This is a genomic window from Flavobacterium sp. B183, from assembly GCF_023539155.1.
Classification (GTDB): Bacteria; Bacteroidota; Bacteroidia; order Flavobacteriales; family Flavobacteriaceae; genus Flavobacterium; species Flavobacterium tructae.
The window spans coordinates 4,035,713-4,266,398 of sequence record NZ_CP097434.1 but is presented as its reverse complement, the minus strand read 5'-3'; the positions used below and the strand labels follow the sequence as shown (position 1 = coordinate 4,266,398).

166 protein-coding genes are annotated in these 230,686 nt (G+C 36.1%); 101 read left to right on the top strand and 65 right to left on the bottom strand.

Going from position 1 to position 230,686, the window contains the following annotated elements:
* Window positions 1–93: 93 nt before the first annotated feature.
* Together M4I44_RS17610 and M4I44_RS17605 are read right to left on the bottom strand one after the other, a co-directional pair.
* Window positions 94–744, bottom strand: coding sequence for an alpha/beta hydrolase (locus M4I44_RS17610; protein WP_249967427.1), 651 nt, complete (start codon window positions 742–744; stop codon window positions 94–96).
* Between the two features lie 2 nt (window positions 745–746).
* The gene (locus M4I44_RS17605; RefSeq protein WP_249965577.1) at window positions 747–1,019 is read right to left on the bottom strand and encodes a hypothetical protein; all 273 of its coding nucleotides are present in this window, start codon (window positions 1,017–1,019) and stop codon (window positions 747–749) included.
* Between the two features lie 442 nt (window positions 1,020–1,461).
* On the opposite strand from M4I44_RS17605, the gene M4I44_RS17600 reads away from it, so the two are divergent.
* The 8 genes from M4I44_RS17600 to M4I44_RS17565 all read left to right on the top strand — a co-directional run bounded on the left by M4I44_RS17600 (window position 1,462) and on the right by M4I44_RS17565 (window position 11,271).
* Entirely contained in the window at window positions 1,462–2,931 is a 1,470-nt protein-coding gene (locus tag M4I44_RS17600) for an MFS transporter (protein WP_017495607.1), read from the top strand.
* Between the two features lie 111 nt (window positions 2,932–3,042).
* A complete protein-coding gene (gene kduI / locus M4I44_RS17595) occupies window positions 3,043–3,879 on the top strand; it encodes a 5-dehydro-4-deoxy-D-glucuronate isomerase (RefSeq protein WP_017495608.1) in 837 nt (278 codons plus the stop codon).
* Window positions 3,880–3,884: 5 nt separating this feature from the next.
* On the top strand, window positions 3,885–4,676 hold the full coding sequence (locus M4I44_RS17590) for a gluconate 5-dehydrogenase (protein WP_249965576.1): 792 nt from the start codon (window positions 3,885–3,887) through the stop codon (window positions 4,674–4,676).
* Between the two features lie 25 nt (window positions 4,677–4,701).
* Window positions 4,702–6,105, top strand: a complete 1,404-nt coding sequence (gene uxaC / locus M4I44_RS17585; RefSeq protein ID WP_249965575.1) for a glucuronate isomerase — start codon at window positions 4,702–4,704, stop codon at window positions 6,103–6,105.
* A 153-nt stretch (window positions 6,106–6,258) separates the two neighbouring features.
* On the top strand, window positions 6,259–7,281 hold the full coding sequence (locus M4I44_RS17580) for a sugar kinase (RefSeq protein WP_249965574.1): 1,023 nt from the start codon (window positions 6,259–6,261) through the stop codon (window positions 7,279–7,281).
* 11 nt (window positions 7,282–7,292) lie between these two features.
* Window positions 7,293–7,979, top strand: coding sequence for a bifunctional 4-hydroxy-2-oxoglutarate aldolase/2-dehydro-3-deoxy-phosphogluconate aldolase (locus M4I44_RS17575; RefSeq protein ID WP_249965573.1), 687 nt, complete (start codon window positions 7,293–7,295; stop codon window positions 7,977–7,979).
* A 200-nt stretch (window positions 7,980–8,179) separates the two neighbouring features.
* On the top strand, window positions 8,180–9,646 hold the full coding sequence (locus M4I44_RS17570; protein ID WP_249965572.1) for a tagaturonate reductase: 1,467 nt from the start codon (window positions 8,180–8,182) through the stop codon (window positions 9,644–9,646).
* Between the two features lie 2 nt (window positions 9,647–9,648).
* A complete protein-coding gene (locus M4I44_RS17565) occupies window positions 9,649–11,271 on the top strand; it encodes a UxaA family hydrolase (protein WP_249965571.1) in 1,623 nt (540 codons plus the stop codon).
* Between the two features lie 255 nt (window positions 11,272–11,526).
* Here the strand turns inward: M4I44_RS17565 and M4I44_RS17560 are convergent, their stop codons facing one another.
* Window positions 11,527–12,555, bottom strand: coding sequence for a LacI family DNA-binding transcriptional regulator (locus tag M4I44_RS17560; RefSeq protein WP_249965570.1), 1,029 nt, complete (start codon window positions 12,553–12,555; stop codon window positions 11,527–11,529).
* Window positions 12,556–12,838: 283 nt separating this feature from the next.
* On the opposite strand from M4I44_RS17560, the gene M4I44_RS17555 reads away from it, so the two are divergent.
* The 16 genes from M4I44_RS17555 (at window position 12,839) to M4I44_RS17485 (ending at window position 32,177) form a co-directional block, all read left to right on the top strand.
* A complete protein-coding gene (locus M4I44_RS17555) occupies window positions 12,839–14,260 on the top strand; it encodes a glycoside hydrolase family 28 protein (RefSeq protein ID WP_249965569.1) in 1,422 nt (473 codons plus the stop codon).
* 51 nt (window positions 14,261–14,311) lie between these two features.
* On the top strand, window positions 14,312–14,731 hold the full coding sequence (locus M4I44_RS17550; RefSeq protein ID WP_249965568.1) for a carboxypeptidase-like regulatory domain-containing protein: 420 nt from the start codon (window positions 14,312–14,314) through the stop codon (window positions 14,729–14,731).
* Entirely contained in the window at window positions 14,668–17,487 is a 2,820-nt protein-coding gene (locus tag M4I44_RS17545; protein WP_371923046.1) for a SusC/RagA family TonB-linked outer membrane protein, read from the top strand. Before M4I44_RS17550 ends, M4I44_RS17545 begins: the two co-directional genes overlap by 64 nt.
* Before the next feature lie 10 nt (window positions 17,488–17,497).
* Window positions 17,498–19,189 carry a RagB/SusD family nutrient uptake outer membrane protein gene (locus tag M4I44_RS17540; RefSeq protein WP_017495618.1) on the top strand — a complete coding sequence of 564 codons (1,692 nt, stop codon included), beginning with the start codon at window positions 17,498–17,500 and terminating at the stop codon, window positions 19,187–19,189.
* Between the two features lie 119 nt (window positions 19,190–19,308).
* Window positions 19,309–20,253, top strand: coding sequence for an alpha/beta hydrolase (locus M4I44_RS17535; protein WP_249965567.1), 945 nt, complete (start codon window positions 19,309–19,311; stop codon window positions 20,251–20,253).
* Between the two features lie 3 nt (window positions 20,254–20,256).
* On the top strand, window positions 20,257–21,222 hold the full coding sequence (locus tag M4I44_RS17530) for a DUF4861 family protein (protein ID WP_249965566.1): 966 nt from the start codon (window positions 20,257–20,259) through the stop codon (window positions 21,220–21,222).
* A gap of 224 nt (window positions 21,223–21,446) precedes the next feature.
* A complete protein-coding gene (locus M4I44_RS17525; protein WP_249965565.1) occupies window positions 21,447–22,649 on the top strand; it encodes a glycoside hydrolase family 105 protein in 1,203 nt (400 codons plus the stop codon).
* A 22-nt stretch (window positions 22,650–22,671) separates the two neighbouring features.
* Complete coding sequence (locus tag M4I44_RS17520; RefSeq protein WP_249965564.1) at window positions 22,672–23,892, top strand: glycoside hydrolase family 105 protein; 1,221 nt, start codon at window positions 22,672–22,674, stop codon at window positions 23,890–23,892.
* Between the two features lie 73 nt (window positions 23,893–23,965).
* Window positions 23,966–25,990 (top strand): pectate lyase, encoded by a 2,025-nt coding sequence (pelA, locus tag M4I44_RS17515; protein WP_249965563.1) that lies wholly within the window; start codon window positions 23,966–23,968, stop codon window positions 25,988–25,990.
* 56 nt (window positions 25,991–26,046) lie between these two features.
* Entirely contained in the window at window positions 26,047–27,396 is a 1,350-nt protein-coding gene (locus M4I44_RS17510) for a glycoside hydrolase family 28 protein (protein ID WP_249965562.1), read from the top strand.
* 59 nt (window positions 27,397–27,455) lie between these two features.
* The gene (locus M4I44_RS17505) at window positions 27,456–28,202 is read left to right on the top strand and encodes a rhamnogalacturonan acetylesterase (protein ID WP_249965561.1); all 747 of its coding nucleotides are present in this window, start codon (window positions 27,456–27,458) and stop codon (window positions 28,200–28,202) included.
* Window positions 28,203–28,407: 205 nt separating this feature from the next.
* The gene (locus tag M4I44_RS22635; protein WP_371922984.1) at window positions 28,408–28,941 is read left to right on the top strand and encodes a YcxB family protein; all 534 of its coding nucleotides are present in this window, start codon (window positions 28,408–28,410) and stop codon (window positions 28,939–28,941) included.
* Between the two features lie 445 nt (window positions 28,942–29,386).
* Window positions 29,387–29,563, top strand: a complete 177-nt coding sequence (locus tag M4I44_RS17500) for a histone H1-like protein Hc1 (RefSeq protein WP_017495627.1) — start codon at window positions 29,387–29,389, stop codon at window positions 29,561–29,563.
* Window positions 29,564–29,897: 334 nt separating this feature from the next.
* On the top strand, window positions 29,898–30,800 hold the full coding sequence (locus M4I44_RS17495) for a carbohydrate kinase family protein (protein WP_249965560.1): 903 nt from the start codon (window positions 29,898–29,900) through the stop codon (window positions 30,798–30,800).
* A gap of 353 nt (window positions 30,801–31,153) precedes the next feature.
* The gene (locus M4I44_RS17490; protein ID WP_249965559.1) at window positions 31,154–31,567 is read left to right on the top strand and encodes a hypothetical protein; all 414 of its coding nucleotides are present in this window, start codon (window positions 31,154–31,156) and stop codon (window positions 31,565–31,567) included.
* Window positions 31,568–31,790: 223 nt separating this feature from the next.
* Window positions 31,791–32,177: a helix-turn-helix domain-containing protein gene (locus M4I44_RS17485; RefSeq protein WP_017495631.1), complete on the top strand. Its 387-nt coding sequence runs from the start codon at window positions 31,791–31,793 to the stop codon at window positions 32,175–32,177.
* Window positions 32,178–32,239: 62 nt separating this feature from the next.
* On the opposite strand, the gene M4I44_RS17480 is transcribed toward M4I44_RS17485, so the two are convergent.
* The 6 genes from M4I44_RS17480 to M4I44_RS17460 all read right to left on the bottom strand — a co-directional run bounded on the left by M4I44_RS17480 (window position 32,240) and on the right by M4I44_RS17460 (window position 35,621).
* Window positions 32,240–32,572 carry a YegP family protein gene (locus tag M4I44_RS17480; RefSeq protein WP_017495632.1) on the bottom strand — a complete coding sequence of 111 codons (333 nt, stop codon included), beginning with the start codon at window positions 32,570–32,572 and terminating at the stop codon, window positions 32,240–32,242.
* 211 nt (window positions 32,573–32,783) lie between these two features.
* Entirely contained in the window at window positions 32,784–33,344 is a 561-nt protein-coding gene (locus M4I44_RS17475) for a DUF2911 domain-containing protein (protein WP_017495633.1), read from the bottom strand.
* Between the two features lie 125 nt (window positions 33,345–33,469).
* Entirely contained in the window at window positions 33,470–33,595 is a 126-nt protein-coding gene (locus M4I44_RS22630) for an SDR family oxidoreductase (RefSeq protein WP_371922983.1), read from the bottom strand.
* An 80-nt stretch (window positions 33,596–33,675) separates the two neighbouring features.
* Window positions 33,676–34,281 (bottom strand): SDR family NAD(P)-dependent oxidoreductase, encoded by a 606-nt coding sequence (locus tag M4I44_RS17470; RefSeq protein WP_371922982.1) that lies wholly within the window; start codon window positions 34,279–34,281, stop codon window positions 33,676–33,678.
* A 43-nt stretch (window positions 34,282–34,324) separates the two neighbouring features.
* Window positions 34,325–34,831: a YhcH/YjgK/YiaL family protein gene (locus tag M4I44_RS17465; protein WP_249965558.1), complete on the bottom strand. Its 507-nt coding sequence runs from the start codon at window positions 34,829–34,831 to the stop codon at window positions 34,325–34,327.
* Between the two features lie 415 nt (window positions 34,832–35,246).
* Entirely contained in the window at window positions 35,247–35,621 is a 375-nt protein-coding gene (locus M4I44_RS17460) for a YdeI family protein (RefSeq protein ID WP_249965557.1), read from the bottom strand.
* Between the two features lie 329 nt (window positions 35,622–35,950).
* On the opposite strand from M4I44_RS17460, the gene M4I44_RS17455 reads away from it, so the two are divergent.
* Entirely contained in the window at window positions 35,951–36,325 is a 375-nt protein-coding gene (locus tag M4I44_RS17455) for an STAS/SEC14 domain-containing protein (protein ID WP_017495637.1), read from the top strand.
* A gap of 125 nt (window positions 36,326–36,450) precedes the next feature.
* Here M4I44_RS17455 and M4I44_RS17450 read toward each other — a convergent pair whose 3' ends face one another.
* Window positions 36,451–36,720, bottom strand: coding sequence for a hypothetical protein (locus tag M4I44_RS17450; protein ID WP_017495638.1), 270 nt, complete (start codon window positions 36,718–36,720; stop codon window positions 36,451–36,453).
* Between the two features lie 514 nt (window positions 36,721–37,234).
* Window positions 37,235–38,152 carry a DsbA family protein gene (locus M4I44_RS17445; protein ID WP_249965556.1) on the bottom strand — a complete coding sequence of 306 codons (918 nt, stop codon included), beginning with the start codon at window positions 38,150–38,152 and terminating at the stop codon, window positions 37,235–37,237.
* A 164-nt stretch (window positions 38,153–38,316) separates the two neighbouring features.
* Between M4I44_RS17445 and M4I44_RS17440 the strand changes: the two genes are divergently transcribed.
* The 8 genes from M4I44_RS17440 to M4I44_RS17405 all read left to right on the top strand — a co-directional run bounded on the left by M4I44_RS17440 (window position 38,317) and on the right by M4I44_RS17405 (window position 44,506).
* Entirely contained in the window at window positions 38,317–38,634 is a 318-nt protein-coding gene (locus tag M4I44_RS17440) for a helix-turn-helix domain-containing protein (RefSeq protein WP_249965555.1), read from the top strand.
* A 61-nt stretch (window positions 38,635–38,695) separates the two neighbouring features.
* A complete protein-coding gene (locus M4I44_RS17435) occupies window positions 38,696–39,094 on the top strand; it encodes a hypothetical protein (RefSeq protein ID WP_035746313.1) in 399 nt (132 codons plus the stop codon).
* 90 nt (window positions 39,095–39,184) lie between these two features.
* A complete protein-coding gene (locus M4I44_RS17430) occupies window positions 39,185–39,658 on the top strand; it encodes a TlpA family protein disulfide reductase (protein WP_249965554.1) in 474 nt (157 codons plus the stop codon).
* Between the two features lie 3 nt (window positions 39,659–39,661).
* Window positions 39,662–40,276 (top strand): thioredoxin family protein, encoded by a 615-nt coding sequence (locus M4I44_RS17425; protein WP_230000708.1) that lies wholly within the window; start codon window positions 39,662–39,664, stop codon window positions 40,274–40,276.
* A gap of 305 nt (window positions 40,277–40,581) precedes the next feature.
* On the top strand, window positions 40,582–41,967 hold the full coding sequence (locus M4I44_RS17420; RefSeq protein ID WP_249965553.1) for a hypothetical protein: 1,386 nt from the start codon (window positions 40,582–40,584) through the stop codon (window positions 41,965–41,967).
* 3 nt (window positions 41,968–41,970) lie between these two features.
* Window positions 41,971–43,011, top strand: coding sequence for a hypothetical protein (locus M4I44_RS17415; RefSeq protein ID WP_249965552.1), 1,041 nt, complete (start codon window positions 41,971–41,973; stop codon window positions 43,009–43,011).
* A 5-nt stretch (window positions 43,012–43,016) separates the two neighbouring features.
* Window positions 43,017–44,075, top strand: a complete 1,059-nt coding sequence (locus M4I44_RS17410; RefSeq protein ID WP_249965551.1) for a hypothetical protein — start codon at window positions 43,017–43,019, stop codon at window positions 44,073–44,075.
* A gap of 5 nt (window positions 44,076–44,080) precedes the next feature.
* Complete coding sequence (locus M4I44_RS17405) at window positions 44,081–44,506, top strand: hypothetical protein (RefSeq protein WP_249965550.1); 426 nt, start codon at window positions 44,081–44,083, stop codon at window positions 44,504–44,506.
* Between the two features lie 152 nt (window positions 44,507–44,658).
* Here M4I44_RS17405 and M4I44_RS17400 read toward each other — a convergent pair whose 3' ends face one another.
* Both M4I44_RS17400 and M4I44_RS17395 read right to left on the bottom strand, forming a co-directional pair.
* Window positions 44,659–45,393 (bottom strand): AAA family ATPase, encoded by a 735-nt coding sequence (locus M4I44_RS17400; RefSeq protein WP_249965549.1) that lies wholly within the window; start codon window positions 45,391–45,393, stop codon window positions 44,659–44,661.
* A 30-nt stretch (window positions 45,394–45,423) separates the two neighbouring features.
* Window positions 45,424–46,155: a YggS family pyridoxal phosphate-dependent enzyme gene (locus M4I44_RS17395; protein WP_249965548.1), complete on the bottom strand. Its 732-nt coding sequence runs from the start codon at window positions 46,153–46,155 to the stop codon at window positions 45,424–45,426.
* Between the two features lie 182 nt (window positions 46,156–46,337).
* Between M4I44_RS17395 and M4I44_RS17390 the strand changes: the two genes are divergently transcribed.
* Both M4I44_RS17390 and M4I44_RS17385 read left to right on the top strand, forming a co-directional pair.
* Window positions 46,338–46,571 (top strand): hypothetical protein, encoded by a 234-nt coding sequence (locus M4I44_RS17390; RefSeq protein WP_017495648.1) that lies wholly within the window; start codon window positions 46,338–46,340, stop codon window positions 46,569–46,571.
* A gap of 37 nt (window positions 46,572–46,608) precedes the next feature.
* Entirely contained in the window at window positions 46,609–46,872 is a 264-nt protein-coding gene (locus M4I44_RS17385) for a DUF2024 family protein (protein ID WP_249965547.1), read from the top strand.
* Window positions 46,873–46,988: 116 nt separating this feature from the next.
* Here M4I44_RS17385 and M4I44_RS17380 read toward each other — a convergent pair whose 3' ends face one another.
* The 3 genes from M4I44_RS17380 to M4I44_RS17370 are packed head-to-tail and all read right to left on the bottom strand — an operon-like array spanning window position 46,989 to window position 49,081.
* On the bottom strand, window positions 46,989–47,282 hold the full coding sequence (locus tag M4I44_RS17380) for a DUF3861 domain-containing protein (protein ID WP_017495650.1): 294 nt from the start codon (window positions 47,280–47,282) through the stop codon (window positions 46,989–46,991).
* Between the two features lie 18 nt (window positions 47,283–47,300).
* Window positions 47,301–48,035, bottom strand: coding sequence for a LytTR family DNA-binding domain-containing protein (locus M4I44_RS17375; RefSeq protein WP_249965546.1), 735 nt, complete (start codon window positions 48,033–48,035; stop codon window positions 47,301–47,303).
* Window positions 48,032–49,081, bottom strand: coding sequence for a sensor histidine kinase (locus M4I44_RS17370; protein ID WP_249965545.1), 1,050 nt, complete (start codon window positions 49,079–49,081; stop codon window positions 48,032–48,034). Before M4I44_RS17370 ends, M4I44_RS17375 begins: the two co-directional genes overlap by 4 nt.
* A gap of 267 nt (window positions 49,082–49,348) precedes the next feature.
* On the opposite strand from M4I44_RS17370, the gene M4I44_RS17365 reads away from it, so the two are divergent.
* The 3 genes from M4I44_RS17365 to M4I44_RS17355 are packed head-to-tail and all read left to right on the top strand — an operon-like array spanning window position 49,349 to window position 55,114.
* Window positions 49,349–50,512: an efflux RND transporter periplasmic adaptor subunit gene (locus M4I44_RS17365; RefSeq protein WP_070908291.1), complete on the top strand. Its 1,164-nt coding sequence runs from the start codon at window positions 49,349–49,351 to the stop codon at window positions 50,510–50,512.
* 6 nt (window positions 50,513–50,518) lie between these two features.
* Window positions 50,519–53,689, top strand: a complete 3,171-nt coding sequence (locus M4I44_RS17360) for an efflux RND transporter permease subunit (RefSeq protein ID WP_249965544.1) — start codon at window positions 50,519–50,521, stop codon at window positions 53,687–53,689.
* Window positions 53,690–53,707: 18 nt separating this feature from the next.
* Entirely contained in the window at window positions 53,708–55,114 is a 1,407-nt protein-coding gene (locus M4I44_RS17355) for an efflux transporter outer membrane subunit (RefSeq protein ID WP_249965543.1), read from the top strand.
* Window positions 55,115–55,551: 437 nt separating this feature from the next.
* Here M4I44_RS17355 and M4I44_RS17350 read toward each other — a convergent pair whose 3' ends face one another.
* From M4I44_RS17350 to M4I44_RS17315, 8 genes are all read right to left on the bottom strand, one after another.
* A complete protein-coding gene (locus M4I44_RS17350; protein ID WP_249965542.1) occupies window positions 55,552–56,094 on the bottom strand; it encodes a hypothetical protein in 543 nt (180 codons plus the stop codon).
* Window positions 56,091–56,543, bottom strand: a complete 453-nt coding sequence (locus tag M4I44_RS17345) for an IS1-like element transposase (protein WP_233431395.1) — start codon at window positions 56,541–56,543, stop codon at window positions 56,091–56,093. The genes M4I44_RS17350 and M4I44_RS17345 overlap by 4 nt, the downstream gene beginning before the upstream one ends.
* A gap of 868 nt (window positions 56,544–57,411) precedes the next feature.
* A complete protein-coding gene (locus M4I44_RS17340; protein ID WP_249965541.1) occupies window positions 57,412–57,723 on the bottom strand; it encodes a hypothetical protein in 312 nt (103 codons plus the stop codon).
* On the bottom strand, window positions 57,723–59,012 hold the full coding sequence (locus tag M4I44_RS17335; RefSeq protein ID WP_249965540.1) for an RHS repeat domain-containing protein: 1,290 nt from the start codon (window positions 59,010–59,012) through the stop codon (window positions 57,723–57,725). The genes M4I44_RS17340 and M4I44_RS17335 overlap by 1 nt, the downstream gene beginning before the upstream one ends.
* Window positions 59,013–59,661: 649 nt before the next feature.
* The gene (locus M4I44_RS17330) at window positions 59,662–60,234 is read right to left on the bottom strand and encodes a hypothetical protein (RefSeq protein WP_249965539.1); all 573 of its coding nucleotides are present in this window, start codon (window positions 60,232–60,234) and stop codon (window positions 59,662–59,664) included.
* Entirely contained in the window at window positions 60,218–63,775 is a 3,558-nt protein-coding gene (locus tag M4I44_RS17325; RefSeq protein WP_249965538.1) for a DUF6443 domain-containing protein, read from the bottom strand. Before M4I44_RS17325 ends, M4I44_RS17330 begins: the two co-directional genes overlap by 17 nt.
* 132 nt (window positions 63,776–63,907) lie before the next feature.
* Window positions 63,908–68,137, bottom strand: a complete 4,230-nt coding sequence (locus M4I44_RS17320; RefSeq protein ID WP_249965537.1) for a DUF5977 domain-containing protein — start codon at window positions 68,135–68,137, stop codon at window positions 63,908–63,910.
* Window positions 68,138–68,818: 681 nt separating this feature from the next.
* Complete coding sequence (locus M4I44_RS17315) at window positions 68,819–70,504, bottom strand: glycoside hydrolase family 28 protein (protein ID WP_249965536.1); 1,686 nt, start codon at window positions 70,502–70,504, stop codon at window positions 68,819–68,821.
* A 397-nt stretch (window positions 70,505–70,901) separates the two neighbouring features.
* On the opposite strand from M4I44_RS17315, the gene M4I44_RS17310 reads away from it, so the two are divergent.
* Window positions 70,902–72,284, top strand: coding sequence for a hypothetical protein (locus M4I44_RS17310; protein WP_249965535.1), 1,383 nt, complete (start codon window positions 70,902–70,904; stop codon window positions 72,282–72,284).
* Window positions 72,285–72,404: 120 nt separating this feature from the next.
* Here the strand turns inward: M4I44_RS17310 and M4I44_RS17305 are convergent, their stop codons facing one another.
* Both M4I44_RS17305 and M4I44_RS17300 read right to left on the bottom strand, forming a co-directional pair.
* Entirely contained in the window at window positions 72,405–73,736 is a 1,332-nt protein-coding gene (locus M4I44_RS17305; protein ID WP_249965534.1) for a hypothetical protein, read from the bottom strand.
* A 27-nt stretch (window positions 73,737–73,763) separates the two neighbouring features.
* Window positions 73,764–76,169, bottom strand: coding sequence for a TonB-dependent receptor plug domain-containing protein (locus M4I44_RS17300; protein ID WP_249965533.1), 2,406 nt, complete (start codon window positions 76,167–76,169; stop codon window positions 73,764–73,766).
* Window positions 76,170–76,539: 370 nt separating this feature from the next.
* On the opposite strand from M4I44_RS17300, the gene M4I44_RS17295 reads away from it, so the two are divergent.
* Together M4I44_RS17295 and M4I44_RS17290 are read left to right on the top strand one after the other, a co-directional pair.
* Window positions 76,540–77,373, top strand: coding sequence for a helix-turn-helix domain-containing protein (locus M4I44_RS17295; RefSeq protein WP_249965532.1), 834 nt, complete (start codon window positions 76,540–76,542; stop codon window positions 77,371–77,373).
* 46 nt (window positions 77,374–77,419) lie between these two features.
* A complete protein-coding gene (locus tag M4I44_RS17290; RefSeq protein WP_249965531.1) occupies window positions 77,420–78,550 on the top strand; it encodes an NAD(P)/FAD-dependent oxidoreductase in 1,131 nt (376 codons plus the stop codon).
* Between the two features lie 262 nt (window positions 78,551–78,812).
* On the opposite strand, the gene M4I44_RS17285 is transcribed toward M4I44_RS17290, so the two are convergent.
* The 6 genes from M4I44_RS17285 to M4I44_RS17260 form a co-directional block, all read right to left on the bottom strand.
* On the bottom strand, window positions 78,813–79,826 hold the full coding sequence (locus M4I44_RS17285) for an FAD:protein FMN transferase (RefSeq protein ID WP_249965530.1): 1,014 nt from the start codon (window positions 79,824–79,826) through the stop codon (window positions 78,813–78,815).
* Window positions 79,827–79,872: 46 nt separating this feature from the next.
* Window positions 79,873–82,065: a PepSY domain-containing protein gene (locus M4I44_RS17280; protein WP_249965529.1), complete on the bottom strand. Its 2,193-nt coding sequence runs from the start codon at window positions 82,063–82,065 to the stop codon at window positions 79,873–79,875.
* A gap of 142 nt (window positions 82,066–82,207) precedes the next feature.
* Entirely contained in the window at window positions 82,208–82,687 is a 480-nt protein-coding gene (locus M4I44_RS17275) for a DUF2271 domain-containing protein (protein WP_017495664.1), read from the bottom strand.
* 115 nt (window positions 82,688–82,802) lie between these two features.
* Window positions 82,803–84,296, bottom strand: a complete 1,494-nt coding sequence (locus M4I44_RS17270) for an ankyrin repeat domain-containing protein (RefSeq protein WP_249965528.1) — start codon at window positions 84,294–84,296, stop codon at window positions 82,803–82,805.
* 319 nt (window positions 84,297–84,615) lie between these two features.
* The gene (locus M4I44_RS17265) at window positions 84,616–85,851 is read right to left on the bottom strand and encodes an MFS transporter (protein ID WP_017495666.1); all 1,236 of its coding nucleotides are present in this window, start codon (window positions 85,849–85,851) and stop codon (window positions 84,616–84,618) included.
* 43 nt (window positions 85,852–85,894) lie between these two features.
* Window positions 85,895–86,620, bottom strand: coding sequence for a FadR/GntR family transcriptional regulator (locus tag M4I44_RS17260; RefSeq protein ID WP_198288041.1), 726 nt, complete (start codon window positions 86,618–86,620; stop codon window positions 85,895–85,897).
* A 235-nt stretch (window positions 86,621–86,855) separates the two neighbouring features.
* Here M4I44_RS17260 and M4I44_RS17255 point away from each other — a divergent pair, with 235 nt between their 5' ends.
* From M4I44_RS17255 to M4I44_RS17220, 8 genes are all read left to right on the top strand, one after another.
* Complete coding sequence (locus M4I44_RS17255; protein WP_249965527.1) at window positions 86,856–88,082, top strand: PQQ-dependent sugar dehydrogenase; 1,227 nt, start codon at window positions 86,856–86,858, stop codon at window positions 88,080–88,082.
* 475 nt (window positions 88,083–88,557) lie between these two features.
* Complete coding sequence (gene metN / locus M4I44_RS17250; RefSeq protein ID WP_249965526.1) at window positions 88,558–89,589, top strand: methionine ABC transporter ATP-binding protein MetN; 1,032 nt, start codon at window positions 88,558–88,560, stop codon at window positions 89,587–89,589.
* A complete protein-coding gene (gene metI, locus M4I44_RS17245) occupies window positions 89,582–90,235 on the top strand; it encodes a methionine ABC transporter permease MetI (protein WP_202702794.1) in 654 nt (217 codons plus the stop codon). The genes metN and metI overlap by 8 nt, the downstream gene beginning before the upstream one ends.
* Before the next feature lie 282 nt (window positions 90,236–90,517).
* Window positions 90,518–91,336: a methionine ABC transporter substrate-binding lipoprotein MetQ gene (gene metQ / locus M4I44_RS17240; RefSeq protein ID WP_017495671.1), complete on the top strand. Its 819-nt coding sequence runs from the start codon at window positions 90,518–90,520 to the stop codon at window positions 91,334–91,336.
* A 392-nt stretch (window positions 91,337–91,728) separates the two neighbouring features.
* Window positions 91,729–96,024, top strand: a complete 4,296-nt coding sequence (locus M4I44_RS17235) for a DUF5977 domain-containing protein (RefSeq protein WP_249965525.1) — start codon at window positions 91,729–91,731, stop codon at window positions 96,022–96,024.
* A 119-nt stretch (window positions 96,025–96,143) separates the two neighbouring features.
* Window positions 96,144–99,668, top strand: coding sequence for a DUF6443 domain-containing protein (locus tag M4I44_RS17230; RefSeq protein ID WP_249965524.1), 3,525 nt, complete (start codon window positions 96,144–96,146; stop codon window positions 99,666–99,668).
* Window positions 99,646–100,158, top strand: a complete 513-nt coding sequence (locus M4I44_RS17225) for a hypothetical protein (RefSeq protein WP_249965523.1) — start codon at window positions 99,646–99,648, stop codon at window positions 100,156–100,158. Before M4I44_RS17230 ends, M4I44_RS17225 begins: the two co-directional genes overlap by 23 nt.
* Before the next feature lie 492 nt (window positions 100,159–100,650).
* Complete coding sequence (locus M4I44_RS17220; RefSeq protein WP_249965522.1) at window positions 100,651–101,367, top strand: DUF3667 domain-containing protein; 717 nt, start codon at window positions 100,651–100,653, stop codon at window positions 101,365–101,367.
* A gap of 91 nt (window positions 101,368–101,458) precedes the next feature.
* Here M4I44_RS17220 and M4I44_RS17215 read toward each other — a convergent pair whose 3' ends face one another.
* Both M4I44_RS17215 and M4I44_RS17210 read right to left on the bottom strand, forming a co-directional pair.
* Entirely contained in the window at window positions 101,459–102,790 is a 1,332-nt protein-coding gene (locus tag M4I44_RS17215; protein WP_249965521.1) for a PAS domain-containing sensor histidine kinase, read from the bottom strand.
* Window position 102,791: 1 nt separating this feature from the next.
* Entirely contained in the window at window positions 102,792–104,141 is a 1,350-nt protein-coding gene (locus tag M4I44_RS17210; RefSeq protein ID WP_249965520.1) for a sigma-54 dependent transcriptional regulator, read from the bottom strand.
* Window positions 104,142–104,421: 280 nt separating this feature from the next.
* Between M4I44_RS17210 and M4I44_RS17205 the strand changes: the two genes are divergently transcribed.
* The 12 genes from M4I44_RS17205 (at window position 104,422) to M4I44_RS17150 (ending at window position 123,123) form a co-directional block, all read left to right on the top strand.
* Window positions 104,422–105,135 carry an ABC transporter ATP-binding protein gene (locus M4I44_RS17205; protein ID WP_249965519.1) on the top strand — a complete coding sequence of 238 codons (714 nt, stop codon included), beginning with the start codon at window positions 104,422–104,424 and terminating at the stop codon, window positions 105,133–105,135.
* 3 nt (window positions 105,136–105,138) lie between these two features.
* Window positions 105,139–107,562: an ABC transporter permease gene (locus M4I44_RS17200; RefSeq protein WP_249965518.1), complete on the top strand. Its 2,424-nt coding sequence runs from the start codon at window positions 105,139–105,141 to the stop codon at window positions 107,560–107,562.
* A gap of 151 nt (window positions 107,563–107,713) precedes the next feature.
* Window positions 107,714–108,487 carry a polysaccharide deacetylase family protein gene (locus tag M4I44_RS17195; protein WP_249965517.1) on the top strand — a complete coding sequence of 258 codons (774 nt, stop codon included), beginning with the start codon at window positions 107,714–107,716 and terminating at the stop codon, window positions 108,485–108,487.
* Window positions 108,488–109,397: 910 nt separating this feature from the next.
* The gene (locus M4I44_RS17190; RefSeq protein ID WP_249965516.1) at window positions 109,398–110,993 is read left to right on the top strand and encodes a HAMP domain-containing sensor histidine kinase; all 1,596 of its coding nucleotides are present in this window, start codon (window positions 109,398–109,400) and stop codon (window positions 110,991–110,993) included.
* A 90-nt stretch (window positions 110,994–111,083) separates the two neighbouring features.
* Window positions 111,084–111,734 (top strand): response regulator transcription factor, encoded by a 651-nt coding sequence (locus tag M4I44_RS17185; RefSeq protein ID WP_026109902.1) that lies wholly within the window; start codon window positions 111,084–111,086, stop codon window positions 111,732–111,734.
* A gap of 443 nt (window positions 111,735–112,177) precedes the next feature.
* The gene (locus M4I44_RS17180) at window positions 112,178–113,692 is read left to right on the top strand and encodes a PAS domain-containing protein (protein ID WP_249965515.1); all 1,515 of its coding nucleotides are present in this window, start codon (window positions 112,178–112,180) and stop codon (window positions 113,690–113,692) included.
* Between the two features lie 59 nt (window positions 113,693–113,751).
* Window positions 113,752–114,111 carry a YegP family protein gene (locus M4I44_RS17175; RefSeq protein WP_017495681.1) on the top strand — a complete coding sequence of 120 codons (360 nt, stop codon included), beginning with the start codon at window positions 113,752–113,754 and terminating at the stop codon, window positions 114,109–114,111.
* 625 nt (window positions 114,112–114,736) lie between these two features.
* Complete coding sequence (locus tag M4I44_RS17170) at window positions 114,737–117,613, top strand: TonB-dependent receptor (RefSeq protein WP_249965514.1); 2,877 nt, start codon at window positions 114,737–114,739, stop codon at window positions 117,611–117,613.
* A 146-nt stretch (window positions 117,614–117,759) separates the two neighbouring features.
* The gene (locus tag M4I44_RS17165; RefSeq protein ID WP_249965513.1) at window positions 117,760–119,043 is read left to right on the top strand and encodes a DUF5690 family protein; all 1,284 of its coding nucleotides are present in this window, start codon (window positions 117,760–117,762) and stop codon (window positions 119,041–119,043) included.
* 214 nt (window positions 119,044–119,257) lie between these two features.
* The gene (locus M4I44_RS17160) at window positions 119,258–120,415 is read left to right on the top strand and encodes a TIGR03364 family FAD-dependent oxidoreductase (RefSeq protein ID WP_249965512.1); all 1,158 of its coding nucleotides are present in this window, start codon (window positions 119,258–119,260) and stop codon (window positions 120,413–120,415) included.
* Between the two features lie 152 nt (window positions 120,416–120,567).
* Entirely contained in the window at window positions 120,568–121,248 is a 681-nt protein-coding gene (locus M4I44_RS17155) for a phosphonatase-like hydrolase (RefSeq protein ID WP_070908327.1), read from the top strand.
* 192 nt (window positions 121,249–121,440) lie between these two features.
* Entirely contained in the window at window positions 121,441–123,123 is a 1,683-nt protein-coding gene (locus tag M4I44_RS17150; protein WP_249965511.1) for a DUF4983 domain-containing protein, read from the top strand.
* A 282-nt stretch (window positions 123,124–123,405) separates the two neighbouring features.
* Here M4I44_RS17150 and M4I44_RS17145 read toward each other — a convergent pair whose 3' ends face one another.
* The 3 genes from M4I44_RS17145 to M4I44_RS17135 form a co-directional block, all read right to left on the bottom strand.
* Complete coding sequence (locus M4I44_RS17145; RefSeq protein WP_249965510.1) at window positions 123,406–123,990, bottom strand: helix-turn-helix domain-containing protein; 585 nt, start codon at window positions 123,988–123,990, stop codon at window positions 123,406–123,408.
* 321 nt (window positions 123,991–124,311) lie between these two features.
* On the bottom strand, window positions 124,312–124,872 hold the full coding sequence (locus M4I44_RS17140) for a hypothetical protein (RefSeq protein WP_249965509.1): 561 nt from the start codon (window positions 124,870–124,872) through the stop codon (window positions 124,312–124,314).
* Window positions 124,873–125,084: 212 nt separating this feature from the next.
* Window positions 125,085–126,191, bottom strand: coding sequence for a PepSY domain-containing protein (locus M4I44_RS17135; protein ID WP_249965508.1), 1,107 nt, complete (start codon window positions 126,189–126,191; stop codon window positions 125,085–125,087).
* 456 nt (window positions 126,192–126,647) lie between these two features.
* Between M4I44_RS17135 and M4I44_RS22540 the strand changes: the two genes are divergently transcribed.
* Window positions 126,648–129,035, top strand: coding sequence for a TonB-dependent receptor domain-containing protein (locus M4I44_RS22540; protein ID WP_256472292.1), 2,388 nt, complete (start codon window positions 126,648–126,650; stop codon window positions 129,033–129,035).
* A 177-nt stretch (window positions 129,036–129,212) separates the two neighbouring features.
* On the opposite strand, the gene M4I44_RS17115 is transcribed toward M4I44_RS22540, so the two are convergent.
* From M4I44_RS17115 to M4I44_RS17080, 8 genes are all read right to left on the bottom strand, one after another.
* A complete protein-coding gene (locus M4I44_RS17115; protein WP_249965507.1) occupies window positions 129,213–130,601 on the bottom strand; it encodes an AMP-binding protein in 1,389 nt (462 codons plus the stop codon).
* Window positions 130,602–130,618: 17 nt separating this feature from the next.
* On the bottom strand, window positions 130,619–130,861 hold the full coding sequence (locus tag M4I44_RS17110) for an acyl carrier protein (RefSeq protein WP_017495693.1): 243 nt from the start codon (window positions 130,859–130,861) through the stop codon (window positions 130,619–130,621).
* A gap of 309 nt (window positions 130,862–131,170) precedes the next feature.
* The gene (locus tag M4I44_RS17105; RefSeq protein WP_249965506.1) at window positions 131,171–132,577 is read right to left on the bottom strand and encodes an MATE family efflux transporter; all 1,407 of its coding nucleotides are present in this window, start codon (window positions 132,575–132,577) and stop codon (window positions 131,171–131,173) included.
* Window positions 132,577–134,409, bottom strand: coding sequence for an IucA/IucC family siderophore biosynthesis protein (locus tag M4I44_RS17100; RefSeq protein ID WP_249965505.1), 1,833 nt, complete (start codon window positions 134,407–134,409; stop codon window positions 132,577–132,579). The genes M4I44_RS17105 and M4I44_RS17100 overlap by 1 nt, the downstream gene beginning before the upstream one ends.
* Window positions 134,410–134,431: 22 nt before the next feature.
* Window positions 134,432–135,784, bottom strand: coding sequence for a lysine N(6)-hydroxylase/L-ornithine N(5)-oxygenase family protein (locus tag M4I44_RS17095; protein WP_249965504.1), 1,353 nt, complete (start codon window positions 135,782–135,784; stop codon window positions 134,432–134,434).
* Window positions 135,785–135,801: 17 nt separating this feature from the next.
* Window positions 135,802–138,243, bottom strand: a complete 2,442-nt coding sequence (locus M4I44_RS17090; protein WP_249965503.1) for a GNAT family N-acetyltransferase — start codon at window positions 138,241–138,243, stop codon at window positions 135,802–135,804.
* Window positions 138,221–139,741: a decarboxylase gene (locus M4I44_RS17085; RefSeq protein ID WP_017495698.1), complete on the bottom strand. Its 1,521-nt coding sequence runs from the start codon at window positions 139,739–139,741 to the stop codon at window positions 138,221–138,223. Before M4I44_RS17085 ends, M4I44_RS17090 begins: the two co-directional genes overlap by 23 nt.
* Window positions 139,742–139,774: 33 nt before the next feature.
* A complete protein-coding gene (locus M4I44_RS17080; protein WP_017495699.1) occupies window positions 139,775–140,407 on the bottom strand; it encodes a nitroreductase in 633 nt (210 codons plus the stop codon).
* Between the two features lie 694 nt (window positions 140,408–141,101).
* On the opposite strand from M4I44_RS17080, the gene M4I44_RS17075 reads away from it, so the two are divergent.
* The 8 genes from M4I44_RS17075 to M4I44_RS17040 all read left to right on the top strand — a co-directional run bounded on the left by M4I44_RS17075 (window position 141,102) and on the right by M4I44_RS17040 (window position 153,179).
* Complete coding sequence (locus M4I44_RS17075) at window positions 141,102–141,479, top strand: hypothetical protein (RefSeq protein ID WP_017495700.1); 378 nt, start codon at window positions 141,102–141,104, stop codon at window positions 141,477–141,479.
* Window positions 141,480–141,562: 83 nt separating this feature from the next.
* On the top strand, window positions 141,563–145,942 hold the full coding sequence (locus tag M4I44_RS17070) for a CusA/CzcA family heavy metal efflux RND transporter (protein WP_249965502.1): 4,380 nt from the start codon (window positions 141,563–141,565) through the stop codon (window positions 145,940–145,942).
* A gap of 4 nt (window positions 145,943–145,946) precedes the next feature.
* Window positions 145,947–147,077 (top strand): efflux RND transporter periplasmic adaptor subunit, encoded by a 1,131-nt coding sequence (locus M4I44_RS17065; protein WP_249965501.1) that lies wholly within the window; start codon window positions 145,947–145,949, stop codon window positions 147,075–147,077.
* 177 nt (window positions 147,078–147,254) lie between these two features.
* The gene (locus M4I44_RS17060; protein ID WP_249965500.1) at window positions 147,255–149,243 is read left to right on the top strand and encodes a GAF domain-containing hybrid sensor histidine kinase/response regulator; all 1,989 of its coding nucleotides are present in this window, start codon (window positions 147,255–147,257) and stop codon (window positions 149,241–149,243) included.
* 87 nt (window positions 149,244–149,330) lie between these two features.
* Window positions 149,331–149,696: a response regulator transcription factor gene (locus tag M4I44_RS17055; protein ID WP_017495704.1), complete on the top strand. Its 366-nt coding sequence runs from the start codon at window positions 149,331–149,333 to the stop codon at window positions 149,694–149,696.
* Window positions 149,696–150,910 carry a YaiO family outer membrane beta-barrel protein gene (locus M4I44_RS17050; protein WP_249965499.1) on the top strand — a complete coding sequence of 405 codons (1,215 nt, stop codon included), beginning with the start codon at window positions 149,696–149,698 and terminating at the stop codon, window positions 150,908–150,910. Before M4I44_RS17055 ends, M4I44_RS17050 begins: the two co-directional genes overlap by 1 nt.
* A gap of 1 nt (window position 150,911) precedes the next feature.
* Window positions 150,912–151,733, top strand: a complete 822-nt coding sequence (locus M4I44_RS17045) for a hypothetical protein (protein ID WP_249965498.1) — start codon at window positions 150,912–150,914, stop codon at window positions 151,731–151,733.
* Between the two features lie 12 nt (window positions 151,734–151,745).
* On the top strand, window positions 151,746–153,179 hold the full coding sequence (locus M4I44_RS17040; protein WP_249965497.1) for a glycosyltransferase family 2 protein: 1,434 nt from the start codon (window positions 151,746–151,748) through the stop codon (window positions 153,177–153,179).
* Between the two features lie 229 nt (window positions 153,180–153,408).
* Here the strand turns inward: M4I44_RS17040 and M4I44_RS17035 are convergent, their stop codons facing one another.
* The 6 genes from M4I44_RS17035 to M4I44_RS17010 form a co-directional block, all read right to left on the bottom strand.
* Window positions 153,409–156,624, bottom strand: a complete 3,216-nt coding sequence (locus tag M4I44_RS17035; RefSeq protein ID WP_249965496.1) for a TonB-dependent receptor — start codon at window positions 156,622–156,624, stop codon at window positions 153,409–153,411.
* Window positions 156,625–156,918: 294 nt separating this feature from the next.
* Window positions 156,919–158,286 (bottom strand): ATP-binding protein, encoded by a 1,368-nt coding sequence (locus M4I44_RS17030; protein WP_249965495.1) that lies wholly within the window; start codon window positions 158,284–158,286, stop codon window positions 156,919–156,921.
* A 143-nt stretch (window positions 158,287–158,429) separates the two neighbouring features.
* Window positions 158,430–159,113, bottom strand: coding sequence for a response regulator transcription factor (locus M4I44_RS17025; protein ID WP_017495710.1), 684 nt, complete (start codon window positions 159,111–159,113; stop codon window positions 158,430–158,432).
* 30 nt (window positions 159,114–159,143) lie between these two features.
* Complete coding sequence (locus M4I44_RS17020; protein ID WP_249965494.1) at window positions 159,144–160,061, bottom strand: bestrophin family protein; 918 nt, start codon at window positions 160,059–160,061, stop codon at window positions 159,144–159,146.
* A gap of 368 nt (window positions 160,062–160,429) precedes the next feature.
* A complete protein-coding gene (locus M4I44_RS17015) occupies window positions 160,430–161,281 on the bottom strand; it encodes an outer membrane beta-barrel protein (RefSeq protein ID WP_017495713.1) in 852 nt (283 codons plus the stop codon).
* Between the two features lie 53 nt (window positions 161,282–161,334).
* Window positions 161,335–167,427 (bottom strand): T9SS type A sorting domain-containing protein, encoded by a 6,093-nt coding sequence (locus M4I44_RS17010; RefSeq protein WP_249965493.1) that lies wholly within the window; start codon window positions 167,425–167,427, stop codon window positions 161,335–161,337.
* Window positions 167,428–167,515: 88 nt separating this feature from the next.
* On the opposite strand from M4I44_RS17010, the gene M4I44_RS17005 reads away from it, so the two are divergent.
* Entirely contained in the window at window positions 167,516–168,535 is a 1,020-nt protein-coding gene (locus tag M4I44_RS17005) for a hypothetical protein (protein WP_017495715.1), read from the top strand.
* Window position 168,536: 1 nt separating this feature from the next.
* On the opposite strand, the gene M4I44_RS17000 is transcribed toward M4I44_RS17005, so the two are convergent.
* On the bottom strand, window positions 168,537–169,091 hold the full coding sequence (locus M4I44_RS17000) for a phage tail protein (RefSeq protein ID WP_017495716.1): 555 nt from the start codon (window positions 169,089–169,091) through the stop codon (window positions 168,537–168,539).
* A gap of 757 nt (window positions 169,092–169,848) precedes the next feature.
* On the opposite strand from M4I44_RS17000, the gene M4I44_RS16995 reads away from it, so the two are divergent.
* The 10 genes from M4I44_RS16995 (at window position 169,849) to M4I44_RS16950 (ending at window position 184,571) form a co-directional block, all read left to right on the top strand.
* Complete coding sequence (locus M4I44_RS16995) at window positions 169,849–170,406, top strand: RNA polymerase sigma-70 factor (RefSeq protein WP_070908352.1); 558 nt, start codon at window positions 169,849–169,851, stop codon at window positions 170,404–170,406.
* A gap of 220 nt (window positions 170,407–170,626) precedes the next feature.
* Window positions 170,627–171,547: a FecR family protein gene (locus M4I44_RS16990; protein ID WP_017495718.1), complete on the top strand. Its 921-nt coding sequence runs from the start codon at window positions 170,627–170,629 to the stop codon at window positions 171,545–171,547.
* 188 nt (window positions 171,548–171,735) lie between these two features.
* On the top strand, window positions 171,736–175,125 hold the full coding sequence (locus M4I44_RS16985; RefSeq protein ID WP_249965492.1) for a SusC/RagA family TonB-linked outer membrane protein: 3,390 nt from the start codon (window positions 171,736–171,738) through the stop codon (window positions 175,123–175,125).
* 20 nt (window positions 175,126–175,145) lie between these two features.
* Complete coding sequence (locus M4I44_RS16980; RefSeq protein WP_249965491.1) at window positions 175,146–176,681, top strand: RagB/SusD family nutrient uptake outer membrane protein; 1,536 nt, start codon at window positions 175,146–175,148, stop codon at window positions 176,679–176,681.
* A 156-nt stretch (window positions 176,682–176,837) separates the two neighbouring features.
* Window positions 176,838–178,664: an alkaline phosphatase gene (locus M4I44_RS16975; protein WP_249965490.1), complete on the top strand. Its 1,827-nt coding sequence runs from the start codon at window positions 176,838–176,840 to the stop codon at window positions 178,662–178,664.
* Between the two features lie 399 nt (window positions 178,665–179,063).
* Window positions 179,064–179,585 carry an RNA polymerase sigma factor gene (locus M4I44_RS16970; protein WP_017495722.1) on the top strand — a complete coding sequence of 174 codons (522 nt, stop codon included), beginning with the start codon at window positions 179,064–179,066 and terminating at the stop codon, window positions 179,583–179,585.
* Window positions 179,586–179,631: 46 nt separating this feature from the next.
* The gene (locus M4I44_RS16965; RefSeq protein WP_017495723.1) at window positions 179,632–179,841 is read left to right on the top strand and encodes a hypothetical protein; all 210 of its coding nucleotides are present in this window, start codon (window positions 179,632–179,634) and stop codon (window positions 179,839–179,841) included.
* A 12-nt stretch (window positions 179,842–179,853) separates the two neighbouring features.
* Window positions 179,854–180,696 carry a FecR family protein gene (locus M4I44_RS16960; protein WP_249965489.1) on the top strand — a complete coding sequence of 281 codons (843 nt, stop codon included), beginning with the start codon at window positions 179,854–179,856 and terminating at the stop codon, window positions 180,694–180,696.
* A 387-nt stretch (window positions 180,697–181,083) separates the two neighbouring features.
* Window positions 181,084–183,696, top strand: a complete 2,613-nt coding sequence (locus M4I44_RS16955; RefSeq protein WP_249965488.1) for a TonB-dependent receptor — start codon at window positions 181,084–181,086, stop codon at window positions 183,694–183,696.
* A gap of 5 nt (window positions 183,697–183,701) precedes the next feature.
* On the top strand, window positions 183,702–184,571 hold the full coding sequence (locus M4I44_RS16950) for a DUF4249 domain-containing protein (protein WP_249965487.1): 870 nt from the start codon (window positions 183,702–183,704) through the stop codon (window positions 184,569–184,571).
* A gap of 179 nt (window positions 184,572–184,750) precedes the next feature.
* Here the strand turns inward: M4I44_RS16950 and M4I44_RS16945 are convergent, their stop codons facing one another.
* Together M4I44_RS16945 and M4I44_RS16940 are read right to left on the bottom strand one after the other, a co-directional pair.
* On the bottom strand, window positions 184,751–185,179 hold the full coding sequence (locus M4I44_RS16945; RefSeq protein WP_202703069.1) for an META domain-containing protein: 429 nt from the start codon (window positions 185,177–185,179) through the stop codon (window positions 184,751–184,753).
* 177 nt (window positions 185,180–185,356) lie between these two features.
* On the bottom strand, window positions 185,357–186,142 hold the full coding sequence (locus M4I44_RS16940) for a hypothetical protein (protein WP_249965486.1): 786 nt from the start codon (window positions 186,140–186,142) through the stop codon (window positions 185,357–185,359).
* A gap of 493 nt (window positions 186,143–186,635) precedes the next feature.
* Here M4I44_RS16940 and M4I44_RS16935 point away from each other — a divergent pair, with 493 nt between their 5' ends.
* The 18 genes from M4I44_RS16935 (at window position 186,636) to M4I44_RS16855 (ending at window position 212,497) form a co-directional block, all read left to right on the top strand.
* The gene (locus M4I44_RS16935) at window positions 186,636–187,271 is read left to right on the top strand and encodes a hypothetical protein (RefSeq protein WP_089076175.1); all 636 of its coding nucleotides are present in this window, start codon (window positions 186,636–186,638) and stop codon (window positions 187,269–187,271) included.
* A gap of 217 nt (window positions 187,272–187,488) precedes the next feature.
* Window positions 187,489–187,938 (top strand): hypothetical protein, encoded by a 450-nt coding sequence (locus M4I44_RS16930; protein ID WP_017495730.1) that lies wholly within the window; start codon window positions 187,489–187,491, stop codon window positions 187,936–187,938.
* A 167-nt stretch (window positions 187,939–188,105) separates the two neighbouring features.
* Window positions 188,106–189,653 (top strand): peroxidase, FMP-type, encoded by a 1,548-nt coding sequence (locus M4I44_RS16925; RefSeq protein ID WP_249965485.1) that lies wholly within the window; start codon window positions 188,106–188,108, stop codon window positions 189,651–189,653.
* Between the two features lie 389 nt (window positions 189,654–190,042).
* Window positions 190,043–191,707 (top strand): T9SS type A sorting domain-containing protein, encoded by a 1,665-nt coding sequence (locus tag M4I44_RS16920; RefSeq protein ID WP_249965484.1) that lies wholly within the window; start codon window positions 190,043–190,045, stop codon window positions 191,705–191,707.
* A 13-nt stretch (window positions 191,708–191,720) separates the two neighbouring features.
* Window positions 191,721–196,406, top strand: a complete 4,686-nt coding sequence (locus M4I44_RS16915) for a DUF5977 domain-containing protein (protein ID WP_249965483.1) — start codon at window positions 191,721–191,723, stop codon at window positions 196,404–196,406.
* Window positions 196,407–196,585: 179 nt separating this feature from the next.
* Window positions 196,586–200,257, top strand: a complete 3,672-nt coding sequence (locus tag M4I44_RS16910; RefSeq protein WP_249965482.1) for a DUF6443 domain-containing protein — start codon at window positions 196,586–196,588, stop codon at window positions 200,255–200,257.
* Window positions 200,254–200,748, top strand: a complete 495-nt coding sequence (locus M4I44_RS16905) for a hypothetical protein (protein WP_017496787.1) — start codon at window positions 200,254–200,256, stop codon at window positions 200,746–200,748. Before M4I44_RS16910 ends, M4I44_RS16905 begins: the two co-directional genes overlap by 4 nt.
* A 502-nt stretch (window positions 200,749–201,250) precedes the next feature.
* The gene (locus M4I44_RS22535; protein WP_256472280.1) at window positions 201,251–201,382 is read left to right on the top strand and encodes a hypothetical protein; all 132 of its coding nucleotides are present in this window, start codon (window positions 201,251–201,253) and stop codon (window positions 201,380–201,382) included.
* A 9-nt stretch (window positions 201,383–201,391) separates the two neighbouring features.
* Window positions 201,392–202,450 (top strand): RHS repeat-associated core domain-containing protein, encoded by a 1,059-nt coding sequence (locus tag M4I44_RS16900; protein WP_249965481.1) that lies wholly within the window; start codon window positions 201,392–201,394, stop codon window positions 202,448–202,450.
* Window positions 202,451–202,456: 6 nt separating this feature from the next.
* Window positions 202,457–202,690: a hypothetical protein gene (locus M4I44_RS16895; protein WP_089076179.1), complete on the top strand. Its 234-nt coding sequence runs from the start codon at window positions 202,457–202,459 to the stop codon at window positions 202,688–202,690.
* A 376-nt stretch (window positions 202,691–203,066) separates the two neighbouring features.
* The gene (locus M4I44_RS22625) at window positions 203,067–204,146 is read left to right on the top strand and encodes an RHS repeat domain-containing protein (RefSeq protein ID WP_371922981.1); all 1,080 of its coding nucleotides are present in this window, start codon (window positions 203,067–203,069) and stop codon (window positions 204,144–204,146) included.
* A gap of 4 nt (window positions 204,147–204,150) precedes the next feature.
* Window positions 204,151–204,636: a hypothetical protein gene (locus M4I44_RS16885; RefSeq protein WP_249965480.1), complete on the top strand. Its 486-nt coding sequence runs from the start codon at window positions 204,151–204,153 to the stop codon at window positions 204,634–204,636.
* Between the two features lie 358 nt (window positions 204,637–204,994).
* Entirely contained in the window at window positions 204,995–206,926 is a 1,932-nt protein-coding gene (locus M4I44_RS16880; protein WP_371922980.1) for an RHS repeat domain-containing protein, read from the top strand.
* Window positions 206,923–207,297 carry a hypothetical protein gene (locus M4I44_RS16875; RefSeq protein WP_249965479.1) on the top strand — a complete coding sequence of 125 codons (375 nt, stop codon included), beginning with the start codon at window positions 206,923–206,925 and terminating at the stop codon, window positions 207,295–207,297. The genes M4I44_RS16880 and M4I44_RS16875 overlap by 4 nt, the downstream gene beginning before the upstream one ends.
* A gap of 408 nt (window positions 207,298–207,705) precedes the next feature.
* The gene (locus M4I44_RS16870) at window positions 207,706–208,365 is read left to right on the top strand and encodes an IS1 family transposase (protein WP_249965478.1); all 660 of its coding nucleotides are present in this window, start codon (window positions 207,706–207,708) and stop codon (window positions 208,363–208,365) included.
* 167 nt (window positions 208,366–208,532) lie between these two features.
* Entirely contained in the window at window positions 208,533–209,099 is a 567-nt protein-coding gene (locus tag M4I44_RS16865) for an AraC family transcriptional regulator (protein WP_026110024.1), read from the top strand.
* A gap of 84 nt (window positions 209,100–209,183) precedes the next feature.
* The gene (locus tag M4I44_RS16860) at window positions 209,184–211,604 is read left to right on the top strand and encodes a heavy metal translocating P-type ATPase (RefSeq protein WP_249965477.1); all 2,421 of its coding nucleotides are present in this window, start codon (window positions 209,184–209,186) and stop codon (window positions 211,602–211,604) included.
* A gap of 671 nt (window positions 211,605–212,275) precedes the next feature.
* On the top strand, window positions 212,276–212,497 hold the full coding sequence (locus tag M4I44_RS16855; protein ID WP_249965476.1) for a heavy-metal-associated domain-containing protein: 222 nt from the start codon (window positions 212,276–212,278) through the stop codon (window positions 212,495–212,497).
* Between the two features lie 414 nt (window positions 212,498–212,911).
* Here the strand turns inward: M4I44_RS16855 and M4I44_RS16850 are convergent, their stop codons facing one another.
* From M4I44_RS16850 to M4I44_RS16815, 8 genes are all read right to left on the bottom strand, one after another.
* Window positions 212,912–213,346, bottom strand: coding sequence for a hypothetical protein (locus M4I44_RS16850; protein ID WP_249965475.1), 435 nt, complete (start codon window positions 213,344–213,346; stop codon window positions 212,912–212,914).
* Between the two features lie 4 nt (window positions 213,347–213,350).
* On the bottom strand, window positions 213,351–214,439 hold the full coding sequence (locus M4I44_RS16845) for an efflux RND transporter periplasmic adaptor subunit (RefSeq protein ID WP_249965474.1): 1,089 nt from the start codon (window positions 214,437–214,439) through the stop codon (window positions 213,351–213,353).
* Between the two features lie 3 nt (window positions 214,440–214,442).
* Complete coding sequence (locus tag M4I44_RS16840; RefSeq protein WP_249965473.1) at window positions 214,443–217,589, bottom strand: efflux RND transporter permease subunit; 3,147 nt, start codon at window positions 217,587–217,589, stop codon at window positions 214,443–214,445.
* 10 nt (window positions 217,590–217,599) lie between these two features.
* Window positions 217,600–218,985 carry a TolC family protein gene (locus M4I44_RS16835; RefSeq protein WP_249965472.1) on the bottom strand — a complete coding sequence of 462 codons (1,386 nt, stop codon included), beginning with the start codon at window positions 218,983–218,985 and terminating at the stop codon, window positions 217,600–217,602.
* Between the two features lie 74 nt (window positions 218,986–219,059).
* Window positions 219,060–219,464 (bottom strand): hypothetical protein, encoded by a 405-nt coding sequence (locus M4I44_RS16830; RefSeq protein ID WP_249965471.1) that lies wholly within the window; start codon window positions 219,462–219,464, stop codon window positions 219,060–219,062.
* Window positions 219,465–219,599: 135 nt separating this feature from the next.
* Window positions 219,600–219,803 (bottom strand): helix-turn-helix transcriptional regulator, encoded by a 204-nt coding sequence (locus tag M4I44_RS16825; RefSeq protein ID WP_017496797.1) that lies wholly within the window; start codon window positions 219,801–219,803, stop codon window positions 219,600–219,602.
* Window positions 219,804–219,806: 3 nt separating this feature from the next.
* Window positions 219,807–220,361: a DUF2975 domain-containing protein gene (locus M4I44_RS16820; RefSeq protein WP_249965470.1), complete on the bottom strand. Its 555-nt coding sequence runs from the start codon at window positions 220,359–220,361 to the stop codon at window positions 219,807–219,809.
* 190 nt (window positions 220,362–220,551) lie between these two features.
* Window positions 220,552–221,226 (bottom strand): DUF4386 domain-containing protein, encoded by a 675-nt coding sequence (locus M4I44_RS16815; RefSeq protein WP_249965469.1) that lies wholly within the window; start codon window positions 221,224–221,226, stop codon window positions 220,552–220,554.
* Between the two features lie 137 nt (window positions 221,227–221,363).
* On the opposite strand from M4I44_RS16815, the gene M4I44_RS16810 reads away from it, so the two are divergent.
* Window positions 221,364–221,822 carry an RNA methyltransferase gene (locus tag M4I44_RS16810; protein WP_017496800.1) on the top strand — a complete coding sequence of 153 codons (459 nt, stop codon included), beginning with the start codon at window positions 221,364–221,366 and terminating at the stop codon, window positions 221,820–221,822.
* A gap of 106 nt (window positions 221,823–221,928) precedes the next feature.
* Window positions 221,929–224,250 carry a family 20 glycosylhydrolase gene (locus tag M4I44_RS16805; protein WP_249965468.1) on the top strand — a complete coding sequence of 774 codons (2,322 nt, stop codon included), beginning with the start codon at window positions 221,929–221,931 and terminating at the stop codon, window positions 224,248–224,250.
* Between the two features lie 182 nt (window positions 224,251–224,432).
* Here M4I44_RS16805 and M4I44_RS16800 read toward each other — a convergent pair whose 3' ends face one another.
* The 3 genes from M4I44_RS16800 to M4I44_RS16790 all read right to left on the bottom strand — a co-directional run bounded on the left by M4I44_RS16800 (window position 224,433) and on the right by M4I44_RS16790 (window position 230,684).
* The gene (locus M4I44_RS16800) at window positions 224,433–227,039 is read right to left on the bottom strand and encodes a hypothetical protein (RefSeq protein WP_249965467.1); all 2,607 of its coding nucleotides are present in this window, start codon (window positions 227,037–227,039) and stop codon (window positions 224,433–224,435) included.
* Window positions 227,032–229,758 carry a hypothetical protein gene (locus M4I44_RS16795; protein WP_249965466.1) on the bottom strand — a complete coding sequence of 909 codons (2,727 nt, stop codon included), beginning with the start codon at window positions 229,756–229,758 and terminating at the stop codon, window positions 227,032–227,034. The genes M4I44_RS16800 and M4I44_RS16795 overlap by 8 nt, the downstream gene beginning before the upstream one ends.
* A 518-nt stretch (window positions 229,759–230,276) precedes the next feature.
* Window positions 230,277–230,684, bottom strand: a complete 408-nt coding sequence (locus tag M4I44_RS16790) for a helix-turn-helix domain-containing protein (protein ID WP_249965465.1) — start codon at window positions 230,682–230,684, stop codon at window positions 230,277–230,279.
* Between the last annotated feature and the right edge of the window lie 2 nt (window positions 230,685–230,686).

Genomic DNA, 230,686 nt, shown 5'->3' with positions numbered 1-230,686 from the left:
GGATTACAAAAGAGTCTGATTTTTATAGGGTTTTTAGATTTGGTTATTGGGTTATCCGGATCTAAAGACCCTTTTTTTATTCTTTCTATACTATTATAGGTAGCCATTAATTTTAAGCCATTCTTCGCAATCTCGGGTCCAAAATTTACTAGTACTATTTACGCCCAACCCAAAACCATGACCTCCTTTTTCATAAAGATGTAATTCAGCTGAAACCCCGTTTCGTTTAAGCGCCAGATAGTAATTGATACTGTTCTCCGGTAAAACGGTTTTGTCGTCTGTGGCATGAATCAGGAAAGCGGGAGGCGTTTTTGAAGTAACTTTCTTTTCGTTAGAATAAAAATCACGTACTTCCTGTGAGGGATTATTCCCCAGTAAACTACTTTGCGAGCCTTTGTGTGTAATCTCATTTTGCATGGAGATTACCGGATAAATTAAAAGTGAAAAATCCGGACGTGCACTTGTTTTAGATTTTGAATCATAAGTTGCTTCATCGTAATGTGTTGCCAGCGTAGAAGCTAAATGCCCTCCGGCCGAGAAGCCAATAATCCCTATTTTGTTAACATCTATGCTGTACTTTATTGCATTTTGCCTTACGTGACGTATGGCTTCCTGTGCGTCTTGTAATGGTCCGTTCTTTTTGTCTTTCATGATTTGATCACTGGGTAATCTGTATTTGACAACAAAAGCTGCAATTCCCAAGCTATTAAGCCAGTTGGCGACTTTGGTGCCTTCTTTATCAATAGCTAAATGTTGATATCCTCCTCCCGGAAAAATAAGAACAGCAGTTTGATTGGGTTGCTTTGTTTAGGTAAAAAAACACTCAAAGTTGGAACGGTAACTAAACTTGTACTCTGCACTTTTCCGTTTATAAAAGATTCATTTTCCTTGTATTCCGTAGCTTTTATTTCATCGGGGATAGTATTCCAGAGCGGTATAATTTCATTTTGTGCATGTATAGTAGTGTGCATGAAGGTGAATAAAAATAAGGTTAGAAGTAATTCTTTTACATTTTTCATGAATTATGGTAATATTTAAATGGGTTGGAAAAGTGTTTTAAAACAAAGTTTTTTTGGATCAGTTTTACGCTTTTATAAAAATGTAACAAATGACTTTTACTTCACAAACCTGAAGATTACAGTGAATTGATCAAAAGTGAAAGTTTTTTGGACAATTTTGATAGATAAAACGGTTAAGTTTGTAAAAATATCTTTTAACAAATATATTACTTAAAATGTAATTTAAAGTATTTTTTTTGAGCGATCTGTTTAATTATGTGTTGAAATTAAATTTTTATATAATTTATTTGGAATATAAAGATTTAAAACTATATTTGTGCAATCGATTACATTTATTTAATTTTGTTGCATTTAATTCATAGGTATTGTAATTTTTATATCGTGTTTGAACAGCAGATTAAATGAGCCGGAAAACTATCAACTTTTATAATAAACCATTACCATGAACCAAACAGATGCAGTTATTATGACCCAATCCAAAAAATCTACAGGAAGTTATCGTTGGAGTATATGTGCCTTGCTTTTTTTTGCAACCACTATCAACTATTTAGACAGACAGGTACTTTCTTTAACGTGGAGCGATTTTATCGCGCCTGAGTTTCATTGGACTAATAATGACTACGGAAATATAACCGCCTTGTTTTCTATTTTTTACGCAGTTTCATTACTGTTTGCCGGTAGATTTGTGGATTGGATGGATACTAAACGAGGATTTCTGTGGGCCATTGGGATCTGGTCTTTTGGGGCTTGTCTTCATGCTTTTTGTGGTATTGCCACAGCCGGAATTATTAGTGGGAACTGGTTTGTAGGTTTCGAGGGCGCCAAGCAGGCAATTCACCTTGTAAAAGATACCGGACTGGTCATTAATGTAAGTGTTACGCTGTTCATCTTTGCACGTTTTGTTTTAGCAGTAGGTGAAGCAGGAAATTTTCCGGCAGCGATTAAAACGACCGCTGAATATTTTCCTAAAAAAGACAGAGCATTTTCTACCAGTATTTTCAATGCAGGTGCTACTGTTGGTGCTTTGGCAGCTCCTATATCTATTCCGTTTATCGCAGAATCTTTCGGATGGGAAATGGCCTTTATCATCATTGGTGCCTTAGGTTTTGTCTGGATGGGATTTTGGATTTTCATGTATGATAAGCCTGAAAACCACCCAAAAGTAAGTGCTGCAGAATTAGAGTATATACAACAAGATGATATTACAGACAGCAAATTAAAGGGGTATGTACCGGAAACCAAAGACAAAGTTTCTTTTGTCGATTGTTTTAAATACAAACAAACCTGGGCATTTGCTTTTGGTAAGTTTATGACTGATGGAGTATGGTGGTTTTTCTTATTCTGGACCCCGGCTTACTTAAGTTCAGTTTACGGTATGGATTCTACTGAGGCGGCACTTCCTTTATTCGTTTTATATATGATAACCTTGTTGTCAATTATTGGTGGCTGGCTGCCAACCTATTTTGTAGAGAAGAAAGGAATGAACCCCTATGAAGGCAGAATGAGAGCAATGCTAATTTTTGCATTCTTTCCCTTGTTGGCTCTGATTGCACAACCTTTAGGGTATATCAGTTATTGGATTCCCGTTGTTATTATTGGTATTGCAGGTGCAGCTCATCAATCATGGTCGGCTAATATTTTTACGACTGTAGGAGATATGTTTCCTAAAAAAGCAATTGCAACGATCACTGGTATTGGAGGTTTGGCCGGAGGCATTGGTTCTACTTTTATCAATAAAGGATCAGGAATGCTGTTTGATTATGCCAAAGAAAGCAATATGTCATTTATGGGTTTTCAAGGAATTGAAGCCGGATATTTTATCATTTTTTCTATTTGTGCCATTTGTTACCTGACAGGATGGTCTGTGATGAAAATGTTAGTACCTAAATACAGTCCGATTATCAATCTTTAAGGATTACAGATAACAAAAACAATTATAAAAAAAGAATAAATTTTACAATCAATTATGGTTTTTAAGGATAAAAATCTAATTTTGCGCAATCGATTACATTAATTTAAAATTATGACAAAATATAGTTCAAGATACGCGTCAAGCCCGGAAGCTGTAAAAAAATATGATACTCAGGAATTGAGAAACGAATTCTTAATTGACGATTTAATGCAGGAAGATGAGATTGTGTTAACCTATTCTCATTATGACAGATACATCGCAGGATCAGCAGTTCCGTTAAAGGATCTGACTTTGGAAAGTATTGACCCGTTGAAAGCAGGTTACTTTTTGGAAAGAAGAGAAATGGGAATTATCAACGTAGGTGGCAAAGGGACTGTGGTCGTTGAAGGAGTTTCTTTCGAATTAGCGTTTAAAGATGCTTTGTACATCGGAAGCGGTAATAAGGAAGTGATTTTTAAAAGTGATGATCCTAAGAATCCTGCAAAATATTATATCAATTCTGCTCCGGCACACAGAACATATCCAACCGTAAAAGTGAGTCTGGCAGAAGCAAACAAGCTGGAATTGGGAACTATGGAGACAGCCAATCACCGCACCGTAAATCAAATGATTATTGGAGGTGTTGTAACCACTTGTCAATTACAGATGGGAATGACGGAATTAAGACCCGGAAGTGTATGGAATACCATGCCGGCACACGTACACGATCGCAGAATGGAAGTTTATTTTTATTTGGATATTCCCGAAAATCAGGCCGTTTGTCATTTTATGGGACAGCCTCAGGAAACGAGACACATTTGGATGAACAATCATCAGGCGGTTATTTCACCACCGTGGTCGATTCATTCAGGATCGGGAACCAGTAATTATACTTTTATCTGGGGAATGGCGGGTGAGAATTTGGATTACGGAGATATGGATGTGTGTAAAATCACTGATTTAAGATAAAAAATATGGCAAACTCATTATTTGATATAAACGGAAAAGTTGCCCTGATTACAGGAAGTACACACGGACTGGGAATGGCAATGGCAAAAGGATTAGGAGAGGCGGGTGCGACAATTGTGGTAAACGGAAATTCTTCTCAACAAAAAATTGATGATGCCGTAGCGGAACTTCAAAAAGAGGGGATTCATGCAGTGGGCTATAAGTTTAATGTAACGGACGAAATGGAAGTTATTGCTGCAGTTCGGAAAATTGAAAATGAAGTGGGACCAATTGATATCCTGATTAACAATGCAGGGATTATTAAAAGAATTCCACTGATTGAAATGGAGGTAGCCGATTTTAAAGAGGTTATTGATATTGATTTGGTGAGTCCGTTTATTGTATCAAAGCATGTGGTAAGAGGGATGATTGAAAGAAGGCGAGGAAAAATAATCAATATTTGTTCGATGATGAGCGAGTTGGGCCGCAGTACAGTAGGAGCTTATGCTGCTGCGAAAGGCGGTTTGAAAATGCTGACCAAAAATATGGCTACCGAATGGGCCAAACATAATGTTCAGATTAACGGAATTGGTCCGGGGTATTTTGCTACCGAACAGACCAAACCTATTAGAGTGGACGGGCATCCTTTTAATGATTTTATCATTAGTAGAACACCGGCTGCAAAATGGGGAGAAGCAAGTGATCTGGCCGGAGCGGCTATATTTTTATCTTCAAAAGCAAGCGATTTTGTGAACGGCCACATTTTGTATGTTGATGGTGGAATCTTAGCAACAATCGGGAAGCCATCAAACGAATAATTATCTCAATTACATCAAAAAAATCATGAGTTCAAATACCTTCATAAACGATAATTTTTTACTTGAAAATAAATTTGCAGAAGAGCTGTATCATAATTATTCCAAAAATCAGCCGATCATCGATTATCACAATCATTTGAATCCTCAGTTTATTGCTGAAGATAAAATTTTTGAAAACATTACACAGGTGTGGATCAACGGAGATCACTACAAATGGCGTGCAATGCGTACCTTGGGAATCAACGAGCATTTTGTGACCGGAAACGCTCCTGACAAAGATAAATTCTTAAACTGGGCCAAAACGGTTCCATACACCATGCGTAATCCTTTGTATCATTGGACGCACTTAGAGCTGGCGCGTTATTTTGATATATATGATTTGCTGAATGAAAAATCGGCAGAGAAAATATACCAGGAAGCAACCGAGAAAATTAATTCTCCGGCCTACAGTACGCAAAATCTGCTTAAAAAAGTAAATGCTGAATTGGTTTGCACGACCGAAGATCCGATTGACAGTCTTGAGTTTCATCAAAAATTGGCAAAGAATCCAATTGGAACTAAAATGAGTACGGCCTTCAGACCTGATAAAGCGATCTTAATTTCCAATGATGGCTATAATGCCTATCTGGACAAGTTAGGGGAGGTGTTCGGAGTTACGATTCATACCTACGCTGATTTGTGCAGTGTATTGCGAAACCGAATTGAGTTCTTTAATCAAAACGGCTGTAAACTTAGTGATCATGGCTTAGACCAGATTTATTTCGAAGAATTTACAGAGAATGAAATTAATAGCATCTTCAAAAAGAAAAGAGAAAACAGAATTTTAACTCCCGAAGAGATTTTAAAATTTCAAAGTGCCGTATTGTTATTCTTGTCCGAGACGTATCATGAGTTTGGATGGGTACAGCAATTTCACCTTGGAGCTTTGCGAAACAATAATGCCCGCATGCACCGAATTTTAGGACCTGACACAGGTTGGGATTCTATTGGAGATTATCCGCAGGCACAAAAACTATCCGGCTTTTTAAATGCCTTGGACAGTAAAGATAAATTGACGAAAACGATAATTTATAACCTGAATCCGGCCGATAACGAAGTGATGGCAACCATGATTGGAAATTTTAATGACGGAAGTGTCAGAGGGAAAGTTCAGTTTGGATCGGGCTGGTGGTTTTTAGATCAGAAAGACGGAATGACAAAACAATTAAATGCTCTTTCAAATATGGGTTTAATCAGTTGTTTTGTGGGAATGTTGACAGACTCGAGAAGCTTTTTGTCTTTCCCGAGACATGAGTATTTCAGACGTATTTTATGTAATCTTTTAGGGGATGAAATCAAACGTGGAGAGCTTCCAAATGATATGGAGTGGATAGGGAAACTGGTTTCGGATATTTCCTATCATAATGCAAAAGAGTATTTTAAATTTTAAGTAAGAAGAGAGATTATAGAGCAAAGAATATAGAGGAAAGAGTTTGAGTATCTTTTTAATCAGTGTAAGCTGTGGCAAATAAAAGCATCAGGCTTAATTTTCTTAATATCTTAATGGTAAAAAAATCTTTTACTGGTAAAACAATAAAATTATATGAATAAAGTAGTTGCATTCGGGGAAATTATGTTGCGTCTTTCGACAGAAAGACACTTGCGATTTTCGCAGGCAAAAGCATTTGGAGCATCTTATGGCGGCGGTGAATTTAATGTTTGCGTGTCTTTGGCTAATTATGGTTTGAATGCCGAATTTGTAACAAGATTACCCGAAAATGAAATTGGTGCTTCGGCAGTAAAAGAAATGCGAAAAATGAATGTAACGTCCGGAAATGTAGTTTACGGAGGAGAGCGTTTAGGCATCTATTTTCTGGAAACCGGTGCCGGAACACGAGGCAGTAATGTGGTTTATGATCGTGCACACAGTTCGATGGCAACTATCGAAAAAGGAATGATTGACTGGGAGAAAGTGCTTGAGGGAGCCAATTGGTTTCACTGGAGCGGGATCACACCGGCAATCTCCCAAAGTGCCGCCGAAGCCTGTTTAGAAGCCGTTAAAGCAGCACATAAACTGGGAATTACAATTTCCTGCGATTTGAATTACCGATCAAAATTATGGCAATACGGAAAAACACCAAGTGATGTAATGCCGGAGCTGTTGCAATACAGCAATGTTATTTTAGGAGATATTGATACCGCTTATTTTATGTTGGGAATTCCGAAAGTCAATCCGAATTATCAGGATGAGAAATCGCTTCCGGTTTTGTACAGCAAATTGTTTGAGTTGATTCCGGGTTTAAAAATAGCAGCAACAACCCTTAGGTACTCCGTAAGTGCATCACATCAAAGAATAGGAGGGGTTTTATTTGATGGTAAAGCCATTTATCAGGCAGCCGTAAAAGAAGTGACTCCTGTTGTAGATCGTGTTGGAAGCGGGGATGCTTTCATGGGAGGTTTAATTTACGGATTACAGGAATATCAAAACAACAAGCAAAGAGCTTTAGATTTTGCTGTGGCTGCTTGTTGTTTAAAACATACCATTGCCGGAGATTATAATCTGGTAACCTTAAAAGAAGTTGAAAATATGATAGATGGTGATGCTACCGGATTAGTATCTAGATAATTGATTTAAATATGGCAAAATATTCAAGAATTGAAGTGGCTTTAATGATGAAAGAAAACGGAATGGTTCCGCTATTCTTTCATTCAGATATCGAAATAAGCAAGAAAGTATTAAAGGCCTGTTATGATGGAGGCGCAAGATTAATGGAGTTTACAAGCAGAGGAGATTTTGCCCATGAAGTTTTTGGAGCATTAAACAAGTATGCTTTAGCAGAATTACCGGGAATGATGCTTGGTGTTGGTTCTATTACTGATGCGGCTTCAGCATCTTTGTACATGAGTTTGGGAGCGAATTTTATTGTGACTCCGGTTTTTAGAGAAGATATTGCAATTGCCTGTAATCGTCGAAAAGTACTTTGGTCTCCGGGCTGCGGAACACTTACCGAAATCGCAAGAGCCGAAGAATTAGGATGTGAAATTGTAAAATTGTTTCCGGGTGATATTTACGGACCTGAATTTATCAAAGCAATAAAAGGCCCATGTCCGTGGACGAATATCATGCCAACAGGTGGAGTTTTGCCAACAGTTGATAGTCTGACTTCGTGGTTTAGTGCGGGAGCAACCTGCGTGGGAATTGGATCACAGTTAATTTCAAAAGAGATATTAGAGCAACAGGATTATGACGGATTAAAAACAAAAGTTAGTCAGGTTCTGGATATTATAAAAAGTATTAAAAAATATATAAGGGTAATCATATAGGTCCTTATTTAACATGCGTTTTTTTTAGATTTTAGAAATTGTAATTGAGCATTACGCTTGATAAATGAATCTTGTGAGTCCTCACAGCAAGGTTTGTTTTCCTTACACAAGTGTAATGTTTCTTTTACAGTGAGAGGAAATAATCAGAGATAAATAAGGTATTAAACGTGATTATTTATAACACTTTAAGAGAAAAAGTAATGGAAAAATTAAACAGAGTGAGCTCAGGGCTTTCAGAAAAACTTCCTATAAAAATAGTTCAATTTGGAGAAGGTAACTTTTTAAGAGCCTTTGTAGAATATGCTTTTCAAAAATTAAATCAGGAAGCTGATTTTAACGCAGGAATTGCCGTAGTACAGCCTATCGACAGAGGTTTGGTGAACATGATTAATGCTCAGGACGGATTGTATACTTTGTTCATGAAAGGAGTTAAAAAAGGAGAAGAGATTCAGGAGAAAGAACTGATTTCCAATATCGTAAAAGCAATTGATCCTTATGCGTCTTTTCAGGAGTATCTGGCTTTGGCCAGAGAAGAAGAATTGGCTTTTATCATTTCAAATACAACGGAAGCAGGTATAGAATATATCGAATCCGATCAGTTGAGTATGCAGCCCCCGGTTTCCTTTCCGGCTAAATTAACGGTGCTTTTATATGAAAGATTCAAGCATTTTAAAGGAGCGGCAGATAAAGCATTAACAATTATTCCTTGCGAATTAATCAATTACAATTCAGATACTTTAAAAGAAATTATTTTAAAATATTGTGCGGACTGGAAATTAGAAAATGAATTTGTTTTTTGGTTGACAGCTAGTTGTTCTTTTCATAATACATTAGTAGACAGAATTGTACCCGGTTATCCGAAAGACCAAATAGAAGAGTACAACAGTCAGTTGGATTATAAAGACGATTTGATTGTAAGTGCCGAAAGTTTCTTTTTGTGGGTAATTGAAGGAGATGATAAACTGAAAGCAAAACTTCCGTTTGAAAAAACAGCGCTGGATGTAAAAATCGTAGCCGACATGCAGCCGTATCGTACACGTAAAGTGAGAATTCTGAATGGAGCACATACCGCTATGGTTCCTTTCTCAATGCTTTATGGTAACGAGACCGTCAAAGAAACCGTTGACAATGCTTTTACCGGTGATTTTGTAAACAAAGCTGTTTTTGAAGAGATCAATGAAACGTTGAACATGGATAAGGCAGAATTGGCCAGTTTCTCTGAAGAAATTCTGGACCGTTTTAGAAACCCGTTTATCAAGCATTTGCTGTCTTCAATTGCATTAAACTCGATTTCAAAATTCAAAGTGCGCGTATTACCTAGTTTAACGGGATATGTGGATATTCATCAAAAACTTCCGGTTCATTTAACGTTTGCTTTTGCTGCTTTGATCCGTTTTTACAAAGGAAGTTGGAAGGGCGGGGTTTTACCAATTAATGATAGTGAGGATATTGTTTCTTTTTTCGAAAGTCTTTGGAAATCGGATGATTATGAAAAAATAGCACGATTGACTTTGCAGAATAAAAGCTTCTGGGACGAGGATTTAACGCTGGTACCGGGATTAACAAAAGGAATTACAGCCGCATTGGAAGAAATTGATGCAAACGGAATTGAAAATGGTTTTGCCAATTTTCAAAAACAAATAAATAATATAACTCAGAAAGTTTAGTTATGGCAACGCAAAAAAAATTAATAAAAGTTCACCCTACAGATAATGTAGCAGTAGCTTTGGTAAATCTTTCAGCAGGTGAGGTGATTGATTTTGAAGGTTCGGCTGTTACTGTTGAGAGTGATGTGAAGATGAAGCATAAAATCGCGATGGTTCCTTTTAATACAGGAGACAGGATTATTATGTATGGAGTTCTGGTAGGAAAGGCGAGTGCTAAAATTGAAAAAGGAGGTTTGCTTTCTACGGCTAATGTCAAACACGAAAGTGATAAAGTAACCGGAAAAACAGAAACGATTGGCTGGACAGCTCCTAATATTGAGAAGTGGAAAGACAGAACTTTCATGGGCTATCACAGAGAAGACGGACAAGTTGGAACCGAGAATGTATGGTTGTTTTTTCCGTTAGTATTTTGCGAAAACAGAAACATCGAAATTCTAAAAGATATTTTCGAAAAAGAATTAATGAAACCCAAAGAGAACGATTATCAGTTGTTACTTCGTTCTTTGGTGAAGTCAGAAACCGGTGGAGCCGGAAATGAAGCTGCTTCAAACGAGGCTAATTTATTCAACAACATCGAAGTAAAATTCATCACACATCAGGGTGGCTGTGGAGGTATTCGTCAGGATTCGCACAGTCTGGCTAAATTATTGGCGGGATATGTAAACAATCCAAACGTGGCTGGAGCAACTGTATTGAGTCTGGGATGTCAGAACCTGCAAATTCAGATCTTTAAAGATGCTTTAGATGCGATAAATCCAAACAGTAAAAAACCGGTTTTGATTTACGATCAACAGCAAATCGGGACAATCGAAGCCATGTTGAGTAGTGTGGTAAAAGATACGTTTGAAGCCATTAAAAAAGCAAACGAAGTACAAAGAACTCCGGCACCTTTATCCAAACTAAAAATAGGTTTAGAGTGTGGTGGATCTGATGGATTCTCCGGAATTTCGGCTAACCCGACTCTCGGAGTAACTTCAGATTTACTGGCTGCTTTAGGAGGAACTACCATTCTTTCGGAGTTTCCTGAATTGTGTGGAGTAGAGCAGGAATTAGTCAACCGTTGTGTAGAAGATGAAAGTGGAGAGCGCTTTTTAGAATTAATGAAATGGTATGAAAAAACCGTAGTAGATGCCGGTTCAGGTTTTGATATGAATCCTTCTCCGGGTAATATAAAAGACGGATTGATTACCGATGCCATGAAATCGGCAGGAGCCGCTAAAAAAGGAGGGACATCACCAATTACCGGTGTTTTTGATTATGGCGAATACATTTCGAAACCGGGATTAACGCTGCTTTGTACGCCTGGAAATGATGTCGAGTGTACAACGGCAATGGTAGGTTCGGGAGCTAATATGGTATTGTTTACCACTGGTTTAGGTACTCCGACAGGAAATCCGATTGCTCCTGTAGTGAAAATTTCTTCTAACACCGACCTGGCTAAAAAAATGTCCGATATTATTGATATTGATACTGGTGGTATTATCACCGGAGAAAAATCCATCGACGAAATGGCTGATGAAATGTTGGAGTTTATCATCGATGTTGCCAGCGGTACCATTAAAACCAAAGCAGCAATCTTAAACCAAAACGATTTTATTCCCTGGAAGAGAGGGGTTTCACTCTAGAAAAATAAAGCATTATATAAAAAAAACTCACTTAACAGTGAGTTTTTTTTGTTTGAACCATTAAGATATTAAGTTTCATTAAGTAGTATAGAAGTTTTACTTAACCTGTTGTGTGAAATTTGTTTTAACACATAGAAACATAGTCTTTGGAAGCTTAAAAAAGGCAAAAACTTAATCTGTCTTAATGTCTTAATGGTTTGAGGAAAAAAAAGGCAAAACTTAATTTGCCTTACTATCTTAATGGTAAAAAATAACTTAAAAGCTAGTTCTTGATGAAGATTTACGAATGTGTAATTCCGGAGCAAGAACTACCTTTTTTTCTATTTTAATCGTCTCCGTTTTGTCCACCTGTTCCAGAAAAACACGAGCAGACATTTTACCCATTTCAAGTGGAGACTGATCTACAGAAGTAATCGATAACTCCATAAATTTCGTGAAAGGTTCATTACTGAAACCCGCTACGCAAAATTCTTTAGGAATACTGACATTTCTTTCTTTTAGTTCCTGAATAGCGCCTAAAGCGGCAAAATCACTCGATGAAAATATAGCATCAGGAGGTGTTTCTAATTGAAGTAACGTCTCTACAGCCTGCTTTCCGTGATCAACAGTACTCTTTACAGGAATGACGTATTTTTCGTCAAAAGTTATTCCATTGTCTAATAAAGCCTGTTTGTACCCTAAAAATCGGTTTTTAAAGATTTCAAGCGACTGATCTCCTGATAGGTGGGCAATATTTCTACAGCCTTCATCAATTAAATGTTTAGTAGTTTGGTAACCGCCTCTAAAGTCATTTATGGTTACAGAACTGACTCCGTCAATATGTTTGCTTCTGTCGAAAAAGATAAGCGGAACATTTTTTTGCAAAACATATTGAAAAGCACCGTCGTTTTCTCCCGTTACATCGGTAACCGACATGATGATACCGTCAACCTGGGCATCTATTAAAGTATATAAGTTTTCGTTTTCTCTTTTCGGATTTTCGTGCGTCTGGCAAATAATTACCTGATAACCATGTGGATGAAGTTCTTCTTCTATTCCCCGAATAACCGAAGCGAAAAAGTTGCTGTCGATACGCGGAACTATAACGCCAATATTATTACTTCGGCCGCTTTTTAAGGCGAGCGCCAGCTTATTTTGCTTATAGTTCATTGAAGCCGCAGTTTTAATAACCAACTCGCGCGTGCTCTCTTTTATTTTCGGATTATTGTTTAATGCCCGCGAAACGGTAGCAGCGGTGATATTTAATTTTTCGGCAATATCGTAAATGGTTATCTTTTCGCTCATTAAAAATGGTTTTTCATATTTATCTCTGACAAAAATACATTTTTTTTTATAACGTTTTACATATTGTTATCGATTACCATAATTTATAATTAAAACGATTTCGATTCTACAATGATAATAAATTATCTAATTTTTTACATTAAGTGTAATTATATTCCGTAATAAAAATTAAATATATAATTAATTTTCAAATAAATTTGGTGCATTAAAACTATTTTTCTACTTTCGTGTAATCGATTACATAATTACACTGTTTTGTAAATCAATCCTAAAATAGAATAACATGATTACAGGGAAAGTTAGAATGTTTAAATCAGTTTTAATGGCAGCTACAACAGCTTTCACGATGCTGTCTTGTGGAAAGCAGGCTTTAACTGTTTCTGAATCTGATCCCTGGAAAAACAAAGATTTAATTGTAAAGAGTATCTCTAAAACCCGTTTTTTAGATAAGACCTATAATGTTAATGATTTTGGAGCAGTCGCTGATGGAAAAACATTAAACACACTGGCCTTTGAAAAAGCAATAAAAGCATGTGCTCAAAACGGCGGAGGAAAAGTGTTGATCCCTGATGGAAAATATGTAACAGGCGCCATACATTTAGAGAGTAATGTAAACCTGCATTTAGAGGATCATGCGGAAGTCCTTTTTAGCATCGATCCCAAAGAATATCCTATGGTTCATACCTCCTTTGAAGGAACAGAACTGATAAATTATTCGCCGCTTATTTACGCCAAAAACAAAACCAATATAGCCATTACCGGAAAAGGAACCCTAAACGGACAGGCAGATGCTACGAACTGGTGGATTTGGTCCGGTGGTAAAGATTACGGCTGGAAAAAAGGAATTCCTTCGCAGAATGATCCTCAAAATCGTGCTGTTTTGATCGATATGGCCGAAAATGGGGTTCCGATAAAAGAAAGAATTTTTGGTGAGGGGCGCTATCTGCGACCTAATTTTATTGAATTTTTTGAATGTAGTACCATTTTGGTTAAAGATGTTACCATTATAAATGCTCCCTTTTGGATTTTACATCCTTTAAAATCAAACAACATTATCATTGACGGAGTTACCGTAAACAGTCATGGTCCTAATAATGACGGTTGTGATCCTGAATATTCACAAAATGTACTTATCAAGAATTGTACTTTTAATACTGGTGACGATTGTATCGCGATCAAAGCAGGTCGCGATGGCGATGGACGACGAGTAGCAATTCCAAGCAAAAATATTATCGTTCAGAATTGTAAAATGATCGACGGTCATGGCGGAGTAGTTATTGGAAGTGAAATATCGGCCGGTGTCAATACTATTTTTGTAGAAGACTGCGTTATGGACAGTCCAAATTTGGATCGTGCCATCCGAATCAAGACCAATTCAAAAAGAGGCGGAGTCATTGAAAATGTATTCGTTCGAAACCTTGAAGTGGGTACTGTAAAAGAATGTGTTTTAAAATTAAATATGTTTTACAATGTTTACGGTTCACAAACCGGCAATTTTATTCCAACCATCAGAAATATCAGCTTGGAGAATATAAACGTCAAAAATGGAGGGAAATATGGAGTATGGGCAGAAGGCTATGAGCAATCTCCTGTAGAAAATATTACGCTTAAAAATGTTGTCATTCAAAAAGTAGATTCAGTGCATTTGCTTAAAAATGTAAAGAACATACAATTTATTAATACCTATATCAATGAAAAAAAGTAGAATAACTTACGAATTAAAAACTATCAATTAACCAAACCATTTTAAAAAACTATGAATACCAAACAACTATTAAAGAAAAAAATAAAATACAGTCTTGTATTTTTATTTTTCCTGAATTTTTTGTTGAGCAGCGCAACTTATGCGCAATCGACTATAGTGGAGGGGAAAATTACAGATGCTACGGGATTATCATTGCCTGGTGTAAACATTCAGGAAAAGGGAACTAAAAACGGCACCTCTACAGATTTTGAAGGAAGTTTTAAAATAAATGTCACCAGTAACAAAGCTATTTTAATTGTAAGCTACTTAGGCTTTCAGACACAGGAAGTGAGCATTGCAGGAAAATCGAAAGTGAATGTGAGTCTTGCTGAGCAATCGAACTCACTTAATGAAGTGGTGGTTGTAGGATACGGGTCTGTAAAAAAACAGATCTTACAGGTGCTGTTAACACCTTATCGGCAGCTAAAATAACCGAAAGAAACGTTACAAATCCAATGGAAGCCATTCAGGGAGGTATTGCAGGAGTTCAGGTAACTTCAAACAGCGGTCGTATTGGTGACGGTTTTAACGTTGTGATCAGAGGAACAAACTCGATCAATAAAGATGGTTCTGGACCGCTTTTTGTGGTTGATGGCGTACCTACTGATAATATTGACTTCCTGAATCCACAGGACATCGCTAGAATGGACGTATTGAAAGACGCCTCTTCTGCCGCAATTTATGGTTCCAGAGGAGGAAGCGGGGTTATTATTGTAACGACCAAAAGCGGAACAAGCGCTAAGTCTGGTGTTACCGTTACTTTTGACAGCTCTTACGGTAACAAAGAGGCTGTAAGATTACCAAAATTTATGAGCCCTGAAAAATGGTGGTATTACCATCAATCGGCATTTTTAGCAACTACTATTTCAGCAACCAATCCAACCTATAACGATATTGATGCTTCAGAATTGAATGCTGCTGTAGGACAGGCGGGTACAAACCCTGTGTTATTTCAGAGAGTGGCTAAGAATCAAAGCTACAACTGGCAGGATGCGGTTCTTAAAGGCGGAATGATGCAAAACAATTACTTAAATGTTTCCGGTCGTGCCGATAACGGACTGTCGTACAACATTGGTTTAGGAGCTCAAAAAGAAACCGGAGTGATTGACAATGAGGGAATCGACAAATACAATCTTAAAGCAGCTTTGAACCATAAGGTAAACGATAAAATTTCATTTGGAGTAAACCTAACCATTTCTAAAACCTCTGAACAGTTAGGAAGTCCAACAGCCATGCAGGAAGCGTTCAGACAAAATCCGTATACTTCTCCTTGGGCTATAGATGCAGCCGGTAACGAAATTGTGGGAACTTATGCGCAACAGCCGGGTACATTGAGATATCCTAACGGAAATTTAGCGATTAACAAAACAGGTTCTTACAATCCGCTTTTAGAAATTGCAAATTCAACAGATGAAATAGAAAGATTTACGACCATTGGTAATATTTTTGGAGAATATAAAATCAACAGTTGGTTATCGTTCAAATCTACTTTTTCAGCAGGAAAAATGGATGCCAGAGAAGGAAGATCATTTGGCGCTCAAACTGATTTTGGTCTTAAAAATAAAAGTTTACCATCAGGGGACGTAACGAATGTGAACAATTTCAATTATACGTGGGACAATCAGTTTAACATCAACTACACCTTAAATAAAGATCACGTTTTTAGCTTTTTAGGACTTCAGAGTTTTTATTCTAATGCTACCGAAACATATTTTGCAGCGTCAAGAGAAAATCCTTTCGAAACCAGTTTTTACAATTTGGGTTCAGGAGTTCAGTCTACCTACTCATTGACACCATCAAGCGGTACTATTGCCTTAATTCCTTCAGGAGTGTTTACTCCGTACTTTAAAAATACTTTAGAATCGTATGCAGCCCGTTTGAATTATGCATACAAAGGGCGCTATTTGTTAACTGCTTCGGTACGTTATGACGGTTCATCAGTTTTGGCCGAAAACAATAAATGGACTGCTTTTCCTTCTGTTGCTTTAGGATGGAATGTTCATGAGGAAGGATTTATGAAAAAATTAGATTTTGTTTCTAATTTCAAATTTAGAGGAAGCATTGGTTACACAGGAAACGATAACGTAAAACCATATTCAAGTTTAAGCGTTTTAAAAAATCCGACTTATTATGATTTTAATGGTACAATCGCAAATGGTTACACGGCTTCAAACTTAGGAAATACAAACCTGACCTGGGAAAAAACAAAAGAGGTGAATTTAGGTTTAGATTTCGGATTTGTTCACAATAGAATCTCGGGTAGTGTAGACGTTTACAATCGTGTGTCGAAAAAATTATTGTTTCAACAAGCTCTTCCGTTAGAAATCGGAGTACCAACTATTACTTCTAATGTAGGTTCTATCAGAAATAAAGGTATTGAGGTGGCGCTGGTTACTAAAAACATTCAAACTAAAAATGTTACCTGGGAGACCAGCTTCACTTTTACTAAAAACGTCAACAAACTGGAGTCTATTTACGGTCAGGATCAGGTAAGTGATGTTGGGAATAATTTATTTATCGGAGAGAATGTGCACTCTTATTACAACTATGTTTTTGATGGAGTATGGCAGGAGAGTGAGGCAGCACAAGCCCTTTCTTACGGTCAGAAACCGGGAGAAGCAAAAGTAAAAGATTTGAATAACGATGGAAAAATTGACGCCAATAACGACAGAGCTATTTTAGGAAACTACGATCCTAAATGGTCCGGAAGTTTCTCTACTACTTTAAAAGTAAAACAATTTGATTTGTCAATGTCGTTAATCACCAATCAGGGAATGACTGTCTTTAGTGGATTCCACGACAACTTTGCAGATGTTACCGACAGAGGGCGTCAAAAATTAGATCTTGGAGACTGGTATATTCCGGCTAATGGCGCAGGTATAGCGGCCCAGTACTCCAATACAAATCCGTTACCACGTGGAGCAGGAGTTTATTATGATACCAATAACGTAGCATTCTACAAAGACGCTTCATTTGTAAAAATTCAAAACATCGCTTTTGGGTATAGTTTTGATCAGGATTTAGTAAGCAAATTGAAAATTAAAAGTTTAAGACTTTATGTGAATGTGTTGAATCCTTTTGTATTTACCAATTACGAAGGATATGACCCTGAATGGGCAACTGCAGCATTAGCAGTGAATCGTGTTGCGACAAGGACCGTTCAGATGGGATTAAGTTTAAAATTTTAAATTAAGAAAAATGAAAAAAATAGTAGTAGTTATAGCAATACTGGCGACGACATTTAATTCGTGCTCCAATTTTATCGAAGAAGACAACCGCGCCTTTGGTTCGGCAGAACAATATTTTCTTACTGCTCCCGGGTTTGAGTCATTGGTCAACACCAATTATGCCACTCTAAAAGATATATACGGCGGTGATCCGTGGCTGTTTGAAGCAGGTACCGATATGTACTCTGAAGGAAGAAATCAGGAGCCGGAAGGATTGGCTAAATATTTAACTCTTTCTTCTTCGTCAGCCGGAGTAGATTTATTGTACAGAACTTGTTACATGGCCATTCAGCAAGCTAACAAAGGATTGTATTATTCAACCCTTACCGAAAAAGCAAGTACAGTAGATACAAGAGTAGGGGAACTGAAATTTTTAAGAGCAAATGCTTATTTCCTTTTGGTTCAGACTTACGGAGGCGTTCCGATTGTATTAGAGAATATTAATACTGCTATTACCTCTTTCGACAGAAATTCAGCAGAAGAAGTATACACACAAATTTTAAAAGACCTTAACGAAGCGCTTCCGGCAGTGGGCACAGGGGCTTATACAGGAAGAGTGAATAAAAGAGCCGTTCAGGATTTATTAGCAAAAGTATATTTGACTAAAGGTTACGAAACTTTTGGAACACCGGCAGATTTTACTACCGCAGCTTCTTTAGCAGATCAGGTAATTGCCGGACAAGGACTTAATGTATCTTTTGCGGATGTGGTAAAACCGGGGAACGAGATGAATGCCGAAACCATTTTCTCCGTTCAGTTTTCAGTAGCTTCGAATGCTACAGGAGTAACAGCGTTGGGAAGTTCACAAAACTACTGGTTTAGTTCGTACTTAGGCGCAGCAGCAGCAGGTAACCCATATCCAAACAGAAGTTACACACTTTGTCCTACAGTTTACGCATTATCATTGTATGAGCAGGGCGATAAACGTTGGGAAAATACCTTCATGACCGAAATCTACAGCCGATACTACGATTTTTATACCGTAACGGATAAAACGGCTTTGAAAATTACAGATTTTTACGAGCCACGCTGGTTTACTTTAGCTGACAGAGCTGCCTGGAATACCGCTAATGCTTCAAGAAAAGCCAATGCAGCAACTTTCAGATACCACAATTGGGGAACTTATTCTTCGGCTGCCGCTTCAGGTGGTGATTACAACCTGATTCCGGTTCGTAAATTCGACGATCCAAATGCACCATACAGCGGTGCCACCAGTGCCAACTACAACACTACACCGATCACCCCAGCAACCAACAGAAGCAGTACCCGTGATTTTATTGTAGCAAGGCTGGGAGAAACCTATCTGGTTGCCGCCGAAGCTTACTTTAAAGCAGGTCAGCCAGCGACAGCTTTAACACGTTTGAATGAAGTAAGAAGAAGAGCAGGAGGCGGAGTTGTAGGAGCAATTCCGGTAATGACGACTATTGATATCAATACCATATTAGACGAAAGAGGTAGAGAACTATTAGGAGAATACCACCGTTGGTTCGATTTGAAACGTACCGGTACATTGGTACAAAGAGCAGTTTTATACAATCCTAAAATCACCAATGCCAACGTATTTAACGGACAGAATGGTAATCTTAAAATTTTAAGACCAATACCACAGTCAGCATTAGATTTGAACAGAAGTAAAAATTACCCTCAAAACCCGGCTTATTAAAAAGGTTTTTATGATTAGTGGTTTTAAAAATTTTGAGGTTACGTTTTTTTGAGGAAGTTAAAAAGGGGCCTGATCCTGAATCAGGCTCCTTTCTTAACGAATAAATCAGATAAGTAAAAATGAAAAGAATAGGAATTGTTTTGTGGCTCTTTTCGAATATAGTTCTGGCGCAGAATCATAATACTGCAGATACTTCTTATACCGTAAATAGTACATATACTAAATTGATTAAGAAATATCCGTTTATAAAAATAGCAGAAGCGAAAAACAGGGCAAATGTGATTCAAATGGAGAATATAATCTATCACAAGAGTCAAAACAGAGCATTACATCTCGATGCCTATTGGAACAAAACTGAAAATACAAATCCGGGAGTAATTTTGATTCATGGAGGAGGCTGGAAATCGGGGAATAAAAATCAGATGCAGGTTTTGGGGCAGGAAATCAGTTCAAAAGGATATTCCTGTTTTGCCATAGAATACCAATTATCGCCCGAAGCAAAATATCCACAGGCGGTTTATGATATAAAAAATGCCATTAAGTTTATAAAAGAGAATGCGAAAGAATTTCATGTAGATCCAAACAAAATTGCCGTACTTGGATGCTCTTCAGGAGGTCAGATGGCAGCTTTGATTGGTACAACAAATAAAAATTCCGCTTTTGAAGATCCTGCGAACAAGAGTAGATTCTCAGCAAAAGTGAACGCAATAATTGATGTAGATGGAATTTTAGCGTTTAAGCATCCGGAATCGGAAGAAGGAGAAATGGCTGCTTTTTGGTTAAACGGCACTTATCAGGAAAAACGGGAGAACTGGGAAAAGGCATCGGCGTTAAACCATACCGATAAAAACACTCCGCCGACACTGTTCATCAACAGCAGTTTTGATCGGTTTCATGCAGGAAGAGAGGATATGATTGCAATTTTAAACCAAAATAAGATCTATAATGAGGTCAGAACCATAAAAGATTCACCGCATTCCTTTTGGTTTTTTCAGCCATGGTTTGAAGAAACGGTTCAATATACAACACAATTTTTAGACAGAATATTTAAACAATTACAGTAAAAAATGAAAACAAAAATCACAATAGCAACCTTACTTTTAGTCGGTATTACAGCGGTTAAGGCACAGAAATATGATATGAAAACCGCAAAAACGTATGCCGAAATTTCTGCTAAAACAGACGGAAAATGGGAAGCCCGTAAATATATCGGAGGAACTGTATTTAAAAATGTCGACAGACTGAAACTGGCACCGGAGCATACAGACCATTCTTTTGACATTCGTTACGAAGGACCAGGCTGGGAAAGTAATCGAATTGGATATCGTTTGTACTTAGACTGGCGAAATGCGATTGACATTTTCGGTAAAAAAACATCAGAAATTGTTTTGCCAAAAGTAGGTCAGGATAATTTTGATTCCTATCACGAGATGAGCGATTGGGGAGCCGATATTCTAAAAGCAGGAAAAGGAATCGGGATAGGATCCATAGATCGCTACTTAAACAATGAAAAATTGCATTTCTATGAAGTAGATTCAACTATTGCAACAGTAGTAAATAAAACCGATGAATCGGGGGTAAAAGTGCAATATTATGGATGGAAAACGGCTTCGGATAAAATTGATTTTACCTCAGTTTTGACCATTAAACCCAATGAACTGTACACGCAGCATACCATTCAGGCATCCAAAGAAATAAAAGGAATCTGTACCGGAATTGTAAAGCAGAAAAATACGGAGCTTCTTAAAAAAGAAAGCAAAAATAAAAAATGGGCTTATCTGGCCACGTATGGTCAGCAGTCATTAGTTCCGGACAAATTAGGAATGGCCATTTTTTATCAAATTAATACCATCGAAAATACTCCCGATACAGATTTAGATTATCTTTTAGTATTTAAGCCTACTACAAAAGCAACTTCTTTTTATTTTTTAGGCGCCTGGGAACAAGAGCCAAACGGAATTAAATCGAAAGAAGAGTTTGTGAAATATTTAGATCAAAAGTTGGAAGTATTGAACAAAAAGGGTAAGATGTAAAAGAGTAAAGAGTAAAGAGTAAAGAGTAAAGAGTAAAGAGTAAAGAGTAAAGAGTAAAGAGTAAAGAGTAAAGAGTACCAGAGATTAAGAGGATTAAAAAATCTGCATGATCTGCATGATCTGCGAGAGAAAAAATATTCGCAATTTAATACACAAGTTAACCTAATCCATTTTAATCTTTTTAATCTGTGGCAAAAAAGACCTACTGCCAGAATATTAGTTATATGCTTAAACCGACCTTTATAAAAATAAATTTGATTGTTTTACTGTTGATTTTCAGTACTAAAACAATGGCGCAGGCGACTGAAAATAGCGTCTTACCTGACAATTTAAAGTGGTCACAGAGAACAGCGCTTACAATTATAGATAAATATCCAAAAGCCTGGCAGATTGACGGAACTGAAAAGCCTAAATGGGATTATAAAATGGGATTTGTTTTATTTGCTTTTGAGAAATTATATCAGAAAACAAATGATAAAAAATATTTCAAATATATTAAAGAATATGCAGATGAACTGATTGATGCCAATGGAAAGATCGCTAAGTATGATAAGAACGAGTACAATATTGATTGTGCCAACCCGGGCAAACTGTTGTTCGGACTTTATGACGAAACTAAAGACAAACGGTATTTAGAAGTATTACAGGAGCTCCGGGATCAGTTAGAAAATCAGCCCAGAACCGCAAGTGGAGGATTTTGGCACAAGCAAATTTATCCCAATCAAATGTGGATTGATGGTTTGTACATGGCCGAGCCTTTTTACACCGAATACACGGTGAAATTTGAAAATGGGAAAGCTTTGAACGATATTGCCAAACAATTTGAATTGGCGCACGATTATTTGACAGATAAAAATACAGGCTTGGTTTATCAGGCTTGGGACGAGAGTAAGGAAATAGCTTGGGCAAATCCGCAAACAGGGACCTCGCCAACCATCTGGGGACGTGGTATAGGCTGGTACATGATGGCTTTGGTAGAAACATTGGAATATTATCCAAAAATACACCCCAAGTACAAAGTGCTGAAGGAATACCTGAATCAAATCGCCAAAACTGCCGTACAGCATAAAAGCACATCAGGTTTATGGTATCAGATTGCTGATAAGCCTGAAATAAATGGGAATTTTTTAGAAGCATCATCGTCAGCCATGATTATTTATGCTTTAGCAAAAGGAACAAATAAAGGATATTTGAATTCAGTCTATAAAAAGACAGCGCAAAAGTCATTTGAATCCTACGTAAAAGAATTTGTGATTACAGACGATCAGGGCCATATAGTGATTTCAAGGGGATCTTCGAATGTAGGTTTAGGAGGAAAACCATTTCGGGACGGATCAAATGAATATTACATCAAAAGTAAGGCAAAGGACAATAGTTCACCGGCTCTTGCGGCATTTTTGCTGAGCGCATTAGAATTAGATCAATAGTAGAATTTAAAATAAAGTATAAATGAGAAATAAGAATACAAATGGTTATTTTACAGCAATGACATTGGTTTGTCTGATGGTCTTTACAAGCTGTAAAGTGACTTCGCAGGAACCTTCAAACAAAGAAATTGTGATCGGAAAGGATTTAAAATGGTCTGATAAAATGGCTTTGACTTTAATGAAACGTCATCCCGAAAGTTATAGGATCGATGATTCAAAAACAGCAAAATGGGATTATGTTCATGGATTGGTTTTACATGCTATTGAAGAACTGAACAAAAAAAATCCTGATCCGAGATACGCAGCCTATGTAAAAAGCTATGCAGATGTTCTTGTTCAAAACGACGGAACGATTAAAACCTATGAACTGGACAAATACAATATTGACTTAATTGTACCAGGACGCTTGTTGTTTGATATTTACGCGACTACCAAAGAAGAAAAGTATTTAAAAGCGCTTCAGCTACTGCGCAAGCAGTTGACAGAGCAGCCAAGAACAGCCAGTGGTGGATTTTGGCACAAGCAAATTTATCCGAATCAAATGTGGTTGGACGGTTTGTACATGGGTGAACCATTTTACGCCCAATATACCGTTACCTTTGAAGGAGGAAAAAGTCTTGATGATGTTGCGAAACAATTTGAGTTAATTCAATTGCATGCAACAGACCCAAAAACAGGTTTGTTGTATCACGGTTGGGATGAGAGCAAACAAATGCCTTGGGCAAATAAGGATAACGGAACCTCTCCGAACTTTTGGTCAAGAGCTTTAGGCTGGTATGTAATGGCATTGGTTGATGTTTTGGATTATTTCCCTAAAAACCATCCGAAACAAAAAGAACTGGTAAAATACCTGAATACGGCTTCGGTTGCTTTGGCTAAATATCAGGACAAATCCGGTTTATGGTATCAGGTTACAGACAAAGGCGGGGCAGAAGGAAACTATCTTGAAGCTTCGGGATCGTCAATGTTTGCTTATGCTTTTGCAAAAGGAGCGAACAAGGGATATCTGCCTGCAAAATATAAAAGTTTGGCCAATAAAGCTTTTGACGGTTTAACCAAACAATTGATCAGGGTAGATGCTGATGGCGGAATCACACTTACGCAAGCCTGTCAGGTGGCAGGTTTGGGAGGGAATCCATATCGTGATGGATCGTATACCTATTATGTAAACGAAAAGAAAAAAGACAATGATCCTAAAGCAACCGGACCATTTATTCTAGCAGCTGTTGAATTAAACAGATAATATAGAACTAACCCGACAGGTTTTTAAAATATGTTGGTTTAATTGGATTAGAATAACAAAATAAAATTTTAAAATGATTAAGTTAAAAAATATTCTGTTGCTTTTTGGTATGGCTCTGAGTTTTGGTATTCAGGCACAGAACACCTATAAAAACTGGCCAGATATCATTCGGAAAAATGATGCAGCCTGGTTTGGTACCGATGAAGCCAAAAATATAGCAGAGAATGTACTGCTCTACCAAAGAGAGATAGGCGGGTGGCCCAAGAACATTCAGATGCAGAATGAATTAACGCCGGAGCAGAAAAAGGATTTACTGAAGCTTAAAAAAACAACTGCAGAAACGACTACAGACAATGGAGCAACGTGTCAGGAGATGCTTTTCATGTCTAAAATGTACGCGCAGGTAAAAGACGACCGATACAAAGAATCGTTTTTAAACGGATTGGATTATTTGTTAGAAGCCCAATATAAAAATGGGGGATGGCCTCAGTTTTACCCTTTAAAAAAAGGCTATTACACGCACATCACATACAATGATGATTCGATGGTGAATATCCTGAACATTATACGTCAGGTAAGCGAAGAAACCGATTATTTTAGTATAAAACCGTCTAAAGCAATTGTCGAAAAAGCGAAAGAATCTTTCCGAAAAGGAATAGATTGTATTTTAAAAACACAATACAAACAGAATGGTACTTTAACGGCCTGGTGCGCACAACATGATGAGGTTACTTTAGCACCTGCAAACGCAAGAGCATTCGAACTGGCATCGTTAAGCGGTTCTGAATCCGCAAAAATTGTATTGCTTTTAATGTCGATCGAAAAACCTTCTCCTGAAATTATTACAGCGGTACAAAGCGCAAAACTTTGGTTTGAAAAAACAAAAATCACCAACCTGGAAGAAAAGCGTGTTTTAAACGATGCCGGAAAAGTGATCGATAAAAAAATGATCGTAACGCAAAATGCAGCCCCAATCTGGGCGAGATTTATGGATCTTTCTACCAATGAGCCTTTCTTTTGTGATCGTGACGGAATCCGAAAAAAATCAATAGAGGAAATTGGTGCCGAAAGACGAAACGGCTATTCCTGGTATTCAGACTCACCCAAAGAAGTACTTAAAAAATACACCGCCTGGGCTGTAAAAAACGGAGTAAAAATAACGTCTAAAGAATCTTCAGATACCCAAAAAAGTAACCGGATTATCGTGGCTTTAGACGGTTCGGGAGATTTTACAAAAATTCAGGATGCCATAAATGCGTGCCCTTCTTTTCCTTATGAAAAGGTAACTGTTTTTGTGAAAAACGGAATTTACAAGGAGAAAATCCGTATTCCGGAATGGAACAGTCAAGTGGCTTTAATTGGTGAAAGCAAAGAAAATACCATCATTACTTTTGATGATAACTTCTCTAAGATTAACGTGGGGAGAAACAGCACTTTTCATACCTATACCCTTTTAGTGGAAGGCGATGATTTTTCGGCATCCAATTTAACGATTAAAAATGCTTCAGGTGATAACGGTCAGGCCATTGCACTGTCTATTGTAGCAAACAGAGTTCAGATTTCAAACTGTTTAATTCTCGGAAATCAGGATACGCTCTATTTGTCCGGAAAAGAAGCCAAACACTACATTAAAGACAGTTACATCGAAGGAACAACCGATTTTATTTTCGGAAGCGCAACGGCTCTATTTGAGAATTGCGAGATTCACAGTATCAAAAACTCCTATATTACTGCTGCTTCAACACCTGAAGGAACCGCTTTTGGATTTGTTTTTAAAAATTGCAAACTCACAGCAGAGCCGGCAGCAACAGCAGTTTATCTGGGCAGACCTTGGCGTATCTATGCCAAAACCGTTTATATGAACTGTGACTTGGGAAAGCATATCAGACCGGAAGGCTGGGAAAATTGGTCAAAACCCGAAGCGGAAAAAACGGCTTTTTATGCCGAATACAATTGTAAAGGTGAAGGAGCTCAAAATGCAAAAAGAGTGTCTTGGTCACATCAGCTTACAAAAAAAGAAGCTGAAAACTACAGCACAGAAAATATTCTAAAAGACTCAATTCCAAATTGGTATTCAGGTCATACAACTATAAAGTAGTAGGTAAAAGGCTTAGAACCTAAGAACCTTAGTAGCTCAGAACCTTAAAAAAAATCATGACTTTTAAGCACTTCATTTTTCTATTCCTTTCCTGGGCTTCTTTTGCTCAGAGCACTGAATTTCCATCGACAAAGGTTGACTCAATTGTCAATAGAATTCAGCTTCCCGTAATTCCTTCGTATCAAATTAATGTTATAAAGTTGGGAGCAAAGGGTGATTCCATTACCAATAACAAACCTTTCTTTGACAAAGCAATGGCTTTGTGTAAAAAGAATAAGGGTGGGACAATCATTGTTCCAAAAGGAATTTATAAAATCAATGGTCCGATTCATTTTGTGAGTAATGTCAATCTTAAATTAGAAAAAGGAGCAAAAATTAAATTCAGCGATACTCCGACAGATTATCTACCAATGGTTTTAACGAGTTGGGAAGGAACGATGTTGTACAATTACAGTCCGTTGATTTATGCTAATGAATGTTCGAATATAGCCATAACAGGAGAAGGAACGATAGACGGTAACGGAGGTAAAATCTGGAAAAGTTTTAAAGCAAAAGAAGGCGCCGGAAAAAACAGAAGTCGTGAAATGAACCATAGTAGTACACCTTTTGAGGATAGGAAATTTGGAGAAGGGTACTTTTTGCGTCCGCAGATGATTCAGTTTTTAAATTGTAAAAACATTTTGGTTGAAAATATTCATATTGAAAATTCTCCTTTTTGGTGTTTGCATTTATTGAAATCGCAAAGCATTACAGTGCGTGGTGTGCATTACAAATCATTGAATCATAATAACGATGGAATCGACCCCGAGTATGCAAAAGACGTTTTAATTGAAAATGTGACCTTTGATAATGGCGATGATAATATAGCCATAAAAGCCGGAAGAGATCATGAAGGAAGAGCTAATTCGGCTACTCCAAGCGAGAATATTGTCATTAGAAATTGCAAGTTTAAAGGACTTCATGGAGTAGTGATTGGGAGCGAAATGTCGGCGGGAGTTCAGAATGTATTCGTCGAAAATTGTGAAACGGCAGGCTATTTAAAACGAGGCATTTATTTGAAAACCAATGCTGACCGAGGCGGTTTCATCAGGAATGTTTTTGTGCGAAATATAAAACTGGATGAAGTCGAGGATTGTTTGTATATCACAGCCAATTATCACGGAGAAGGAAGCGACTTTCAATCTGAGATTTCAAATATTTCATTCTCGAATATTATCTGCAACAAGGCCACAGCATCCGGAATTGTAATTCAGGGGTTTCCGGATAAAAAAGTACGTAACATCTCGTTTAATGGTATCAATATCAAGTGGGCAAAGAATGCTATTTCAAGCGAAAATGCCAAAGATGTATTGCTCAACGAAGTAGTTATCGGAGAAAAAGCAACGGTGCCAACGGCAGCGAAATAGTTTTTTTTTAGAGGTTCTGAGTTGCTAAGATTTTTTTAAAAGAGTTAAATGTTAATCAAATGACTAAATATTATCTGCTAATTATCTGTTTATTTTCAGTGGCTTGTTTCGCTCAGAAAACAACACTTTATACTATTGGAGATTCTACAATGGCCAACAAAAAAGATCCCGAACGCAATCCGGAACACGGCTGGGCACAGGTTTTACAGCCTTTCTTTACCGAAAATATTATGGTTGAAAATAAAGCCGTAAACGGTCGCAGTACTAAAAGTTTTATCAATGAAAAACGATGGGATTCGATTTATAAAAAACTCAAAAAAGGAGATTACGTTTTCATCGAGTTTGGCCATAATGACGAAAAAATCGAAGATTCAACCCGATATACCAACCCTCACACAGGTTATCGGTATAACCTGATTAAGTTTGTAAAAGAGAGTAGAGAAAAAGGAGCAACACCTGTTTTATTGACTTCTATCGCGAGACGTAATTTTAATGATAAAGGAGTTTTAATACCCACACACGGTGATTATCCTTTAATAACCAGACTGGTGGCGCAAGAATTTAAAGTTCCTTTTATTGATCTTGAATATTTTACAGAAATATTAGAACAAACCTACGGCCCCGAAAAATCGAAACTGCTGCATTTGCATTTTAAAGTCGGTGAAAACTCCTATTACGATAAAGATAAAAATGATGATACCCATTTGTCATTAAAAGGAGCCACAGAAATTGCCAAAATTGTAATCAATCAAATTAAAGCAGCAACAGATCCTGTTCTGGCTGCATTAAAAAAAGGAATTAAATAAGAGACGTATGCAAAAAAGGTTCTCGTAGACAGCTTAATTTCATATTTGTCTTATTACGATAGTTTTATGGCTTATTGAGGTGCTTGAAAAAAAATGTTACAATTAAATTTGCTGCATACTTTATTACTTCTTCATTATTTTTTAAGAAGAGAAGAGGGAGTGTAAAAATGTATCATTTATTAATAAGTAACATTGGTAACAGCATATGGGCACCTCTACTTTTTCATTGGAGTTTGATTTGAATATTGCAGAGATACGTAATTTGCATAAGATGTACTTCAAAGATCTGTACAAGCAAAGAGTAATGTTTCTTTTAGCAGTGACTTTAGTGGTCTTTGTTTATTCAGATTGGAAAGGGAACAATGATTTTTTTCAATGGATTATAAAAGACTTGTTTTTAGTGATCCTTTTTTTAGTTTTTCATTATCCAATAGTAAATACAATTTGCAAAGTAACATTTCGATTGGTCAGAAAATTGCTAAAATTTGATCGTTTTTCACGTCAGTACAAATTTAGTTTTACGAATTCATTTATAGAGGTTCATTCCCCTTTGGGCGGATTTACTCATAGATGGTGCCAGATAGAGAAGGCAATCCTCACTAAGGACTATTTTCTGTTATATATTAAAGATAAGAATGGTTACATTATTTCAATTTCAAACAAAGAGAATTGCAGTAAAAAAATAGAAAAATTAATTGAATTTATTGATTGCAATGTTACCCGGGTAGAAAGAATTTGATTGATGGGGAAGAGATTTTTTTAGTAAAAGTAAAAGCTGAAATAAGGAAATAAACCATTTTTCATAGTTGGAGTCTGGTAGGACAAATACCTTCATTTTTGAAGCCTTTTAAGTCGAATCTGGCGCACATTTGACTTATTTTCGTCAAAAAAAGCAGAATTACAATTGCGGAAAGGAATAAAAATCTAGTTTTTTGATGTATTTTGAAGCTGCAAAATGAAATTTTATTGAAAAAACTTCGGAATGCCTTACAGGGCAGGAGTTATTAGGGTTGGGAAATAAAATATTGACTATTAGTTTGTTGTGAAAAATGAAATGCAAAAAACTAAAAAAGTAAATTTATCGTTAAGTCAGAGACCTAAAAATGAGGATAAATTTAACAGCAAATGTGTTGTAACTCCCATTCAAACTTCTATTTTTGCGACTTAATTTAATAATTATAAGCATGAACGATCTATTAGTAAAAATCAACGCCGAAATTGAAACATTTAAAGCAGAGGCTGAATCATTAACTGAAAAAGGTGTTAAAGCTGCTGGACCAAGAGCGCGTAAATCTACTTTAGAAATTGAAAAACTTTTAAAAGAGTTTAGAAAAGTTTCTATCGAAGAATCTAAAAAATAATATTTTTTTTCGAAAGAAAAAGACCTCGCTTAATGAACTTTAAGCGAGGTTTTTTTATGGGAAAATTTTAGAAAGATTTTTTATTATAAAATTGTTCAGGATTAACAAAAAAAGGAAGACTGATAAAGTTTTTAATAACAGTGTCAACTTTCAAATCTTCCTGATTCTTATTTTAAATCAGCCAACAGTTTTTAGTATTGCCCCGATCAAAGTTTAATTTTATAGTTGTATTTTAGACACAGCGGTAAAAAGAGTTAGATAATCTTCTTTTTAGGAAAAAAAATCAACATTACCGTGTGTTAAACAGACTTGCTAATATAAAATTGTTTTTAGAATGAGTAACGGAAAAAGTCTAAAGGCAGTCGCCTACGGAGAAGTACTTTGGGATGTTTTTGCTGCAGAAAAAAAGATTGGAGGCGCACCATTAAACGTTGCCCTGCGAATGCAATCGTTAGGATGCAATGCTGCAATGATTAGCTGTGTAGGAAGCGATGAAGACGGTGTTACCATTATTAATCATATAAAAAATCTTGGACTCGAAGCAGAAGCGATAATCAAGTCAGAAGATTTTCCGACTGGTCTGGTTCATGTGACCCTGAACGAGAAAGGATCGGCGAGTTACGTCATTCATTATCCGGCGGCCTGGGATAAGATCGTTTTGAGTGATTTTGCCAGAAGTTTGGCAGTAAATGCCGATGTTTTGATTTTTGGAAGTTTAGTTTGTCGGGATGAGGTATCGAGGAAATCTCTGGAAGAATTATTACGGACAAATGTTTATAAAGTTTTTGATGTCAATTTAAGAAAGCCTCATTATTCCTATGAGATTTTAGAACAGTTGATGCATGCCGCCAGTTTTATAAAGTTTAATGATGAAGAATTATTAGAAGTTTCCGCAGCACTGCATTCGCCTTTTACCACACTGGAAGAGAATATTTATTTTATTGCAGAGAAAACGGGTACCAATGCTATTTGTGTAACCAGAGGGCAATATGGTGCAGTATTGCTTTGGGAAAATCAATTGTATGAGAATTACGGTTATACTGTAAAAGTTGTTGATACAGTAGGGGCTGGGGATTCTTTTTTAGCCGCTTTAATTACTTCATTGCTCACCGGAGAAAAGCCCCAGGACGCAATTGATTTTGCTTGCGCTGTAGGCGCCTTGGTTGCTGCGTCACCCGGTGCCAATCCCGAGATTCCGCTTTCAAAAATTGAAAGCCTCCTGATTGGGACAATTTAATTCTAAGAAGATAAATAGTAAGCCCTTAAACAAATTTTGATTAAGGGCTTTTTTGTTTTTAACCTTAAGAAGAAAAATGAAATTTAATAGAGGAAAAATCAACGGTCTGCACTATTGAATATAGGTAAAAATTGATATTTTAGAATTAATTACAACAGTTAGTTATATTCTATAAGGAGGTTTGTAAGAAAGAAAATACATAGAATGCGTAATATTGCGAAAGAGAGTTTTATTCAAAAAAAAGAGACCGCTAGTGGTTGCTTTTTTAGGAATATAAACCACTTTTAATTATCGCTGAATTTGGTGTTCAGCTTAATTATTTCTTGTCTTTTATTAATAATCTTTAAATTACTATGTTCATTACCCTTACTCAGGATCAGGTTCAGTTTCAGTATGGTTCAAAACGATGGCAATACTGTTTTAATGAAATTACAGAACTTGGTTTACTCAAAAAAAAGAAGACCTATCTTCTTGAAAACGGAGTTTTTACTCTGACTACCGCTTTGGCTTATTATTGTATGTTTTTTTCCAATTTAAATGACTTGTATTATATCGGCCCCACGATTATAGTATATGCTGTTCTTATCATTTTAAGATTCTATAATACTTTTGAATTTGACTATTATGTCATTGTAAAAGATGTATATAAAAAAGAAATTAAAGTGAAAATTAAGGTTTTAGACCGTCACGAAATCGGGAAACAGGTCGATGAGTTTCTACACCTGAATTTTAACAGACTTTTGAAGAAAACGAAAACAAATCTATAAAAATTAATAATGTTATTAGATGAAATTTCCCAAAATGATCTTGTGGTTATAGCCTTTGCCATACTTTATGGTTTTATTATTACCACCAGGAAAAAATGAAAATCTGCTGCTTCATAAACCTACCATTGAAGTAGTATGATCGCATACTAAAAAAGTATGGCTGTAATACTATAAGTTTAATAGCGGTTGGTTTTTAGCGATACAAAATACCCCAAATAAAATTATGACCTCTTCGATAAAAAGTAAAATAAAAAGCATAAGAGAACTAAAAAATTACACGCAGGAATATATGGCAGATCAGTTAGGTGTTACACAGGCAGGATATAGTAAAATTGAGAAAGGAAAAACGATTCTTTCGTATGAAAAATTGGTTGAAATAGCCAGAATTTTGGAGGTTAGTGTAGAAGACGTAATCAGTTTTGACAGTCAGAGATACTTCAATAGTTTTAATAAAGTGAGAGGAAACAATAATGGAAGTATTCAGATTAATTCGGATAATAGTGCAGCTTTAAAAGCTCTGTATGAAGATAAAATTGTACTTTTAGAGAAATTGTTAAGCAAAACGGAAGAAGAGTTACGTCGTTATAAAGAAAAATTTGGAGAGATTTAGTCTAAGGAAATGGAAAAGAAATGGGGCTCAGTAGCCCCATTTCTTATTATTTTGTACCGCAGTTATGCAGTTTGATCGTCTGTAGAAGCTTCGGGTGCGTTTGTTTTTACCGATGCTATTCCGTTATCTCGGGCGCTGGTACTTTCATACATTTCGCTTGCTCCAATAATCTGACCGTTACTGGCTTTTAAGTTGAAATAAGGTTTTCCGCTTTTGGATTCCAGTCTGTCAAATCTTCCGTCGTCCTGCGAATTTGTTTTAACAGACTCAATTCCGTTTAAGCAGGCCGCTTTGGTAGTATAACCTTCACTTGTTAGAATAGTTTGCCCATTACCAGCTTTTAAATTAAATTGAAATTCACCATTGGCTCTCTTAGTAATTACAAATTTTCCCATCTATTTTTTGATTAAGTTAAAAATTAAATTCATTGATATTCATAAAAATACAAAACTTCATCGTATAAAGTATAACCGGATGAAAAATAAATTTGTGGGAACTAAGTCATAATAATTTTTCTCTTTTTCACCATTTCTGTTTTGTGTTGAAGCATAAAAAAAGAGACACCATTTGGTATCTCTTTATTGCTGTCGCTAATTGTGCAGACTATTATTTTATTGTGATTGGAACTTCAACAGTTGTTTTGTCCCAGCCAATTACCAAATTCGTTACGGAACCCTGAGTAGTAAAAGCAATAGATAAGGCCTCAATTGTGTTGGATACTGGTTTTACAGGAACACTTACTCTTGCAATATCCTTACTTTCGTCATACGCATAAGCACCCCATAAATCGATTTCTTTATTGATAATGATGGTCCATTTGTCTTTTTCAGGAATAGCAAATAAACTGTAAGTTCCGGCAGGAATATTTACTCCGCCAATAGTAACCGGTTTGTAAAATTTGATTTCGGTATTTTCGTTAGCACCTACACGCCAAACTTCACCAAACTTAATCAATTCACCAAAAATAGCGCGTCCCTTAACTGAAGGTCTTGAATAAATAACCTTAACTGTCGGAGCCGGATTATCGGTTTTCTTGAATTTTACCGCTTTGTTTGGAGAATACGCAATATCAACCGGACTCGCATCCAAAGGAGCAAATTTAACGTCTTGTGCATTAACTGAAAAAGCTGTCAATAAGACAATTACCAATAAATTAATTTTTTTCATAGTTAGAATAGTTTTTAAGTGTTCACACAAAGTAAGAAAATCCTAAACAGAAATCATATAGTTTTTTTTCTTTTTTTGTTAATGATTTGGTAATACGATAGGATTGATAATGTTCTATTTTCGTTTTAAATACTTGCTGCTGCAAATCCTCCGTCTACTTTTAGGATCGTTCCTGTTACAAATTTAGACAGGTCGCTGCATAAATATAAAAGAGCTCCGTTGACATCTTCGGGAGTACCAAATCTTCCCATTGGAGTATGTTCGATGATTTTTTCTCCCCTGGGCGTTAGTTTTCCTTCCGGAGTCAGTAAGAGAGAGCGGTTTTGTTCTCCTATGAAAACCCCGGTGAAATGGCATTGACACGTATTCCTTCACCATATTTAGTAGCCAGTTCTACTGCCATCCATTGTGTAAAATTGTCGATTGCTGCTTTAGAAGCGGCATATCCTACCACTCTTGTCAGAGGACGTTGTGCGGCTGCCGATGAGATGTTAATGATGTTTCCCTGTTTTTGTTGAGCAAAAAGTTCCGAAAATACTTGTGAAGGCAGCATAGTTCCGATAATATTCAGATCGATTACTTTTTGTAAGTCTGCGGTTTGAAGGTCGTAGATGGCCTGATCCGGGCTGATGGTAGCTCCAGGCATGTTTCCTCCTGCAGCATTGATTAGAATATCGAGACGACCGTATTTTTTTACAATAAAATCTTTAGCTTTTTCCAGTTCTTCTTTGTTTAAAACATTCGCCTGAATGGCAAAAGCTTTTCCACCATTGCTCTCTATTGCAGCTACGGTTGTATTGGCTTTTTCAATAGACTGGGAAACGATTCCGGTAATAACACCCTGTTCGGCCAGAACGTTAGCAAAGTTACTTCCCAGTACTCCGGCACCACCGGTAATTAATGCAATTTTTCCTTTTAGATTAAATATTGAATCCATGTAAAATTTTGTGATTAATAGTGTTTTGAATGGTATTCCTATTTTAAACTTTGACTTTAATAACAATTTTTTTAAGTGGACTTTCGCTTATCATTGCCGAGTGAACATCTTCGGGAAATAGAATTGTAAACTGTTTTTCCTGCAATTCGAAAAACATATCCGGTTTGTCGTAAAAGAAACGAACATCGCGTTCGTCACTGTATTCTCCGTTCGGACTAATACATTTTTCTCTGGGTTTCCAGGCAAAAGCTTCCGGCCCTTTGATCGGAATTTGGATGTCGATATTTTTATCGTGGCATTCAAACCCTTTTATACTTTCTTCTTTAGTGGTGCCTTCGCCAACAATTACAATTACTTTTAAGCCCTCGCCAATTTCAAAGGCTCCTTCTTCAAGAGTACTGATGTCGTTTTGGTTTACGTAATCAAATGCTTTTTTAAAATTAGGATGCAGGCCGTAGTATCTGGCTGCGTTTTGTAACGAATCTACAATCATTGTTATTTGTTTTTTTAGGTATTTTAAGTTTCCGAATGGATTGCCGAATGAATGCATTCGGATTTGATTTATGATTTATTTTTTACTTGATATGTTTTGTTTTAAAATACTGGTTATTAGTTTGTTATTGGTTTGTTTTGGTTTGATGGCAGTACTTGTCAAAAGCTCGTTTTTGGACTGTCAGTTCGTCTAAATACAAGTGTTTTTGAGACTGGAATATTTGTATTTATACTTGATGTAAAAGGGTTTAATGTGCTGATTTTTAATTTCTTGTTTTTGTATTGAGTGGTTTTTATTGGACAAGTTCCTGTTGCTTCCGCCAAAACTACTTACCGGAATGGTTGTGAACAGTAGCACTTTTTGAAGCCTAAAACTACAAATCAAATCGCATTTACCACTAAGAAAATGGTAGTAAAAATGTAAAAAAAATTGTTGTTTGACAATACTACGGAGAGACAGTTATTAAAGTTCTTTAAACCGATTCCCATTTGCCATTTTGCTTGGCGAGATCAATTGAAAGCTGACCGTATTCTGTCATTAAACCTTCTGCAATCATTCTTTCTGCCCGCTCTTTATTGGGTTGGCTCCATTTGCTTTTTTTGGCATTTCGTGGGGTAAATGTCAGATAATAACTTTCAGGATCCCGTTTCTTACACAAACTGTCAATCCACCCAAAACAGAGTGCTTCTTCTGTCGCTTCGATAAGATTTACACTTTCTGTTTTGCTTTTTTTGTGGTATAAAATCAACCAGATTGATTTTTCGATCTGACTGTTTTCCTGTAGCCAATCGCGCCATTCTTTTCGGGTTTTGGCATAAAGTGCTATTCTTCCATCTTTTGTTTCCATGAGTTTAGAATTGTCTGCGGACATAAATTTAATGAAATTTAATGGTAAAATGTGTAAAGTTTTAAGGATTCTAATCGTGTTTTGGAAACGGTACGTTTACGAATAAAACGGGAGTACTATTTTCAAAGGTTTAAAAAAATAGAAATTGTTTAATGAGTGTAAACCTTTGTAAATTTGTAACTTAGTAGTTCTTAGCTTTGATGAAATTTAAAACAATTAGAAGTGATACGATTTAAAGTGTGTTATGATTAGTGTTGGAAAGCTCTTCTGATGGACAGGTGAAAAAGATATAGAGATCAGGATTAATAACAATTTAAAATATAAATGCTATGATACATCAAATTGATACAACAGACAATATTGTCGCTTTTCGGGCATTGGCAGTGGTAACAAATGAAGATTTTCTAAGTGTCGTGATCCCCGCAGTGGAACATTTGGTAAAACAAACTAACGAAATCAATTTTTTATTGGTTTTGGATACAGACACTGAGGCTTCTACTTCAGGAGTATGGCTGCAAGATGCCTTGCTTGGTTTAAAACATCTTGGAAAATGGAACAGAGCCGCGATAATTACGGATTCGGAAGAGATTATTTCTTTTACTAATGGGTTTGGTTCTGTCATTCCCGGTGATTTTCTTGGCTTTAAAAAAGAATCTTTCAATAAAGCATTAAACTGGGTGGAAGGAAATATCAATATTCATTAGTTTTTATCAGATAAAAAAAAGCCCCGAATTCATGAAGTATCGCCAGATGAGACCAAGCAAAATTCATGAATTCGGGACTAAACTATTTGTGAGAGATTTCGAAATAGATCTGAAACAGACGAAATCTAATGATTGTATTCGATACCGCTGCTTACGTTAAGATCTCTTTTAGCTTTATTGTTTTTTGAAACTTGTTTGTAGCAAGCTGTAGCCAATAGAGGAATAGCCAGGCTTCCAACAACGGCAGCAGTTTTATCTTGTCCCGCTTTTTTCAAAATAGCACCCGCTACAAGAGTTCCTACACCTGCAAAAATTAAATTTTTTACAGAAAACTTAGAGGCTGGTTTTGGAGTAATTCCGTGTAATAGAGGATCTATAAAATTCAATTTTTCCATGATTATACTTATTTATTTAATTAAACTTTTTTGTTATTCATTCTGATGGTTCTTAACAATCAGTTTTGTTTTTATTATTTCATTTTTATTTTCTGACTTAACAATGCAAAAACACTTAGTTGAGCATACGCTCTAAAAACAAGCGAAAATCCTGCCAAATTGTTGCCATGTTACTTATTTAGCAAAATTTTATAATTCTAAGAAATGGTCTACGATCTATTTATAAGATCCTTTTCACATTATGGTCAGTTTGATACAAGTTGTTGTAAATGCAAATAATCAAATGATTTAAATTATGCTCTTTGTATGGCATAAATTTTCAATATTCGTTTTTACAGAACAAAATTGTTGATTTAAAATTACTCTATTTAAGTTTACTGATATTACATAGTTTTCCTCTTTTGTTACACAATTTTAGTACAAATAACCCTTTATAGAAAAAACCGCTAAGTTTTACTGCTTAGCGGCTATTGGCAATTTTATTGATTATTTGGATGATTGGTTTTTAAAGTGACTATTTTTTACCATATAGAACACCGTTTTTTACTGACTTTTTATTTAGTTCTCCTTTCTCAAATAATTGCTCCAGAATTGTATGGGCTTCGGCATAAGAAATATCCAGAATAACGGCATATTCTTTTGGTGCAAGAGTAGGATAAATTTCAAATAGAGCTAAAGGATGCTCATTTGCTATTTTTTTCTTTTTAGCGTCAGGAAACAGGGCTAATATTGCATTTTCATAAGAGGTATAAGGTTTAGAACCATAAACGGTTAATTGATTTTGATTCCCATCAGAGAAAAACAAAGTAGGGAAGCCTCGTACGCCAAGACTTCTGGCATAGTTCAGATCTTCCTGAAAAAGTATTTTTGCTTCTCCTTCGTAATCCCATTTTAATTTTTTGGTATCTAAACCGGAAAGTTCGGCCGCTTTAGAAATGTTTTCCCATTTTGCAATATTTTTCTTTTCGAGATACAATTTCTCCCTAAGAATCCGCATAAACTTTACCGCTTTATCTTTACTCTGAATTTGCGCTGCTTTCATGGCAATACAAGACGGATAGGAAGAATCGAGCGGGTCTTCGAGCCATACATTTCCATCGATAGGCATTTCATAGTACAAACTTGCTTCTTCCCAATGATGAGCGACATCTGACGGTTTACTGATTCCGCCACTATTGTAAGACCAATCTGGAAGTAAACCACCCATTCTATAATCAATATCGATATAATTGCCGTATTCGAGTTTTAGTTTTCTTAGCTGAGGTTCAATTCCCCAACAGGAAGAACAGATAGGATCAGTGTAATAAATAATTTTTATGGGTTTATCTGCTGTTGGAATGATGGCAGTTTCATTTGTTTTTTCGTGAATTGCCATTTCGCAGGTTCCCGTTTCAGGATCGCATAATAATGGATTTGTTTTGTCTGTACTCATTTTTGAATTTATTTGTGATTGACAGTTTGTACTGCAGATCAGAATTAATAATAGCGACAGTCTTTTCATAAATAACTGTTTTAGATTTACGCTTCGGTTTAAATTTTATAATTTTACTGTAAAGTTCGTCCATCTTTAATCACAAGTCAATTAGTCTAAAAAATATGACTACAGCAAATACATCAGAAACGGAGAATGAATGTCCCGCAGAAGGGCTTTTAAAATTGCTTTCGGGCAAGTGGAAACCGCAGATCTTTTTACTGGCCGTTAATGGTCCTTTGCGTTTCAACGGACTTTTAAGAGAACTTAAAGGAGCGAGCAAACAATCTGTTGCAACGGCACTTCGGGAACTGGAAGATTTTGGAATTCTGGACAAAAAAGTAGTTCGTTTAAAACCTTTACATATCGAATACCATCTTTCTGAAAAGGGAACATCATTAGTTCCGGTTTTTAAGCAATTGGAGATTTTCTCAAAAGAATAGAATAGTAAGTTTGGATAATTTTGATTGCTGTTTAGAATAAAACAATTAAATGATATAAACGATGAAAAAGCTATTGTTATTTTTTGTGTTGTTGTTTCAAATGGCTGTAACAACAGGATACAGTCAAAGTACAGATCCTTCCTCTAAAAAAATTGTCGGAACCTGGTACGCCGATGCCAATCGAAATACAAGGTGGGTTTTTACTACAGACGGAAAAGTTTTCAATTACGACAAAAACACGTTTAAAGTAATGTACCGATACACTATTTCAAACAGCTGCCAGAATAATTCAGATGATACACTCGAATTTGTAACGTTGATGGATAAGGATGGGGATGAATATTGTTTTAGAATAAACGCTATAAATGAGAACAAGAATGGCGTTTTATCGATGACGAATATGAGTAATATGGAAGCACTCTTGTTTGTTAACGACATCAACATTGTAATAACAAATTAAATTTATTTCGCATTAAACTTTTATTAACAAAAAGCAAATTGGCATTCGTTTATATTTGTAAGGCAAAAACTAAAAATAGCACGAAGAGATATGAAAATCAATGTATTAAGAATTTTTGTTGTATTTGCTTTCTCCGTAAGCGGTTATAGTCAGAATGTAAAGCTGTTAAACATCGATCAGCTGAACGAAAGAATTAAGAACGGCAAAGACAGTACTTATGTTGTTAATTTCTGGGCTACCTGGTGCGCACCCTGTATTAAAGAGTTGCCTCATTTTGAAAAGTTAAAGGCGGATCATCAATCAGATAAATTAGCGGTTTTATTGGTAAGTGTCGATTTTAAATCTAAGTTAAATTCAGCTGTAGTTCCGTTTGTGAAAAGAAAAAACCTGAAAAATGAAGTTTTTCTGTTAAACGAAAGCAATCCGCAGGAATATATAGACCGCATTGATAAAGACTGGTCGGGAAGCATTCCGGCAACCTTATTTATTAAAGAGGATAAAAGAAAATTTATTGAATCTGAATTTACCTACGAACAATTATTAACTGAATATAAAAAACTGTAAATTATGAATAAGTTTATTACTGCTGTGACTCTGTTTTTGTTTAATCTGCTGCTTTCTCAGGCTCAGAGTACAACCCTTAAAGCCGGCGAAACGGCCCCGGATTTTAAATTGAAAAACGTAGACGGAAAAGAAGTTTCTTTTGCCAGTTTTCCAAAAGCAAAAGGATACATCGTTGTTTTTACCTGTAATACGTGCCCTTATGCGGTAGCGTACGAGCAAAGAATAATTGAATTGGATAAAAAGTTCAAAGCCCAAGGTTATCCGGTAATTGCCATTAATCCAAATGATCCTGAAGCTTCTAAGGCGGATTCTTTTGATAAAATGCAGGAATTGGCAAAAGATAAAAAGTATCCGTTTCCTTATTTATTTGATGCCGGACAAAAAGTTACCGATCAGTATGGTGCGAAACGTACACCACATCTTTTTATCGTTTCTAAAACTGATAAAGGAAATGTGGTAGAATATGTTGGAGCAATTGACAGCGATCCGGAAGGAACTAAAACCGAAAAAACAAAGTATGCTGAAGAGGTGATCGCAGCATTAAAAAGCAATAAAAAACCTGCCGTTACACAAACCAAAGAAATCGGCTGTACGGTAAAAAGAAAAGCGAAAGCTTAAATTTTTGAAGAATAATAACGATCTTAAAAAGATTAATATCCTGCTCCGCTGGAGCTGTTTCTTCTGAAAAAGATTATAATTTATACAGATTTCTTAAAAAAGGCTGAAATGATAAAGTTTCAGCCTTTTTTGCGTGATATTTTAAAGTATTATTTCAGCTATTTGGCTGTTGTTGTTGAATTATAAATGATTTGTCAATTTTATTAGTCATATACAAAAATGACTTTTACAATATTTTTTTGTAGGATTTATATTTAATAATATAGAAAATAGTGATATCTTTAGATTCATAAAAATACAATATCTTGTCCGTAAAGTATCATAAAATTGCTTGTTTACTATTTTTATTCCTACAAACGGGTTTTGTATTGGGGCAGGACATAAGTATGCCGGGAATTCCACAGATTTCGAAACCGGAGCAGCAACAAATTAAAAGTTACGGTACTACTACAATTGTCCCAACTACTAAAGTCGCGAATCAAATTCTAACTAGAGCTTATTGTTCGGGAGATCAAAACAGACAGCAACAACAAACCCAGAATTTAATAAATGAGGCTGATCGAGATATTAAACTACAGCAGATAAGAGAACGTCGGGCTAAGGCTGAAGCCGATCAAATACCATCAAGACCAAATTTTAACCTTCCTTCCTTTTCTAAGAATCCGGGAACAGAATATTATAGAAATGTCTATGAAAAAATGTTAACCTTAAATGTTGAAGCATACTCTATAAAAGATGTGAATTTTGATATTGAAAATGCTTATTTTGATAATAAAAAAGATAGAACTGAATTCGATAAGATTATAAAACAGACAGGTAAATTTTTAATCTCTAAGATGAAAGAATTGAATTACGATACCAATAGTAATACAGCAAAAAACTTCATGCTGTTTCAATACTTTTCTGAAACAATGCAACTTAAAGGGAGTAATATAAAGCACCAATCCTTGAAATATGATTTTGATGATTATCGAGGTGCTAAAGACTGGTCAAAAATGTTTGTTACAAAACTCATCAATACGGGTAAAGGACAATGCCATTCTATGCCACTACTTTATCTTACAATAGCGGAAGAAATTGGTGCAGAAGCTTATTTGGCAGTTTGTCCTGAACACAGCTATATAAGATTTCAAGATGACAGAAAAGGTAAATGGTTTAATATCGAACTAACTAACGGAATGTTTTCTACCACTTCTTTTATCTTAAATTCAGGATATATTAAAGCGGAGGCTATGCAGAATAAAATATACATGCAGAACCATTCTAAAAAAGAGCTATTGTCCCGCTTTTATAGTGACCTTGCCAACGGATATATTCATAAATTCGGATATGATGAGTTTGTTGCGCAAGCTATTGATAAGGCATTAGAGCTCTATCCTAACAATATATCAGCACAGATGATCAAATCAAATTATCTTACTGAACGTCTTGCTTACGCGTTGCACGTATTAAAGATAAATCCAAATAATAAAGAAGAGTTACAAAAAATCTCCCAATTTCCCGAAGTTGTTGCTCTCTTAAAAAATCGAAATTTACAATATAAAGCAATAGATGATTTGGGCTACGAGCAAATGCCAGCGGGTGCTTACGAAAAATGGTTGGGTTCACTTAAGGAGGAGAAAAACAAACAAGACAATGAAACATTTAAAAAGCAATTCAAAGGTCTGGTTATTAAAAAAACAAAAGACTAAACAATGCTAAAAAAGATATTACTTTTAATATTACTAATTTCAAAATTAGGTTCATCAGCTCAAAATCAAGAGAAATTATTTGAGGAAAGCTATATTCTGCTTAACAGTATGACTATTGATGAGAGTAATTATAGCTTTAAAAAAGCGGTTTTTTCTGTTGAGAATGCTTATATGGATGGTAAATTAGATACCGTTTTCGTAAATAATCAAATCAAATTTTTAACCTCTTTATCTAAATCGTTAATTAAAAATAGGTTTTTAGCATATCTTAACAAAGATAAACCAACAGTAAATAAATGGGCTTCGGTTTACCAAATTATGTGTGATACAATACCCATAGAATATAATGACAAAATCTACAAATATGAACCTTTTGGCTATGATTTTAATGATATTTTTGGACACAATACAAAAGAAAATCTTTTTGTTTCAAAGCTATTAGAAACTCGCAAAGGGAATTGTCATTCGTTACCTTATTTATACAAGATTTTATCTGAAGAATTGGGAGTAGAAGCTAATCTTGCACTTGCCCCTAATCACATCTATATTAAGCACAGAAGCATAAAAGATGGCTGGTATAATACAGAACTCACAAGTGGAATCTTTCCAATTGATGCATGGATAATGGCATCGGGGTTTGTGCATGTTGACGCAATTACCAATGGAGTTTATATGAAAGCACTGAATAACAAAGAAAGTATTGCATTGGTTTTAATTGATTTAGCCAGTAATTATCAAAATAAGTTTTCAAAAAATGACGGAGTTTTTATTTTAAAATGTTGTGAAGCCGCTATAAAAGCTTATCCGAATTTTGCCACGGCATTAATTTTAAGAGCCGAAACTCATAAAACCCAAATTGAAAAAGAATCTAACAAAGAAAAGCATGATCTATTATTTAAAAATTTGGAAAAAGAATATGCATACATTCATGAAATAGGCTATCGGAATATGCCTGAAAATATGTACCTGAATTGGTTAGTCTCATTGAAAAATGAGCGAAATAAATATGAGAACAAAAAATTAAATACCTTTAGCAAACAATAGAATTTATGAAAAAGCTTTATTACTTATTGATTTTCATTTTTACTGTTAGCGTAGTATCCGCACAGGAAAAATTATCTAAAGAAGAAAAAGAACGCAGAGAGAAGAACATCCAATCGGCAAATCCATTTGCAAAATATGGCTACAAAGCAAAGGTAGCCACTTTGAGTAATGGAAAATATTTAGAAGTTCATGATCTTGATAGTATTGTTACCATCGGGACAATTCGATTTAATGTAGGCAAACAACAGATTGTTGATGATATCAAAATTGACACTTTAAATATTGATGCGCAACCTATTGGCGACATTGCCGGAAGATGGATTTCTATGGATCCTCTTAGTGAGGAATTTACCAATTGGTCTCCATATACATTTGTAAATAATAATCCGTTAAAGTTTAATGATCCAACAGGAATGGCTCCCTCAGATGTAATAATCACTGGAACACAAAGTGCAGCTGCTTTACAAGAATTGCAAAAATCTGTTCAAGGGCAATTAAATTTAGTAATGGATCAAAATGGAAAAGTTTCTTATACACAGGTTGGAAGTGGAAATTTGAGTGTAGATGCACAAAAATTGACCAATGCAATTAACGATCATTCAGTAACAGTTAATGTTGCCGCAGAGAATACTAAGTTTACAACAACTGGACAACTTTATATTGGTGGTGCTTTTATGGGTAATACTGTAACACCTTCGGCTAATGGTAATACTGTTACAGCTAATCAAGAAATAAATCCAGCTGTTCTTGGAGCAATGAGTACGTACTATAATAAACCAGGAGCAGATACTCTACACGAGGTTACCGAGGCATATCAAGGGGCGGTAATGTCCAAAGCATCGGGTGTATCTTCAGGTGTTAGTGGACAACCTAGTTCGGTATATCCACAAGCACATAATGCCGCTGCACCTCAGTCAGGACCAGTTAATCAAGTTGTATATGACGGGAATAATAATGTAGTTAATCAAAATGCAAATGGTTCATATCCACCTACAGCAGTCAGAGCAGAATTTACAGTACAACAGGGGAATAGGCCCGCAACAGTAATACAAACAATTCCGTAAAAACTATGAAAAATATTGCACATCTATTTTTACTTGTTTTTTTTATTTCCTGCGCCAAGTCGACTTTGCGCCAAGATGGGAATAGAATTAAATTAAATACTTATATGGTATATAAAATTGATAAAGAGAATGATTATTATTTGATTTATGCAAAGAAGAAAGATTCATTATATAAGATTGTATCAAAGAATGAATCTCCAATTTCGGATTGCAATAAAATTAAAATAAACAATTATTACGATTTTAAATTGCATTCAAGAAGAGAAAATTCACCCACAATTGGCGGAATAAAACTAAATCCTGTAAATTATTTAGACATACAATGTTATACTTATGATAAGGATACAAAAATATGTATTGATATTAAAAATGGAATTTTTGATTTATATTATGCTGATAATATAAAAGGATTATGCTTTATAAAAAATTAAGTGTCCTCGCTTTATAAAATGTTCAGCAGATATATAATCATGTTGCTTTGCTGGAACATTTTCAAAAAACAGGAGTAGTTTCTTCTGAAAAAGATTTTAATTTAGATAAAAAAAATAGGGCTAACTCATTTTTGAGATGGCCCTGTTTTTTTTTAGGATAGTATCTCCGTTAGTTTCTGTTGTTCCTGAAATTCCAGTTCGGAAATAATTTGCTTTTTCATTGTGGTATGAATGTAGTCTTTGGCTTCAGCATAAGAAATAGCATACTTGCGTTTAATTTCCTGAAGATGAACCGGAAAATCAGCAAGTAGTTTATCATAATAGGCATTCAGTTGTGTATTATCGGGCATTTCAAATTTTAATTTGATTTGAAATCTTCTCAGCAAAGCCGTATCAATACTTTCGTAATAATTGGTCGCACAAATAAGTAAACTTTCCGCCGGAAGATAATCAATCAGTTGAATGATCGTATTTACCAGACGTTTCATTTCAGCAACATCTTTGTCCTGACTGTCACGGCTTTTACCAATCTGATCAAATTCGTCGAGAAATAAAACCGCTTTTTCACGAATCGCTTTATCAAACAGCACTTTTACATTTTTAGAGGTTTCGCCAATTTTAGCATCGATTAAAGTGCTGAGATTCACAATCACAATGTTCTTGTTTAAAGCGTTGGCGATGGCTTTTGCAGTAGTGGTTTTGCCACAGCCGGAATGCCCGTGCAGTAGTATTTTGTTATCTACTTTGAGATTGTACTTTTTTAATTCTTCGATGTATTTATGTTCTTTTATCGTCTGAATTAATACCGTTTTACTCTCTGTGCTAAAAAGTAAATCTTCAAGTGCTACTTTTTCAGTATCGTTTACAACAAGTTCGTGCAGATTCATTTGTGATTTTATTTGGTGCAAAATTAGACTTTATTCTGCAATATTTTCGTTCCAGATTTCTTTTCCTAAAAAGCGGTTTCCAAAAATTGAAGTTCCAATTCGGATGAGATTCGAACCTTCGGCAATAGCCAGTTCTAAGTCCTGTGACATTCCCATTGAAAGTTGTAAATTATTGATCCCTTCAATTTCAGTTGCGTAAATTTCATCTCTTGTTTTTCGAAGCAAACGCAATGACGGACGCATTTTTTCTTTTTCGACATCCAGCAATCCAATAGTCATTAGTCCTTTGATCTTAAGAGTTTCGTAACGTTTTATCTTTTGAAGAAATGAAAGTACTTCTGTCGGAGGCAACCCGAATTTACTTTCTTCAAATGAGGTGTTTACTTGTATAAAAACCTCCAGTGTTCGTCCTTCTTTTTGCAATTGCCTGTCCAATTCATTGGCCAAACTCAGTCTGTCGAGAGATTGAATACAAGTGACGTACTTAAGAACGTCTTTGACTTTATTGGTTTGAAGATGGCCAATAAAATGGCGTTCGATTTTTAAATCTTTTAGTGCCGAATTTTTATCACGGAGTTCCTGCATTTTATTTTCGCCAATGAGTGTCTCTCCGGCATCGATCGCAATTTGAATGTCTGCTGCAGAAACGGTTTTAGTCGCCAGTAATAGTTTCACATCTGATACATTTCTGCCGGAACTTTTACAGGCATTCTCCATGCGTTGATGAACCTGTTTTAAATTGAAAATAATATCTTCTTTCATGAGGCAAAATTACCAGTAAACAGACGCACTTAAAAGATCCAGTTTTTAGTATAAGTAATAGTCCAGATTGGAGGTAAACTGGACCAGATTAGGACTATAAATGAAAAAACTGGATTATTTAGCAGATCCTGAATCGAAGTAATTTTGTACAGACAATAAAGTCAAATTTAAAACAAATTAAAATGAGTAAATCAATTTTTTATCATGCCGGCTGTCCGGTTTGTATTAGTGCAGAACAGGATATTTTAAGTTTAATTAATTCTACTGAGGTTGAAGTTGTCGATCTGGGTGTCGATAAATTCAGAATTGCAGAGGCTCAAAAAGCAGGATTGCAATCGGTTCCGGCTTTGGTAACGCCAAACGGAAATGTGCTTCATATTAATTTTGGTGCTTCTATAGCAGATGTAATTGGATAGATTCACTGTGAGAGGTGAAATGTAAAATGTAAATCGTATGAAGATAGCAGTGTGGGATACCTATGTAACCCGAAAAGACGGAACAGTAATGCATTTTGATATTCTGGTTGACGAACGTACTGTTGATGAAAACCAGATTTTTGAATATGGCAAAAGGTATCTTAAAACAGTAGCACAGGAAGGGCAACCGCTGACCTCAAAAGAATGCAAATTTTGTCATATTGACAAGGCTCTTGAGACTGTGCAAAGTCAGATTCTTAAACAGGGATTTTCGATTATCGAAATGGAGAACTGTAATTAACTGATTCTTTAGTTTTGTATAAAAAAGGCTGAAACGTTGTTGTTTCAGCCTTTTTTATAGATACAGAGCCTATGTTTCTAGGTGTTAAAATGAATTACGTAGAGAGCAGCTTATAATTATAAACTTTTTAATTTTTTCATGAAAACCGGAAAGACTTCATTTAATTCTTCAAAAAGAGGGTTGTTGCGGTGTTTCAGTTTTATTTCGCTGAACAATTTGAGACCAAGTGCAAATTGGGTGGCTTCGTGTGGATTTTCAAACAGGTTTTTAGCCTTTATTTTTTCGATGATATCAAATATTTCATCATGATTGTCGAATTCTATTCCAAGTTCTTTTGCAGGTTCCGTTTCGCCGTTTGCGTATTCTTTTAAGCTTAAAGTCAGGTAATATTTGTTTGATCTTTTTTGCATGATATTATTTTTTAAATTTTATTTCAACCATTTGTCTACAATGGTTTTAAAGGTTTCTTTGTATTGTTCACCAACCGTGATCTCGGTTTTATTAATGAATATTGAATTTTTACTGATGGAGTTTATTTTGTCCAGTGCAACAATAAAGGAGCGGTTGATTCGCATAAATTTTAGGGAGGGTAGTTTTTCTTCGAGCGCTTTTAAAGAAATCAAAGACATTAACCCTTTTGGAGAATTTTCAAGATGTACTTTCACATAATCTTTGAGACTTTCGATATACAATATGTCTTTTAATGAAATTCGAACCCACTGGTATTCTACTTTCAGAAAAATAAAATCATCATCAGCTGCTGTAATGGACTGAAATTGACCGGAGGCCTCTTCTGTTAATTGTAAAACTTTGCCGGCAGCTCTTAAAAACTCTTCATAACTAAAGGGTTTTAAAAGATAATCAACGGCGTTGACCCGATAGCCTTCAATAGCATAATGATTATAGGCTGTAGTGAAAATTATTTTCGGTAATGTTCCCTGCTGTTCCTGTAAAAGGCGGGCAAGTTCCATACCGCTTAAATTCGGCATATTGATGTCCAGAAAAATAATGTCGGGTTGTTGTTCCCGTATCAGACTCATAGCTTCAATAGCATTATCGCAACTTTGAACCAACTGTAAAAAGGGAGTTTGTTCTATAAAAGTTTCCACCAATTTTAAGGCTAGCGGTTCGTCGTCTACTGCGATACATTTTAATACAATCATTGTTCTAAAGTTATTTGCAGGTTTACTTTATATTTTCCGTTTGGATCAATACCGGCCGTTAAACTGTGTTTGTCAGGATAGATGAGGTGTAATCGGCGTTTGGTATTGGTTAAACCAATTCCGCCTTGTTCTGTTGGAGCTGTTTTTTCGAAAAAAGTGTTTTCTACCTCAAATTCAAGAAGAGTTCCGTTTTGTTTCAGCGCAAAATGAATCTCACTTTTGTCTGTAGCATGCACACCATGTTTAAAGGCATTTTCGACTAAAGGCAGTAAAAGCATCGGTACAATCGGATAATCCTGAATTTTTTCCGGAATATCACCGGTAATGGTCAGTTTACTGTTGGCACGTAGCTTCATTAAAGCGATAAAGTCCTTCATAAAAGCCACCTCTTTCAATAAAGTTGTTCTTTCGCCTTCAGTACTGTAAAGCAGGTATCGCATCATTCGGCTTAAAGTATGAAGCGCATTACGGGAATCTTCAATATTGGTGTACGTAAGGGAGTAAATGCTGTTAAGCGAATTAAAAAAGAAATGCGGATTGATTTGTGCTTTCAGCATGGCGAGTTCGGTCATCGTTTTGTCCTGCTCCAGTTTTTGTTTATGTTGAGCAGCTCTTTGCCAATGCAGCAACATGGCATAACTGGTACTGATGGCTAAAACCAGTAAGGTGAGGCTAAAAATATAATTGTCGAAATAGGTGTTTCGGTATCGTTTGAATCGGATAAGCGCAGCCAGTTTGTTATGTAAATCGGTGTTGAGGTTGTAAAAATAGGATGCCAGCTGCATGATGAAAATAATCAATAGAATCCATAACAAGAAAGGGCCAATTTTGTCTTTAATGATGGTTTTTGGAACAATTACCTTGGCATTATAGTAAAAAATCGCAAGCATGAAAAGCAAAACAATGGTTTGCCAAATCCAGAATATATGGGGAAGTGCTATATTCCAGGTAAGCGGAATATAAAACAGCTGCATATATCCTAATAATACCCAGGCCAGGATGTGTAATCCGGTAGACATAAACGGTTTAAAAAAAATGGGTGTCATTGTAAGTTGTGATTTTAAGGACAATATTACATTTTATTTGAACAGTATATAAAACCAATCGCTCAAAATAGATTTACAACCCGTAAAAACCATTTTAGAGTCGACGAGGCTATTACAAAAATACTTATTTATCAGGGAACATCTTCCATCGGTTCTCATCTAATCTTTATCGATTGCAGGGGGCTTTTCGTCTATTGTAAAAATTTTGTGTGTTCTATTTCAGTTCTTTTGTTCCTTAATAAATAGATAATCACACAATCCATAAAAATGAAGAAGCAATCTTTTTTTAGTATTCTAGCAGCATCTATTATCATCACTTCGTGTGGAAACAAAAATGATAAAGCGGCTCAGGCTGGAGGTGCACCACAAGTTAAAGAATATAAAACGCTGACTTTAGAACCTAAATCGGCAACTTTATATACAGATTATCCCGCCAGTATTCAGGGACAGCAAAATATAGAAATTCGTCCGAGGGTAGAAGGGTATATTGATAAGATTTTTGTTGATGAAGGCGCCGTGGTTAGAGCCGGACAGCCTTTGTTTAAAATTAGTGCTCCGGAATATGAGCAGGAAGTTCGCACAGCCGCTGCAAGTATCAAAAGTGCTCAGGCTAATTTAAGCGCGGCTAAACTGGCAGTCAATAAAGTAAAGCCGTTGGTCGAAAAAGGAATCATCAGTAAATACGATTTAGAATCGGCGCAATATACTTATGAATCAGCTTTGGCAACACTGGCGCAGGCCAATGCTAGTCTGGTAAATGCCAAGACAAACTTGGGATATACAACAGTAACCAGTCCTGTTGACGGTGTCGTGGGCTCGATTCCGTTTCGTTTGGGAAGTTTAGTGAGTTCTAATACCGCAGATCCTTTAACGACGGTTTCAAGCATCGGAAATGTGTACGCTTATTTTGCAGTGAATGAAAAAAAACTTCTAAGTTTTACTCAGAATACAGATTCCGGAATTGCACTGGCAGAAAAAATTAAAAAGATGCCTGCTGTTTCTCTGCTTCTTTCAGATGGTACAGCTTACGGTGAAAAAGGACGTATTGAAACCGTAAACGGATTAATCAATACCGAGACGGGTTCCGTTACTTTCAGAGCACGTTTCCCCAATACCAAAAGTATTATCAGAAGCGGAAACAGTACTACAGTGCGAATTCCAAACGAAGTGAATCAAGCGATTATTGTTCCTCAAAGCGCCACTTTTGAACTTCAGGATAAATTATTTACCGTAGTAGTTGGAAAAGACGGGAAAACTAAAAATGCCAATATTACGGTTTTAGAAAATACTGCAGGAAATTATTATGTCGTAAAAAGCGGTTTGCAAAGCGGCGACCAAATTGTTCTGGAAGGTGTGGCAGCACTTAAAGACGGAACAGAAATTAAAGCTCAGAATCAAAGTGCAGAAACGGTTTACGCAGATTTAAAATAAAAAGAAATGTTTAAAATATTCATACAACGACCGGTACTATCTACGGTAATATCGGTTATTATCGTAATCCTGGGGATACTGGGACTGGCCGCGCTTCCTATTGCGCAATATCCGGACATCGCACCACCAACCGTGAATGTAGCAGCAAGTTACACCGGAGCGAATGCAGATGTGGTCCTGAAAAGTATCGTAATTCCGCTTGAAGAGCAAATCAACGGTGTAGAAAACATGACCTATATGACTTCTACGGCGACTAATGATGGTAATGCCTCTATAAAAATTTTCTTTAAAGTAGGAACCGATCCTGATTTAGCTGCGGTAAACGTACAAAACAGGGTCTCCAGAGCTACCAGTTTATTGCCGGTTGAGGTAACTCAGGCGGGGGTAACCGTAACCAAAAGTCAGAGTAGTAACTTGTTGATTTTCTCTTTGTACAGTGATGATAAAGCCTACGATCAGACATTTCTTCAAAATTATGCTAAGATCAACTTAGTACCGCAAATTCAGCGTGTAGTGGGAGTAGGAGATGTTACCGTTTTTGGTTCGAGGGATTATTCGATGCGTATCTGGCTGAAACCAGATGTAATGCAGCAGTATAAATTGATTCCGAGTGATGTTTCGGCTGCTTTGGCAGAACAAAATATTGAAGCGGCACCGGGAAAATTTGGTGAAAACGGAGATCAGGCTTTTCAATATGTAATCAAATACAAAGGGCGTTTAACAAGCGCAAAAGAATTTGAAGAGATTGTCATTAAATCGGCCGGAAACGGACAGTTATTGCGTTTGAAAGATGTGGCGAAAGTAGAATTAGGTTCTTTAAGTTATTCTTCGACCAGTACCACAAACGGACGCCCGTCTGTAGGTATTGCAATTAGTCAGACTCCCGGTTCGAATGCACGTGATGTCATTAATAATTCTAAAAAATTGATTGACGAAGCCGTAAAAACGTTTCCAAAAGGCATAAAGTATACCGTATTAATCAATGTCAATGAAAATCTGGATGCTTCAATTGAAAAGGTAATTCACACTTTGGTAGAAGCTTTTATTCTGGTTTTTATTGTAGTATTTATTTTCCTTCAGGATTTCCGCTCGACTTTAATTCCGGCGATTGCGGTTCCTGTTGCGATTGTTGGAACGTTCTTCTTCCTGAATTTATTCGGCTTTACCATTAACCTGCTGACGCTATTTGCGATGGTTTTGGCCATTGGAATTGTGGTCGATGATGCGATTGTAGTCGTCGAGGCGGTACATGCCAAACTCGACAATGGGTACAAATCGGCTAAGAAAGCTACTATTCATGCGATGAATGAGATTTCGGGAGCGATCATTTCGATCACACTGGTCATGGCGGCGGTATTTATTCCGGTAACTTTTATCACAGGTTCGACCGGGGTTTTCTATAAGCAATTCGGAATTACATTGGCGGTTGCGATTATTCTGTCGGCCGTGAACGCACTTACTTTGAGTCCGGCGTTGTGTGCTTTGCTTTTAAAACCACATGCTGACGATCACAAACATCAAAGTTTTATTCAGAGATTTTATACCTCATTTAACGTTGCGTTTGACAATGTAACCGAAAAATACAAACGTTCAGTTCAGTTCCTTTCCATCAAAAAATGGATTGCACTGGGATCCATACTTTTTGCTGCGGGAGCTTTGTTCTATATGATGAAAACGACACCGTCAGCTTTCGTTCCGGCGGAAGATCAGGGTGTAGTTTTTGCCAATATCAGTTTGCCGCCTTCGGCTTCTATGGAACGTTCTGACGTTGTAGCGAAAAAGGTCGATAGTATAGCGCACACCATTCCGGGTGTCGAAAATACCCTTCGTATCGTGGGTCAGAACTTTACAGCAGGTGCGGGTAGTGCCTATAGTATGGTAATTGTGAGATTGAAAAGTTGGGAAGATCGTGAGCTGAGTGTCGATGATGTAATTGGTCAGCTGTTTGCTAAAACGAGCGGAATTCGTGAAGCCAATATCTTCTTTATTTCCCCGCCAACGATTCAGGGATTTGGACAAAGTGGTGGATTTGAATTTCAGTTACAGGACAAAGGAGGTCACAGTACAGCAGAATTTTATAAAGTAAACAATGAATTTCTGGCCAAGCTTTCGGCACGTCCGGAAATACAATATGCGACCACACCTTTTAATCCAGGTTTCCCTCAATACATGATGGATATTAATCTGGCAAAAGCAAAAGATGCAGGAGTTTCAGTCAATACTATTTTATCAACCATGCAAGGTTATTATGGTGGATTGTACGCTTCCAATTTTAATAAATTCGGTAAGCAATATCGTGTGATGATTCAGGCTTCTCCGGAGTTTAGAACCAATACCGAAGGTTTGAACAAGATCTTTGTCCGCAACAGCGCCGGAACCATGGCGCCTATTACCGAGTTCGTAAAAATGACCAGGGTATTCGGACCGGAATCTATCTCAAGATTTAACCTGTTTACTTCTATTTCAATCACAGGAGCACCAAAACCGGGGTATAGTTCCGGAGATGCTATTAAAGCGATTCAGGAAGTAGCGGCAGAGAGTCTCCCTGCAGGTTATGGTTATGAATTTTCGGGATTAACGCGTGAAGAATTAGCATCAGGAAGTGAGACGATCTTTATTTTTGTATTGTGTCTGGTGTTTGTTTATTTCCTGCTAAGTGCACAATACGAGAGTTATATCCTGCCTTTTGCTGTACTGTTTTCAATTCCGTTTGGATTGGCAGGAGCCTATTTGTTCTCGATTATTTTCAAGTTGAACAGTAACATTTATTTACAGATTTCTTTAATCATGTTAATTGGGTTATTGGCCAAGAACGGGATTTTGATTGTCGAATTTGCACTCGAAAGACGCCGAAAGGGACTGCCAATTGTGCAGGCGGCTATTGAAGGAGCGGTAGCACGTTTCCGTCCGATTTTGATGACCTCTTTTGCTTTTATTTTAGGACTTGTTCCTTTAATGTTTGCTTCGGGCGCAGGTGCTGTTGGAAATAAATCGATTGGAACGGGTGCTGTTGGAGGAATGTTGATCGGTACCATTTTAGGAGTATTTGTAATTCCGGTATTGTTCATCATTTTCCAGACATTGCAAGAGCGTGTGAGTGGTCCGCCAAAAGAAAATTATGATGATGAAGGTGACGATGAAGAGGAAGTGCAATTGATAGAAACTCACAAAGAGTAGTAATTTAATTTTAAAAAAATGACTCATAGTTCTAATAAATATATTCTTGTGGTAGTGGCAGCCACGCTGCTGAGTTCGTGCTCGATTACCAAGAAATACGAACGCCCGTCGGCTATTTCGACCGAAAAGTTGTATCGCGATCAAAATGCTACCGATTCGACTACTATGGCAAGTATGCCATGGCAAACTGTTTTTAAAGATGAGAAACTGAATGCTTTAATTCAAAAAGGATTAGATCAGAATCTCAATTTAAAGAATGCGATCGAAAATATAGTGCAGTCGAGAGCTACTTTGCGTCAGGCAAAATTGGCTTATTATCCAACGCTGAATTTTGATGCGAGTGCTACACATAACAAACAATCAAAGGCGGGACTGAATTTTCCCCCGGGAATTAATATCAATACACTGACAACAACCTATAAGTTAGGGGTAAGTACTTCCTGGGAACTTGATATTTGGGGAAAATTGAGCAGTTCAAAAAGAGCGGCTTTAGCTGCCTATCTTGCTACAGATGCTGCAAAACAAGCCATTCAGACACAATTGATCGCTGATATTGCGAATAATTACTTTTTGTTGTTAGCGTATGACAAACAATTAGAAATTACCAAAGCGACTTTAGAAAGCCGTATTAAAAATGTGGAAACGATTAAAGCTTTAAAAGAAGGTGCAATAGTGACCGGAGCAGCAGTGGTGCAGAGTGAAGCCAATCAACATGCAGCCGAGGTATTGATTCCGGATTTAAAACGAAGTATTCGTGAAACGGAGAATGCTCTTAATATTTTGTTGGGACAAGCTCCGGGCACTATTGAAAGAGGGACATTGGGGAACCAGACCGTTCCGGAAAATCTTGCTGTAGGTATGCCGGCGCAATTGCTGGAAAACCGTCCGGATGTTCGTCAGGCCGAGTTTAATTTCCGCACTGCGTTTGAAAGTACCAATATGGCTAAAACGTATTTTTATCCAAGTTTAACGCTTACCGCAAGTGGCGGATTCTCTAACCTGCAACTAACGGATTTCTTTACCAATTCTGTTTTTTATTCTTTGATAGGAGGCTTAACACAGCCTATTTTCAATCAGGGACTGAATAAAGCAAGATTAACGACAGCACAATCCAAACAAGTTCAGGCACTGAATGACTTTCAGCAAAGTCTTTTAGTAGCAGGGCAGGAGGTATCAAATGCTTTGTATGCTTATGAAATGGCCGTTGAAAAAGAAGATTCAAGACAAAAACAAATTGAAGCCCTTGAAAAAGCAGTCGATTATACACAACAGCTTTTAGAGTACAGCTCGGCAACCAATTATACCGATGTATTAACTTCGGAGCAAAATTTATTGGCAGCGCAATTAAGCGGGATCACTGATAATTTGCAAAAATTGCAAGCCGTGGTCGATTTGTATCGCGCCTTAGGTGGCGGATGGAAATAGTTTTCGCGGCTTCTATTATTTTAAATTTTGAAACGAAAAGCGCCTCAGAGTATTGAGGCGCTTTTTTTGATTATTTTTTCTTAACTACTTACTGAATATGTGATTAATGTTCTGTCAAAATATTCTTGAATCCAAGCAATAAAGAATAAGGTCTTCAGCATCTAATTCTGATAAATTTACTGTTCCACCTTCTTTGTCTCTCGCTGTTCAGGAGTTGCTGTTTACTTCTATACCTAACTTGAAATACTAAGTTAAAAGCATTTTAAGGCTTATTAAAAGACAAAAAACGAAAGAGACGACCAACCAGTCGTCTCTTTTTCTATTCAAGAATTAATAAGTTATATTCTTTTTCAGTTTGTTACATCTTTATTTTACAAAAACACCTAATCTGTAACATTGCCAACATTCATTTAATAATGTTAGATTACCAACTGAGATTATTTAAGTAATATATCTCTACTGATTAAATAGTAGTATCCATTATAGTTATCTTCTTGTATTTGATAACCATTTAAATAGAAATAGTATTGGATTGTAAAAAAGTCATCTTTGCTTAATTTAGTAATATTCAAAATTTTCTTTTGGTTAAAATCCTTAGTATATTTTAAATAAAAAGAACCAAAACCTTGTTCATATTCTTTTTTTATACTTTTACTAAGGACAAAAAATTCATAATAAATATTTTTAAAATCTTCTTTAGTAATTTCAATTTTATGATTCAGAACTGCATCTAAGAAATCTCTGAAAGACCCAAACGACTTTTTAAATTTTAATTCATATAAATAATTTAAAAAATCGGCATTGGTTTTTATTATTTCTTGATTTTTTACTAAAATAAATAGATTAGTTTGTCCATAAACTGACGGCATTTCATATTTTGCTTTTGATAATTTATCAATATCATCAGTATCTATAATTATATGTTTCTTTTTGCATGAAAAGAAACAACTAAATATTAAAACATAAATTATTATTCTCATCGTTTAAATTTATTATTTGGTGGGTTTTTAAGTTTTTCTGGATCTATCAAAATGCCACCATATTCAATTCTTATTTTAATATACACCAACCAGATATAATTTTTATTGTGTCGGATATAAGTATACAGTTCATCTACTTCATAAGTTTTATCTTTGCTTATAACTGGTTTGGTAATACTTCTGGAAATTGATATAATCCTTTTTAATAATGTTGTGGTGGATATTTTCAATATTCTTGCCGTGCTTCTTATTCCTAAGCCCTCTTTTGTGAACTGAATGATACTTTCATTAATATCATCTTTGTATGCTTGATAACTATAACTTTCAACTTTAGTTTTCTTGCAAAGTTTGCAAATATATCTTTGATTATCAGACTTTGTTTTCCCATATTTTATCATGTTTTTAATTTCACCAACACATCTGCAACACCAAGTCGGGTTTGAAGTCATTTCTTTCGATTTAAAGCATTATAAAATAAAAAAACAACCCGAAAGTTATTTTAATTTTAACGCGATATTACTATAAATGCTTGATAATCTGTAAATGTTAGAGAAAATTATTAACTACCAACACATCTGTAACACCTAGTCTGGTTTGAAGCCATTTCTTTCGATTTAAAGCATTATAAAATAAAAAAACAACCCGAAGGTTGTTTTAATTTTAATGCGATATTACTATAAATGCTTGATAATCTGTAAATGTTAGAGGGAATTATTAACTACCAACACATCTGATACATTACCAATTTTGAAGCACTACCAAAGACAGAAGAAGAAAGAGACAACTAAGAGGTCGTCTCTTTCTTCTTCAAAAAATTAAATTTTTATATTCTCTTTCAGGGAGTTAAATTGTTAAGATGTAAAAACACTTAATGTGATACACTATCCAGCAGAAAGAATCAAATTTTACACAAAAATCTTAAGTAATAGTAATATCAATCCTAGTATTACGAGAATATGCCATTTTTTTTTAAAAGATCCGAAAATCTCCTTGTTTTTAGATAACTTTATAATTATACCAGCTATTATAAGTCCTACAGGTGCTATGTAGCTATTTATATCTTGAAAATTCATTTTTTTTTTTTATTATAATGTTTTTAGAAAAAAAACAATTGATGTTATCGACAATCCAATAATCATAAGCCAATTTTTAAAAGTTTTAAAACTCGTATCTGGTTTATAATTTAATGTATCAGTATCTCTTCCCTCTAACCACCATTTGTGTATTCTATAATATCCATATGCTGCTATAGTAATTTAAGGGTGCACTTTTGCACCCTTAACTTTATTTCCAATTTTCGTTAGTATATCCACTTTACTATTCAACCTCCTTTATTCTATTCATAAAAGGAAATGACACACTATACTCAATTAGAACAAAATCACCAATCTTATAATTATCATCATAACTAGGATTATTATATTCCTTTCCATTAATATGAAATTCATAATAAAAATTAGAAGCATTTGTTAAATAACCTCTCCTCAGAAAATTTTTTTTATTAATAATTTTCCCTGTTATTGTTTTGGTAGAAACAAAATTTAATAATGGTCTATAAATTAGTACATTCTTATTTAAAAAAATTAGTACTAAAAAAATCAACAATAAAAGTATTTTTTTCTTTTTCATTAGTTTGTATTTTTTTTAATTCCATCGACTGTATTTTTCACAAGCCCATTTGTTGTATTTTCGAGGCTTTTATTTGTAATATTTTTCGTGCCATTAGCTAGTTGTTTAGAGACACCTTTTAGATCAGTTTTTTTAGCAACTTCCCTTGCAGCCCTTGAGCTTAAACCCGTAACTTTCTGTACTAACGCTGACGCTTTATTGGTACTATTCACAGTTACTTTTGCAGCTATTTTATCCAATTTCGCGGTTTTAACTAAATTTCCTACTTTCTTAGCTGCTGCGCCAGCTGCTGCATCTATAAGTGTATTCTTAATCACTTTTCCAGGATTTAATTCAACAGAAGCCCCTGTAGTTGAATTAACTTCAACAAGATTTTTGGTTACCATTATCCCCCCTTTTATAACACCTTTCCTTAAAGCACTCCCTCCTTGCGTTAATGCCCCTTCTGCGGCTGACAGAGCGATTGAAGATAATGAAATATTATCTGTCCATTTATTCTTCACACTGGGATCAAGATAATTTGCGGCTACTTGAGTTCCATAATCAACTGCAGCACCTACAATAGCACCCACAATACAAGTCGGACACCTTCCATCCGGATCATCAAAACTTATAGGATTATTATAACCATATCCGTAAGGATTTAAATTATCAGTGTTAAAGATTCCACCACCGACTTCAGCATTATTAATAATGGACATGTACACTTCATCATCATCATCATCATCAGTATCAACATCATCAAAATTATGGGCAAATTTTAAATCATTTAATAATGGATCATACTGTGACCAACGTCCAATGTCAGGCATATAATTTCTCCACCCATAATCGTACATCCCAAGCCCCAACTCGTCTTGCAATTCCTTTCCATTGTACTTATACTTATTCTCCACACCCGTTTTAACAGTATTATATCCTTCCTGTTTTAATCCAAACGGATAATAATTGTTCTCTTCTTTAATGGCCAGTGTTTTATCATAACTCAAACGAACATTACCCAAGTGATCTTTGTACTGGTAAATGTATTTATAAGAACTTCCTATAGACTCTACATAGCCTTCCGCTGTTGGGAAAAACTTTAAAAGAGTACCCTCATATTGATAACCTCCCAGATAATCTGTTACCACAGCCGTTGTACCGGTACGATTTACAATTTTTTGTAGTTTTTGCCCCGCAGCGTTGTAAATGTACACAATATTACCAGTGGTTGCAAAGCTTATTTGTGTGGGTAAATTTAAATGGTTGTAGGTAATGGCTGTGATGTTTTTATTAGCATCTGAGATCATATTTCCGTTAAGATCATAGGTATAATTATCGCCTGTACTACTTGTTTCTGTAAAACCCAGATTTTTGAGACTGGAGTCGGTTACTCTTAAAAGCTGATTGCTTTTATTGTCATTGCTGTAATTGTAGGCTAGATTATCAATGAGCTGAAAATTTACATCATCACTAACTTTGAAACACTATGTCGCATTTTTACTAATTTTAGCTCATTTAAGGCAATATTAAAACAAAAAAGATGAGCATTACTGCTCATCTTTAAATTATTTATTTTTAAAATTTATTCAATTTCAAAAGGTTAGAATTTCAAAATCTCATATTACTAACTTTGAAACACTACCAAAGGAATACAGGAAAGCTGTGCAATGAACATTCTTGCACTTGAAAGAAAGTATAATAATTCTATTTAAACAAATTCAGAGAACTTTCAAAATCTGGAATTAAGTAAGTATGTGAAAGAAAATCTAGCAGACATTCTGCTTCGTGGGGAAAAAGTAAATGATTATGTTTCAAAACGATTTAAACAAAAAAAGAAAAAGAGACTTTATAATGGTATTTAAAATAATTAAGGGTGCAAAATTGCACCCTTAATTATTTTATAGTTTTTTGTTAGCCCGTAAATTAATTCAATTATTTATTTAATAAAAATAAATATCAATTCATAAGTTTATCTCTTTTGTAAACAAAATATCTAGGAAAATTATCCCCTTTTATTATTTGATAACCATTAAGATAAAAATAATATGAAATAGTTCTGATTTCATCTAAAGAAGTGCCTTTTTCAATTTTCAAATAATTAGAATTTTCTTTTGAAATATCATTATCCGTGTATCTATTAAAAAAGTCATTAAAACCTAATTGTTTATATTCTTTTTCAACAATACTATTTATTTTGAAAGACTTATAGGGAATTCGCTCAAAGGATTTTTTTCTAATTTTAATTTTTTCATTTAATACTTTTGACAAGAACTCTCTATAACTACTGTATTCCTTTTGATAATGTTTATTATAAACATAATTTAAATAGTCAGCATTCGTTATGATTACTTCCCCATTATCAGCTAAGAGAAAAAGACTCAAAGCTCCATATTTGGAAGGTACTATATAACTTCCTTTGGCAAATTTATTAATATCAATCTCTGATATTATCTCTTTCTTTTCTGTACAAGAAAAAAAGATAGTATAACTAAAATAATTGTAAATATTTTTTTCATTTTTCTTCTTCAAATCGGTTATTTGGTGGATTTTTTAATACTTTAGGTTTAATAGGTTTTCCATAATTTGGTCTTTCCTTTACTTTTAATAGTTTCCTCATAAGATTTTCAAAGAAAACAGCTCTAATTTCAACAGGATCTTTTTCATCCTCACCATCTTTTTCGTCAGCTCTATTACCAATGTCACGATCATATTGATGTCTCATTTCGTGAACGACTGCTGCATCATCATCATCAGGCGCTCCTTCATCTTTTTCATAATCTGCATCATCTTCCTTAGAAAAATTATAGGATGTACGACTTCCTGTACTCGAATCATCATTTGGTATTCCATAGTCCGTAACCACACTTTTAGCTCCTTCTTCCACATAATGATGAAGTTTACTTTTTTCAAGTCTATGCAAAACCCCTTTTAATTTAGAATCGTTAGATTTTTCAATTTTTCTATAAGTCGTAAGAACTTTGTACATCGTAGGACTTACACTTTCTTTTCCTGGATCATATCTTTTTCCCGTTGCAGTATCATAAAAATTCCCTTTACTATATTTAAAATTTCTAGTTTGATCCCCTTTTGTTACAACAAAAATAATATCATTCCCATCAGGATCAACATTTGTCATAGGATTATTAGCAACATAATTGTAAGGACTCAAATTAATGTATTTTTCTCCTTTAGGATCTATATTCATCCATCGACCAAGCGCAGGGTCATAATTCCTTGCTCCATAATCATACATGTTAAGCCCCAGCTCGTCTTGAAGCTCCTTTCCATTGTACTTATACTTATTCTCGACACCAACTTTAACTGGATTATACCCATTATGTTTTAACCCAAACGGATAATAATTATTTTCTTCTTTAATGGCAAGTGTTTTGTCATAGCTTAAACGAATGTTTCCCAAATGATCTTTGTATTGGTAAATGTATTGGTAAGAACTTCCTGAAGGTTCTATATATCCTTCTGCTGTTGGGAAGAACTTTAAAACATTATTGTCGTATTGATAACCGCCTAGATAATCTGTTGTTATATCAATTTTTCCTGTTTCGTTTACAATTTTCTGTAGTTTTTGTCCCGTAGCGTTGTAAATGTACACAATATTTCCAGTGGTGGCAAAGGTAATTTTTGTAGGTAAATTTAAGTGGTTGTACGTAATAGCTGTGATGTTTTTATTGGCATCAGAAATCATATTCCCGTTAAGATCGTAGGCATAATCGTCACCTGCGTTAGTCCCGTCTGTAAAACCTAGATTTTTAAGACTGGAATCGGTCACTTTCATCAGTTGGTTGGCGGTGTTGTTATTGGCATACGTATATACCAAAGCGTCAATAGCTGTGGCACTCTCACTGCTTCCATTACGACTAAGCCCCATAATATTTCCATTTTTATCATACGACAAAGTTTCATTATAGGCATTGGTAGTTACTGCTGCTTTTTGGAAAATTCCTTCTTTTAGCCTGTTCAGGTTATCGTATTTGTAGCCATAAGAGCGTACAATTCCGTTATCAGAATTAGTGGCCCAGGATGTTTCAGAAATGTTACCATTGTACAAAGCTTTTACTCCTGAGATTCCTGAATTTATATTATCGTAATTGATCTTAAAAGCAAATAAATCTTTCGGTACTTCTGGTTTTGCCAAGGAAGTAACGTCGTTAATACCGATAAGCCAGCCTCTGATGTTGTAGCTATAATCTATTTTTTGAGTATTGTTCCCTACTTTTTTAGTGATCAATTGCCCCAGTTCATCATAAGTATTATCCACAATAGTTTCTACAGGACCATTGTTGATTTGATGGGTCTGAGTCAGTAAACGATCCTGAGGTGAGTAAGTAAAAACTTCTTTTGTGGTAAGTTCTCCATCGGAAGCTGCTCTTTTGTGTCGGGTGATGCTGTATTTCAATTGCCCTGAAAAATGGTCAAGACTGTTGTCGGTATAGGTGTAACCTCCCAAATAGTTTTGCATATAGATGCGAACCGGTCTTGCCTTTGGGTCGTAAAATGTCGTAGCGGTTTCACCAGCTGTACTGGCACTTGTAGTGAGTACTCTGGTCCAGCTTCCCGTAGCCAATCCTTTGGTATTGGATAGAAGGGGTTGATTTTCAATACTTGAAGGCATTGTCGGAGCATTAGGATAGGTGTAGCCATCGTAATAATTAACGGTAAGCAGTTTGAATGAGGTAGGTGCTACTGTATTACTGTAATAAACCGTTATACCATCGATCGTTCCGGAACTTTGTTTCTTTTCATATAAAACACCAGCAATATTTTGAGCGTCCTGTAATAATTTTCGGCTTGCCGAAGTGGAAGTCTGGTTGTTCCAGCCTGTATATACTGGTCGGCTAAAAGCATCGTATTTGGTAATGAGCCAGCCTTCAGAATTGATATCAGAAAAAGGAGAACGGGCAGGTCCTGTAGCAACAGGTCTGTCAAGTTTGTCGTATACAATGAATTCCCATTGTTTACCCGGTAGTTTTTTCTCTACCAGTCTGTTGCGGTTGTCGTATTTGTACTGGTAACACAATTGATCCAAAACACTCTGAGTTCCGTCACTGATAATGGCGCTGAAGGTACTTCCTGCCTGAGCATGAAATCCAGAAAGCAAGGTTATCGAATTTGAGGCGGTCAAATTCAGAGTATTTCCAGGTAACACTACTGCTGTAGAGGTTAAATTTGCAGTTGTATTGGTTGTAGTACCAATAAGGTCTGCCGCTTTTGGCGGAATGACATAGGTTAGGTTACCGTAATCATCATAAACATAATAAGTATCATGAGGGTTTCCGGAGTCGTAAGTTCTTTTCAGAATGATTTGTCCTTCTTTGTTTTTAAATTCTACGGTAGAACCGGCACTTTCGGTTGGGTTGGCACCAGAATTCTCATCGTAGGTTATGGTTTTATAAAGTTCTCCCTGCGCATAGTTGCCTGTGATAGAAAAACTAATCTCGTACAATCCTAAAGCCGCTTGCCAGTTAGTATTGGCTTTTAAAACTTTAACGGCGTCTGCAGGAGTATTGGCTTTGTACTCGATTTTGATTTCGTTACCATTCCCCATCTTCCAGGAGGCTCCCGGAGTGGCTTGTTTTTGAACACGGTTTAAAGGAGAGAATTCAAACTCTTTTTCCGAAAAAGGATTGGCGGTGTACTGATACTCTTTTTTATTGTAAAACAACGCTGCCTCACTTATGGCTACATCAGGATCAATTTTTGGATGATTATTGGTTAAATTAACAACAGTATAGGGCAGGTACTCTTTGATTTGCCTGCCAAAGGTATCATACTTCATTGGAGTTACAATATTCTGTCCGTCTGCCCCTTGACCAATGGCAATGGTCTGTATCGGACGGCCTAATCCGTCAAAATAGGTAATATTTTGAGTGATATCGTTTTTGGTGAGGGTACCATAGTTGGCCTCACTCACTGCTTTTTTAGGCGCAGCAGTTGAGACAAAGTTGTCCGGACTGAAAGTTTGGGCCTTAAGCCCCGAACTTGTCGCTAACAAGAGAACAACTATAGGAATGTATTTTTTGATGAAAATACAAGTTATGTTTTGAGAATTCATACTTCTTTATGGTTTTTTATTACAGACTTAGTATTACTATAAACAGGCATTCGATGGGCCACTTTTATTTTAATACCATTGGTGTAAAACAGTTTTCGAATGTTTGACACAATTGCTGAGTTTTGGGTTTGGTTATTTTTCTTCTATGGCACCTTCGTTACATTGTCCGGTTCGATCGGCATAACCTTGTCCTTGGTTATTAATTTCATCTTCGGCTTGTCGGTCGGCATCGGCCTGAGAGAGTAGCGAACTGTATTTTTTTGCCGGGACGCTATAGAGCACTTCTGTTCCATTCATTCCCGGAGGGCAATAGGATCTTCTGATATATCGTTGGGCATAGTTGCTATAAAATACGCACTGACCTTTTGCATTGGCGTTGCTTAAGCCTTCGGTATTTAGTTTTTTAACCGCCTCACTGTCTACATGTGCCTGAGAAGTTTTTAAAGTTACCGCCCCTTCCGGTAAAGCATAATTTTCATACGAGCCAATTGCACCGCCCGTGCAACTGTTTTTCTGAAAGGAACCACTTATAGCGGCACTTCTAAAAGTACAGTTTCCATGGGTATTCGCATTGGCCGGACCTTCTGCTTGAAATTTTTTCCAGGCTTCATTATCAGCATCAGCCTGTGATATTTCTGATTGAGCTGCGCCATACGGCAGGCTGTAGGGTACATAAGAACCTGCTCCACCAATTGAACAGTCGGTTTTCTGGAAATTCTGAGGTGCTATAGCAGCACTTTTAAAAATACATTTTGCATTTTTATTATCATTGGCAAACGCCTCCCCATTGGCATTGACTATTCTCAAGGCCTCATCATCAGCCATGGCTTGAGAAACATCTGAAGAGTACGTTCCGGCAGCGACAGTGTACCAGGCACTCTGAGGGATCCCTCCGGCAGCACAGTTACTACGGGTAAACTGTCTGCTTTGCGCCGTATTCCAGAATTTACATTTGGCATTTTGATCATTATTGGCAAAAGCCTGTCCGTTAGTATTAATTTGCTGCCATGCTTTAGTATCAGCATCAGCCTGAGAAATATCTGAACTGTGTGTTCCTGCGGGAACAATATATAAAACAGTCGCCGGTGTACCACCTGGAGCACAGTTGTCACGAGTGAAGGTCTTGCTTTGAGTCGAATTTTTAAATGAAACGGGATTTGCCTCCTTAAGTGTACCACAATCTGCCAGCTGTCCTTTATAATTGTAGCAATATTTTTGCAATACGTTTAAATTCTGATCTTTTACATATTGTAATCTTCCAAAAGTATCATATGTATAGTAAGAAGTTATCCCTTTAGGATCGGTCACACTGGTTATTCCCACAAGCGGGGTATAGGTATAAGTGGTTACCATGGCTTCTGGCAGATTGTTTCGCAAGGTACTTTCCTGTGCAGCAGATAAACTTGTCACAATTGTAAAACCTGCTCCAAAACCAGGAAGGGCTTCTACTTCTGCATAAGTAGCATTTTCTATTTTAGCAATTGGCTGGCTTTTGTTGTATCCCCAAATAATCGCTACCGGAGTACCACTTTCGATAGTGTATTGTAAGATGTTCCCATTAGTATCGTATTGATTGTAAATGATTTTTTTGTCTGAATTTAAGTCAATGGTGTTTACTCCTTTGTTTCCGTAAATTAATTTCGGCAACAGCAGATTACCGGTCGCAGTACTTTTATCATAGACTGTTTTTTGTTCGGATAGTTTTACGCCTTTTTTTAACGTTTGTGTATCATGAACTTTTCCAATCATGTTTTTGGAAATTAACTCATTTCGGAAAGGTTCATTAGCCATTTCCGGGTCTTGTGGATAAAAATACTTTGTTTCCAGTTGTTCATTCAAAGAATTTGTAACCGTTTGTGAACTCAGTTTTAAATGAGAAGGATTATTGTATTTATAGTTTGTTAAAGTGGTTACGGGGTTTTGACCTTCAGAATCATATTGCGTATTTGACTCGGATTCTAGGTAAAACCAGTAAGAGTTAGTAGTGTATTTACTAATATTCAAGTGTTCAATATTTCTATAATTTGGACTAGGAAAATTATAGAGTGAATTGTATCTGATGTCAGTTGCAATTCCTGGAACTTTTCGAGTGTATTGATTTTCGAGTTTGTATTGGTTTTCTACTGTGTTTACATCAATTAATCTATTGTTGAAAGTTCTTTTTCTATGTAATAAACCGTTGTCCCAACTTAAGTTAGTCCATGGAGCAGACGAAAGATGGCTGTCGAGGCATAAATATGGCGGAATATCCGCAGAGATATAGTACTGAAATTCTTCACCTCCATTTTCAAAATTTGGACCTCCGTGACTTACGGTAACATTTTCATAAGTAGTAGAATTGTTACCCATTGATCGGTACAAAGGATAGATACTGTTAACGTTGATGTTCATAAAAACAGTTTTATCTACCTCACCAAAAGGAAATTGTACGCTTGGTGGTGCACAAAATCTTCGTACTTCGTTAAATGTCAGTATGTTTGGTTTTATTCCTTCTGTACCAGTTGAAACTAAAGGACTCTCTTTTTTGCCATAATAGTAGTGTTTAACATCTACAATATTGGCAGGTGCATCAAAGCTGCTAATTTTTGCAATTCGTAATCCTGCTACAGGGATATTTGCTTTAGATTCAATACCTCCACCTTTACAATAGGTATAAGTTACTTGTGCTGTGGTTTTTGGTTCTGGCGTAAAAAGGAGAGAAATTCTATATGTATTATTCTTTAGGAATGTAAATGATTGTGTTTTGGGTTTATTATGTTCATGAGCATAAAAAATCAGATTTTGGTCTAATGCTGTTGGCTGAGTTAGATTTTCTACTTTGACGGTTATTGCTAATTCTCCAGCAGGAAATGTACCTTCGGTAAATTCATAATCATTGAAGAAAACTCTCGCCTGTATTTGAGCCTCATAATCCGTTTTATTTTCAAATACATAGGTCTCAGTCTTTTGTTCCCAACTATAGCCCGGATTGTAGAACCAGCTATTTTGTGTTTCTGGTTCGCACGGACTAATTACGGTTCCCCATACTGAATTGGATTCGTATTCAAATTCGTTGTAGCCTTTAGTTGGATACACAATTCTTTTTAATATACCTTTTTTAGCATATTCGGCATAAGGACGTTTGTCCCCTGATGATCTGTTTGTAAGGGCATTTTTTATACGATCTGTTTTTGGATAAAGATCTTTATGAATAGTAGCGTCAGGATATGTACCTGGTTTTCCGTTGTAATAACCCCATAAATCTCTTTGGCTTGATAATCTGGCAACTAAGTCATTAGGCATTTCATATTCAAAACCATATTTTTTTGAAGGATCATTAAAAGTACATTCTTTTAGGAAGATTCTTTTGTTGGGAGTAAAAAGGTAGCTAAAATTAGCTTTTTCGATTATATTTTGCCCCGCATTAAAAACGGTAATACTACTAATTAAGAAGTTACCCGTTATGTTTGGATTTCCTGTTAGTTGGAAAAGCACACGGCCAAACAGAGGATCAGAACTACTTATGGTTTCTATAGTTTTTCCCATAACGTTTAAGTGATTTTCACTGTAGTTTTCCGGAGCAGTAGCTGCTCGTTCGCCACAGTTTACGCGACTTATCTCTATCCCAAACGACTCACTAATATTAGAAATAAAAGAATAAGTAGAACTTTTATAGGCAAAATTAACGACATCTCCTTCAGGATGAATAATTTTAGTAAGATACCAGCCTGTAACGACAGTCTGTGGTGCTTCTACATTCTCCCAGGTACTAGATTCAGTCTCATTAAAATAATATTCGACACCGTCTTCGGTCGTTATTTTAAAACCGGATTGAATATTGATCCCCAGTCTCTCAATTTTTAGATTGTTCTGAGTTATTATTACCGCTTTACCATTGTTATCAAAAACAAACTGCCCCGATTGCCCCTGAAAATTATATGAGTACATATCGGGTTGCATATCATTAAACTGATTGTTCTCCAGGTAGGTGAAGAAACTATCTGTACAATGCATGTCCTCAGAAATTGGATTAGATCTATTTTCATCAGCCTGTCCTCTCACCACTCTGTTGATGATTCCTCCGGTGTTCAAGTTCCATCCCAATCCCACATTAGTTTCCATTTGGTCTACCTGTATACCATTAGAATTGTAGTTGAGCGTAATAGGTATCGAAATATTTTTAGTTTTATACGTGTAAATCGGTACGCTAATATTGGGAGTACCGGTAAAAGTTCCAACATCGGTCTGACCGTATCTACCCAGTTCATAGGCGGTAGGAGAGGGCGGAATGATTTTGGGCTCAGATTGTGGACTGTTTTGCGCAAATATTTTAAAAGAGAGCAATAAAAAAAGCAAAAAGCCTTTCATTTTTAGATTATACATTTTGGTGATTTTTTTTATTCTGGTTTCTTATTGTTTTTTTTAATTCATTGAATTTGAACGAACTGTTGTGAAATCTTCTTAGGATTTTCTGGGGATTCAGAAGTGTTTATTGTTTTTTCTAGATTTCTGCATCGTTTGTCCCGATTCTATATGCTTATAGGTGATGGCATTTTTTAGAATTAAGGATAAATGAGTTTGCTTACTGTTATTTGGAGTTTGTTCTTGTGGTCAAAAAAAATAGTATTTGTAAAGAAGTATAATGGTAACAGGTAAGCATTTTTCGTGTATTTTTTTGTTTTAATGACCTTTGTTTAAAGGTTGCAAATCTAAAAAAGTATTTTTTTAAATCTTTACGGGTTTCCTCATTTTTAAACGAATTTAAATCTTAAACGAATGATTTTGTGTATTGTTGGTAAAACTGGTTTTATTGACGTAATAATTGGTTGTAAATGAGGTATAACTGTAATTTCAGAGGGAAATTAAATTTGGCAATTCTTTTTATTTTTGAGTAATGGTGTGCTTCTTGCAGTTGTTAGGTAACAATTTGAGATTTAAAAAGGTTAGAATAAGAATGTGAAAAGCGCCTCATAGTATTGAGGCGCTTTTTTTGTGATAGGTAAGATTTCGTGAACTTTCTTTGATAAACAGAATCACTCTTTTGATTGCGTTCCGATTTTAATCTCAGAATTTTACAGCATTTTTGGGAACAGTTTCTCCGAGGGTAGTTGTTTTAGAAAAATCTGTTTTTGGAGATGCAGCCAACTCAATATTCTGACAAGCTTCTCCGTTAATGGAGATTGCTTTCGCAGAAGTCGAATTAAAAGCTATATTTTTTAAAGACATATTTTTAGTATTGTAAATCTCAAATACGGTTGGGTTTTCGATGTCTAATGTTGCATGGTTGATTTTAATTCCGTTGGCATCAATAATCGAAAAGCCTTTTTCTGCTTTGGCGATCAAATTGGAGATTTCGATGTTTTCCAGATTCATTTCGGGCAAACCTTGCAGAAATACCGCTTGCTGTGCGCCCTTAATCGTAATATTTTTAATTGAAATGTTTTTAAATTGTGGCGTTTCTTCACTTACAGGAATAGCTTTTGTCGTTACAGTGTTTCCGCCTTCGGCCAAAGTTTCGGCTATGGATTTTCCACCATAATACAAATCAAAAGAGATGGCTTGTGATGGAATATCGGTCATAAAAATATCCGAGATATAAATGTTTTCCACAATTCCCCCACGTCCACGGGTGCTTTTAAAACGCAAACCAACATCAGTTCCCATGAAAGTACAATTGGAGACGTGCAGATTTTTCACCCCACCCGACATTTCACTTCCTACCGTTACACCGCCATGTCCGTGATAAACGATGTTGTTTTTTACGATAATATTTTCGCAGGCAACACCTCGATCACGACCGTCTTTGTCTTTTCCCGATTTGATACAGATGGCATCATCACCTACATCAAAACTTGAATTTTCGATAATTACATTTTTGCAGGATTCGACGTCAAGACCGTCACCGTTTTGCGAAAACCACGGATTACGAACCGTTATATTTCTAACGATTAAATCCTCTATCATAAAAGGATGAAGGTTCCAGGCAGGTGAGTTTTGAAACACAGGACCATCAAATAGTACTCTTTTACTGTTTTGTATGCTCACTAAAACCGGACGAAGAAAGTCGTGAATGGCTTCAAATTCTTCTTTCGTTTTTAGATCGTGACGAACATTCTGATCAGCACCTTTGGAGCCTTTTAAATATTGTTCAGAAGGATACCAGCTGTCTTTCTTTTCATTTAAAACGCCACCGGAAGCGATAAATTTCTTCCATTGTTCTTCCGTCAGTTTGTTTTTTTTAACCTGTCTCCAGGCTTCTCCGGAACCGTCCCACACACCACTTCCTGTAAAGGCTACATTTACCAGATTCTTGCCATAAATAGGAGAGATGCATCGCCAGGTGTTAAGCCCTTCAAAACTGGTTTCAATAATTGGATATAAACTTTTGTCGGTAGAGAATTTAATTAAGGCTCCTATTTGGGCATGAAGTTCAATATTGCTTTTTAGTATAATCGGACCTGTTAGCCAGATTCCGGGTGGAATAATTACTTTTCCACCACCTTTTTTTGACACGGCTTCTATGGCATCAGCGAAAGCTTTCGTGTTTAAAACATATCCGCCATTTACAGCACCAAAATCTTTTAGATTTACAGTATTATTAGGTATTACCGGTTCATTGACTTTGGGCATTTTAAACTCGATGTCTTTGTATGTATCATAAGAATCTGAATTTTGTGCAGTAAGTTCGGAACAGGTCACAAGTAAAAATACCACTGTAAAAAACAAGTGATGAATAGATTTGGTTTTCATATGTATAGTTCTTTATGGATTTTTTTATTGATGTTGGAATTTAGGCCAACATTAATAAAAAAAGTTAAATGTAATCGATTACACAAAACTATTGAAAAATATTTATAAATGATAATTTACTTCAAAAATAAAATAATCATTAAATAAATTTCATTGCTCAACGTGATCGCTTTACCACGAATGGCATCAATTTTACAAATTCTGTTTGATTTCTTTTTTGCTATAGAAATTGTGTGAGTCAATATAAGTTTTTTTCTTAATTGAACTTATATAACATTTAGAATTTAATTTTTAAGCTTGTTTTTTGTGAAAGAAATAATGTTATTTTAGCTGAAGATTTGTAATGTTAAATAGTACATTTAATTTTGCAAAATATAACTAAAATATAAGTGATTTTATGAATAAAACACTTTGGGAAAAGGTTTTAGCATTTAGTTTTGATCAACCAAATGATCAATATGGGTTTTCAACAAGATTAGCACTAGAGAATCATTGGACGATTCATTTTACTCAAAGTGCCATAATTGAATATAAAAAGTTTCTTTTTCTGGCTGCAACCAATAACGAAATGGTTTCACCTTCAGAAATTGTTGATATTGTCTGGCATCAACACTTAATTTTTACTAATTCTTATTCTGATTTCTGTGATTTATTAGGAAAAAGAATAGAACATATTCCCTCAACTCATAATAGATCAGAATTTGATAAGTTTAAAATGGCAAAAGAAAGGACAAAGGAGCTTTATGAAGTTAATTTTGGCCCACAGTTAGCTGAAATTTGGTATTATCATAATGAACTAGATTCTTTACATTTAGAGAGAAGCAGCTATGAAATTTCAAAACTTAGAAAAAACTTTCTAATTTATACCATTGCTCTATCATTTCCGGTATGTTTTGTTATCTTTTCGCTTCTAACAAAAATTAAGAATCCTAATTTTCTTATAGTCTATCTTTTGCTTTTTGTAGTTGTAATTTTATTCTTGAAATTTTATGTCCGAAAAAGTTTTCTTTCGCTATATGATACAATTAAGTCCAATTTCATTTTGCAGAATCTTACGGCACTTGAGATGGTGTTTTTTAGAGAAAACAAACTGGATGCTGTCATTAATGGAGTGGTGAATAATTTGATTGTAACTCATAAAATTAAGATTTTAACAAATAATAGATTAGAATTAATTGATGAAAGTTTTATTGAAAATCGATATGAGAATTGTATAGTCGAAATTATGAAAGATTTTGAGCCAATGTCCTATCAGGAGTTATGCAAGATTGCTTCACAAAAGCCTATTTTTGAGCAGCTTCAGAAAGCAACTTACAGAATAAGAAGCAGAATTTTTGATTCGAAAAAATTTGCAAATGTAGTGATCGTTGTAATGAGTGTTTTAGGATTCTTGTTAAGCATTGGTTTTAGCAGATTTATAACCGGAGTTTGGAGAGGTAAACCAATTACATTTTTATTTTTTGCGATTGTCCCTTTGGCTATAATTTCATTGTATTATATCAATCAAGTATTAAATTTAATGTTTACAACTATTATACCTTCTGTTTTTGAAGATAAGGCAAGGATAGTAACAGCATCCGAAAAGAATTGGGAGTGGGATTATTTTCTTTATGGAAATATAATATTAGCAAATTCATTTATGCCATTGATTAATTACAATACTAATTCGGTTTCTTCAAATAATTTTACCAGTTCAGGATCATGCGGAACTTCTTCTTGTGGAACTTCTTCTTGTGGAAGTTCTTGCGGTTCTTCGTGTGGAGGATGTGGTGGTGACTAAAAGAAATCATTAAAAAAACAAACATTCCGTTCCAGAAATCTGAAACGGAATGTTTTAATTAAAAAAAAAAACTCAAGTAATAACAATTGTTATGAGTGCTTTTACTGCTTGTGCAGATTTTTAGAATACTCCAATATAATGGTTTCCTGCTTTGTTTACCAATTTAGCTCCTTTAGTAACAGCTCCTGTTGGGATATCGATCACATAAATATTTCCGTCTTTTCCAACTGGTGTAACCGCTAAGTAAAGCTCATTTCCATCCACTACAAAACCTTGGTACTGACCAAAATCTATAGCAGCATCGTAATCAATGCCTTCTACTTTTTTAGCTGTTTTAGCATTTAAATCTACTCTTGCAACAAATCCCTGATCTCCAGTAGCAGTGCTGGTGTAAAGTACGTAAGCGATTCCGTTTCCTGCGTATCTCCAGGCATCGATATAAGATCCTTTTATGCCTAATGCAGCATCAAGACTGATAACAAATGAATCATCATACTGATTGTTTTGGTTGATTCTTACGATATAAGAACCTTTGTTGGTATCTCTTTGTGTAGCCTGATAAATGTTACCGTCAGTTCCTAAGAAGCTGTTGAAGCTACGGAAACCACTGGTATCTCCAAAACCAACTTTAGAAGTAATGATTTGTGGATTCTCTAATGATGGATAATCTACTACAACAGATTTAGCACCCGGGCGGTCATAAGTAGTTTCGATTTGTCCTGTAGTAGGATTCGTTTTACGTAACCATGTTCCGATAATTACTTTATTTCCTGCTTTGTTGATCGTAGGAGCATCTAAACGAAAAATATGGTGCCCTTGAGCTTCTTCCTGAGCGGTTAACGGAAGTTCATATTGTTTGAATCCTGAAATACGAATTCCTTTAAGATCTAAAGAAAGTACGGTAGCTGTACCTCTTGTATACATATACGTTTTGTCCGGATTTGTTTTAACTACCGGAGCAGTTACATTTACTGCAACTCCGGTTTTGTCTCCGTCAAAAAGTTTATTCCATCTTGGAGATGTTCCGGCATATTGAGAAATGTTTACAGTTGTACCTGATTGTGTGAAGTTTTTAGCTCCATTTACGGTATAGGTCATAAATTCTCCTCCGTTAGCCCCTGTGTAGGTGATGTTGAAAAGAGTTTTTCCGTCTACAGACGATTGCAAACGAGCCGTTCTGTTAGATTGTACCGGCATTCCGTCTGCGTAAACATTAATCGAATAGTTTGGATCTTTAGCATTTTTTTTGGTTACAGCATAAACCATAGTTCCTCCGTTTCCATCGCCAGGAGCATCCTGCATTAGTGCTCCCGAAACTGTAATCCAACGATCTGGTGTTTCCGGATTTACCGGATCAGCACTTTTTTCATCATTGCTGCTACAGCCTGTAGCCAATGACAATGTGCCTAATACTAAACCAAATGTCAATAGTTTAAACATATTTTTTCTCATATTCATTAGTTTTAAAAAAATTAGATATTAAAATTTATTAAGGGTATAATTCAGTTTCAAATAAAAAGCGCGTCCCGGTTTTTGTACAGCGTAATTATCGAAAACTTGTTTATCGAAAATGTTTTTGGCGTCGAAGCTTAGTACGAATTGTTTTTTTGGAAATGCATAACTCAAACCTAAATCCTGTACAAATTGCGCCGGTGTTTTTGAGTTTATGACGTCAATCCAAAGTGTGGCGAAGGGATCTACATAACCAAAATTATAATACAAACTTAGTTGCGAATTTTTCTGTATCAGTTCTTTAAAATTGTATTGTACATTACCATTTACGGTGAAGAAAGGCTCATTTGGAATTTGCTTATTATAGTTTGATAACTGTCCTCCATTACCATCAAATTGCATCTTGAACAAAGAGTTAAATTTTGACATGTTCATTGATAAGAACAAGCGATCTTTGTAACTATAATTAAAAGAAACTTCATAACCAATAGATTGTGTACGCCCCAGGTTTTCAAACGGTAGGGTTTGTATGGCATCATTTACCCTGTTACCGGAAGTACGAACAATTCGGTCTTTGGCATTCCTTGAAAAACCTGATGCAGCAATTGAAATCTTATGTGTATTTATTTCGTAGGGACCAAATTGTACGCCTACATTGAAATTGTTGCTTTGCTCTGGTTTTAGATTGGGGTTAGCCAGTACATTTTCACTAGGTCTTCCGAACATTTCATCTGAAGTTGCTAATCGGATGGCTTTCTCCGCAGATGCCGTGATCATTAGTTCAGGAGTAATAAAGTAAGAAGTAGCCAGTCCGTATCCAAATAATGGAGTTGCACTTTTGGTAATCTTTTCTACAACGGTAGTTTGCCCGTTTTGTGTAACCAATTCCGGTTTTCTGTGGTTTACTTTTTGTTCGTAAAACTTACCAAAAATATTGGTTCTCAAACGTGATTCAAAAGCCTGCATTTCATAAGCTAATGAAGTGACTGTTTTTTGCAAATCAAATGTTGCTTCAAAATATTTTTGAAATTCTGGTTTGATTAAATCGTCTTCATTTCTATCCAGTTTGTAGTATAAATTACTGAATATAAATCTATTATATTCATTTAGGTTATAGGTAAATACGCTTCTGGAACTTAATATATTTTCTGAAATGTTATTAATAGTTGGACCACCTTGCTGTGCGCCAGTATAGGATAAAACCGGTTCACCATATAAACCTATTGCTTTTTCACCGTTCCAATTGTAATTCCATTTTACCGTATCGTTTACGACTTCATGTTTATTGCTAAAGACGGTATTGGTTGAAAAATCAAGTTTTTTAAAGAGAAAACCTTTTTTAGAGTAATTCAGGCTTATTACAGTAGCATCAGCTTCGGAAAAACGTCCCTTATAAGGCCTTGTCATGAATTGACCGTGTTGAATCTGATTGTGATCTTCAGAGACATTTACACCAATTAAAAAATTGTCAGCCCATTTTACATTGGTAAAACCGGTTTCAAATCTTCCTCCATAGGATCTGTATCGGTTTTCGAAACGTTTGGCGCGTGTAAGTTCGTAACGTCCATCCGGTGCTATATTGTAAACGAATCTTCCCCATACTTCATAATCGTTATCTGAGTAATTATAAAAGCCCGATCCTTTTACGGTAAATCCGGATTTGTCACGATAGGTCGTATTAAAGTTGGACTGAATGGTATTGAAAGATCCATAAGAAACAGAAGCATTCAGTGTGTTTTTAGCACCTTTTTTCAAAATTACATTTATAGCTCCGCCTAAGGCATCATCCGCCAGTTCTGCCGGGGTAACCCCTTTGTAAACTTCGATGCGCTCGATTAAGGCAGGTGGTATGCTGTTAAGACTAAAGGAAGACCCATAAGTGGAAAGCGGAATTCCGTCAATAAAAATTCGGATAGCATTTCCGGACATTCCATTCAGATTGTAATTTACGCTTGAACCTAAACCACCGTTTTGTCGGATTCGTACGCCGGCGGAACGATCAAGTAATTCATTGGTTTGCAGGTTTCGTGTAGCGGCGTCTTTAGTTTCTATAACATTTACTGAGAAACCTTTACTGATGATTTCTTTTTTTACAGAGTTCTTCTTTACGACAACCTCTTTTAAGGCTTTTGGATCATTTGATTTTTCTAATGAAATATTTACCTGAGCAGTAGGACTGTTTAAAGTTACCTTTACTGTTTTAGTTTTCGCTTCAAGTGATGTAATTTCAAGTGTATAAGTACCATAAGCAACATTTTTAATTTCAAATTGACCGTTGTTACCAACCATGGCAAACTTTTGAGTTCCGGCAATTGTAACTGTAGCGCCAAATGCAGATTCAGAATTTTCAAAAGTAACTTTTCCTTTAATATTTCCATTTTGGGACCAAACTGAAAAATGAACGAACGTCAACAATAACAATAAAAACCTCATGATTTATGTACTTCTTAAATAGAAATGCAAAGCTAAATCATTGTTTATATTTAATCTAAATAAAGGAATTAGAAGATCATTAGAATTACATTAGAAATTCTAATGTTTGGATAAATTTAGATTTTAGAGCCTAAGAATCGGATGTGTTTTGTACTATAATACTTTTTAAATTGCAAAGGTCGAAATTGAGAATAGTTCAATTCGAAGTTTATTATTCTATTTTTGTGGTTGATAAACAGTTGTTTATGTTGTGCTGTAATAGTACCTAATAATTTCTTAATTTTGAAATGGATTATTGTCAAAATAAGGTCAGTTTTTTGAAATGGCTTTTGTTTGTTTTATAATCGTTTGTCTCTAATTTCTTCCAATTATGCTTTCTTTTCAAACCAACCACCAGGAATTTGTTCCGGCCGAAGAATTACAAAAAAGCGTAAAGTGCTTTTGGTATGATAAGATTGATTACGGCAAAGTACAGTCGAACTTTGAAGTGATACCGGATGGCTATGCTGAAATTATTTTTTATTTTGGAAATGAGCTTAGTATTTCTTCTAATGGAGTTTTGAAACCATTGACATCACCATTTATGATAGGGTTACTCCATCAGCCTGTTGTTTTCAATTCTGTTAATTCACTTGAAATTATCGGTATTAGATGTTATCCGTGGATGGTTTTTGAACTGCTTGGATTGTCTTCCCAAAAGGGTAAGGAGGGAGTACAGGTTTTTGAGCATCCTATTGCTAAACTTCAGTCTGTTTTGAACGATCTGATCGCTTCTCACAAAATTGAAGAGGCTATTGCCAAAGTCGAAGATTATTTTTTTGCAGCAGAAGCAAAGTCTGACAGCAATAGTTTGATATCTAAAGCAGGAATTGCTATGACGGCAGCCGGAGGACGTATATCGGTTAGAGAGGTAGCTGCCGCTTCTCATGCTACAATACGTACTTTAGAAAGAAATTTTAAGCGATCGTCAGGTTATACGGTTAAAGATGTTTCGGCTGTCATGCGCTTCGAACAGGCTCGCAACCGATTATGGCTCGAGCCCAATCTAAGTATTGCAAGTTTAGCGCAGGAATTAGGTTATACGGATCAGTCTCACTTGAGTAGAGAATTTAAACGTTACAGTGGTACCACACCGGGTGCATTTGCACGAAAAGCAAAGCAACAGCTGATAAACCATGATTTTGTCGCATTTATACAATCCTAAAATAGTCGGATAGCAGAATTTTGTCATTCATAATTTAGAAGATAAAATGATGTTATTAAAAGATAAAAAAGTAGCCATTATCGGTGCAGGACCGGTTGGTCTTACTATGGCAAAATTATTACAGCAAAACGGAGCTGATGTTACCGTTTATGAAAGAGATTTAAATGCCCAAGTCAGAATTTCGGGCGGGACTCTTGATCTTCACAAGGGTTCAGGACAAGAAGCTTTAAAACAAGCAGGTTTATTACAGGATTATTTTGACAGGGCGGTACCAATGGGAAGAACAGTAGCAGATCCCCAAGGAAATGTGTTATTTTCTAAAACAACAACCGAAGAAGAACGTTATGATAATCCCGAAATTAACAGGAACGATTTAAGATTGTTATTGCTTAATAGTGTGAAAAATGATACTGTAGTCTGGGACAGCAAGTTTACAAATCTTAAAGTTGACAGTGGAAAATGGTTTTTGGAGTTTGAAAACGGGACAAATGCAATTGCCGATTTAGTTATTGGAGCCAATGGGGGAATGTCTAAAGCCAGAAAATTGATCACACCAGCTACAATCGAATATACCGGAACATTGATGATACAAGGCGAGGTGCTTTGTCCGGAAACATCCTGCGAGAAGTTCAATAAATGGTGTAAGGGCAGTATACTTATGACTTCCGGAAAAGAAGGTTTGTTGGTTGCGAATCCAAAGAATGGAAAAGTATTGAGTTATAATGTCATTTTTAAAAGTCCGGAGGAGTTTATCAGAAAAGATGGAGCTTTTGAAAGTACAGATGGCATTCGAAAGTACCTCTTAAATCGGTTTTTTGAATGGGACGAATGCTATAAGGAATTACTTGGAGCTACTTCTTCTTTTGTTTTGTGGCCAACGAGAAAGATCAGTTTAAATCTTCAATGGAAGAAAGAGCGTCCGTTACCTATCACACTCATTGGAGATGCAGCACATATTATGCCTCCATTTGCGGGTCAGGGGGCAAATATAGGATTATTAGACGCTTTAATTTTATCGAATAATCTCACCAATGGTGAATTTAAAACGATAGAGGAAGCAATCAGCGATTACGAACAAAAGATGTTTGTTTACGCCACACAAGCCCAACTCGAGACGGCAACTAACGAAATAGCAATGCTAAGTCCTGATTTTTCTTTCCTGAAATTTTATGAGTAATAAAGACTCTCGCAGAGGCGCAAAAGCGCAAAGTTTTAGATTGGATTATTTGAAGACTTCGTACAGAAACAGCTTAGCGTCTTCGCGACTTTGCGAGACACAAAAAATCTGCGTGAAATAAAACTCTCGCAGAGGCGCAAAAGCGCAAAGTTTTGCATTGGAGTATTTGATGTCTTTAAAGAGAAACAGCTTAGCGTCTTCGCGACTTTACGAGACACAAAAACCTGCGTGAAAAAAAATTTTCTAACATCTTGATATAAAACTAAAGTTTAGCTTTAAATTTCTTTATTTTGAAGTTTGCAGATTTTATTAATTTTCCGTTGTCGGTGATCATGACACAGCTGTAGTCGGGATATTTTTTTAAAAGAAGAAGTCCCGCTTTTTGTCCTAAAACCATAAGAGAAGTACTTAACCCATTTGCAGTTTCCGCGTTTGGACCAAAAACAGAAACACTACACAAACCAGTAGCAGGATATCCGGTTGCGGGGTTGATGATATGAGAATAACGCTTGCCGTTGAAAACAACAAACTTTTCATAACTTCCGGAGGTGGTCACAGCACCATTGTTTAACGGAACAACGGCAAACAAAGTATCAGGATGAAAAGGATTCGTCATGCCAATGTTCCAGTCTTTTCCGTTGGGTTGTCTTCCCCAGGCAGTCATATCGCCTGAACCGTTTACAATTCCGGCTTTGATGCCTTTTGCAAGCATTATATTTCGGCATTTATCAGTTGCGTAACCCTCTCCCAAAGCGCCAAATCCAATTTTCATTCCTTTGAGTTTTAGGAATACGGTCGATTGAACACTGTCGAGGATAATATTTTTGTAACCTACTTTTTCTACAGATTTTTTGATGGCCTCGGCAGAAGGCATTTCTGTCATCGATCCGTCAAATTTCCAGATTCGATCCATTGCGGCAAAACTGATGTCGAAACCGCCTTTGGTAGCTTCAGAAAATTGTAATGCTCTTTGGGTGAGTTCAAAAACTTCACGATCTACCTTTACAGGACGGATTCCCGCATTTTGATTGATCTCAGAGACTTGGGAATCGGATTTCCAGTCGGAGATCAGGTTTTCAATTCGTGTGATTTCAGCAATTACAATATCGATATTCTGTTCTGCGGTAAGGGAGTCTTTTGCAACGATCGAGATGTCAAAACGTCCTCCCATGAGCAGTGTAGTTCTTTTTCGTAAAACTTGTGCATTACTGGTCAGACCACCTAGTAGTAGCAGTAAAAACATGTAAAAAGTAAGGACTGTTTTTTTGATTGACATTGAAATTTATTTTACATTTTAAACGAAAATCAGGTGTAATAATTCATTAATAACAATCGCTCAAAAGCTGACCGTTTTTCTTGTATTCAGAAAGATTCTTGACATTTCTTTCGAGACACAATTGATCGAGAATTGCTTCGACATCCTGCTGCATGGCAAGTGAACCGCAAATCATAATAACACCGCCTTTTTGCAATAAGTTGATAAAGAAATCAGCATCACGTTTGATGAGATCCATCACATAAAAATGCTCGTTTTCGCGGGACAGAGCCAGATGAAAACTATGCAGTTTTTGTTTCTGAATCATTTCGGTAGTAAACTTTTTATAACCCGAAACCGTTTCCGTTTCCATACGGAATCCTGAATACAAATGTGTTTCTGTCTTGGCTTTATTTTGCTCAATCATTCCAAGAAAAGGAGCAATACCCGTTCCGTTTGAAATAAAGGCAGCCTGAGGTATTTTTTTAGGAAAATGGAATGCTTTATTGTTGATGATTCTGGCTTTTATCACATTTCCGGGTGCCAGAGCGTTTAGAAAACCTGAGCCTAATCCGTGTGGATGTAGTTTTACGACTAATTGTATGTTTCCGGAATGACTTCCGATCGAATAGAGACGTTCCCTGCTGTCGTTAGCCGGATAAATAGCCAATAAGTCACCAGAAGTAAATTTAGCCCTCATGTTGGCGCGCAAGGTGATCAGGAAAGTCTGCTCGGTTTCGGAAATAAGTGTTTTGTCCAAAACCATTAATTTTTGCAGTCCTTTCGGAACATGATTGTAAAGCGAAGGAGTTGTCGACAATGGAATTTCCATCTTAGCACTCCACAGTCTGATCCAGTTTACAAATTCAACTGCCGATTTATCGTTTACTGTCTGAACTTCCAATAAACGTTCCGCCCAATTTTGATTTCCTAATTGTTTGTCAATTTCGAAAGCAAAACCGCAAAAATCAGGATAGGCATTTGAACCGAATCCTACTACAGAATAAGTGATTTTTTGCTGTTGCGGATATTTCTTTAAAAGGGATATAAATTTATTTCCATTCGAAGGCGCATCTCCTAATCCGTGTGTAGAGGAGAAGACAATCAGATGTTCTGCTTTTGGAAAAGCAGTGTAGCTGTTCAATTCGGTAATGAATGCTTTTTTGCCCTGATCGATCAATTGTTTGAGAACAGCATTGGCAAATCGTAAAGAACTTCCATTTTCTGAACCGACAAGCAATATAAATTCACTTTCATTGGCTTTGAATTTATTTTTGATTCGGCTGGATCTTCTTTTTAAAGTAATTGCAAAGCCCGAATAGATAAAAAAGAGGATATTAATACTGGCAATGGCAAGTATAAAAGCCCAAATTCCGTTGGCTCTTCCGGTATGAAGATCAAGGCTTAAGTCTGAAAACTGAGTCGTTATCGGAGAAAGTTTTTTTCCAACAATAGCACCGGTTACCTGATTGACTTCGATTTCACGGTCTTTTAATTCGATGATGTAATATTCTTCCGGATCATCGGTAAAAGGAAATTCAATTTGTTTGACGTCTGCCAAAAGAGTATGTTTGAAAACAGAAGTTTCTTTTTCTTCTTTAGAAATAACAGCTTTGACCATTTTGACTTTTTCCTGATCTTTTTTATCCATGAAGAAATTGAATTTTTCCAGAGATAAATACGTTCCTGTAAGTGCAATAATCAAAATCGGAATTAGCGCCAGTCTTCCCAGAACTACATGGTAGTATTGTGCGAAATATTCTTTAACTACTTTAGAGAAAAAATTACGAATACCTCTTTGTCGGTTTAAAACCAATGCAAAACCCGAAATTGCAATTAAAACGAGTAAAAAGGAAATAACACCAACAAAAAATCGTCCCGTTTCATGAAGAAACAAAGAACGATGGAATCCGGTAACCCATTGAATAAAATCACTTTTTTTCAGGGGTGTTCCTAATTTTTTACCGGTTTTAGGATCAATATAAGCGTTAACGTCATTACCCTCTTCATCAATAGCCTGCAGGGTTACAAATTGATTGTGATCGACATTTATGGTAGTGATTTCAGAATAATTCTTTTTGAGTACGGTAAGGGCTTCTTCCAATGTGATCTTATCAAAATTCTCAGCCCGGTACGGAAGTGTTTTTTCCTGCATCGCATCAACAGCCAGTATAGTACCTGTTGCCGAAGCGAGGATTAAAAATAGAGAAGAGAATAAAGCAAGAGCCAGGTGCGCGTAACGCCAAAAAGAAAGAGTCATTGAATGTAATCTATAATGTAATCAAATGTAAGCGTTTTTTTGCCACAGATTAAAAGGATCTGATTTTGTTGAATCCTGTAGAATCTGTGGCTATTCTTTTTTTAAAGAAATTAATTGATAGTAAACCGTACGATTACTACAATTAAATTTTGTTTAATCTCACATATCTGATATAACCTTTTCCTTCTGTCTTGTCTGCCAATCCTTGAGTAGTAAGTGGAATTTCTAAATCACTTACATAATATTTTTGATCTTCTACAGCCGATTCAAATCTTAGTTTATATCCTTTGTTTATTTTAGAATCTTCAATTTCAATGGTGGTAATGCTACGGTCTCCACCTGTAACAGAAGCTCCTGTTTTTGCACTGATGTCAGCAGGTTTTGAAGTTTGGAATTTATTCCATTCTTTCAATGATTTGTACCATTTTTTGTCGTCACCCATTACATAAAGTGTTTTCTCGTATTCTCCTTTTGGATTGATAAGTGAAACAACGATGTAAGCGCCTTCTCCCATATAATTAGCCATTTGAAGCATACATTTGTATTTGCTTTGTGCTGCAGACTGAAAAGAAATTAAGCAGATTAATGCTGCTGTAAGGGCTATTTTAAATATTGATTTCATTTTTTTAGATTGTTAGATCTTTAGATTTTTAGATTGTTGGATTGTCAGGTTTTTGAAACTTGAACTTAAAACTTGAACATGAAACTTGAAACACGAAACATGCAGTTTTTAGCTATTACTTTAAAAAGTCAATAGAAACATTGTTTTTGGTTAACGATTCGTTTTCTTTTGCTAAAGCATAAGCACTTTCGTCAAATTCGGTGTTAATGTCTTTTTTAGCACCAATTGAAAGAAGGTATTTTAAGATAGAATCGTCTTTGGCAACCATAGCCGCTTTGTGTAAAGCTGTCAAACCATCTTTGTTTTTAGCATTAACGTCAATGTTTAAAGGCGCTAATTTTTTTACAAGAGTCAGGTCGTTTTTGGCAATAGCAGAATGGTACAGTGAACTTCCGTCTTTTTGTACAGCTGCTAAGTTTAGTCCTTTTTCCTGAAGTAACTTTATTTTTGCTTCGAATGGATCCTGAGCAGCATTGGCCTCACGGCCCATCGGACGGTAAGATTGTACCAAATATACTCCCAAATTGTTTCCGTCTTTGTCTTTTACATTTACATCAGCACCTTTGCTTAATAAAGTTGCAACTGCTTCCGGTGCTCCTGATCTTACGGCGAAAGTCAATGCCGATTCACCTTTGACGTTTTGCAGATTGATGTTTTTGGTAACCGGTAATAATTTTTCTAATGCAGCAGTTTCTCTTGCTCCGGCAGCGATCATTAGTGGCGTATTTCCATCTTTGTCGATTTTGTTAGCATCAACACCTTTAGCTAAAAAGTAAGCAATGATCTCTCCCTGGTTGGGTTTGTTTGCCAATAAATGAAGTACATTTTCTCCGGACTTACTGGTCGCAGTAGCTTTTAATTTTACTTCTTCCACTAAATATTTATAAGTTTCAAGAGTATTGGTTTCTCTACGTGAACCTTGTGCTGCGATTAGAAGAGCATTGTCAGTTGGTTTTACTTTTCGGTCTAAAAGTTTTTTTAGAAGAGCAATATTACCTGTTCTTGCTGCATAATCGAAAGCAGTACTTCCATTAGCATCAACATCTTTTAAAGACAATCCTTTTGATACTAAATAATCCGTCAAAACAAGGTCTTTGTCAGAGGCTACAGCCATTAGTAACAAATTTGCACCATCGGCATATTTTTTCTTTGGATCAATTCCGGCTTTGAAAAAAGCATCGTACAAAGCGGTATTGGTTTGACCGTTTGAAGCAGCAAAGGCGATTGGAGTAGTAGCGTGGCTGTCTTCAAGATTAATATCAGAACCTTTTGCAATAAGGTAATTTACCAGTTCAAGGTTTCCTCTGTAAGCAGCCCAATGCAGGTAAATACGATTGTCGTGAGTTAATTTAGCGATGGTATTACCGGGCTGGTCCAATAAGAATTTTATAGAAGCGATAGGAGCGTCATTATTAATCGCAACAACAGTCGCATCAAAAGCGTTAGCATTAGGTACTGTTGGACTGTTTCCCTTTGCAATTTCAGCTTTAATCGCATTTACATCCGGTGCTGTTTTCCAAAAAGATTGTTCTAATAATATGTTTTTTTGCTGAGCACTAACAAAAAAAGAAGCGGCTAATGCAAAAGAGAGAAAGAAATTCTTTTTCATATTGTAAGATTTACTATTTTTTTAAAATGAGTTAGTTTTGGTACACTACTGAAATAGCTTGAGAAGTTCAATCTATTTAGAATAGTTAAAAATAACGCAAATGTAAAAATTAATATTAGTAAATCAATGTATTTGCTGAAGAAACTCCAATTTTAATCTTTTTTTAAGGATTAAAGATTGAAATATTCAGAAAAGTAAAAGCCACAGCTTAAAATTTTTTCAGGATTACTAAAAATCCATTGAATCATTATAATCTGTGGCTGAAAAGTTAACTGCAAGATCTGCAGTTTTTTATTGATTTAATTTGCTGGAATACAAACTATTGTTTTCCTTTTTTTCCTTCGATGTTTGGCAAGAAAGTGGTCAGAACACCAATTAAAGGTAAGAAAGCGCAAATTTTAAAGACATATTCGATGCTGGTAGTGTCGGCTAGTTTTCCCAGTACAGCAGACCCTAATCCTCCCATACCAAAAGCCAAACCAAAGAAAAGACCGGCAATTAGGCCTACTTTTCCGGGAACCAGTTCTGTGGCGTAAACCAAAATTGCTGAGAAGGCAGAGGATATGATCAATCCTATAATTACCGATAAAATTCCGGTCCAGAAAAGCGAAACGTAAGGCAATAATAATGTAAACGGAGCAACGCCTAAAATAGAAATCCAAATGATATACTTTCGTCCAAAACGATCGCCTAATGCGCCACCAAATAATGTTCCGGCAGCTACCGCACCCAGAAAAGCGAAAAGATAAATCTGTGATTCCTGAACTGATAATTGAAACTTATCGATCAGGTAAAAAGTATAATAACTGGTCATACTGGCCATGTAGAAGTATTTTGAAAAGATCAGAACCAGTAAAATTCCTAAAGAAATGATTACTTTTTGCTTCGAAAGGGAGTGGTGCTTTTCTTCAGAAATAGCCGATTTGTTTTTTGCTTTCAGATTCAAATGTTCCTGATACCATTTGGCAATGCCTGAAAGTATAACAATGCCAACAATAGCAGCTAAGCAGAACCATATAATGTTAAACTGTCCGTAAGGAACAACAATTATCGCTGCTAATAATGGTCCGATAGCGCTTCCGGCATTTCCTCCCAGTTGAAAAATAGATTGGGCCAGACCTCTTTTTCCTCCTGAAGCCAGATGGGCAACCCTTGACGATTCGGGATGAAATATAGACGAACCAATACCAATTAAACTTACCGCAAGTAAAATATTGATAAAGCTGGAAGCTACCGCAACCGCCGCAAGACCTACGAGGGTAAAACCCATACCTATTGCCAGCGAATACGGACGCGGCTTTTTATCGGTATAAAAACCAATGAAAGGCTGTAGGATGGAGGCTGTTAGCTGATAGGTCAGGGTAATAAGCCCGACTTCAGTAAAACTCAAACTAAATTTAGTTTTTAAAATGGGGTAAACGGCAGGAATTACAGCTTGTAACATATCATTAATGAAATGCGTAAAACTGATCGTGAACAAAATGGAGAAAACGGTTTGCTGAGCTAATTGCTTAGACTCTGTTAGGGTATTGGTAAAAGTAGTTTCTGTTTTCATAAGCGGTAAAAGATCAGATCATCTGATGAATATGGGTAAAAAATTAGTAATTGATATGTCCTATAATTTTTGCAACAGTATTCCAGGCTTTTTTAGGATCCTGTGCAATAATATTTTCTAAAAGTTGTTGGTGTACGGCCGATGTTTCCTGGAATATTTTGGTATCACCATATAGATGAAGGAATCCTTTTTTAAGATGTACGGAAGCAGATTTGTAAAGATCAGCCAGAATTTCATTTTTTGAAGCTTTTGCAATCGCAATATGAAATTGTATATCTGCTTCTACACATTCCTCGAGATTTCCTTCTTTGGCAGCGATCATTCTGTTGAGTAAATGCTCTTTCATGGCAGCGATATCGTCATCAGTTCTGTTGATTGCAGCTTTTTCGGCAATTTTCATTTCGAGTATTTGTCGCACTTCGTCCAGGTCCTGAACATTGGCGCGCATGATACGCTGATCCATTGGTTCGCGTGTACTGGTTAATCGCTCTACAAAAGTACCTACACCTTGCTGAATACGTAAAAAACCGGAATTAGCAAGCAACTTCATCGCCTCACGTATAGAGGAACGACCAACTCCAAAACTTTTCATCAATTCAGCTTCTATGGGTAGTTTTTCATTAATTTTATAATGACCCAAAGTGATTTGCTCCTGTATTTTGGAAGCAACTTCTTCTGCAAGTGATTTTTTTTGGATTAGTGTTTTCATGCGTAGTATCACATCATCTGATGATCGCAAATGTAAAAGAATAATTGTAGTATCGACCATTATTAGGATATTTTTATGATTTTATTGATAAGGAAATTAGGAGGCAAATTGTTAATTTAAATTGTTAGGTTTTGTTTTATAGTAAGTTATGTTTGAATGTTCTTGCTGTTAATTGTTAACGGTATGATGTGAAATTGTATAACTTTTCGGGTGAATTATATAAAATTTTTCAATTTAAAATTTAGAAGTTTGATGTTGATACCCAAATATCATTTTTTAACTAAATCTACTGTATATGAAAAATCTAAAACACATTGTGCTTCTTTCGGGCGTATTCTTTACTTTTTTGAGCTGTTCAAATGACAAAGAAACGCCGTCTAATCCCGGTACGATTACAAACCCTGTAGAAGGGAATCCTGCAAATACGACTTATAAACCAGCTTTTACAGGACAAACTCGTACTAATGGTGTGCAGACCAATACGGTATTTGAAGCTAAGGTTATTACGAGTGCGCTTACAAGCCCTTGGGGAGTTAAAAGTCTTCCGGATGGTCGTTTGTTAGTCACACAAAAAGCTGGTACTATGCGTATTGTTACAACTGCGGGAGTGGTAAGTGCTCCTATTACCGGTATTCCTGCTGTAAATGCAGGAGGGCAGGGTGGTTTGTTGGGCTTATGTCTGGACCCTGAGTTTGTATCCAACAGAATGATTTATTGGGTATTTTCAGAAGCTACTGGCGGAGGAAATAACACGGCAGTGGCCAAGGGGAAATTATCGGCTGATGAGAAAACAATAGAAGGAGCGACGATTATTTACAGAGCAAAGCCTGCTAATGCGAGCACACTTCATTACGGAGGGCGTATTTTGTTTGATAAGACAGGTAATTTGGTGGTAAGCACCGGAGAACGTTCGGTTTTAGAAACAAGGCCTTTGGCACAATCGCTTACATCAGGTCTTGGTAAAGTGGTTAGAATTACAAAAGAAGGACAGCCGGCATCAGGAAATCCAACTTTTAGTCAGGCAGGAGCATTGCCTGAATTGTATAGCTACGGACACAGAAATCCTCAGGGATTGGCGCTTCACCCAGTTAGTGGTGAAATCTGGCTTTCGGAACATGGACCACGAGGAGGTGATGAAATCAATCGCTTAAAGGCTGGTGCAAATTACGGATGGCCTACCATTACTTACGGAATTGAATACAGCGGAGAAAAAATAGGGGCGGGAATTCAGCAGCAGGACGGTATGGAACAGCCGATTTATTACTGGGATCCGGTAGTTTCGCCAAGTGGTATGACGTTTTACAGCGGTAATCGCGTTCCGGAATGGCAGAACAATCTTTTTATTGGGGCTTTAAGCGGAATGCATATTGTGCGTCTTGCTATAGATAATAATAAAGTTGTGGGTGAAGAGAGGCTTCTGGTGTCAGAGAATCAACGATTCAGAGATATTACTCAGGGAAATGACGGGGCTTTGTATGCGGTTACGGATGGTGGCAGGTTGTATAAAATTGATAAAAAGTAACGTTAGAGTTTTGAAAATAGGAATAAAAAATGGTGCTGAGAGGCGCCATTTTTTGTTGGTATAAAAATGTTTTTTTAGATTGTTAGATTGTTGGATTTTGGATTAACGATTGCAGATTTTTAATTTTTGACTTTTAATTTTTGACTTTTAATTTTTAATTTAAGATTGTTGATGACATTGTCCGTTTGATAGTAATGGTTTTAACACGCATAACATGCTTTTAGTCTATTATTTTGATAGGTTAATAAAAGTTTTATTCGTTTTTGTCTTGAAATTAAAAATAACTCATTAAATTTGCCGCATCAATGAGAAAAAAGAACCAGAATAGAAGCTATTGTAACAGCAACATGATGATGTGCTGCGGCCCTGTTATGAGGTTAATTGATCTGGCTTACCTATAAAATAATAGTATTTATTTAAGAAGCCTTTCATGATTTTTTGAGAGGCTTTTTTGTTTTTAAACTTGAATTACGGAATGATTGAATTAAAAAATGTCACTAAGAATTTCCATCAGAAGGACCGAATAGTTTCCGCCTTATCGGATGTTTCGCTTACGGTTCCGCCCGGGAAAATTTTTGGTGTAATAGGAACGTCGGGAGCAGGAAAAAGTACCTTAATTCGATGTGTGAATTTGTTGGAAAGACCCACTTCGGGAGAAATTATTGTAGACGGAAAAGCATTAATGCAATTGTCTAATGCCCAACTGGCGGTAGAGAGAAGACAGATTGGAATGATTTTTCAGCACTTTAATTTGCTTTCGTCACGCACGGTTTTCGAAAATGTTGCTTTTCCACTGGAACTTGTTGGAGCTTCTAAAGCCGAAATCAAAAGTCGTGTTTTAGAATTATTAGAATTGGTAGGTTTGAAAGAAAAGGCCGGTGATTATCCGGCAAGTCTTTCGGGTGGTCAAAAGCAAAGGGTTGCCATTGCACGTACGCTGGCTAATAATCCGAAAGTACTTTTATGTGATGAGGCGACAAGTGCACTGGATCCTGCAACAACCAGATCGATTTTGAACTTATTGAAAGATATTAACCGTCGTTTGAACATTACCGTTCTTCTAATTACGCACCAAATGGAAGTTGTGAAATCGATCTGTGATGAAGTAGCGGTAATCAGTCACGGAAAATTAATAGAGCAGGGAAGTGTTGGAGAAATTTTTGCTGATCCGAAACATGAACTGACCAAAGAATTTATCGCTTCATCCTTGCATCTTGATGTTCCCCAAGTGTATCAGGAAAGGCTGCAAAAAGAAGATCGTGAGGGATTGAATCCGTTACTTAGACTTGAAATGACGGGTAAATCGGTTAACGAGCCTGTTATTTCAGAGGTTTCGCGTTTGTTTGATACCAATTTTAAGATTGTAAGCGCGCAAATGGATCAGGCAGGAGAAGTTAATTTTGGTGTGATGCTGATCGAATTGTCAGGTAAACGTGAAAATTATGATGCTGCAATCCAGTACTTTATTTCAAAACATATTAAAACAGAAATCATAGGTTATGTCTGAATCCATTATTGAATTATTATTAAAAGGTACCTGGGAAACTATAGTGATGACTTTTGTCTCTGGTTTTTTTGGTTTTCTGCTTGGACTACCAACGGGTGTTTTACTTTTTCTGACCCGAAAAAATCAAATTTTAGAACAGCCGGTTTTAAATCGGTTTTTATCGGTTTTGGTGAACGTTTTTCGTTCAATTCCGTTTATTATCTTAATTGTATGGATGATTCCGTTTACACGAGCGCTGGTAGGAACTTCCATAGGTGTAAGTGCAGCATTGGTCCCGTTAAGTATTGGAGCAGCTCCTTTTATTGCCAGATTGGTAGAGAATAGTCTTTTGGGACTTCCGTCAGGTTTAATCGAAGCAGCACGTGCATTGGGAGCAACTCCTTTGCAAATCGTATTTAAAGTCTTGCTTCCGGAAGCTTTGCCTTCTTTAATTAATGCGGCATCAATTACTTTAATCACACTTGTAGGATATTCTGCAATGGGTGGTGCTGTTGGAGCAGGTGGTTTAGGACAGGTGGGGTACCAGTACGGTTATATAGGTTATGATGCTGTAACGATGAACTCGGTTTTGGCCTTACTGGTTGTTCTGGTATTCCTGATTCAGTTCGCAGGTGATGCATTGTCTAAACGATTTGACCATAGATAACGTTTAATTGAGTGCGGAGAAGAAAGAGTAAAGAGTAAAGAGTAAAGAGTAAAGAGTAAAGAGTAAAGAGTAAAGAGTAAAGAGTAAAGAGTAAAGAGTAAAGAGTAAAGAGTAAAGAGTAAAGAGTAAAGAGTAAAGAGTAAAGAGTAAAGAGTAAAGAGTAAAGAGTAAAGAGTAAAGAGTAAAGAGTAAAGAGTAAAGAGTAAAGAGTAAAGAGTAAAGAGTAAAGAGTAAAGAATAAAGAATAAAGAGTAAAGAGTTAAAATTATAAATAGTAGAAGGATGAATAATAAACTAAATTTTTTAAAAATAGTTGGGATTGTGGCGCTATCAGTTGTGGTGTCCAATTGCGGAAAAAGTAAAAGTAACGACCCGCATCATATTAAAGTTGGAGTAGCGGCCGGTCCGGAATATGTGGTGGCTCAGGCGGCTCAAAAAGTAGCCAAAGACAAATATGGTCTTGAGGTAGAATTGGTTTCTTTTAACGATTACGTGATTCCAAACGAAGCGTTGAGTCAGGGTGATATTGATGTTAATGCTTTTCAGCACAAACCTTATTTAGACGAGCAATCAAAACAGCGCGGATACAAACTGGCGATTATTGCCAAGACCTTTATTTATCCAATTGCTGCTTATTCTAAAAAGATCAAAAACCTTTCGGAATTGAAAAACGAAAGCACAATCATTATTCCAAATGACCCGACAAACGGAGGACGTTCTTTGTTGCTTTTGGAGAAAAACGGTTTACTGAAACTTCGTCCAAATGTAGGTTTATTGCCAAAAGTAACGGATATCACGGAAAACCCTAAGAATCTTAAAATATTAGAATTAGAAGCGCCGCAATTGCCACGTGCTTTAGACGATCAGAATGTTGCAATTGCAATTATTAATAATACTTTTGCTTCGCAGGCAGGACTGGTACCGGCTCGTGATGCTCTGTTTGTAGAGGACAAAGATTCGCCTTACGTCAACTTAATTGTAAGTCGTGATGACAACAAAAAAGAAGAAAAAATAAAACAGTTTGTAGCAGCTTTTCAATCTGCTGAAGTAGAACAGGCTGCGGTTCGCGAGTTTAAAGGCGGAGCAGTAAAGGGCTGGTAATTTTTTTGGAAATATAGTAAGTTTTGGGTTGGGCTGTTAATCTTTTTTATCAGGTAAAATCTTTAAGTTATATAAAGTGCAATGATTAAAAATCATTGCACTTTTTTTTGGCTGGAATTGACTACAAAGGTTTTATTATTGTTTTAGTATTTGAGATTTTCCGATGAAGGTGTTTTTGTATTGCCAGTATAATTCTAAAATATATATAGGATTACTACTAGTTACTAATATTTCTTGTGTTAGTATTTTGATTATGAGTAAGATAACTAAGAGTGATATAGAGAGGAATAATTTTGTTAATATTTTGTGAAATAAACAGCTTAAAAATCTTTATTTTTTAGCTATTCTTGCAAAAAATATAAAATACAACTTACTATCTACCATAATTTCCTATGCTTAAATCTACGCTATTAAAAATCTTCTTTTTTTCGGTTTTAGTTACACATTTATTACACTCTCAAGCTATAAAAGATTTACCAAATTATTTCCCGGTAAGCCCAAACGCAGCATCATTTGCAAAACAAGGTTTGTTTCCTGTAAACTATTCGACTGGAAAAGTAAATATTGGTATTCCGCTTTATACTATTAAAACAAAAGAATTAACAATCCCTATTGATCTTACTTATAATAGTGCCGGAATACAATTGGACGAGCTTGCTTCCTGGGTAGGACTTGGATGGAATTTAGATGCAGGTGGTGCGGTAGTTCGAAATGTAAAAGGAATTGTTGATAATGGTACTCCTGTCCCAGACCTGCAAAATCTGACTTTTACAGCAGAAAATTACAATACACTGTACAAGCAATATAATCCTTACAGATCTGGCGAACTCGATACAGCATATGACGAATTTATTGTTAATGCACCTGGTTTATCCGGAACTTTTTACTTTGTAAATAACAAAGCCATCTTTAGAGATTTGCAAAATACAATTGTTAAAACTTCAGAAAACAATAATCAATTATTTCCTAAAACACACACATTAGAAATAACTAAAGCAGACGGAACTGTTTATCGTTTTGGAAAGGCGCTTGATGGTTATGATGCAACAGAAACTATTCGTAATACTTCGGGTACCTATAGACCAGATTATAATTTAACATGGTATCTAACAGAAATTATTCCACCTAATGATTCTAGTATCAATGGTATAATATCTTTTAAATACCAACAGCTACAAGAAAACACATTAGATTACCCAGTTGTAATTGGAGAACAATTAGTAGACAATAAAGTGACTAACGACCTTCTTGCGTTGCAATCTGTTTTTCCTAATTCAACGATATCTAATAAGCTATTTTTGACCGCTATCAATTTTAATAATGGTAGCGTTGAATTTACCGCTTCGCGAAACAGGTTGGACTTAGCAGACGATTTAAAACTTGATAAAATTAGTGTATTTAGTGTAAAAGGAAGTACAAAAACATTAGTGCAGGAATATGGTTTTGCTTATGATTATTACCTAAGAAGTGGAGGAAATTCAACTTCGCAGCCTCCTACTCTCAGTGATGATGTTCCTTATTCGTATACCCTTGCAAGAAATATTGCCAGTAGAAATAAGTCGCTAAAATTAACTCAACTTACCAATAATATTCTAAACACAAAGCATTCTTTTGAATATGAAGGGACAACTTTGCCTCTTAGAGGTACAACAAAGAAAGATTATTGGGGATACATTAACGACAATAACGGAAATCTCTCTCCTCCAACTTATATTAAGCGATTAGTACGTTCTGATCAAACAAATCCTACGACTCTTATAGGAAATGGTAATAGAAGCTCTAATGAAAATTTAATGAAGTCTGGTATTTTGCAAAGAATAAACTATCCGGAAGGAGGCTATTCAGTTTTTGAATTTGAAAGTAACCGGTATTATGAATATGTTTCAACTCCTACCATAGGCTACGGACATAAAACAGCAAGGGCTTATGGTGTTCCTTGTATTTATAATTCGAATGCTGCATCAACAGATGTACAAACCTTTACTCCAGTGAATTATATTAAGGGAAGCGGAAGGATAACTTATGGTTTCTCAAGTGCAACGCAAGAGCGTGGCCCCAATAGTAAAGTGACCTATGATTCAAACATTTATTTCAGACCTGCTCCGGTAGGATCAGGTTACCCTTCGGGAGGAGGAACTATAGCTGTAGATTTTGGATCTGGGACTCATACACTTGGAGCATATGAGTACCGTACAGGAAATGTAGGAGCTAATGGATGTCCAGATAGTTATATAACAGCAAGTTGGGAGGAAGATAATGGTTCAGTTACCACTTTAGTACCTAAACTTATTGGCGGATTGCGAGTAAAGTCGATCAAATCATACGACGGAAAAAATACCGATCCTGTTGCATCAAAACATTATTCGTATGAACAGGAAAATCCATTAATTAAAGAAGGGAATGGAAGCTTTGTTCGCTATGTTTTCGAAGGAATTAATACTACGGTGGCTTCTTTACCTATTTTTTCCACGAGTTCCCTTTTTGATAATAATACAGGAGGCTCACCTGCTATATCCTATGGGAAAATAATTGAAACAGAAAAGACCAGTTTGGGTAATGCTGCCAATGGAAAAACAGAATACTTCTATGAAAATATTTCTTCTGAACGAATGTTAGATAATGATGTATCCAGCAGTCCGGTCTTCTTTAAAAGCCCATTTTTTAATGCCGATGGGACTACCAATCCAAACGCTTTTCATATTGGTTCAAATTTGTCTTATTTTTCATTTGTGTTTTTTAAAAATGAGTTATGGAATCAAGGCTCCTTATTGAGAACGGATGTTTATAAAACAGGTGCAGTACCAAATAGCTATAAGATTGTAAAAAGTACTGTTAATAAGTATGCTGTTCTTAAAAAATCAACATTACCATATAATATTGTTCTTAATAATTTTGCTGAGACAGACCAAAGGTTTCCAGGAGATTATCCGCAAAGTTTTGCTTTACCCTATGATCAAGGCAGTGATTTTCATTCGTATCAATTTTATTATGGTATTAGTAAAACCTCTCAAGGAAAAAAAGTACTAACCCAAACAACAGAGACAGATTATGATGTTAACGAAGTTGCAACTACAGAAAAAATCACAACTTATGGTTATGAGAATCCCGTTCATAACCAGGTAACAAAAACTGAGACTACCAATAGTAAGGATGAAATTTTGAGAACTCAGCTGAGTTATCCTCAGGATTTGGTTTCCACCGGTCAGACTTTAGAAATGCAAAAACTAGTGGTTCAGAACAAAATCGACAAACCAATTAAAACGGAGACATTTTTAAACAATGTACAAATGTCAGAGTCTATAACAAAATATGAACAAAGTCCTGCTACAGGAAATGTTCTTTTACCTAAAGAAATTCATTCCTCAAAAGGTGTTGTTGAAACTTTTCCTTTTAATAATTTGAACAGAAAGATAAACTTCAATTTATATGACTCTGATATAGTAAATGGTACGTCTTATGGAAATGGGAATGTATTGGAATATGCTCTTGAAGATGGATCTCCGGTGGCAATTATCTGGGGATACAACAAATCACAGCCAATTGCTAAAATAGAGAATGCGACTTATGCGGAAGTAGAAGCTCTTCCGTATTTTGGTAAAGGTTTTATTGTTTCAGAGAGTTTATCCAGCATTCAGGAAAACACTTTACGAAATAATCTGCCGGAAGCCATGGTAACTACCTATACTTATAATCCATTGGTAGGAGTAACCAGTATAACCGATTCTAAAGGTATAGTAACTTACTATGAATATGATTCTTTTGGCAGATTGCAATATGTGAAAGATCATAATTTATATGTGCTTCAAAGATATTGTTACAATTATAAGGGACAACAGACAGATTGTGGGACTATTAGTACTGTAGCACCCGGTTTGTATAAAAGTGCGGCTCTTAGCAAACAGTTTACTCGTGACAACTGTGTTTCGGGAGCGATTCCTGAAAGTGTATGGTATACGATGCAGGAGGGGGCTTATAGTTCAAATGTTTCCCAGGCTGAGGCCGATAAAGAGGCATTGAGACAGTTTAATATTAAAGGACGAGCATTTGCTAATAATGATGAGAATGCAAAATGTTTTTTTAAAAGTGCAGCTTTAGGGCCTCAGAATTTCCAAAAAACAGACTGTACTATTGGTGGAGTAGGTTCTTATGTTCCATACAGCTTAGACTATGGCACAGTTAAGTCGGAAATATCTCAGGCTGATGCTGATAGTCGAGCATGGGAAATATTCCAAAATGGAGGAAGAGCCAAAGCGAACACTGATGGATACTGTACTTTTAGAAGTGCTGCTATAAGTGGTTCTTTCCAGAAAAGCGGTTGTACTGGTGGTGCTATCGGTTCTTATGAGAGCTATGTTTTACCAGAAGGGGAGGTAACTTTAAAAACTTCTCAGGCAGATGTAGACGATAAAGCCAGAGACAGATTCAATACCAAAGGACGGGACAATGCTAATGCCAAAGGTCAATGCCTATTTTATAATGTTTCTACTAGTCGTGTCATAAGAAGAACCTATTGTCCAAGGGGGCTAAATGGAACACCGGTGACCTATACGGTTCCCGCCGGAACGCACAAATCGACAATCTCTCAGGCTCATGCAAATCAACTAGCTGAAGAGGAAATTGATGTAAAAGGACAAGGCTATGCCGATCAAAAGGGAGAATGCAACGAAGGAGATATACCATTAGAATAATCTCAAAACAGTGATGTTATGATTGGTAAAACTATCAAGAGCTAGTGTCAAAATACACAAACCTCTAGTCTCCTACTTGGTATTACTATTTAGTCTTTAATAAAAACCTATAAAGAATTATGAATTCTCAAAACATAACTTGTATTTCCATAAAAAAATACATTTCTCTAGTTTTTCTCTTGTTACTGACAAGTTTAGAACTTAGCGCCCAAACTTTTAGTTCTGATAATTTTGTCTCGACCGCAGCACCTAAAAAACCGGTTACATCGGCCAATTATAATACGTTGACTAAAGACGAAATCAATCAAAGTGTGACCTATTTTGATGGATTGGGCCGTCCCATACAAACTATTGCGATAGGCAAGGGAGGTGAGGGACAAAATATTGTAACTCCAATGCAATACGATGGCTTTGGCAGACAAATCAAAGAATACCTTCCTTACCCTGTTGCAAATGGAACCAACAATCACCCAATAATTGATCCAGTTGCAGCCTTAAATGATGCAGACATTTTCTATAAAAAAGAAAAATATCAGTATACTGCGAATGCTTTTTCAGAAAAAGAGTTTGAACCATCGCCTTTAAATCGTGTTCAAAAACAAGCCGCTCCGGGAGCCTCCTGGAAGATGGGGAATGGCAACGAAATCAAAATCGAGTACAAAGCCAATACCGCTGCCGATGGAGTAAAACTTTTTAAAGCCAATACTAGTTGGCAAGCCGCTTTAGGATTGTATGAGATTAGTTTTTCAATCGTAGGCAGCTATGCTGATAATAAACTTTATAAAACCATAACCTACGACGAAAACTCGGGTGCCAGCCCAAGCGAAAGTGCCGGTTCTACTGTAGAATTTAAAAACAAAGAAGGACAAATTATTCTAAAAAGAACCTACGACTCCGGAAACCCTCATGATACTTATTATGTTTATGATGATTACGGTAACTTAACCTATGTCATTCCGCCAAAAGCGGCAGACCTTATCGGTACCACAACCAATACAACTGTAAATTTGACCTCTACAGCAGTAGTGTTACCTGGAAATACTCTGAATTTAACCGCCTCAAATTCGATTACCTTGCTTCCTGGATTTCATGCGCAGGCAGGAAGTACTTTCAGCGCTGTTATCAGTGACGGAACTCAGGGTGTTTTAGATCAATTGTGTTATCAATACAAATACGACAACCACAACAGACTGGTGGAGAAAAAACTACCGGGTAAACAATGGGAATTCATCGTATACGACAAACTCGACAGACCTGTTGCTACAGGCCCTGCCTATTCTCCTTTTTCAGATATCAATTCTGAAGGCTGGATGATTACCAAATACGATGCTTTTGGCCGGCCAGTATATACAGGCTGGAAAAACCAGACTTCCACTTCAGGAACTCGAAAATTATTACAGGACGCTCAGAATGCTGCTGGTGTTTTGTATGAAAAGAAACAAAATTCGGGAACGATCGATGGTATAGCGGTGAATTATACCAATCAGATTGAGCCTTTGGCTTTTAAGCTTTTAACTGTTAATTATTACGATACCTATGCGTATCCAAATGCTCCGGCAACGCCTTCGAGTATTGAAGATCAATCGGTCTTGATCAATGCTAAAGGATTGGCTACCGGAAACTGGACAAGAGTACTTAGTAGCACTACCAGTACGGCAGGTGAAACTGCTACAACATTTTATGACCCAAAAGCAAGACCAGTTCGTACCTATATTCAAAACTATTTGGGAGGTTATACCTATACCGACAGTAAATTGGATTTCACCGGAAAGACATTACATACTATAAAGGGGCATAAACGTACTTCGGGAAGTTCAGAGCTTGTGACAAGAGAAGAATTTACCTATTCTGCTCAGGATCGTTTGTTGATTCATACACATCAAATAAACAATGGCCCTGTGGAGACTATAGCCAGTAATACCTATGATGATTTGGGGCAACTTAGCTCGAAAGAAGTAGGGAACAGCGCCCAGAATATCAACTATACTTACAATGTCAGAGGGTGGCTTACCGGTATTAATGATGTTACTGCTTTAGTAAAACCAGATGCTCCGAAAGATCTATTTGCCTTTAGAATCAATTACGATAATTTAAATTCCGGAATCTCAGGAGTAAAAGCTTTGTACAATGGTAACATTTCTGAAACCTCTTGGGCTACTAATTCTGATAACGGAATTGTACGTTCTTATGGTTACAAATACGATAACCTAAACAGACTCAAAGAAGGAATTTTCCAAAAAGCAGTTGTAACCACTAATGCCTATAATGAGACTTTATCGTACGATAAAAACGGAAACATTATGGGGCTTAGCCGTAACGGAAATAGTGAGAGCGCTACAGCTATTGATGCTTTGGTATATACGTATGCCAATAACAACACCGCCAACCGACTGATGAAAGTTACCGATTCCAGCCGTAAAGATTTAGGTTTTACAGACGGGAATAACGCAGGTGATGATTATACGTATGATCTTAACGGAAATATGATCTCTGATGCCAATAAAAATATCACGGCTATTACCTATAACCATTTAAATTTACCCATAAAAATTAGCTTTGCCACCACCGGTAATATTGTGTATATTTACAATGCTGCGGGACAAAAGCTACAGAAAATTGTAAATCGTACAGGTACGACGGCTGTAGTAACGGATTATATGGGAGGTTATCAATATGAGGATAGTCTTTTAAAGTTTTTACCAATGGCTGAAGGTTATGTAGAGCCTTTAGGAAGTTCTTATCAATACATTTACCAATACAAAGATCATTTAGGTAACGTTCGCTTGAGTTATGATAAAACATTAGCCATTAAGGAAGAAAGTAATTATTATCCGTTTGGTTTAAAGCATGAAGGGTATAATATTGTTAAAACGGGTATCGAGAATAAGTATAAGTACAATGGTAAGGAATTGCAAGATGAGCTGGGGCTTAACTTTTACGACTATGGGGCTAGATTTTATGATCCTGCAAGAGCGGGTTGGACAACGATAGATCCTTTGGCTGAAAAAATGAGAAGATGGTCTCCATATAACTATTGCTTTGATAATCCATTAAGATTTATTGATCCTGATGGTATGGGCCCTCAATGGATAGTTGGAACTGACGGGCAAAGAGTTACTCATACAGTAAATCAAGACGGAAGTGTTACTTGGAGTAGTAATGCATCAGCTGATACACAAAGAATTGGTAATGCTATGTCGACAACTGCGATAGGTAGAGAAACTTTAGATAAGATGGAAAGTTCTGATCTAAAAGTTGACATGAAAGTAGACACAGAAAATGTTATTACAGAAAATGATGGAGCGGTTAGAATTGGGTATTCAGATCCTCAGACAGATAGTAATGGAGCTCTGACCGGTTTTACGATGACTATCTACGAGAAAGGAATTGAAAATATATCAACTCCTAGAACTCCTGGTACAGTAAGAACAATGACTAAAGGAGATACAAAAGTATATTTAGCCAATTATACGATGGACGAGAAAATTGGAGCAACTGGAACTCATGAAGGTACTCATATTACTGATCCAGGTTCTAATACTGCTCAAAGTCCAAATGCATCAACTGCAGAAAAAGAAAGTAAGCCTAATACTAACGAAGGAACATTTTATAAACAAACGGATGAAAACAAGAAAAATAAATAGTAAAGTAAATATAATCCTGAGTTTCGGACTGTTTTTCTCTATGTTTTATCTTTATGGTCAGACTAAAATAAATTATGTGGACCGTGACTATAGAATAAAAAAGTACCAAAAAGAGATGATAGAATATTTAATTGAGAATAATCAATTTGGGACTGAAAGCAGTAGAGAAATTAAAGTTAGCGAATACATAGGTAAGATTGGAATCGTAAAAATAATGGAGATTTTTCCTATTTCACCTGAAAAGAACAATATTTTATTAGTTCGCTTTTTTTCGTTAAGTTCACATGCTAATAACTATTGGGGTATATTGGAAACGAATAGTAAGTTCTTATTTTATTTTAATAAGAAGAACAACTTCGAAGTGGATAAATATTTGGGAAGGTATAATTTAAAAACGCAAAAAATTATACTAAATTATATCAAGATATTTGATGAATGGGATCATCCCGAATCGAAAGAAAATCAAATTATTGATGAAATTAAAAATTAGGGCAATTTATCAAATATACTTTGATAGTGAATACTTAATATTTTGGTAGTGTTTTTAAAGTTAGTGATATGAAATTTTAAATTTTATAAATATTCAAATAGAATAAATATTATCAATAAATGGTTTAGATATCTTAAAATGAATTAGAAACTAAATTAAGGGTGCAATTTGCACCTACGCTCCTCAAAGTATTCGCCTGAATTGATGTGTTATCCGCTATCCGCTCTCCAAAGAGTTCCTGATAAAAAGCTGCGTATTCTATGATAAAAACAAATAAAATCTTTAAGTTATATAAAGTGCAATGATTAAAAATCATTGCACTTTTTTTGTATTTTAGCTCCGTTTAAAAAATAAAAACTGATATCAGTTGCTAAAAATCATCCCTGTTAAGAGGTATTGATCATATTTTATAAGGGGGTATAAACAAGTTAGCGACAATTTTATCAAACTGACTACAAATAAAAAAATTGACCAAAATATTTGACCAAAAAAATGAACTGTCTAAACTGTAACACCGAAGTAAATTCTAATTTTTGTCCCGACTGTGGGCAGCCAAAAGTACTCAAAAGGATTAACGGACATTATATAGTTCACGAAATTGAACACGTTTTGCATTTTGAACGTGGAATATTTTATACGATTAAAGAACTTATAACAAGCCCAGGACAAAATATCAGAAATTATCTTACTGAAAACAGAAGCCGACTCGTTAAACCTATCATTTTTATTATTGTTAGTTCCTTAATTTATTCCATAAGCAATCATTTTTTTCATTTCCAGGATGGTTATATTAATTACCTTGACAGTCAAAAAACGTCAGCAAGTACTATCTCAAAATGGGTTCAGATGAATTTAGGTTATTCCAATATAATGATGGGGATATTTATTGCATTGTGGACAAAACTATTTTTCAGAAAACGAGATTATAACATATTTGAAATATTAATTCTTCTCTGTTTCGTAATGGGAATTGGGATGTTAATTTATGCCATTTTTGGACTTGTTTACGGACTGACACATTTAAATATAATGCAATTTGCCGGAATTGCGGCATTTATGTATGCAACTTGGGCTATTGGACAGTTTTATGACAAAGGAAAAGCATCTTCATATGTTAAAGCCTTTTTTGCCTACATTTTTGGGATGATGACATTTTCATTAGTCATTTTGCTTGTTGGAACATTAATTGACTTAGTAATAAAACATTAAAATTCCATTTGCCTTTGGCTTTCAATGGTAGGTTAGTAATCCATAATTGGTGATGATAGTTATAGACTTTCTGTTTTTAACTATTGAATTTTTATTCAAGCAAACAAATTTCAAAAATGGTTTTGCCATTTTCATTTCTATGGGTGATATAGCCGCCATGTGCTTCAATGATATTTTTGGAGAGCGTTAAGCCAATGCCGGCACCTTCTGTTCGGGTGGTGAAAAAAGGGAGAAATACTTTGTGTTCAATTTCTTTTTCGATTCCGTTTCCGGTGTCTGTGATTTTAATGAAAGCCCTATTTTCTTTAAATTCTGCCGACATCGTTACTATTTTTTCCGGGGCATCTTTTAAAGCATAAATACAATTGGTTAACAGGTTGATAAAAACCTGTTCGATTTGCTGAGAGTCGATATTAATCCAGTGTTTGGAAGTAATAGTGTTGACAACTTCAATACCTTTTTCCCTGAACAGGGGAGCCATAATCTGAAGACAATTGTGCATCAGTAGCTGTAAGTCAGCTTTCTCTTTTTTTGGTGTGGGCAACATGGCCAGTTTTCGATAACCTTCGACAAATTTTTGCAGATGATCGCTTCGTCTGAGCATGGTTTCAACGCTATTTTTGACATCGTCCAAATCTTCAGCCGACATAGTGTCCTGTTCTACCAAATCCTGTAGGTTCTGGCAAATAGAACGAATAGGAGTTATAGAATTTAAGAGTTCATGCGAAATCACTTTCATTAAATTCACCCAGGCATCTTTTTCTTTTTTTTCGACAACATTCTGAATCGAATCCAGTAAAACGATAAAATAATCTTTCCCAAAGATCTCAGTTCTAGAAGCCTGCAATACAAAGGTTTGCATGTTTTGTTCTTGTACCCGAATCTCTAAAGAGGTTTTGACTTCCTGAAATTCGTCAGCTTCGATAACTTCACACAACGATGGCAATTGATCTTTAAGATATTTCCATTTGGAGACTTTCGGAACATTAAAATGAGAAGAAAAATGATCGTTCATTAGGAAAATGTTCCATTCCGTTTCTTCTTTTTGCAGAATGATGATCCCGGATTCTATAGTGTTTAAAATCGAACGATAGACAATGTCTTTAGAGATCTGTTCGTTTTGTTTGCCTTTTAGAGTATCGTATAAGAGAAACAATTCGTGGTAGTTTTTATTGTATTTATGCTGTGAAAAATCGGAACTAAAATCATTTTGTAAGATCGAAGAGATGGTTTTGTTGTAAAGCAAAATAAAATTCCGAGTATAAAAGTACATTTCGCGAACAAGCAGGAATACAACAAAAAGGCCAAAGATTCCGGTAAAGAAAAGGTTTGTTTTAAAAAAATAAAAAGAGATTTCGATCATCAACACAATCAGAATCAATCGTAAAAACAGCAGTTTATAGGTTTGGAAGGTCTGAAACATATTAATTGATATTGATGTTGTATTTTTCTAAACGACGGTATAAAGAGCCTCTGGACAACCCTAGTTCTTCTGCTGTTTTACTGATATTATTGTTGTTTTTCAGCAAGGCTTTCTCAACTGCTGCCTTCTCTACAGAAGAAAGCTGAATGTCATCCGGGTTCTCTTCGTAGGGAGTTATGGTCTCTAAATCTAAATCTGAAGTGGTGATTTTATTGTTTTCGCACAGAATAACAGCACGTTCAATTTTATTTTCCATTTCTCTGATGTTACCATTCCAGGCATGTTTTTCAATTTGTTCCAGTACTTTTTTGTCAAATTGAATTGTATTTCGGTTGTATTTTGCAATCATTTTGTCGAGAAGGTATTCTGCCAGCGGAATTTTATCTTCGTGACGTTCCCGTAAAGGTGGCAGAACGATTTCCATGGTATTGATACGATAATAAAGGTCTTCCCTAAAGTTTTTATCGGTAACTTCTTGTTTAAGATTTAGGTTGGTTGCTGTAATGATGCGGACATTTAGCGGCCTTGGCTTTGTTTCACCTAGTCTGGTTACTGTTTTGGTTTGAATAACCTGCAGCAATTTCGATTGTAAATGCAGCGGTACATTTCCAATTTCATCCAAAAAGATAGTTCCGTTTTGCGCCATTTCGAAACGCCCGGGAGTATCGGTTTTGGCATCTGTAAAAGCACCTTTGGCATAACCGAACAGCTCACTTTCGAAAATATTCGAATTTAAGGCTCCCAAATCGACAGCTATAAATGGATGGCTTTTCCTTTCGGATTGGCTAAAGATATGATGTGCTAAAACAAATTTACCCGTTCCGTTTTCGCCCAAAATCAAAACGTTAGCATCCGTTTTAGCCACTTTATCAGCAAGGGAATAGGATTTTTTGATCATTTCTGAGGTACCAATAAAAAAGTCATTTTCGACTTCAGTATTTTTTACGTTCCTCTGTTCCTTTCGGGATTGATCTACAGCCTGTTTGACAGATTCAAGCAGTTTTTTATTTTCCCACGGTTTTAAGATATAATCAAAAGCACCGGATTTTAAGCCTTCAACTGCCGTTTCGACTTTACCAAAAGCGGTCATTAAAATCACAACCGTTTTAGGAGATAGTGTTTTTATTTCTTTCAATAAATACAAACCTTCTCTTCCGTCTTCAAAACCTATCCTGTAATTCATGTCGAGCAAAACAACATCAATGCGTTTTTGCGACAATAATTCGACAATATTTTTTGGATTATTGAGGGTATAAATGTCTTCAAAATACTTTTTCAGGAACACTTTCGACGCAAAAAGGATGTCTTCCTGATCGTCTATGATTAATATTGCAGCATTTGTCTTTTTCATTTTTGTTCAGTTTTGGACGAAAGCTGTCCATTATTGGACACTTTTAAATTCTTTTAGATACTAAAAAATTTAAAATAAGGTAGTTACGAATTTTAAATTTTTGGCACGAAAATCATATTACTATTAGCAAATCATCAAATAGGAGAATGATTATTGCTGGTAAATGTAACAAAAATAGATATTTATAGATTATGTTATCAATTATCTTAATTTAGGATCTGTTTTTTACTTCGGCAATAAAATTCTCAGAAAGAAAAACAAACATCAAAAACAAAGTAGTATGATCAAAATTAAAAAGCTTTCTAAAATTTTTAGAACCGAAGAAGTAGAAACAAAAGCTTTAAGTGAAATTTCATTAACCGTAAACGAAGGCGATTTTGTATCGATCATGGGGCCATCAGGAAGTGGAAAATCGACTTTATTGAATATTGTCGGTTTATTAGACAGTGCTTCCGGTGGAAGTTACGAACTGGTAGGACAGGAAATGATTGGTTTGAAAGAAAATTTAAAATCAAAAGCGAGAAAAGAAAACATCGGATTCATTTTTCAGAATTTTAATTTAATTGATGAACTATCGGTTTTTGATAATATCGAATTACCGCTGATTTACAATAAGGTGCCGTCATCTGAAAGAAAGAAAAAAGTACAGGAAATTGCTACTATCTTGGGTATTTCACATCGTTTGAAACATTATCCGCAACAGCTTTCGGGAGGGCAGCAGCAGCGTGTAGCCGTTGCCAGGGCTTTAATCAATGATCCGAAAATTATTCTTGCCGATGAACCTACAGGAAATCTAGACAGTAAAAATGGTAATGAGGTAATGGAATTGTTGACGGATCTTCATGCGGGAGGTGCAACAATTCTAATGGTTACACATTCGGATTATGATGCTTCGTTTTCGCAAAGAACTATTGTGATGAAAGATGGAGCTATTCTTTCGGAGAAAATGAATCATAGAAATGTAGATGTATTAGTAAACCATTCAACAAATTAAATCATGCTAAAGAACTGGATCAACATATTTATTTACCACATTAAAAACAATAAGGTTTTTACAGCTTTAAATGTTTTGGGTTTGAGTATTGGAATTGCAGGATTAATTTTTGCCATTTTGTACTGGAATGAGGAACAATCCTACGATCAATGGAACCCTAATAAAGACAAGATTTTTTTAGTAGCCAATAAAATGAATGCTACAACCTATTGGTCTTCAAGTTCGGCACCTGTAGGGGCAGCGCTAAAAGCTATAAGTCCTGAAGTCGAATCTTTTTGTTATTTGAACGGAGGTTATGATAATGACATTCTATATTTTAAAGACAAAAAAGTACAATCTGACAAGATTACCATTGCCCAGGGAAACTTCTTTGATTATTTTCCGTATGAATTTACTGAGGGCAGTCGAAAGGGGGCTTTACCGGATGTAAACAGTATTTGTTTATCGCAGGATTTGGCGTTTAAGCTTTTTGGAAATGAAACTGCTGTAGGTAAAAAAGTAGTTTTACAGAAGAAAGTTTTGATGGTACGAGGTGTTTATAAGTTAGATAAAAAATCAGCCTATAATCCTTCTTGTGTGGTTAATTTTATGGACCAGCGGATTAATGCAAACATTCAGTTTTGGGGAAACTTTCAGTATGTTTTATTGCTGAAACTGAAAAATCAGGAGGATGAGAAACCAGTAGCAAAGAATCTCCAAAAAGTATACTTTGAAAACTTAACAGTCCGATTTGCACAGGAGCAGGGAATTACTCCTCAAGAACTAATTCGCAAATATGGTGAAGTAAAACCAATTTTAGAGTCTCTGGCTTCCGTTCGTCTGCATACCAAAACCGGTGGTATGGCAGAATCAAAAGGGAATTTTCAATTTTTACTTATTATGGTGGGGTTATCGGTTTTAATCCTGTTGTTATCGATTGTAAATTATGTTAATTCGGCTACGGCAAATGCGGTAAAAAGAGCTAAGGAGGTTGGAGTTCGGAAAATTATTGGTGCTTCAAAATATGGTATAATCCAACAGTTTGTTTTTGAAACGGCTCTCATTACGTTGTTTGCCATTTTGGTGTCATTGGTTATTGTCGAAATTTCGTTACCGTATTACAATGCTTTTTTAGAAAAATCACTGGTATTACAAAGCAGTCAGTTTTACCTGCAGCTGGTGGCTATATTTTTTATAACGGTTGTACTGGCAGGTATACTACCGGCGGTTTATGTTTCTAATTTTGAACCGCTAAAGGTTTTGAAAGGAAACTTTGGCCGAAGTAAAAACGGTATTTGGCTCCGTAACGGTATGTTGATTTTTCAGTTTAGTGTGGCCGCTTTTTTCATTATCGGATCTTATATTGTGTACCAGCAAATAGAACATATGAACTCTAAAGAGTTAGGTTTTAATGGAAAACAAATTTTGAACATTTCGTATAAGAATATCTATGGAGAAAAAATCAGCAATAAAGAGCGACTGGACCGATATAATAGCATCAGGAATCAGTTGCTTCATATCAAAGGGGTTAAAGAAGTTTCCGGTGGCGGTTTTGTCTTAGGATATGGCCCAAAATCGACCATCACTTATCAATATAAAGACAAAAGTATAGATGGAAATAATATACCAATTGACTTCGGATTATTGGAAATGTTGAAAATTAAAATAGTTAAAGGGCGCTATTTAGATCCCAAATTTGCTCAGGATACTGTTAGTTCAATGTTGATTAATGAGACTGCACTCAAGTTATTGAACGAAAAAGATCCGATAGGGAAAAAGGTAAACTGGAATGGTCAGGATGCCATTATTGTGGGAGTGGTAAAAGATTTTAATCTGATGGATCCGGGTCAGGCTATTCCTCCCATGTCCTTTTTTCATTTTAAGACAGTGCCTTGGTTTACTGAACTTTTGAATAATATTTATATTACTGCGGATGCTAAAAACATGCAGCAGACTTTGACTGATATTGAAAATCTTTGGGTAAAAAAAGTAGATACGGAATATCCATTCTCGTATGATTTTGTCGATAAAGGATACAAAAGATCCTATAGCAATTATGTAAGGCAAAAAAATCTATTTTCGTTATTAAATGTCATTGTCATTGTCATTGCACTTTTTGGATTGTTTGCACTGGCTTCGTACTCTATTGAACGACGCATGAAAGAAATCGCGATTCGAAAAACTCTGGGTGCCGAGACAAATGTTCTATTAAAAGAACTTTGCAAGCAGTATGTAGTTTTCAGTATTATAGGCTTTTTAATGGCTTTATTTCCGGCTTATTATTTACTTAACAAATGGTTAGAAAATTTCTCGTATCGCATTACAATATCGGTTTATCCATTTTTAATTGGATTTATCGCCTTATTGCTGCTAACGTTAGCAGTGGTGCTTTCAAGGGCTTATCAGGCCACTAAAATAGATGTTTTGAAATATTTGAAATACGAATAAATCATAAAAAGTAAAGCCTTCAAAGTGAGAACATTTTGGAGGCTTTTTTAATGGCAGAAAACTGAAAAAAAGAACTATATTTGAAATAATAAGATTCTATTGATTAAAAAAAGAGTGCGTTTTTAAATTTTTGAGGCTATATTTTATGAAGATGTTTTTTCTTAAATCGGTATTGTTTATATTTTGTCTGACCTTATTTTCCTGTGAAAGTAAAAAGCAAAATCCGGCCGCCAAAGCTTATGAAGCGGGTGTAATTTTATCTTTTGATGATGCCTATGTAGACGAATGGGCCGAAGCCGATCAGGCTTTGAGAAAATACTCCTGGAAAGCTACTTTTAATGTCTGCCGTATTGATTCGATTGGGAAACCGCAAATCGAAAAACTTCTTGAAATGCAAAAATACGGACATGAAATAGCCGGACATGGCTATCATCATTATAATGCCGTTAAATTTGTCAATAAAAATGGAATGGATGCTTACATTGATCAGGAAATTACCCCTATGATCGCTTCCATGAAAAAACATTCTTTTAAAATGACCAGCTTTGCTTATCCATACGGATTAAGATCTGATGCATTGGATAAAGCGTTATCTCCCAAATTTAAAATTATAAGAGGAAGAGCCTTTGGAGGAGAACTTCCGGAAAAACAGGACAGCTATTTTAACAATTCTAAAATTGTATTTGCCTTTGATATCGACAATAGCCATATTCATTTCAGTATTCCGTATCTTCTCGAATTATTGCACTATGCAAAAAAAAACAACAAAATCCTGATTTTATGCGGTCATAAACCCGTTAGAAATGTTACCGAAAATTATCAGACGAAAATAGAAACTTTAGAATTTATCTGCAGGTATATGAAGTTAAACGATCTCAAGTTTTATACCTTATCGGACTTAGACGGTTTGCTCGAGCACAAATAAACTATTCCTTAACGTTAAATAACAATAATTTTTACTGAAACGGAAAGATTCGGATCGGATCTTTTTTCAGTAGGAATTGCATGTTTTTCACTCAGATCAATCTTTAAAATGAAGAGAAGGTTTTTCATGAGAATTCCTGATTTTTTTTAGAAATGAGAAGGTGAATGATTAGAAATCAGTGCTTTGATGTACGTGTTTGTGGTGTTCTACAAGCTCCCGATCAAACGATTTCGTAAATAATCCGGCATATTTTTTCAAAAACTGTATCTTTGCATCATGAAAATTGTAGAATTAATTATTAGTAAAAATGTAGAACAAGTTCTACAGGTTGTTATAAAATGTTCTACAGTCGATTTAATTTCAGCATACTATTTTTGCTACTTATTAAGAAAATAGAAACAATTATATATTTAAAAAATAGAATAAAGTAAGTTTTTTGTATGAAACACATTTATTCTAAAAAAAAGATCCCCAAATCTCTTTTAAATATCTGTTGTGTTATGGTTACTATTGATAGAGAAGTACTCTGGCTTTGTTGTTTTTTAAACAAAGAAAGAGTAACTTAGAGGAATAAGATCTGTTATCAGTAGTAAAATTGAATTAGCGTTTGCTAATTTTAGCTATAGAACAATATTTATTCAAAATGTAGTACATCATTCAGGATGTTCTTTCGATACCTAATTAAAAAAGTGGCATGAGTTATTGATTTGATTCTTTGACTCATTATTTTATTTATCATTTTAAAATATAAATTTTGATTAGAAAACATTCCTTAAATAGTACTTTTAGTTTTTTTAAACTAAAGTTCAAGCACAGAAAGATAATTCACTACACTTTAATAGCCTGTGTTATTCTTTTACAAATAATTGCAATAGTTATTTGGTACAACGAATCGTCTAATGAATCAGAAATGTCGAAGACTTTAAACTCGATGGATTCATTAAACAGAATAACGAATTTTACCAGCGGTATTAATAATTCATTTGTCAATTCTCAAAAGAGTTTTAACAATTATACGTATTATAAAGACAAAGAATCACTAAATAAGTACACCGCTTCTTTAAATGAGATCAGCCGATTGATTGACAGCTTAACCTTGATTACAAAAGACAATAAGGAGTTCATGAGGATTCTGAAAGAAAAGAATCAGTCTGAGAATTCTGTCGAATCGATAAAATTAAGTATCGATTCTATTATCGAGTCACAAATCAATCCGGACAAGACTACTTTGTCTAAACCTTTTAAACTGAACAAATTCGCGTATAAGAAGATTTTAGACAGTATCAAAACTGACTCATATATAAAAGTAGATAGTGTGTCTAAAAAAGGTTTGTTTTCAAGATTGGGAGCTGCTTTGGCTGGAAAAGTGGATGTGCAGAAAGAGCAGTTGAAGATTACGGTTACAATGAAATATGATAATAAAGTAGTAACCGGAAGCATTGAAGAACAATTTGCTAACCTGTTTAATACGACTAATAAATTTTACGAAGAACAGTTTAAGAATCTAAAGAGATCATTTGCCAATTTAAAAGATCAGGATGCTAAACTAAAAGAGTTTAATAACGAATTACTGAACTTAGAGGCGGAGATTATGCCGAATTACAACAATTCGTTGAAATTGCTTCAGGATAATACTCAAAAGCAATTGCAAAAGCAATACGATTCAAATAAAATTGCGAGAAGTTATACCATTGCGATTTTGATCTTAATGATGTTTATCGTTTCGCTTGTACTTTTTGGCTTCACAAGACTGGCTTTTCAATATGAAAAAAGACTGACTATCGCTCAGATGCAGATCCGTGAAAACCTGAATTTTAAGAACAGAATTATGGGAATGATCAGCCATGAAATCAGATCCCCTTTAAGCATCATTTCAATTTATAGTAAAATGATAAGTGCATCTATAAAGGATGCTGAAATAAAAGATACTTTTAAATCAATTCAGTTTACTACAAACTCATTGCTTCTTTTGGCCAATCAGATTCTGGAGTATTCGAAAGATGGAAATTATGAGTCCAAATTGAACAATAAGAAATTCCTGCTTAAGGAAGAGATTCATCAGATTGTTAATTCGATGGCTTCCTTGGTTGAAAGTAAAGGAAATAAGATTGAAGTTAATTCTAATCTGATTTCAAATCTTGAAGTGAATTCTGATGCAGCAAAAATTCATCAGCTTTTTTATAACATTATTGGTAATGCGAATAAGTTTACCGAAAATGGATTGATAAAAATTGCGATGGATCTTGAGGAGACCTCTGATAAGCAAGTAAATTTAAAAATAGAAATTGAAGACAGTGGAATAGGAATTGCCAAGAATGACCTGAAAAACATATTCGAACTTTATTATCAGGGTACCGTTTCAGGAAAAGTAAATGATCTTGGCGTAGGTTTGGGGCTCAATTTGTGTAAAGAAATTGTAGAATTGTTTGATGGGAAAATAGATGTTCAGAGCGAAGAAGGCAAAGGGACAACGATTATTTTCAACCTCTTCATAAGTTTAGTTTAAAATAAGACCAAATTAATATACTTTTTGTATATTGACAGTAAAAAGGCAATTAGTTAGAGAAAAGCGCTGAAACAACCCTAAATTAGGTAAATGAAAATGAAATCCCCATCCAATAACTATAGCTTTTTAGTAGCTGATGACCATAGTGTGGTTCGACAAGGCGTTTCTTTGATGATAAAAGAGTTATTTTCGAATGCTTTAATTCATAAAGCTGGAAATTTTAAGGATACCCTTACTATTTTAAAAGAACAGAGTATAGATTTATTAATCTTAGATGTGAATTTTCCTGATGGAAACAGTATCAGTATCATAACTGAGATTAAATCCATCCAGCCCGAAGTGAAAATACTGATCTTCTCCGCTTATGATGAGAATATCTATGCAATGCGTTATCTGAATGCAGGAGCATCCGGATATCTGAACAAAGAAACTTCGGAGGAAGAAATGAAAAACGCAATCAGTTCGATGATTTTGTCCGGAAAGTACATTACGCAGAATCTTAAAGACAGGATTCTGGACTCTTATATTTCAAAAAAACCAACAAATCCATTAGATGTATTGTCCAACAGAGAAATCGAAGTAGCACAGCTTTTAATTAAAGGCTACGGCAATCTCGAAATAATTGAACATCTGAACATTAAGAAAACAACAGTAAGCACCTATAAAAACAGGATTTTTGAAAAGCTGGAAATTGATAATCTGGCCGATTTGATCAAAGTTTTTCAGCTGTATGCGGATTGATAAACAACGTACTTCAAAACTATTTTAAAAAACAGGACTTTTTAAGTGCCTGTTTTTTTGTGATTCATATTTTTTTTGTGATGTTTTTTCTGTAGAAATAATTCTACAACAAGGCGTTCCATGTTCTATAACGTATTGATTTTATTGCATGTATTTTTGTTTTGTCAGGAAGACGCAGTTGCTGGAACTTTATAAATAAGATGGATTTGTAGCAGAATGGATTATTTTTTTTCAGCATCTAGCTTCCTGTATTAAAAGATACTCTTTTGTTGTTACGGACGGCTTTTTTTGTTTTTGTTTTTTGGGTTATAAAAATCAGGTCAATTTTTATTTTTTTAGAAGATCGCCGTCTGATCAACAAATAGTGCTTTTATAATCTAATGCAAATTTTAGTGCTAAAGAAAACTACAGTTAATAGAAAGGGAATGTATAAAAGTAAGACTATGGAATTCGATTTTTATAATACAAAGAAAAAGGCAAATGTGAATGTTTTTAAATCTAAAGCATTTGATGAGGTTCATGACGCCCTTTTCGTATTTACGATTTCGGCGGATAACGATTATGAAATGCCATTTATAAATGACGCCACTTATGAAATGTTTGAAGTTTTATCCAATACCATGTTTACTAATACCGTACTTTCTATATACGATCGAATTCATCAGGATGATAAAAAAAGAGTGAAAAACTCTTTATTCGACGCTATTAAAAAAAGAAGAAAATGGAGTGTTGTGTTCAGGGCAGAATTACCTTTCAACGGATTAAGTTGGTTTAAGGTGACCTCAAAAAGAATAGTCAATAAAGACGGAAGTACGGAATTTTATGGTCGTATAACAGATATTACCGAATTAAAGGAGCAGGAGTTAAAACTCAGAAGAACGGAAGAACGTTTTAGGTTTATGCTGATGACTTCAAATGAAGGTATTTGGGATTGGGATCTAACCATGGATCGAATTTATTATTCGCCGCAAGCCTTAAATATATTGGAATTGAAAGCTTCTGATATTTCTTACACTTGCGAGGGATGGAAGAAAATGATACATCCGGAGGATGTTGAAGATTGTCAAAAGGCATTTAACTATCATTTTGATAACAGAACTCCTTTTTATGAAAATTTTCAACGTGTATTAACCTCAAATAAAAAATACAAATGGATTCTCAGTAAAGGAATGGTGACCGAGCGTGATCTTGAGGGAAAGCCATTAAAAGTAATAGGAACTTACAGCAATGTTTCTTTTCAAAAAGAGAAAGAGCTTGAGTTAAGAAGAGAAATGGAAGTGTATAAAGAAAAGAACAACAGATTGTTGAATTTTTCGCACATCGTTTCTCATAACCTAAACTCGCACGCAGGTAATTTTAAAGTTCTTTTGGACTTGATCGATTCAGAAGAAGGTTTTGATGAAAAAGTTGAAACATTAAAATACCTGCGTGCGGTTTCCGGAGATCTTAGTAAAACAATTGAAGATCTGTCGCAAATTGTAAATGTTCAAAACAATGCCGAAATTAATATCGAGGCGCTGAATTTAAACAGTTATTTAAACAGGGTACTCAATATTGTTAATGCTTATAACAACAAGAATAATGTTACGATAATCAACAACGTTTCCCCTGAAGCAGTGGTTCATTTTAATCCGGCATATCTTGAAAGTGTATTGCAAAATCTAAGTAGCAATGCTATAAAATATGCAGATCCTAAAAAACCACTGATCGTTGAATTTAATTTTTTCAGAGAAAATGGAAGAAAAGTATTCACTATAAAAGACAATGGTTTGGGAATTGATCTTAAGAAACACGGAGATTTAATTTTTGGAATGTATAAAACATTTCACAAACACGAAAAAGCAAACGGTTTGGGCTTATACATTACAAAAAATCAGATCGAATCTATGAATGGAAAAATTACAGTAGAAAGTCAGGTAGGAGAGGGGACAACTTTTAAAGTCTTTTTTAAAGATTAAAGGTGCTGTGTTCAGTATTATAAATAGAATTTCAGATTACATAAATAATTATTTTTAGAATGGAAAAATTTATCGTTATTAAAAAAGCCAATGGAGAATTTCAATTCGAATTTGTAAATAAAAATGGTGAAATTATTTTAAGCAGTGGCGATTATACCCGAAAATTCATGTGTATGAAAGGGATTGAATCAGTAAAAGTTAATTCACAGGACAACACAAAATTCTTCCGGAAAACAAATTCAAAAGATGAAAGATACTTTAATCTTAAAGCTTTTAACGGAAAGATTATCGGAACAAGTAAAATATTTAAAGACAGAGATTCCCGCGATGAAGGAATACTGGAATTTAGAAAATATGCACCACACGCTATTGTAGAAGATCACTCTAATACAGTATTGGCTGAGAGTGCAGCATTTTAGAGTTATTCAATAAAACCGTCTGCCATTCGGTTTGATTTTATAAAACAATGAACTTTTGTCGTTTTCCGGATTGTAATAACGGAATCGTTTTTTAGATAATTTAATTGGTATATTACACGCCTAAGACCGCTTTTGCGGTCTTTTTTGTTTTTAATAAACTCAAGTTATAAGTTAAAAGTTTAAAAACGAATTAGTTGTAAAGTTGACAATTAAACAAAAAGTTTAGATAATCTAACCAGGAAGAAATCTGGTTAGATTTGCTCTGAAAGAGCTTTAGCATTAGCATGGATTTTTAGTACTTTTTTTGTAAAAAAAGAGATTAATATTTTACAAATAGTAAACAAATGATTTTCCAGGGAACTTACGCTTAATCAAGACTTAACTTCGGCTACGTGCAGTATTTTATCTGCCACTTTCCTTGAATTCCCTCACTTTAATGATGTAAATCAAGCACTATTCTATCAATATTTCAAGGATTATAAAACTATTTTTTTACAAATACTTAACAAATTGCACCCCTTAATTTTCTTTTCTTTAACAATTAGATAATTTTTGAATATTTACTATTTATAAAATTCATTGTTTATTTGCTTATATAAATTTAATATTTGTAAACAAATTAACCATGAAAACAATTTACAAGGCAATTTTAATTTTTTCGGTTGCACTTTTTACTCAAAACATGACCGCCCAAAAGGCAACAATAAGCGGAACGATTACCGATGCGCAGTCCCCACTTCCGGGCGCAACCATTGTACTGTCTAATAATCAAAAAGCAACAACTGATTTTAGTGGTTATTTTACAATTCAGGATGTAGGATCGGGCAGCTTTGAATTACAGATCTCCTATATAGGATATGAGGTAAAGAATATAAAAATTGATATTAAAGACAATCAACAGTTAAAGTTAGGAATCATTCAACTGCAAAGCAATTCCAAAGAACTGAATGAAGTTGTCGTGAGCGGAATGGCTCAAAGAAATAGTGAAGCGAGAGCGCTAAACATGCAAAAAAAATCGATGAGCATTGTAAACGTTATCGCGGCCGACGGGATAGGAAAACTACCGGATCGTAACGCTGCCGAAACCGTACAGCGTATGCCGGGAGTTTCGATAGAGCGTGATCAGGGTGAAGGACGTTTTGTATCGGTGAGAGGATTGCCGCCATTTTGGTCGTCGACTACAATTAACGGAAACAGAATTCCAACTGCCGAAGAAGAAACGACTTCGAGAGCTACCGCATTTGATTTTTTCCCTTCAGATCTTATCGCCTATGTTGAAGCTACTAAAGCGCTTACACCCGACATGGATGGTGATGCGATTGGCGGAAGTGTCAATTTTACTACACAAACCGCTCCAACGAAAAGAACAATTAAAGCAAGTGTTTTTAGCGGATACAATCAAAAATCGGATAAAGGGATTTATAGTGGATCACTTACAATAGGAGATAAAAGTAAAAATGGAAAGTTTGGATACATTATCAATGGTACGTATTGGGACAGAAACTGGGCTACCGATAATTACGAGGCGAGAAGACAAGGTGATCAGGGTGTTTACAGATTGGAGTTGAGAGATTACACCGGAGTTAGAAAAACCACAGGTTTAAATGGTGCAATGGAGTTTAATCCTTCATCAAGAGATAAAATTTTTCTGAAAGTAACTTATGGCGGACTTACAGATGAAGAAACACATTACAAACACCGTATCCGATTTGATAAATTCAACGGTACAACAAATGCGTTAACGGTAGAACAGCAAGATATTCACAACCAATTAATGACACAATTTTTAGGTCTTGATTTGGGAGGGAAACATCAATTAGCGAACGGAAAATTAGACTGGAGTCTTGCTTCTTACCGAAACAGGTTTAAGTATGGCAATATTCCAAATGCAGAAGACAACAGTTACTTTTTAATTCAGTTCAATCAAACCGGAGTAGGTGTTAAACCTGAATATTTAAAAACAGTGCCGCTTGCCAGTGGTGGAGCAGGAGGTCCAAGAGCGTATTGGGCTGCTGATGGCGGAGTTATGGATCCAAGCAATCCAAAATCAATATTTGATTTTTATTCCGATCCAAATTTCAAAACAGATCCAACAAAAATGAAGTTCTCTACTTTAGAACTTTACAAAATCAATATCGTAGAAAGAGACAACATTATTGCGGCTGTAAACTACGAGCATAATTTTAATGAGAATCTTAAAATGAAGTTCGGAGCGAAAGTAACAGATAAAGATCGTATCGCTACTTTTAGAGACGAATACTACAGCTGGACGGGTTCTCCAACCCCTTATTTATCCAACTATGCTTCTGATTTAATTCTTCAACCGGGAGGTACAGATTACTTAAGGAAAGAAACAGGTACTTTGATTGGAAATAGTTTCGGTCCGGTTTTATCAGCGGATGGAATGACAAAATTATTCAATACCTCAAAAGCAAATCTGGTTTTAAATCCTGCTGATTCGCAGATTCCGGAACTGGGTAAAGGATTAGGAAGAAACTTTAATGTAGGGGAGACAACCTCTTCTGTTTATGCGATGTCAACCTATAATCTGTCTGATAAATGGACTGTTTTGGGAGGTCTGCGTGTAACCAATACCATCACACAGGTAACGGGTAAAACAGTAGAAAACAATATGGTGGTAGATGCTGAGAATACTAAAACATATACGTCAGTGCTTCCAATGTTGCATGTAAAGTATACTCCGATTGAGAATTTGAACCTTCGTTTTGCCACAACCAGAACATTTGCAAGACCTAATTTTGGAGACATTTCACCGGCTGGTTCACTAAATACTATTGACGGAGAGTATGCAGGAGGAAATCCAAATTTGAACCCAACCTATTCTTGGAACTTTGATTTGTTAGGAGAGTATTTTCTTGACGAAGTGGGAATCATTAACGCCGGAGTATTCTACAAATCGATTACAGATCCAATTTTTGACGATACTTATCAGGGGACCATTAACGGAATTCCTGATATAGAAATCAGTTCACCTGCTAACGGAGGTAATGCATGGATTGGTGGAGTTGAATTTGGAATTACCAAGAGATTTAGCTTCTTGCCGGGATTCCTGAAATATTTTGGAACTCAAATCAATGCAACTCTTATGGACTCTGAAATGACTTTAGGAAAAAATGCTAACAATCCTAACGGAAGAAAAGTATCAACACCTTATCAGGCAAAACAATTATACAATTTGCAATTGTTTTATGAGAGCGGTAAACTGAATGTGAGAGCTGCCTTCAACCACAAAGGGGCTTATGCCACAAGTTTTGATGCCAATGCTAAAAATACAGACATGAATGATATTTATTACGGTAAATACAACTCGCTTGATTTTTCTGCTTCCTATAAAATTGGAGATCATTTTACCATTTTCAGTGATGTAAACAATGTACTGAACGAGCCTTTGATGTACCATTTTGGAGAAACACCAAACCGCCCAAAACAGGTAGAATATTACGGAATGAAGTTTAACCTTGGTTTAAAATATAATTTATAGACAACTATAAGTTAACCCGTTGGATGTGCGCAGATTTTATTTTTACAGTTTATTTTTTTTTAATCTGCTGCAATCAACGGGTTTCTAAAACAACCGTACTTATTTCACATTGATCACAACCCCATCACGTTAAATCTTAAGAACTAATGTCTAAAAAAGCGTCTAATTTCAGATTCATACTCAAAACGTCCATAGCGGCATTCGGCACTTATTTTTGTATGTATGCCTTCAGAAAACCTTTTACGGTCGCCACTTTCGATCAGTTGTCTTTTTGGGGAATAGATTATAAAATTCTGCTCATTTTAGCACAGGTTTTAGGCTATACTTTTTCTAAATTTTTAGGAATCAAAATCATATCCGAATTAAAGTCGGCCAAGAGAATTTTATATTTAATCAGTTTTATAGCCATTTCAGAACTGGCTTTGCTGGGTTTTGCTTTGGTACCGGCACCTTACAACATTCTGTTTTTATTCATCAACGGATTGCCTTTAGGAATGATTTGGGGAATCGTTTTCTCTTATATCGAAGGCCGAAAAACAACGGAATTACTGGGGGTAATTTTATGCTCGAGTTTTATCGTTTCCTCAGGAGCGGCAAAATCTGTCGGAGTATTTGTTCTGAAGGTTTTGGGGTGCAATGAGTTTTGGATGCCTTTTGTTTCAGGATTACTTTTTATTGTTCCGCTAATCGTATTTTCATTGTTTTTGGAAAAAATCCCAAATCCGGATGACGAAGATCTGGTCATGAAATCCAAACGCAGACCTTTAGATAAAAAAGAACGTGCATCATTATTCCGACAATTTGCTTTTCCGTTGACCATACTGATCATTTTTTATGCCATGTTAACGGCAATGCGTGAATTCAGAGATAATTTTGCAAGAGAATTATGGGATTCTTTGGGATACAAAGAAAGTATTTCAATTTATATGTATTCCGAAATTCCGATTGCGATATCAGTTTTGGTCATTTTAGGATTTTTAGGAAGTATGAAAAGCAACTACAAAGCCTTCAAAAATTATCATTTGGTATTGCTCGTGGGTTCTGTACTCATAGGAATTACAACCTTATTGTTTCAAAAGCACTTAATGTCGCCACTTCTGTGGATGATGATTTCCGGATTTGGAATGTACGTTTGCTACATTCCGTTCAACGGTTTGTTTTTTGACCGTATGATTGCTACCTATAAAATTGATGGAAATACCGGATTTTTAATTTACATCGCCGATGCTTTTGGTTACCTAGGAAGTGTATTGGTATTGTTTTTTAAAAATTTTGGCGACAAGAATATTTCCCTGTTAAGCTTTTTTACCACCTGCATTTATCTGCTCTCTTTTGTTGGGATCATCACTACCATTATGTCCTTTAACTATTTTAAAAGGAAGTTTAGAAAGACTGCTAAAATTCATGCGGCTATGAGTTATGAGATGTGAGTTATGAGATGCAAGATGCAAGATTTGAGACGCCGTGGGAAACCTGAAACCTGAAACTTAAAACTTGAAACTTAAAACTTGAAACTTGAAACCTGAAACTTGAAACCTGAAACTTGAAACCTGAAACTTGAAACCTGAAACTTGAAACCTGAAATAACAAACCAAAAACCAAAAACAAATAAACAGTAAAACAAATAAAAACACAAACACAAACATGAAAGAGAAGTATGATTTAATAATTATCGGAGCAGGAGTTCTGGGCACATTTCACGCCTACCATGCCCTGAAAAAAGGAATGTCGGTTGCCATTCTGGAAAAAAACAGCAAGCCGGAAGGTGCGACCGTTAGAAATTTTGGACAGGTTGTACCGTCCGGAATGGATCGAAAATGGCAGAATTTTGGAAAAGAAAGTTTAAAGATTTATAAAGATATTCAATCGCAGTTTGACATTAGTATCCGTCAGAACGGAACTGTTTATTTGGCTTCAAATGAAGAAGAATTACAATTGATTGAAGAACTCCATGAGATTAATATTTCGAATGATTACGAATCTAATTTGCTGACTAAAGAGCAATGCCTGAATAAATACGATGGTTTACGTGCTGACTACTGTAAAGGGGGATTGTTTTTTTCGCAGGAAGTTACCGTTGAACCTTCCACAATGATTCATAAATTACATCAGTATATGAAAGCCAATCTTGGACTTGATTTGTTTATGAACACCACTGTTGTAGAAACCGTGAATCTAAACGATGAAGTAATAGCAAGAACTGCGGCAGGTGCAGTATACAAAGCTTCAAAAATTATTATTTGTAACGGAAGTGATTTCAAAATATTATATCCTGAGATTTACAACAACAGCGATCTGATTGTTTCTAAACTACAGATGCTGCAGACGAAACCTCAGAATAATTACAGACTGGACGGCTCTATTTTAACGGGATTGACCATCAGAAGATATGAATCATTTGAAGAATGTAAATCATATCAAACCATCAAAGCAAAGGAAAATCCGGATAGTTTTGAGAAGAAGTACGGCGTTCATATTCTGTTCAAGCAAGCCCTTGACGGTTCGGTGATTTTAGGAGATTCTCATGAGTATGCTCCCGCACAAGAAATTGATTCTTTAGGATTTGATCTGAATATGGACATCGATCATTTTATGATTGAAGAAGCCAAAAAGATAATCGATTTGCCTACTTATGAAATCCAGAACAGATGGTTTGGAATGTACTCGCAATGCAAGACCAAAGATATTTTCGAATACACCGTTGACCAGAATATTCACATCATAACCGGAATAGGAGGAAAGGGCATGACGGGAAGCGCAGGATTTGCCAAACACAATATTGATACAATTTTTAATGCATAGGGATTGTGAGTTTTGAGTTATGAGTTATATGGGAAATTATTAATCATAGTTTATAATCTACATTTATAGTGCTTTCTAGAGCAATAAACAATAGATTTTAGACCATTAACCACCAACCAAAAACTATAAATTTTTTAAAATAAATACACAAAATGAAAATTAATGAAATTGAAATGGTTGTTTTTGATATGGCAGGAACAACAATAAATGAGCAAAATATAGTTTACAAAACATTGCATAAATCCATCAACAACTTCGGGATTGAGGTTTCTTTGGAATCGGTATTGTCATTAGGAGCGGGAAAAGAAAAACATCAGGCGATCCGGGATATTTTAGAATACAATAACATCACAGACGAGAATAAATCAGATGTAATATTCGAATATTTTAAAGAAACACTGGACAATGAATATCTTTCTGCTTCCGTTTTACCTATTGAAGGCGTTGAAAATGTTTTTGAAAATTTAAAAAAGGACGGTGTAAAAGTGGTACTAAACACTGGTTACAGCAGTCACGTTGCGAATACCTTATTAGAAAAGTTAAACTGGAAGGAAGGAAACCAATACGATGCCTTAATCACCGCCGATGATGTAGTGCTGGGACGTCCATTTCCGGATATGATATACAAAGCCATGCAATTATTTGCGATTACAGACGCTTCAAAAGTACTAAAAGCTGGAGATTCTGCGATAGATATTGAAGAAGGTAAAAATGCCAAATGCGGTGTAACAATAGGCGTTTTATCCGGCGCACAAACCAGACAGCAGCTTGAAGCAGCCCAGCCCGATTACATATTAAATTCGCTGGCATCGCTTTATAGTGTTATGAAGTGAGGTGTTTGATGTAAATAATGTTTGAAGTTAGAAGCAAGAAGTTAGAAGTTAGAAGCAAGAAATAAGAAGTAAGAAGTAAGAAGTATCAATTAACCATTATCAATTAACAATTAACAATTAGTAAAAACAATATCCCTGCAGGAAAAGTTTCAAACAAGTAAATAAATAGTAACCATAAAACAATTCAACCCAATGAAAAAGATTTTTAGATTAAGTTACATTACAATTCTTGCAAGTGTGCTTTTAGTCACTTCCTGTACCAACGATTCAGCGCTTGCGAAAGACGAACAGGCAGTAAATGCTAAAACAAACTCTAAAACCGGCAAATCTGCTTTAAGCAGTGGTACCAGAAAATTACTGATTATAGGAATCGACGGCTGTCGTGGAGATGCCCTAATGGGAGCCAATACTCCTAATGTTCATGCTTTATTACCCAATGCGGTTTACAGTTTAGATGCATTGACCGAAGCACCTACGTGGAGCGGAAATGGCTGGTCAACAATGCTTACCGGTGTGACCCATTTGAAACATGGCGTAACCGATAATTCATTTTCGAGTCCGAATTTTACTTCGTATCCTAGTTTTTTGAAAAGACTTGAAACGTATAATTCTGCTTTAAAAACTATGTCGATTGTGCATTGGGCACCGATCAATACCTATATTGTGGATGGAATTGATGTAGAGAAAACACTCGCTACCGATTTGGCCGTTAAAAATGAAGTGGTTGCCGCACTTACAAACGACAATCCGGATGCCTTGTTTTTGCACTTTGATGATGTGGATCATGCGGGACACAGTTACGGATTTTCGCTGAATGTGCCACAATACAAATCTTCAATCGAAACCACAGACGGTTACATAGGTGAAATCTTAACGGCTTTAAAGAACAGAGCCAACTATGCCAATGAAGACTGGTTGGTTGTGGTAGCGCCGGATCATGGAGGTATTGTTACAGGTTCCAGCGGATCTCATGGCGGAAGTTCTTACGAAGAACGAAACATCTTTACTATTTTCAACAATAAAAACTTTACTTCAACTAAAATCGAAAAACCGGTTGATCCCACTACAACGGTAACGGGTAAGTTTGTCAATTTTAATTCCAATTCTATTTATGCTTCAACAGCCAATGCACTTTACAATTTCGGAACTTCGAGTTTTACAGTGGAATGCCGGGTAAAAACATCAGGATATAGCAGTGATCCTTCGCTGGTTTCAAATAAAAACTGGGTGAGTGGTAAAAACCGAGGCTTTGTCATCTGCGCCAATACCGGAGGAACATGGAAGGTAAATATTGGGGATACTCAAAGTCGTGTGGATATTTCCGGTGGGACAATCAATGATGGGAAATGGCATCACTTGACACTTGTGGTAGACCGTACAGCCAAGTTGGTTAAAACGTATCAGGACGGTGCTTTTGTGGGGCAGGCTGCTATTGGCGCCAGTTTCGGAAGTCTGACTTCCGGACTGCCTTTTGCGATAGGACAGGACGGAACGCTCACCTATGGTGCCAATGTAAACGGAAATATTGCTGAGGTACGCGTATGGAACAAAGCCTTATCGGAAGCTTCGATTTTAAATTATACCTGTTCTTCAGTTACAGTTTCACATCCGGATTACTCCAATCTTATTGGATATTGGAAAGGAGATAACGGATCAGGAAATAGTTTTACCGATTCAAGCGTTCAGCAGGTAAACCTTGCTTTTCCAAATACTCCAACATGGATAAACAGTACAGCCTCTTTAAAATGTGGTACTGCAACAGGAGCAGTTCCTAAAATGGTAGATATCGCCTATTCTTCATTGCAATGGTTTGGTGTACCCATCAATACAAGCTGGTCATTAGACGGCCGTTCATGGCTTCCGACAGCGAACTAAAAAATTTGTGTTTTTTGTTTTTTAAAGGGTTATCTTCTTCTTTGAAGGTAGCCTTTTTGATTTGATTCTGGCTTGGAGTTTAACCGCAAAGAACGCTAAGATGTTACGCAAGGTTCGCAAAGTTTTTTTAATGTAAAGCGATGAGTTTAACCGCAAAGAGCGCAAAAGATGTTACGCAAGGTTCGCGAAGTCTTATTTATAAAGCTTTGCGGACTTTGCGTTTTTAAAAAGACTCAGCTTAAAAAAAACTTTGCGCCCTTTGCGGTTAAAAAACGGTTAAATCTAACTATTACTCTCAGAATAAAAATAAAGCACCAGCATTACACAGTTTTCTGCTGTTCTGTTTTGAGGCACGTGCGGATGCCTTCCATTGAAACATAGCGAATCACCTTCATTGACAACCACTTCTGCATCGTCTATAATATAAGTTACACTTCCTTTAATGATGTATTTGAACTCCCAGGCATCTGTAATTACTTTTTCGCGTTTACAGTTGGGTTCCACGTCAAGAATTACAGCTTCAAAACCAATAGAGTTAATGCTTTTGCTGAAAATATGATAATAGTTAAAACCGGTAGTTTCGGCACGGTCCTCTTTTTCTATTTTTTGATAATCTTCTTTTTTAATATGAATGTATTTCGCATTCTTGGTATTTTCAACACCTTCAAAAAAATAACTCACATCCGTATTTAAGGATTGGATCAATTCAATTAGAACGGGTAGGGAAGGAATTGTTCTTCCGTTTTCAATTCTGGAAATCAAACCGTTGCTAACTCCGGCTCTGTTGGCTACTTCGTGTATGGTTAATGCATTTTTCTTCCTGATCTCTTTTAATCTCTTTCCAATACCAATTAAAAAATCTTCCATAATAAAACTTCGGTTTAATAGGGTAAATATAATACAATTAGCGGGTGAGTTGCAAAAGCAGGGAAGCCTTTGCATTAATTTTACATTTTTTATAGTTCGGATCATGGCACATGGATGATACGGATTCGCTAGGCGAAGACGCGGATCTGCACGGATTTTTTTGTTTTATCTGAGATAGGATTATTTTGATTATGGTAGCGTATTTTATTCTTCTAAAAATCCGTTTTCATCCGCGTTTTCGTGAAACGAATCCGCCTCATCCGTATACTTTTTTTAGCGCACTTTAAATCAAAAAAGAAGCTTTATAAAATAGAACAGAAATCAATTCACCGTTACATTTCTACCCCTTGCTTTTTTAATGAGGTTGAGAGAATCCCTGATTAACGATTTTATTTCTAGTGATGGAGCTTTGAGAATTTCATGTCTGTTTTGAATTGGGCCTTCGATGTCCATTTTAGCAGCCTGTAAATGGGCTTCGAACGCTCTGAGCACCTGATTTTCGATAGTTGAATGTTTCTTGTAGTAATAGATTGCATTGTGCAAATCCTCTATATGGCCTGTAAAATCTAAGATTGCTCTTTTGGATACCGCCCGATTGTAGTAAATAGAAAACTCTAAAGGATCAGTTTCAATGGCTTTGTCAAAATCCTCAATAGCATTATAATGGTAATCCAGTTTTTGAAGACAAGTTCCTCTTAAGGCATAAACCCCCTGATCAAATCCGGAATTGATCGCACAGTTTAAATGCAGCAGAGCATCCTGAAACCGATTCGACAAATAAAACTGTCTGCCCTTTTCCAGATGAAGAGAACCATCATTAGAAACGGGTTTTGAAAGTCTTTCCGTAAACTTTTTTATTACTAAAGTGTTGAACCATTTCATGCTTTTGAGATTTTAGCCAACAGATTAAACAAGTCCTAAAAAGATTTATTAGAAATGGGGGGATTAAATTTAGGTAATTTTTTGAAATATAGCAACTTACGATTGTTTTTATTTCGAAGAACACAGCAAAAGTATCCTAATTACCGAATAGGTAAGAAAATTTTTCCAAAGAAATACAACAACCGAATAAGGCGATTTGTTTCGTCAAAATGCTACTTTTTCTTTCTGCCGAGCCAAATAATTAGTCCTGTAATAGGTAATGTCGCAGCAAAAAGGCAAACCAAAAAAGCAATTATTTTAGTGGTTAATCCATAAACACTTCCGGTATGAATAGGATACATCAAACGTTTCAGTTTGTCACCGTTTGAATAGGATTTATAAGGTCTGTTTTCAATATTTTCCGCCGTATACTTATCAAAATAAGCCGAGCTGGATTGATGTGGGATGATTCTTTCGAGATCTTCCTTTAGAACCGTAATACTATTGATTGTATCCACCGGCATTCTAATTTGGATATTTCCGGTATAAGGAAAAATACTGTCGGTCTTATCGTAAATACTTTGATAAAAAGCGGTATTATTGAGCTTAGGATCTATTTTTGTTGGATTCTCTACTTTTAAAGACAGTTTTTTACCGGTAGTTCCATCAGTCAGAAAGTAAAGACCATTTTGAAACCAGTCGAAGGCAAAGGAAAGACCGGTTAGCGAAATAATAAGTAAAGCTAAAAAGCTGTAAAAGCCAAAAGTAGAATGAAAATCCCAATTGATTCTTTTGAAGGAACCGCTCCATTTTACCTTTAGTCGTTGTTTTAAATTTTTAATTTTTTTCGGCCACCATAACACCATACCTGTGAGCAGCATCAGAACAAAAATAATACAGGAAGATCCCATAATAAGCTGGCCGGCATCACCCATTAGCAATTGTCTGCGGAGTGAAAGTACTACTACAAAAAATCGACTTTCCTGAGGTGTTGTGGCGAGCACTTTTCCGGTATAAGGATCAATAGAAAAAAACTGTGCCTTTTTATCAGTATCCTTTGCCAGAATTTGGAAGGTACGCGAAGGATCATTAAAGGTATAAATTCGGGTGATTTTTTTGATGCCGTATTGTTTCTGAAGAACGTCTGTACAATAATCAATTGTTTTTTTGGTAGTTCCTACAGATGAAACCTGATAGTATTGAGGATGTAAGAATGAGTCAATTTCTTTTTCAAAAACTAAAATACTGCCGGTTAAGGCCGCAATAAAAACGATTAAACCTGAGCCAAGCCCCAGCCATAAATGTATTTGTCTGATAGTTTTTTTTATTCCTTTCTTCATTTAGTAGCTTATTTGGTTTTATTGGCACTCCGGTTCACACCGTAATGGCATCATTTTCTGTTGGAATTAAACTTGAATCCGCAGAAAATGCGTCGCAAATTTATACTTATTTAGACTAAATCTTTATTTTTTGAATAAAAAAAAGAGCCGTAAAACCTCAAAAATGCTCATTTATTAACTTTTGAATGGAGTAGTCTTAAACTTTGAGAAGAGAAAACTTACAGATTGATTTTGAATCGTTTTATGGCATTCGTACAATTTTTTAAGCTGCCGCAGTTGCAATATTGCTTTTTTATCAAGAAACTGATTTATTTTCTGACAAAGGCGCATGAATTATTAAATATTCTATAGAATAAATCGAAATAATACTTGTTAAACAATTATTAATCTTTATTTTTGCGCTGTTTTTATTAATTCTAAATAAGAATAAAATCACTAACCAAAAAATTAAAATCAATGAAATATCTTAGTTTAAGAACATCAAAGTTTTTATTTATTATCAGCCTCTTATTTTCAGTCTTTTCTTCTTTTGCACAACAAAATGGTGGAAAAATTAAAGGACAAATCACAACCTCTGACGGGAAATCGGCTTCGGGAGTTATTATTACACTTAAAAATTCAAAATATAAAACTATTTCAAATATTGACGGCAGCTTTAGACTGAACAAAATTGCAGAGAATATTTATACACTACAAGCTTCATTATCGGGTTACGAAACGATTGAACAGGAAGTTACGGTTGCCAACAATGAAACGGCCAATGTGACTTTACAATTGAAATTTAATGGTAAAGAAACTAACGTTTCTGAAGAGAATGGCGATCAGTTAGATGAGATAATCGTCTCGGCTAGCAGAAAAGTAGAAACCTTATCAAAAACACCTTCTTCGGTAACCGTAATCAACGCTAAGGATATTGAAGACTTATCAATTGTAAGTTCAAATATTGCCAATACTGTGGCATTTGCAGTTCCGGGTTTAGGATCGGGTACAAACAATACAGGGAATTACGGTCAGACCCTTCGCGGTAGAAATCCCTTAGTTTTGATTGATGGAATTCCGCAATCAACGCCATTGAAATCTGCAGGACGTGAACTGCGTTCTATAGATCCTTCGGTAATTGAACGTATCGAAGTCATTAAGGGAGCAACTGCCATTTATGGGAATGGTGCTGACGGAGGTTTGATTAATTACATTACAAAATCAGGTAAAACTCAGAAGAAATTTGCCGGATACAGTGAGGCAGGAACTAACGGAAATATAAAAGGTGACAGTACATTAGGATACCGATTCAATCAGCAGTTTTACGGAAAAATCAGTAAGTTCAACTATATGGTAGGCGGAACTTATGAAAAAACGGGTGTTTTTCGTGATGGAGGAGGGAAGGTTATTTCTCCTGAATACGGATTAGGGGAAACTAAAACGTATAATGTGTTTACCAAAGTAGGTTACGATTTAACCGCTAAGCAAAGAATTGACTTCATGTACAATTACTTCAGTTCGAATCAGGATTCGGATTTTATCCTTAAAAATGGAGTATACGGTGTAAGCCCGGCAATTGGAGTATTGGGTAACAGGCCTGGTGTAGACGAAGGAAATCGTTACAATCATAACGCTAATCTTCAATATGTAAACAGAGGGATTTTTGGAAGCACTTCACTTACAGCGAACTTGTATTTTCAGGATTTCCTGACGGCATTTTCTAACTCTACTTTTTTCTACGGAAGTGGACAATCACAAACAGCATCTACCAAAAAAGGGCTAAGAGTATATTTGAATTCTCCTTTTGTAATTTCGTCAAACTTCACGGGTGATGTGACTTATGGATTCGATTTACTGAATGATAAAACGAATCAAAAACTGGTTGACGGACGTGTTTGGGTTCCGAACATCGATATGGTCAATCTGGCACCATATGCACAATTATCGACACAGCTGTTTGGCGACTGGAATGTAAAAGCAGGTTTGCGTGCAGAAAACATTAAAATTAATATCGACGATTACAATACTCTTGCTACCGGTGCAAATGGGGCGGGAAGTATTGCTGTAAAAGGTGGAGAACTTAATTACGATGCTTTTGTTTTTAATACAGGTATTCGATATTCAAGATTTAAATTCTTCAATCCGTTTGTGAGTTTTTCTCAGGCTTTTTCTGTATTTGATTTAGGAAGGGTTTTAACCAATGCAAAACAGGATGCCATCTCTAAGTTAGAGACAGAACCAATTATTGTCAACAACTATGAAGGAGGTTTTAGCAGTCAGTTAGGGAAATTCAATTTAAGTGCTTCTTATTATTTGAGTACATCAAAATTAGGAACCAATTTGATTCAGGTAGACGGATTTTTAGTAGCAGAACGTTTGCCGGAAAGAGTTTGGGGATATGAAGTTCAGGCCGATTACCAAATTCTTAAGGAATTGACAGTAGGGGGTAACTATGCAAATGTACAGGGAAGAGGGGATAAAGATTCTGATGGAAACTTTTACGGACCAAACGATATTTATTTGAAATCAAACCGAATCCCTCCGGTTAAAATTACAGGTTACGCAAAGTATGGCGGTAAAAGATTAAATGTTGAATTGTACTGGATGTACGTTGGTGATCGTGATGTTTTCAAACCAAATGCAAAAGGAGCTTATGCCATTGGTGAAGGGCCAATTCATTCTTTCAATTTATGGAATCTGGCATCTGCTTATAAAGTAACAGATAGCATCCGTGTTAAACTTGGAATTGAGAATATATTCAATACAGATTATTATCCAACGACTTCTCAATTTTATGGTACAAATGCCAATTATACAAGAGGAAACGGTACCAGATTTAATTTAGCACTGGGGTATAGCTTCTAAGAGATAGCTTTTCAAATAGTATTATTTTGTTTTTTTATTTAAAAGGTTCCTGACGCGGTTTTGTCAGGAGCCTTTTTTGTTTTGAAGGATATAAAAAAGTCACAGTTTACAGTTTACAGTCTCAGTAATCACTGAAACTTGGTAATACGACTGTAAACTGCGACTGTGACTGAAAACCTATAAAGCTCCTTCTAATTCCAGTGACTCCTTAAGTAAAGGATAGTTTACTTTTCCGTTTGGTGTAAGCGGAACGTCTTCTATGTGCATCACTTTTAAAGAACTGGCGTGAAGATTTAGTTTGGCTTTTAGCACTTTCAGAATCAATTCTTTGTTCAGATTTTCGTCGGTGTACATTACGGCCAGATGTTTATCGTTTATTCCGATACAGATAAACGTTTGTCCGCCCAATGCATCTTTTAGCAATAATTCTGTTTCGTCAAGATTGAGACGTACTCCGAACAATTTCACGATTCGTTTGATTCGGCCTACAATATAGTAGTAACCTTCTTCGTCTTGTCTGGCCTTGTCTCCGGTGTGGAGTCTTTCCTGTTCCTCATAAAACTGAAGATCAGCTCTCACATTGGCATAACCGCCGTATACATTTGGACCAATATAAATCAGTTCTTCTGTTTCGTTATCAATCTCAAAACGTCCATTTTTAACTGGTAAACCAATAGAAGTTCCTTTTCGTAGCAGATCTTTCGGAGGCAGATAAGCCATACGACCGGAAGCTTCTGTTTGTCCGTACTGCGCAAAGAATTGTTTGCCGAATTTCTCACTAAAATCTGAAATTGCTTCGATTAGTTTATGATTCAGCATTCCGCCCGTATGAGTCAGGTAGCGTAAAGACGGATGATCTTTCTTGAAGAATCCGATACTGTACAACATCTCATAGAAGTACGGAACTCCACCTAAGGTAGAGTATCCGTAGTTTTTGAAATCGGCCCAGAATTCTTTTTGAAAAGCATCTTTATCTGTACAAACAATTTGACTGGCTTTGATACAATTGGTGGTGAAAATCGACAAGCCATACACAAAATTAATAGGCACATTTAAAGGCACTACATCATCTGATCGGATAGGCATATACTCCATAATCGATTTTGCATTGTGCACCAGGTTTTCATCAGAAAGCCTAACAAATTTAGGCGATCCTGTAGTCCCGGAAGTACTTAGCAAAAGTTTTATTTTGGCATGTATCGGGTAAATTAAATTTACATTTCGTTTAAACAATACTATCGTTTCTGATGCATTTACAGCCGTATAACCTTCTATTTCAGTTCGCGTAGGGTCGTAGATATAATAAGGAGTATATTTCTGTTCCAGATTTTCCTTAAAATTTTCTAGTAAACCCATTCCCAACAAAGCAATCGTAAACCTGCTCTGGTAAAAATTTAAAAGCGTTTCAATAGCCGGTAACTGATTGTCATTGTAAATAAAAACAACTGAACGGATGTTTTCGATTTCCAGTGACTGATCCATTTCTGCAATAGATTTTGAAACTCCGGTACTGGCGTCGGTAAAAGTCAGCTTTTCATTTTTTCTGATTAAATCGTATAGTTCCATAAGTTTAGTGGTCTATTCTAATTGATTTCAAATCCGTATTTTTTAAGAATGTCTTTAATTTTTGCTACACTTCCCATCTCCAGAATGTCTTCCATTTCAATTGAGATTTTGTAAGTACTTTCAAGTTCTTCTACTAATACCAAATGACTCATCGAATCCCATTCGGCTATAGCCTGATATTCCAGTCCGTCGTTTACTGATTCAACAGGAATTTCAAAAGCTCTTGCAAATACTCCGTGTAATTGTTCTATTGTACTCATTGTTTTATTATTTAATATTAAATTGATATTTTTTATTTGTTGTTTAATGTTTTTTGATGCAACTCATATGCAATAGATATGACGCCCCTCCGGAGCTTTCGCAAAAAAATGCGTTATAAATGCTATAAATATGATGCTCCTTTGGAGCTTTTACAAATGTTATCTCATTGGAACGTAATTCTATAAATATGACGCTCCTCTGGAGCTTTTTATAAATGTTAAGCCCCATCGGGGCAAAATATTTATAGAAATTGGTAAAATCGTTTCAATAAACCCCAACGGGGTGACATATTTTGAATCGGTTTAGTTTTAAACCTTTGTATGTTTCCATTTTCCTTTTCGGAAGACGACAATACAAGCCACGGCCAATATGATTTCTGAAACAAGAATGGCCGTAAAAACACCATTGGAACCCAAATCAAAAGAAATTCCCAATGCATAGGCAAGCGGAATCTGTATGACATAGAACATCAGGATGTATAGCCATGTCACCACTTTTACTTCACCGGCAGCATTAAGGGCTCTTGAAATCACCATCGTATAACCTAATAAGATGTAGGCTATCGAAATTAGATGAATGTACATGGTACTAAAAGAGATCACCTCGGGAATATCCGTAAAGATTTTTATGACCGGAACAGCAAGGAATATCCAGCAAATTCCAATTAAAACCAGAAATCCCATGTTTAACATTCCCGCTCTCCAAACCGATTTTTCGGCACGTTCGGGCTGTTTGGCTCCCAGATTTTGTCCGGTTAAGATTCCTGCAGCATTTCCAAGACCCCAGGCTGGCATCGTAGCGATAGAAGTGACTCTTTGTGCCAGAATGTAACCTGCAAGAGCACTCTCGCCAAAATGCGACATGATTTTGATCATGAACACCCAGCTTGATGCCGGAATGATGAATTGTACGGTACCGCCAAAAGCCAGTTTCAGTACTCTTTTGAAAATAGCAAGATTAAAGACCATTTGTGCCAGACCAATTTTTAACATGGTTTTTGCCCTTATAAGATACCAGGCCTGATACAGCACTCCAATTACTCTCGCAATTAAAGTGGCCAGCCCAACTCCCAATAAACCGTATGCCGGAACAGGACCCCAGCCATAAATAAATACGGGACACAGTATAATGTTCAACGCATTGGAAAGCCAAAGTATTCTCATGGCAGTCGAGGCGTCTCCAACACCTCGAAAGATTCCATTTACAACTATTCGAAGAATCAAAAATCCGCTGGAAGCAAACATGACGATGCCGTAAGTTCTTCCTTCCTCAACCATAGCAGCCGAAAGTCCCATGGCACTCATAATATCGGTGGTCCAGATGGTGCACACAATACTAATCAGGGCGGCAATAGGCACTGTAGCATAAATCACCTGCATGGTGGTCTGACCTGCCGCTTTGAATTTTTTCTCGCCAATTCTTCTGGAAATCATCGCTGAAGCTGCTATCCCTAAACCAATGGAAACGGAGTAACAAAAAGTGATGAAAGTAGTGGTCGCTCCCGCAATTGAAATAGCATTCGTACCCAATCGGCTAACAAAGAACAGATTGGAACATACAAATAGTGATTCCATCAGAAGCTCAACCACCATTGGAACTGACAGTAAAAGAATGGTTTTGTTAATGCTGCCCGAAGTGAAGTTTTTTTCACTTCCGGCAAGAGAACGCCTTAATAAACCAAAGAAGGAGCGTGTTTTTAAAAGGGCTTCTTTCATTAGTTTTCTTTTGCTGTTACTATTTCTTCATGGATTAACTGATGTAACGGATTCGGTACAAAACCACTTTTCTTCATGTGTGGAAATCCGGCCGTTTCTTCATAACCATTATACAAACGTCGGCTATTGAAAATAAGACGTTTGAATTCAGGTATAAACATATTGTACTTGTCGAATATTTCCTGAAGCTCAGGATGTTCTGCCTGATATTCGATGATAATATCGTAAACACAATTCCAGAATTCCTTCTCTGTATAGTTAGCGTTTGTAATCATAACGTGACTCAGGTATCTGAAGAAGGCATCAAAAATGGCGATAAGTATCGTTAACGGTGCATTTTCCGGATTTGGAGAGGCATTAAACAAGTTATCAATAAATTCCTGTGGCAATTTTTTCTTTGCTTCTTCATTAATTAAAATATCTCCCACAAAGTCCTGCAAGGCAATACGTGTTGGCACATAATCTTTTAGAATCAGAATCACATTTTGTCCATGTGGATCGATAGATAACGAATGCTGGTAATAAATCTGAAGCACAGGCTTAAGATACGCGGTCATATAAGCTTTGAGCCATTGTTCTGTAGAAAGACCTGATTTTTCTATAAGTTCTTGTACAAGACTTTTTCCGGTGTTGTCTACATATAATAATGCCGCCATCGTCATTAAATTCTCTCCTTCTCTAAGGGAATTTATAGGGCTTTCGCGCCACATAGCACCCAGATATTCATTGTACTGGTAAGGAGGATTGTCAATTTTACTATAACTAGGGTGGGCATAGGTAACCGAAACGACTTCGCCTAAAAGTAGAACTCCCATTTTTTGCAAGTGCTCGTCTTTTTTAAGAACATTTTTCAGATACTCTGTCAAACGTGGCGCTATCAATAATTGTTTAGGAGACAAACCTCTGACATGACTGGTGTTTAAAATAGACATTGATGTTTTTACATAATGTTTATGAGGTGCACTTTCGTTGAAAAAAGTACGGATGCTTTGTTGAGGGCTGTAAATGTCTTCGGTTAACTCTAATGGGATAAGATGTTTGGAAGCAATATCATTAGAAAATTGCATCACGAGTTTATTTTGCCATTGCCATACATGCACCGGAATAAAAACATAATCATACGGATTTACATTCAATGCCGCTAACTTGTTTCTAAAGGCATCCAGTTTTTCTTTGCCAATTTCATTTTCATAAAAATCCTGATCGTCCACATCGGTCTGTAAGCGTAGATTAGCTCTGTTTTTATGAGCGGCAATCCAAATTAAACGTGTTCTTTGATCAGACTCGGGATTGTATTTCGTATAATCTTCCGAGTCAAAACCAATACGGCCTTTGTTTACAATTACCCACGGGTGGCCATCAAGACTGTGTTCGATCGTTTGAAAATCAGCATCGGCTAGTTCCGCGGCAGGCACACGACGGTTTGACTGAATGTAAGCGTCAGCGTATAAGGTGTGCAGTAACTCTTCGATATAATGAGCTAGAGTAAAAGAGTTGATACCAAAAGTTTCCTGAAGTTCGATAAAGAAATTAGGGACATCGATATGTTCTAATTTTACTTCATGCTCCACTTTACAAAGGCTGTCTTTAACGATATGCCAATAGTTAAGAAACCTCGGATAAGCCGAAAAAGTATAGTAAATACTCGCGGTGTCGGTTTCTAATCTGAAATGGGTAAGACCATCCTCATCTTTAGCGGTTATTTGAGGGTTTGCGACGTCTTCACGCATCAATTCCGAAATACTTTTGGCGAGTAAGTTTCGATTGACCTGATTCCAAATATCGGCGTTGAGGTGCTGAGCGTCTTTAAAGGTATTTTCTGGGGTTATCATCTGAGTTGATTTTTAGTATGATCTAATGGTTTACTTGCTCGTTTACTAATTCCAAAACATTCGCTGATGAAAATTCAGGAGTTGCTCTTTGTACTCCGAATTGTTGAAAAGCAATACGTTTTTCAACTTTGTAAACTTCACGATTAGCGATTTGGTTAATGATGTACGAATTTCGATAAGCACCCATTCCCAAATCCGGAGTCGAAAGTCCATGCGTATGTAATTCAGCATTCTGAACAAAAATATCCGTACCGTTTTTGTCAATAGTATAATTGCGATGCACTTTGAATAAGCCATTTTCCAGTCGGCCAATTTTGTCCTGAATTCCTGAAAGAATAGCAGGTTCTTTGTATTTGTAACCCGTTGCCAGAATCACATAATCGGTTTGATCCTCGAAAGGCTGCTCCAGTTCTGTTTGTACAAAATCAAGTAAATGCGAACCATCGGTATCCTCTTTTACCGAAGTCAGACGCATATTCGAACGCAATTCTACATTTAGTGGAGTGTCTTCTAAGCTCATCTCGTACAAGCTGTCGAAAATCTCGTTAATCAATTCGTGATCAATCCCTTTGTATAATCCATGCTGACTGTCTAAAAGCTGTTTTCTTTTTTGTGCCGAAAGACTGTGAAAATGATCTACATATTCCGGAGAAGTCAACTCCAAAGTCAGTTTGGATTTATTGTCAAGCGGGAAGAAGTGTGACGAACGGGTGAACCATTTCAATTGCAATCCGTCTTCCGTATCCGGTAAAAGATCACGGAATACCTCGGCAGCACTTTGTCCTGATCCAATGATTGTTACCGACGCATTTTTCTGAATCTGAGGTTTGAAATACAAATATTGAGAGGCATGAATCACATTCGGAAGAGCTTCAGTGTCAATAAAATCAGGAACATGAGGTGAAGTTCCTGTACCCAGAACTATTTTATGCGTATAATAAACAGTCGTAACACACGTCTGAGTATGGATCACCGTAACTTTGTACACATCATCAACAGGGTCAATTGAAATCACCTTGTGTGAAAATTTAAGGTTGCTTAACTGAGCAGCGGCCCATTTGCAATATTCATTGTACTCTCTTCTGTAGATAAAGAAATTTTCACGGATGTAAAATTTATAAGCACGTCCGCTTTGTTTGATGTAATTTAAGAAGCTGTATTTGTTCGTCGGGTCAGCCATTGTAACCAAATCGGCTAAAAACGGAACCTGTAAAGTGGCATTGTTTAACATTAAACCCGGGTGCCAGTCAAAGCCTTCCGACTGATCAAAAAACAGTGCTGATAAATCTTCAATGGGTTCGATAAGTGCTGCAAGTCCAAGGTTGAAAGGACCAATTCCAATTCCGATTACCGAATATATTTTTTCTGTATTCATTGTGGTTATTTTGAGAATTAAACTTGTGAGGTTGAAACGATATTTTTTTGAAACTCTTCGGCTGCCGGGAATTTAGCCCAATACCATTCTCTGTAACAAAAGTTCAGGTTGGCTTTTTTATGAGGCATTTCGATTACTTTTTGAATTTTAAATCCAACGTGAGCTTTGTTCATCATCGAAGCGATAGAATCTACAGAACCTTCACCTACCATTTTGCCTACTTTTGATTCGCTCAATACAAAATCCATCATAGATTGTGTTGCTGGCGAACCGTATTTCAGTTTCGGATCTGTTGGCGCGATAAACTGATGCGTTCCATAATCAGACGGAAGTACGTCATAGTATTCTCCCACAATGTCACGGCTTGCCCAATACACTTCGATATTAAAAGTTGGAACACCATTAGCTTCTCCAATGTAACTGTGCGAGTGACCACCCGGAAGCAACGTGCGATAAAATACCTCCAAATCGCGAATGGGCCAGTTCATCTGCCAGATTTTTAAAGCATGTTCGCGGTGAAACCACTCGTGAAGCATCTCCAAATCTTTGTCGACATCTACCGGACGCAAGGTGATTGTTACATTTTCTTTCTCAAAATAACGGCTGAAAACAGTAGTGTTTGCTTGTGGCTGAATTAGTTTTTTAGAGAAAAAGTGTCTGTTTAAAGGATTTGGGAAAGTTTTGTACACCGCCGGATTGGTTCTTGGTGCACTGGCCTCATCCATATTGTTTAAACTGGTTAGTAAATTTCCTTTTACGATTAATTTGACACTTTCGGTAAAATGAGAAACTAAACCGGTAACATCTGATTCTCCCTCTTTTTTGGTAGCTTCGTAAATCAGGTTAAGCAGTGTATCTTCGTCGGCAAGTTTGTTCTTACCCAAAGCGCTCACAATTCCAAGCAAGTGATTGATTAAGAAATAGTACCCCCAGAAATCAATAATTCTTTTTTCGGCAATAAAAGAACGGCTGTCTTTTCCAAATTCCGGAATCAAACGTTCCAGTTCTTCTACCTGTCCCTGACGGAAAAAGTATCCTTGATTGTCTCTGAAATAGAATTTTGACGGGAAAAGATTTTCATCGAATTCAACCATAACATTCTGTTGGTGAAATTCTGAACCAAATCCGTATTTGTTGAAAATACCAATTAAAGGCGTTAGACTGATATTCAGATATTGTTTGAACCAGGCAATAGCAGTGTCTGCTACTGTCAAGTCTTGTCTTTTGGCCGATTCTTCAATCAGAGTTACGATTCTTGGGAGTTCAGTCAAAATGTTATCCTGTGTCAAAGAAGCTACCAGCGTCACATTTTTATTGGCGTTGGCTCCATGAAAAGGATTTTGACGAATACTGGTACTGAAACCGTCAATAATTTTATCCTCATAAACCACTGTAATGAACGCAGGATCAGTAATAAGCTGAATTTGAGGGTAATCTTTCTGGATTCCTTTTCCCCAATCCGTTTTCATCAGCTGTGCGGCATCATAACCACGATTTAATTCGTGTAGGTAATTGACACGGAAGGAATTAGTGATTTTTACATGCAGAGAGAATTTATACATCCATTCACTGTCGGCATTGTAAACGGTACGAACAGATGAGGTCGCTGCATAAGAAGGTCCAAATTGCCCCAAACTGAAAAGAAGCTGTTTAGACTGCATTTCTTTCACCTCTTTTTGTTCCAATAAATAAGTTGCTTCCCAAGGGTGAACCGGTACTATTCTGTATTGCGAATAGAAATCCAGTAATTCTTTGGCATTTTTATCAGCAAATTGCGAAACCTCTTTTCTCAGATAATCGGTAATCAAGTAGTCTTCGGCACTTTTTTCGGCTACATTTTCCGGGTGAATCAGGAAATAGTGGAGCGGGAATTGTCCTTGGGTTTCAGGAGAATATTGAACCAATTCGTCCTTTGTAAATCCTTCTCTGCTTTTTGGCAACGGATGCACGGTATGTCCCAGGATCAAAGATTGTTCAGAAGCTATAAAAGACTGTTCCGGATTGTTGGCTGTACGGTCACTGTTTTTGTAATGTTCCAGATATAGTGCCAGATTCTCGATGCTGTTTTGCATGCGTTTTTGCGTAGGAACAGGGTCAATATCAGGGTTTTCTGTTTTAGAATAAGCAGCAACAAGTTCCGTAAATTCGATCGGATTTATTTCCCGGAATGCATCTGTTGCAATAGTGCGTGACACTACGGGAAATCCGAAAGCATGTACGCCACTTTCAGAAAAATAAACCAAGGGAGCAAAAACTTCCTGACCAATAGCAGTGAAATCGAATTTAAGAAAAGAGCTATGATCGATAGTTTTCATAAATTCGGCCAAAGCAGGGTCGTATTTCGGAACACCTTCGTATTGGATCCAATTGCTAAATTCTCTGCAATAGCAGTTGAGCAGGGATTTGTAGTTTACTTGTTCTGCCAGTTGGTAAAAATTAGTTGAGTCTGTGGTATTCATCTCCGTTTTGTTTTATGAGGTTAAGTATGTTTTTAATATCATTTAGGGTGGTAAGAGGATTTAAAATGGTGAACTTCAGGTAGAATTCTCCATTTACTTTGGTGCTGGCTACCAGTACTTCTCCGCCATAGAAAAGCTTCTCTTTGATGTATTTGTTGACGTCGCAAGAGTTTGATTCAACGGGTCCGTCCAGATAGCGGAACAATAAAATACCAATATCAGAGTGGCATAACAGTTCAAAATTCGGATCGGCTTCAATGTAGGCAGCGGTTTGTTGAGTGATTTCGATTAGGGCTTCAGTAAATTGTCCAAGTTTTTTCTTGCCCATATAACGTAGTGTAAACCAAAGTTTCAAAGCATCAAAACGGCGTGTCGTCTGAACAATCGATTTATTAACCTGAGCCGGAAGCACATCGTAATTTTGTTCTTTTGGATTCAAATAATCAGCATGATGCTTGATAATGTTGAGCTGAAGTTTGTCTTTTACAATAAAAGCACTGCTGCTCACCGGCTGGAAGAACGATTTGTGGTAATCGATGGTTACAGAATCGGCAAGTTCGATACCATTTAATAAATGCCTTTGTTTTTCTGTCAGTAATAATCCACATCCATAAGCTGCATCTACGTGAAGCCATAAATTATAGCGGTTGGCAATATCAGCAATGGTTTTTAGAGGATCAACATTACCGAAATCGGTCGTACCTGCTGTTGCGGTAATAGCAATTGGAATATTTCCTCTTCTAATTTCGTCGGCAATTGCTTTTTCCAGTTTTTCAGGATCCATACGGTATCTTTGATCCACTCCAACGTTTACGATTGCCTGTTCTCCAAGACCTAAAACCCAGGTAGTTTTATGATTGCTGAAATGCGCTTTGTCCGAAACAAAAATTCTGTATTTGTGTGCATCCGGAGGAAGACCTTCCAATTTGATATTCCATTTCTGATACTGCAAAGCATAATAATCTCTTGCCAAAAGCAAGCCCATTAAATTACTTTGAGAGCCTCCCGCTGTAAAAACACCATCGCCCTGAGTATAGCCGATCTGCTCGCTTGTCCAGTCAATTAGTTTTCTTTCGATAAAAGTTCCACCGGCGCTTTGGTCGTAAGTATCTTGTGAAGAGTTGATGGCGCTGATCAGAATTTCTGCCGCTAGTGCGGGAATAACAACGGGACAGTTTAGGTGGGCAATATATTCCGGAAGGTGAAAGGCAGTAGCATGGTTAACATATAGCTCGTCTACTTCGTTCAGCAGACTTTCGTAATCGGGTAGTGGAGTGTCAAAATCAATCTCTTCAACTTTGGCCCTGATTTCTTCAGGTTTGATTCCGCTGAAAGGTTTTTTATTATTTTTTAGGAAATTCGAAACGCGTTCCTGTGCTAATTTCATGGCCTGAGCGTATTCTGTTCCGGAGTTTTGATGAAAAATGTCTTTATAAAAATCCTGGTCCGGCTGGACTCCTTTTTCGGTGACTTCTGTACGAATCAATGTGGTATTCATAAAATAGTTGTTTTAAGGGGTTAAAGTTATTTTTCAGTCGAGGTAGACGACTTTTTTAGATAAAGGGGTTCTCTTTTTTTTGGAAGGTTTTAAGGCTTCGGGATAATATCCCAGATAAAGAAGCCCTAGTGATTTTTCATTTTCTGAGAGACCAAATTTTGCCACATAATCGATAGCTACTCCTTTGGTACTCCAGTAACTGCCCATTTTATGAGCATGGCAGGTAAGCGCAATATTTTGTACAGCAGAAGAGACTGCAGCAATTTCTTCCCATTCGGGCAGGTCAATTTTGGTGTTTTTCACCATGACTACTCCAATCATACAGGCTGCATTGAGCGGATAATTTTCGAGATACGAAAGCTTGTCTTTTTGATCTTCGGGAGATAATTCAGTATAAAAATCTTTGTAATAGTGAGCCATATATTCGCCGTACTTCTTCAAATATTTGCCCCTAAAAACGATAAACCTCCAGGGTTCTGTCATTTTGTGAGTAGGAGCCCAGGTGGCATTCGTCAAAATTTCTTCAAGCAATTGATCCGGTAATTCACCCTTGATAAACTGATTGGCATAGACGCTTCTCCTGTTACGGATGTTCTTCGAAATTTTGTTTAATTTATAAGAAGAGTCTGATAGCTTGATTTTGCTGGGGTTGTTCTTAATTTTCATTTATTTTGGAAGTTTTTCTAAGAAAATTCTTTTTTATTTTGGCCAAATAAAAATAAATTTGTAAGTAATTCTTATTTAGAATGAATAAGAATAGTTCGAAACAAAAGTATAAATTAATCTGACAGAAAAAAAAGTTTTTTTTAAAATTTATACGAATGAACGTACACTTGTCTTTAAGTATTTATAATTTTTATTGTTTAATATATTGATTTTAAGTAGATTGTGTTTCTGTGTTTAAAGTCTTTTTGCAGCCATTATTAAATTGTAAAAAAGAAGTTACGTGTAATTTTTACAGATAAAAAGAGAGGTGAAAACACTTATTTTATTTGGGATTCTTACAAGAAGTTAAATGAGGAGAGCAAACCAGCAGGGAAGTAGCATTTAGCCTGGTTTTAGCAACTTTTTAGCAAATTTTTTATGGAATTATTCTCGTCCATTTTGAAATAGAAAAGGGGGCGGAATTTTAGAATTTTGAAGCTCTTTTTGAGTAAAAACACTTTAGGATGGATTATTTTAATTTTGAATTGAGAATAGTTGCTTTGAATTAACTTTTGAAATAGGTAAAATCCTTTAATTTTTAGCTTTTAATGTGATAATTGTAATTTTTGTTGCTGTAAACAAGTAAAGTCATAAAAGTTAGTGGCTTCTTGTTATAAGTGTAAAATTATTTTGTGACATCGTTTAAATTTGTGAGGTGCGAAAAATCATTATATATCTCTTCATCTTTTTAATTGTATCCAATATTGGGTTCTTTCAGCAGTTTTATAAATTGCCGATATTGTTGGAGCATTTTAAGGAACATCAGCAAAGACATGATATCAGTTTTTTTGATTTTTTAGAAATGCATTACTGGGGAGAAGATTTAAAAGACAATGATTCTGATCGTGATATGCAGCTTCCGTTTAAGAACATATCCGGACCTTACGTACAGCTGGTGTTTGTTCCGCAGGACAAACCTGTATTTTATATTCCTTTTACCGTTGGATTTTCACCATCGGGTAAAATTCCTTATACCTCAGATTTGTATTCAAATCCTTCCTTGTTTTCGGTATTTCGACCTCCTGTAGCCTAATTTGATTTTATAGAATTTTTATTGTGGTTAAGACATTTTTGATGTTTTAGCCCTGGCATTACTATATTCAAATAAATTAAATTATGCTTAATAAGATCATACAGTTCTCTGTTAAAAATAAACTGGTAATTGGGATCTTCACGTTGCTATGGATTATCTATGGCGTGTTTGAAGTAACCCGTTTACCTATTGATGCGGTTCCTGACATCACCAACAATCAGGTACAAATTATTACAACTGCTCCGTCTTTGGGTGCAGAAGATGTAGAGCGTTTAATTACATTCCCAATTGAACAAGCGATTAGTAATATACCACAGCTGAAAGAAAGCCGCAGTATTTCGCGCTTTGGACTTTCTTTGGTAACGATTGTTTTTGCAGACGATACAGACGTGTATTGGGCACGTCAGCAGGTGGCCGAACGATTGCAAAAAGTAGAAATTGCAGAGAACGCCAGTATTCCTGAAATGGCCCCTGCAACTACAGGTTTGGGCGAAATTTACCAGTATGTTTTGAAACCGCAACCCGGATATGAAACGAAGTATTCTCTGGAAGACCTGCGCACTATTCAGGACTGGACAATAAGAAGACAGCTTCTGGGAACTCCCGGAATTGCCGATGTCGCTACTTTTGGAGGGAAACTAAAACAATATGAGGTTGCCGTTAATCCGTCGCGGCTTAAAGCGCAGAACCTGACTATTAAAGAAGTTTTTACAGCCCTGAACAGTAATAACGAAAATACGGGTGGGGCTTATATTGAAAAAGGGCCAACGGTACTTTACATCCGAAGCGTTGGATTGACTCGAAACATAAAAGACATTCAGAATATTATTGTCAAAAATACACAAGCCGGAACTCCAATTTTGATTAGAGATATTGCAGAGGTAAAAATGTCTTCTGCGATACGCTACGGAGCATTAACGACAGATGATATTGGCGAGTCGGTTGGCGGAATTGTAATGATGCTTAAAGGAGAGAACGCCAATAATGTTATCGTAAATGTTAAAAAACGGGTTGCTGAAATTGAGAAAATCTTACCCAAAGGTTTAAAAATAGAACCTTTTTTAGATCGGACTAAAATGGTAGATAATGCTATTGGAACGGTAGAGAAGAATCTTATAGAAGGCGCTCTGATTGTAGTATTGGTACTGGTACTTTTTTTAGGGAACTTGCGAGCAGGTTTTATTGTAGCCTCGGTAATTCCTTTGGCCATGCTGTTTGCCATTATCATGATGAATACGTTTGGTGTGAGTGGGAATTTAATGAGTCTGGGTGCGCTTGATTTTGGTTTGATAGTCGATGGGGCCGTAATTATTGTCGAAGCCATTTTACATCATATTCATTCCTCCAAAAAATACAAAGAAATCGATTCTATTTCACAAGAAGAGATGGACAAGGAAGTGACGGGATCAGCAGGACGCATGATGAACGCTGCAGTATTTGGACAGATTATTATTCTGATCGTATACCTTCCGATATTATCACTGGAAGGCATTGAAGGAAAGATGTTCAAGCCAATGGCACAAACGGTGGCCTTTGCTATTTTGGGTGCTTTCATATTATCTCTTACTTATGTTCCAATGGTGAGCGCCTTGTTCATTAGCAAAAAAATAAATCATAAACCGAATTTATCGGATCGAATAATGACAAATCTGGAGTTTTATTATGAAAGAGTTTTGTCACGAGCATTACAAGTTAGAAAAGGGATTGTGATTTCAGCTTTCGTTCTGTTTGGTATCGCCTTGTTGCTTTTTAGCCGAATGGGAGGTGAGTTTATCCCACAGCTGGAAGAAGGCGATTTTGCCGTAGAAACACGTTTATTACTGGGGACAAATTTGTCAACGACCACAGCAACCATTGAGAAAATTTCGACTGCATTAAAAAATACTTATCCGGAAGTGGAAAAAGTAGTTTCCAGAATTGGTAGTGCCGAGATTCCAACAGATCCTATGCCTATAGAAGGAGGTGATATGATTATTGTCTTAAAAGATAAATCAGAATGGACCAGCGCTTCTTCGTTTCCTGAATTAGCAGATAAAATGACCCAAACCGTTAAAGAGGTTGCTCCGGGAGTTACGACTGGTTTTCAGTTTCCGGTTCAGATGCGTTTTAACGAATTAATGACAGGAGCAAAGCAGGATTTGGTTTGCAAAATTTACGGAGAAGATCTGGATAAACTGGCTCAATATGCCGAGCAATTGGGAGCCATTAGTACTACTGTCGAAGGAGCTACAGATCTTTATGTTGAAAAGGTTACAGGAATGCCACAAATTGTTATTGACTATGATTGGGCAGAAATGGCGAAGTACGGTATTTATGTTTCAGACATCAATCAAACCGTAAATGCCGCATTTGCAGGAGCTGTAGCAGGCAGTATTTATGAAGGAGAAAAAAAGTTCGATATGGTGGTACGCGTGGAAGCTAATGGACGGAAAGATATTGAGGATGTTCGAAATTTACTGATTGCAACCCGTTCCGGAATGCAGATCCCGTTGTATCAGGTCGCTTCGGTAAAAGAAGTGGAAGGCCCGAACCAGATTCAGCGTGAAGATGCCAAAAGGAGAATTATTGTTGGTTTTAATGTAAGAGGAAGGGATGTTGAATCTATTGTTGAAGAATTGCAAAAGAAAGTAAACAGTCAGATCAAATTTGCTCCGGGTTATTACATTACCTATGGAGGTACTTTTGAAAATCTGCAACAGGCAAAATCGCGCCTTGGAATTGCAGTCCCGGCAGCTTTGTTTATGATTTTGGCACTGTTGTATTTTGCTTTCCGATCTTTTAAAGAAGGCATTATCATTTTTACTGCCATTCCGTTATCGGCAATTGGCGGTGTTTTTGGACTGGCGTTGCGGGATATGCCGTTTAGTATTTCGGCTGGTGTTGGTTTTATTGCCTTGTTTGGCGTAGCTGTTTTAAATGGAATTGTTTTAATCTCCGAGTTCAACCGAATACAAAAACAAGGTGAAATTACCGATCCGCTTCAAATTATCATTACCGGAACAAAAAACAGGTTGCGTCCTGTATTGATGACAGCTGCTGTTGCTTCTTTAGGATTTTTACCTATGGCTTTGAGCAATGGCGCAGGAGCAGAGGTACAGCGTCCGTTGGCCACGGTCGTTATTGGCGGACTGATTACGGCTACTTTGCTTACGCTCTTTGTACTTCCTGCGATTTATTTAATGACGTATCATACCAAAGTTTTTTCTAAGAAAAATAAAAAACATAAGATGGATAAACTGACTTTACTAGTGCTGGCTTTGTTTCTTACGGCTTCGGTTCAGGCACAAGATGCATCTATTTCGCTTGAAGAATCTTTATCAATAGCGATGCAGCACAACAGAAGAATTAAATCTTCTCAATTGAATGAAAGATCAAAAGAACAATTAGAAAAATCGGCTTTTGATATTCCTAAAACAGCTTTTACTGCCGATTATGGTCAGTTTAATAGCGCTGTAAACGACACCCGTTTTGGTATTAGTCAGACTTTTGCTTTTCCAACAGTATATACGAATCAGAAAAAAGTATTGAGAGAACATCACAATGCCGCAAAAGCAGAATCGCAGCTAATAGTGCAACAGGTTAAGTCGAATGTGAGGAACTTATTTTATTATTACATCTGGCTCAACAGTAAAAAGGAATTGCTGACTTATGCCGATTCTATTTACAGATTAATGGAACAGAAATCAGAGCTGCGCTACAAAACGGGAGAAACTAATGTTTTGGAAAAAACCGCTTCTCAATCTGCACGGCAGTTTTATATGAACCAGCTTGCAATGGTGAATAAAGATATCGCCATCACGCTTAAAACGTTTAATACGGTTCTTCAGGATAGTATGGTTCATGTGCCCGCTTCAGAGACTGTAAAAAATGATTTTATGGTTTCATTACATCAAAATAAAGATACTGCAGAGCTTCCTCAGGTACAACTTTCAATGTACGAAGCAGAAGCGGCAAAATGGAGATGGAGAACGGAACAATCCAAAATACTACCTGATATTACCATTGGCTATAATAATTTAAGTATCATCGGAGCACAAACCAGCGCTGCAGGTCAGGATGTTTATTACAATGGAAGTCAGAGATTTAATTATGTCAATTTTGGGTTATCAGTCCCTCTTTTTTTCGGCAGTCAGTCCGCGCGTAATAAAGCTGCCAAAGTAGATTATGAAGCTTACAAAATGCAGGCAGAAACTACAAAGATTGAATTGAAGACAGAGATTGTCAATGCGGTAAATGAAATCGAAAAATACAAAGAAAGTCTTTCCTATTATGAAAATGAAGGATTAAAAAGTGCGACAATCATTATCGATACAGCCAACAGTCAATTGGAAAATGGAGATATCGATTACCTGCAATGGGTTTTAGTGGTCAATCAGGCGATCACCATAAAAAATGAATATTTAGACCGAATTAATGATTACAACAAAGCAGTAATTGATTGGCAAACCCTTAATAATTTATAAAATAATGAAAATATATAGCAGTATCATTTTTGTTTTTCTATGCCTGGTTTCCTGCCAGAGCGACAAAAAAGAACCACAAAGTAAAAAAGTACTAACACCCGAAAACAGTATTCAATTAAGCGATGCACAGATCCAAAATGCAAAATTGATTGTTGGTCATCCTGAAGAAAGAGCAGTAAAAGGAATATTACAGCTTCAGGGAACAGTGACGGTACCTCCGAAGAGTGTGGTTACAGTGAGTATTCCTTTAGGAGGTTACATCAAAAAAACGGATTTAATGGCAGGTATGCATGTTAGAAAGGGACAAGTATTGGCGGTAGTCGAGGACATGCAATACATACAATTGCAACAGGATTATCTAACCGCGAAAGAAAAATTTCAGTTGGCTCAAAGTGAGTTTAACCGACAAAAGGAACTTAATGCTAAGAAAGCAAGTAGTGATAAGTTGTTTGAACAGACTGCAACTGAGATGCAGACACAACACATTTATATGTCATCGTTAGCCCAAAAACTGGGGTTGTTAGGGATTAATGTCAAAAAACTAACCGCTTCAACGATAAGCAAAACGGTTGTGATTCATTCACCAATCAATGGGTTGGTTGCTAAGATCAATGTGAATGTGGGAAAATACATTTCAGCGACCGACATGCTTTTTGAATTAATCGAAATGAGCGACATTGTCCTGACAATGAATGTTTTTGAAAAAGACATACAGCAACTTTCGGTAGGGCAAACCGTTACGGCTTTTACCAATGCTAATCCGTCTAAAAAGTACCAGGCAAAAATTGCTTATATCAATCAAAGTTTAAATGATGATCGTGCAGCAGAGGTGATTTGTAAAGTGAATCAGTATGAAAGTTCGTTAATTCCTGGACTTTTTATTAATGCTGAGGCAGAGTTTGACAATGCAAAAGCGCTTACAGTTCCGGAAGATGCCGTGGTACGATGGCAGGGGAAGTTTTTTGTTTTTTCGGTAAGTACAAACGGAATCTATAAGATGGTTCCGGTAGAAACCGGATCTTCAGGGTACGGATACCGACAGATAAAGTCGCCAATTATAGATCAATCTTCGAAGATTGTAATCAAAAATGCTTATACACTTTTAATGAGCTTTATGAATAAAGGAGATCAGTAACACAAAAGGCAGCTTTTTTAAGCTGCCTTTTGTATTGTTTTGATTTAATTTAATATGTGATTGCTTATTAAATTCAGGTATTTGATTTTATGCGTCATATCCAAACGATCGGTCGTAAAAAAAGAACATTTTATCTCAAATTATTTTTATATTTATCCAAGTTTACCACTAGCTGCAATGAAAACTCCCAACTTTCCAATACCGGTCAACGAATCAGAGCGTTTAGCTGCTCTAAAACGTTACAATATACTTGACACACTACCTGATCATGCTTTTGATGATGCAACCAAATTAGTATCCTATATCTGTGATGTACCAATAGCTCATATTTCCTTTATAGACGAGAACAGACAGTGGTTTAAATCTGAAATTGGAATCGGCGTTTCTGAGGTGCCTCGCGAAATTTCTTTTTGTCAGTACACTATTTTAGAATCTAAAATGGTTGAAATAAATGATACTTTTTTAAATGAGAGATTTAAAGACGATGCTAATGTTACGGGTGGTTTTAAAGTTCGATTTTATGCCGGTATACCGCTGACAACGCCGGACGGTTATAATATTGGAACGTTATGTGCCATTGATCATGTTACAAAAGAACTGAATGAAGATCAGCGAAATGCACTCAGAATTGTAGCAAAACACGTAATCAGTCAGCTGGAATTGGCAACAAAGAATATTGAGCTTGACAGGCAGAAAAAGATTGCGGAGAAAGCCGTTTTGGCAAAGGACAGTTTTTTGGCTAATATGAGTCATGAAATCAGAACGCCTTTAAATGGTATCATTGGTTTTACCGATCTGCTTGCGCAGACGAAACTCGATACTGTTCAGCGGGACTATATCAACAGCGTGCAGATAGCAGGAGAAAATCTGCTTTTAATTGTCAATGATATTCTGGATTTGTCTAAAATGGAATCCGGTAATCTGACCATAGAAGCCATGCCTTTCAATTTAAAAAGCACTTTAAGACATATTTACAATTTACTTAAAATAAAGGTTTCTAAAGAAGTAGAATTCAATCTTTTTCTGGATGCTGATATGCCGGAAATTGTTATTGGAGACGAAGGACGATTAAATCAGATATTGGTTAATTTAATAGGCAATGCACTTAAGTTTACTCATGAAGGAGAAGTGACGGTCTCGGTAAAAGTGATTGAAGAAACAGAGGATTATTACTCGCTTAAATTTTCCATTAAAGATACAGGTATTGGAATTCCTCCCGAAAAACTGAAAACTATTTTTGAACGTTTTACTCAGGCGGAGGAAAGCACCACAAGAAGATTTGGAGGGACTGGTTTAGGACTTAATATTGTAAAACAATTAATTGAATTACAAGATGCTGAAATTAATGTAAAAAGTCAGGAGAACAGAGGATCGGAATTTTTCTTTGTTATTAATTACAAAAAAGCAGATTATATTCAAGAAACTGATGAGGAAATATCAGGAGAAAGCTTGGGGAAACTAAAAATATTGCTTTGTGAAGACAATGTTTTAAACCAGAAACTGGCCAAAAGTGTCATTCATAATTTTGGTTTTGAATTGGAAATAGCAGAAAACGGAGAAGAAGGCATCGAGCTTTTATCGAAAAATGAATACGATTTGGTATTGATGGATCTTCAAATGCCGGTTAAAGACGGATATCAGACTACTGATTATATTCGAAATGAAATGAATTCGAGTATTCCGATTATTGCCATGACCGCACATTCGCTCGTAGGCGAACAAGAACGTTGTTATAATGTAGGGATGGATGGTTATGTACCGAAACCGTTCAAACAGCCGGTGCTTTTAGAAGCCATAAGAGCAGTAATGACTCCGGAGTATAAAGTAACGCGCAAGAGAAAAGTAAATTTATCTCTTATTGATGAGATGGCATGTGGTGATTTAAACTTCAGACAGGACATGATCAATCTTTTTATCGAAAAAATACCAAATGAAGAAGTTTTGCTTCAGGAAGCATTTAAAAATAATGATTTTCTAAAAGTAAAAAACCTGACCCATAACATGAGATCCAGTTTAGACTTATTTCTGTTGGATGATCTCAGTAATTGTTTAGCTGTAATCGAAGAAGAAGCCAGGACTGGAAAATTTACAAACGACGCAGCAGATAAGGTAAATATTTTTCATTGTGGCATAATTGAAGTAATTAAATATTTAAAAGAACTATGATAAAAGCGAAATATCACGTAGCTTTACAGTAGTTTTTAATTTTAGAATATAGAATTATCAAGTCCCCCAAAGACAAATTTTGAACCTATGAGAATAGTTTTAGCTGAAGATAATGATATCCTACGCAAATCATTATCATTTTTCTTAGAGTCGAAAGGATATAACGTTGACCAGTTTTCTGATGGTAAAGACGCACTCGGAGCTATTAAAAGCAATAGCTATGATCTGATCCTTACAGACATAAATATGCCCGGCATAAGCGGAATGGAAATTACGCAGTATGTGAGACAAACTCTTAATTTAGATATTCCGGTAATTATACTTACTTCTTCAGGGGTTGAGCAAACAGAGCTTGATTCTTTTGACATTGGAGCAAACGAGTTTATTGCAAAACCTATAAGCCCTGCCGTACTTTTGGTAAGAATTAATAAATTACTAAATGTACGTGCTTAATGAGATGGGTATACTATCTGGCTGCCCTGTTGTTTGTTTCGATTACTGCTGCGGGACAGGAAATTAATATCGATGAAACTCTGGCAAGTGCAAGGAGCGAAGCAGAGCAGGGTCGTTATGATAAAGCGCTATCACTAATTGATCCTTTGCTTAAAACATATCCTGAAAATGAAGATATAAAAACTTTTGCGGGACGTATTTACAGCTGGAAAAAAGAGTATAAAACAGCCATACAAACATTGTCCCCAATGGCAGACAGGGTTAACCCGAATCCGGATGCTCTGCTTGCCATTACAAATGTGTATTACTGGACAGAAGATTTTGAGAAATGCATATCCTATTGCGATCGTTATCTGGCAGTTGATGCTACGAATGTTGACGTCTTAAAAATAAAAGTTACCTGTCTTGAAAAACTGGACAGAGACAAAGAAGCACTGGAAATTATCGAAAAAGCATCCGTAAACGAAAATAGTACTCAGGCCTTTAAAGCGCTACGTACACTTATTGATCGTAAGACTAAAAATGCCGTTTCGGTTTCTTATTTAAACATTTCGACTTCAAACCCGGGGCAGGCGCCATTGCATTATGGTTATGTTGAGTATACACGCAAATTCAGTAAATCAGCTCTTGTAGGACGTGCTAATATGGGGCATATCGGGAACGATACTCAGGCATTGTTTGAAGCAGATTATTATCAGACTTTTGCCAAAAAAGATTATTTGTATGTAAATGGGGGAGTTTCGACAGGCGAAACGATATTTCCGGTGGCAAAATTTGGTGCAGAATATTATTTCAGACCGCAAAAAAGATTCGACTATGCTTTGGGAGCGAGATACATGCATTTTGAAACCGATGATGTGACATTACTTACCGGACAAATTTCTTATAAAACCGGAGCAAACACAATTGCTTACAGACCTTATTATGATACAGGAAATGCGTTATTCTCTCATGTTTTAAGTTTTCAGCATACTAATGAAGAAAAAGAACGTGTCATAAGATTCGAAGTTCAATACGGAAATGTGCCGTATTTATATTTGTACAGCAATTTTGTACAGCCTTTAAAAGCGTATAGAGCAGGAGTGCAGTATCAGCACCGTTTGGGCAATTCATTTTTTGTACGTCCAATTTTTCTGTATGAATATGAAGAATATCTGCCAAACGAATACAGAAACAGGTTTAACGCTCAGATAATTATCACGAAACGATTTTAAGATGACTGATCTATGGGAATTTTATAAAAGAGGGACATGGGTTGAACCATTTTTAACCTTTTCAATAGGCCTTTTTGTATTGGCCTCGTTATTCTTTTACCTTTTAATTATTCAAAGCCGTAATAGAAAAATTAAAGAAGAAAGACGTAGAGAAAGATATGATGCATTTATTGATAAACTGTTGTTTTCTGTCGTTTTTGAAGATGTTTCTTTTTCTGACGTCTTGAAGAATAATGATTATACGTTAATGGCCGAAAATAAGTTTTTCAGAGAAGTTATTACAGAATCTCTTATCAATCTTCATAAAAACTACCAGGGTGTTTATGCACAAAAGCTAGAACAGTTTTATCAAGATTCAGGACTTATAAATGATTCTTTGAAAAAACTGAAAAGTTTAAAATGGGATGTCAGAGGTAAGGGAATCACAGAACTGGCAGAAATGAATGTTTATGACGCTTTTGATACCCTAATAACATTCTCAAATGCCCGTAATAAAGTACTGCAGATTACAGCTATAAACGCCTGTATTAAACTGGCAGGAACAAAAGGTATTGTACACCTTACAGAACATACCAATCCTATTGACGACTGGACTCAGGTGAATATTATTCATGCCTTCAAAAAACATGATATCGGAGATACAAAAGGTATCGAACTTTTATTGGAATCGCAAAATACTACAGTGGTTACACTTGGTTTAAAACTTATTAAAGAACTTAAACTGACACAAAAGCTAATTTTTGTAGAACAATTAGCAGAAAGAACTTCAAATACATCAGTGAAATATGGAGCTCAGCATGTAGTGTTGGCATTAACCGTTTAAAAATCGCAGCTAATGACTTTTTTTAATCAAGAAATAGCATTTTTTGTCCATACTTATTTAATTCTGATATTGGCTTATGCGATATTGATTATGTCGTCTTATCTTATATTGGCCTATCTCTCCGCAAAGGAATTAAGAGATTATTTAAAAAGAAACAGTTTTATAGATTATGATGTACTCTTAACGAGTGGATTGGCTCCTAAACTTTCTTTAATTGCTCCTGCATACAATGAAGGTTTTACTATTGAAGAAAATGTAAAATCACTGCTTTCCTTAAATTATAATCAGTATGAGGTAATTGTGGTGAATGACGGAAGTAAAGACAATTCGATGGAGTTGTTAATTCATACTTACGATCTTGTTCTTACAGAGCTTTCTTTTCATCAACAGATTGAAACAAAGAAAATCAGAGGACTTTATACTTCCAGAAATGCAGCTTTTAAAAAGCTGATTGTTGTGGATAAAGAAAATGGAGGGAAAGCCGATGCCCTTAATGCCGGACTGAATATTGCACAAAATCCATATGTAGTTTGTATTGATGTGGATTGTATTCTCGATAAAGATTCGCTTCTTAAACTGGCAAAACCATTTTTAGAATCCAATGAACAGCGTATTATTGCAACGGGCGGCGTCGTTCGGATTGCAAATCAGTGTATTATTAAAAACGGACGTTTGATTGAAGTGAATGTTCCGGATGTAATGTTGTCCAGAATACAGGTTTTAGAGTATTTAAGAGCTTTTCTCTTAGGAAGAATGGCTTGGGGAAGATTAGACGGTTTGCTGCTTATCAGCGGGGCTTTTGGTGCTTTTGATAAAGAAATTGCTTTACTGTCCGGAGGTTACAGTACCAAAACTGTAGGAGAAGACATGGAACTGGTCGTAAGAATGCGCCGTTATATGCTCGAAAACAAACTCCCGTATTCAGTGCGTTACATTCCTGACCCGCTTTGCTGGACAGAAGCTCCGGAAGATTTTAAAATATTTAAGAAACAACGCAGCCGCTGGATGCGAGGAACAATTGAAACCTTAAGTTTTCATAAAAAAATGTTCTTAAATCCTAAATATAAATTGCTGGGAATGCTAAGTATTCCATACTGGACTTTGTTTGAATTTTTAGCTCCCGGTATTGAATTTACAGGTCTTGTTATTACTATTATATTTTTTGCATTTGGACTGCTCAATTGGCATTTTTTCCTTTTACTGTTATTGTTTGTGTATGCTTTTGCCATTTTCTTTTCGGTTATTGCTTTGTACAGCGAAGAAAGAACGTATCATAAATACCCAAAACAAACTGATTTTTTTAAACTTTTGATGGCTGCTTTTATCGAACCTTTTTATTTTCATCCTTTAGCGGTTTACGCTGCTTTGATTGGTTATAAAGAAAAAATTTTAGGTACAAAAGGCTGGGGAGAAATGACCCGAAAAGGTTTCACAAAAAAAGAATAAAAAATAGAATATATTCCGCTATGAATAAAAAAGAAGAAGCTATAAGCCCTGTAAGGGCGTAAAGCCTAATCTCAATTCATAAAATACTACAAAAAGGCAAAATTTGGATCGCCTAAATTTATGACTATTAAATTTGTTTTCGTAATGAATTTCAGGGTCTTAAAAAAAAAATCCCCCAGTTTCAAAAGGGACTGAAACTGGGGGATAATAAAAAAATAAAACACAATCTTTAGAACGTATACCTCACTCCAAATTGTCCTTGGAATCTTGAGGCTAACTGATCTACAGTATAAGGTGATGTCGAAGGTTTCTGGAAGGTATAAGTTGGATCGCCAGTAGCAACTCCACCTAAGTTTCCTGATTTTGTTAACCCAAGATTTGCTGTTGAATTGTAGGTGTTCGGAACAAAATAACTTCTTCCCCAATCTTTGTTAATCAGGTTTCCAACATTTGCTATGCTGAATGAAAGCTGTAAAGTACCTGCTTTAGCAATTTTGATTTCATCCATTAGTTTCAAGTCAGCTTGTATGTTCCATGGGGTAGTAGCACCGTTTCTTTCCGTGAAGTTTCCTCTTCTGCTTTTCAAATAATCATTTCCATTAATAAAAGCTTCGTAATCTGCTACTTGCTGTGCTGCTGTAGCTGATGGAACTCCTGCTGCATTTACACCAATGTATTTCGCGGCTTCTGCCGCATCTTTGAAGATATAAGCCAATCCTGCTGCCTGACCCGTTCCTGCAATAGTGGAGTTTACAAATCCCCATGAAAACGGATTTCCGGATTGAGCATTGAAATATACATTTGCGGAGAACGTATTGTTATCGGCCACTTTTACGGCATATCCAACGTTAGAAACAATTCTGTGCTTGATGTTGAAGTTGGATGTTGCTAACTGAGGATTATTTGGTGTTAACGACTGATTCATCTGGAAATTACTTTCCATCGAGTTACGGATTCCGTTAGTAATATCTTTAGAATTTCCGTAGGTATAAGCCACCATAAAGTTAAGACCAAAATCATACGTTTTTGAGATCATCTCCGTAATACTGTAGCGGTATCCTTTGTTCGTGTTTGATAATAAATACGCATTTGAAAAAGCAGGATTTATATTGGCTGCATAAATGGGCATCTGGTGATTGGTATCATAAGAAAAATAAGTTGGGTTATCAGTCTTATTTACCTGTTGAAATTCAAGATCACGGATTACTTTGGTATAAATACCTTCGGTGGTAAATTTATAGCCGTTGATGATTTTATCGATTGCAAGCGAGTTTCTCAATACTGCAGGCATTTTAAATTTGTTATCAACCAGATCGGCCTGTACTTTTGGCGTTGCATCGTGATATCCGTTTAAACCGTTTGCAGCCAAAGGATCTCCAGCCGTAGCAACTTGTGCCGGGGTAAGGTTATTTTTGTCATAACTTCCGTAACCTACACCATCATTGTAATAAGCATATCCCAGCCATGCAAATGGAATTCTTCCTGTAAATACTCCGGATCCGCCGCGAATAACAAGTGTTTTGTCTTCGTCTACATTGTAAGTAAATCCAATTCTTGGAGAAACTAATGCTGTACTGAAAAAGTTGTTTTTAATCTGATTTAACGGAGTATAGGAGTAAGTGTTACCGTAATTTGGATCCGCCGGAGAGTTTTGTACCTGCGGGCTTAATTTTGGTTTATTAGGCAAGTCTGTATAATCAATTCTCACACCGGGAGTAACTTTAAGTTTGTTGCCAATTCTAATTTCATCCTGTACATAAACACTGTAAAGATTTACTTTGAACTGTGCGTAAGGATTGTTGAAGATTTGGTCTCTTGAAGAACCGTCGAAAGGATAGGTTCCTCGAACACGCGTAGGAAGTTTGTTGTAGAAATCTGCCAGAGATTTGTAGGATACTCTCCCGTTAAGGGCATTTACGAACCCGTAATTGATGTCGTAGAATTCATTGTGTGTACCAAATAATAAGGTATGATTTCCGGTTTTGTAGGTAAGGTTATCTGTGATTTCGGCAGTATTTTGTTTCATGTTGAATACTGTTGCTTCACGATCATTCCCTAAAAAGATGGTTCCGCCGTTATATCCAATTTCGGTTTGCGGAAACATGATATTACCTGATTTTGGATCGCGATAATCTTTGATCGCCGAGTAACTTGCAATTAACGAGTTAGACCACTGGCTGTTAAAATGACTTTTAAGTTCTAAAACGGTACTGATAGATTGGTTTTTTTGCGTGAAATCCATGCTGGAGAATCTGAAATTTGCCGCATCACGCTCTAAGTTGGAAGCTTGTGAGATCACGGTATTGTTTCGCAACGATAACGAATGTTTGTCGTTAATTTTCCAGTCTAATTTGTTGAAGAATTTTTGGCTTTTTGCAAAGTTGTTGTACCCACCGAAAGTTCCGGTGTCAAATCCGTAGTTTGTTTTTACGAAGTCTGAGATTTGCTGTGCGGTAGTGTTGTCTACCAATGAAGTCAGTTTTCCGTTAGAATCGGTTTGTCCAGCATTGTAAAATATAGGATCAGTTCTTTCGGCATATTCCATATTCGTAAAGAAGAACAATTTATCTTTTACGATCGGTAAACCCAATCGGAATCCAATTTGATAATCACCAAAAGAATTTGGCATTTTAGAACCGTCACCGGCATTGTTGCGGCCTGTAATAGCTGCGTTTCTTCCGTAACTGTAAATCGATCCCGTAACATTGTTGGTACCACTTCTGGTAACAGCATTAACGCTTCCTCCTAAAAAGTTACCTAATTTAATATCGTAAGGAGCAATATAAACCTGAATATCCTGTATAGCGTCAAGACTTATAGAATTAGAACGTGTACTGCTTCCCGGCATTCCTGAAGTTCCTGATTGTCCCCCTAAAGACGGACTAAAACCGATCGCATCATTGTTGATCGAACCGTCAATTGTGACGTTGTTGTATCTGAAATTGGTACCGGCAAAAGAGTTGTTGGAACTTTGAGGAACTAATTTTGTCACATCCTGAATCCCGCGATTGATTAACGGAAGACCATTGACCTGTTTTTCATTAATATTCGTTCCGTTATTTTTAGAAGAGGGTTTAGAACTTGTAATCACAACTTCTTCCAGTACATTGTTGTCTGCTTTGCCAACCACTATCACCGGCAGGTCATTATCGCCAAGTGCTAAGTGTATTTGTGCATTAGAGTAGTCTTTAGTAGCAGAGCTTTTAATTTCTAATTCGTAAGGTCCGCCGGCATTTAAATTTTCGAAACTAAATCTACCTTGTTTGTCAGTTACAGCTTTGTACACTGCATTAGTAGGTAAATGAGTTAAAGTAACATCTGCACCCGTAAGCGGGCTTGTACCATCATTAACTTTTGCAGATAATGAAGAGGTGGTAATCTGAGCAAAAATGTTTCCCATAACAAGGAGCATTACAGCCGAAAAAATGAGTTTTAGTTTTGTCATTGATTTTTGAGTTTTTATTTGACAAAGAAACTCAGTTTGCTCCGATCGGATTTAACGCTTTTGTTAACTTAAAATGATAAAAATAGTTAGTGTTAATTTAAAATTATCAAGCTGTTAGGTTTGTTGAATCTTTTAGGTCTTTAAAATCAATGATTTGTGTAAAATGTTAAAAACAAACGGATTAGAGTTGTGTTTAAAGTAGATTAAAGAAAGATTAGAGTGTTAAGTAAAGGTTACCAACTGCAAAAACAGACTGGATTAAGTGCTGCTACTATAGCAGAGAAACGAATCAGATTATGGAAATATTAAGGTAACAGAAGTACCTTTTCCAACTTCAGAATCTACTCTAACATTAATATGATGCAGTTTGAGTATCTGCATGGTAATGAAGAGACCTAAACCTTGCCCTTGTATGTGGCGGGTATGGTCGCTTCTGAAAAAAAGATCAAAAATAGATTCTTTGTCCTGTTCTGAAATCCCGGAACCCCGATCTGTAATTTGTATTAAAAGTTTATTGTGCTCAGAGAAAGTTAAAACATTTACCGGTTTTGAAGATGAAAACTTGATCGCATTGTCTAAAATATTGTAAAGGGCTATAAAAAGCATGTGTTTATTGGCATGAACCGAAAGTAAATTTTCGCGATCGGCCAAAGCGCTTAGATCTACCGATACTTTAGATTCGGGGTATTCAATTGCTTTTTTCTCCAATACATTCCATAGTATTTCATCAATTCTTATGGTTTCCATTTGCTGAGGTTCAGATAGCTGAAGTCCTGATAGTACCAGAAGACCATCTAAGGTTGATTTTAAATGCAGCGTGTCTTTTTTAAGAGATTTTAAAATTTCTTCATATTGCTCGTTGGTTCTGGGTTGTTGCAGGGATACGTCAATATCACCAATGATGATGGTCAAGGGAGTTTTGAGCTCGTGTGAGGCGTTTTTTAGAAAATTTTTCTGCGTCATCACACCGGTTTCAAGCCTTTCTAAGAGATAATTGAAAGTGGTTACAAGTTCTTTAATTTCATCTTTTTCCTGAGCTTGCTGCACTTCTAATCTCGAATGAAGATTTTCGGTGGTGATGGTATTTACCTTTGCAATGACTTCTTTAAAAGGGCGGAAGGTTTGTTTGGCTAAAAATGTCCCCAAAAGATAGTTTAGAGGAATGCCTGCCAGGTAAAAAAGGATAAACATTAGACCCAAAATCTCAAGCTGTCGGTTTCCGGTGTGATTGATCCCAGAGACTACAATTATAAAATCGCCCTGATTGTCTTTGTAAAATAGACCTACAAACTGCCTGTTTTTTATGGTAAACGATTCAATTTTGTTTTTTACAATAGTATTCAGTTCATGGTCGCTAAGCTCAATATCAATTGAATCTTTTAAGTACAATTTTTTGGTTTTGGCATCGTAAACCCGAATGGATTCATTGTTGATTCGGTGGTACTGAACTTCAATCTCATGGTATCGTTCGTTTGTAAATTCTTTTAATTCATCCTTCTTAAAATAAAATAAAGCAGCAGTCAAGGCATGATCTTCCAGATTGTCATAGTAAAGATCTTTCATATGGCTTCTGAAAAGCAGGAATGATCCGGTCATGAGTAATCCTACGATGAAAGCAAAAAGCAACGTAGAATTTACTGCTAATTTTTTTTTTAGATTCATAACGCTTTAGGTCTGTTTTTAATATATGGGAACATAATTCAAAATAAGTGGGTATTTATTTCCTCTCGCAGATTTAGCAGATTCAGCAGATTTTTACTCTTTACTCTTTACTCTTTGTTCTATTTTCTCACCTCTTTACTCTTTCAACTCTTCTGCTTCAACATATACCCGGTTCCTTTTATTGTATGAATGAGTGGAGTAGGGAAGTTCTTGTCGACCTTATTTCGCAGGTAATTAATGTACACGTCAACAGTATTGGAGGTGCTGTCAAAGTCAATGTTCCAGACCGCCTGTGCAATGGCCACTCTTGATAAGGCCGTTTCGCGATTTTTCATAAAGAAAATCAGGAGTTTGAGTTCTCTTGACGAAAGGTTGAGCTCTTTGCCATCTCTTGTGGCACTTTGTTCTTTCATATTGATTTCGATTCCGGCATAGGACTGAAAATCGAGAATTCCGGTACTGAATTCGGCACGACGAAGCTGTGCATTAATTCGGGCCAAAAGTTCTTCAAACAAAAAGGGTTTGGCGAGATAATCGTCGGCTCCGGATTGTAAACCTTTTACTTTTTCCTGTGGTGTATCGAGTGCACTTAAAATAAGTATGGGCACTATAATTTTTCTGCTTCGTAGAACTTCGCAAACTTCAAAGCCAGTAATGTCCGGAAGCATGATATCAAGAATAATGATATTGTACTCGTTTTCCATGACCTCTTTGATGGCTTCAAAACCTTTGGTAATGGTTTTAACTTCATACAAATGTTCTTCTAATCCTCTTGTGATAAATGATGCCACTCTGGGATCGTCTTCAACTAATAACACTCTGTTCATATTCGAAATATAATTGAGGTGTAATACCTCTTAAGTAATAAAGTAATTGTTATGATGCGTTACCGGATTTATTTTTTTATCGTTTAATTCTAATAAGGTGTTCTCGATCATTTCAGACATTGTATCAAGGGCAAGATCGTTAGGCTGCAAACCAAATGGATTTTCGAGTTCGTCTGCAATGGCTTCCAACGCTACAAAAGTATAGGCAATAAAAACAATGATAAACGGTGTAATCCAGCCCATAGTTTCGACAAAACCAAAAGACAATAAAAAGCAATAAATATAAACCGTTCTGTGTAGTAACACACTGTAGGTGTAGGGGATAGGTGTACCGGCAATTCGCTCGCATCCGCCAACAATATCGGACAGTTTATTTAGATTTTCTTCGAAAGCCAGCTGCGTAACACTGTCTATTTTATTTTCAGTTTTGGCGTCTTTTACCCAAAGTCCCAATTCTCTTAAGAGAAGTATTGGTTTATAGCGAGTTTCTTTTAATTGGTCAGCGAGCTCTTTAGGGAGTAATCGGTTCATATCGGCATCAGAATTGGTTTCCCGAAGCTGATGTTTGAGACTGTATACAAATGCAATAAGCAAATTAGTGAATTTTTCGCGTTGGACATCGTATTCTTTGTCTGGGACAAGAGTGATGCTTTGTCGGGCAAGAGATCGGGTATCGTTGAGTAATGCACCCCAAAGTTTTCGTCCTTCCCAAAAACGATCGTAACTCACACTGTTTCTGAAACCGAGGAAAATGGCCAGTGCAATTCCAAACAATGTAAAAATAGCAGGATTGATGTGCAGATTATATTGAAGGAGCCAGGGTTTAAAATAAACGACGACAAAGGAAAATAGCAGTAATAATAAAAGTCTAGGGAGAAGCTGTGGCAAAACGGAACCTCGCCATTCAAAGAGCATTTTAAACCAGGTATTCTTTTTCTTTATAATCATTGACGCTAATTAGATTTAATACCATAAAAGTAATTAAAAGTGCGGCCTCAAACAAAAAATGATAGAAATATATAAGGATTAAACGAGATCTGGCGTATAGATTGGAGTTTGATCTTTCGCCCTTACAGGGCTTTGATAGATGGTTTATTTATTTTATAGTGCGTTGCACTATACTTTTGCCTTTGGGCTTTCAGCCCATCTTTGAGGTTGACTATTACCCTGAAAGGGTAAAAGCAAACGGGTATTTTGCCTTTATTGATCAAACAGGTTTTAATTCATAAAAAAAAAGCCGATTTCCCCCAAGAAACCGACTTTTTTAATTTTTCCCGAGCGGGAAAAGTAGTTGTTTAATATTTTTTATTTGATAATTAACGTAAAGCAAATCTCAGTTTAAGTCCGTATGAAACTAGTCTGACATTGTGTACGGATGGAGAATCTAATACGCTGTTGTATTGCAGCTGCACAGGAAGTTCCGGATTGTACTGTACAAGACTTTTGTCTCCATTTTTATTGTAGATGTTATTTAGACCATAATCGATGTAAGCACCAAGATAGAATGAAGTTCTGTTTCCAATCTTTTGTTTTACACCTGTTTCAAAAGTAGCAGAGTAGGACACTTTAGTGTCTAAATCCTGTTCGCTGGTCTTTACATCATTAGTACTTGCAAAACCGGCAAACGCAGGGTTAAATAATTCTACATTGTATTGCGGATAGTAACCGCTTGTAGTAAGGTTTTGAAAGGTACTCTGATAACATCCTTTAATCGCAAATCCTACTTTGGCACCCGCAGCAACATACAATTGGGTAGTTCCCGGAGTTTCAAATTGAATTGCGATTGGAACATTTATGTAACTCAGGCTTTGTTCTTCTCTGAAGTTAGTGGCTTTGTATCTAAACTGAAAGGTTTCATTTTCGGCATCTTTAGTAACATATTGGCCACTAAAAGAAGCGTACTTTGCATCAGAATTATAGGATTGGTACTCAGCTCCAATTCCAATGCTTAAGCCTTCGTTTAAATAATAGGAGTATCTGATTCCTGCACTAATTCCGTTTCCGGGTACGATCGTACCACCGCCACTGTACTTTAAAAAAGAACCAGGTCCTGCGACGGAGATCGATATTTCCTGTTTTTTGTCCTGACTATAGCCCTGGAGGCATATCGCTAAAAACGCCGTAACTGTAGCTATAGATTTTATAGAGGTACTGATATATTTTTTCATCTTAAAGTTGTATTAGCCAGTACCCTTTTGAAATGGTACTGGCATGATTTTGATTATTTTACAATTACTTTGAATGACTTTTTGATATTGCCTGACTCAATAACTACAAGAACCATATTGCTTTCAGTACTTGCAGGTAATTGCACCTGTGTTTGAGCAGTAGATGATTTCATTGTTGTAAGTAGTTTACCTGTAACAGAGTAAAGACTTATTTGCATGTTTTCTAAATCACCTTCTGGTAAATCAGCATCTACAGTAAGCATTTTTCCTGTTTCAACCGGATTTGGATACAATTTAACCTCAAGTGATTTCTGTGTCTTAATTTTAGAAGGACATGTTTGCAGCACTTTACCATCTTTAGTAGTCATTTTCACGCTATAGTCGGCTGTTAAATCCAATGTATTGGATTGAGCCTCACCTGCTGAAAAGTATTGATTAGTTCCAATTACTTGTCCGTTTTTAAACCATTGGTACGAAACAAACTCGTAACCTCCATTCGTTTGTGGATTGTTGTTTACGATAAGTACATTATTGAATTTTTGGTGTACAATATCATAGAATCCAAATGGTTTTTCTACAGTTATAGCATAAGTAGCGCTAGCACTTCCGTCTTGAGAAGTAATTGTTACATTTTGCGTATAAATTCCAGGTTTAGGTGTATTGATCGTAAAATTAGCTGCAGGAGTAAAGGTTGCATTGGTTGTATTGGTCAACGCTACATTTACGTTGTTCTCGCCACATGCCATCAGGTAATTAATAGTCTTAGCCGGATTTGGATAAACTTTAGTACCAACGGTAATTTGAGTAACAGTGATGTCATTGTTTTTGATCACCAAAAGCTGTGAAACATCCGGAGCAGGTAAGTAATTCGCATCACCAGCCTGAGCAGCAACAATTGTTATTTCTCCTGATCTTAGCATCGTAACTAAACCGGTTGTTGGAGCAACAGTAGCAGCAGGCAAAGCTGTGGTGTAAGTGTAGGTATAATTTACTGCTAAACCAGAATTGGCAGTAGCCCCCAGATTGAAAGTATTTGATCCTCCAAGTGTTTTGATTCCCAATATTGGAAAAGTAATTAGCTGTGCCGCTTTTTGAATAGTAAGCTGTGCAGTAAGCGTAATTGGAGAACAATTAGGTTCGCTTGCTGAAGGAGTTACTACCGCAGTTACCGTATACGTACCCGCATTTGTAGCTGAATTTCCTGTAGATCCAGGTGCTATTGTATAAGTAACCGTAGCTCCTGCAGGTAAATTAGCAACTTGTATTGCTTGTGGGTTTTTGTTGTAGGTTACTGTAGCATTGCTAAAAGTTACCGCTTGAATAGACGAAGGAAGAACTGTAATAGTCTGATTTTGTGTACTTGTGTTTCCACTAGCATCAGTATACGTCCAGGTTATTGTATAGGTTCCCGGTGTATTATAAGTTAAAGGATTCGTTGTGGTTGCAGTAATATTTCCACTACAATTATCCGTTGCAGTTGGAACCGGAATCTGAGCCGATAAAACAGCACAAGCGCCTGTAATTACCGGAAGAGTGGCCACATTTGGTACTGGTGGTGTTACATCAGGAGTAGTGGTTAAAGTTACTGATAGTGGTGCAGTACAACCATTAGCATCTGTAACTGTCAGGGTATAGGTTCCCGCTGTTAATCCGCTGATGTCTTTAGTTGTTGCTCCATTTGACCACAAGTAAGTGTATGCAGTTGTACCGCCAGTTATAGTAGTAGTAATCGCTCCATTACTTGCTCCATTGCAGGAAATGTTTGTTTGAGTTGCAATAGCAGCAGACAATATAGCCGGTTGGTTGATAACAATGTTGGCAGTTTTGGTACATCCATTTCCGTCAGTAACTACTACTGAATAATTTCCTGATGGCAAACCACTTGCAGTTGCTGAATTTCCTCCGGTTGGAGACCAAGCGTAAGTATAGCTTCCTGTTCCACCTGTTACATTAACAGTAGCCGAACCGTTGCTTCCTCCGTTACAGCTAACATCTGTTCCTGTAATTGTAGTTGCGATTGCAGCTGGCTCTAAGATGTTGTAAACTTGAGTTTTAGTACAACCACTGCCATCTGTAATGGTTAAAGTGTATGTTCCTGCAGCAAGTCCGGTTGCTGTTGCTGCCGTACCTCCTGATGGAGACCATGAATAGGTATAACTACCGCTTCCGCCACTTACGGTTGCTGAGGCCTGTCCGTTTTGTCCTCCGTTACAACTCACATTAGTTTGTGCAGGGACAACTGTTATAGCGGTTGGCTGAAATACAGTAACATTATTTACTGTTTTTGTACAAGAGTTCGCATCTGTAATGACAACATTATAGTTTCCGGCAACAAGACCAGTTATGGTTTGCGTGGTAGCTCCATTAGACCATAAATAGGTATAATTAGCTGTACCTCCGGTTGGAGTAACCGTTGCAGTACCGTCAGCTTGTCCAAAACAAGAAACTACTGTTGTAGTTGCAGTTCCGTTAAGAGCAGCAGGTTGTCCAATAACAATATTATTTACGGTTTTAGAACATCCGTTAGCATCTGTAATGGTAACACTATAAGTTCCCGCTGGAAGTCCGGTTGCTGTTGCAGCTGTACCTCCTGTAGGAGCCCATGAATAGGTGTAACCAGCTGTACCTCCGGTTGCGGTTACTGTTGCAGTACCGTTAGCACCTCCGAAACAAGAAACAGCAGTTGTAGTGGCAGTTCCGTCAAGAGCTGCAGCCGGTTGTCCAACAACAATATTACTTATTGTTTTTGAACAGGCGTTAGCATCTGTAATGGTCACGCTATATGTTCCTGCAGCAAGACCTGTTGCTGTTGCAGCTGTACCACCTGTAGGAGACCATGAATAAGTGTATCCTGGAGTACCTCCGGTTGGAGTTACTGTTGCCGTACCATTGGTCCCTCCGAAACAAGAAACGGCGGTTGTAGTAGCAGTTCCGTCAAGAGCAGCGGCAGGCTGTCCTACTACAATATTATTTATAGTTTTTGAACATGAGTTCGCATCTGTAATGGTAAGACTATAAGTACCTGCTATAAGTCCGTTTATGGATTGAGTTGTTGATCCGTTAGACCATGCATAAGTATATCCTGCAGTTCCTCCGTTAGGAGTTACTGTTGCGGTACCGTTGGCTCCTCCAAAACAAGAAACGGCAGTTGTAGTTATCGTTCCGTCTAGAGCAGCTACAGGTTGTCCAACAACAATATTGCTTATTGTTTTTGCACAGGCGTTAGCGTCTGTAATAGTAACACTATAGGTTCCTGCGATAAGTCCGGTAATAGAAGCTGTTGTAGCTCCTGTAGACCATAAATAAGTATATCCGGCAGTACCTCCTGATGCTGTTATGGTAGCCGTACCGTTAGCTCCTCCAAAACAAGAAACAGCTGTTGTACTTGGGGTTCCGTCAAGAGCAGTAGCTGGCTGACCTACGACAATACCCGTTATCGTTTTAGTACATCCGGTAGCATCTGTAATGGTAACACTATAGTTTCCTGCGGTAAGTCCGCTTGCAGTGGCTGCCGTACCTCCTGTTGGAGACCATGAATAGGTATAGGCAGGAGTACCTCCGGTTGCTGTAACGGTTGCTGTACCGTTACTACCTCCAAAACAAGAAGCAGCGGTTGTGGTGGTAGTTCCGTCAAGAGCGTTTGATGGTTGTCCCACAACAATACCTGTTACTATTTTTGTACAGGCATTAGCATCTGTAATCGTAACACTATAAGTTCCGGCAGCAAGTCCTGTAGCCGTTGCTGCTGTACCTCCTGAAGGTGACCAAGAGTAAGTATAAGATGGAGTACCTCCTGATGGTGTAACTGTTGCGGTACCATTGGTTCCTCCGAAACAAGAAACGGCTGTGGTAGTAGCAGTTCCGTCAAGAGCTGCAGCAGGCTGTCCCACAACAATACCTGTTACTATTTTTGTACAGGCATTAGCATCTGTAATCGTAACACTATAAGTTCCTGCTGTAAGTCCTGTTATAGTTTGTGTTGTAGCTCCGTTAGACCATGAATAGGTATATCCCGGAACACCTCCTGATGGTGTAACTGTTGCTGTACCGTTAGCTCCTCCAAAACAAGAAACGGCTGTTGTAGATATAGCTCCATTAATAGCCGTAGCAGTTCCTATTGTAATATTATTGATTGTACGCATACAAGAATTAGCATCAGTAATAGTAACACTATAAGTTCCTGCTGTAAGTCCTGATGCAGTTGCTGCAGTACCTCCCGATGGAGACCAAGAGTAAGTATAACCCGGAGTTCCTCCAAAAGCACTTACGGTTGCAGAACCGGTAGCTGCTCCAGAGCAAGAAACTGAAGTTGTACTTATAGATCCATTAAGTGATGCGGCCGGTTGTGCGACAACAATACCGGTAATGGTTTTAGAACATGCGTTATTATCAGTAATCGTTACACTGTAAGTTCCAGCCTGAAGCCCTGAAGCAGTTGCTGCAGTTCCTCCTGATGGGGACCATGAATATGTATAACCTGGAGTTCCTCCTGATGCAACAACAGTAGCTGTACCATTTGATCCTCCAAAACAAGAAACTGCTGTGGTGGAAGTCGTTCCATCAAGAACAGCTGCTGGTTGTCCGACAACAATACCCGTTATCGTTTTTGCACATGCGTTAGCGTCTGTAATAGTAACACTATAAGTTCCGGCAGTAAGTCCCGTAGCTGTTGCGGCTGTACCTCCTGATGGAGACCATGAATAGGTGTATGCAGGTGTACCTCCACTTGGAGTTACTGTTGCGGTACCGTTACTACCTCCAAAACAAGAAGCGGCTGTGGTGGTGGCGGTTCCGTCAAGAGCTGCAGCAGGCTGACCTATAACAATGTTGTTTATGGTTCTAGGGCATCCGTTGGCATCTGTAATGGTGACACTGTATGTTCCGGCTATACGGCCTGTTATAGTTTGCGTTGTAGCTCCGGTAGACCATAAGTAGGTGTATCCCGGTGTACCACCAGTCGGAGTTATTGTTGCCGTACCGTTGGATCCGCCAAAACAAGAAACAGCCGTTGTCGTAGGCAGTCCATTTAGTGCTGTTGGTTGCGTTATAGAGAAGTTTCTGGTAATTTGTGTCAATTCAGCATCGGTAATAGTTACGGTGTATGCATTTGCAGACAGTCCGGTTGCCGATGATCCGGTACCTCCTGAAGGAGACCATGAGTAAGTATAGGGAGTAACTCCTCCAATTACAGTAACACTGGCAGCTCCGGTAGTTCCTCCGTTACAAGCGACATCTGTTTTTGAGGTAGAAGAAGTGCTTAAAGCAGCCGATGTAACAAATGTTGATTCGGCACCATAAGCTGTCCCGGCAGTATTTTTTGCATAAGCTCTGTAATGAATAGTAGAACCGGGAGTAAGGCCTGTTACGGTATTACTAAAAATTCCAGTTCCAGTTCCGATTTGAAATTTATTGTTTGCGATAGTTGGGCTTGCTGTTGTTGCCCAAACGATTCCTCTTTCTACGTTGACATCTCCGCCATCTGCAGTTACATTACCTCCAATAATTGCTTTGGTTGAACCCACATTTGTAGCGGTTGTAGTAGTTACGGTTGCTAAACTTACGCCATCAACCCAAACAAAATTATCAACTGCGAAATAATCGTAATTGGCGCTTAGCTGAATTTCAAGCTGGTCAATGTTGATATTGGTAAAATTAGAAACTCCGTCTGTTGCGAAGTTGACAGGGATAAAACCATTTCCAGGTAAGGCAGTACCAATATTTGCTCCTGTAGTGTTTTTTACAATAGAGAATTGTGTTACACCGCCAAGTTTTCCGGTTAAAGTAACCGAACCCGGAGCACCATTAGAGGTACTATTAGGAGTCTGACCGGAAGTACCGGTAAGGTAAATCCATAAACTGTTCATTTTAAAGCTTCCTGAGGCAGCGGTAATGAATCCGGTTTGCCCTAAACTTTGTGATGCGTTACCATCTGCGACCTGTATGTAGTTGTTAGAACCGTTATAACCATAACCAGGTGAAGTAACCACCTGAAAAGAAACATAAGTATTGGTCAGGTTAAAAGTTTTACCATTGCTGGTAAAGCTAGGTTGGTTAATTGTCTGAGCTTCGAAGGTCTCTACTGTTTGTGCAGTCAATTGCTGCAGCGTAAAAAACAGTAGAATGAGTAATAAGTAGAGTTTTTTCATAATTAACTGATATTAGATTTATCATTTTGTATTCTTACATTTGTTTTTTCAGTTCAAACTTTTAAAGTCTTCACTAAAATTGAGTATCATGTATAAACAAGAGCTTACGATTATTGTTCAATCTATCATTGCGTCAAATACTATTGATGAACACACCACATGTGCGCGAAACCTTTCAGAATTTTATGAAAAAATCGCAACCGTTAACCATTTTGAGAACAATGAAGTTCATGTTAAAGGCGGTGTTGCTTTGTCAAGCTCTGGTGCGGCAGACTGTGTTGACGATTATTTACGCACGGTTTATTTCATAAAAGGCGTTTATAAGGCTCTGACAAAATTGTGTATTGATTTTCCAGAGAGAAGTATTAATGTTCTTTATGCGGGTTGTGGCCCTTATGCAACTTTAATTCTTCCTTTACTTCCTTTGTTTAATAAAGATAGAATTAAAGCCATTTTGCTAGATATCAATACTGCTTCTATAGCTTCTGTACATCATATTTTATCGGTGACCGGTTTAAACGATTATTCATTAGAATTAATCGAAACAGATGCCATTACGTATACAAAACCGGAGGAGTTTGCAATTGATCTGGCCATCTCCGAAACGATGCATTATGCTCTTACCCGAGAGCCGCAGGTGGCGATTACGCGAAACATTGTTTCGCAATTGTCTTCGCATGGAATTTTAATTCCCGAAGAAATCAAGATCGATTTGACTTATACGTATTCCGATCATGAGCCATCCTTAAAAGATGCTAAATCAGAGGTTAAGGGCCGTAACGAAATACAGCCCTATCCTCATAGTGTATTTGTAGATAGATTATTTACAATAAGCAAAGAACTTTTTGGCAATACAAGTCAGGATTTAGAATTTAAAAGTGACTTTTATAAGCTGCCCGATGATTTTAGTAATCATCCCGATGTGTGTATTTTTACTGAAATCAGGATATTTGAAGACATCGAATTAAAAACTGCGGAGTCTTATATTACAAACCCTTTTTGTCTTGTTTCTATGTACAATCTTACAGAGTATTCTGAAATTCAGTTTTTATACGACTTCAGCGATATACCCAAATGGTCTTATAATGTAAAAAATGCTCTTAAATAGTTTAATTTCTGGAAGGGAAAATTCCTTCTAGACAAATGATATAAGATAATGCTACATAAGGCTGCATTACTGAGATAGGCAGATTGCTACCAGTGGCACCAGTGGTTACATTGCTTAATAAATCGACACTTGGAGTTGCTGTTGCAAAGCCTAATGTAGGGGTGAAAACTCTTGATACAAGAGCGCCCGGTATTGCTATCGATGCTCCGGCTACCGGTGTTGAATCTGATGCATTTGTTGCACTCACAGAAATTTTACCTGGTCCTGCGTGAACGTGAGCAGGAAGGTTGCTTGTTAAAATTGAAACGTTTGGTGTACCTGCAGCTTGTCCAAGAACGTAAGTTCCTCCAGGTGAAGTTCCTTGTCCAATAGCTGTTGCACCTTGTAGATTTGGTAAAGCGAAAGTAGTCTGACCATTTCCTCCATAGGTTGTACCAAGGATTGAGAATAATGCCGTATTTTGTGCAATTGACAATATTTGTCCGTTACAAAAGGCCCAGCCTCTTGGGGCAAAATTTCCCGCAAAAAGTTTTACAACTCCAATGAATTCTTCCATAGTGTTTAGTGTTAATAGGTTAGTGTTTATATTTGTTTTTGATATTACTTGTGTTTTTGACTAAGAAATAAAAGGACAATTTTTATATTTAAACTAAGGTATAAAATATAAAACTCTCAAAAACAGGTGTTTCTACCTGTTTTTCTCTTCTAAAACAGGTTAAAACTAAGAATCCTAGGCACCGAAACTGAAAAATATGTCATGAGGACGGTTTTTATTGTCATGAAATATCCTTTTAGTGTCGGAAACACTAATAATGAGTGAGATAAATCACAGGGAGCAGAAAAATGAGCCACATCCTTATGTTTATTGGTGTTTTGAACGATTTTACGGTAGAAATATGATAGTTGTAGGAGGTATAGTACAACCCAGGTGTTCTGTTGACACATTATTGTCAAAATAGGGAGAAAAATTTCTACACTAAAAAAAACATTGTATCAAATTCACAATTGCTTGCAGTATGATTTGCTGTAACAAGTGACACTTTACAAAGCTGATATCTAATAAGATCTCCTATCAATATTGACGTAACATAAAGCATCAGATGTTAATATAATGTTTTATAATCAGGTTAGTTTATTAATGTAAACGTAACCTTCCAGACCTACCCTCAGCTTTAATTTTGAAGACATATTATAAACAACACAATTGTAGTATATGTCATTTTTTAAAATCAGAATACATCGCTGTATAAAGATTGGATCGAAAGTCTTATTTCGAACACTTCATTCGCCAAATCATTCAAAAACGGTGTCTCATGTATAAAAAGTTTACTGATGAGGAACTTGTTGAGTTATTGAGACAAGGAAAAGATAAAGCGTTTGATGAATTGTATTTCCGATATCGGGATGAATTGGTTCGGTTTGTTTATGTGAGGATGAAGTCGGTTCCCGTTTCCGAAGAGATTGTTCAGGAAGTTTTTACAACGATTTGGGAAAGACGAAAGAGTTTGGTTATTCAAAAGAAATTTTCAGCTTATATCTACACCTCTGTTCGGTATACTACTTTAGATTATATAAAAATGCATACTATCACCGATCAATATGTTAGAGAGGTTATAGACAGAAACACCAATGATTGCGACGGCAGCAACACTACCGAAGATTCTATTTATTATGAAGAACTACAGGAAGCCGTTGATAAGGCTGCGTTATTGCTTCCTAAAAAATCCAAAGAAGTTTTTATTCTAAGCAGAATCAAACATTACACCAACAAAGAAATAGCCGAAGAACTTAATGTTTCGCACGAAACGGTAAAGTATCACATTGCCTACGCATTAAAGTTTATGCGAAACTACCTGGGCGAATTTAACTAATAGCAGATCGCTAATACCGATTGTATATTCAATATAGTCCAATTGCATTGTACTATTTTCATATTACATCGGTATTATATCAGAAAGCATTGGACTACGATATAAGTAAAATTGATATAAATTAAGGTTATGCATTTTTTCTTAACAAAAGCGTAACCTTAAGCGCCTACCTGAAATTACTATTTCTAAGACATACTATTAAAGAGATAAACACATTATAATGCCTGAAAAATTACATCAAGATATAAAACTTTTTTTAGAAGGGAAGCCCTCTTTAAATGGGGAAGAATTATGGAATAACTGGTACGATCATCCTGAAGAAATATTCGACACGATAGCATTGATTACATCAGACCAATCGAAGTTAAAAAAGGAAATTCAAAATATAAAAAAAACGAATAAGGTTATTTCTCTTCCAAATAGAAATTGGGCGGTAGCAGCTTCTTTATTATTTGCAGTGAGCTTGTCCTGTTTCCTTTATTTATCCTCGCTAAAAACCATCACCAGACAATATGCAACAAGAGCGGGAGAACACGCTAAAATAGTTTTAAGTGATGGAACTCAGATATGGCTTAATGCCGGAAGTCATGTAAAATATCCGGTTACTTTTAAAGGGGATACCAGAGAAATCTATTTAACCGGAGAAGCCTTTTTTGATGTAGCCAAAGATAAAAAGCATCCCTTTATCATTCATACCGATAAAATGGACACCAAAGTACTGGGAACGAGTTTTAACGTGCAGGCTTATCCGGATCAGACTACTCAGGAAGTTTCGGTGCTGACGGGAAGAGTGAATGTTAAATCAACTGTGACCGAAGAAAATGTATATGTAACTCCGGGGCAAAAAGTGGTTTTTAAATCACACAGTAACAAACTTCAGGCGTTTAAGGATATCCCAATGAACTCAATCTCACTATGGCGAAAGCATATTATTGTTTTTGAAGATGCCCCCTTACCGGAAGTCATTGCAACGATCAATCGAAATTATAACGTAACCGTTCAGATTGCAAACAAAAATTTAAACAACTTAAAAATTAGTGCCTATTTCAAAGAACTTCCGGCAGGACAGGTCGTTGCTTTGGTGTGTAATATTATCAATGCAGAGTACAAAATAGAATCGGGGACTTATGTCATCCGTTAAATTTTAGAAAATACAGCGGAGAGAAAAATAGTTCGCATAGCGCAATGCGGGTTAGCGGAGTTGAGAGAATTTTTAAGATCTCCAATTCTTGCTTCGATCAGCTGAAATACAATTCCATTAAAAATCAAATTAAAAAATCTACGTAGAAAACCGTTCCACAATCAAAAACAATTAAAAAAAACACAATCATGAATAAAAAGCAAATGCGGTATGTCGTAAAGGCTCAGAGCATTAAAAAATCGGTACTAACGAAGGCACTGCTTTTCGTGGCTCTATTTTTTATCGGATTAACCGTAAAAGCGGCCCGTTTTGATATCGGTAAAAGAGTGACTTTAAAAGTAGAAAATGAAAGTATAAAGAGTGTTTTTCAGAAGATTGAAAAACAAATCGACGTGCATTTTATGTACGAAACCAATCAGGTCAATACCAATCAAAAGATTAGTTTAAAATTGAATAATGTGCCTCTGGAACAAGCCTTGGATAAAATATGCGGCAATCTCTTGCTGAGATATGAAATGGTTAGCAACAATATTGTGATTAAAAAAAGCATAAAAGTTTCAGATGTCGGTCAGGGTAAAATAAGCATTTCGGGAACTGTTTTTGGCGGTGATGACGGAATGCCATTACCGGGTGTTGGAATCAAAGACAAAGATTCGGATGCAACAGCCACAACAGATTTCGACGGAACTTTTAAAATCGAAATCAATTCGTCTGCAGCAGTACTTGTTTTTTCCTATGTAGGTTATGTGACGCAGGAAATAAAAGTGACACAATCGGATAAAAACATAAGTGTCAAATTAGCGGCCGATATGAAACAACTGCAGGAAGTGGTTGTAATGGGATACGGAAGTGTAAAAAAGAATGAAGTTTTAGGATCAGTAGGAACCGTTTCGATGAAAGAAACATCAAGCAGAACCTACAATAGTGCAGCAGAATTACTGCAAGGAACAGTGGCAGGTGTTACCGTAATTAACAATGGTGGTGATCCAACTGCCGAGCCTACAATTAATATAAGAGGTATCGGATCTTTGAACGCCGAAACACCACTGATTGTTTTGGACGGAATTATCTACAGTGGTTCTTTAAACACCTTGAATCCAAACGATATTGCTTCGATAAGTGTTTTAAAAGATGCGGCTTCCGCAGCAATTTATGGAGCAAGAGCTTCAGGAGGAGTTATTCTAATTACCTCTAAAAAAGGAGTTTCGGAACGTATTAATATCAATGTAAATTATCAGGGAGGTTTTCAAAACGTAGCTAAAAAGTTAGACGTTTTAAATGCAGCTGAATATGCCGATGCGATGAACACCGCCAGAGACAATGCTGGTATGCCGAGAATTCCGGCTTTTGATCCGGCATTTGAACCAACAGCCAGAACCACAAAGACCAATTGGATGGATGAAATTTTCCGTACTGGCCAAATTCAGGATTTGTCTATTTCAGTAAATGGTAAAACCGAGAAATCTAATTTCTTTATTTCCGGAAGTTACCGCAAAAACGAAGGAATATTGCTAAATACCTACGGAACCCGTTATACGGCCAGAGCCAATTCTTCTTTTAAACTGGCACCTAATTTTACAGTGGGCGAAAATCTGTCGTATTCCTTAACAGACGGTCAGGCAGCCAATACAACAAGTGGTTACACAGGAGCCATTTTAGCAGCGATTTTTTATCCGCCAAATGCCACGATCTATAGAGAAGACGGTTCAGGAAAGTTTGGAGGTGTTCCTGAAAAATATATAGGTTCTTATGGAGACGTAATCAATCCGGTGGCCTATTTAAAAAGACTGGACAACCGCAATCCGATTTCGACTGTTTTGATTAATCCTTATGCAGAATGGGAAATCGTATCAGGTTTAAAATTTAAATCGAACTGGGGGTATACCAGAATTCAGAACAACGCAACCGATTTTGCGGTAAAAACAACAGAGCCGGGTAAAATATTTGATTTTAACCGATTGACAAAATCTTCTGCTACCACAACTGACTTATTAAGCGAGCTGACGCTTTCTTACGAAAAATCACTAGGAAAGCACAATTTTAAAGCACTTGCCGGATATACCTATCAGCAAACCAAAAGAGATTTTTATACCGTGCAGGGAACAGGCTTTGATAATGAAGATCCATCACAGCGTTATTTATTAAATGCTAAGTTAGTTCAGCAGGTAGAAGCAGGAATGTCCGAAGAAATCATTTCTTCTTATGTAGGAAGGCTGAATTATGACTTTAATCAAAAGTACTTGATTTCAGGAATTATACGCCGTGACGGTACTTCAAAACTAACTTCAGACAACCGCTGGAAAGTATATCCTTCTGTTTCTGCCGGATGGTTGATTTCTGAAGAAGGATTCATGAAAAGCATAGACCCGTTAGTAAGCAACTTAAAATTACGTGCAAGCTGGGGACAGATTGGAAACTTAGGAAATCTTGGACCTTACCAGTTTAGTGTGCCTTTAACGCAGACACAAGCTTTAATTGGAAACAGTCCGGTAATCTCTTACGGTTATTCTGAGAGCGAATTGTCGAATCCTAATTTAAGATGGGAAAGTTCAGAACAAAGTAACGTAGGATTGGATTTTACCATGTTTAACAATGCTTTATCAGGATCTGTAGATGCTTACATTAAAACCAATAAAGACATGTTAGTTCGCGATCAGCTTCCGGGAGTTTCAGGAACTCCGTTAGGAAGAATCGTAAATTCGGGTAATGTTGAAAATAAAGGAATTGAAGCCAGTTTGACGTACCAAAAAACTCGTGGTGAATTCAAATTTGATGTAACAGCAAACGCAGCTTTTTTAAGCAATAAAATTGTTTCGATCAAAGACGATTTAACTTCCTTAGAGCCTTTAAATCTAAGTCGTGTTCGTAGTTTGCCTTTGGCTAATATCTATCAGGTAGGAAGTCCTGTTGGAGCATTTTACGGGTATTCGACAGACGGATTGTTTCAAAGTAATGCCGAAGCAAAAGCTTATGTAAATGATAAAGGAGTAGTGTATCAGCCTAATGCGGTTGCAGGAGACATTAAATTTAAAGATGTAAATGGCGATGGTGTAATCAATAACAGTGACAGAGTAGTGCTTGGAAGTCCTTTTCCGAAAACGACCTTCAGTTTAAACACGAATTTCAGATACAAAGGATTTGATATGAACATCTTCCTTAGCGGAACAGCCGGAAACAAAGTTTTTAATGCCGTAAAATATACAGGTGTGAATGCTTCTTTCCCGGGTTATAATTTACTAGCCGATTCTAAAAATGCATGGTCGCCAACGAATACCAATACCAATATTCCAATTCTTTCGTCAACAGACAACAATAATAATTTCGGAAGAATCTCTGATTTTTATATTGAAGATGCTTCTTTCCTGAGATTAAGAAACGTTTCGATTGGATATACAGTAAAAGAACAATGGTTGCACGGAAAAGCGAAACTTAGATTTTTTATCTCTGGGCAAAACCTTTTTACCATCACCAAGTATTCAGGAATGGATCCGGAAGTGGGACTTAAGAATTTTGGTTTGGACTTAGGAAAATATCCTCTGTCCCGTATTTATATGACAGGTGTCAACGCAACTTTTTAAAAAAATATAACACAAATAAAATGAAAAATTTAAGTCTTTTATTATGGAGTCTGGTGCTTTTAATGAGCATGTCGGCTTGCGAAAATGAACTTGATTTAGTACCTCAGGGAGCACCTTCAAGTGGTAATTTCTGGAAAACACCTGCTGATGCAAAAGCAGGAGTGAATGCGATTTATGCACTCTATTCGGATGATAATATGTACGGTCGTGGATTTTTCTGGCTGAACAATGCGAGTGATGATATCGGAACGAAACCAAGACAAAATGCGGAACGAATCAAAAATTTTATTGTAGACGGAGCTGAATCAGATACCAAAGACATTTGGAGACTTCACTATGAAGTGATGAAACGCTGTAACGATGTGATTCGCAATATCCCGAAAATCAGTCTGGACGATAAAACAAAAAACATGATGCTGGGAGAAGCGTACTTCAATCATGCTGCAATGCATCTGGAATTGGCCTATCACTATGGAGATGACCGTGCCGGGATTCCAATTCAGGACAGAGAAAATCCAACCAATGTATATGTGCCGCGTGCTAAAAATGTAGCCGAAAACTATGCCTATATCGCTGCCGATCTTATTAAAGCTGCCGATTTATTGCCTTATTTCAATGAACTTAGTTCAGACAATTACGGACGTGCGCATAAAACTGCAGCATGGGGATACTTGGTGCGTACCTATTTGTATGCAAAAGACTGGGACAATGCGATCAAGTATGCCAATATGATTGTCAGCAGTGGAAAACACAAATTACTGGATAATTTCGAAGATGTTTTTAAAATTAAAAACAACTGGTCGTCAGAGTACATTTGGTCCGTAACCTCGAGTGCCGAAAATACAAGCTTAGGATCTATTTTCCCTGGAGTATGTCTGGAAGATAAAGGCTGGGGAGTTTACAACGGCTGGGGGAATTTTTATCCTACTAAAGAATTGTTCGATACGTATGATCCTGCTGATAAAAGACGAAGTGCTACAATTCTTCAAAAAGGAGACAAGTTTATGTACTTCGGAGAATTAGTCACTTTTAATGAAGGAAAATATATTGTCAGTTCAAGTAACAGAACCGGTTATCAGTTTAAAAAATACATGGAGCCATTCGGTTATCCAAAAACTACTTCGGGCGGAATTGATATTCGTTATGTAAATGCAAACGGAGACAAGCCTTCTACCGCTTTAAATGTACCTCTTTTACGTTATGCGGATGTAATCCTGATGCTGGCTGAGGCAAAATTAATGAAAGGACTAAGTGCCGATACCGAAATAAACATGATTCGCAATCGTGCCGGTTTACCAAGTATTGGAGGAGCCACACTAACGGATCTGAAAAGAGAAAGACGTTGTGAGCTGGCAGGAGAATGGACAGACCGCCATTTCGATTTAGTACGCTGGGGCGATGCTCAGGCGACTTATGCAAAACCTTTACACCATTACAACGGAACAGTGATTTATCCTGCCCGTAATTTTAATCCTGCCATTCACCATGTGTGGCCAATACCGCCGGATGAAATTGCCGTGAGCAAAGGAGCCCTTTTCCAGAACAAAGGCTGGTAAATAATAGTTTCATTTTGTTTGTTTTGTTTTTTTTTTACGCTGCAGGCTTAGTTGTGGAGCTTGCAGTTGTAAAGAAAAAAAGCAAGCAGTCTAGATATTTTGGCTAATCTTCTAATTATTGAAGACCATTTTAGAATTGAATTAATTTTATTTGTAATGAAAAAAATAATTATACTTTTTTGCCTTCATTTTTTTCTGTTGGCGCAGGCACAGGAATACAGTTCTGCTAATATTCATTCACACAATGATTATGCAGGTAAATTGCCTTTTTATGAAGCCTATTCCAATGAAGCCGGCGTTATCGAAGCAGATGTTTTTTTGAGGAATAATGAGCTTTTGGTAGCACATACTTCAGAGGAAATCAAAACGTACAATACATTGCGAAGTCTTTATTTAGATCCTTTGTCGAAGAAGATAAAAAACTTAGAAGGTAAAGTTTACCCTGAGAATAAGCCTTTAGTTTTAATGATTGATATAAAATCAGAAGCCGATGCCACACTTAAAGGTATCGTGCAACAGCTAAAAACGTATCCGGATTTGATTTTAAACAAAAATTTAAAAGTAGTTATTTCAGGAAACAGACCTGAACCATCAAACTGGAATCAATACCCTGAGTTTATCTATTTTGACGGAAGAAGAAATGAAACGTATTCTTCGGAGCAATTGTCACGTGTCGAAATGATTAGCGAAGATTTAAAAGAACTTACCGTTTGGAACGGAAAAGGAGTAATGACACAAGCTGATTTAGAAAAAGTACAGTCGGTCATTAAAAAAGTTCATGCTCAGAATAAAAAAATCAGGTTCTGGTCGACATCCGATAATGTGAATACCTGGATGACTCTAATGAATTTAAAAGTCGATTATATTGGTACTGATAATGTATCGGCATTGACGCAGTTTATTCAGAAGATAAAAAGTACTTTTTACCAGAATGCATCATTTTATCAGGCCTATAAACCTAAGAATGCAGCTTTATTTTCTAAAAACAGCCGTCCGAAAAATGTAATTCTGCTTATTGGCGACGGAATGGGGCTTACTCAGATTTACGCTGGTTATACAGCCAATAAAGGACAATTGAACCTTTTTAATATTCCGACTCAGGGATTGTCGATCACTAAATCGTCAGACAGTTATATCACCGATTCGGCCGCAGGAGCTACGGCAATGGCAACAGGTCATAAAACCAATAACCGATTTATCAGTGTAGATGAAAACGGAAAAGGGTTAGAATTAATCACCCAGCAACTGGCAAAGAAAAAGTACAAAACGGCTATTATTTCGGCTGGAAATATTACAGATGCCACTCCGGCAGCTTTTTACGCGCATCAATCTGAAAGAACTTTAAGCGAACCAATTGCTGCAGATTTTCTTGCTAATCCGTCTGATATTTTAATTGGAGGAGGTACAAAAGAATTTAATAACAGAAAAGACGGTAGAGATCTGTCTAAAATAATAACCGAGAAAGGTTATACTTTTTCAGATCAGTTTAAAAGTCTGGACACCATTAAAAATTCACGTTTTGTAGTGGTAGATGATGCTTCGGTGGTTTCGATGAAAGAGGGAAGAGGAGACTTTTTAGCGAAATCTTTGGCAAAGACAACGACGGTTTTTTCAAAAACAAAAAATCCTTTTTTTGTAATGGCCGAAGGTGCGCAAATTGATTATGGTGGACATAAAAATGACCTGGAATACGTGGTTCGTGAAATGCTTGATTTTGATAAACTGGTAGGACAAGCCATGGAATTTGTCGATCAGAATCAGGAAACACTTTTAATCGTAACGGCAGATCACGAAACCGGAGGACTTTCCTTAATTGATGGCAGCATCGAAAAAGGATATGTACAGGGAAGTTTTAGTACCAACGATCACACAGCGGTGCCAGTTCCGGTTTTTGCCTACGGACCCGGAGCTGCCAATTTTATGGGAGTTTATCAAAACACAGAAATCTATTCTAAAATACTCGAAGCACTTTTAATCAAATAACAGATACTACTTTTGTTTGATAGTGGAGATACACTAAAAGCAGCGACAAAACATTTTGTCGCTGCTTTTTTATTTTTAACAAGTGTAAACGTCAAGTTTGTTAAAAATGAAATTTTGAGAAAAAACAATATTCGTATCAGGATAGTAAAGTCTTGATTTTACAAGGCTTGGCTTCTACTGGAATTTAATTATAAGAAAAATAAGATTAAAATGTAAGATCGTAAATTAGCATTTCTTTAGGATTAATTTCTTTTTCTGTTAAAAACTTTTACAAGAAAATTGCTGTTCTTTGTATCTTAAAATTGCTTAAGAAAAAGATTAAATAAGTCTTAAGTGATTCGCTTAATACCACAATATTATTTTAGACATCGAGTTTAGACTAATTATCATATTTGCGTTATGGATAACAGGAAGTTTATTTTAAGTTTAAAAAAGGGTAATGAGGCCGCTTTCAGGCAAGCATACCTTAATTACTACGATAAACTCATAAACATTGCCAAACGCTTTAATTTTACAGTACTTACCCCACAGGATTTTGTTCAGGAGACTTTTTTACGAGTATACAATAAAAGAGAATTACTTCATGAAGATGTTTTATTCGACAAGCAATTGTTTGTGATCTGCAAAAACATTATCCTTAATCATCTCAACAGAGAAAATAAAATAGTACAACTCGAGCCTTCGCATGTTGTGATGGAAAATGTGGATAACGATCATGAAATTTTTGAAGAAAGACAGGAAATATTAAATAATTTAATAAATGAGCTTCCTGAGCAACAGCAAAAAATCTATACTTTACATAAACTGGAAAACCTTAGTTATAAGGAGATTGCAGCTTTAACGGATCTTTCTGAAAAGACCATAGCCAATCATATTTATCTCGCCAGTAAATTTATTCGAAAAAAAGTCGAAAACCATTAGGAACTTTTTTGTTCTCGTTTGTTATCTATAAAAATGAGAACATAAAATGAATATTGAAACTTATAAAACGGACGTTACCACAAAGGAAGAAGCAAAATTTGTTGTAGCGCTGCTTCAATTTGTTATTTCTGATTGTATCATGAATTTTGATGTAGAAGACAAAAATCATGTTCTGACAATCGAAACCAACAGAGAGATTAAGGATATGGTGTACGGTGTTTTTAATAAGCAAGGATTTTATTGTCAGAAACTTTAACGCCCCAAAGATATGAATGATAAAAAAGTAGAAGAAGAATTAAAGAAGATTTGGGATAATGTTCCCATTTCGCATTCTGATGAAGAAAAAGAGGCTTCGTGGGAAGCATTTCAATCCAAAGCTTTTCCTCCAAAAAAACAAAAATTTAAAGCATGGCATTATGCCGCAGCGGCTGCCGTTTTACTTTTTGCGTTTATCGGAACGGGACTTTTCTTTAATAAAGAACAGCACCAGCAGGAAATTAAATTTACTTCAAACGTAATTGAAAATACGACTTCAATTGTAAAAACGATTTTTTTACCAGATAGTTCCAAAGTGGAGTTAAGTCCTGATTCCAGAATCGAGTATGCCGATAATTTTAAGACTAATCGTAAAATTGAAATTAAGGGAGAAGCTCACTTTCAGGTAACAAAAGACAAAAAACATCCTTTTCAGGTTTTTTGCAATGAAACGACAACCACTGTTTTAGGAACTTCTTTCTTAGTAAAAGGATACACTCAAAAGGAAGTCTCAGTCGAGCTTTTTGAAGGAAGCGTTGAGATGAGCGTAAAAGACCAGACTCAAAAATGGATACTCGTACCCGGTGAAAAATTCACCTATGCCAATAATACGGTTGAGGTATCTGAATTTGAAAGATTTACCGATTTTGAAAATGAAAAGTTAACCGTTCTTGCTGCCTACATTAAAACAAACTATGGTTACACGGTGAAATTTCCAAAGGAATATTACGATCAGCACATTACCTTGAGAATCAATAAAAAAGAAGATTTACAAATAATTATCCAGTTAATATCCGAAATGTATAACCTAAATTTTGAAATAAATGAAAAATTGAAAGAAGTTACTTTTCAATAGAAAAGAAAAAGGATGCACTAGCCGCGAAACTAAACATCCTTCTCATGGTCAGGATAATAAGAATTATCCAGTTTAATAATGTTCAAAAATACAAAATTTTATGAAACATATCATTTCAGCATGTTTTTGTTATACATTGAAATTCCCAAAGGAATATTATGACCATCGTATTACCATACGAATTAATAAAAAAGAGGATTTTAAAAGAACAATTCAATTAATATCTAAAATGTATAACCTAAACTTTGAAATAAATGAAGAATTAAAAGTAATTACTTTTCAATAGAAAAGAAAAAAGGATGCACTAGCCGCGAAACTAAACATCCTCCTCATGATCAGGATAGCAGGAAACTATCACATTTAATAATATCAAAAATACAAAATTTCATGAAGCATATAATTTCAGCGTGCTTTTTTTTATTCAGCTGGGGAGTGTTTTCTCAAAACGTAACCGTAACTGTTGATAAATCAGTAACACTAAAAGAATTCTTTAAGCAAATTGAAAGTCAGAGTGATTTCAAATTTGCGCATACAGACCAAATCAATACCAATCAAAAGTATTTTACCGAAACAAAGACTTATAAAAGTATCAGCGTAAAAGAATTGGTTAATGAACTTAATAAAAGTGCAGCGGTTCAGTTTTCTATCGTTGGCAATAATATTTTTGTAAAGCAAAAAGTAACCAAGGCACCTAAAAAAAAAAATAAGCTGAGCGGTCAGGTTTTCGACGAGAACAAGCAGCCGGTTATTGGAGCAAATATTTTCATAAAAGAACTTTCTACCGGTGCTACAACAGATGCGGACGGGAAATTCTCGATAACACTGGACAAAGGAAATTACACCGTATTGATCAGTTATTTGGGCTTGAAAAACAACGAAAAACAAATTGTTGTTTCTGACGATTCCAAAATCAATTTTTATATGGATTCAGACAGTCATGAGCTGGAGCAGGTAGTCGTAACCACCAATAAGGCAGTGGATGTTAAAAATACTCAAATGAGTGTAAACAAACTTTCGATGGCCGAGATCAAACGAATTCCTGTAGCCATGGGAGAAGCCGATCCATTAAAATCGATATTAACATTACCCGGAGTGACCAACGCCGGAGAACTTTCGTCTGGTTTTAATGTTCGTGGTGGTGCAGCCGATCAAAATCTGATTTTGGTAGATGGCGGTCCGGTTTATGCTGATTCTCATATGTTTGGTTTTTTCTCGATTTTTAATCCTGATATTGTGAATGGATTAGATTTATACAAAGGAGGAATTCCTTCTAAATATGGAGGACGAGTTTCTTCTGTTCTGGATATCACACAGCAAACCGGGGATTTTGAAAAGTACAAAGTTAACGGAGGTATTGGTTTAATCTCGAGCCGCTTGTTGGTGCAGGGACCTATTCAAAAAGAAAAAGGATCTTTTATCATTGCAGGACGTGCTTCGTATGCCCATTTATTCATGAAACTTGCTGATAGTAAGAATTCCGTGATGTTTTATGATTTAAATGCGAAGTTCAATTATCGTTTAGGAGCCAACAATACACTGTCTTTTTCAGGGTATTTTGGAAACGACCTTTTTAATCTGAATAATCTTTTTAATAGTACTTACGGAAATACAATGGGTATTTTAAGCTGGAAGCATAAGTTTTCTGAGAATTTAAATACCAACTTGTCCGTTTACTTTAGTGATTATAAGTTTAATCTGGATCTGGATAGAGAAGGTTTTAAATGGAACAATAATATTCAGACTTATGGGCTTAAATATGGCTGGAGTCAGACTGTATCAGAAAAATTAAAATTGAATTACGGAATAGAAGGGCAGTATTACGATTTTAATCCCGGAACCGTAAAGCCTACCAATACAACTTCGCAGTTTAATTACAAACAGTTGGATAAAAAGTATGCTTTTGAGTCTTCTGTTTATCTGGACTTTGAGCATCAGCTTACAGAGAAACTGAACCTTCGATACGGGCTTCGTTACAGTATGTTTTACCGTTTAGGAGGGGAAGAAATCAATACCTATGAAGATGGAAAAGCAGTAGTTTACAATCCGTTGTATAAAATTTACGAAGAAGGAACTCCAACGGGGAGTATCACTTATAAAAAAGGCGCAACCATCAGTAAGTTTGATAATTTCGAACCGCGTGCTGCAGTATCGTATGCTTTTAATGAGACTACTTCGGTAAAAGCGAGTTACAACCGAATGGCACAGTACATTCATATGTTGTCGAATACGCAGTTTCCTTTGCCAACCACGATTTGGACACCAAGCGGTCCTTTTACAAAACCGCAACTTTTGGATCAGTTTGCCGTAGGTTATTTTCAGAACTTTAAAGATAATGAATACTCTTTCGAAGGAGAGTTGTTCTACAAAAAAATCAAAAACCGTATTGATTATATAGACGGAGCCGATATTTTGGCCAATAACAATATAGAACAGGTGATTTTGAATGGTAAAGCAAGATCTTATGGTATGGAATTAATGTTGCGAAAAAATACGGGAGCATTAACCGGTTGGGTTTCTTATACCTTATCCAGAGCTGAACAAAAAACACCTGGAAGAACACCGGAAGAACCAGGAGTTGCAAATGGTAAATGGTACTTATCAGGCTACGATAAACTGCACAATTTGAGTGTTGTGGGGAATTATGAATACAATAAAAAATGGTCTTTTAATGCCAATTTCAGTTTGCAGTCAGGCCAGCCAGTAACCTATGCCAATGGGTATTATGAGTTTGGAGGTATTAATGTTCCAAACTTCTCCTTAAGAAATGAAAACAGATTGCCACTTTTCCACCATCTGGATCTGGCAGCAACTTATACGCCAAAGCCGGATAAAAAGAAAGGATGGCAGAGTTACTGGGTATTTAGTCTTTATAATGTTTACAACCGAAAAAATGCAGCTGCGATGACTTTTGCAACAAATGAAGACACAGGGATGAATGAGACTAAAAGGCTTTCTATTTTTGGAGTAGTACCGGGAGTTTCTTATAATTTTAAATTTTAATGAATATGCAAAGGATTGATATAAAAACGATAAAGAAGAATACAATAGCTATTTTAGGTTTTGTTTTGGTACTGTTTTTCTCCTCTTGTGATGATGTGGTAAAACTTGATTTAGAAACCGGAGAAACGAGAATCGTAGTAGACGCCGAGATTATCTGGAAAAAAGGAACGTCCGGTAGTGAACAGGTGATCAAGGTGAGTAAAACAGCTCCTTATTACAACGATAAAACTCCAAAAGTCTCAGGAGCTAAAGTAAAAGTGACCAATAGCAAAGGAGATGTCTTTACTTTTAATGAAACAGGACCAGGACTTTATGTATGTACTAATTTTGTACCTGTTATCAACATGGATTATGTGCTTTCTGTAGAAGCAGAAGGGCAAACTTTTACGGCTGCCGAAAAGTTAATTTCAGTAGCACCTATTGATAGAATAGAACAGAAACGCGTTCCCGATGTAGCCGGAGACGATCTGTATGAGATATCATTTTATTTTAAAGACCCGGCGGATCAGGCCAATTTTTATCTTACAGATTATAAAAGTGATGTTTTTCGTCTTCCTTCATACACGCTGTTAGATGATGAATTGTTTAATGGAAATGAAATATATCCAAGATTCTCACATCCCGATTTGAAACCGGGAAAAAGTCTTTCGGTTATAAATAGAGGTATTTCTAAGAATTTTTACAACTATATGAGTTTGATTTTAGAGATATATGGAGGAAGTCCTTTTTCTATTCCTCCCGGAAATATAAGAGGTAATATTGTAAACACGACAAATGCCAATAATTTTGCTTTTGGTTATTTCAGGCTTTGTGAAGCAGATACCTTTTCCTATACCGTACAAGAGAACGATAATATTGTCTATCCGGGAAAGTAAAAATTTTAATTGAAGGTTGATTTGTGACTACATCTGGCATATAAATAGTTATGTCAGATGTTTTTTTATACAGTAATTTTAGGTTATAAAAAAAGGACTTTAATAAAATCCTTTTTTTAAAATCCGATAAAAGTGTAGCTGTTTTAATTAAGATTTGGATGAATCAAGAAGTTGCTGAATTACTTTCTTTTAAAACGCATCATCGGAACATCGTTAAGCAATAAGTTTAGTTTGCCTTCTTTATCAATAGAATAAGAGGTGATTTTTCGGATCATTTCAGTAAAAGTCTGCTCACCGCCGCCTTCGCAAAACATCATCGTGGTAGGTCCCTGTTCGCCAAAGCTGATGGTTTTCCCCTTTAAAGTATAAGGAGCACTGTACCCATTACAGCCCGCATTTCCAAAAACCTGACCGGTATTCTGGTCAAATTTGATAAAAGGTTTTTTGTTGGGATACAAACCCTCAAAAGCAATTCTTGGACCCGAAATATATTCCAGCTCCCAGGTAGTGTCAAAAAGAGCAGTATTTTTTGTAGTATCCTTTGTAGCGTTACAGGAAGTAAAAAATAGAGCAATTGCAGCAAGCAGTAGTGTTACGTAGTTTTTCATATGTTTTTTTGAGATAAAATTAACAAGTTTCAGGTTATGATAATCATTTTTAGGATAGAACTTAGTTTAAAAAATTAAAGCTTTATCAAACAGCAATATTTTGAAAAAACATTCGGAATCATGATTGTATTTTAAAAAGCAAAACACAAATCAGGAATATTGAATTTACCTTGCCTGTTAAACTTTTCTTGGATCTCCTTTTAAATAAGTTTTGCTAAATTTAAAATATTCGGTTGAAGTTCTTTCTCCTGCTTTCCCGTCAATTCTAATAACACTTCCTGCACTATTAAGAAGTTTTTGAAGCTCGACAGCTTCGTTTGTAACCTTTCCGGAATAATACATCGTTTTGTTTCCCTGCGCTATGATTTGTTCTACAATATGCGTGTTGGGCAGTGTAATTAGGTGCTGTTCCATCATACGGCGAAGTAGAACAGCGGCACCACATTGTTTGGAGACCGCATTGGGATCATATTTGCCGTCCTGAACATATTTGCCTTTAGTGTACTGATTGGAATAACTCCATAAATAAGGTGAGTTAATTCCCTGCTTGTAATATCCCAATCCGTTAAATAATTCAAGTCGGTATAGAATTCCGGCAATGCTCCAGTCTGTCCATGAATTTAACTTGTCGTAAATCAAGGCATCATTTGCGCTCACTTCCCAGGTAAAAGGAGGATTTCCTGCTTTCGGACGGCCTGCAGGAACGTTAACCGTACGCTTAGTAAGCGGGTCGCCATTGTGCAAATGAGTAGTAAAGTTCAGACTTCCTTCCATACAATGTATAATAGAAATCATGTACCAGGGAATATTTAAAGGATCACCAACAGATTGATACCTGCTTTTGTTTGAAACTATTTTAGCGACCAATGCATCAATTTCAGGATATCTGGCTTCTTTTATGATGCAGGATGCAAACAACTTTTCGTAATTGCTTTTTTTGTCAGGGGGTACTGTTGTTGCCATAATTATAGTTGGTTAGAGTTGAGTTCGATTCAACGGATTAGTTGGATTTAGATAGTATAAAGTTAGCTAAAAAACACTATTTTTGTTTTAACATGTTTAAAAACAGGTGTTTATACTTGTTTTCCGAAAAGTGGCCGGGATTATTTTTGATAAAAAAGGAAGAGAAACATTTGCAATTGAAAAAAGAAACGGATATCGAACGTTGATAGAAGGTATTGCGTCGTTTTTTATAAGAGTACAAAAGGGGTGAAAGTTATAAATTTAGAGTTAAAGCCATCAGAAACAAAAAACAAGTCTGTTTCATTTTTCAGAAAACAGAAAAGTTTTAAGTTAATGCAATCGTAACCCTTTCAAAAGGATTTACTTAGAGTATTCGCAACATTTTTTGATAAAAACTAAGAAGTAAAAAACAATTTTACGTTGATTTTTATAGATTTGTAGAATCAATATATGCCCAAAAATGGATTGGGATTAATTATAAAATACTAAGACAATGAAAGCGGTTACTTCACTATTTTTATTTTTAATATTTGCCTGTTCAAATTCTTATTCACAGTTAAGCTCAGATAAAATATTCGAAAGTTTTAAACAGGGAGAACGGACCAATTGTTCGTCGATTGCCTTTATTAAAGCCTCTTTAAATGTCTACGGATTAGACAATCTTTTTGTAAACGAAAAGACAGGTGAAAACACTCATAGAATCACCTTAAAAAATAATGCGTCATTCAATCTGCAAGAAGACGAAATCAGTAAAGCTAAAGTATCAGCCGGTTTTATCTATATTAAGGACAATCCCGAAAGTGAAAAAATTACCGATTATGCGATACTGACCTATGCCGTAATGGCAAAATACAAACAAATTATTGATAAGGTCGATACTTTTGATAAAGCATTAGAAGATTTAGAAGATGGTTCCGTATATACTCCTACCATTTACAAATATTTAGGATTCAAAGAAGGTAAACAAGTATTAAAGTTAAAACGACAATCCGGAAGCGAATATTGCGGAGTTGTGGCGTGGTCTACTGCACATGCGGTTTTTGTTTGTGAAGATTTCATGGACTATTATGGCAATAAAAAAAGCATCTGGATCAAGTATCCGGGACGTTTTAGAGTCATTAAATCCTAAGCAGACGCAAAGATTTATTGCGAAATATGGGCATTTCCATCAAAAAACGAACAAGCATTAAATTCCGGAAATGTGCTCTCCAGTACCTCAGAATTGTCTTATAGATTGACATAAAATAAAATGTTAATTTTTTTTAAAAAAAAGGAATCATTAAAGTTGCGGCTTAAGTTAATTTGTATACTTTTGTGTTCCTCAAACAACCAATTACATTAGTAAAATGAAAAGTAAAATAATTCTAGTAAGTTTCTTTTTCTTTTTTGCAACTGGAGCTATTTCAGCACAGGCAAAAAATGCTCCAAGAAGTATAATCAGTACAACAGCAATTATCCGCAAATACCATGATCAAAAAGAATTGAGCGGTATGCAAAAAGGGGAGCTTTTGGAATTATACATCGAGCGTATTAAAGTTTTAGTAAAAACACTTCCTTATATCGCTTTGGTTACTAAACCAGGTGTTACTATGGCAGACTTAGGTATTCCGGACGATAGTGAGCACAAAAAAGTGTTAGACGGTCAGGCAGAAGGAACAACAGTATTTTTAGATACTACTGTAGAGTTTCAAAGAAAAATGATGCCTTACTCAGATAAAGGAAATTTAATTGCTGCAATTTTATTCTACGAAAGCACATTGAAATCATTACATGAGTTCAACGATATCATGAACTAAGAATAGCAGGATCTTATTCCTATAAAAAATAGAAACCTCCAAAGTCATTTGATTTTGGAGGTTTTTTTGTTTTTACAATATAAAAACGGGTATTAATACGGGTAGGCAATCACCATAAATTAGGTTACTTTGATTGTACAAGTTATTAACGCTAAAAAAAGTTTATCATGTTAAAACGTAAAAACCCTGATGAAGAAGGGAATTTAAATCAGCTGACCACTGGTTTTGCTCAACAGGCAAATGAGGCCATATTCGAAGCACTTCAGGAAGAGAATGGTGTATTGGATAAATTGATGTCCGGATATCAAAAAGTTCTGATTGAAGATCCGATCAGACCTTTTTATGAAGAAGACCTTCAAAAAATTGTAAAAAATGTAGATTATGGTATTTTACAGGTATTAGAAGGTACCTGGGTGAGCTACAATAATAACAGTGACAATCAGAGCCAGAAAAAACTCATTGGCAGCGGTATACATACTACCATCATGCCTTCGCCGGGAACTAACGCAGGAACCATTCCCGGAAAATACAGTTTTGAGTGCGAAGAATACATCGAAAAACTTACTTTTAATCTGGTACCGGGTGGCGTTCGAAACCGTGGCGGTGCAAACGAGCAATTTTGCGGAGCAGTGAAGTACGAACAAAGCATTAAAAGTGTAAACCGTGTAAATGGTCAGGACGCTTTGCAATACACCCCAATTCACGAGGAGAACGGGATGTACTTGTGGCTGAGTGATGTCTTTAACTATGCGGCAACAGAAAAAACGATTAGTGAAGACCGTGGTATTCATGCCATATCACCCAACAATCCAAATAAAGATTTATACAAAAGCGGTTATCAGGATGAAACCCTGTTTTTAATCAAGGACGATCAGGGAAACAAAGAATATGTAACGCTGGAAAACTTAAACGGAAGAAAATATTACGAGATTATTGCTTCAAAAGAACTTAAAGCGGGAGCGGGGCAGACCGGACCTTATTTTATACCCGATTATTCTATTTCGAGAAGTGGTGTAATTCCGCACGGAAGTACAATTACATTGCTGGGAGATTTAAAGCCAAATAAATCAGGTTATTTGATTAATGGTGCTCCACAGTACCCGGAAGGGTTTGCGGCCTGGGACTATAAACATCTTGCTATTTCGCAAACAATGGGAGGAGCAGATGCCAGCAATGAGCCTATAAATCTGGATGCACCTCCACCACCTTGGGTATTTGAGACATTGGATGATAAAAACGATGAACGTGAAAATAAAATCTATACTCAGCGAATATTAGCCCATCATTTATATCCTTATTCGGTACGGCCTGATTTACGTCTTCGTGATACGCTTAAAAGTGATGTGGTAAAAAACCATGTAGTGATCGAGATGTCCTCTAAAAATAAAACCGGAGCACAGGGAGGGATATTAAATGTTCCGTTTGTCAATCGTTTTGTTCCTACGGTCGAAATGAACATGAGAATGTGGATTGAAACTGTTGTCGAAAACAAAAAAGAAATTCTTCAGTTGCAATACGAACAGGTCATATTTTTCGAGTTTGATTTCGGAGATGATGGCGGTACTACGAGTTGGCCACACATACAAGTCAATACACTGCGTAAAATGGAAGATGTATCACCTGATCAGAAACGATTAATAGAAGAACAATTCCCGGGAACTTATAAAATGGGATCCTCCGGGGAGGCTTCCAGCTGTCCGCATCATAAAGAGTAAATTTATGTAAATTTCAACAAGCAGTAAATAATTTAAGAGATAGTGTAGTGCTGTAGAGCGTTACGGTTTAAAAAGTGCAATGATTTTTGATCATTGCACTTTTTTTGTGGGATAAAAAGACCTTAAAGCGCTATAAAATTTTCCTGTTGTTTAGAATTTAGTAGTTAACACGTAAAATTTTTCTTGTTAGATCACCGAGTGTTACCTAAATGTAGCTATTTGGTACATTATGCTGCCAGTTGTTGATTTTGCTGGTAATAGTTTATTTTATTGTGATAATTTTTGAATAAATATTAATGGAATGTGGAAAGCCGTAAAGATTGTAATAGATAGTGTATTAGTTTTGGCCCCGCAATACAATTTTCGAAAAGACTAAACCAGCATATTTTATGAAAAAACGTTACCTGTTACTTTTTTTGATCTTCCCCTTCTTTATGCATTCTCAGGACATCCTTTGGGAAAAATCATATGGAGGGCAGCATGCCGATTATTTGTTTGACGCACAGCCCACAGCCGATTATGGTTTTATTCTGGCAGGCAGCTCTTTGTCTAATAAAACCGGAAATAAAGACGATGACAATCATGGGGATCTGGATTATTGGATCTGGAAAATGAGTGAAAAAGGAGAGCTGGTCTGGCAAAAAAGTATAGGCGGAAGCGGATTTGATTTGCTTCAGAGTATTAAAAATACAAAAGACGGAGGCTTCATTTTGGCAGGAACTTCAGATTCGGGGAGAGGTTTTCAAAAGAATGAAAAATGCAAAGGCCTTACTGATTTTTGGGTCATCAAATTAGATGCTTCGGGTAGCGAACAATGGCAAAGAACTATTGGCGGTAAAGGAAAAGACGAACTCTTATGTGCTTTTCAAACTAGAGACGGAGGCTATATGTTAGGAGGCTCCTCAAGTTCGGATTATTCCGGGAATGCACTCGCTGCTACAAACGGAATGCCTAAACCCACCACAAAAGCAGATCAGTTTAATAAATTAGAGAAATGCCGTGGTAACATGGACTACTGGATTGTTAAACTGGACAAACAAGGAGATGTCGAATGGCAAAAGACCTATGGAGGAGCCTATACCGATGTGCTGAGAAGCATGGAACAAACCTCAGATAACGGCTATATTTTGGCAGGCTATTCTAATTCTCCTGTTTCAGGTGACAAAACTGAGAACAACAAAGGAGTCGGAGATTACTGGGTACTTAAAATAACAGATACCGGTGAAATTCAATGGCAAAATACTTATGGAGCCGAAGGAGACGATCAGCCTTATGTCATTCATCAGACTGCCGATGGCGGTTATATTGCCGGAGGAAATTCCAACAGTAAAAATGCTCTGACCACTATGGGCGGTATAGTTGGGAATGGAACCGATTATTGGATTCTGAAACTCGATAAAGACGGAGGCGTTGTATGGAGTAAAACCTATGATTTCGGAAAAACAGACATCCTCACTTCTCTGGTAGAAAACAACGACCAAAGTTATCTCATAGGCGGTTATGCGCAAAGCGAAAGCAGGCGTCCTCGCGAAGGGATTGTGGCCAAAGCACTTAACGCTGTCAGTAAAGAAAAAGAAGGCATCAACGATTACATCGCGATGAAAATTGACGATAAAGGAGAAGAAATCTGGAACAAAACTGTAGGCAGTGCCGGCGAAGATATTCTCAGGAAGTTAATCGAGACCAGAGACGGAGGGTATCTGATGGCAGGAACCTCAAATTCGGCTGCCTCAAGAGATAAAAACGGCAGTATGGGAGGCAATGATTTTTGGGTAGTAAAGCTCAAAGACAAAACCAAAGTGGAAAAAGTAAAATCCAGCATTGAGGCTATTCCTAATCCTGCTTCAAGCTATACCAACATCATCATTGGCTATGATTTTAAAGAAGGTACTGCCACTCTGATCGACATCACCGGACGTACTTTACAGGAGTTCGATATTAGTAGCAGAACCGTGCCGGTTAATTTGAGCGGATACTCAGAAGGAATCTATATTATCAAAGTCAGAACAGATGTGAAAACAGAATCTGTAAAAGTGATTAAATCAATAAAATAAGTTAAAATAAAAGATGTACAATTTAAAAATAAAATGCTGTCTGTTTTTTTTGCTCTTTTCATTCAAAATATTTGCACAAAATAATGCTCAGTCTGCGCCACAAATTATACCCCCTTCACCAACCGCTTATGAATTGGGCAGGTACGGTCAGGCCGATGTAGGAACCTTTACCGGTACTCCCAACATAAGTGTACCCCTATACACTTACAAAACTAAAAATATTGCAATTCCTATTAGTTTGAATTATAATTCAAACGGTATACAGGTAGACCAGATGGAGACCAATGTGGGTCTGGGATGGAATCTGAATACCGGAGGAATTATCAACCGAATAGTGAGAGGGAAGGATGACGATGAACGAACAGCTTCCATTTCTGAAGATATGTATTGTTCTGATAACTTTTTTGCCTACATAGAGAATAACCAGTTTAATGATACACAGCCTGATATGTACTCCTATAATTTTCAGGGACAATCCGGACAGTTTGTTTTTGACAATAACGGTAAAGCAGTGTTAGTTTCACAGAATAATTTAAAGATTGAAAAACTGGGAACCAGTATTAAATCCGGTTTTAAGATAACAACAGAGGACGGAGTTGAGTATCAATTTACCAGTACAGAATATAGTACATGGGAAAACGTAGAAGCTCCGCAGACTGTTGCTACAGGATGGTATCTGACTAAAATCATTCATCCCGAAGGTGATGTCGTTAACTTTACCTATAAAGATTCTAATTATAGTTTTATCTCCAACATTAGTGAGTCATTTGGAATAAAAATTAGTGAAGGGTTAAATTGTTTAAGTCACCCTTTTCAGGGTACATCAAATCGGAGTGAAAACCATTTGAATGTGATGGGAAAAACAATAGAAAGCATCAGTAGTACTGAATCTCAGTATGGCAGCGTGTCTTTTCAATTAAAAGGGAATCCGAACCTGATAGGGAATTTTTTAATAGAAGGAATTCAGGTCTTTGATGCAGGAAAACTAAATGTAATTGAAAAAGCGGATTTTAAATATCTTTTTACAGTCGATAAAAGGATTTTTCTGACAGAATGTATTTTTAAAGATCCTTCAAAGAAGTATGGTTTTGAATATGATGATCCTAATGGTCTGGTTGCCCGCTTGTCCGATCAGAGAGACTTGTGGGGATACTACAACGGTAAATCGGGCACTTATCCCGATGCTGTTATTCATAAAAATCTTTATCCACAAACTGATCTTGTAAAAAATGCGCTTATGGGGAGATCATATGGAGATAAACGCCCTTATGTGGAATTTGCTAAAAAGGGAATATTAAAAAGAGTGGTATACCCTACTAAAGGCTACAATGATTTTGAATACGAAGCTAATTCTGTTTGGGGAACCGTCATAAGTGATTGTGAAATTGAACTAAAAAATATCCCGTTTTATAACCCGCTTTATGATCGGGAGCAAAAAACAGGAGAATTTGTTTTTGAAAGTAAAGCAGATCATGAGACCGAAATACTGGCAAGAGTTTTCTATAATGATTATGAATTCACGGAGGGTACATTTCCGGTGGGAGAATTATGGCTTACTGTTAAAGTTGAAAATTTAACTAACCCACAGCTTAGTTCTTTACCGATTACTGCTGATGAGCATAATAAACCTAAAAAATTGCCCTATACGTTTCTTAAAAACAATACCTATAAAATATCTGTTACATTCTCTCCTGATGCTAAAACCACAGGACAGGTGAATTTTACCTACTGTAAAGGCGGCGGAGTGGAATCTAAAGCCAACATTCCTGTAGCAGGATTAAGAATTGCAAAAATTACCAGTTTCGATACGGCATCTAACAAAGCCGATGTTAAACATTATTATTATGGTAAAAAAGAAAGCCGTTTTACTTCAACCGGAGTAGAAGGGATTCCGATAAACTTGACAAGCTTTAGTGAACAGAGGGCATTTTGTGATAAAAATACAGGCCTTCCAAATTATTGGAATATTGAGACATGGGCTAAATTTATAAATATTAATGCCAACAGTATTTATCCTTTGTATCGATCAATGGGAAACAGTTCTACCACTTATGAATATGTAACAGTGAGCCACGGAGGGCCAAATTTTGAAAATGGAGGTGAAGAATTTCAGTACTATATCTCTGCGGATGTTCCTCCTTATCTGTGCCTTGACAGTTATTTGACTTCTGCTCCCTGGGTAAATCTGAGCTGGAAAAATGGTTTGCTGCATATAAAAAAGGTTTTCAATAAAAACTTAGATGATTTAAACATAGTTGAAAACCAATATAAACTCGAGGATCAATACACGCGTAAAATACCCGGAGTGGCTACTGAGATCAAATACAATGCGTTATATCATTTGACTAGTCCAAATTATAAAAATATTGAACATTTGAACATCAGTAAGTATACGACCAATTCGTACTGGTTTTATCTGGAATCTGAATCAAATACCCAATATGATGTGAAGGGCTCAAATCCCGTAACTACCATAACGACATATAAATTCAATAATCCATCTCATTTAAAATTAAGTTCACAAAGCACTACAGTTTCTAAACAAGAGGTAGCGGATACTAAAGCGACTACTGAGATCAAATATTTTTATCCTTCAGATCCTGAAATGGTATCAGAACCCTTCAGAAATGAGTTAATGGCTAAGAATATGATTGGAAAAGTTCTGGATACACAAGTTTTTAAACAAGAGGTTAAACTATCCGAACAAAAGACAGTTTATGACAAAAGCGCAGCAACAAGTAATTTATTGTTGCCAAGATCTGTTTACGCAAATAAGGGAGCATCTTCTATTGATTTGAGTTTAGATAAAAAAATAACCTATGATCAGTATGATGACAAAGGAAATATTCTACAATATACTTTAGAGAGCGGTATACCGGTATCGATTATTTGGGGATATAATAAAACACAGCCTATTGCCAAAATCGAAAATGTGGCGTACAACCTGATTCCGTCCGGAACAATAGCAAGTTTGCAAACACTCTCTAATGCCGATATTGACAATTGTTTGTCAGATAATTGTACAGAACAAAAATTAAGAGAGGGATTAAAGACACTTAGAAGTTCATTGCCAAATGCTTTTATTTCGTCCTACACTTATAATCCACTGGTTGGTGTAACCAGTGTAACAGATCCAAAAGGAATTCCTTCATACTATGAATACGATTCCTTTGGCAGATTAAAATTTGTAAAAGACCAGGATTTAAATATACTACAAAAATATTGTTACAATTATAAAGGGCAGCAGACGGATTGCAGCGATAATACTTCAACGAGTGATTACCTCTATAAAAGTGTGGCCAGAAGTGGATCGTTTAGAAAAGATAATTGCAGTTTGGGAGGAGTGGGATCAGATGTTCCGTATAGTCTTGCTGCAGGTGCTGTAACATCGACTGTTTCACAGGAAGATGCTGATGCAAATGCATTATTGAAGTTTAATAGTGAAGGACGTGCCAATGCCAATGCTAAAGGAGACTGTACATTTAAGAGCGCAGCCATAGCGCCTAAGGCTTTCCAAAAAAGTAATTGTACAGTTGGCGGCTTGGGTTCTTATGTAAATTACAGTTTACCTGTAGGAGCAGTAACGTTAATTAATACATCACAGGCTGATGTTGATAGTAAAGCGTGGACTAAGTTTCAAGACGAAGGTAAGGCCAATGCGAATGCTAAAGGCGACTGTACATTTCAGAGCGCAGCCATAGCGCCTCAGGCTTTCCAAAAAAATAATTGTACAGTTGGCGGCTTGGGTTCTTATGTAAATTACAGTTTACCTGTAGGAGCAGTAACGTTAATTAATGCATCACAGGCTGATGTTGATGGTAAAGCGTGGACTAAGTTTCAAGATGAAGGTAGAGCCAATGCCAATGCTAAAGGCGACTGTACATTTCAGAGTGCAGCTATAGCGCCTCAGGCTTTCCAAAAAAGTAATTGTACAGTTGGCGGCTTGGGTTCTTATGTAAATTACAGTTTACCTGTAGGAGCAGTGACGTTAATTAATACATCACAGGCTGATGTTGATGGAAAGGCGTGGACTAAGTTTCAAGATGAAGGTAAGGCGAATGCTAATGCTTATGGAGATTGTGCATTTCTAAGCGCAGCTATAACTGCTCAGTCTTTTCAGAAAAGCGATTGTTCGTTTGGAGGAATAGGTTCTTATGTAAATTACAGTTTGCCTGCGGGAGCAGTGACTTTATATAATACATCACAGGCGGATGTTGATGGTAAGGCGTGGACTAAATTTCAAGACGAAGGTAAGGCCAATGCCAATGCAGGTGGATATTGCACTTACAGAAGCAGGGCTTTAAGCGGTTCTTTCCAGAAAGCCCCTTGTGTTAGTGGGGCTATTGGTACCTATGTAGGGTATGCTTTATCTGAAGGAGCAGTACTATCAAACACCTCTCAGGCTCATGCGGATAGTGAGGCTTTGACAAAACTCAACGCAGAAGGAAAAGCCAATGCTAATGCCAATGGTCAATGTTTGTTTTATAATGTTTATACCCAACGATCTATAAGAAGATCGTATTGTCCTCCGGGGATGAATGGAACAGTAGTGATCTATAGTGTTCCTGCACAGAAATACAGTTCGCAATACTCTCAGTCCGATGCAGATCGACAAGCCGAAGAAGAGATTGACAGACACGGACAAGGTTATGCCGATCGAAATGGAGAATGTAATGAAGGTGCTATAGAAGAACAATAAAACAAACAGCTATTAATGACAGGTGTATAAGGTTAATTAAAAAGACAATCAGATTAATCGCTACACGTATAAATATTGAACTCAAATTACCAATCCGAATTGTAATTTTTTGTTTTACTATTTAGTCTGTAAAAAAAATAATAAGGATGATAAATTTTCAAACCATAAAATGTATTAATATGAAAAAATATTTGTTCATATTGGTATTGTTGTCATTGACAAGTTGGAGCGTAAAAGCCCAGACCCTCAGCGATGATAACTTTGTATACACACTTGCTCCCAAAAAACCGGTTAAGGCGGCAAAACTAAATACGCTAACCAAAGACGAATTAAGTCAGAATGTGACTTATTTTGACGGACTGGGCCGTCCGATACAAACCATTGCCATTAGTCAGGGAACAGCCGGAAAAGACATCATAACCGCTATGGAATATGATGGTTTTGGGCGACAAGCTAAAGAATATCTGCCTTATGCAGCTGCCAATGGGAGTAGCAGTTATCCCAGAATTGATGCAACTACAGCCATAACTACTTTAAACGGAATTTACGGTACCAGCAAATACGACAATACTGCAAACCCTTTTTCTGAAAAGTCGTTTGAACGTTCCCCTTTGAACCGCGTAGTCAAACAAGCCGCACCGGGAGCTTCATGGGGTTTAGGGAGCGGTCATGAAATAAAAATGGATTACGGAACCAATACTTATGTGGATGCTGTAAAATCATACAAAGCCACTGCAACCTGGGAAGCCAGTCAGGGCTTATATCAAATCAGTTTTTCAGACTTAGGAACCTATCCTGATAAGGAGTTGTACAAAACAATAACTTACGACGAGAATACGACTGCAAATCCAGGTGAATCTTCCGGATCAACCGTTGAATTTAAAAACAAAGAAGGGCAAGTCATTTTAAAAAGAACCTATGAGTCAGGAAACCGACACGATACCTATTATGTTTATGATGTATATGGCAATTTGACTTATGTACTGCCGCCAAAAGTATCGGGTACAGTTAGTGACGAGGTTTTAAACGGTTTGTGTTACCAGTACAAATACGACAACCACAATCGTTTGGTAGAGAAAAAATTGCCCGGAAAACAATGGGAGTATATAGTCTATGACAAACTAGATCGTCCCGTCGCAACAGGACCTGCTTTTTCGCCTTTTAAAGACGAAACGGCCGAAGGCTGGCTGATTACCAAATACGATGCTTTTAGCAGACCCATTTATACGGGCTGGAGTAGTCTGCCTGCAGGTTCGGCCAATAGAAAAACATTGCAGGACGAACAGAATACCGCTGTCGTTTTGTTTGAAACCAAACAGACCTCAGGAACCATAGACAATATTTCAGTATATTACAGTAACGCTATTGCACCAACTAGTTTTAAGCTCTTGACCGTAACGTATTACGATGACTATGCTTATCCCAATGCTCCCGCCAAACCTACAACTATTGAAGGGCAACCCGTTTTAGATAACGTTAAAGGTCTGGTAACCGGAAGCTGGACAAGAGCTCTGACTACGGCATCAGCTACATTGGGAGAAACTGCCACCACTTTTTACGACAGTAAAGCCAGAGCCATAAGTACCCGAATCCAAAATCATCTGGGAGGTTATACCAATACTAACAGTAGTTTAGATTTTACAGGAAAGTCACTCTATACGGTTACCAAACACAAACGTATTTCGGGAGACACAGAACTAATCATAAAAGAAGAATTTACCTATTCGCCACAAGATCGTTTGCTAACCCATACCCACCAAATCAACGGCGGAACCGTTGAAGTTTTGGCAAACAATACTTATGATGATTTGGGACAATTGAGTGTAAAAGATGTGGGGAACAGCGCCGCAAATCCTCTACAGAAAGTACAGTATACCTACAACATCAGAGGCTGGCTCACCGGAATCAATAAGGTGGAAAATCTGCAGCAAGACACCGACCCGTTAGATCTGTTTGCCTTTAAGATTAATTATGACAAACAACCGGGCAACTCGCAAGTACAGGCCTTGTATAATGGAAATATTTCAGAAACCTACTGGAAAACCGGAACAGATCTTGCCAAGCGCTCTTATGGCTATCAGTACGATAATCTGAATCGCCTGACCAGTGCAATTTACAGTAAACCCAATGACGCCATTCCGGTTTCAGGAGCGTATAACGAAAGTTTAAGTTACGATAAAAATGGAAACATTACCTCCCTACAACGTTATGGAGACAGTGATGCACCTTCGATTGTTTTCCAAATTGATGATTTGAGTTATGGTTATTTGGATCAAAACTCGAATCAACTTACTAAAGTAACTGACGGTCCTGCCGGAAATGATAACAAAGGCTTTAAAGACGCAAATAAAACGGGGGATGATTTTACGTACGATCTTAACGGCAATATGATTGCCGACAAAAACAAAAACATCACCACAATACAATACAACCAACTCAATTTACCCAAGAAAATTGCATTTGGAACCAATGGCACAATTGAGTACATTTACAACGCAACGGGGCAGAAACTGGAGAAAATTGTAAAAGAAACCAGCGGTATTACTCATACGGATTATCTGACAGGTTTTCAATACAAGTATAATGAGGGCCAGGGCGATCAGGGTGGTGGTAATGAAGGCGAAGGCGATCCTCCTGCACCGGATGATCCGGGGAATACAGATCCCCCTATTGATGGATATGATCCTGTTCCAAAAGATCCCCCAGCAGAAACCAGTCGTTTTGGTGGTTTTACAGCACAGTCGGCAAGTCAGGCTGTTCCGTCAAGACCTACGCTAGAATTTTTCCCAACGGCAGAAGGGTATTACGATGACATATATAAAAAGTATGTCTATCAGTATAAAGATCATTTAGGAAATGTTCGGGTTAGTTATGCTAAAAATCCAGTTACCCAAGTTCTTGAAATTATTGAAGAAAATAATTATTATCCTTTTGGTTTAAAACACACGGGGTATAATGATTATGTAGCTGGTAATAATAAGTATAAGTACAATGGCAAAGAGCTTCAAGACGAGCTATCACTGAATTTGTACGACTATGGGATGAGGAATTATGACCCAGCATTAGGACGTTGGATGAACGTTGACCCGTTGGCAGAATTGTCAAGAAAATTTAGTCCTTATACATATGCTCTTAATAATCCTGTTTACTTTATTGACCCAGATGGAATGAAAGCTGAAGCTGGGCAATCAGGTAATTATTATGATTGGGATGAAAAAACATATAAAAATAAAGATTCAGGAGAAACGGTAGACGCAGAAACAGCTATTGCTAGTCATATGGATGACAATGGTGAACCTCCTGTTAATTTTTTCAAAGTTGAGAATTCAAAATTTTATAACGTTTTTAAACAGAAAAACAATGGAAATTATCAAACAGGTGATGGTATTTTTGATGTTTATGGACACGGAGGGATAAATGAATTAGGAAATAGTTTTTTTGCTGATTCTAAAAATAAAGATATTCCTAAATGGTTAGATAATGCTGAACAATTTGACGAACGTATGTCACAAGTTAGTCCAGCGTACAAGAAGAAGATGGAGATGGGTAAGTTAGCTATTTTTACATTAAATCTTTTTATATGTCAATCTGCGGGAGGAAATCTATCGATGGCACAGAGATTATCAGAGGCTCATCCTTTAGCTACTATCGTTGGTTTTGATGGATGGGTAATGTATGGACAAGATAACTATGCAAAAGATGCAAAAAATGTAAATTATTTTATAAAAGGAGTAAGTTCGGATATTAAAGTAAATCTAGCAGACAGAAATAGAGTTGTTTATCAAAATGGTAAAGAAGTAAGCAGAATGCTTTACAGTGAATACTTAAAATTAAATCCAATAATAAGATGAAAATAAAAGAATTTGTAGTTGTGGTGTTTTTTATAATTTGTGCAAGTTGTAATGATAAAAAAACAAATCAAGCAGAAATTAAAAAGGATGATGATGTTTCAACTGGTAGCGTTTACAGCGATGAGTATAATAATAAAGAAAAGACAGATAAATTACTTAATAAAATAGTGCATGAAGGAGACACAACGGCATATAATAACTTAGCTGAAATATATTTTTTAAGTGGACATAGATTGAGTTTTTTATATGTATCAATTTTAATGGCAAATAAACATAAGTATAGTCAAGCATATTATGATGTTTACAATTGTTTGTATAATCTAAATTCTAAAAATGATAATAATGAAGAATGGATATTCAATGAAAATACTGATACAGAAACAATCAAATATGCTCTCGATTGTTTAAAAAAAGCTGAAAAAGGCGGAGTTCCCGAAGCAAAAAAAATTTTGAAATTTTATAGAGATAAAGAACTATATAAAATAAAATAAGATGGGAATTTATCTGATGTGCTGATAAAAAAGAATATTAAATTTCATTTATAACAAATAAGCGTGGATCCTGCGGAGCAGGATTAACTCCCAGCTGCGCAAAGTGTAGCTGCTGTGCGAATGTCTCTGACTTCGCACCGACAAAGATAATCGGCAAAGAATAAAAAGAAAGCCTCGCTATCAGCGAGGTTTTTTTGTGTTTAAAAGCTTTGCTAAGTGTGCTTGTTTTTTCTGCATAAATACTCCCCTCCCTCCGAAGAGTTCCTTATGAACCGCTGAGCGAACGTCTCCTGACTTCGCACCCGCAATCTAAGTCAATCAAAAAGGGTAATGTTACAGATTAGGTGTTTTTAGAATATAACCACGTAACGAACTGAAGAAGAATGTGAAATTTTAATTTTTGAATAGAAAAAGAGACGATCGGTTGGTCGTCTCTTTCGTTTTTTGTCTTTTAATAAGCCTTAAAATGCTTTTATCTTACCTTAGTGTTTCAAATTAGGTCATGAAAATAAATGTAATTCCCTATCTTTCTAAACGTTCTTACGGTTATCCTGATCCTTCTGTAGATGATACAGATCCTGCTCCAACAGAGAGTAGTCGTTTTAGTACGATGGCAAGTCAGGTTGTTCCGTAAAGGCCTACTTTGCAGTTTTTTTCAACGGCAGAAGGGTATTATGATTATATAAGTAAAAAGTATGTCTACCAGTATAAGGATCATTTAGGAAATGTTCGGGTTAGTTATGCTAAAAATCCGGTTACCCAAGTTCTTGAAATTCTCGAAGAAAGTAATTATTATCCTTTTGGTTTAAAACACACGAGGTATAATGATTATGTAGCTAGTAATAATAAGTATAAGTACAATGGCAAAGAACTCCAAGACGAATTGGGGCTCAACATGTATGATTATCATGCTAGAAATTATGACCCAGCAATTGGTTGTTGGATGAACATTGACCCATTGGCAGAACATTATCCTAACAAGACACCTTATCATTACTGTTCAAATAGTCCAATAAATAGAATAGACCCAACAGGAATGTGTGACGACCCTAATTGTCCTCACGGAGCAATTAGAAGAGGATGGGATGCTATTGGTAGATTTTTTGGAGGGGCTTGGGGGCATAGTAAATCGAATACTACTGCAAAAAAAGAGAATGTTAAAGCTGGGCCAATTCAAGAAGTAGACCCACAGTCTCCTGAAGAACAGGAAAAGTATGCGCAAGATATTAGAAATTTAAATGATAATTTTGGTGGAATCATTGAAGGAATGATATACTTTATTACTTTAACTGGAGGAGGAGAAGTTTCCGAAGGAAGTACTGTAGTAAAGGAAAGTCAAATTACCAAATCATCTTTAACTATAGAAGCAGGAGGAGTTTTTAGTGAAAGTGAAGTCGCAGCTGCTAAATTTATGGAGGGTCAAGGTAATAATGTTGTATTAAGGATACCTCAAGGGACAAGGGCTGGAGGTGGAACTTCTGATTTATTAGTAAATGGTGTTGCATATGATGTATATACACCAACGACTAATAATGTTAACAGGATCATTTCTTCAATGGCATCAAAAAATTCTCAAACAACGGGAATTGTTTTAGATTTGTCCAAAACAAATGTAGAGGCTTCTCAACTTAGTAATGCTTTACAAAGAGTTCGTGGAACTGGGGCTACTAATATAACTGATATCAGAATAATTCCAAAATAATAAAATATGCCAAAAATTAAATGTGTTTGTGGAAATATAATAGGATTAGGAGAAATTCCTAGTCCTAATCAATACTTAATGATTTCAGATGTTTTGTTTGATAAATTTCAAGGGTATGTTGACGCAGAAGAAATTTATAAAGAAATGAAATTAGTTGTTCATTGCAAAGAATGTCAGAGGCTCCATATTTACTGTAACGGATTTGATAAAGATGCTATTATTTATCAAATTTGTCAGTAGTGGGGGTAATGAGTAATACATGAGATATGTTGATCGTCAGTTTTTCTCCTACTGGAGCGAGAGTCGTGCTCGTGAACGCAAAAAGAATTTGGTAATATTACAGATTAGGTGTTTTTATAAAATAACGATGTAACAAACTGAAAAAGAATATAAAATTTTAATTCTTGAATAGAAAAAGAGACCACTGGTTGGTTGTCTCTTTCGTTTTTTTGTCTTTTAATAAGTCTTAAAATGCTTTTACTTTAACTTAGTGTTTCAAATTAGGCCATGAAAATAAAATGTAATTCCCTATCTTTCTAAACGTTCTTACGGTTATCCTGATCCTCCTGTAAATGATACAGATCCTGTTCCAACAGAGAGTAGTCGTTTTAGTACGATGAGAAGTCAGGCTGTTCCATCAAGACCTACGTTGCAGTTTTTCCCTACGGCAGAAGGGTATTATGATGACATATATAAAAAGTATGTGTACCAATACAAAGATCATTTAGGGAATGTTAGGGTTAGTTATGCTAAAAACCCGGTTACCCAAGTTCTTGAAATTATTGAAGAGAATAATTATTATCCTTTTGGTTTAAAACACGCGGGATATAATGATTATGTTGCTACTAATAACAAGTACAAATACAATGGAAAGGAACTGCAGGACGAGCTGGGGCTTGGAGTTTATGACTATGGATTTAGAAATTTTGATCCTGCACTTGGTAGATGGATGAACATTGACCCGCTGGCTGAGCTCTATGTAGGAATAACACCATATTCCTATACATTTAATAATCCTGTTAGATTTATTGACCCTGATGGCCGATACGTTGATGATTCATATATTTATCAAAAATATACTAGTGGGAAAAATAAAGGAGAGTATAAAAATCCTAATTTAGTTAAAGCATGGGAGGTTTTTGCTAATTCAAAAACAGGAATAGCATTTCTATCTAATTTTGCAAGAGAAAATCAAGTCATTGCTGGTCATGAATATAAAGAAAGTGGAAAATATGATAAAAATAATACAGACTTGAATTTTGGAAGTATGGATCCTGGCGAAACTGCAAGCGGACAGACCTCTCATAAAAAAGACGGAAATCATCTTCAATTGACGATTCTTTTAGATGAAAAAAGTTCCAATAAAACAAATTTTGAAGCTATTGGTTACGAAATCGATAATATAGCACATGAGGCTTTTATTCATGTTGAAAGTTATGCAGACGATTTTCTTGATGGTAAGTTAGATTTATCTAATATTAGACCAGAATATATTACTTCAATTAATCAACAAATTAAAAAAGATCCTGCAAAAAGACGAGCCAATACAACTAGTGTTCTGCAACATTGGATGGGTCAAGATAAAAAAACATTAGAGAAAAATACTTTTCCAATTTTGAAGCAATTTTATGAAAATGCTGGTATTAAAAAAAGCGATAAGGATATTAATAAAATAATTAACACATACAGAGATTAATAAGATGAAATTAAATATTATTTTAGTTTGCTTGCTATTATTTAGTTGCAAACCAGAACAGATTAAAACTTATGATTTAGATTTAACTATTAAGTACGATGCCTTTTTGAATTCTTTTAAAATTGATAATAAAGGTAATGCAATAATTTTAATTAACGAAATTGGACAACAGCCAGAGGTCTGTCAAGCTACTTTTAGTAAATCAGAAATGAATTTTATTAATAAATCGATACAAAATATAAATTTCACAAAATGTGACTCAATTGAAAATGATTATGCAGATGGTACACGTTATGTATTAATTTTGACAGATCAAGTAACAAAAAAAAATACTATAATATTAAAAGACAATTGTGAACAACAAAAACCATTAAATGACTTAGTTTTTTACATTTCACGAACCTTTGATAAGAAGAAAAAAGAAGATTATTATAAAAGTATTAGTGGTTTAGTTTTTGTAAAACCTGATCTTTCTAATGTTACAGATTAGGTAGATGTTCGGTAGTGTTTCAAAGTTAGTGATATGAGATTTTGAAACACTAACCTTTTGAAATTGAACAAATTTTAGAAATAAATAATTTAAAGATGAGCAGTAATGCTCATCTTTTTTGTTTTAATATTGGGTAATGTATCAGATGTGTTGATGGTTAATTATTGCATCTAAAATTTACAGATTATCAATGGTTTGTATTAATATCGTATAACAATTAAAACAGTCTTCGGGCTGTTTTTTTATTCTATAATGCCTTAAATCGAAAAAAATAGCGTCAAACCAGACTAGGTGTTACAGATGTGTTGGTGAAGTTAACATTATTGAAAATCTACAGCAAGATACAGACCCGTTGGATTTGTTTGCTTTTAATATTAATTATGATACACAACCAGGCAACTCTCAGGTACAGGCCTTGTATAATGGAAACATCTCAGAAACCACCTGGAAAACAGCAACTGATCTTTCTAAACGTTCTTACGGTTATCTCTATGATAAGCTAAATCGTCTGACTAGTGCAATTTACAGTAAACCCAATGACGCCATTCCGGTTTCAGGAGCCTATAACGAAAGTTTAAGTTACGATAAAAACGGAAACATTACCTCCCTGCAACGTTATGGAGATAGTGATGCTCCGTCTATCGTTTTCCAGACCGATGATTTGACTTACAGTTATTTGGATCAAAACTCGAACCGTTTGACTAAAGTAACCGACGGTCCTGCCGGAAATGACAACAAAGGCTTTAAAGACGGAAACAAAACAGATGATGATTTTACTTATGATGCCAATGGAAACATGATCACGGATAAAAATAAAAACATTACCGCAATACAATACAACCAGCTCAATTTACCTAAGAAAATTACATTTGGAACAAATGGCACGATTGAGTATATTTACAACGCAGCGGGTCAAAAACTGGAGAAAATTGTGAAAGAGACTAGTGGTATTACTCATACTGATTATCTGAAAGGTTTTCAGTATAAGTATAGTGAGGGACAGAGCGATCAGGGAGGTGGAGATCAAGGTGGAGGCGATGAAGGCGGTGGAGATCCTCCTACACCAGAAGATCCAAATGATCCTAAAAATCCACCTATTTATACTCCGGATCCTGTAAAAGATCCTCCGGCAGAAGCCAGTCGTTTTAGTACCTTTGCAGCGCAGTCTGTTCCGTCAAGGCCTACTTTGCAGTTTTTTCCAACGGCAGAAGGCTATTATGATTATATAAGTAAAAAGTATGTCTACCAGTATAAAGATCATTTAGGAAATGTTCGGGTTAGTTATGCTAAAAACTCGGTTACCCAAGTTTTTGAAATTATTGAAGAGAATAATTATTATCCTTTTGGTTTAAAACACACGGGGTATAATGATTATGTAGCTAGTAATAATAAGTTCAAGTACAACGGAAAGGAGCTTCAAGATGAGCTGGAACTTAACATGTACGACTATGGATGGAGAAATTACGACTCTGCTTTAGGGCGTTGGATAAACATTGATAATATGGCGGAAAAATTTATTTCACTATCACCATATCATTATGCAGGAAATAATCCTGTATTGTATTTAGATGTTGATGGTAATGAGTTTACAGAAAGTGCTTGGAAATGGGTTAATAAATTAATTAAAGATATAAATTCAAGACAAGAAAATAATAATAATAGTATTGCGGATTATAAAGCTAAAATTGCTGCAGGAGGGAGCGACAGACAAATAGCGAGATGGAATAAAAATATCAATTCCCTTACGGCTAATAATGCAGAATTAGAAACGACAAGAGGAGAAACAGCAACTTTAGCAGTTTCTAGTCAAGTGTATAACGTAATAGAAGACTCTAACGGTACTCAGTCAGATGGATTAGGAAATTCATCCACAACTAATAGTACAAGTTTTAATTTTAAAAACGGGAATATAGATATTTCTGTTTCAAGCGGAACCTCTATAGGTTTATTCGCACATGAATTAAAACATGCGTATCAGTTTGAAACTGGAAGTTACAGTATAGGTCCTGCATTATCTGGAGTTCCATATAAAAATTTATTTTACGATAAAAATGATGAAGTTGAAACCTACCAGAGGGGTGCGCTTTTTGGAGATAGAAATAATTACAGCATTAATAACTTACCTGCGGAATATTCGGGAATTGCTACTGGCCCATATAATTTTAATAATGTACGAGAAACTAGTAGCACATTAGGTACACCAAATCAACAGCAAAATTTGCAGAGTCTTGCCAATAGAATTGGACATGCCTTCAGAATTAATGGAAAAACATATTACAAAAAAAGATGATGAAAAACACACTAATATTTTTATTTTTCGGTTTATTTGTTGGTTGTTCACCTATAAAAACAAATACTTATTTTAGCACTTGTGTACTTTATGGAGCTCCTGAAGTTAGTTTGAAACTCAATTTAGATAAAAGTTTTATTTATAATTTTAGATATTCGGATAGAGCAATAATAGGAAAATGGAAAATGAACTCCGATACTTTAATTTTGACTTGTGACCTTTGGACTGAATCTATAGATAGTTTAAGTCCAAAAATTAAAACTTCTGATATGTATGGGGTAGATAAATATTTGGTAAAAGGCAGTAAACTTTTTATTATAAATAGGGATGGACGAAGCAAGAATTGTTATTTAAAAAGTACGAATAGGTAATAATAGTCAGATTTTATAAAAGTTAATCCAGACGTTTCACCTTCTCAAATATTATATCAAGCAGAATCAATACTTTCTAAAATATGGATTAGAGCATTCTCGTTATGTTTCTTATAAATAAAAAAAATATAAAATATGAAAAATGTATCTATTAATAATGAACCTTTAGAGTTAAGAATTGATAAGCAATATTATGTTATTGATGCTTTATATTTAACAGATATAAAAAATGGGTAGTGTATCAGATTAGGTGTTTTTACATGTTAGCAATTTAACTGCCTGAAAGAGAATATAAAATTGTAATTTCTGAATAGTAAAAGAGACGACCTGCAGGTCGTCTCTTTTGTTTTTGATATTTTAAAAAGGCTTAAAATGCTTTTATTGTACCTTAGTGTATCAAATTAGGTCATGAAAATAAAATGTAGCTTTTGCAATGGTAAATGCATAAAGAATGGATTTCAATCTAACGGTAATCAAAGATATAAATGCTGTGTCTGTCAAAAGCGACAACAGTCGGAGTATGGCTATAATGCACATAAAAGTAATATCAATCAAAATATAATTTTGTTTACCAAAGAAGGTTTAGGAATAAGAAGCACCGCAAGAATACTGAAAATATCAACGACAACATTATTAAAAAGGATTGTTTCAATTGCCAGAAGTATTAGCAAACCAATTATAAGTAAAGGTAAAACTTATGAAGTAGACGAACTTTGTACTTATATCAGGCACAAGAAAAATTATATTTGGCTGGTGTATGCTTTGGAAAAGAATTCTAGAACAGTGGTAAGTTTTAATCTTGGAAAGAGAACGAATAAAACACTTAATCGAGTTTTGGATACTTTAAAATTATCAGAAGCAAAGAAAATATTTACGGACAGACTCAAAAATTACAGGTATCTGATTGATGAGAAATTGCATTCGGTAAAACGTTTTGGGACAAATCATATTGAGAGGAAAAATTTGACACTCAGAATTCATCTGAAAAGACTCAACCGCAGGACAATTTGCTTTAGTAAAAGTATGGTAGTTTTTGCAGCTGTTTTGAAGATTTATTTTTGGATTTAACGGATCATCATAAGAAAGAGCTTTTCAATACCTGAAAAAAAAGTATAAATGATAATAAGAATCAACCGTCTGATTCTCTCCGCATAACTTTTTGATGCATGCTTAATTGAAATTTAGTGGTAAATTTGTAAGTGCATATAAAATCAAAAATCAGATCAGATAAGGATATGAGTACATTATTCGTTAAAAATATGGTTTGCAACCGCTGTATTATGGTGGTTCAGAACGAACTTGAAAAACTTGGACTGGAGTTTACCAACATAAAGCTTGGGGAGGTTACCTTGACAAAAGAATTGACTGCCACAGAAAGAACTTTACTGGAACAAGAACTGGTTGCTCTTGGATTTGAAGTGATCGACGATAAAAAAAGCAGAATCATCGAAAAAATAAAAAATATCATAATTGATTTGGTACACCATCAGGATAATGATACCAAAAATAACCTGTCGGATATCCTGAGCGAAAAGATCAATCATGACTATAATTATCTTTCCAATTTATTTTCTGAAGTAGAAGGAACTACCATAGAAAAGTATTTTATTGCGCAAAAAATTGAAAAAATAAAAGAACTTCTGGTTTACGATGAGTTATCGCTTAGCGAGATCGCTTTACGACTGAATTATTCAAGTGTGGCTTATCTGAGCAATCAGTTCAAAAAAGTAACCGGCCTCACTCCAAGTTATTTTAAGCAAATTCGGGCTGAGAAAAGAAAACCTCTGGATGAGGTGAAGTAAATATTACAAATCAAATCCATAATTCCACAATACAATTCAGCGCTATTCTTGCCAACTTTGCAGGTATAAAAGAACAACTGAATTATGGCAACAACTGATAATAATAAGGAAACAATTTACATTCCGTTAGAAGATGTAAACAGTGAGCACTGTGCATTAATCGTAGAGAAAGGATTGGCAGAGGTTAAAGGAATTGAAACTCACAAAGTGGAAGTTAACAACCGCAGAGCCGCTATAACGGTTAAAGGCAATGAAACAGTTGGTAACGCTGTGAAGGCTATTAAAGACCTCGGCTATGGTGTACCAACCGTAAAAAACACCTTCCCGGTTCTGGGAATGACCTGCGCCTCTTGTGCCAGCAGTGCAGAAAGTATTGTAACCTATGAATTGGGAGTAGTAGATGCTTCGGTAAACTTTGCAACAGGAAACCTTACTGTTGAATATCTTCCCAACCTTACAGATGCTTCTAAATTGCAAAAAGCAGTTCAGGGCGTTGGCTACGACTTGCTTATTTTAGAGGAAGCGAAACAACAGGAGTCTTTGGAGACTATTCATGCAGAAAATTTCAAAAAATTAAAAAACAAAACTATTTGGGCTGTGCTATTGTCATTGCCAGTAGTGGTGATAGGGATGTTCTTTATGAATATTCCTTATGCCAATGAGATCATGTGGCTTTTTTCAACGCCTGTAATTCTTTGGCTGGGGAAAGATTTCTTTGTAAATGCCTGGAAGCAGGCCAAACATCGCTCGGCCAATATGGATACGCTGGTAGCTCTAAGTACTGGAATTGCATACTTGTTTAGCGTTTTTAATATGTTATTCATAGATTTCTGGCACCAGCGCGGATTGCACGCACACGTCTACTTTGAAGCGGCGGCAGTAGTTATTGCGTTTATTTTGCTAGGGAAATTATTAGAAGAGAAAGCAAAAGGAAATACGTCATCGGCTATTAAAAAACTAATGGGACTGCAGCCTAAAACCGTGATCGTTATTCAACCCGACGGGACAGAAAAACAAGTAGCTATTGAGGAAGTAAATGCAGGAGCTGTTATTTTGGTAAAGCCGGGTGAAAAAATTGCGGTAGACGGTATGGTGATCTCAGGTCATTCTTATGTAGACGAAAGTATGTTAAGCGGTGAACCGGTTCCTGTACTGAAAAAAGAAGATGAAAAAGTGTTTGCCGGAACCATTAATCAAAAAGGAAGCTTTCAATTTAAAGCCGTTAAAGTAGGTAAAGAAACGATGCTTGCCCAAATTATCAAGATGGTGCAGGATGCTCAGGGCAGTAAAGCCCCGGTGCAGAAATTGGTCGATAAAATTGCAGGTATATTTGTTCCGATTGTGATGGGTATTGCACTTCTTACTTTTATGGCCTGGATGTTTTTGGGTGGAGACAACGCTGTAGTGCAAGGGTTGATGGCAGCAGTTACCGTATTGGTTATTGCCTGTCCTTGTGTTTTAGGTCTGGCCACACCAACTGCGATTATGGTAGGTGTAGGTAAAGGTGCCGAAAACGGAATATTAATCAAAGATGCCGAGAGTTTAGAATTGGCCAGAAAAGTAACGGCTATTGTACTCGATAAAACGGGAACGATTACCGAAGGAAGACCACAAGTGACCGGTATAAAGTGGCTAAAAGACGTGGATACTACCAAAGATATTCTGCTAAGTATTGAAAAACAATCAGAACATCCGTTAGCAGAAGCGGTAGTGAAAAGTCTGGAAGGAGTGTCAGGTGTGGTTTTATCCAATTTTGACAGTATTACCGGTAAAGGCGCGAAAGCGGTTTATGCCGATGAAACGTATTATGTGGGGAACAAAAAACTGCTGGCAGAAAATAGCATTGTCATCGCAGAATCACTATTGATTCAGGCAGAAGAATGGGGGAAAGAATCTAAGACTGTGATTTGGTTTACCAATAGCAAGCAGGCACTTTCGGTTATTGCGATATCCGACAAAATCAAAGAAACCTCTGTTCAGGCGATCAAAGAATTGCAGGAGATGAATATTGAATTGTACATGCTCACAGGAGATAACGAAGCGACTGCAAAAGCTATTGCCGCACAAACGGGAATCAAACATTATAAAGCAGAAGTTCTGCCGCAGCACAAAGCTGATTTTATAAAAGAATTACAGCAGCAAGGTAAAACAGTGGCAATGGTAGGTGATGGTATCAACGACAGTACAGCTCTGGCAACTGCCGATGTCAGTATCGCGATGGGTAAGGGTAGCGATATCGCAATGGATGTAGCAAAAATGACGATTATCTCCTCTGATCTGACTAAAATACCTCAGGCGATTCGTCTGTCGAAACAAACGGTTGCAACAATCAAACAGAACTTGTTTTGGGCGTTTATTTACAACCTAATCGGTATTCCACTTGCTGCGGGGGTGCTTTATCCGATAAACGGATTTTTACTAAACCCTATGATTGCAGGAGCTGCCATGGCTTTGAGCAGCGTGAGTGTAGTGAGCAACAGCTTGCGTTTAAAATGGAAAAAATAAACTCTTGATGCGTTTGTCAAACGGCGGTTCCAAAGATTATGGGCCGCCGTTTTTATAGGTACATCATTTAACTGAAATCATTTTAATCCGTGGAAACATCGTACTTGTATACCTGAAAAGGGCATTAAACTAATGAATTCAGGTTTCTGGTTAATTACTAGGGCGTTCCCCTCCGGGTCGGGCTGTCCGCTAAATCTTTTGTGATAAAGATTTTTTTGTCTGACATAAAAATAACGGGAATCACAAAAGGATACCGCTTTCATCCCTAACGCAGTCTGTGATAAAGAGAATATCTAAAGAAAGGAACCTTCTTATCTATAATTAATAGAGTATTATGAGAAGTATTGCTCTGAAAGAGCAAAAGCATCAACATGGTGCAAAGCACTATGCCTTAAATTAAAGTAAATATCGTCCTGAAAGGGCAATAGCAATTTCCACGCCTGTACATAAAAAAATCTGTTCTGATCCGTGTTTTCGCCTGGCGAATCGGTTTAATCCGCGTGCTTTTTTTTATACCTGCCAACTGGCAATTTGAATGAATTAATGGATGAAGTAAAACAAGATGCCGCAATCAGTAAATTTCATAAATCTAACACAGAATAGTGTATAATGATTGTGGTTTAATTGACGGAAATTTGTAGTATAAAATAACAATTAAAAACATCAATATAATGGAAAAGAAAGATTTTCAATTTAAAACAAACCTGAATTGCGGTGGATGTGTTTCTAAAGTACAATCAGATCTGGACAATGCAGCAGGAATATGTGAATGGAATGTAGACACTACTAATGCAGATAAAATACTTACGGTTCAATCTAATGGTGCTACTGCCGAAGAGATCATTGCTATTGTTAAAGCGAAAGGTTTTAAAGCAGAACCTTTGGAAATTTAATCTTTTAAGACTTCTGTTGGATTACAGATTTTAAACAAAAGTTAATGCTTATCGTTACCGAATTGAAAGTAAGCCCGATGTTTTATCGGGCTTACTTTTTTTTAAAGTAATACTTTAAGTAAAAGGTAGTAATGATTATCATTTAGACGGTTGATTACTAGTGAAAACAGGATAATTTTAGTTAAATTAATCATTAAAATAAAGGGTTTTAAAAACTTGTTTTTTATTAATTTATATTCTGAATTAATTGAATAGATATTGAATTTTAAATATTAGATTTTAGAAAGAGCATTTTTTTAGTCTTAAGAAAAATAGTAAAGTAATTTTTAGCTTGAAAAAGTAAGGGCTGTCCGGAGATAATTCGGACAGCCCTTTTGGTACGCTCACTCGAAAAGTGAATCTGTTTTTCAGGTTTTATTTTTTCAATTCTTTGTTTGCCTGAATGAAATTCTGATAATTCTCTTCCGATTCAAAGTAAGCCACATTGCCCTGTTTGTTCAACGAAACGATATATGCCGAAGCTTTGTCAACTTTTGCTCCGGTATGTGGATCAATTGCCTGACGGACATTTTCATCGTTTGGAATGCGCTCTACGCACATGTTACAGCAGCCGTAATACATTTTTCCGTCAAACGGAACTTCAATTTGTTTTTTACCCATGTGCAGATCATTTACCATGCACACTTCATCATTGGGTACAGGAGTTCCTTCTAAAGCAGCAGTAGTGTCTTTTACGGTTAACTCTTGTTGGTCTGATACCTGATTCTGTGGTTTGTTTTCCTGATCTTTACAGGAGATCATTACTACAGCCAGTGCGGCAATAAGGAAATAGTGGCCAAGTATTTTCATTGTTTTATTTTTTAATTTTTGTTCCTTCTGTTATTTCTTCGGTGGCTTTCATTAAAATGTTGTCGCCTTCCTTTAGTGCACCAAACACTTCAACCTGATCCATCAGCGCACGTCCTTTCGCAACGGGTATGTTTTTGGTTTTCCCTGCAATCACCTGAATAACGTACATTCCCATATTACTTTCTACTAAGGCAGTTTTGGGAATAAAAAAAGTAGCTTCACTGGCTTGTAACGAAAGCATCGCTTCCACCACCATCAAAGGCTTCAGTTCGGGATGTGTTTTCATAATATCGGCTTCTATGCGCTCTGAGCGTAATTTGAAATCTAGTACTCCCGATTTACGCGAAATTTTAGCCCTATACTTTTTCTGCGGAAGCGAGCTTACCTTAAAATGTATCGAATCGCCTAAGTTTAAATAGGGAGTATTTGCCTCTGGAATAGAAAGTGAAACACGCAGTTTTTTATTGTCCTGAAGTACCAGCAAAGGTTTGTCAGAACCTTTGCCCATTGGACCTACGTAAGAACCGGGATCTACATTTCTTTCGGCAACAATTCCGTTAAAAGGTGCCCGGATGATCAGATAATCATTCATGGCCTGTATTTCCTGATAAGCAGATTTTGCAGCTTCTAGTTGTGACTGGTCGGATAGTTTTCTGGCTGTGATCTGGTCTAACGCATCTTTCGCAATTGCGCCTTTAGTTTCATTGGCTTTAAACATTCGGTCATAATTCGATTTGGTAGCAATGTAAATGGCTTCCTGTGCTTTCCATTTGGATTTTGCCGCTGCCAGCTGCGCCTGAATCTCGGGTGCTTCCAAAATCATGATGATTTGTCCGACAGTTACCGGAGAACCTATGTCGACATACAGTCTTTTTACGTAGCTGTTTACTTTGGCATAGATGGCCGTTTCTTTGTCCGAAACTAATTCTCCGGCAAGTTTTAAAGGAACCAGCGGATTGCTCTTTTTCAGAGAAACCGTTTCAAAATTCTGCATCATCATCATGGGCATGGCTGCCGGTTTCATTTCTTTTTTGTTTTCTGAATTACAAGATGCAACTGCAATTCCGATAAGGATATAATAGATTAATTTCATGGTTTATTTTTCTAACGTTATAAAATGAATACTGTTTTCGTCTTCAGGATCTAAGGATGGTGATTGGGTAGTGGTTTTGTTTTGTATCCACACAAATACCAATGGCAATAGAATCAATACACTAAATGAAGATGCAATTAGTCCGCCAATTACTGCTCTTCCTAGTGGAGCCACCTGATCACCGCCTTCTCCGTGTCCGATAGCCATTGGAAGCATGCCTGCAATCATAGCCAGTGTGGTCATAATGATAGGACGACTACGCAAAGCGGCTGCCTGAATAGCCGAACTAAGGGCGTCACCATTTTCTAAACGGAGCGACTCCGCATTACTAATCAGCAAAACAGCATTCGCAATAGAAACTCCAACAGACATAATAATTCCCATATAAGATTGTAAATTCAGCGTAGAACCCGTTAGTTTCATTAAAATCAAAGAACCCAGAATTACAAAAGGAACAGTAGTCAGAATCACTAAGGACACTTTAAACGATTGGAAATTTGCCGTGAGCATTAAGAAAATAACAATAACCGCAATCAGTAAACCTGTTGCCAGACTATTCATGGTTTCCTCGAGCACCGGAACCATTCCGGATACCTGTATATTGACTCCTTTAGGCAATTCACCAAGTGAATCGATAGCAGCCTGTACGTCTTTCTGTGCTCTTCCTAAATCGGCATTATGAATATTTGCCGTTACCGGTGTGTAACCCATGGTTCCCAGATTGTAACTTTCACCCAATACTTTTGTGGGAGTAATTGTTGCCACATCACCCAGAACAGGTCGGTCTGAGTTTTTTCCTAACGGAACATTCATCAACTCATCTTTGCTGTTTAAAATGTTTTGTGGTGTTTGCACCTGAACATCGTAAGCAATTCCCATCATTCCGCCAACCCACATGTTTTTACTGGTGTAGCGTGAAGAGGCAGTAATAGGAACCAAAGAGCGAGCGATATCCTGTGCGTCGATACCCAGTTGAGCCGCTCTTATTCGGTCGATATTGATTTCGTAAGCCGGATAGTTTAAGGATTGCGGAATTTGCTGATCTCTTAAATAGTCAATTTCTTTTAGCTTGGCCAAGAGTTTATTGGCATACATCACGTTCATTTTTTTCATCATTCCCGAAAAGCGAACCTCAATCGGAGTATTGGTTCCCTGGCTCAGAATCTTCTCCGTAAGTTCGATAGGCTCAAAAGAGAAATGCAGTTCAGGCATCTTTTCCTTCATGTGCTTGCGGATGATCTCTTTCAGCTCATTGGTATTTCCGTCAAAATCTTTCAAGGCAATCTGCATTAATGCTTCATGCGGACCTGCATTGTACAAATAAATTGGACTCACTGCAAAAGAGGAGGGATGCTGACCAATAAATACCGACGATATGGCAATATGATCTTTACCAATAATAGTTTCCAGTTCGCCTAAAACCTGTTTTATTTTGAGTTCTGTTTTTTCGATACGGGTACCTTCGGGCGCTTTAATACGTACTTGAAACTGACTTGAATTTACAGTAGGCAATACATCTTTACCAGTACTGTTGTACATTAAAAATGCTCCAACTGTAACCAAAATAAAACTGACAATTAAAATGGGCTTGCGTTTACTCATTATCGATTGTAAAAACAGCACGAAACGATTTTTGAATCCGTCGAATTTGTCTTCGGTATGCTCGTGGTTTTCTTTGTCTTTCATTAACCAGTTGGCCATTACGGGCACAAACGTTTGTGACAGCATAAAAGACAGTAACATAGAAAAACCAATTGCCAAAGCCAAGGGCATAAACAATGACCCGGGTATACCAGTCATCATGAAGGCAGGCGCAAAAACCGCAAGAATACACAACAAAATCAATAGTTTAGGAAATGCAATTTCCCTACAGGCATCTAAGATTGCTTTGGCTTTCGTTTTGCCCATGGCTAAATGCTGGTGGATATTTTCGATCGTTACGGTACTCTCATCCACTAAAATTCCAATCGCCAATGCCAGTCCGGATAACGACATGATGTTGATACTTTGTCCGAATAATTTAAGGAACAATACTCCCGAAATAATAGAGATCGGAATGGTAAGCACTACGATTAAAGCGGCTCTACGGTCACGCAGAAATAAAAGCACCATTAATCCCGTTAACATCGCTCCCAAAACACCCTCTGTAATTAAACTTTTGACAGCATTGATTACATATACGGACTGATCGAATTCGTATGAAATTGCAACATCGCCCGGTAGATTATTCTGAATGGCAGGAATCGCTTTTTTAAGATTCTTTACCACGTCCCAGGTAGAAGCATTACCCGATTTTGCAATGTTAATGTAAACCGATCTCGTACCATTAATAAGGGCGTAACCGGTAGTAATATCGGCACCGTCTTTTATGGTAGCCACATCACGGATGTAGACATTATCGACCCCGTTTTTAAAAATTGGGATGTTTCCAAAATCGGCTACCTCTTTGATAGTATTGTTTGTAGGCGTCAGATAGTTGATATCATTCACATAAATATTACCTGAAGGCGATGTAATATTGTTTCGGCTAATCGATTCCACAATCTGCTCCGGCGTTAGCTGATGGGTACGCAGTTTATTCGGATCGATGTTGATTTCAATGGTTCTTGGACTTCCTCCAAATGGCGGAGCTGTCGTTAAACCCGGTATTTTAATAAGGAACGGACGTGCCGTAAAGTTGGCGATATCCTGTAGCTCATTGTTGGTTTTGGTTTTACTTTTAAAGACCAGCTGACCAACAGGCTGAGAGGACGCATCAAACCGAATGATAAACGGAGGCGGGGCTCCCGGAGGTAAAAATACCTGTGAACGATTCGAGAGCGCATTGATTTCGGCAATAGCCTGCCCCATGTCTGTACCTTCATAAAAATTAATTTTCATTAAGGTAAGCCCTTGGGTATTTTTGGTTTCGATGCTTTCGATACCGCTCGTAAACAGCATCATATTGACATACATTTTGGTAAAATAACCTTCCATTTGCTGAGGGGTATAACCATTAAAGGAATGGGCAATGTATACCACAGGAAGATTCATATCAGGTAAGATGTCGACCTTTATTTCTTTTGAAGCTTTAATCCCGAAGAATAAAAGCCCCAGCACCATCACCATGATAGAGATGGGCTTGCGCAAGGCAAAACGTATTAAATTCATAATTTCGGGTTTAGTGTATCGCGTTGAGTAAAATGTTCAGATTGCCTGTGGCAGCAGCTTTAATCCATAAGGCCTGCCAAATGTTGTTCTGGGCAATTTCATAATCAATTTCTGCACGGTTAAGGGTGAAGAAAGATTGTGTTAAATCAACAATGGTGGTAAGACCGTTATCGTACAAAGCAGTGTGCTGACGATATGCGTCCGTGGCGGCGATTACCTGTGTTTTAGTTTCTTCAAAATTTTCAAAGGCATTTTTCAGTTTGTCATTCGCCAATTTTTGCTGAGCAATCAATTCCTGATTCAAGTATTCATATTCGTTTTGAAGCGATTGGGTGATAAATTTTTGTTCCCGCTTTTTAGAAGACTGACGGTAGATATTGGTTAGATTCCAACTTAAATTGATTCCGACAATATAATTGCTGCGATCGATTCCAACACCATCGGCATACGATTTCGAGAAAGCAGTATTGTCCTGCACATAATTCCAGTCAAAACCGGAACCGCGTCCCTGCAGGACTCCAAAAGCAGATAGGTTTGGTAAAGCCAGTGCAGACTGTAATTTTTCCTGCTGCTCACTTTTCAGAATATCACTTTTTCGCCATTCCAGTATAGGATGTTGACTTGTTTCTGTTGCAGTTTCCGAAAGAATCGCAGGTGTTTTAGTAGTAAACACGCTATCGAGTTGATACACCCGATATTCTTCACCCAACATTACCGCAAGGGATTTAGAATGATCCAGTTCCATATCATAGGCTTTTATCACAGCCGATTTAGCATTGGCCACTTCAGCTTTTGCCAAAGAATAATCGACCTCCGGAATCAGACCACTTTCTGCACGGCTTTTGGTTGTGGTTTCAACGACTTGAGCACGCTCGAGATTTTTGTCCTGCACAAATTTAATGCGCTGAGCAGCAAGTAAGTTCAGATACGCAGCACCTACTTTTACCTGATGTTGAAATTTTACCTGTTCGAGATCTTTTTGGGCTACATTTTCGTCGGCTTTGGCAATGGCAACCTGTGTTTTAATTTTGCCAAAAGTGAAAAGATTCCAGTTGATATTAGCCAGGTACAGTGACCCAAAAGCGGCATTCCAGTTTTGATCTTGTAAGGGCATTGAGGTCGCAGCACTGCCCAGTCCGCCATAACTGTACAAAGGACCGTTTTGTGCATTGATAGTACCATAACTTTGTTGTGCCATTAAAGTAAAGTCAGGTAAGTACTGGCTTTTTTGATAGGTAGTGTTCTCTTTTGAAGCGTTAACGATGGCTTCTTTGGCTTTTATTTTTTCAAAATTTTGAATAGAGCGTTCAAGAGCATTGGATAATGTTACCGTTTGTGCCCAGAGATTTCCGGAAACCATACAGAACATAGCCAACGCAAAATATTGCATTTTCATAGTATGTATTTAAAATTAAACAATAGAAATCGCATAGCATCTTTAAATGCTACAGTTCGATCAATTGTCTAAAATCAAATACGGTAAACGCAGTAGAAAATATAAAGGGGATTATTCCGAATAGGAATAAAGGAGAAGAAAGAATATTCCGTTTTCTTTTCCTTAGAGGGATAAGAGCTGAAAACAGTTTCGTAAAAATGAAAAGGAACTGCAATTCCAAAGAATTTAGGAACTAAGTCACCGAGAGCAGTTTGTTGTAGCTTTTCGGTCGCTTTATGAAACTGCGCTTTATGTTTACAGCAGTCTTTACTTTTTTGTTGTTTTTTTGCCACACATTTTGGACAAACTTTACCAACCGGAATATCACCAAACAGATTGGTTTCCTGTGGTACACCTTTGCAAAAATGAGTTATCGTGGTAAAGCCTGACGACAGTACCAGATATAAAACAGAAAGAAGTAGTAGAAGTGCTTTTCTCATAATCAATTACAAAGGTGCCCTTATTTTGCCACATACCTGTTGCAAAATTTTGGATGAAATTTGTAAAATTTATAAATCTTCCCTTGATTTTTTTTAGGCGAATTGCTTAAGAATTTTCACCACTCAAGGTGTTTTTCATTCTTTAAACTCCAGGATATCCCCGGGCTGGCAATCCAGTACTTTACAAATGGCTTCTAAGGTGCTGAATCTTATGGCTTTTGCTTTTCCGGTTTTTAGTATCGAAAGATTGGATAAGGTTAGGTCTACTTTTTCGGAAAGTTCATTCAATGACATTTTTCGTTTTGCCATCATCACATCGAGGTTCACAATGATTGCCATAATTTATATTGTTAATTCGTTTTCGTCCTGTAATTCAATTCCCTTTTTGAAGATATAAGCAACAACAAGCAATATTACTCCCATAAATAGCCAAACGTCGGCACCTGCAATTTGCAATTGTTGAATGTCCTGCAGCTTAAGACCACTATTGGCTAAAGAATTTACCAATTCTATTCCCCAGGAAGAAAAGAAACCAATGCCAAAGGATAAATAAGCCAGTGTTAGAATAAAATTTCTGAACAGGTTATTGAAGGGTGCTGCAATGTTGAGGTCCTTGTTCAGGAAAATTTTTATAATGCAGTAAAACAATATTGCTTTTAATAAAGCAACAATAATGATAACACTGCTAAGGGTGATGTACTGACTCTGATTAAACTGATACACTTCGGTTAAATCAACCGATCTCCAAAATTTAGCGGCATCATTAGGATCGAGCGTTAATGTGGCAATTGTTTTGGTAAGTATTCCTCCGGCTTCGATACATAATCCAACAAAAATAATCCACGAAAGCACGTGTAATACTTTCAGAATGGTTTGGGTACTAATTTTAATTTCCATAAGGTTTGGTTTAAAAATTCCATGTAAAAATAATAAATATTTATTGATAAACAATAAAATTATATTGAAAAATAATTAAACCATCGGAAATATTTCTTTAGGAATAGTAAAATCAATGCTTTTAGAATAAAAAAAATCCCCAACTATTTTACCGTTGAGGATACTGTATATAATAATTGATTTAATGATATTACTTTTCTTTTACTCCAATAGCTAATAGCCACAAACAAATTCCAATTTCTCCAAATGTGGCAGGCATGCTGATGTATTTAGAAACCCCAAGAGTTGAATAATCTGCAATTAAAGTGTTACCTAAAAAATTGATCAGATACCCGAAACATCCCATCATCAGTAAAATGCCGAAAAATTTGGGCAAAAAACGGGACTTGTAAACCAGATAACCAAAAGGAAATAACCAAAGTCCTGAAAAGATATGTACAATTCGCATACCGTTGTCATATTGGGTAAGATTAAGCATCAGCTGTAATTGAACTTGCTCCACTGATAAGCCAATAGGATCGTTTAGTAGAGAAAGCACATTGAATTGATTTTGAGTATTCAAAAAATAAATAGGTACGCTTAGAATAGCTAATAGTGCCATCACTTTTGCGCAACCATTATCGACAGGTTCGAATAGTTTGTAAAGTTGCAGTACTAAGAAAAAGAAGAAAAGATAACAGGATAATCCGGCTATAATTCCAAGTCTGAAAAGCGATTCTGATGCCTTGATGTTATGGTATGTTGTGGCTAAGTTATCCCATACAATCAGTTTTGAAGGAACATAGGCTAAACTAAATATTCCGGTCAGGACTACTGCTAAATAAAGTAAACCTGCAATTCGGGCTGTTTTTTGGTTTGTCGTCATTTTGGTTTTGGGTTTAAAATAAGACGACAACAGATTGATTCTGTTACAATTGTTTTTAGTTAATAAGTGATATAGAGACTTTACATCATCGCAATAAAAAATTGATTCATGTACTTCCAGTTTGTATTTTTGCCCTTATGAATGATAATTTTACAAACGAATATTTTGGCATAGGGATACAAAATGGTAAAACGCCTGAAAACTTGGGTGTTTTGTGGCGATCCGCACAAAATCTGGGAGCAACTTTTATATTTACTATCGGCAACCGATATGCCAAGCAAGCCTGTGATACCCACGATGCGGTAAAAGCAATTCCGTATTTTCATTACGATACCTTTGAAGCATTTCTTGAAAACTTACCTAAAGGAGCACGATTAGTGGGTGTTGAATTAAACGAAAATGCTTCCGACTTAGAGACCTACGAACATCCAAGACGCTGTGTTTATTTATTAGGCGCAGAAGATCATGGCCTGTCCAAAAAAGTAATGGAGAAATGCCATCATTTAGTAAAATTTAAATCCGTAAAAAGTCTAAATGTTGCAGTGGCAGGAACGATCATTATGTACGACAGGAACTTACCCAAACCACGATCTTAAATCGGAGATAGCTTGCTTTACGACATGATCTTTCAGTTTGATTTACTAAAAGACAAAGGTTATCTTTATCAGTTTAAAACGTTATCCTCTTTAAAATAAATAAAGAATGAGAATACTAAAACCAGTTGTTATTGTGTTTTTTTTGACCCTTTTAAGCAATGCTTACAGTCAAAAAGCAAATAGAGAAAAAGGGATTCAAATCATTCCGAAACCAAAACAATTGGTTCTTAAACAAGGTAATTTTCAGTTTTCTGCAACGACTAAATTTGTGGTAAGTGATGACGCTCAAAAAGAAATCGTTACGGTTTTAATAAACAAATTCGGAAGTGCAGCAGGATTCCGTCCTGAAATTTCAAATACCATTCCCAAAAGTAATTACGTTCAGTTTAAAGTCGATACTGCTTTAAAGAACGAAGCTTACTTGTTGGAGGTAAATAAAGAAAACATCACAATTACGGCAAAAGGGAATGCGGGTTTTATTTATGGTTTAGAAAGCATCCGACAATTACTACCCGAAAGTATTGAAAGTAAAAGCAGAATTAAAGCGGTGAAATGGGAGATTCCAACTCTTACCATTACCGATGAACCTCGTTTTCAATGGAGAGGATTGATGCTGGATTTATCGCGTCATTTTTTTGATAAAAATTATATACTTGCGACTATCGACCGATTGGCAATGCTTAAAATGAATGTCCTGCATTTGCATTTGGTTGACGATCAGGGGTGGAGAATTGAGATTAAAAAATACCCAAAACTGACCGAAGTGGGGGCCTGGAGAGTCGATCAGGAGAAAGCGCCCTGGAATGCGAGACAGCTTACCAATCCGGACGAAAAAGGAACGTATGGCGGCTTTCTGACTCAGGAAGAACTAAAGGAAATTGTAAAATATGCCGCCGCAAAAAATATAGAAATTATTCCCGAAATCGAAATGCCGGCACACGTGAGCTCTGCGATTGCCGCTTATCCTGAACTGGCTTGTTTCAATCAGAGAATAGGAGTTCCGTCGGGTGGATTATGGCCTATTACGGATATTTATTGTGCCGGGAAAGAAACTACTTTTGAGTTTTTGCAAAATGTAATAGAGGAGGTTATTGAAATTTTTCCATCAAAATACATTCATATTGGAGGTGATGAGGCTACTAAAACCAATTGGGAGAAATGTCCGAATTGTCAAAAAAGAATGAAAGACAATGGATTGAAAGACGCTCACGAACTGCAAAGTTATTTTGTGAAAAGAATGGAGCAGTACATCAATTCAAAGGGCAAAAAAATAATTGGCTGGGACGAAATACTCGAAGGCGGTTTAGCTCCCGAAGCTACAGTAATGAGCTGGAGAGGAACAGTAGGAGGGACAGAAGCTGCAAAGCAAGGTCATGACGTAATTATGTCGCCGGAATCGCCTTGTTATTTTAATTTTTATCAGGGGCCTCAAAACGAAGAACCTTTGGCTTTTGATGCTTTTAATCCTTTAAATAAAGTGTACGCGTTTGACCCCGTTGTCGATAGCATGACTCCACAGGAAGCCAGTCATGTTTTAGGCGGACAGGCCAATTTATGGGCAGAATACATCACCAATCCAAAAGCTTCCGAATATATGATCTTCCCGAGATTGGCCGCCTTGTCTGAAGTGTTGTGGAGTACAAGAGAAAATCGCGATTGGAATAATTTTACGTCCAGATTGCCTTCTTTGTTGCAACGCTACGATTATTTAGGGATTAATTATGCCAAAAGCGCTTATTTGGTTACTTCTTCGGCTGTGGCTGATTTAGACAAAAATGTGATTAACGTTACTCTTAAAAATGAATTTCCAAATTCCGACATTCGTTATGTTTTGGGAGATAAAAACATAGACAATAAGGCCATAAAATATGTAAATCCTATTCCGGTTCACCAAACTACAGTTCTAAAAGCGTCTTTGTGTCAGGATAATAAACCGGTTGGAAGAGTATATACCGATACGATTGTATTCCATAAAGCAGTAGGTCATAAAGTCACTTATGTAACACGTTATAATGACAGTTACAAAGGAGACGGACCTCTTGGAATGGTCAATACCATCAGAGGGTCTAAAAACTTTCATGACGGTCAATGGCAGGCATGGTTGGTCAAGGACATGGAAATTGTGATCGATCTTGAAAAAGAACAAAACATCGAAAAAGTAGCTATAGGCACTTTAGAAAGTCAGGGCGCCGGAATTTATTTTCCAATACAAGTAACCGTTTTAGTCTCTAAGGATGGCAGTAATTATAGCGAAGTTGGAAAAATAAATCGCCCGTTTGCTGTAAATGTGAATTCAGAGCTGAAAGACTTTAAAATCAATTTTGAAAAACAAGAGGTTAGGTTTGTAAAAGTAATCGCTACGAATTTAAAAAAGAGTCCAACTGGTTCAAGTTCGTGGCTGTTTGTTGATGAGATTGTGGTGGATTAATAAAGGCAGCCCAATTAATGAGCTGCTTTTATTTTAGTATGTCTTAACTAATACGCTTATGTGTGTGAGTTTAAGGTATCGTGCGAGCCTTGTACTGCCAAATGCTCTTACCAGTTGGGGCATTTTAGCTAATTCATTAATGAATGGGGTGTTATACAATGTTAAGTGAAGTGAGTAAGACATCAACCTTTAAAACTTTGTTCTAATCCCATTTGTCTAACTTTATCTAGCCATTCAAAAATCATAGTTGAATCATATTTTCTATTACCAAATTCATCTTTCTCTTTTTCCATAGCGATTGCTATTAGAGCATATTCATTTTCTAATGAAGTAGAAAATATACCTTGATCATCTGTGTTAATTGAAACTGAAAGTTGAGGGCAGTTTTTTATTAAATCTGGTGAGGTTTCGAGACCAAGATTAAAAAACTTACTAATAGGATGTTTAGCATATTTTTTAAAGGTACCAATTAAGTAATTAGAAGTTGGATTACATTCAATTGCAATATTTTTAATCTTTATATCGTACATCATTTTTTCTTGAACAACTTCGACCAGTCTCATATAATCGTGAGTAATCTCAAACTGCTTTATTAATTTACCCTGTATTTTAATTTGAGGATTAAAATGATATTGTTGATATAAAAATTTCACATCAATGTTTTTTCGTGTGTTTTTCGATTTTGGAGACTCTTCATTTATACGACATCTTTCCCAATAAGTAAGGTTTATTTTACTGTAAATATCAGTGTCGAGATTGTCAAAGTAAAGATAAGGATCATCACCTCTTAATTTCCAAGCATCATAGTAAACCGTTTGATGGAAATATTTGTTTTTAAAAGCGCTATCATTGTCAATGTTGTGTTGATATAATTCAGAAAAAAGATTTTCATATAATTTTTCTAATCTATTGACTTCGTTTCTGCAAATGTCAATTCCATATTTTCTTATTTTGGCAAGTAACCAAACTGTATTATCTAATACTATTTGCTTTGGAAGCATCAATTTATTTTTCTTAAAATGGTAGTAATCTCTTACATTTATACCTAAAGCCAAAGCATGCCCGATTCGGTCTCCTTGCGCAAGATTTAGGAAAATGATACATTCATCTATTGTTCTCAATCCATCAACTAGATCATAAAAATCTTCACCAGCGTGATAAGTGGCATACATTTTATGTTCACTCATGACTTCTTTCAAATGATTTAAACTTCCTTTTAATCTATGGTTTTTTAAATATCTAAAACCTTGGGCAAATACCTCTGGTGAAGCGGAAAATTCATTAGAAGCGGCATCAATGCCTCTAATAGATTCAGAATATTTAGCACTTTTCTCCCTTAATGTGCTTATGGCTATTGATTGATACTTAATCTCCTTTCTTAATTTAGCATGTCTACATGTGACATAACTGGAAATTTTGGATGGTTTTAGTTGATCTTCTTTTTTAATGTAATGAATAGTATAGAAATGATTCAGTTTTCTATTTTTTTTAACTGTAATTAGGTCATATATAAACTCTTTCTCAGATTGAATGGTATTTTTTCTTAGAATTTTATTATAGGAGGAGATACTCTGAGTTAATTTATTGTATTCATCTTTTGGTGCAATACGGACTTCAAAAGATCTAATTGCATTGTGAATTAAAGTATCGTTAACGGCAAGATTGACAAAAGCGGTATGATAAATTGAACCATCAGGTAGAAATTTTTCTTTTCGGTCTTGATATTTAGAAAAGTTTCCAAAGCCAACTTTGTTATTAACCTGAATTAATTCCGCTCTGAATCGTTGCTTAATAAGTATATAGGCGTGAAATAAATACTCAAGCTTTTTAAAGCTCTTATCTTGATTATAAATTTTTTTAAAGCAATCATATAGTAGCTTTCGTTCACCGTAAAATATAAAAGAACGTGAGAGATTTTGAATATGTATATTTTTAGGAATTGCATAATCTAGTACTTCCACATTTTTGAAGTGTCTAAAACGATGCCCACAGTCTTTTTTATTCAACCTTATTTCTTGGTCTAATTCACTCAGTTTTATAATTAAATCGTTTGAATCAATTACATTTGAATCTTTTGATAAGTCAATTTCTAATTGAGAATTTAAGTTGTTTATTTCATTAAATAATTTCAATCTAATATAAGAGGCTTTATAAACTAAAATTTTTAATTCTTTTTTAGAAGCATCCGAGGCATTGGTAATCTTAGTAAGTAAAGTCAAGTCTTTTTCTAACTCATTAAATTCTTTTTCAAAGTTATTGACATTATTCATTAGATTAATCCAACTCAAATCAAAAACAGGACCTGAACCTTTTAAATGAAAGTGATTTTCTGCCAAACCTTTCTTTAATAAAGTTCGCAAAGATTTATTATTAGAAAAAGCTGTTGGTCTCCACGAAAAAAAATCCCTTCTTCGGTATGAAACGACATCTGTATAAGCAAAGTGAGAGCAATTCAATAGGTCTTCCCCAACAAAATATGATAAATCACGCCATTTTAATAAATGTTGATATTCTACAAAGGGTTCTAAATTTTCTTCAACTAAAACTTTAGAATTAAAATGGGGTAGAATATTAAATATAGATTTATTATGCTTGAATAAAAACCAATCTGTCTCTAGCTTAGTAAATACGTTTTGAATTTCATCCAATGAATAATTAGAAAATGAATGAAATCCATTTTCTAAAAAACTTTGCTTATTAATGTATTTTTCTTCGTCTTTTAAATTTAAAACTTTATCTGGACAAAAATCAGCAAACAATAAACGTATAGATTTGCGAAGATTATCCATTTATAATATTTAAAAGGTAATTATATGCTTCAGTTTTTTTTACGATAACAGATTTCTTTTTGTCAGTTCTGATTTTAGACAAATCTTTATAAACGGTAGTATGTTTTTGAAATGAATTAACTAAATGAGTTAAACTCCTTGTATTTTCATTTTCATCCAAAAGATAAGATTTATAGTAGTTAAATTTCTTTTTTAAGTAATTTATATCGACATCACTATTTTGCTCTACTGTTTCCAACATTTCAATATTTTCAACTTTTATAAAAGCTTGAAATATGTTAGACATTTTATTTTTATTTTCTTCAATGCTGTTAATTCTGTTCCAATGCAACATTATTGGATGAGAATCAAAACAATTTTCATCTAAATTTAAATAATCGTATTTTTTAGTAAGTGTGTTAATTGCTTTCTTTAAACTATCATTAAAGTAAACATATATTGTATCATAATAACTTTGAATATTTGAAGATTTGAAAGCAGTAGCTGAGTATCTGGATAAGTTTTCAGTTAACTCTCTGAAAAACATAGGGTTCGTGAGCAGTATCTGAAACTTGGAATGTTCCTGTTTCCATTTTAGAATGTCTTGCATAATGATGTTCTCGAAATCAAAATCCTTACTAAAAATTGAATTCCAAACTTCCACTGGAAATAGAATATTTGTAAAAATAGCAAATGGTGAAAAAACTAAATGAGAAATAATTCCTCCTCCTTGATTGATTTTTCTAAAGTAAGGGTAGCTATATTCATTAATTGAGTCAGGATCTCCAAAGAACTGTATAAAAAATGCCAACCAGTACGCATCAGTTTCTTCTAAAGATTTAAAAATTGAATTAATTGAATTAATTATATGTCCTGGTTTTCTGCCTAATTTATATTCAATCCAATCCCTATTAATATTTTTTGATCCTTCTTCAGTTATTATTCTTGCTACTGGGAAGATTCGATATTCTCCATCGTACAAACCGCCTTTGCAGTATTCTAAAAGAACATTTGGCTTTTCAGTATATATTTGATTGATTCTCACAGAATAATAAATACTTAAATAATCCAAAAACTTGTACCAATAAATATTAGTGCTTTTTACGTTCTCATAAAATAATTTCATTATTGAAAAGACATCACCTATTGATGTTAATGAAGGATTTAAATTGTGATAATCAATTTGTAAGTTAGTATCATTAGATGCTTGAAAAGATTTTTCAATATTTACAAGTTGATGAATTATATGAAGGTTTAAAGAAGAAAAATCTTGTTTGTCAATATCTAAAATGATTTTTTTTAAGTTTTCAGGTAGTTCATTGATACTTTTGTTTAATATGTATTTTCTAAAATTTTCCAAAACATTTTCATTATCAAACACTTTAATAAGTTCATTTAATTCTCTTAGTGTTGAAGGAAAAATAGATTGATATCTATAATCAGTTTTGTCAATAAAAACTTTTGATTTTGTATAAATTAATTTTAACAAACAATCGTAAACATTCTTTTCAATAAATAGTTTTTCATCGATTATAAGCTCTTGCTTTAAGACTTCATTTTTATCTTCCAGTATGTTCTCTAATGATATACCCCTTAGAGAATCTACATCTCCAATATAAATTATTGATTCATTTTTTATTTTACTTAAGTCGTCATTGTTAGAGTCAAAAAAAGTAAATTTTATATCTTCAATTTCCTGATATGAAGAAAAGTGTATATCACAGAAGTCTGTTAGCGAAGGAATAAAAATTTGATGATTGAATGGTATAAGTTTTTCAATATATTTTTCTGCCTTATTTGATAATTCGGTTAAAATAAATTCGTTAGTAATTTCAAAATCAGTAGTGATTTTCCTATTGTCCATTCTTGATGATTTCCTTTCATCAATTGAAGTAAAATTGTGTATTTTACTTTTTTGTTCTAAATTTAATTTATACCTATATTCTTTTACAATTTCATTAATTATTGAGTCTTTTAATTGCTCCGTTTTGCAAGCTATTAAAAGAATTATTCTTTTTTGGATTAAAAAATGTCTAATGTCCTCAAGCATTTCATATGCTTTGGAGATATTTAAATCAAAGTCATCTATTGATACAATTAAGAAGCTTTTCTTATCATCAAGTACATTCAGGTATTTGTCAACTAAATCGCTAAACCCCTTTCTTAAATTACTACTATATGCTAAATTACTTAAAGCTTCAAGTGAATCTAAATTATAGATTTCTTTTTTATCACTATTTATAATTTTTAAATTATCAAAAACTTGTTGAAAAAGTTTTATTAAAGTCCTTCTATCCTCATCAGAAATCCCACAATTTTCTTTTTTTATTAATTCTTGGAATTTTGAGAACATTTTAGCTACTATAATTTCAAATAGACTTTCATTACCTCTAAATAATGATGGGTCAATTATATCAATTTCAGCAAAACTTGATTTACTAATATTATCAAAATCAGGAGAATTAAAAAAAGAAGAATGTTTGACTTTATTTTTATAATCTAATAATGCATTTCTAAAAGAGATCATTGATGAACTTTTTCCCTTGCCTCGTTCACCCGTAAAAGCAATAATATTATTATAAGTATCGTATGTATTATTATTAATACTTTGAAATATTATGTCACATAGGTTTTTTGCGGCATTGTTATATACCTCTTCAAAAATGGAACCTTTAAATTCATTTCCGTTTTCAATTTTTATTTTATACTCATCATTTATGTTGATAATAATTGGTTTCATAAATTTTAGTTTAATTAGTTTTTTTTGCTTATTCCTGTCATGTTTTTCGCAAAACCTGTTGTATTAGTATTGCGGTATAGTATTGTGTGGACTTGTAAAGTATTTGTCTATGTTCTAATATATTGAAAAGTTCCATCTTTTATGTTTAGCATACTCTCATAAATGAACTTTTTAATTTATTGGCTCTTATCATTTTATTGAACCCGACCCCATCAAGTAAAATTATTTTCATGTGTTATATTATTTATTGTTGTTTTTCAAAAATGTTGAATGATAAAACTAAACAAAAGATCGAATATGGAAACCAGTATATATACGCGTTGTGTAGTAATTTGAGAATCATTTATTCATTACGATTTTCCATAATAATAAAATCTTTTAATACTATTTGTTATCGAATAACAAAATCTATAACTCAATTAGAAGTGACTATTATAAATGATGCAAACAATTGAATATAGTTCAAAAAAAAAGACCGCAATTAGCAGTCTCTCATAGATTATAACAAAAATGGTTTTCTATTTCTTCAATAGTTTTTCCAAATATTCGATTTTATCTTTTTCAGCTTGTAGTAAGCGTTCGTAAAGCTTTTCTTTTTCCTGGAAAGTTTCAATCAATTTATCTAACGGGTTAAATGTAGGTTGGTATTGAAAGAAACCAGCATTATCATGATTGTTAACTGTGTTCCCAATGATATTAAAAACTGCTTCTTCCGAGAAATTTTTAATGGCTTCCACAGTTACGCCCAAAGCTTTTGCAATCTGAATTAGTTTTTCTTCATCAACAGTTTCACTGTTTTCTATAATAGAAATGGCCTGTTGGTTGGTTCCTAAGGCCTGTGCCAAAGCTTCTTGTTTCATGTCTTTCAGTTCACGAATACGGCTAATTTTTCGGCCTATATGGTTGGGTTTCGTTTGTGTGCTCATAA

Coding starts and splice junctions, on each gene's coding strand:
- M4I44_RS17605 (WP_249965577.1), bottom strand. CDS start 1,019: ATGAAAAATGTAAAAGAATTACTTCTAACCTTATTTTTATTCACCTTC.
- M4I44_RS17600 (WP_017495607.1), top strand. CDS start 1,462: ATGAACCAAACAGATGCAGTTATTATGACCCAATCCAAAAAATCTACA.
- kduI (WP_017495608.1), top strand. CDS start 3,043: ATGACAAAATATAGTTCAAGATACGCGTCAAGCCCGGAAGCTGTAAAA.
- M4I44_RS17590 (WP_249965576.1), top strand. CDS start 3,885: ATGGCAAACTCATTATTTGATATAAACGGAAAAGTTGCCCTGATTACA.
- uxaC (WP_249965575.1), top strand. CDS start 4,702: ATGAGTTCAAATACCTTCATAAACGATAATTTTTTACTTGAAAATAAA.
- M4I44_RS17580 (WP_249965574.1), top strand. CDS start 6,259: ATGAATAAAGTAGTTGCATTCGGGGAAATTATGTTGCGTCTTTCGACA.
- M4I44_RS17575 (WP_249965573.1), top strand. CDS start 7,293: ATGGCAAAATATTCAAGAATTGAAGTGGCTTTAATGATGAAAGAAAAC.
- M4I44_RS17570 (WP_249965572.1), top strand. CDS start 8,180: ATGGAAAAATTAAACAGAGTGAGCTCAGGGCTTTCAGAAAAACTTCCT.
- M4I44_RS17565 (WP_249965571.1), top strand. CDS start 9,649: ATGGCAACGCAAAAAAAATTAATAAAAGTTCACCCTACAGATAATGTA.
- M4I44_RS17560 (WP_249965570.1), bottom strand. CDS start 12,555: ATGAGCGAAAAGATAACCATTTACGATATTGCCGAAAAATTAAATATC.
- M4I44_RS17555 (WP_249965569.1), top strand. CDS start 12,839: ATGATTACAGGGAAAGTTAGAATGTTTAAATCAGTTTTAATGGCAGCT.
- M4I44_RS17550 (WP_249965568.1), top strand. CDS start 14,312: ATGAATACCAAACAACTATTAAAGAAAAAAATAAAATACAGTCTTGTA.
- M4I44_RS17540 (WP_017495618.1), top strand. CDS start 17,498: ATGAAAAAAATAGTAGTAGTTATAGCAATACTGGCGACGACATTTAAT.
- M4I44_RS17535 (WP_249965567.1), top strand. CDS start 19,309: ATGAAAAGAATAGGAATTGTTTTGTGGCTCTTTTCGAATATAGTTCTG.
- M4I44_RS17530 (WP_249965566.1), top strand. CDS start 20,257: ATGAAAACAAAAATCACAATAGCAACCTTACTTTTAGTCGGTATTACA.
- M4I44_RS17525 (WP_249965565.1), top strand. CDS start 21,447: ATGCTTAAACCGACCTTTATAAAAATAAATTTGATTGTTTTACTGTTG.
- M4I44_RS17520 (WP_249965564.1), top strand. CDS start 22,672: ATGAGAAATAAGAATACAAATGGTTATTTTACAGCAATGACATTGGTT.
- pelA (WP_249965563.1), top strand. CDS start 23,966: ATGATTAAGTTAAAAAATATTCTGTTGCTTTTTGGTATGGCTCTGAGT.
- M4I44_RS17510 (WP_249965562.1), top strand. CDS start 26,047: ATGACTTTTAAGCACTTCATTTTTCTATTCCTTTCCTGGGCTTCTTTT.
- M4I44_RS17505 (WP_249965561.1), top strand. CDS start 27,456: ATGACTAAATATTATCTGCTAATTATCTGTTTATTTTCAGTGGCTTGT.
- M4I44_RS22635 (WP_371922984.1), top strand. CDS start 28,408: ATGGGCACCTCTACTTTTTCATTGGAGTTTGATTTGAATATTGCAGAG.
- M4I44_RS17500 (WP_017495627.1), top strand. CDS start 29,387: ATGAACGATCTATTAGTAAAAATCAACGCCGAAATTGAAACATTTAAA.
- M4I44_RS17495 (WP_249965560.1), top strand. CDS start 29,898: ATGAGTAACGGAAAAAGTCTAAAGGCAGTCGCCTACGGAGAAGTACTT.
- M4I44_RS17490 (WP_249965559.1), top strand. CDS start 31,154: ATGTTCATTACCCTTACTCAGGATCAGGTTCAGTTTCAGTATGGTTCA.
- M4I44_RS17485 (WP_017495631.1), top strand. CDS start 31,791: ATGACCTCTTCGATAAAAAGTAAAATAAAAAGCATAAGAGAACTAAAA.
- M4I44_RS17480 (WP_017495632.1), bottom strand. CDS start 32,572: ATGGGAAAATTTGTAATTACTAAGAGAGCCAATGGTGAATTTCAATTT.
- M4I44_RS17475 (WP_017495633.1), bottom strand. CDS start 33,344: ATGAAAAAAATTAATTTATTGGTAATTGTCTTATTGACAGCTTTTTCA.
- M4I44_RS22630 (WP_371922983.1), bottom strand. CDS start 33,595: ATGGGAAGATTTGGTACTCCCGAAGATGTCAACGGAGCTCTTTTATAT.
- M4I44_RS17470 (WP_371922982.1), bottom strand. CDS start 34,281: ATGGATTCAATATTTAATCTAAAAGGAAAAATTGCATTAATTACCGGT.
- M4I44_RS17465 (WP_249965558.1), bottom strand. CDS start 34,831: ATGCATTCATTCGGCAATCCATTCGGAAACTTAAAATACCTAAAAAAA.
- M4I44_RS17460 (WP_249965557.1), bottom strand. CDS start 35,621: ATGGAAACAAAAGATGGAAGAATAGCACTTTATGCCAAAACCCGAAAA.
- M4I44_RS17455 (WP_017495637.1), top strand. CDS start 35,951: ATGATACATCAAATTGATACAACAGACAATATTGTCGCTTTTCGGGCA.
- M4I44_RS17450 (WP_017495638.1), bottom strand. CDS start 36,720: ATGGAAAAATTGAATTTTATAGATCCTCTATTACACGGAATTACTCCA.
- M4I44_RS17445 (WP_249965556.1), bottom strand. CDS start 38,152: ATGAGTACAGACAAAACAAATCCATTATTATGCGATCCTGAAACGGGA.
- M4I44_RS17440 (WP_249965555.1), top strand. CDS start 38,317: ATGACTACAGCAAATACATCAGAAACGGAGAATGAATGTCCCGCAGAA.
- M4I44_RS17435 (WP_035746313.1), top strand. CDS start 38,696: ATGAAAAAGCTATTGTTATTTTTTGTGTTGTTGTTTCAAATGGCTGTA.
- M4I44_RS17430 (WP_249965554.1), top strand. CDS start 39,185: ATGAAAATCAATGTATTAAGAATTTTTGTTGTATTTGCTTTCTCCGTA.
- M4I44_RS17425 (WP_230000708.1), top strand. CDS start 39,662: ATGAATAAGTTTATTACTGCTGTGACTCTGTTTTTGTTTAATCTGCTG.
- M4I44_RS17415 (WP_249965552.1), top strand. CDS start 41,971: ATGCTAAAAAAGATATTACTTTTAATATTACTAATTTCAAAATTAGGT.
- M4I44_RS17410 (WP_249965551.1), top strand. CDS start 43,017: ATGAAAAAGCTTTATTACTTATTGATTTTCATTTTTACTGTTAGCGTA.
- M4I44_RS17405 (WP_249965550.1), top strand. CDS start 44,081: ATGAAAAATATTGCACATCTATTTTTACTTGTTTTTTTTATTTCCTGC.
- M4I44_RS17400 (WP_249965549.1), bottom strand. CDS start 45,393: ATGAATCTGCACGAACTTGTTGTAAACGATACTGAAAAAGTAGCACTT.
- M4I44_RS17395 (WP_249965548.1), bottom strand. CDS start 46,155: ATGAAAGAAGATATTATTTTCAATTTAAAACAGGTTCATCAACGCATG.
- M4I44_RS17390 (WP_017495648.1), top strand. CDS start 46,338: ATGAGTAAATCAATTTTTTATCATGCCGGCTGTCCGGTTTGTATTAGT.
- M4I44_RS17385 (WP_249965547.1), top strand. CDS start 46,609: ATGAAGATAGCAGTGTGGGATACCTATGTAACCCGAAAAGACGGAACA.
- M4I44_RS17380 (WP_017495650.1), bottom strand. CDS start 47,282: ATGCAAAAAAGATCAAACAAATATTACCTGACTTTAAGCTTAAAAGAA.
- M4I44_RS17375 (WP_249965546.1), bottom strand. CDS start 48,035: ATGATTGTATTAAAATGTATCGCAGTAGACGACGAACCGCTAGCCTTA.
- M4I44_RS17370 (WP_249965545.1), bottom strand. CDS start 49,081: ATGACACCCATTTTTTTTAAACCGTTTATGTCTACCGGATTACACATC.
- M4I44_RS17365 (WP_070908291.1), top strand. CDS start 49,349: ATGAAGAAGCAATCTTTTTTTAGTATTCTAGCAGCATCTATTATCATC.
- M4I44_RS17360 (WP_249965544.1), top strand. CDS start 50,519: ATGTTTAAAATATTCATACAACGACCGGTACTATCTACGGTAATATCG.
- M4I44_RS17355 (WP_249965543.1), top strand. CDS start 53,708: ATGACTCATAGTTCTAATAAATATATTCTTGTGGTAGTGGCAGCCACG.
- M4I44_RS17350 (WP_249965542.1), bottom strand. CDS start 56,094: ATGAGAATAATAATTTATGTTTTAATATTTAGTTGTTTCTTTTCATGC.
- M4I44_RS17345 (WP_233431395.1), bottom strand. CDS start 56,543: ATGACTTCAAACCCGACTTGGTGTTGCAGATGTGTTGGTGAAATTAAA.
- M4I44_RS17340 (WP_249965541.1), bottom strand. CDS start 57,723: ATGAAAAAGAAAAAAATACTTTTATTGTTGATTTTTTTAGTACTAATT.
- M4I44_RS17335 (WP_249965540.1), bottom strand. CDS start 59,012: ATGATCTCAGATGCTAATAAAAACATCACAGCCATTACCTACAACCAT.
- M4I44_RS17325 (WP_249965538.1), bottom strand. CDS start 63,775: ATGAATTCTCAAAACATAACTTGTATTTTCATCAAAAAATACATTCCT.
- M4I44_RS17320 (WP_249965537.1), bottom strand. CDS start 68,137: ATGTATAATCTAAAAATGAAAGGCTTTTTGCTTTTTTTATTGCTCTCT.
- M4I44_RS17315 (WP_249965536.1), bottom strand. CDS start 70,504: ATGAAAACCAAATCTATTCATCACTTGTTTTTTACAGTGGTATTTTTA.
- M4I44_RS17310 (WP_249965535.1), top strand. CDS start 70,902: ATGAATAAAACACTTTGGGAAAAGGTTTTAGCATTTAGTTTTGATCAA.
- M4I44_RS17305 (WP_249965534.1), bottom strand. CDS start 73,736: ATGAGAAAAAATATGTTTAAACTATTGACATTTGGTTTAGTATTAGGC.
- M4I44_RS17300 (WP_249965533.1), bottom strand. CDS start 76,169: ATGAGGTTTTTATTGTTATTGTTGACGTTCGTTCATTTTTCAGTTTGG.
- M4I44_RS17295 (WP_249965532.1), top strand. CDS start 76,540: ATGCTTTCTTTTCAAACCAACCACCAGGAATTTGTTCCGGCCGAAGAA.
- M4I44_RS17290 (WP_249965531.1), top strand. CDS start 77,420: ATGATGTTATTAAAAGATAAAAAAGTAGCCATTATCGGTGCAGGACCG.
- M4I44_RS17285 (WP_249965530.1), bottom strand. CDS start 79,826: ATGTCAATCAAAAAAACAGTCCTTACTTTTTACATGTTTTTACTGCTA.
- M4I44_RS17280 (WP_249965529.1), bottom strand. CDS start 82,065: ATGACTCTTTCTTTTTGGCGTTACGCGCACCTGGCTCTTGCTTTATTC.
- M4I44_RS17275 (WP_017495664.1), bottom strand. CDS start 82,687: ATGAAATCAATATTTAAAATAGCCCTTACAGCAGCATTAATCTGCTTA.
- M4I44_RS17270 (WP_249965528.1), bottom strand. CDS start 84,296: ATGAAAAAGAATTTCTTTCTCTCTTTTGCATTAGCCGCTTCTTTTTTT.
- M4I44_RS17265 (WP_017495666.1), bottom strand. CDS start 85,851: ATGAAAACAGAAACTACTTTTACCAATACCCTAACAGAGTCTAAGCAA.
- M4I44_RS17260 (WP_198288041.1), bottom strand. CDS start 86,620: ATGGTCGATACTACAATTATTCTTTTACATTTGCGATCATCAGATGAT.
- M4I44_RS17255 (WP_249965527.1), top strand. CDS start 86,856: ATGAAAAATCTAAAACACATTGTGCTTCTTTCGGGCGTATTCTTTACT.
- metN (WP_249965526.1), top strand. CDS start 88,558: ATGATTGAATTAAAAAATGTCACTAAGAATTTCCATCAGAAGGACCGA.
- metI (WP_202702794.1), top strand. CDS start 89,582: ATGTCTGAATCCATTATTGAATTATTATTAAAAGGTACCTGGGAAACT.
- metQ (WP_017495671.1), top strand. CDS start 90,518: ATGAATAATAAACTAAATTTTTTAAAAATAGTTGGGATTGTGGCGCTA.
- M4I44_RS17235 (WP_249965525.1), top strand. CDS start 91,729: ATGCTTAAATCTACGCTATTAAAAATCTTCTTTTTTTCGGTTTTAGTT.
- M4I44_RS17230 (WP_249965524.1), top strand. CDS start 96,144: ATGAATTCTCAAAACATAACTTGTATTTCCATAAAAAAATACATTTCT.
- M4I44_RS17225 (WP_249965523.1), top strand. CDS start 99,646: ATGAAAACAAGAAAAATAAATAGTAAAGTAAATATAATCCTGAGTTTC.
- M4I44_RS17220 (WP_249965522.1), top strand. CDS start 100,651: ATGAACTGTCTAAACTGTAACACCGAAGTAAATTCTAATTTTTGTCCC.
- M4I44_RS17215 (WP_249965521.1), bottom strand. CDS start 102,790: ATGTTTCAGACCTTCCAAACCTATAAACTGCTGTTTTTACGATTGATT.
- M4I44_RS17210 (WP_249965520.1), bottom strand. CDS start 104,141: ATGAAAAAGACAAATGCTGCAATATTAATCATAGACGATCAGGAAGAC.
- M4I44_RS17205 (WP_249965519.1), top strand. CDS start 104,422: ATGATCAAAATTAAAAAGCTTTCTAAAATTTTTAGAACCGAAGAAGTA.
- M4I44_RS17200 (WP_249965518.1), top strand. CDS start 105,139: ATGCTAAAGAACTGGATCAACATATTTATTTACCACATTAAAAACAAT.
- M4I44_RS17195 (WP_249965517.1), top strand. CDS start 107,714: ATGTTTTTTCTTAAATCGGTATTGTTTATATTTTGTCTGACCTTATTT.
- M4I44_RS17190 (WP_249965516.1), top strand. CDS start 109,398: ATGTCGAAGACTTTAAACTCGATGGATTCATTAAACAGAATAACGAAT.
- M4I44_RS17185 (WP_026109902.1), top strand. CDS start 111,084: ATGAAAATGAAATCCCCATCCAATAACTATAGCTTTTTAGTAGCTGAT.
- M4I44_RS17180 (WP_249965515.1), top strand. CDS start 112,178: ATGGAATTCGATTTTTATAATACAAAGAAAAAGGCAAATGTGAATGTT.
- M4I44_RS17175 (WP_017495681.1), top strand. CDS start 113,752: ATGGAAAAATTTATCGTTATTAAAAAAGCCAATGGAGAATTTCAATTC.
- M4I44_RS17170 (WP_249965514.1), top strand. CDS start 114,737: ATGAAAACAATTTACAAGGCAATTTTAATTTTTTCGGTTGCACTTTTT.
- M4I44_RS17165 (WP_249965513.1), top strand. CDS start 117,760: ATGTCTAAAAAAGCGTCTAATTTCAGATTCATACTCAAAACGTCCATA.
- M4I44_RS17160 (WP_249965512.1), top strand. CDS start 119,258: ATGAAAGAGAAGTATGATTTAATAATTATCGGAGCAGGAGTTCTGGGC.
- M4I44_RS17155 (WP_070908327.1), top strand. CDS start 120,568: ATGAAAATTAATGAAATTGAAATGGTTGTTTTTGATATGGCAGGAACA.
- M4I44_RS17150 (WP_249965511.1), top strand. CDS start 121,441: ATGAAAAAGATTTTTAGATTAAGTTACATTACAATTCTTGCAAGTGTG.
- M4I44_RS17145 (WP_249965510.1), bottom strand. CDS start 123,990: ATGGAAGATTTTTTAATTGGTATTGGAAAGAGATTAAAAGAGATCAGG.
- M4I44_RS17140 (WP_249965509.1), bottom strand. CDS start 124,872: ATGAAATGGTTCAACACTTTAGTAATAAAAAAGTTTACGGAAAGACTT.
- M4I44_RS17135 (WP_249965508.1), bottom strand. CDS start 126,191: ATGAAGAAAGGAATAAAAAAAACTATCAGACAAATACATTTATGGCTG.
- M4I44_RS22540 (WP_256472292.1), top strand. CDS start 126,648: ATGAAATATCTTAGTTTAAGAACATCAAAGTTTTTATTTATTATCAGC.
- M4I44_RS17115 (WP_249965507.1), bottom strand. CDS start 130,601: ATGGAACTATACGATTTAATCAGAAAAAATGAAAAGCTGACTTTTACC.
- M4I44_RS17110 (WP_017495693.1), bottom strand. CDS start 130,861: ATGAGTACAATAGAACAATTACACGGAGTATTTGCAAGAGCTTTTGAA.
- M4I44_RS17105 (WP_249965506.1), bottom strand. CDS start 132,577: ATGAAAGAAGCCCTTTTAAAAACACGCTCCTTCTTTGGTTTATTAAGG.
- M4I44_RS17100 (WP_249965505.1), bottom strand. CDS start 134,409: ATGATAACCCCAGAAAATACCTTTAAAGACGCTCAGCACCTCAACGCC.
- M4I44_RS17095 (WP_249965504.1), bottom strand. CDS start 135,784: ATGAATACAGAAAAAATATATTCGGTAATCGGAATTGGAATTGGTCCT.
- M4I44_RS17090 (WP_249965503.1), bottom strand. CDS start 138,243: ATGAATACCACAGACTCAACTAATTTTTACCAACTGGCAGAACAAGTA.
- M4I44_RS17085 (WP_017495698.1), bottom strand. CDS start 139,741: ATGAATACCACATTGATTCGTACAGAAGTCACCGAAAAAGGAGTCCAG.
- M4I44_RS17080 (WP_017495699.1), bottom strand. CDS start 140,407: ATGAAAATTAAGAACAACCCCAGCAAAATCAAGCTATCAGACTCTTCT.
- M4I44_RS17070 (WP_249965502.1), top strand. CDS start 141,563: ATGCTTAATAAGATCATACAGTTCTCTGTTAAAAATAAACTGGTAATT.
- M4I44_RS17065 (WP_249965501.1), top strand. CDS start 145,947: ATGAAAATATATAGCAGTATCATTTTTGTTTTTCTATGCCTGGTTTCC.
- M4I44_RS17060 (WP_249965500.1), top strand. CDS start 147,255: ATGAAAACTCCCAACTTTCCAATACCGGTCAACGAATCAGAGCGTTTA.
- M4I44_RS17055 (WP_017495704.1), top strand. CDS start 149,331: ATGAGAATAGTTTTAGCTGAAGATAATGATATCCTACGCAAATCATTA.
- M4I44_RS17050 (WP_249965499.1), top strand. CDS start 149,696: ATGAGATGGGTATACTATCTGGCTGCCCTGTTGTTTGTTTCGATTACT.
- M4I44_RS17045 (WP_249965498.1), top strand. CDS start 150,912: ATGACTGATCTATGGGAATTTTATAAAAGAGGGACATGGGTTGAACCA.
- M4I44_RS17040 (WP_249965497.1), top strand. CDS start 151,746: ATGACTTTTTTTAATCAAGAAATAGCATTTTTTGTCCATACTTATTTA.
- M4I44_RS17035 (WP_249965496.1), bottom strand. CDS start 156,624: ATGACAAAACTAAAACTCATTTTTTCGGCTGTAATGCTCCTTGTTATG.
- M4I44_RS17030 (WP_249965495.1), bottom strand. CDS start 158,286: ATGAATCTAAAAAAAAAATTAGCAGTAAATTCTACGTTGCTTTTTGCT.
- M4I44_RS17025 (WP_017495710.1), bottom strand. CDS start 159,113: ATGAACAGAGTGTTATTAGTTGAAGACGATCCCAGAGTGGCATCATTT.
- M4I44_RS17020 (WP_249965494.1), bottom strand. CDS start 160,061: ATGATTATAAAGAAAAAGAATACCTGGTTTAAAATGCTCTTTGAATGG.
- M4I44_RS17015 (WP_017495713.1), bottom strand. CDS start 161,281: ATGAAAAAATATATCAGTACCTCTATAAAATCTATAGCTACAGTTACG.
- M4I44_RS17010 (WP_249965493.1), bottom strand. CDS start 167,427: ATGAAAAAACTCTACTTATTACTCATTCTACTGTTTTTTACGCTGCAG.
- M4I44_RS17005 (WP_017495715.1), top strand. CDS start 167,516: ATGTATAAACAAGAGCTTACGATTATTGTTCAATCTATCATTGCGTCA.
- M4I44_RS17000 (WP_017495716.1), bottom strand. CDS start 169,091: ATGGAAGAATTCATTGGAGTTGTAAAACTTTTTGCGGGAAATTTTGCC.
- M4I44_RS16995 (WP_070908352.1), top strand. CDS start 169,849: ATGTATAAAAAGTTTACTGATGAGGAACTTGTTGAGTTATTGAGACAA.
- M4I44_RS16990 (WP_017495718.1), top strand. CDS start 170,627: ATGCCTGAAAAATTACATCAAGATATAAAACTTTTTTTAGAAGGGAAG.
- M4I44_RS16985 (WP_249965492.1), top strand. CDS start 171,736: ATGAATAAAAAGCAAATGCGGTATGTCGTAAAGGCTCAGAGCATTAAA.
- M4I44_RS16980 (WP_249965491.1), top strand. CDS start 175,146: ATGAAAAATTTAAGTCTTTTATTATGGAGTCTGGTGCTTTTAATGAGC.
- M4I44_RS16975 (WP_249965490.1), top strand. CDS start 176,838: ATGAAAAAAATAATTATACTTTTTTGCCTTCATTTTTTTCTGTTGGCG.
- M4I44_RS16970 (WP_017495722.1), top strand. CDS start 179,064: ATGGATAACAGGAAGTTTATTTTAAGTTTAAAAAAGGGTAATGAGGCC.
- M4I44_RS16965 (WP_017495723.1), top strand. CDS start 179,632: ATGAATATTGAAACTTATAAAACGGACGTTACCACAAAGGAAGAAGCA.
- M4I44_RS16960 (WP_249965489.1), top strand. CDS start 179,854: ATGAATGATAAAAAAGTAGAAGAAGAATTAAAGAAGATTTGGGATAAT.
- M4I44_RS16955 (WP_249965488.1), top strand. CDS start 181,084: ATGAAGCATATAATTTCAGCGTGCTTTTTTTTATTCAGCTGGGGAGTG.
- M4I44_RS16950 (WP_249965487.1), top strand. CDS start 183,702: ATGCAAAGGATTGATATAAAAACGATAAAGAAGAATACAATAGCTATT.
- M4I44_RS16945 (WP_202703069.1), bottom strand. CDS start 185,179: ATGAAAAACTACGTAACACTACTGCTTGCTGCAATTGCTCTATTTTTT.
- M4I44_RS16940 (WP_249965486.1), bottom strand. CDS start 186,142: ATGGCAACAACAGTACCCCCTGACAAAAAAAGCAATTACGAAAAGTTG.
- M4I44_RS16935 (WP_089076175.1), top strand. CDS start 186,636: ATGAAAGCGGTTACTTCACTATTTTTATTTTTAATATTTGCCTGTTCA.
- M4I44_RS16930 (WP_017495730.1), top strand. CDS start 187,489: ATGAAAAGTAAAATAATTCTAGTAAGTTTCTTTTTCTTTTTTGCAACT.
- M4I44_RS16925 (WP_249965485.1), top strand. CDS start 188,106: ATGTTAAAACGTAAAAACCCTGATGAAGAAGGGAATTTAAATCAGCTG.
- M4I44_RS16920 (WP_249965484.1), top strand. CDS start 190,043: ATGAAAAAACGTTACCTGTTACTTTTTTTGATCTTCCCCTTCTTTATG.
- M4I44_RS16915 (WP_249965483.1), top strand. CDS start 191,721: ATGTACAATTTAAAAATAAAATGCTGTCTGTTTTTTTTGCTCTTTTCA.
- M4I44_RS16910 (WP_249965482.1), top strand. CDS start 196,586: ATGAAAAAATATTTGTTCATATTGGTATTGTTGTCATTGACAAGTTGG.
- M4I44_RS16905 (WP_017496787.1), top strand. CDS start 200,254: ATGAAAATAAAAGAATTTGTAGTTGTGGTGTTTTTTATAATTTGTGCA.
- M4I44_RS22535 (WP_256472280.1), top strand. CDS start 201,251: ATGAAAATAAATGTAATTCCCTATCTTTCTAAACGTTCTTACGGTTAT.
- M4I44_RS16895 (WP_089076179.1), top strand. CDS start 202,457: ATGCCAAAAATTAAATGTGTTTGTGGAAATATAATAGGATTAGGAGAA.
- M4I44_RS22625 (WP_371922981.1), top strand. CDS start 203,067: ATGAGAAGTCAGGCTGTTCCATCAAGACCTACGTTGCAGTTTTTCCCT.
- M4I44_RS16885 (WP_249965480.1), top strand. CDS start 204,151: ATGAAATTAAATATTATTTTAGTTTGCTTGCTATTATTTAGTTGCAAA.
- M4I44_RS16875 (WP_249965479.1), top strand. CDS start 206,923: ATGATGAAAAACACACTAATATTTTTATTTTTCGGTTTATTTGTTGGT.
- M4I44_RS16870 (WP_249965478.1), top strand. CDS start 207,706: ATGAAAATAAAATGTAGCTTTTGCAATGGTAAATGCATAAAGAATGGA.
- M4I44_RS16865 (WP_026110024.1), top strand. CDS start 208,533: ATGAGTACATTATTCGTTAAAAATATGGTTTGCAACCGCTGTATTATG.
- M4I44_RS16860 (WP_249965477.1), top strand. CDS start 209,184: ATGGCAACAACTGATAATAATAAGGAAACAATTTACATTCCGTTAGAA.
- M4I44_RS16855 (WP_249965476.1), top strand. CDS start 212,276: ATGGAAAAGAAAGATTTTCAATTTAAAACAAACCTGAATTGCGGTGGA.
- M4I44_RS16850 (WP_249965475.1), bottom strand. CDS start 213,346: ATGAAAATACTTGGCCACTATTTCCTTATTGCCGCACTGGCTGTAGTA.
- M4I44_RS16845 (WP_249965474.1), bottom strand. CDS start 214,439: ATGAAATTAATCTATTATATCCTTATCGGAATTGCAGTTGCATCTTGT.
- M4I44_RS16840 (WP_249965473.1), bottom strand. CDS start 217,589: ATGAATTTAATACGTTTTGCCTTGCGCAAGCCCATCTCTATCATGGTG.
- M4I44_RS16835 (WP_249965472.1), bottom strand. CDS start 218,985: ATGAAAATGCAATATTTTGCGTTGGCTATGTTCTGTATGGTTTCCGGA.
- M4I44_RS16830 (WP_249965471.1), bottom strand. CDS start 219,464: ATGAGAAAAGCACTTCTACTACTTCTTTCTGTTTTATATCTGGTACTG.
- M4I44_RS16825 (WP_017496797.1), bottom strand. CDS start 219,803: ATGGCAATCATTGTGAACCTCGATGTGATGATGGCAAAACGAAAAATG.
- M4I44_RS16820 (WP_249965470.1), bottom strand. CDS start 220,361: ATGGAAATTAAAATTAGTACCCAAACCATTCTGAAAGTATTACACGTG.
- M4I44_RS16815 (WP_249965469.1), bottom strand. CDS start 221,226: ATGACGACAAACCAAAAAACAGCCCGAATTGCAGGTTTACTTTATTTA.
- M4I44_RS16810 (WP_017496800.1), top strand. CDS start 221,364: ATGAATGATAATTTTACAAACGAATATTTTGGCATAGGGATACAAAAT.
- M4I44_RS16805 (WP_249965468.1), top strand. CDS start 221,929: ATGAGAATACTAAAACCAGTTGTTATTGTGTTTTTTTTGACCCTTTTA.
- M4I44_RS16800 (WP_249965467.1), bottom strand. CDS start 227,039: ATGGATAATCTTCGCAAATCTATACGTTTATTGTTTGCTGATTTTTGT.
- M4I44_RS16795 (WP_249965466.1), bottom strand. CDS start 229,758: ATGAAACCAATTATTATCAACATAAATGATGAGTATAAAATAAAAATT.
- M4I44_RS16790 (WP_249965465.1), bottom strand. CDS start 230,684: ATGAGCACACAAACGAAACCCAACCATATAGGCCGAAAAATTAGCCGT.